The sequence below is a fragment of the Microcella sp. genome (assembly GCF_040286215.1).
Lineage (GTDB): Bacteria > Actinomycetota > Actinomycetes > Actinomycetales > Microbacteriaceae > Microcella.
In genome coordinates, this window is the sequence record NZ_JAVKCK010000013.1 from 1 (window position 1) to 222991 (window position 222991).

223 protein-coding genes and 3 tRNA genes are annotated in these 222991 nt (G+C 67.1%); 75 read left to right on the forward strand and 151 right to left on the reverse strand.

Annotated features, from left to right (window positions below):
- From RJQ01_RS06165 to RJQ01_RS06195, 7 genes are all read right to left on the reverse strand, one after another.
- Positions 1 to 922, reverse strand: a 922-nt coding sequence (locus RJQ01_RS06165; protein WP_350475857.1) for an ABC transporter substrate-binding protein, incomplete at its 3' end; no start/stop codon positions are given.
- A 3-nt stretch (positions 923 to 925) separates the two neighbouring features.
- On the reverse strand, positions 926 to 1723 hold the full coding sequence (locus RJQ01_RS06170; RefSeq protein WP_350475858.1) for an ABC transporter permease: 798 nt from the start codon (positions 1721 to 1723) through the stop codon (positions 926 to 928).
- Positions 1699 to 2268 (reverse strand): ABC transporter permease, encoded by a 570-nt coding sequence (locus tag RJQ01_RS06175; RefSeq protein ID WP_350476068.1) that lies wholly within the window; start codon positions 2266 to 2268, stop codon positions 1699 to 1701. Before RJQ01_RS06175 ends, RJQ01_RS06170 begins: the two co-directional genes overlap by 25 nt.
- A gap of 3 nt (positions 2269 to 2271) precedes the next feature.
- A complete protein-coding gene (locus tag RJQ01_RS06180) occupies positions 2272 to 2445 on the reverse strand; it encodes an ABC transporter permease family protein (RefSeq protein WP_350475859.1) in 174 nt (57 codons plus the stop codon).
- Positions 2442 to 3293: an ABC transporter ATP-binding protein gene (locus RJQ01_RS06185; RefSeq protein ID WP_350475860.1), complete on the reverse strand. Its 852-nt coding sequence runs from the start codon at positions 3291 to 3293 to the stop codon at positions 2442 to 2444. The genes RJQ01_RS06180 and RJQ01_RS06185 overlap by 4 nt, the downstream gene beginning before the upstream one ends.
- 156 nt (positions 3294 to 3449) lie before the next feature.
- On the reverse strand, positions 3450 to 3620 hold the full coding sequence (locus RJQ01_RS06190) for a hypothetical protein (protein WP_350475861.1): 171 nt from the start codon (positions 3618 to 3620) through the stop codon (positions 3450 to 3452).
- A gap of 27 nt (positions 3621 to 3647) precedes the next feature.
- Complete coding sequence (locus tag RJQ01_RS06195) at positions 3648 to 4307, reverse strand: LON peptidase substrate-binding domain-containing protein (RefSeq protein WP_350475862.1); 660 nt, start codon at positions 4305 to 4307, stop codon at positions 3648 to 3650.
- Positions 4308 to 4428: 121 nt separating this feature from the next.
- On the opposite strand from RJQ01_RS06195, the gene RJQ01_RS06200 reads away from it, so the two are divergent.
- Positions 4429 to 5247: an SDR family NAD(P)-dependent oxidoreductase gene (locus RJQ01_RS06200; protein WP_350475863.1), complete on the forward strand. Its 819-nt coding sequence runs from the start codon at positions 4429 to 4431 to the stop codon at positions 5245 to 5247.
- 34 nt (positions 5248 to 5281) lie between these two features.
- Positions 5282 to 5839: an SOUL family heme-binding protein gene (locus tag RJQ01_RS06205; RefSeq protein ID WP_350475864.1), complete on the forward strand. Its 558-nt coding sequence runs from the start codon at positions 5282 to 5284 to the stop codon at positions 5837 to 5839.
- 16 nt (positions 5840 to 5855) lie between these two features.
- Here the strand turns inward: RJQ01_RS06205 and RJQ01_RS06210 are convergent, their stop codons facing one another.
- The 3 genes from RJQ01_RS06210 to RJQ01_RS06220 form a co-directional block, all read right to left on the reverse strand.
- On the reverse strand, positions 5856 to 6968 hold the full coding sequence (locus RJQ01_RS06210) for a calcium/sodium antiporter (protein WP_350475865.1): 1113 nt from the start codon (positions 6966 to 6968) through the stop codon (positions 5856 to 5858).
- A 108-nt stretch (positions 6969 to 7076) separates the two neighbouring features.
- Positions 7077 to 7955 (reverse strand): ion channel, encoded by an 879-nt coding sequence (locus RJQ01_RS06215; protein ID WP_350475866.1) that lies wholly within the window; start codon positions 7953 to 7955, stop codon positions 7077 to 7079.
- Positions 7956 to 7991: 36 nt separating this feature from the next.
- The gene (locus RJQ01_RS06220) at positions 7992 to 8504 is read right to left on the reverse strand and encodes a MarR family winged helix-turn-helix transcriptional regulator (protein WP_350475867.1); all 513 of its coding nucleotides are present in this window, start codon (positions 8502 to 8504) and stop codon (positions 7992 to 7994) included.
- Between the two features lie 39 nt (positions 8505 to 8543).
- Here RJQ01_RS06220 and RJQ01_RS06225 point away from each other — a divergent pair, with 39 nt between their 5' ends.
- Positions 8544 to 9434: a DMT family transporter gene (locus RJQ01_RS06225; RefSeq protein ID WP_350475868.1), complete on the forward strand. Its 891-nt coding sequence runs from the start codon at positions 8544 to 8546 to the stop codon at positions 9432 to 9434.
- A 1-nt stretch (position 9435) separates the two neighbouring features.
- Here RJQ01_RS06225 and RJQ01_RS06230 read toward each other — a convergent pair whose 3' ends face one another.
- The 3 genes from RJQ01_RS06230 to RJQ01_RS06240 form a co-directional block, all read right to left on the reverse strand.
- Positions 9436 to 9921, reverse strand: coding sequence for a GNAT family N-acetyltransferase (locus tag RJQ01_RS06230; RefSeq protein ID WP_350475869.1), 486 nt, complete (start codon positions 9919 to 9921; stop codon positions 9436 to 9438).
- A gap of 73 nt (positions 9922 to 9994) precedes the next feature.
- A complete protein-coding gene (locus RJQ01_RS06235) occupies positions 9995 to 10525 on the reverse strand; it encodes a hypothetical protein (RefSeq protein ID WP_350475870.1) in 531 nt (176 codons plus the stop codon).
- Positions 10526 to 10529: 4 nt separating this feature from the next.
- The gene (locus tag RJQ01_RS06240) at positions 10530 to 11204 is read right to left on the reverse strand and encodes a DUF2461 domain-containing protein (RefSeq protein ID WP_350475871.1); all 675 of its coding nucleotides are present in this window, start codon (positions 11202 to 11204) and stop codon (positions 10530 to 10532) included.
- A 181-nt stretch (positions 11205 to 11385) separates the two neighbouring features.
- Between RJQ01_RS06240 and RJQ01_RS06245 the strand changes: the two genes are divergently transcribed.
- Both RJQ01_RS06245 and RJQ01_RS06250 read left to right on the forward strand, forming a co-directional pair.
- On the forward strand, positions 11386 to 13815 hold the full coding sequence (locus tag RJQ01_RS06245) for a GcvT family protein (protein WP_350475872.1): 2430 nt from the start codon (positions 11386 to 11388) through the stop codon (positions 13813 to 13815).
- Between the two features lie 33 nt (positions 13816 to 13848).
- Positions 13849 to 15180, forward strand: a complete 1332-nt coding sequence (locus tag RJQ01_RS06250; protein ID WP_350475873.1) for a flavin monoamine oxidase family protein — start codon at positions 13849 to 13851, stop codon at positions 15178 to 15180.
- Here the strand turns inward: RJQ01_RS06250 and RJQ01_RS06255 are convergent.
- A complete protein-coding gene (locus tag RJQ01_RS06255; protein WP_350475874.1) occupies positions 15177 to 15602 on the reverse strand; it encodes a DUF1761 domain-containing protein in 426 nt (141 codons plus the stop codon). The genes RJQ01_RS06250 and RJQ01_RS06255 overlap by 4 nt on opposite strands.
- 68 nt (positions 15603 to 15670) lie before the next feature.
- On the opposite strand from RJQ01_RS06255, the gene RJQ01_RS06260 reads away from it, so the two are divergent.
- Positions 15671 to 16249 (forward strand): 1-acyl-sn-glycerol-3-phosphate acyltransferase, encoded by a 579-nt coding sequence (locus RJQ01_RS06260; protein ID WP_350475875.1) that lies wholly within the window; start codon positions 15671 to 15673, stop codon positions 16247 to 16249.
- A 33-nt stretch (positions 16250 to 16282) separates the two neighbouring features.
- On the opposite strand, the gene RJQ01_RS06265 is transcribed toward RJQ01_RS06260, so the two are convergent.
- The 4 genes from RJQ01_RS06265 to RJQ01_RS06280 all read right to left on the reverse strand — a co-directional run bounded on the left by RJQ01_RS06265 (position 16283) and on the right by RJQ01_RS06280 (position 19613).
- Positions 16283 to 17044 (reverse strand): hypothetical protein, encoded by a 762-nt coding sequence (locus RJQ01_RS06265; protein WP_350475876.1) that lies wholly within the window; start codon positions 17042 to 17044, stop codon positions 16283 to 16285.
- 248 nt (positions 17045 to 17292) lie between these two features.
- Positions 17293 to 17664, reverse strand: a complete 372-nt coding sequence (locus RJQ01_RS06270; RefSeq protein ID WP_350475877.1) for a VOC family protein — start codon at positions 17662 to 17664, stop codon at positions 17293 to 17295.
- A 170-nt stretch (positions 17665 to 17834) separates the two neighbouring features.
- On the reverse strand, positions 17835 to 18710 hold the full coding sequence (locus tag RJQ01_RS06275) for a DJ-1/PfpI family protein (RefSeq protein ID WP_350475878.1): 876 nt from the start codon (positions 18708 to 18710) through the stop codon (positions 17835 to 17837).
- A gap of 78 nt (positions 18711 to 18788) precedes the next feature.
- Positions 18789 to 19613, reverse strand: coding sequence for an SDR family oxidoreductase (locus RJQ01_RS06280; RefSeq protein WP_350475879.1), 825 nt, complete (start codon positions 19611 to 19613; stop codon positions 18789 to 18791).
- 79 nt (positions 19614 to 19692) lie between these two features.
- On the opposite strand from RJQ01_RS06280, the gene RJQ01_RS06285 reads away from it, so the two are divergent.
- Entirely contained in the window at positions 19693 to 20271 is a 579-nt protein-coding gene (locus tag RJQ01_RS06285; RefSeq protein ID WP_350475880.1) for a TetR/AcrR family transcriptional regulator, read from the forward strand.
- A 27-nt stretch (positions 20272 to 20298) separates the two neighbouring features.
- On the opposite strand, the gene ychF is transcribed toward RJQ01_RS06285, so the two are convergent.
- Positions 20299 to 21372 carry a redox-regulated ATPase YchF gene (gene ychF / locus RJQ01_RS06290; protein WP_350475881.1) on the reverse strand — a complete coding sequence of 358 codons (1074 nt, stop codon included), beginning with the start codon at positions 21370 to 21372 and terminating at the stop codon, positions 20299 to 20301.
- Positions 21373 to 21430: 58 nt separating this feature from the next.
- Between ychF and RJQ01_RS06295 the strand changes: the two genes are divergently transcribed.
- Complete coding sequence (locus RJQ01_RS06295) at positions 21431 to 23083, forward strand: cell wall-binding repeat-containing protein (protein WP_350475882.1); 1653 nt, start codon at positions 21431 to 21433, stop codon at positions 23081 to 23083.
- A 31-nt stretch (positions 23084 to 23114) separates the two neighbouring features.
- Entirely contained in the window at positions 23115 to 24944 is a 1830-nt protein-coding gene (locus tag RJQ01_RS06300) for a gamma-glutamyltransferase family protein (RefSeq protein WP_350475883.1), read from the forward strand.
- Positions 24945 to 24947: 3 nt separating this feature from the next.
- Here RJQ01_RS06300 and RJQ01_RS06305 read toward each other — a convergent pair whose 3' ends face one another.
- The 3 genes from RJQ01_RS06305 to RJQ01_RS06315 are packed head-to-tail and all read right to left on the reverse strand — an operon-like array spanning position 24948 to position 27458.
- Positions 24948 to 25460 carry a metallophosphoesterase family protein gene (locus RJQ01_RS06305; protein WP_350475884.1) on the reverse strand — a complete coding sequence of 171 codons (513 nt, stop codon included), beginning with the start codon at positions 25458 to 25460 and terminating at the stop codon, positions 24948 to 24950.
- Positions 25457 to 26494, reverse strand: a complete 1038-nt coding sequence (locus tag RJQ01_RS06310; protein WP_350475885.1) for an LLM class flavin-dependent oxidoreductase — start codon at positions 26492 to 26494, stop codon at positions 25457 to 25459. The genes RJQ01_RS06305 and RJQ01_RS06310 overlap by 4 nt, the downstream gene beginning before the upstream one ends.
- 28 nt (positions 26495 to 26522) lie before the next feature.
- Positions 26523 to 27458 carry a DMT family transporter gene (locus RJQ01_RS06315; protein WP_350475886.1) on the reverse strand — a complete coding sequence of 312 codons (936 nt, stop codon included), beginning with the start codon at positions 27456 to 27458 and terminating at the stop codon, positions 26523 to 26525.
- Between the two features lie 67 nt (positions 27459 to 27525).
- Here RJQ01_RS06315 and RJQ01_RS06320 point away from each other — a divergent pair, with 67 nt between their 5' ends.
- Positions 27526 to 28140 carry an exonuclease domain-containing protein gene (locus tag RJQ01_RS06320; protein WP_350475887.1) on the forward strand — a complete coding sequence of 205 codons (615 nt, stop codon included), beginning with the start codon at positions 27526 to 27528 and terminating at the stop codon, positions 28138 to 28140.
- A gap of 39 nt (positions 28141 to 28179) precedes the next feature.
- Here the strand turns inward: RJQ01_RS06320 and RJQ01_RS06325 are convergent, their stop codons facing one another.
- Positions 28180 to 29682: a CoA-acylating methylmalonate-semialdehyde dehydrogenase gene (locus RJQ01_RS06325; RefSeq protein ID WP_350475888.1), complete on the reverse strand. Its 1503-nt coding sequence runs from the start codon at positions 29680 to 29682 to the stop codon at positions 28180 to 28182.
- Between the two features lie 108 nt (positions 29683 to 29790).
- Complete coding sequence (locus RJQ01_RS06330; protein WP_350475889.1) at positions 29791 to 30708, reverse strand: LysR family transcriptional regulator; 918 nt, start codon at positions 30706 to 30708, stop codon at positions 29791 to 29793.
- A gap of 75 nt (positions 30709 to 30783) precedes the next feature.
- Between RJQ01_RS06330 and RJQ01_RS06335 the strand changes: the two genes are divergently transcribed.
- The 4 genes from RJQ01_RS06335 (at position 30784) to RJQ01_RS06350 (ending at position 35094) form a co-directional block, all read left to right on the forward strand.
- A complete protein-coding gene (locus RJQ01_RS06335; RefSeq protein WP_350475890.1) occupies positions 30784 to 32043 on the forward strand; it encodes a DNA recombination protein RmuC in 1260 nt (419 codons plus the stop codon).
- An 18-nt stretch (positions 32044 to 32061) separates the two neighbouring features.
- Complete coding sequence (locus RJQ01_RS06340; RefSeq protein WP_350475891.1) at positions 32062 to 32304, forward strand: VOC family protein; 243 nt, start codon at positions 32062 to 32064, stop codon at positions 32302 to 32304.
- Between the two features lie 88 nt (positions 32305 to 32392).
- Complete coding sequence (locus RJQ01_RS06345; protein ID WP_350475892.1) at positions 32393 to 34129, forward strand: AMP-binding protein; 1737 nt, start codon at positions 32393 to 32395, stop codon at positions 34127 to 34129.
- Positions 34126 to 35094 (forward strand): bile acid:sodium symporter, encoded by a 969-nt coding sequence (locus tag RJQ01_RS06350; RefSeq protein WP_350475893.1) that lies wholly within the window; start codon positions 34126 to 34128, stop codon positions 35092 to 35094. The genes RJQ01_RS06345 and RJQ01_RS06350 overlap by 4 nt, the downstream gene beginning before the upstream one ends.
- A 137-nt stretch (positions 35095 to 35231) precedes the next feature.
- On the opposite strand, the gene glpX is transcribed toward RJQ01_RS06350, so the two are convergent.
- Positions 35232 to 36170, reverse strand: coding sequence for a class II fructose-bisphosphatase (gene glpX / locus RJQ01_RS06355; RefSeq protein ID WP_350476069.1), 939 nt, complete (start codon positions 36168 to 36170; stop codon positions 35232 to 35234).
- A 239-nt stretch (positions 36171 to 36409) separates the two neighbouring features.
- On the opposite strand from glpX, the gene fbaA reads away from it, so the two are divergent.
- Positions 36410 to 37438, forward strand: coding sequence for a class II fructose-bisphosphate aldolase (gene fbaA / locus RJQ01_RS06360; RefSeq protein ID WP_350475894.1), 1029 nt, complete (start codon positions 36410 to 36412; stop codon positions 37436 to 37438).
- Here the strand turns inward: fbaA and RJQ01_RS06365 are convergent.
- From RJQ01_RS06365 to RJQ01_RS06385, 5 genes are read right to left on the reverse strand one after another with little or no spacing between them, the layout of a single operon-like run.
- Positions 37423 to 38643, reverse strand: coding sequence for a hypothetical protein (locus RJQ01_RS06365; RefSeq protein ID WP_350475895.1), 1221 nt, complete (start codon positions 38641 to 38643; stop codon positions 37423 to 37425). The two genes, fbaA and RJQ01_RS06365, sit on opposite strands and share 16 nt — an antisense overlap.
- A complete protein-coding gene (locus RJQ01_RS06370) occupies positions 38640 to 39824 on the reverse strand; it encodes a sensor histidine kinase (protein WP_350475896.1) in 1185 nt (394 codons plus the stop codon). Before RJQ01_RS06370 ends, RJQ01_RS06365 begins: the two co-directional genes overlap by 4 nt.
- A 4-nt stretch (positions 39825 to 39828) precedes the next feature.
- Positions 39829 to 40962, reverse strand: coding sequence for a hypothetical protein (locus RJQ01_RS06375; protein ID WP_350475897.1), 1134 nt, complete (start codon positions 40960 to 40962; stop codon positions 39829 to 39831).
- Positions 40959 to 42188: a sensor histidine kinase gene (locus RJQ01_RS06380; protein WP_350475898.1), complete on the reverse strand. Its 1230-nt coding sequence runs from the start codon at positions 42186 to 42188 to the stop codon at positions 40959 to 40961. Before RJQ01_RS06380 ends, RJQ01_RS06375 begins: the two co-directional genes overlap by 4 nt.
- A gap of 12 nt (positions 42189 to 42200) precedes the next feature.
- A complete protein-coding gene (locus tag RJQ01_RS06385) occupies positions 42201 to 43268 on the reverse strand; it encodes a 4-hydroxy-3-methylbut-2-enyl diphosphate reductase (protein ID WP_502885236.1) in 1068 nt (355 codons plus the stop codon).
- Positions 43269 to 43344: 76 nt separating this feature from the next.
- Here RJQ01_RS06385 and xseA point away from each other — a divergent pair, with 76 nt between their 5' ends.
- The 5 genes from xseA (at position 43345) to RJQ01_RS06410 (ending at position 47700) form a co-directional block, all read left to right on the forward strand.
- Positions 43345 to 44655 (forward strand): exodeoxyribonuclease VII large subunit, encoded by a 1311-nt coding sequence (xseA, locus tag RJQ01_RS06390; protein WP_350475899.1) that lies wholly within the window; start codon positions 43345 to 43347, stop codon positions 44653 to 44655.
- A 1-nt stretch (position 44656) separates the two neighbouring features.
- On the forward strand, positions 44657 to 44923 hold the full coding sequence (locus tag RJQ01_RS06395; RefSeq protein ID WP_502885237.1) for an exodeoxyribonuclease VII small subunit: 267 nt from the start codon (positions 44657 to 44659) through the stop codon (positions 44921 to 44923).
- Complete coding sequence (locus RJQ01_RS06400) at positions 44920 to 45564, forward strand: DUF4245 domain-containing protein (protein WP_350475901.1); 645 nt, start codon at positions 44920 to 44922, stop codon at positions 45562 to 45564. The genes RJQ01_RS06395 and RJQ01_RS06400 overlap by 4 nt, the downstream gene beginning before the upstream one ends.
- A 35-nt stretch (positions 45565 to 45599) precedes the next feature.
- Positions 45600 to 46238, forward strand: a complete 639-nt coding sequence (locus tag RJQ01_RS06405; RefSeq protein ID WP_350475902.1) for a carbonic anhydrase — start codon at positions 45600 to 45602, stop codon at positions 46236 to 46238.
- A gap of 61 nt (positions 46239 to 46299) precedes the next feature.
- On the forward strand, positions 46300 to 47700 hold the full coding sequence (locus tag RJQ01_RS06410) for a class II fumarate hydratase (protein ID WP_350475903.1): 1401 nt from the start codon (positions 46300 to 46302) through the stop codon (positions 47698 to 47700).
- A gap of 29 nt (positions 47701 to 47729) precedes the next feature.
- On the opposite strand, the gene RJQ01_RS06415 is transcribed toward RJQ01_RS06410, so the two are convergent.
- From RJQ01_RS06415 to RJQ01_RS06425, 3 genes are read right to left on the reverse strand one after another with little or no spacing between them, the layout of a single operon-like run.
- Complete coding sequence (locus tag RJQ01_RS06415; protein ID WP_350475904.1) at positions 47730 to 48053, reverse strand: P-II family nitrogen regulator; 324 nt, start codon at positions 48051 to 48053, stop codon at positions 47730 to 47732.
- Positions 48050 to 50434, reverse strand: a complete 2385-nt coding sequence (locus tag RJQ01_RS06420; protein WP_350475905.1) for a DUF2309 domain-containing protein — start codon at positions 50432 to 50434, stop codon at positions 48050 to 48052. The genes RJQ01_RS06415 and RJQ01_RS06420 overlap by 4 nt, the downstream gene beginning before the upstream one ends.
- Positions 50431 to 51819 carry a proton-conducting transporter transmembrane domain-containing protein gene (locus tag RJQ01_RS06425; protein ID WP_350475906.1) on the reverse strand — a complete coding sequence of 463 codons (1389 nt, stop codon included), beginning with the start codon at positions 51817 to 51819 and terminating at the stop codon, positions 50431 to 50433. The genes RJQ01_RS06420 and RJQ01_RS06425 overlap by 4 nt, the downstream gene beginning before the upstream one ends.
- 106 nt (positions 51820 to 51925) lie before the next feature.
- Between RJQ01_RS06425 and RJQ01_RS06430 the strand changes: the two genes are divergently transcribed.
- The gene (locus RJQ01_RS06430) at positions 51926 to 52243 is read left to right on the forward strand and encodes a helix-turn-helix transcriptional regulator (RefSeq protein ID WP_350475907.1); all 318 of its coding nucleotides are present in this window, start codon (positions 51926 to 51928) and stop codon (positions 52241 to 52243) included.
- 44 nt (positions 52244 to 52287) lie between these two features.
- Here RJQ01_RS06430 and phoH2 read toward each other — a convergent pair whose 3' ends face one another.
- From phoH2 to RJQ01_RS06445, 3 genes are all read right to left on the reverse strand, one after another.
- Complete coding sequence (gene phoH2, locus RJQ01_RS06435; protein ID WP_350476071.1) at positions 52288 to 53580, reverse strand: RNA 5'-3' helicase PhoH2; 1293 nt, start codon at positions 53578 to 53580, stop codon at positions 52288 to 52290.
- A gap of 260 nt (positions 53581 to 53840) precedes the next feature.
- Positions 53841 to 54962 carry a PLP-dependent aminotransferase family protein gene (locus tag RJQ01_RS06440; protein WP_350475908.1) on the reverse strand — a complete coding sequence of 374 codons (1122 nt, stop codon included), beginning with the start codon at positions 54960 to 54962 and terminating at the stop codon, positions 53841 to 53843.
- Positions 54963 to 54988: 26 nt separating this feature from the next.
- Positions 54989 to 55780 carry an isoprenyl transferase gene (locus RJQ01_RS06445; RefSeq protein ID WP_350475909.1) on the reverse strand — a complete coding sequence of 264 codons (792 nt, stop codon included), beginning with the start codon at positions 55778 to 55780 and terminating at the stop codon, positions 54989 to 54991.
- Positions 55781 to 55860: 80 nt separating this feature from the next.
- On the opposite strand from RJQ01_RS06445, the gene trhA reads away from it, so the two are divergent.
- Positions 55861 to 56628, forward strand: a complete 768-nt coding sequence (gene trhA / locus RJQ01_RS06450; RefSeq protein ID WP_350475910.1) for a PAQR family membrane homeostasis protein TrhA — start codon at positions 55861 to 55863, stop codon at positions 56626 to 56628.
- Here the strand turns inward: trhA and RJQ01_RS06455 are convergent.
- Positions 56572 to 56859, reverse strand: coding sequence for a hypothetical protein (locus RJQ01_RS06455; RefSeq protein ID WP_350475911.1), 288 nt, complete (start codon positions 56857 to 56859; stop codon positions 56572 to 56574). The two genes, trhA and RJQ01_RS06455, sit on opposite strands and share 57 nt — an antisense overlap.
- 139 nt (positions 56860 to 56998) lie before the next feature.
- Between RJQ01_RS06455 and RJQ01_RS06460 the strand changes: the two genes are divergently transcribed.
- Both RJQ01_RS06460 and greA read left to right on the forward strand, forming a co-directional pair.
- Entirely contained in the window at positions 56999 to 57403 is a 405-nt protein-coding gene (locus RJQ01_RS06460) for a DUF4307 domain-containing protein (protein ID WP_350475912.1), read from the forward strand.
- A gap of 66 nt (positions 57404 to 57469) precedes the next feature.
- Positions 57470 to 57961: a transcription elongation factor GreA gene (gene greA, locus RJQ01_RS06465; RefSeq protein WP_350475913.1), complete on the forward strand. Its 492-nt coding sequence runs from the start codon at positions 57470 to 57472 to the stop codon at positions 57959 to 57961.
- 131 nt (positions 57962 to 58092) lie between these two features.
- On the opposite strand, the gene ilvA is transcribed toward greA, so the two are convergent.
- Positions 58093 to 59337, reverse strand: a complete 1245-nt coding sequence (ilvA, locus tag RJQ01_RS06470) for a threonine ammonia-lyase (RefSeq protein ID WP_350475914.1) — start codon at positions 59335 to 59337, stop codon at positions 58093 to 58095.
- On the reverse strand, positions 59334 to 60497 hold the full coding sequence (locus tag RJQ01_RS06475) for an AI-2E family transporter (protein WP_350475915.1): 1164 nt from the start codon (positions 60495 to 60497) through the stop codon (positions 59334 to 59336). Before RJQ01_RS06475 ends, ilvA begins: the two co-directional genes overlap by 4 nt.
- Before the next feature lie 72 nt (positions 60498 to 60569).
- On the opposite strand from RJQ01_RS06475, the gene RJQ01_RS06480 reads away from it, so the two are divergent.
- Positions 60570 to 61778: a winged helix-turn-helix domain-containing protein gene (locus RJQ01_RS06480; RefSeq protein ID WP_350475916.1), complete on the forward strand. Its 1209-nt coding sequence runs from the start codon at positions 60570 to 60572 to the stop codon at positions 61776 to 61778.
- A gap of 11 nt (positions 61779 to 61789) precedes the next feature.
- Here the strand turns inward: RJQ01_RS06480 and RJQ01_RS06485 are convergent, their stop codons facing one another.
- Both RJQ01_RS06485 and RJQ01_RS06490 read right to left on the reverse strand, forming a co-directional pair.
- Positions 61790 to 62665, reverse strand: coding sequence for a M48 family metalloprotease (locus tag RJQ01_RS06485; RefSeq protein WP_350475917.1), 876 nt, complete (start codon positions 62663 to 62665; stop codon positions 61790 to 61792).
- Positions 62666 to 62697: 32 nt separating this feature from the next.
- Entirely contained in the window at positions 62698 to 63264 is a 567-nt protein-coding gene (locus RJQ01_RS06490) for a LemA family protein (RefSeq protein WP_179873250.1), read from the reverse strand.
- A 173-nt stretch (positions 63265 to 63437) separates the two neighbouring features.
- On the opposite strand from RJQ01_RS06490, the gene RJQ01_RS06495 reads away from it, so the two are divergent.
- On the forward strand, positions 63438 to 65504 hold the full coding sequence (locus tag RJQ01_RS06495) for an Ig-like domain-containing protein (protein ID WP_350475918.1): 2067 nt from the start codon (positions 63438 to 63440) through the stop codon (positions 65502 to 65504).
- Between the two features lie 12 nt (positions 65505 to 65516).
- A tRNA-Leu gene (locus RJQ01_RS06500) sits at positions 65517 to 65590 on the forward strand.
- Between the two features lie 332 nt (positions 65591 to 65922).
- Here the strand turns inward: RJQ01_RS06500 and RJQ01_RS06505 are convergent.
- The 5 genes from RJQ01_RS06505 to RJQ01_RS06525 all read right to left on the reverse strand — a co-directional run bounded on the left by RJQ01_RS06505 (position 65923) and on the right by RJQ01_RS06525 (position 68914).
- Entirely contained in the window at positions 65923 to 66477 is a 555-nt protein-coding gene (locus RJQ01_RS06505; RefSeq protein ID WP_350475919.1) for a hypothetical protein, read from the reverse strand.
- Positions 66478 to 66586: 109 nt separating this feature from the next.
- Positions 66587 to 67780 (reverse strand): tyrosine-type recombinase/integrase, encoded by a 1194-nt coding sequence (locus RJQ01_RS06510; RefSeq protein ID WP_350475920.1) that lies wholly within the window; start codon positions 67778 to 67780, stop codon positions 66587 to 66589.
- Entirely contained in the window at positions 67780 to 68010 is a 231-nt protein-coding gene (locus tag RJQ01_RS06515; protein ID WP_350475921.1) for a hypothetical protein, read from the reverse strand. Before RJQ01_RS06515 ends, RJQ01_RS06510 begins: the two co-directional genes overlap by 1 nt.
- Positions 68007 to 68243: a hypothetical protein gene (locus RJQ01_RS06520; RefSeq protein WP_350475922.1), complete on the reverse strand. Its 237-nt coding sequence runs from the start codon at positions 68241 to 68243 to the stop codon at positions 68007 to 68009. Before RJQ01_RS06520 ends, RJQ01_RS06515 begins: the two co-directional genes overlap by 4 nt.
- A 14-nt stretch (positions 68244 to 68257) precedes the next feature.
- Entirely contained in the window at positions 68258 to 68914 is a 657-nt protein-coding gene (locus RJQ01_RS06525) for a recombinase family protein (RefSeq protein ID WP_350475923.1), read from the reverse strand.
- Between the two features lie 27 nt (positions 68915 to 68941).
- Here RJQ01_RS06525 and RJQ01_RS06530 point away from each other — a divergent pair, with 27 nt between their 5' ends.
- Positions 68942 to 69352, forward strand: a complete 411-nt coding sequence (locus RJQ01_RS06530; RefSeq protein WP_350475924.1) for a hypothetical protein — start codon at positions 68942 to 68944, stop codon at positions 69350 to 69352.
- Between the two features lie 7 nt (positions 69353 to 69359).
- Here the strand turns inward: RJQ01_RS06530 and RJQ01_RS06535 are convergent, their stop codons facing one another.
- From RJQ01_RS06535 to RJQ01_RS06570, 8 genes are all read right to left on the reverse strand, one after another.
- Positions 69360 to 69686: a hypothetical protein gene (locus RJQ01_RS06535; protein ID WP_350475925.1), complete on the reverse strand. Its 327-nt coding sequence runs from the start codon at positions 69684 to 69686 to the stop codon at positions 69360 to 69362.
- 214 nt (positions 69687 to 69900) lie between these two features.
- A complete protein-coding gene (locus RJQ01_RS06540) occupies positions 69901 to 70581 on the reverse strand; it encodes a hypothetical protein (protein ID WP_350475926.1) in 681 nt (226 codons plus the stop codon).
- Between the two features lie 419 nt (positions 70582 to 71000).
- Positions 71001 to 73271, reverse strand: a complete 2271-nt coding sequence (locus RJQ01_RS06545) for a phage/plasmid primase, P4 family (RefSeq protein WP_350475927.1) — start codon at positions 73269 to 73271, stop codon at positions 71001 to 71003.
- On the reverse strand, positions 73271 to 73495 hold the full coding sequence (locus RJQ01_RS06550; RefSeq protein ID WP_350475928.1) for a helix-turn-helix domain-containing protein: 225 nt from the start codon (positions 73493 to 73495) through the stop codon (positions 73271 to 73273). The genes RJQ01_RS06545 and RJQ01_RS06550 overlap by 1 nt, the downstream gene beginning before the upstream one ends.
- Positions 73496 to 73756: 261 nt before the next feature.
- The gene (locus tag RJQ01_RS06555; RefSeq protein ID WP_350475929.1) at positions 73757 to 74239 is read right to left on the reverse strand and encodes a hypothetical protein; all 483 of its coding nucleotides are present in this window, start codon (positions 74237 to 74239) and stop codon (positions 73757 to 73759) included.
- On the reverse strand, positions 74236 to 74679 hold the full coding sequence (locus RJQ01_RS06560) for a hypothetical protein (protein ID WP_350475930.1): 444 nt from the start codon (positions 74677 to 74679) through the stop codon (positions 74236 to 74238). Before RJQ01_RS06560 ends, RJQ01_RS06555 begins: the two co-directional genes overlap by 4 nt.
- A complete protein-coding gene (locus RJQ01_RS06565; protein ID WP_350475931.1) occupies positions 74676 to 74930 on the reverse strand; it encodes a hypothetical protein in 255 nt (84 codons plus the stop codon). Before RJQ01_RS06565 ends, RJQ01_RS06560 begins: the two co-directional genes overlap by 4 nt.
- A 4-nt stretch (positions 74931 to 74934) precedes the next feature.
- A complete protein-coding gene (locus tag RJQ01_RS06570; RefSeq protein WP_350475932.1) occupies positions 74935 to 75195 on the reverse strand; it encodes a ribbon-helix-helix domain-containing protein in 261 nt (86 codons plus the stop codon).
- A 142-nt stretch (positions 75196 to 75337) separates the two neighbouring features.
- Here RJQ01_RS06570 and RJQ01_RS06575 point away from each other — a divergent pair, with 142 nt between their 5' ends.
- From RJQ01_RS06575 to RJQ01_RS06585, 3 genes are all read left to right on the forward strand, one after another.
- A complete protein-coding gene (locus RJQ01_RS06575; RefSeq protein ID WP_350475933.1) occupies positions 75338 to 75505 on the forward strand; it encodes a hypothetical protein in 168 nt (55 codons plus the stop codon).
- Positions 75506 to 75515: 10 nt separating this feature from the next.
- Positions 75516 to 75917 carry a hypothetical protein gene (locus tag RJQ01_RS06580; protein ID WP_350475934.1) on the forward strand — a complete coding sequence of 134 codons (402 nt, stop codon included), beginning with the start codon at positions 75516 to 75518 and terminating at the stop codon, positions 75915 to 75917.
- Positions 75918 to 76210: 293 nt separating this feature from the next.
- Entirely contained in the window at positions 76211 to 76813 is a 603-nt protein-coding gene (locus tag RJQ01_RS06585) for a hypothetical protein (protein ID WP_350475935.1), read from the forward strand.
- On the opposite strand, the gene RJQ01_RS06590 is transcribed toward RJQ01_RS06585, so the two are convergent.
- The 10 genes from RJQ01_RS06590 to RJQ01_RS06635 form a co-directional block, all read right to left on the reverse strand.
- The gene (locus tag RJQ01_RS06590; RefSeq protein ID WP_350475936.1) at positions 76810 to 77721 is read right to left on the reverse strand and encodes a DNA-methyltransferase; all 912 of its coding nucleotides are present in this window, start codon (positions 77719 to 77721) and stop codon (positions 76810 to 76812) included. The two genes, RJQ01_RS06585 and RJQ01_RS06590, sit on opposite strands and share 4 nt — an antisense overlap.
- 551 nt (positions 77722 to 78272) lie before the next feature.
- A complete protein-coding gene (locus tag RJQ01_RS06595) occupies positions 78273 to 79592 on the reverse strand; it encodes an NAD(P)/FAD-dependent oxidoreductase (protein WP_350475937.1) in 1320 nt (439 codons plus the stop codon).
- A gap of 37 nt (positions 79593 to 79629) precedes the next feature.
- Positions 79630 to 80889: a S8 family serine peptidase gene (locus RJQ01_RS06600; RefSeq protein WP_350475938.1), complete on the reverse strand. Its 1260-nt coding sequence runs from the start codon at positions 80887 to 80889 to the stop codon at positions 79630 to 79632.
- Positions 80862 to 81380, reverse strand: a complete 519-nt coding sequence (locus RJQ01_RS06605; RefSeq protein ID WP_350475939.1) for a DUF501 domain-containing protein — start codon at positions 81378 to 81380, stop codon at positions 80862 to 80864. The genes RJQ01_RS06600 and RJQ01_RS06605 overlap by 28 nt, the downstream gene beginning before the upstream one ends.
- On the reverse strand, positions 81377 to 81877 hold the full coding sequence (locus tag RJQ01_RS06610) for an FtsB family cell division protein (RefSeq protein ID WP_350475940.1): 501 nt from the start codon (positions 81875 to 81877) through the stop codon (positions 81377 to 81379). The genes RJQ01_RS06605 and RJQ01_RS06610 overlap by 4 nt, the downstream gene beginning before the upstream one ends.
- Positions 81878 to 81885: 8 nt before the next feature.
- Complete coding sequence (gene eno / locus RJQ01_RS06615; protein ID WP_350475941.1) at positions 81886 to 83166, reverse strand: phosphopyruvate hydratase; 1281 nt, start codon at positions 83164 to 83166, stop codon at positions 81886 to 81888.
- Between the two features lie 3 nt (positions 83167 to 83169).
- Positions 83170 to 84444, reverse strand: a complete 1275-nt coding sequence (hisS, locus tag RJQ01_RS06620) for a histidine--tRNA ligase (RefSeq protein WP_350475942.1) — start codon at positions 84442 to 84444, stop codon at positions 83170 to 83172.
- A gap of 41 nt (positions 84445 to 84485) precedes the next feature.
- Positions 84486 to 85574 (reverse strand): ABC transporter permease, encoded by a 1089-nt coding sequence (locus RJQ01_RS06625; protein WP_350475943.1) that lies wholly within the window; start codon positions 85572 to 85574, stop codon positions 84486 to 84488.
- A complete protein-coding gene (locus RJQ01_RS06630; protein WP_350475944.1) occupies positions 85571 to 86527 on the reverse strand; it encodes an ABC transporter ATP-binding protein in 957 nt (318 codons plus the stop codon). The genes RJQ01_RS06625 and RJQ01_RS06630 overlap by 4 nt, the downstream gene beginning before the upstream one ends.
- Positions 86528 to 86532: 5 nt before the next feature.
- On the reverse strand, positions 86533 to 87237 hold the full coding sequence (locus tag RJQ01_RS06635; RefSeq protein WP_350475945.1) for a nucleoside triphosphate pyrophosphohydrolase: 705 nt from the start codon (positions 87235 to 87237) through the stop codon (positions 86533 to 86535).
- Positions 87238 to 87313: 76 nt separating this feature from the next.
- Between RJQ01_RS06635 and RJQ01_RS06640 the strand changes: the two genes are divergently transcribed.
- Positions 87314 to 88147 carry a CPBP family intramembrane glutamic endopeptidase gene (locus tag RJQ01_RS06640; RefSeq protein WP_350475946.1) on the forward strand — a complete coding sequence of 278 codons (834 nt, stop codon included), beginning with the start codon at positions 87314 to 87316 and terminating at the stop codon, positions 88145 to 88147.
- Between the two features lie 6 nt (positions 88148 to 88153).
- On the opposite strand, the gene mfd is transcribed toward RJQ01_RS06640, so the two are convergent.
- The 5 genes from mfd to RJQ01_RS06665 form a co-directional block, all read right to left on the reverse strand.
- Positions 88154 to 91699, reverse strand: a complete 3546-nt coding sequence (gene mfd, locus RJQ01_RS06645) for a transcription-repair coupling factor (RefSeq protein WP_350475947.1) — start codon at positions 91697 to 91699, stop codon at positions 88154 to 88156.
- A 56-nt stretch (positions 91700 to 91755) separates the two neighbouring features.
- Complete coding sequence (gene pth / locus RJQ01_RS06650; RefSeq protein ID WP_350475948.1) at positions 91756 to 92343, reverse strand: aminoacyl-tRNA hydrolase; 588 nt, start codon at positions 92341 to 92343, stop codon at positions 91756 to 91758.
- Positions 92344 to 92400: 57 nt separating this feature from the next.
- On the reverse strand, positions 92401 to 93042 hold the full coding sequence (locus tag RJQ01_RS06655; RefSeq protein ID WP_350475949.1) for a 50S ribosomal protein L25/general stress protein Ctc: 642 nt from the start codon (positions 93040 to 93042) through the stop codon (positions 92401 to 92403).
- A gap of 149 nt (positions 93043 to 93191) precedes the next feature.
- Complete coding sequence (locus RJQ01_RS06660) at positions 93192 to 93671, reverse strand: gluconokinase (protein WP_350475950.1); 480 nt, start codon at positions 93669 to 93671, stop codon at positions 93192 to 93194.
- A 23-nt stretch (positions 93672 to 93694) separates the two neighbouring features.
- Complete coding sequence (locus RJQ01_RS06665) at positions 93695 to 94018, reverse strand: putative quinol monooxygenase (protein WP_350475951.1); 324 nt, start codon at positions 94016 to 94018, stop codon at positions 93695 to 93697.
- A gap of 164 nt (positions 94019 to 94182) precedes the next feature.
- Between RJQ01_RS06665 and gnd the strand changes: the two genes are divergently transcribed.
- Positions 94183 to 95586, forward strand: coding sequence for an NADP-dependent phosphogluconate dehydrogenase (gnd, locus tag RJQ01_RS06670; RefSeq protein ID WP_350476072.1), 1404 nt, complete (start codon positions 94183 to 94185; stop codon positions 95584 to 95586).
- 8 nt (positions 95587 to 95594) lie between these two features.
- Here gnd and RJQ01_RS06675 read toward each other — a convergent pair whose 3' ends face one another.
- On the reverse strand, positions 95595 to 97529 hold the full coding sequence (locus RJQ01_RS06675; RefSeq protein WP_350475952.1) for a CoA transferase: 1935 nt from the start codon (positions 97527 to 97529) through the stop codon (positions 95595 to 95597).
- Positions 97526 to 98806 (reverse strand): APC family permease, encoded by a 1281-nt coding sequence (locus tag RJQ01_RS06680; RefSeq protein WP_350475953.1) that lies wholly within the window; start codon positions 98804 to 98806, stop codon positions 97526 to 97528. Before RJQ01_RS06680 ends, RJQ01_RS06675 begins: the two co-directional genes overlap by 4 nt.
- A 58-nt stretch (positions 98807 to 98864) precedes the next feature.
- Here RJQ01_RS06680 and RJQ01_RS06685 point away from each other — a divergent pair, with 58 nt between their 5' ends.
- Together RJQ01_RS06685 and RJQ01_RS06690 are read left to right on the forward strand one after the other, a co-directional pair.
- Complete coding sequence (locus RJQ01_RS06685; protein ID WP_350475954.1) at positions 98865 to 99242, forward strand: hypothetical protein; 378 nt, start codon at positions 98865 to 98867, stop codon at positions 99240 to 99242.
- Between the two features lie 77 nt (positions 99243 to 99319).
- Positions 99320 to 100681, forward strand: coding sequence for a transaminase (locus RJQ01_RS06690; protein WP_350475955.1), 1362 nt, complete (start codon positions 99320 to 99322; stop codon positions 100679 to 100681).
- Positions 100682 to 100790: 109 nt separating this feature from the next.
- On the opposite strand, the gene RJQ01_RS06695 is transcribed toward RJQ01_RS06690, so the two are convergent.
- The 3 genes from RJQ01_RS06695 to RJQ01_RS06705 form a co-directional block, all read right to left on the reverse strand.
- The gene (locus tag RJQ01_RS06695; RefSeq protein ID WP_350475956.1) at positions 100791 to 101768 is read right to left on the reverse strand and encodes a ribose-phosphate diphosphokinase; all 978 of its coding nucleotides are present in this window, start codon (positions 101766 to 101768) and stop codon (positions 100791 to 100793) included.
- Positions 101769 to 101816: 48 nt separating this feature from the next.
- A complete protein-coding gene (glmU, locus tag RJQ01_RS06700) occupies positions 101817 to 103265 on the reverse strand; it encodes a bifunctional UDP-N-acetylglucosamine diphosphorylase/glucosamine-1-phosphate N-acetyltransferase GlmU (protein WP_350475957.1) in 1449 nt (482 codons plus the stop codon).
- Between the two features lie 140 nt (positions 103266 to 103405).
- Positions 103406 to 103993 carry a hypothetical protein gene (locus RJQ01_RS06705; RefSeq protein WP_350475958.1) on the reverse strand — a complete coding sequence of 196 codons (588 nt, stop codon included), beginning with the start codon at positions 103991 to 103993 and terminating at the stop codon, positions 103406 to 103408.
- 985 nt (positions 103994 to 104978) lie between these two features.
- On the opposite strand from RJQ01_RS06705, the gene RJQ01_RS06710 reads away from it, so the two are divergent.
- Positions 104979 to 105410, forward strand: coding sequence for a hypothetical protein (locus RJQ01_RS06710; RefSeq protein WP_350475959.1), 432 nt, complete (start codon positions 104979 to 104981; stop codon positions 105408 to 105410).
- Positions 105403 to 106161 carry a hypothetical protein gene (locus RJQ01_RS06715; RefSeq protein WP_350475960.1) on the forward strand — a complete coding sequence of 253 codons (759 nt, stop codon included), beginning with the start codon at positions 105403 to 105405 and terminating at the stop codon, positions 106159 to 106161. The genes RJQ01_RS06710 and RJQ01_RS06715 overlap by 8 nt, the downstream gene beginning before the upstream one ends.
- 85 nt (positions 106162 to 106246) lie before the next feature.
- Here the strand turns inward: RJQ01_RS06715 and RJQ01_RS06720 are convergent.
- A tRNA-Gln gene (locus tag RJQ01_RS06720) sits at positions 106247 to 106318 on the reverse strand.
- A 93-nt stretch (positions 106319 to 106411) separates the two neighbouring features.
- Here RJQ01_RS06720 and RJQ01_RS06725 point away from each other — a divergent pair.
- On the forward strand, positions 106412 to 106915 hold the full coding sequence (locus RJQ01_RS06725; protein WP_350475961.1) for a MarR family winged helix-turn-helix transcriptional regulator: 504 nt from the start codon (positions 106412 to 106414) through the stop codon (positions 106913 to 106915).
- 7 nt (positions 106916 to 106922) lie between these two features.
- Here RJQ01_RS06725 and RJQ01_RS06730 read toward each other — a convergent pair whose 3' ends face one another.
- Complete coding sequence (locus RJQ01_RS06730; RefSeq protein WP_350475962.1) at positions 106923 to 107330, reverse strand: hypothetical protein; 408 nt, start codon at positions 107328 to 107330, stop codon at positions 106923 to 106925.
- 25 nt (positions 107331 to 107355) lie between these two features.
- Entirely contained in the window at positions 107356 to 107763 is a 408-nt protein-coding gene (locus RJQ01_RS06735) for an arsenate reductase ArsC (RefSeq protein ID WP_350475963.1), read from the reverse strand.
- A 149-nt stretch (positions 107764 to 107912) separates the two neighbouring features.
- Between RJQ01_RS06735 and RJQ01_RS06740 the strand changes: the two genes are divergently transcribed.
- Genes RJQ01_RS06740 through RJQ01_RS06750 form a run of 3 tightly spaced genes read left to right on the forward strand, consistent with a single transcriptional unit; the run spans position 107913 to position 109420 of the window.
- Positions 107913 to 108263, forward strand: coding sequence for a metalloregulator ArsR/SmtB family transcription factor (locus tag RJQ01_RS06740; protein ID WP_350475964.1), 351 nt, complete (start codon positions 107913 to 107915; stop codon positions 108261 to 108263).
- A gap of 11 nt (positions 108264 to 108274) precedes the next feature.
- On the forward strand, positions 108275 to 108979 hold the full coding sequence (locus tag RJQ01_RS06745; RefSeq protein WP_350475965.1) for an aquaporin: 705 nt from the start codon (positions 108275 to 108277) through the stop codon (positions 108977 to 108979).
- 9 nt (positions 108980 to 108988) lie between these two features.
- Positions 108989 to 109420: a hypothetical protein gene (locus RJQ01_RS06750; RefSeq protein ID WP_350475966.1), complete on the forward strand. Its 432-nt coding sequence runs from the start codon at positions 108989 to 108991 to the stop codon at positions 109418 to 109420.
- Positions 109421 to 109447: 27 nt separating this feature from the next.
- Here RJQ01_RS06750 and RJQ01_RS06755 read toward each other — a convergent pair whose 3' ends face one another.
- Both RJQ01_RS06755 and RJQ01_RS06760 read right to left on the reverse strand, forming a co-directional pair.
- Positions 109448 to 110956: a SulP family inorganic anion transporter gene (locus tag RJQ01_RS06755; protein WP_350475967.1), complete on the reverse strand. Its 1509-nt coding sequence runs from the start codon at positions 110954 to 110956 to the stop codon at positions 109448 to 109450.
- A 97-nt stretch (positions 110957 to 111053) separates the two neighbouring features.
- Positions 111054 to 112877, reverse strand: a complete 1824-nt coding sequence (locus RJQ01_RS06760) for an ABC-F family ATP-binding cassette domain-containing protein (protein WP_350475968.1) — start codon at positions 112875 to 112877, stop codon at positions 111054 to 111056.
- Between the two features lie 50 nt (positions 112878 to 112927).
- Here RJQ01_RS06760 and RJQ01_RS06765 point away from each other — a divergent pair, with 50 nt between their 5' ends.
- Positions 112928 to 113560 carry a signal peptidase II gene (locus RJQ01_RS06765; RefSeq protein WP_350475969.1) on the forward strand — a complete coding sequence of 211 codons (633 nt, stop codon included), beginning with the start codon at positions 112928 to 112930 and terminating at the stop codon, positions 113558 to 113560.
- On the opposite strand, the gene RJQ01_RS06770 is transcribed toward RJQ01_RS06765, so the two are convergent.
- The 6 genes from RJQ01_RS06770 to rsmI all read right to left on the reverse strand — a co-directional run bounded on the left by RJQ01_RS06770 (position 113490) and on the right by rsmI (position 119873).
- Complete coding sequence (locus RJQ01_RS06770; protein WP_350475970.1) at positions 113490 to 114425, reverse strand: 4-(cytidine 5'-diphospho)-2-C-methyl-D-erythritol kinase; 936 nt, start codon at positions 114423 to 114425, stop codon at positions 113490 to 113492. The two genes, RJQ01_RS06765 and RJQ01_RS06770, sit on opposite strands and share 71 nt — an antisense overlap.
- A 37-nt stretch (positions 114426 to 114462) precedes the next feature.
- Positions 114463 to 115470 carry a hypothetical protein gene (locus tag RJQ01_RS06775; protein ID WP_350475971.1) on the reverse strand — a complete coding sequence of 336 codons (1008 nt, stop codon included), beginning with the start codon at positions 115468 to 115470 and terminating at the stop codon, positions 114463 to 114465.
- The gene (rsmA, locus tag RJQ01_RS06780; RefSeq protein WP_350475972.1) at positions 115467 to 116318 is read right to left on the reverse strand and encodes a 16S rRNA (adenine(1518)-N(6)/adenine(1519)-N(6))-dimethyltransferase RsmA; all 852 of its coding nucleotides are present in this window, start codon (positions 116316 to 116318) and stop codon (positions 115467 to 115469) included. The genes RJQ01_RS06775 and rsmA overlap by 4 nt, the downstream gene beginning before the upstream one ends.
- A 24-nt stretch (positions 116319 to 116342) precedes the next feature.
- Entirely contained in the window at positions 116343 to 117353 is a 1011-nt protein-coding gene (locus RJQ01_RS06785; RefSeq protein ID WP_350475973.1) for a TatD family hydrolase, read from the reverse strand.
- Between the two features lie 40 nt (positions 117354 to 117393).
- Entirely contained in the window at positions 117394 to 118983 is a 1590-nt protein-coding gene (metG, locus tag RJQ01_RS06790) for a methionine--tRNA ligase (protein ID WP_350475974.1), read from the reverse strand.
- Between the two features lie 74 nt (positions 118984 to 119057).
- Complete coding sequence (gene rsmI / locus RJQ01_RS06795) at positions 119058 to 119873, reverse strand: 16S rRNA (cytidine(1402)-2'-O)-methyltransferase (protein WP_350475975.1); 816 nt, start codon at positions 119871 to 119873, stop codon at positions 119058 to 119060.
- 35 nt (positions 119874 to 119908) lie between these two features.
- Between rsmI and RJQ01_RS06800 the strand changes: the two genes are divergently transcribed.
- Entirely contained in the window at positions 119909 to 121498 is a 1590-nt protein-coding gene (locus tag RJQ01_RS06800; RefSeq protein WP_350475976.1) for a dolichyl-phosphate-mannose--protein mannosyltransferase, read from the forward strand.
- Here the strand turns inward: RJQ01_RS06800 and RJQ01_RS06805 are convergent.
- On the reverse strand, positions 121495 to 122736 hold the full coding sequence (locus RJQ01_RS06805) for a DUF418 domain-containing protein (RefSeq protein ID WP_350475977.1): 1242 nt from the start codon (positions 122734 to 122736) through the stop codon (positions 121495 to 121497). The genes RJQ01_RS06800 and RJQ01_RS06805 overlap by 4 nt on opposite strands.
- A gap of 156 nt (positions 122737 to 122892) precedes the next feature.
- Here RJQ01_RS06805 and RJQ01_RS06810 point away from each other — a divergent pair, with 156 nt between their 5' ends.
- From RJQ01_RS06810 to RJQ01_RS06825, 4 genes are read left to right on the forward strand one after another with little or no spacing between them, the layout of a single operon-like run.
- Complete coding sequence (locus RJQ01_RS06810; RefSeq protein ID WP_350475978.1) at positions 122893 to 124185, forward strand: O-acetylhomoserine aminocarboxypropyltransferase/cysteine synthase family protein; 1293 nt, start codon at positions 122893 to 122895, stop codon at positions 124183 to 124185.
- A gap of 2 nt (positions 124186 to 124187) precedes the next feature.
- Positions 124188 to 124808, forward strand: coding sequence for a CoA-binding protein (locus tag RJQ01_RS06815; protein ID WP_350475979.1), 621 nt, complete (start codon positions 124188 to 124190; stop codon positions 124806 to 124808).
- Between the two features lie 4 nt (positions 124809 to 124812).
- Positions 124813 to 126009: a glycoside hydrolase family 5 protein gene (locus RJQ01_RS06820; protein WP_350475980.1), complete on the forward strand. Its 1197-nt coding sequence runs from the start codon at positions 124813 to 124815 to the stop codon at positions 126007 to 126009.
- Positions 126010 to 126018: 9 nt separating this feature from the next.
- Positions 126019 to 126528: a DUF2231 domain-containing protein gene (locus RJQ01_RS06825; protein WP_350475981.1), complete on the forward strand. Its 510-nt coding sequence runs from the start codon at positions 126019 to 126021 to the stop codon at positions 126526 to 126528.
- 16 nt (positions 126529 to 126544) lie between these two features.
- On the opposite strand, the gene RJQ01_RS06830 is transcribed toward RJQ01_RS06825, so the two are convergent.
- The 6 genes from RJQ01_RS06830 to RJQ01_RS06855 all read right to left on the reverse strand — a co-directional run bounded on the left by RJQ01_RS06830 (position 126545) and on the right by RJQ01_RS06855 (position 132155).
- Positions 126545 to 126679, reverse strand: a complete 135-nt coding sequence (locus tag RJQ01_RS06830) for a hypothetical protein (protein WP_350475982.1) — start codon at positions 126677 to 126679, stop codon at positions 126545 to 126547.
- A 242-nt stretch (positions 126680 to 126921) separates the two neighbouring features.
- Positions 126922 to 127764: an aldo/keto reductase gene (locus tag RJQ01_RS06835; RefSeq protein WP_502885239.1), complete on the reverse strand. Its 843-nt coding sequence runs from the start codon at positions 127762 to 127764 to the stop codon at positions 126922 to 126924.
- Between the two features lie 34 nt (positions 127765 to 127798).
- Positions 127799 to 128929, reverse strand: a complete 1131-nt coding sequence (locus RJQ01_RS06840; protein WP_350475983.1) for a bifunctional 2-methylcitrate synthase/citrate synthase — start codon at positions 128927 to 128929, stop codon at positions 127799 to 127801.
- A gap of 45 nt (positions 128930 to 128974) precedes the next feature.
- Positions 128975 to 129871: a methylisocitrate lyase gene (prpB, locus tag RJQ01_RS06845; protein WP_350475984.1), complete on the reverse strand. Its 897-nt coding sequence runs from the start codon at positions 129869 to 129871 to the stop codon at positions 128975 to 128977.
- Positions 129871 to 131379, reverse strand: coding sequence for an MmgE/PrpD family protein (locus tag RJQ01_RS06850; protein WP_350475985.1), 1509 nt, complete (start codon positions 131377 to 131379; stop codon positions 129871 to 129873). The genes prpB and RJQ01_RS06850 overlap by 1 nt, the downstream gene beginning before the upstream one ends.
- The gene (locus RJQ01_RS06855) at positions 131376 to 132155 is read right to left on the reverse strand and encodes a GntR family transcriptional regulator (protein ID WP_350475986.1); all 780 of its coding nucleotides are present in this window, start codon (positions 132153 to 132155) and stop codon (positions 131376 to 131378) included. Before RJQ01_RS06855 ends, RJQ01_RS06850 begins: the two co-directional genes overlap by 4 nt.
- A gap of 171 nt (positions 132156 to 132326) precedes the next feature.
- On the opposite strand from RJQ01_RS06855, the gene RJQ01_RS06860 reads away from it, so the two are divergent.
- The gene (locus RJQ01_RS06860; RefSeq protein ID WP_350475987.1) at positions 132327 to 132953 is read left to right on the forward strand and encodes a class I SAM-dependent methyltransferase; all 627 of its coding nucleotides are present in this window, start codon (positions 132327 to 132329) and stop codon (positions 132951 to 132953) included.
- Here RJQ01_RS06860 and RJQ01_RS06865 read toward each other — a convergent pair.
- The 4 genes from RJQ01_RS06865 to RJQ01_RS06880 are packed head-to-tail and all read right to left on the reverse strand — an operon-like array spanning position 132944 to position 135610.
- Complete coding sequence (locus RJQ01_RS06865) at positions 132944 to 133735, reverse strand: ABC transporter permease (RefSeq protein WP_350475988.1); 792 nt, start codon at positions 133733 to 133735, stop codon at positions 132944 to 132946. The genes RJQ01_RS06860 and RJQ01_RS06865 overlap by 10 nt on opposite strands.
- The gene (locus tag RJQ01_RS06870; RefSeq protein WP_350475989.1) at positions 133732 to 134664 is read right to left on the reverse strand and encodes an ABC transporter ATP-binding protein; all 933 of its coding nucleotides are present in this window, start codon (positions 134662 to 134664) and stop codon (positions 133732 to 133734) included. The genes RJQ01_RS06865 and RJQ01_RS06870 overlap by 4 nt, the downstream gene beginning before the upstream one ends.
- Positions 134661 to 134957 (reverse strand): transcriptional regulator, encoded by a 297-nt coding sequence (locus RJQ01_RS06875; protein WP_350475990.1) that lies wholly within the window; start codon positions 134955 to 134957, stop codon positions 134661 to 134663. Before RJQ01_RS06875 ends, RJQ01_RS06870 begins: the two co-directional genes overlap by 4 nt.
- Entirely contained in the window at positions 134954 to 135610 is a 657-nt protein-coding gene (locus RJQ01_RS06880) for a hypothetical protein (protein WP_350475991.1), read from the reverse strand. The genes RJQ01_RS06875 and RJQ01_RS06880 overlap by 4 nt, the downstream gene beginning before the upstream one ends.
- 109 nt (positions 135611 to 135719) lie before the next feature.
- Between RJQ01_RS06880 and hrpA the strand changes: the two genes are divergently transcribed.
- Positions 135720 to 139661 carry an ATP-dependent RNA helicase HrpA gene (gene hrpA, locus RJQ01_RS06885; protein WP_502885240.1) on the forward strand — a complete coding sequence of 1314 codons (3942 nt, stop codon included), beginning with the start codon at positions 135720 to 135722 and terminating at the stop codon, positions 139659 to 139661.
- Between the two features lie 40 nt (positions 139662 to 139701).
- On the opposite strand, the gene RJQ01_RS06890 is transcribed toward hrpA, so the two are convergent.
- Positions 139702 to 140097, reverse strand: a complete 396-nt coding sequence (locus tag RJQ01_RS06890; RefSeq protein ID WP_350475992.1) for a VOC family protein — start codon at positions 140095 to 140097, stop codon at positions 139702 to 139704.
- Between the two features lie 142 nt (positions 140098 to 140239).
- On the opposite strand from RJQ01_RS06890, the gene RJQ01_RS06895 reads away from it, so the two are divergent.
- The gene (locus tag RJQ01_RS06895) at positions 140240 to 141067 is read left to right on the forward strand and encodes an aldose epimerase family protein (protein WP_350475993.1); all 828 of its coding nucleotides are present in this window, start codon (positions 140240 to 140242) and stop codon (positions 141065 to 141067) included.
- A 101-nt stretch (positions 141068 to 141168) separates the two neighbouring features.
- Here the strand turns inward: RJQ01_RS06895 and RJQ01_RS06900 are convergent, their stop codons facing one another.
- Positions 141169 to 142134 carry an acyl-CoA thioesterase gene (locus RJQ01_RS06900; RefSeq protein ID WP_350475994.1) on the reverse strand — a complete coding sequence of 322 codons (966 nt, stop codon included), beginning with the start codon at positions 142132 to 142134 and terminating at the stop codon, positions 141169 to 141171.
- 69 nt (positions 142135 to 142203) lie between these two features.
- Between RJQ01_RS06900 and RJQ01_RS06905 the strand changes: the two genes are divergently transcribed.
- Positions 142204 to 142965, forward strand: a complete 762-nt coding sequence (locus RJQ01_RS06905; RefSeq protein WP_350475995.1) for a maleylpyruvate isomerase N-terminal domain-containing protein — start codon at positions 142204 to 142206, stop codon at positions 142963 to 142965.
- A 19-nt stretch (positions 142966 to 142984) separates the two neighbouring features.
- On the opposite strand, the gene RJQ01_RS06910 is transcribed toward RJQ01_RS06905, so the two are convergent.
- The 9 genes from RJQ01_RS06910 to RJQ01_RS06950 form a co-directional block, all read right to left on the reverse strand.
- Complete coding sequence (locus tag RJQ01_RS06910; RefSeq protein ID WP_350475996.1) at positions 142985 to 143404, reverse strand: hypothetical protein; 420 nt, start codon at positions 143402 to 143404, stop codon at positions 142985 to 142987.
- 32 nt (positions 143405 to 143436) lie between these two features.
- Positions 143437 to 144078: a hypothetical protein gene (locus RJQ01_RS06915; protein ID WP_350475997.1), complete on the reverse strand. Its 642-nt coding sequence runs from the start codon at positions 144076 to 144078 to the stop codon at positions 143437 to 143439.
- Between the two features lie 521 nt (positions 144079 to 144599).
- Positions 144600 to 145574, reverse strand: coding sequence for a sugar kinase (locus RJQ01_RS06920; RefSeq protein WP_350475998.1), 975 nt, complete (start codon positions 145572 to 145574; stop codon positions 144600 to 144602).
- Positions 145571 to 146239, reverse strand: a complete 669-nt coding sequence (locus tag RJQ01_RS06925; protein ID WP_350475999.1) for a bifunctional 4-hydroxy-2-oxoglutarate aldolase/2-dehydro-3-deoxy-phosphogluconate aldolase — start codon at positions 146237 to 146239, stop codon at positions 145571 to 145573. The genes RJQ01_RS06920 and RJQ01_RS06925 overlap by 4 nt, the downstream gene beginning before the upstream one ends.
- Positions 146236 to 146883: an RraA family protein gene (locus RJQ01_RS06930; protein WP_350476000.1), complete on the reverse strand. Its 648-nt coding sequence runs from the start codon at positions 146881 to 146883 to the stop codon at positions 146236 to 146238. The genes RJQ01_RS06925 and RJQ01_RS06930 overlap by 4 nt, the downstream gene beginning before the upstream one ends.
- 284 nt (positions 146884 to 147167) lie before the next feature.
- Positions 147168 to 148226 carry an ABC transporter permease gene (locus tag RJQ01_RS06935; protein WP_350476001.1) on the reverse strand — a complete coding sequence of 353 codons (1059 nt, stop codon included), beginning with the start codon at positions 148224 to 148226 and terminating at the stop codon, positions 147168 to 147170.
- Entirely contained in the window at positions 148223 to 149032 is an 810-nt protein-coding gene (locus tag RJQ01_RS06940; protein WP_350476002.1) for an ATP-binding cassette domain-containing protein, read from the reverse strand. Before RJQ01_RS06940 ends, RJQ01_RS06935 begins: the two co-directional genes overlap by 4 nt.
- Positions 149033 to 149072: 40 nt before the next feature.
- Positions 149073 to 150062: a sugar ABC transporter substrate-binding protein gene (locus tag RJQ01_RS06945; RefSeq protein ID WP_350476003.1), complete on the reverse strand. Its 990-nt coding sequence runs from the start codon at positions 150060 to 150062 to the stop codon at positions 149073 to 149075.
- Positions 150063 to 150145: 83 nt separating this feature from the next.
- Positions 150146 to 150775 (reverse strand): GntR family transcriptional regulator, encoded by a 630-nt coding sequence (locus RJQ01_RS06950; protein ID WP_350476004.1) that lies wholly within the window; start codon positions 150773 to 150775, stop codon positions 150146 to 150148.
- A gap of 163 nt (positions 150776 to 150938) precedes the next feature.
- Between RJQ01_RS06950 and RJQ01_RS06955 the strand changes: the two genes are divergently transcribed.
- From RJQ01_RS06955 to RJQ01_RS06975, 5 genes are all read left to right on the forward strand, one after another.
- Positions 150939 to 151754 carry an SDR family NAD(P)-dependent oxidoreductase gene (locus RJQ01_RS06955; RefSeq protein WP_350476005.1) on the forward strand — a complete coding sequence of 272 codons (816 nt, stop codon included), beginning with the start codon at positions 150939 to 150941 and terminating at the stop codon, positions 151752 to 151754.
- Positions 151751 to 152515, forward strand: a complete 765-nt coding sequence (locus tag RJQ01_RS06960) for an SDR family NAD(P)-dependent oxidoreductase (RefSeq protein ID WP_350476006.1) — start codon at positions 151751 to 151753, stop codon at positions 152513 to 152515. Before RJQ01_RS06955 ends, RJQ01_RS06960 begins: the two co-directional genes overlap by 4 nt.
- Positions 152512 to 153714: a mandelate racemase/muconate lactonizing enzyme family protein gene (locus tag RJQ01_RS06965; RefSeq protein WP_350476007.1), complete on the forward strand. Its 1203-nt coding sequence runs from the start codon at positions 152512 to 152514 to the stop codon at positions 153712 to 153714. The genes RJQ01_RS06960 and RJQ01_RS06965 overlap by 4 nt, the downstream gene beginning before the upstream one ends.
- 2 nt (positions 153715 to 153716) lie before the next feature.
- Positions 153717 to 154613 carry an MBL fold metallo-hydrolase gene (locus RJQ01_RS06970; RefSeq protein WP_350476008.1) on the forward strand — a complete coding sequence of 299 codons (897 nt, stop codon included), beginning with the start codon at positions 153717 to 153719 and terminating at the stop codon, positions 154611 to 154613.
- 448 nt (positions 154614 to 155061) lie between these two features.
- Positions 155062 to 155400 (forward strand): transposase, encoded by a 339-nt coding sequence (locus tag RJQ01_RS06975; protein WP_350476075.1) that lies wholly within the window; start codon positions 155062 to 155064, stop codon positions 155398 to 155400.
- 16 nt (positions 155401 to 155416) lie between these two features.
- On the opposite strand, the gene RJQ01_RS06980 is transcribed toward RJQ01_RS06975, so the two are convergent.
- On the reverse strand, positions 155417 to 156199 hold the full coding sequence (locus RJQ01_RS06980; protein ID WP_350476009.1) for a class I SAM-dependent methyltransferase: 783 nt from the start codon (positions 156197 to 156199) through the stop codon (positions 155417 to 155419).
- Positions 156139 to 156780 (reverse strand): hypothetical protein, encoded by a 642-nt coding sequence (locus RJQ01_RS06985; RefSeq protein ID WP_350476010.1) that lies wholly within the window; start codon positions 156778 to 156780, stop codon positions 156139 to 156141. Before RJQ01_RS06985 ends, RJQ01_RS06980 begins: the two co-directional genes overlap by 61 nt.
- A 592-nt stretch (positions 156781 to 157372) precedes the next feature.
- Between RJQ01_RS06985 and RJQ01_RS06990 the strand changes: the two genes are divergently transcribed.
- From RJQ01_RS06990 to RJQ01_RS07000, 3 genes are read left to right on the forward strand one after another with little or no spacing between them, the layout of a single operon-like run.
- Entirely contained in the window at positions 157373 to 158485 is a 1113-nt protein-coding gene (locus RJQ01_RS06990; protein WP_350476011.1) for an ABC-three component system protein, read from the forward strand.
- Complete coding sequence (locus RJQ01_RS06995) at positions 158478 to 158957, forward strand: ABC-three component system middle component 2 (RefSeq protein ID WP_350476012.1); 480 nt, start codon at positions 158478 to 158480, stop codon at positions 158955 to 158957. Before RJQ01_RS06990 ends, RJQ01_RS06995 begins: the two co-directional genes overlap by 8 nt.
- Complete coding sequence (locus RJQ01_RS07000) at positions 158957 to 160825, forward strand: hypothetical protein (protein WP_350476013.1); 1869 nt, start codon at positions 158957 to 158959, stop codon at positions 160823 to 160825. Before RJQ01_RS06995 ends, RJQ01_RS07000 begins: the two co-directional genes overlap by 1 nt.
- 1363 nt (positions 160826 to 162188) lie before the next feature.
- On the opposite strand, the gene RJQ01_RS07005 is transcribed toward RJQ01_RS07000, so the two are convergent.
- The 8 genes from RJQ01_RS07005 to RJQ01_RS07040 form a co-directional block, all read right to left on the reverse strand.
- On the reverse strand, positions 162189 to 163088 hold the full coding sequence (locus RJQ01_RS07005) for an amidohydrolase family protein (RefSeq protein WP_350476014.1): 900 nt from the start codon (positions 163086 to 163088) through the stop codon (positions 162189 to 162191).
- Positions 163085 to 163864 carry an SDR family oxidoreductase gene (locus RJQ01_RS07010; RefSeq protein WP_350476015.1) on the reverse strand — a complete coding sequence of 260 codons (780 nt, stop codon included), beginning with the start codon at positions 163862 to 163864 and terminating at the stop codon, positions 163085 to 163087. Before RJQ01_RS07010 ends, RJQ01_RS07005 begins: the two co-directional genes overlap by 4 nt.
- Positions 163861 to 164832 (reverse strand): NAD(P)-dependent oxidoreductase, encoded by a 972-nt coding sequence (locus tag RJQ01_RS07015; protein ID WP_350476016.1) that lies wholly within the window; start codon positions 164830 to 164832, stop codon positions 163861 to 163863. The genes RJQ01_RS07010 and RJQ01_RS07015 overlap by 4 nt, the downstream gene beginning before the upstream one ends.
- Positions 164829 to 165242 carry a nuclear transport factor 2 family protein gene (locus tag RJQ01_RS07020; RefSeq protein ID WP_350476017.1) on the reverse strand — a complete coding sequence of 138 codons (414 nt, stop codon included), beginning with the start codon at positions 165240 to 165242 and terminating at the stop codon, positions 164829 to 164831. The genes RJQ01_RS07015 and RJQ01_RS07020 overlap by 4 nt, the downstream gene beginning before the upstream one ends.
- Entirely contained in the window at positions 165235 to 166224 is a 990-nt protein-coding gene (locus RJQ01_RS07025) for an ABC transporter permease (protein WP_350476018.1), read from the reverse strand. The genes RJQ01_RS07020 and RJQ01_RS07025 overlap by 8 nt, the downstream gene beginning before the upstream one ends.
- Positions 166221 to 167192, reverse strand: a complete 972-nt coding sequence (locus RJQ01_RS07030; protein ID WP_350476019.1) for an ABC transporter permease — start codon at positions 167190 to 167192, stop codon at positions 166221 to 166223. The genes RJQ01_RS07025 and RJQ01_RS07030 overlap by 4 nt, the downstream gene beginning before the upstream one ends.
- On the reverse strand, positions 167189 to 168607 hold the full coding sequence (locus RJQ01_RS07035) for a sugar ABC transporter ATP-binding protein (protein ID WP_350476020.1): 1419 nt from the start codon (positions 168605 to 168607) through the stop codon (positions 167189 to 167191). Before RJQ01_RS07035 ends, RJQ01_RS07030 begins: the two co-directional genes overlap by 4 nt.
- A gap of 142 nt (positions 168608 to 168749) precedes the next feature.
- Positions 168750 to 169778, reverse strand: a complete 1029-nt coding sequence (locus tag RJQ01_RS07040) for a substrate-binding domain-containing protein (protein WP_350476021.1) — start codon at positions 169776 to 169778, stop codon at positions 168750 to 168752.
- A 723-nt stretch (positions 169779 to 170501) separates the two neighbouring features.
- Here RJQ01_RS07040 and RJQ01_RS07045 point away from each other — a divergent pair.
- Positions 170502 to 171470 (forward strand): IS481 family transposase, encoded by a 969-nt coding sequence (locus tag RJQ01_RS07045; protein WP_350476022.1) that lies wholly within the window; start codon positions 170502 to 170504, stop codon positions 171468 to 171470.
- Positions 171471 to 171480: 10 nt separating this feature from the next.
- Here RJQ01_RS07045 and RJQ01_RS07050 read toward each other — a convergent pair whose 3' ends face one another.
- The 3 genes from RJQ01_RS07050 to RJQ01_RS07060 all read right to left on the reverse strand — a co-directional run bounded on the left by RJQ01_RS07050 (position 171481) and on the right by RJQ01_RS07060 (position 173947).
- Positions 171481 to 172269: an IclR family transcriptional regulator gene (locus RJQ01_RS07050; RefSeq protein ID WP_350476023.1), complete on the reverse strand. Its 789-nt coding sequence runs from the start codon at positions 172267 to 172269 to the stop codon at positions 171481 to 171483.
- 79 nt (positions 172270 to 172348) lie between these two features.
- Positions 172349 to 173095, reverse strand: a complete 747-nt coding sequence (locus tag RJQ01_RS07055; protein ID WP_350476024.1) for an SDR family NAD(P)-dependent oxidoreductase — start codon at positions 173093 to 173095, stop codon at positions 172349 to 172351.
- Between the two features lie 9 nt (positions 173096 to 173104).
- Positions 173105 to 173947 (reverse strand): fumarylacetoacetate hydrolase family protein, encoded by an 843-nt coding sequence (locus RJQ01_RS07060; RefSeq protein ID WP_350476025.1) that lies wholly within the window; start codon positions 173945 to 173947, stop codon positions 173105 to 173107.
- Between the two features lie 726 nt (positions 173948 to 174673).
- On the opposite strand from RJQ01_RS07060, the gene RJQ01_RS07065 reads away from it, so the two are divergent.
- A complete protein-coding gene (locus RJQ01_RS07065; protein ID WP_350476076.1) occupies positions 174674 to 175036 on the forward strand; it encodes a YciI family protein in 363 nt (120 codons plus the stop codon).
- Positions 175037 to 176302 (forward strand): RNA polymerase sigma factor, encoded by a 1266-nt coding sequence (locus RJQ01_RS07070; RefSeq protein WP_350476026.1) that lies wholly within the window; start codon positions 175037 to 175039, stop codon positions 176300 to 176302.
- A 333-nt stretch (positions 176303 to 176635) separates the two neighbouring features.
- Here the strand turns inward: RJQ01_RS07070 and RJQ01_RS07075 are convergent, their stop codons facing one another.
- The 3 genes from RJQ01_RS07075 to RJQ01_RS07085 form a co-directional block, all read right to left on the reverse strand.
- Positions 176636 to 178420 carry an amidohydrolase gene (locus RJQ01_RS07075; protein WP_350476027.1) on the reverse strand — a complete coding sequence of 595 codons (1785 nt, stop codon included), beginning with the start codon at positions 178418 to 178420 and terminating at the stop codon, positions 176636 to 176638.
- A gap of 58 nt (positions 178421 to 178478) precedes the next feature.
- Positions 178479 to 179462: a ribonucleotide-diphosphate reductase subunit beta gene (locus tag RJQ01_RS07080; protein WP_350476028.1), complete on the reverse strand. Its 984-nt coding sequence runs from the start codon at positions 179460 to 179462 to the stop codon at positions 178479 to 178481.
- Positions 179463 to 179671: 209 nt separating this feature from the next.
- Positions 179672 to 182161 carry a ribonucleoside-diphosphate reductase subunit alpha gene (locus RJQ01_RS07085; RefSeq protein ID WP_350476029.1) on the reverse strand — a complete coding sequence of 830 codons (2490 nt, stop codon included), beginning with the start codon at positions 182159 to 182161 and terminating at the stop codon, positions 179672 to 179674.
- A 310-nt stretch (positions 182162 to 182471) separates the two neighbouring features.
- On the opposite strand from RJQ01_RS07085, the gene RJQ01_RS07090 reads away from it, so the two are divergent.
- Positions 182472 to 183677 (forward strand): MFS transporter, encoded by a 1206-nt coding sequence (locus RJQ01_RS07090; protein WP_350476030.1) that lies wholly within the window; start codon positions 182472 to 182474, stop codon positions 183675 to 183677.
- On the opposite strand, the gene RJQ01_RS07095 is transcribed toward RJQ01_RS07090, so the two are convergent.
- The 3 genes from RJQ01_RS07095 to RJQ01_RS07105 form a co-directional block, all read right to left on the reverse strand.
- Entirely contained in the window at positions 183670 to 184716 is a 1047-nt protein-coding gene (locus RJQ01_RS07095; RefSeq protein ID WP_350476031.1) for an aldose 1-epimerase family protein, read from the reverse strand. The two genes, RJQ01_RS07090 and RJQ01_RS07095, sit on opposite strands and share 8 nt — an antisense overlap.
- Before the next feature lie 444 nt (positions 184717 to 185160).
- Positions 185161 to 185922 carry a cupin domain-containing protein gene (locus RJQ01_RS07100; protein WP_350476032.1) on the reverse strand — a complete coding sequence of 254 codons (762 nt, stop codon included), beginning with the start codon at positions 185920 to 185922 and terminating at the stop codon, positions 185161 to 185163.
- Between the two features lie 71 nt (positions 185923 to 185993).
- Positions 185994 to 187535 (reverse strand): family 1 glycosylhydrolase, encoded by a 1542-nt coding sequence (locus RJQ01_RS07105; protein WP_350476033.1) that lies wholly within the window; start codon positions 187533 to 187535, stop codon positions 185994 to 185996.
- Between the two features lie 297 nt (positions 187536 to 187832).
- Here RJQ01_RS07105 and RJQ01_RS07110 point away from each other — a divergent pair, with 297 nt between their 5' ends.
- The gene (locus RJQ01_RS07110) at positions 187833 to 188381 is read left to right on the forward strand and encodes a 2,4'-dihydroxyacetophenone dioxygenase family protein (protein ID WP_350476034.1); all 549 of its coding nucleotides are present in this window, start codon (positions 187833 to 187835) and stop codon (positions 188379 to 188381) included.
- 19 nt (positions 188382 to 188400) lie between these two features.
- The gene (locus RJQ01_RS07115; RefSeq protein ID WP_350476035.1) at positions 188401 to 189060 is read left to right on the forward strand and encodes an SDR family NAD(P)-dependent oxidoreductase; all 660 of its coding nucleotides are present in this window, start codon (positions 188401 to 188403) and stop codon (positions 189058 to 189060) included.
- A 267-nt stretch (positions 189061 to 189327) separates the two neighbouring features.
- On the opposite strand, the gene arfA is transcribed toward RJQ01_RS07115, so the two are convergent.
- The 6 genes from arfA to RJQ01_RS07145 form a co-directional block, all read right to left on the reverse strand.
- The gene (arfA, locus tag RJQ01_RS07120) at positions 189328 to 190845 is read right to left on the reverse strand and encodes an arabinosylfuranosidase ArfA (protein WP_350476036.1); all 1518 of its coding nucleotides are present in this window, start codon (positions 190843 to 190845) and stop codon (positions 189328 to 189330) included.
- Positions 190846 to 190926: 81 nt separating this feature from the next.
- A complete protein-coding gene (locus tag RJQ01_RS07125) occupies positions 190927 to 192477 on the reverse strand; it encodes a family 1 glycosylhydrolase (RefSeq protein ID WP_350476037.1) in 1551 nt (516 codons plus the stop codon).
- A gap of 163 nt (positions 192478 to 192640) precedes the next feature.
- Entirely contained in the window at positions 192641 to 194176 is a 1536-nt protein-coding gene (locus tag RJQ01_RS07130) for a family 1 glycosylhydrolase (protein WP_350476038.1), read from the reverse strand.
- A 65-nt stretch (positions 194177 to 194241) separates the two neighbouring features.
- Positions 194242 to 195075 carry a carbohydrate ABC transporter permease gene (locus RJQ01_RS07135; protein ID WP_350476039.1) on the reverse strand — a complete coding sequence of 278 codons (834 nt, stop codon included), beginning with the start codon at positions 195073 to 195075 and terminating at the stop codon, positions 194242 to 194244.
- On the reverse strand, positions 195072 to 196049 hold the full coding sequence (locus RJQ01_RS07140; RefSeq protein WP_350476040.1) for a carbohydrate ABC transporter permease: 978 nt from the start codon (positions 196047 to 196049) through the stop codon (positions 195072 to 195074). The genes RJQ01_RS07135 and RJQ01_RS07140 overlap by 4 nt, the downstream gene beginning before the upstream one ends.
- A gap of 142 nt (positions 196050 to 196191) precedes the next feature.
- A complete protein-coding gene (locus tag RJQ01_RS07145) occupies positions 196192 to 197514 on the reverse strand; it encodes an ABC transporter substrate-binding protein (RefSeq protein ID WP_350476041.1) in 1323 nt (440 codons plus the stop codon).
- Positions 197515 to 197868: 354 nt separating this feature from the next.
- On the opposite strand from RJQ01_RS07145, the gene RJQ01_RS07150 reads away from it, so the two are divergent.
- Positions 197869 to 198903 (forward strand): LacI family DNA-binding transcriptional regulator, encoded by a 1035-nt coding sequence (locus RJQ01_RS07150; protein ID WP_350476042.1) that lies wholly within the window; start codon positions 197869 to 197871, stop codon positions 198901 to 198903.
- A 59-nt stretch (positions 198904 to 198962) separates the two neighbouring features.
- Here the strand turns inward: RJQ01_RS07150 and RJQ01_RS07155 are convergent, their stop codons facing one another.
- The 4 genes from RJQ01_RS07155 to RJQ01_RS07170 all read right to left on the reverse strand — a co-directional run bounded on the left by RJQ01_RS07155 (position 198963) and on the right by RJQ01_RS07170 (position 203629).
- Positions 198963 to 199667, reverse strand: coding sequence for an L-ribulose-5-phosphate 4-epimerase (locus tag RJQ01_RS07155; protein ID WP_350476043.1), 705 nt, complete (start codon positions 199665 to 199667; stop codon positions 198963 to 198965).
- A gap of 79 nt (positions 199668 to 199746) precedes the next feature.
- The gene (locus RJQ01_RS07160; protein ID WP_350476044.1) at positions 199747 to 201360 is read right to left on the reverse strand and encodes a xylulokinase; all 1614 of its coding nucleotides are present in this window, start codon (positions 201358 to 201360) and stop codon (positions 199747 to 199749) included.
- Between the two features lie 158 nt (positions 201361 to 201518).
- Entirely contained in the window at positions 201519 to 202781 is a 1263-nt protein-coding gene (locus tag RJQ01_RS07165) for an FAD-binding protein (protein WP_350476045.1), read from the reverse strand.
- Between the two features lie 290 nt (positions 202782 to 203071).
- Positions 203072 to 203629, reverse strand: coding sequence for an NADPH-dependent FMN reductase (locus RJQ01_RS07170; protein ID WP_350476046.1), 558 nt, complete (start codon positions 203627 to 203629; stop codon positions 203072 to 203074).
- A 75-nt stretch (positions 203630 to 203704) separates the two neighbouring features.
- Between RJQ01_RS07170 and RJQ01_RS07175 the strand changes: the two genes are divergently transcribed.
- Positions 203705 to 204481, forward strand: coding sequence for an alpha/beta fold hydrolase (locus RJQ01_RS07175; protein WP_350476047.1), 777 nt, complete (start codon positions 203705 to 203707; stop codon positions 204479 to 204481).
- Between the two features lie 103 nt (positions 204482 to 204584).
- On the opposite strand, the gene RJQ01_RS07180 is transcribed toward RJQ01_RS07175, so the two are convergent.
- Both RJQ01_RS07180 and RJQ01_RS07185 read right to left on the reverse strand, forming a co-directional pair.
- Positions 204585 to 205571, reverse strand: coding sequence for an aldo/keto reductase (locus tag RJQ01_RS07180; RefSeq protein ID WP_350476048.1), 987 nt, complete (start codon positions 205569 to 205571; stop codon positions 204585 to 204587).
- Positions 205572 to 205606: 35 nt separating this feature from the next.
- Positions 205607 to 206413: an alpha/beta fold hydrolase gene (locus RJQ01_RS07185; RefSeq protein ID WP_350476049.1), complete on the reverse strand. Its 807-nt coding sequence runs from the start codon at positions 206411 to 206413 to the stop codon at positions 205607 to 205609.
- Positions 206414 to 206689: 276 nt separating this feature from the next.
- Between RJQ01_RS07185 and RJQ01_RS07190 the strand changes: the two genes are divergently transcribed.
- Positions 206690 to 207565, forward strand: a complete 876-nt coding sequence (locus RJQ01_RS07190; RefSeq protein ID WP_350476050.1) for a DUF4349 domain-containing protein — start codon at positions 206690 to 206692, stop codon at positions 207563 to 207565.
- 9 nt (positions 207566 to 207574) lie between these two features.
- Positions 207575 to 208009, forward strand: coding sequence for a nitroreductase family deazaflavin-dependent oxidoreductase (locus RJQ01_RS07195; RefSeq protein WP_350476051.1), 435 nt, complete (start codon positions 207575 to 207577; stop codon positions 208007 to 208009).
- A gap of 108 nt (positions 208010 to 208117) precedes the next feature.
- Here RJQ01_RS07195 and sufU read toward each other — a convergent pair whose 3' ends face one another.
- Together sufU and RJQ01_RS07205 are read right to left on the reverse strand one after the other, a co-directional pair.
- Positions 208118 to 208576: a Fe-S cluster assembly sulfur transfer protein SufU gene (gene sufU / locus RJQ01_RS07200; protein WP_350476052.1), complete on the reverse strand. Its 459-nt coding sequence runs from the start codon at positions 208574 to 208576 to the stop codon at positions 208118 to 208120.
- Positions 208573 to 209910 carry an aminotransferase class V-fold PLP-dependent enzyme gene (locus RJQ01_RS07205; RefSeq protein WP_502885241.1) on the reverse strand — a complete coding sequence of 446 codons (1338 nt, stop codon included), beginning with the start codon at positions 209908 to 209910 and terminating at the stop codon, positions 208573 to 208575. The genes sufU and RJQ01_RS07205 overlap by 4 nt, the downstream gene beginning before the upstream one ends.
- Positions 209911 to 209945: 35 nt before the next feature.
- Between RJQ01_RS07205 and RJQ01_RS07210 the strand changes: the two genes are divergently transcribed.
- Entirely contained in the window at positions 209946 to 210245 is a 300-nt protein-coding gene (locus RJQ01_RS07210) for a Dabb family protein (RefSeq protein ID WP_350476053.1), read from the forward strand.
- An 11-nt stretch (positions 210246 to 210256) separates the two neighbouring features.
- On the opposite strand, the gene RJQ01_RS07215 is transcribed toward RJQ01_RS07210, so the two are convergent.
- Both RJQ01_RS07215 and RJQ01_RS07220 read right to left on the reverse strand, forming a co-directional pair.
- Positions 210257 to 210778, reverse strand: coding sequence for a DM13 domain-containing protein (locus RJQ01_RS07215; RefSeq protein ID WP_350476054.1), 522 nt, complete (start codon positions 210776 to 210778; stop codon positions 210257 to 210259).
- 217 nt (positions 210779 to 210995) lie between these two features.
- Positions 210996 to 211184: a hypothetical protein gene (locus tag RJQ01_RS07220; protein WP_350476055.1), complete on the reverse strand. Its 189-nt coding sequence runs from the start codon at positions 211182 to 211184 to the stop codon at positions 210996 to 210998.
- Between the two features lie 109 nt (positions 211185 to 211293).
- Here RJQ01_RS07220 and RJQ01_RS07225 point away from each other — a divergent pair, with 109 nt between their 5' ends.
- Complete coding sequence (locus tag RJQ01_RS07225) at positions 211294 to 212118, forward strand: aldo/keto reductase (RefSeq protein ID WP_350476056.1); 825 nt, start codon at positions 211294 to 211296, stop codon at positions 212116 to 212118.
- 88 nt (positions 212119 to 212206) lie between these two features.
- On the opposite strand, the gene RJQ01_RS07230 is transcribed toward RJQ01_RS07225, so the two are convergent.
- The 6 genes from RJQ01_RS07230 to galU all read right to left on the reverse strand — a co-directional run bounded on the left by RJQ01_RS07230 (position 212207) and on the right by galU (position 216251).
- Positions 212207 to 212282, reverse strand: a tRNA-Ala gene (locus RJQ01_RS07230).
- A 59-nt stretch (positions 212283 to 212341) separates the two neighbouring features.
- On the reverse strand, positions 212342 to 213292 hold the full coding sequence (locus RJQ01_RS07235) for a hypothetical protein (RefSeq protein WP_350476057.1): 951 nt from the start codon (positions 213290 to 213292) through the stop codon (positions 212342 to 212344).
- Between the two features lie 70 nt (positions 213293 to 213362).
- Positions 213363 to 213761: a DUF1761 domain-containing protein gene (locus RJQ01_RS07240; protein ID WP_350476058.1), complete on the reverse strand. Its 399-nt coding sequence runs from the start codon at positions 213759 to 213761 to the stop codon at positions 213363 to 213365.
- 69 nt (positions 213762 to 213830) lie between these two features.
- Positions 213831 to 214673, reverse strand: coding sequence for a helix-turn-helix domain-containing protein (locus RJQ01_RS07245; RefSeq protein ID WP_350476059.1), 843 nt, complete (start codon positions 214671 to 214673; stop codon positions 213831 to 213833).
- Entirely contained in the window at positions 214670 to 215320 is a 651-nt protein-coding gene (locus RJQ01_RS07250) for a GNAT family N-acetyltransferase (RefSeq protein ID WP_350476060.1), read from the reverse strand. Before RJQ01_RS07250 ends, RJQ01_RS07245 begins: the two co-directional genes overlap by 4 nt.
- A 40-nt stretch (positions 215321 to 215360) precedes the next feature.
- Entirely contained in the window at positions 215361 to 216251 is an 891-nt protein-coding gene (galU, locus tag RJQ01_RS07255; RefSeq protein ID WP_350476062.1) for a UTP--glucose-1-phosphate uridylyltransferase GalU, read from the reverse strand.
- A gap of 40 nt (positions 216252 to 216291) precedes the next feature.
- Between galU and RJQ01_RS07260 the strand changes: the two genes are divergently transcribed.
- The 3 genes from RJQ01_RS07260 to mscL are packed head-to-tail and all read left to right on the forward strand — an operon-like array spanning position 216292 to position 217761.
- Positions 216292 to 216870 carry a 5-formyltetrahydrofolate cyclo-ligase gene (locus RJQ01_RS07260; protein WP_350476063.1) on the forward strand — a complete coding sequence of 193 codons (579 nt, stop codon included), beginning with the start codon at positions 216292 to 216294 and terminating at the stop codon, positions 216868 to 216870.
- 30 nt (positions 216871 to 216900) lie between these two features.
- Positions 216901 to 217290, forward strand: a complete 390-nt coding sequence (locus RJQ01_RS07265) for an FmdB family zinc ribbon protein (protein ID WP_350476064.1) — start codon at positions 216901 to 216903, stop codon at positions 217288 to 217290.
- A gap of 39 nt (positions 217291 to 217329) precedes the next feature.
- Positions 217330 to 217761 carry a large conductance mechanosensitive channel protein MscL gene (mscL, locus tag RJQ01_RS07270; RefSeq protein WP_350476065.1) on the forward strand — a complete coding sequence of 144 codons (432 nt, stop codon included), beginning with the start codon at positions 217330 to 217332 and terminating at the stop codon, positions 217759 to 217761.
- Here the strand turns inward: mscL and RJQ01_RS07275 are convergent.
- Genes RJQ01_RS07275 through RJQ01_RS07285 form a run of 3 tightly spaced genes read right to left on the reverse strand, consistent with a single transcriptional unit; the run spans position 217758 to position 222167 of the window.
- Positions 217758 to 218207, reverse strand: coding sequence for an ACT domain-containing protein (locus RJQ01_RS07275; RefSeq protein WP_350476066.1), 450 nt, complete (start codon positions 218205 to 218207; stop codon positions 217758 to 217760). The genes mscL and RJQ01_RS07275 overlap by 4 nt on opposite strands.
- Positions 218207 to 218392 (reverse strand): hypothetical protein, encoded by a 186-nt coding sequence (locus tag RJQ01_RS07280; protein ID WP_350476067.1) that lies wholly within the window; start codon positions 218390 to 218392, stop codon positions 218207 to 218209. The genes RJQ01_RS07275 and RJQ01_RS07280 overlap by 1 nt, the downstream gene beginning before the upstream one ends.
- Positions 218393 to 218420: 28 nt before the next feature.
- Positions 218421 to 222167, reverse strand: coding sequence for a DEAD/DEAH box helicase (locus RJQ01_RS07285; RefSeq protein ID WP_502885242.1), 3747 nt, complete (start codon positions 222165 to 222167; stop codon positions 218421 to 218423).
- Positions 222168 to 222253: 86 nt separating this feature from the next.
- Here RJQ01_RS07285 and RJQ01_RS07290 point away from each other — a divergent pair.
- The coding region (locus RJQ01_RS07290) for a hypothetical protein (protein WP_502885243.1) at positions 222254 to 222991 on the forward strand (738 nt) is incomplete at its 3' end.

Sequence of the window (222991 nt, forward strand, 5' to 3'; positions counted from 1 at the left end):
GGCCCTCGGCTTCGAGCCAGTCACGCGCGGCGACCGCGGCCTGCACGTTCTCGTCACCCTCGACCCGCTCGCGCAGTGCGATCAGGTCTTCCGTCGACAGCGCCGCCGAGATCTCATTCAGCACCGCAGCGAGCTCGTCGCTGTAGATGTCGGAGTTGAGCAGCGGAACAACGTTCTGAGCGGCAATGAGGTTCAGCGGGTCTTCCAGAACGACGAGGTCCTCCGCAGCGATAGCGGGGGACGTCGTATAGATGTCAGCCACCTGCACAGCGTCATCGACGAGTGCGCGCACCGTGTCAGGCCCACCGAAGTCCTCAATCGGCACGAACTCCACGTCGGTCACGCCGTAGACGGAGGCGAGGCCGGGAATGCCATAGCCAAGCTCACCGAACTGCGGGTTCGCCCCGAGCGCGAAGGGCTCGAGAGCGCTCAGGTCACCGATCTCCACGAGGCCGAACTCCTCGGCGGTCGCGCGAGTCACGACGTACGCGTCCTTGTCCTGCGCAGGCGAGGATTCGAGCACCTGGAATCCGTCGGGAACGATCTCGGCGAGCGCCGCGTCCACCTCTTCTGTCGTCCGTGCCTCGTTCTCGGTGTCGTAGAAGAACAGCAGGTTTCCGTTGTACTCGGGAATCAGGTCGATCGACCCGTCCTCGAGTGCCGGAATCGTGGCCTGGCGCGGACCGAGGTTCAATGCCGTCTCGACCTCGAACCCGGCTTCCTCGAGCGCGAGCGCGTAGATCTCGGCCAGGATCTCGCTCTCGGGGAACGCGAAGGATCCGATGGTGATGGTCTCGCCGGAGCCCTCGGCGGGTTCCGCCGGTCCGGTCGGGTCGTCGGCCGCGCACCCTGCCAGAGCGAAGAGCGCTCCGACCGCGACCGCGCTGACGGCGAATCGTGCCTTTTTCTGTGCTGTGAACATTATCTATTTCCCTTCGTCGGCAGAGGTTTCTGCCACCGCACGACGTCCGACTGACGACGTGCGGGAGTCTGGAGTGGACCGGCCACGAGCGCCGACCTTGTTGCGGGGTGCGCTCGATCCGCGCGGGCGCACCATGCGTTGGATGAGCGCGAGTATTCCGTCGACGACGAGCGCGAGGGCTGTCACCAGAAGCGCGCCACCCAAGATGCGGTCGTTGTCATTGAAGCCGATACCGCTGGAAATGATGCGGCCGATGCCGCCGAGCCCGATGTAGGAGGCGACCACGGCGGTCGCGATCACCTGCAACACGGAGGCGCGAATACCTCCGACGATGAGCGGCATAGCGAGCGGGATCTCGACCTTGGTCAGGATCTGCATCTCGCTCATGCCGCTGGCGCGCGCCGCGTCGATGGTCGCGCGATCGACGGCTTCGATGCCGGAATACGCGCCGGCGAGCGTCGAGGGTATCGCGAGAATCGTGAGCGCCGTGAAGGCGGCGGTGAAGTTGGTCACCGTGAACGAGAGGAAGTACCCGAAGAACACCGAGAGCGCCATCAAGAGACCGAGCGTGGGCATAGCCCTGGCGCCGCCCGTGAGCGAGATGACGAATTGTCGACCCCGGCCTGTGTGCCCGATGTAGAAGCCGAGCGGCAACGCGATCACCGCCGAGATGAGAACGCAGACGATGGTGTACCAGAGGTGTTCCGCGATGCGGTCACTGATGGGGAGCGGGCTCTGCGAGCCCGGGATGTAGTTGTTCGGATCGAACAGCCAGGTCAGCGCGCTGAGGAAGAACTCCATGGCGCACCTCCCCTCTCGCCCGCCGATGAGGCGATGGCCGATGATGATCGATTCTTGAGCAGAGGGCCGCGCGGGAAGGGTCGCACCTTCGCCGAGGTATTCCACGGCATGAGCACGCGACCGAGCGCGACGAGGATCGCATCGAACAGCAGGGCGATCAGGATGCTCGCGACGATGCCGATCAGGATCTCTTCCAGGTTGTTGCGCTGGCGGCCATTGAGGAACAGGTACCCCAGGTTGCGCGAGCCGATGATCGCGCCCACGGAGACCAAGGCGATCGTGCTCACCGACACGACGCGCAGACCCGCGAGCAACACCGGGCCCGCGAGGGGGAACTCGACCGTCCAGAATCTCGACCACGCCGAGTAGCCCATGGCAGTGGCGGCTTGACGCGTCGCGCTGTCGACCGAGCCCAGAGCATCCGCAGCCGATCGCACCATGACGGCGACGCCGTAGATCGTCAGGGCGACCACCACGTTCACCTCGCTCAGCACGCGCGTGCCGAGGATGTAGGGCAGGATCACGAAGAGCGGCAGCGACGGAATCGTCTAGAGCAGGCTGCCCGCGGTAAGCGTCACCGCCCGCAAGGAGGCGTTGCGGTTCGCGACCCAGCCCAGCGGAACCGCGATGACGAAGGAGAGCACGATCGGAATCACGCTCAGCCTCATGTGGCTGAGCGTGAGCTCGGCAACCAGGTCAAGATTGTCGAGAGTCCAACTCACGGCGAGTCCGCTCCAGATGAGGTCGGCGCATTCCCGAGTACGCCGGTGGGCCGCCCATCGCCGTCGACCACGAGCGTGACATCTCCGTCTCCTTGACGGTGCTGCAGGTACAGCTGCCGCTTGCCCGCGTCGGCGCCCACGAATGACGCTACGAACTCATCGGCAGGGTCCGACAGGATCTGCCCGGGTGTGCCCACCTGGGCGACGATGCCGCCCTCCTTGAGGATCACGACTTGATCGGCCAGTGTGAAGGCCTCATCAATGTCGTGGGTCACGAACACGATCGTCTTGCCGAGTTCGCGCTGCAGACGGTTGAGCTCTTGCTGCAGTTCGGCGCGCACGATCGGGTCGACCGCTCCGAACGGTTCGTCCATGAGCAAGATGTTGGGGTCGCTCGCGAGCGCTCGTGCCACCCCGACGCGCTGCTGTTGGCCACCCGACAACTGGCTGGGGTACCGATGGGCCAGGGATTCATCAAGACCGACGGTGCTGAGAAGCTCCCGAGCCGATGCTCGCGCCTGTGCCTTAGGCACGCCGTTGAGGCGGGGTACCGTCGCGATGTTGTCGATGACCGAGCGGTGGGGCAGGAGTCCGGCGGCCTGCAAGACGTAGCCGATGCTGCGTCGCAATCGCACGGGATCGACGGCGGCGATGTTGTCCCCGTCGATCAGGATGCGACCCTCGGTCGGGTCGACCATGCGATTGATCATGCGCAACAAGGTGGTCTTGCCCGAGCCGGATGATCCGACGAAGACGGTAGTCTTGTGCGAGGGGAGCGTGAGCGTGAAGTCATCGACGGCTCTCGTGCCGTCATCGAATACCTTGGACACTCCCTGAAACTCGATCATCGCTGTCGGCTCGCTTCTCGGTGTGAATGTGTCTTCGGGTAGTACCACCCAAACACGATTCGGCCCCGAGTGCCTGTGAACCACCTGAATGTGACGTGAACGACATCGGCCCGGGTGACGCGCGGTTGCGTCTCACGACGGACTCTGCGGCGTCGCTCATGACAGGTCGTCATGATGGTCGGAATCCCGATCAGAGGACCGGAAGTAGCGCACGGCCTGCCAGATGAGCACCGCCACCGTCGTGACCGCCATGAGCGCGAAGACCGGCCCCGCCCAGGCCGCGGTGGCCGCGTCGGCCGGAATCGGGAAGGCCTCCCCTGCGCTCACGACGGCACCCACGGAGCAGGCATGGGGCTACTCCCCCGTTCCCGTGCGAAAGTCGTCGGGGCTGGGGAACTCATCGTCGTCGAAGCGCAGCGTCAGCATCTCGGCGGCGCCCTCGGTTGCGTCGATGATGCCGCGCAGAAGCTCTTCGAGTGAGCCGGACCGCAACAGGCTCACCTGGTCGAGGGGACCCAGCGGCGCGATACCCGCCAGCTGCCAGGCGGCCGCTACCGGGTCGTCGTCGAGGACGATGTCTGCCGGCCACTGCTGCTCCACGAACTCACTCGCCTGGGCGATGGTGCGCCGCACAAGCTGCTCTGCCTGCCCACGCAAGGGCTCGAGGGATTCCGTCCACTCCAGCTCGGGCAGATCGCGCACCTCGGCCTGTGGGTGCGGGTCGTCGTCGAGCCACTCAACGATCTCGATGCGGCGTGAGCCCTGGGCGACCAGCCCAATGAAGCCCTCACTGGCCTCCACCTGGGTGATCTGCGCCACGGTGCCGATCGGAAAGCGCTGCTCTCCACCGCCGACCTCCGAGCCCCGTTCGATGAGCACGATGCCGAATTCCGAGGGCTCGTCACCCAGCACCTTCGACAGCATGACGATGTAGCGCTCCTCGAAGATGCGCAATGCCGTGGGCATGGACGGGAACAGCACGGAGCCGAGGGGGAACATCGGCATGATCGACATGAGATCGAGGGTGCCAGTCGTGGCTGAGCGTGACCGGGACGTTCGGCCCTGACCGTGCGTGGCGCCGCTGACTAGCCTGGGAGCGCGCGCAGGTCGCGCACCCCCTCGAGCAAGGAGCATCATGCAGATCTCTACGAAGGTCTTCGTCGTCACCGGTGGCGGCAACGGTATCGGGCGCGAGGTCGTACTCGCACTTCTCGCGAAGGGCGCGCGGGTGGCCGCGGTCGACCTCAGCGAACCGGGACTCGCGGAGACGGTCTCGCTCGCCGGTTCAGCGGGGGATGCGCTCTCGACTCACGTGGTCAACATCGCCGATCGGGATGCCGTGCTCGCGCTGCCCGCCGCGGTCATCGCCGCGCATGGCCAGGTGGACGGCCTGCTCAACATCGCCGGCATCATTCAGAAGTTCGTGAGGATCGCCGATCTGGACTTCGATCAGATCGAGCGCGTGATCGATGTCAACCTGTACGGCACCATCAACACCATCAAGGCGTTCTTGCCGGAACTCGTGCAGCGGCCCGAGGCCGCAATCCTCAACGTCTCGAGCATGGGTGCGTATGCGCCCGTTCCCGGCCAATCGCTCTACGGAGCGACGAAGGCCGCCGTGGCGCAATTGACGCGCGGCCTCCATTCGGAGCTGATGGAGACCACTGTGCAGGTGACGGGAGTGTTCCCCGGGGCGATCGGAACGAACATCGCCGAGAACTCGGGCATCATGACGGCGGCAGAGATGGCCGCCATGAGCGCCGGTGCGGGTGAGCAGCAGCGCAAGACGACGGCGCCCGCCGAGGCGGGTCGTCAGATCGTGGAGGCCGTCGACAAGGGAAGCTACGAGATCTTCATCGGGTCGGATGCTCGATTCCTGTCGCGCATGTCACGCTTGTCTCCGAAGCGGGCAGCAGCGCTCATCTACTCGCAGATGAAGGATCTGCTGTCGTAGTCGCACGGCGGCCAGCGGAACGGAGACGACGGCCATGACCGAGAAGCAACCGTATGCGGTGCGCAGCACCCACGAGGGCTTCGAGGTGCGCCTCTACCCCGCCCACGTGCTCGCTCAGATCGACGTTGTGGGAGAGCCGGGCGCGGGCGCGAGCGCTGCGTTCGGCCCACTCTTCCAGTACATCAGCGGAGCGAACGCCGCGAGCGCTCGTATCGCGATGACGGCTCCCGTTGTGCTCGAACCGCGCAGTGCGCGTAAGCAGACCGTGAGCTTCGTCATGCCTGCCACCATGACGGCAGAATCAGCTCCCGCCCCGCGCGATGCGCGGGTGCGCACGAGTGTCGTCGAGCCGCGCCTCGTCGCGGCGAGTCGCTTTCGCGGCCGAGCCTCGACCTCGACATTTCAGGAGCAGGGGCGGCGATTGCTCGACGCCGTCGACGCGGAGGGGTTCTCCGTGACGGGGGATGTGTTCTACGCGCGCTTCGATCCGCCATCGATGCCAGGCTTTCTGCGCCACAACGAGGCACTCGTCGCCCTGGCGGCCGACGATGAGGGCAACCCGAGGCGCACCGCGCCGGACGCCGCGCAGTAGTCTTCGCCACGAGCTGTCAGTCGGGCGATGAGCGCTGGGCCTGACGTCGCCCACGGTGCAGACCCACCTCGAACGCGGTCACCACGACGAGGGTCAGGGCGAGCAGCGGAAGCACGAACCAGAGCATCACGTCAGTGAACCCCTCGAGGGCGGCGTGCTGCGTCGACGCGAGGATCAGGTACGCCGTGTAGGTGATGTAGAGGGCGACGAAGAGTCCACCCTCCCAGCGCGCGATGATGAAGCCCGTGAAGGCGATGGGAAGCAACGCTACGGCCGTGGCGAGCATGAGCGGCAGGTCGAGTGCGATCGCGGCGGCCGGCACGGGGATGCCCTCGCCGAAGAGGATCGCCGGCACCCCGAGGACCATGCCGATGTTGAAGATGTTGCTTCCGACGATGTTGCCGACCGCCATGTCGCGCTCGCCTCGCCGCACCGCGATGATCGACGTCGCGAGCTCGGGCAATGAGGTGCCGATCGCCACCACCGTGAGCCCGATCACGAGGCTGCTCACACCGAGGCCCGTGGCGATGCTGACCGCGCCGTCGACCAGGAGCCGGGCTCCGAGCACGAGCACGCCGATGCCGGCACCCACCAGCACCAACGCGAGCCACAGGCGTACCGGCGGACCGTGCTCGGGAACGGGCGCCGTACCCGCGCCCTCCGCGCCCTCCCGCATTTCGCGTCGGCCGATGACGATACTGAGCACGGCGTGCAGCACGAGCCCGGCGAGAAGCAGAACGCCATCGAGCAACGAGATCGTGCCGTCGAGACTCACCACCACAAGGAGCACCGACAAGCCGACCATGACCGGGATGTCGAAGCGCACGAGCTGACGCTTGATGATGAGGGGCAGAACGAGTGCTGACAGGCCGAGCACGAGCAGGATGTTGACGATGTTGCTGCCGACGACGTTGCCGACGGCAAGCCCGGGCTCTCCCTCCAGCACCGCGCCGACGGTGACGGCGAGTTCGGGAGCCGACGTGGCGGCCGAGACCACGATGAGGCCCACGACGAGCGGTGAGATGCCGACGCGCGTGGCGATGCTGGAGGCACCGCGCACCAGGAGCTCCCCTCCCACGACGAGGAGAACGAGGCCTCCGACTACGAAGACGATGTCGAGAACCTGCATTCGTCGAGTCTACGGTTGCCACCGCCGCGCGCCGCACCCGCGTCGCGCACGACGGGGTGTCAGTGCGACGGGGGTGTCAGCGCGACCGGGTGTCAGCGCGACCGGGTGTCAGCCAGACCGGTCGCGGTGGCGGAACACGTGGTCGGCCGAGTAGCGGCCGAGGATGTCGGGAGTCGACTCATCACCCGGCAGGAAGGAGCTCCTGAGGCAGTCGGCGAGGTCGTGCAGGGCCGCGGTCAAGACCGCGCCGGCCGCCCGAACCCCCGGGTCGGCAGAGTGCGATGATGACAGGGCGAACTGCCACGCCACGTGCAGGCCTGCCGACAGCGACGCCCGCTCGTCCGCCTCGCTGAAGTAGTACGACTCGGAGGTCTGCAGGTAGTCGACTCGAACGGTGGCGACACTTGCAGCGATGGACTCCAGAATCACGGCGGTCGAGGCGTCCGATCCCGGCTGGGCGATCACGTCGCCGAAGCCGGCTTCCCGCGCTTGGGTAAGGCGCAGGGCGAGCGAGCGGCGTCGCGCCAGGGCGGCATGCATCTGCACGAACCAGGAGGCCGCCGCGGTGAGGAGAGCGAACCCCGCGAGGGCCTGGATCGGGGCGACGATGCGGATCCAGCTCGCGGTCGGCACGAGGTCGCCGAACCCCAGCGTCGTCAACGTCGTCGTCGAGAAGTAGACGGCTTCGACGAAGGGGTTGTAGCCCTGCGCATCGATGAAGTAGGCGAACCCCTCGGGGATGCTCGGCAGATACACGAGCGCCCAGCCCACGACCTGCAGACCCGACCACAGGGCGATGACAACGACCATGGATCCAGGGCCGGCGAGCACCCTGGCGCGACGCGCGCGCCGGGTCGTCGCCCACGCTGCCGCGAAGACGCCCCGCGTCAGAAACCCTCGCCCGCTCGGGTTCAGCAGCGTGTGGAAGACGTCGAGCCACCCGACCGCGATGAGGAGCAGGCCCGAGACGATGATCAGGGCGTCCATGGCTCGACAGTACTCGGGGGAGATGCCTGCCGCTGACTACCCCCCGGCCGAGACCGCCAGCCACCGCGTGAGCACGGTCTCGAGCACCTCACGGTCGTCTGCGTCGAGCAACTCGACGAGGCGGCGCTCGTTGGCCATGTGCCGATCGAAGACCTCGTCAACGAGAGCCCGGCCCGTCGGAGTGAGCGCAACCACTCGGCCTCGGCCGTCGCGCTCGCTGGGTCGGCGTGTCACGAGCCCCGCATGCTCAAGGCGATCGACGCGCTTGGTCAGCCCACCGCTGGTAATCATCGTGCTCTCGGCAAGGTCACCGGGCGTGCGCTCGAACGGTGCTCCGGCGCGCCGCAGTGTCGCGAGCACGTCGAATTCTCCCGCGGAGAGCCCGGCGTCGCGGAAGACGACCGCCAGTTCCTCTGTCAGCCAGTCGGCGAGTCGATGCAGGCGGCCGATGACCCCCTGCGGTGACACATCGACCTCCGGGCGCTCTCGCGCCCATTCCTGTTGGATGCGGGCCACATGGTCGAGGTCGTCCGAGAGTCTGCTGGCCATACGGGAATAATACCTTCCCCGGAAAGTATTGTATCTTCCATGGAAGCTATATGGAGATGGATGCTCGTGGGGGCGATCGCCCCCGTTGCGTGGGGATCGACCTACGTGGTGACGGCGCAACTGCTGCCCGCCGAGTCGCCCCTGTGGGGCTCTGTGCTGCGCGCGCTCCCCGCCGGCCTGTTGCTGCTCGCCGTGCCTGCGCGCGGCTCGAGTCGACTGCCGCACGGGGCGTGGTGGTGGCGCTCGGCGGTGCTCGGCGTGCTCAACGTCGGCGCGTTCTTCATCCTCATCTATCTCGCGGCCCAACTGCTGCCCTCGAGCCTCGCTGCCATGCTCATGTCGACCTCCCCCGCGGTCATGATGCTGCTGGCATGGCCGCTGCTGCACGAGCGCCCCCAGGTGCTCTCGCTGCTCGGCGCCGCGCTGGGCTTCACGGGCGTCGCACTCATGGTCACGACAGGCCCAGCAGTAGCGAACCCCGCAGGAATCTTGGCCTCGATGGCCGCCATGACGATGTCATCGGTAGGTTTCGTGCTCACCAAGCGCTGGGGTGCAGATGTGCCACTGCTCTCGCTCAGCGCGTGGCAACTCACGATGGGCGGCCTCGCTATCGTGCCGGCCGCGCTCGCGGTCGAGGGCCTGCCCCCCGCGCTCTCCGTCACCGAGGCGCTCGGATTCGCCTATGTGAGCCTCATCGCCACGGCCCTGGCCTACCTTGCCTGGTTCTCCGCTCTGCGTCACCTGCGCGCGGGCGCCGTGGGCCTTATCGGGCTTCTCAACCCCGTCTCCGGAGTGGCGTTGGGCGCACTCGTTGCTGGCGAGAGCTTCACGATTCCGCAGATCGTGGGTATGGCGCTCGTGCTGGCCGGAATCCTGCTGGGTCACGGCCGGCGCCGCACCGGCGACCCGGCCGCGGCACGGGTGGGCTAGTTCAGGCGCCCGGGATCGCGGGCATCGGTCGCAGCGGGAGTGTCATGACGAGGCTGTCGTACGACTTTCCGGGCCACTGAATCACCTCGCGGTCGGCGAAGCCCCAGTGCACATACATCTCGTGCAGATCAGCTGCGGGGCGCGCCGTATCGAGACCGAGGAACACCGCGCGGCGACGGACCGCCTCGTCCCGGATGGTCTCGAAGAGCGTGCGGGCGTGGCCGCCTCCTCGATGGTCGGGATGCACGGCGAGCTGGTTGAGCCACGCCGCGCGCCGCACGTTCGCCACCTCGCTGAGTTCGCGCAGAACACTGCTGGGCGGCATGCTGAGGGTCGCCATCCCGATGAGCTCGCCCTGAAGCTCGAGCACCCACGTGCTGCCCTGAAAGGACCGACGTCGGGTCGTCGCCACCGTCTGGTCAACGCCCGCGAAGTTCAGGCCACGTTCGGCGAGCTCGGCATGCGCCTGATGGATGAGGTTCGTCATGTCGACGACTTCATCCCGGTCGGCCCTGCGGAGAATTGGGTCTGTCACGGGACCCTCGGGGAGATCATTCCCCCTAGCCTACCGAGGTCGCTCCACCAGTGAGGTCGAGCCGCTCGCGCAGGTACAGCGCCAGCGGGCGCAAGGCGGTGTCCGGTGCCGAGGGGATCCAGCGCACGAGCACGCCGTCCTCGCCGAGCACGAGCGGCCCCCGTTCGTTGCGCATGGCCTGCACGTCGTCGAGCGGGAGCGGGCGAGGGTCGAGCACCACAGTCGTGCCCTCCGCAAAGCCGGCGTCAAGCGCGGTCTGCCGCAGAGCGCGGCGCTCTTGCGCAGAGGCGGCCTGATGACCGGGCAGAACCTGGCGCGTCGCGCGCACGATCGACCCGGGCTCGAATGCCCCCCCACTCGCGGTCACGAGAATCGCGCCCAGGAGGTATCCCTCACCCGTGCGTCGCATCGTCGCGCGCCGCGGAACGACGCCCCACGCGCGACGCGGCGGCACGGTCGCGGCGCACTGCTCGGGCGGAATGCCCGCGGCCGCGAGCTCAGCGGCGGCCTCGGCGAGCACGGCTCGAGCCGCGGTGAGGGCGTGCGGAGCATCCATGGAACTATCGTGCACCCGGGCCCGACCGTGGAGGGTTAACGCTGGGGCCCACGTTCTCGGCGAGCCACTCGTTCCAGATCGAGACGGTACGCCAGGCCTGACGGATGCGCTCGAGGGCGACCGGCTGCGTCAGCCACTCCTCGTCTCGCCGGTGGGTGCGCCGAATAGCGAGGTTGCGCAGGCGCAGCAGGTCGATGCGGGGATGGTCCACGCTGAAGCCGCGGGGAGCGGTCACGAGGGCGTCAGAGTCGAACACCTCGAAACCCCCCTCACCGGCCTCCTCGAGAGTCGCCTCCAGGTCGCCCGCGAGGCGATTGTCGTCGACGAGGGCGCGGAACCGTCCCAGCTGGTCGCTCGCTGGCTGGTAGTAGCCGCCCGCGATCATGACGCCCTCGCTCGAGAGTTGCAGGTAGTGGGCTGCGCCTGTCGTGCTCTGGGTGACGAAGCTCACCTGCGTCTTGTAGGGGCTCTTGTCGGCGCTGAAGCGCACATCTCGGTTCGGCCGGAAGATCTTGATCGCGCCGAACTCGGCACCCAACTCATCCACGAGAGCGGCGACCGGGCCTCGAACGTGCTCGTCGTACCGCGATTTGTGGGCGAGCCACCACTCGCGGGTGTTGTGAGCCTCCAGCTCGTCGTAGAAAGCGAACGCGTCCGAGTCGAAACCTGCGAAGGTCATGCTCGAGCGTAACCCGCGAGCCTGTGGCGCACTGGCTCGTCGCCGGTTAGCGTTCGATCACGGCGCCGCACAGCGCAGCACCCAGCGCGGCGGACCACAATGGAGTACGTCGCCCCGCCCATGACGAGGAAAGAGGTTGTGTGTGGACAGGCTCGCCGACCGAAGTCTCAGCGCCTCCCTTGTGACCGACACCTCCCACGACGGGCTACCGACGCGAGCCGGAGTCGTGATCGTCGGTGGTGGCATCGTCGGCGCGAGTATCGTGCACCACCTCGCCCAGGCTGGTGTCGAGGACATCCTTCTGCTGGAGAAGAACCAGCTCACGAGCGGCACCTCCTGGCACGCCGCCGGTCTCGTCGCGGGCGGCCGGAGCACGACCGCCATGACCCGGCTCGCGTCCTACGGCCTTGAGGTCTACCAGGGCCTTCAGGAGCTCTCGGGCGTCGACGTGTCGTTCACCGGCTGCGGCTCCCTCAGCATCGCCCGCACACCAGGGCGCGTCGACGAGTTGCTGTACGCCCGTGATGTGGCGCGGCAGAACGGGGTGGAGGCACACATCGTCGACCCCGAGGAGATCGCGCGCCTGTGGCCCCTCGCCTCGACCGCTGGCATGCTCTCGGGCCTGCACTACCCGAGGGACGGGCACGTGAATCCAGGGTACGCGGCCCTCGCGTTCGCCACGCTGGCACATCGCGGCGGGGTCGCGATTCGCGAGGGTGTCTCGGTCACGAGCATCCTGCACGAGGGAGGACGGGTGACGGGGCTGGAGACCACGCGGGGCACTGTGCACGCCGACACTGTCGTCATCGCCAGCGGGCTCTGGAGCCGCGACCTCGCCGCCACCGCGGGCGTGCACCTTCCGCTGTACGCGGCCGAGCACCTGCACGTGCGGTCGAATCCGATCGAGGGTGCCGCAGCCTCGCTTCCCGTTCTGCGTGATGTCGACAACAGCTACTACGTCCGTCACGAGTCGGGGCGCCTGCTGGTCGGGGCCTTCGAGCCGAACGGCATCCCCCGCGCTGTCTCTGAGATACCGCAGGGCGGCTTTGCCGCCTTCCCACCCGACTGGGAGCACTTCGCGGCCGTGCGCGCGACGGCCGAGCAGACGGTTCCCGCGCTCGCGGCAGCCGACTACGACCGCTTCATCAATGCGCCCGAGAGCTTCACCCCCGACACCTCGTTCCTGCTCGGCGAGACCGCGGAAGTCGAGCGGCTCTATGTCGCCGCGGGCATGAACTCGCAAGGGATCATCTACGCGCCGGGAGTCGGCCGTGCGCTCGCCTCCTGGATCGTCTCCGGCGCCCCCGACTTCGACTCGGCCTCGGTCGACGTGCGGCGCTTCTCGCCGCACCAGAGCAACCGTCGCTACCTGCACAGGCGCACCACCGAGACTCTCGGCCGGCTCTATGCGATGCACTGGCCACACCTCGAGGCGACGACCGCGCGGGGAGTGCGGCGCACTCCCCTGCATGACCGTCTCGCCGAGTTGGGCGCTCGCTTCGGTGAGGTCAACGGCGGCGAGCGCGCCACATGGTACAACGGGCCCACCGCTGCCGAAGGCTACAGCTACGGCCGCCCCGGATGGTTCGATCAGGTGGCGGCAGAGCACCGTGCTGCACGCGAAGCTGTCGCACTGTTCGATCTGAGCCCGTTCGCCAAGTTCGAGGTCGTCGGCAGCGACGCCCTCGAGCTCTGCCAGTGGATCACGACCGCCGATGTAGACGTCGCGAACGATAGCGCCGTCTACACACTCTTCCTCAACGCCCGCGGCGGCATCGAGCTCGACGGCACGGTCACCCGACTGGCGGCGGATCGCTTTCTCATCGTCACCCCGTCGGCGACGCGCCACAAGACCCTGGGTCATCTGCAGCGCGCAGCGCGCGGGCGCGCCGTCGCGGTCGTCGATCACACGGCTACCCTGGCGACAATCGGCGTCATGGGACCTCTGAGCCGCGAGCTGCTGAGCCGCGTCTCGCCCGACGACTGGTCTGACGCCGCCCAGCCGTACACGACCGGGCGTCACGTCGAAGTGGCTGATGGCTTCGCCTACAGCCTGCGGCTCAGCTTCGTCGGCGAACTCGGCTATGAGCTCTACCCGGGCGCCGACCTCGCCCTCAACGTCTTCGACGCACTCTGGGAGGCGGGCCGCGACCTCGGCGTGCGCATGGCGGGCTACCACGCCCTCGACTCCCTGCGCAGCGAGAAAGGGTACCGGCACTGGGGGCACGACATCGGCGCCGCTGATGACCCGTACTCTGCGGGGCTCGGCTTCACCGTCGCCCTCGACAAGCCCGGCGGCTTTCTCGGCCGTGACGCTGTGGCAGCTCTCGATCGCGCGGCACCGCGACACCGCACGGTGTACGTCGCGCTCGACGACCCTGAGCCCGTCTTCGTTCACGACGAGACGGTCTTCTGCGACGATGTTGCCGTCGGTCGCATGACCAGCGGCGCCTACGGCCACACTCTCGGGCGGGCAGTCGGCATCGCCGCGATCGACCCGACCGCCGACCTCGCGGGGACCTTCACGGTCGAGTGCAAGGGAGAGCGCTTCGTGGCGACGGTCTCGAGGCGGCCCTTCTACGATCCCCGCGGCGAGCGGCTGCGCGGGTAGCGATGTGACCACAGCGGTGAAGCGGAGACAGCCATGAGCACGCATGATGTGATCGTCGTCGGCGCAGGATTGGCCGGGTTGAGCGCGGCACGAGACCTCGTCGCGGCGGGGGCAGATGTGCTCGTGCTCGAGGCGCGCGCCCGCGCTGGTGGTCGGGTCGAGCAGACCAGCACGGAGGACGGTCGCGTCGTGCAACTCGGCGGCGAAGTGGTGGGGGCGTCTCACACGTCCTATCGCAGCCTCGTCGACGAGCTCGGGCTCACGCTCGGGCCGAGCTTCACCGACATTCCCGGGGAATCAACGTGGCTCCTGGCCGATGGGCGCCACCTCGGTGATGACATGCCGTGGCTGTCGTCGGCCGATCGCTCGCTGTACGACGCGATCGAGCGGCGGTTCTCGACGCTCGCCAGCAGCGTCGACCCCGATGACCCGTGGGCGCATCCCGAGGCCGTCGCTCTGGACCGCCTGACGGTGGCGGACTGGCTGCGCTCGGAAGGCGCGACGCCGCAGGTGGTGCGAGCGATGGAACTGCGCGCGATGGGCCTCGCCGATGCGTCGGTCGAGCGGCGATCGCTTCTCGCCGACCTGCGCAAGGAGGCCACGGCGGGAGCCCTCGGCTTCTACGACTACGACGCGTGGGAGAGCATGAAGGTGCTGGAGGGTTCTGCCACAGTGGCGTTGCGGATGGCCGAGGGGCTGGGGCACCGCATCCGCTATTCGAGCCCCGTCGCCTCGATCGACGTTGCATCGGGCGGCGCGGGTCAGGGTGGCGTGAAGGTCACGCTGCAGAGCGGAGAACGCTGTCGCGGCGGTGACGTCATCTGCGCGCTTCCCGCGGGGCCCCTCCGCGATCTGCGTATCTCGGGCGTCAGCGCCGAGTACCTGGCATCGGTGCAGCGGCGTGAGCATGCCCCCACCGCGAAGCTCGTCACCGTCTACGAGTCCTCATTCTGGGAGGGCAACGGTCAGAACGGCACGGGCTACTTCGAGCGCACACTTCTCGGGGGCACCTGGGTGCAGAACACCGGAATCCTGTCAGCCCTCGTGCCCGTTGATCGCCTCGGCCCGTATCGGGCGCTTCCGGCTGCCGCGCGCGAAGAGGTGTTGCTCGCCGAACTCGGCGCAGCGTATGGCCCCGAAGGCGCGAGGCCGACGTCGACCTTCGTGCGCGACTGGCACTCCGATATCTGGACCCAGGGCTACATCACCGCCTGGCGACCCGGCGAGCTCACCGCAGTGGGTCCCCTGCACGGCACACACGAACCGCCCTTGTGGGTGGTCGGTTCAGACCAGTGGGTGTGCGGCTACATGGAGGGAGCCGTGCGCACGGGTCGCGCGGCCGCCCGCGAACTCATCGCGCGCTAGCCGAAGAGGCCGATCACGAGGCCCACGAGGGTGTAGTTGAGCACATCGCTGCCGACCTCGACGATCCAGACCGTGAGGCCGTGGCCGGCGAAGAGTCGGTGGCTGAGCGAACTGGCTGCGGCGAAACCGACGCCGAGCAGCAGGCCCGTGAGCAGGCCGCCCAGCGGGCCGACGGGCCCGGTCGCGAGGCCCACGAAGTAGATGACGGATGTCACGGCGACCACCTGCACGAGAGCGCCGAGGGCGGTCAACCCGAACACGACGGCCATGTTGCCGGTGCCCGGCTGCTCATCGTTGGAGTGCCCCAGTGCGCGCCACCAGACGGGGAAGAAGGTCTTCGGCCCGAACCACAGGGCACCGCCTACAAAGGCGACAATGAACGCGACGAGGATGGCTAGCCAGTTGAGCTCGAGAAGGAACATGCGGGAACGCTACTCCTCTCGGTCCCGATCAGACACGGTCTGGGCGCGAGGCGACTTAGTGTTGACCCATGGTCGTTCGACGCCTTGTTGCTCGCGTGTTCTGGGCCTTCAGTCGGTGGCGGCTCGCGAGCGAGCCCGCGCCTGACCGTCCGACCGTCTTGGTCGGGGCGCCCCACACGTCGAACTGGGATTTCGTGTTCATGCTCGCGATCGCCTGGCGGCTCGACATGCACTTTCGATGGCTCGGCAAGAAGAGCCTGTTCCGAGGCTGGCGCGGGCCGATCATGAGGCGCCTCGGCGGCATACCGGTCGATCGGGATGCGCCAACCACGGTGGTCTCGGAAGTGCTGGACCGCATCCGGTCAGGGGATGTCTTCGGCCTCGTCGTCACCCCCGACGGCACGCGCACAGGCCACACCCACTGGAAGTCGGGCTTCTACCGCATCGCCCGGGAGGCAAACCTGCCGCTCACCCTCGGCTACGTCGACCGCACGACGATGACGACCGGGCTCGGCCCGACCATCGAGCTCACCGGGGACGTGCCGAACGACATGGACCGCGTTCGCGCCTTCTACGCCGACAAATCGGGTGCGCGGCCCGAGAATCGGGTCGAGCCGCGCCTGCGCGAAGAACTCGCTACCGACTAGCTGCGGGTGGGCTAGGCGTAGCGGCGGGGCGTGCTAGCGGATCCCTGCGATTCGTTCGAGCGCGGCTCGCACGATCACCTGCGCAGGATGAGCCAGCACGTGGTGGTTGACGTAGACGCCCTCGAGCCACGACATCACCTCAGAAGCGCTCAGCCCTACCGCGTTACAGTCGACACCGTGCTCGGCCGCCGTGCGCGGCTGGTCCGTTCGCGGATCGAGCCATGCCCGTGCAATGCGGATGCTCGGCTCGCCTCCGAGCGGATCCCACAGCAACTCGATCGGGTGGTCGTCGCCCTCGATGTGCTGGTGGTCGACGGTTCCGCTGCCGAGCCACGGCAGCAGCATCAATTCACCCTCGAGCTCGACCTCAATGATTTCGAGCGGCACCGGGCCGGTGTCGCGGGCGTAGACGGAGAGGCCCGCGGCGTACCACTCAGCGGCCTCTTCGGCATCGGCGAGAAGGTCGGGAATCACCGGTAGAGCCTGCATCGCGAAGCGGTGCGCCCAGTCCAGAAGCGTCGCCGTCGGCTCCCGCTTCCACGGGCTGCCGTTGACGTCTCTCCCCCGCGCGTCATGGAAGTGATGGTCGAACCGACCCTCGGTGACATCGGCATGAAGTTGACCGGTGTCGAAGTGAAGAAAAACCGTGAGCGTGCTCGCCTCGTCGTCGTAGTCTGCGTCGAGCTCCGGCCGCCCGAGTGAACGCGGAAGAGGGGGAAGCGTGCCCACGCCCTCGCCAAGATCCAGCACAGCGCGAAACCTCTGGCTCGGCAGCCTCAAGGTGGGGTCGGTCATGGAATCACAGTACGGCCCGCAGAGTGGACTCTGATCATGGTGAGAAAGCGGTCGCGTGCGAGCCGAGGCGCCGCGACTGCACGAGAATGTCACGACCGGGCCGTGAGCAGGACGCCACCGACGAAAAGCACAGCGATTGCGCTGAGAACCAGCGCGATATCGGTGTCACGCCCAGGGACGTTGCTGTGTGAATCGAGTGTGATCTGAGGGGCCAATCCGCGCGGTCTGCGAGTAGCCCCCGGCGCCGGTCAGGTCAGCTGGGAGATTTCGAACAAGTGGCCATCCGGGTCGCGGAAGAACGCCCGAATCTCGCCACCTCGATCGAGAGGTGCGCTCAGAAACTGGGCGCCCCGCGCTCTGAGCAGGTCGTAGGTGCCCTGACAGTCGTCGACCCGGAAGATGAGTTGTGAGCTCACGTGATCGGGATCACCCGGCGCCGCCAGTGTGACCGTCGGCTTCTCCGGGCTCGGTTCGCCGCCGGTGACGAGCAGCAGCCAGTTCCCCAGCAGATCCAGCACCACCGAGGTGCCTCCGTACTCGCCGTACACCGAGGCATCCAAGACTTGGACGTACCAGTCGCGACTGGCGGACGCATCGTCGACCACCAGCATGTGCGTCATCGCTCGCGCCTCGAACCGCTCCATTTCTGCAGACTACCCGGACTGCCCAAGTGAGGCGCGGAGCTAGACGACATTGCCGTCCTTCGCGGGCGCATCTATCGTCGCGAAACACAGGGCAACCAGCCCGTGCGGTTCGGGACCCCGCGATGAGACTCCGACTCGCCGACGACCTAGTGGTTCGCGGTCACCAGTTCGTCGAGCATCGCCATTGCGGCGAGGCGCCCCAAGTCGTCGCAGGCGCGAGGGCTGTCCCCGGAGTAGAACTTGCGGTCTACGTGGGTCTCCCCCTTCGTGCTGTTGTTGATCACGCGGATACCGTCCTTTTCGAGCTCCTCGCACTGAAACCAGGGCAGCTGGCCGGGCAGGTAGCCGAGGCTGGGCGAACGACGGTCGATGCTGTCCGGGAACGCGCAGATCTCGTAGCCGGCGTACGGGTGTGGTCCGCCCTCGATGCGGGTCGCGAGGAGCGCTGCGGGGCCGTGGCAGACGGCGATCATGTGCCGGTCGGTCTCAGCAACCCAGCGCACCAGCGTGCCCAGACTCTTGTCGTCGGGTAGGCCGACCATCGCCCCGTGTCCGCCAGGAAGGAACACCGCGACGTAGGGCGAGGTGTCCAGGCCGTCGGCGACGAGGCTCTCGAGCGAGAGAGGCGATGCGAAGCGATCGCGATGAGTTGTCATGAAGTCGACGACCGCGGTGTCGTCTACGGGGACGGACCAGTCTTCGAGGATCGCGGGCGCGCCGGTGGGGGTGGCCACGTCAAAGTCGAAACCCGCCGCGGTCAGGTGCAGAAGGGGCACGGCGGTCTCGGTGACGTTGTGCCCGGTGGAGAACAGAGCGCCGTTGGTGGTCTCCAAGTAACGCTCCTCGGTGCAGACGACGAGGACCTTGGCTGGGCCGTCATACGTTCGGTCGAAGGTGAACGGTGCGTAGTTGGTCGTCGTGTCGACGCCGAGACGAAGACCGAGGCGCGACGGGATCACGCCGGGGCCGTCCGGCTCAGGGGTGGGCGCGGTGCCGAGGATGCGACTGATCAGTGAGCTCATTGCTTCTCCAGGGTTCAGTAGTGTGCGGTCGGGCTTTCGGGAGGGTTTCGTGCGTCGAGTTTGTCGACGGTCGCAGTGTCAGAGGCCAAACTGCTGACGGGACCGTGCCAGGAAGTCCTCTTCACGGTCGGCGTCATATCGTGAAGCGAGCGTCTGTTCGGCCTGAGCCCCGGCGATGAACCGCATCCGGTCGCCGTCGTGGGTCGCCGCCTGCCAGATCACGTCGGCGCACTCCGAAGGCTGCATGCCGGCGGCCGGCGTGTCATCGTCGGACAATGCCGACGCAAGCATCGCGGTAAGCGGCAGGTACTCCTCGACGGAGTCGTCATACGACGCGACGAAGGACCGTCCGCCGAAGTCGGTGGCGACACCCCCGGGCTCCACGATGCGCACCGCGATGCCAAGGGGTCGAAGCTCATAGTGCATCGCCTCGCTGGCACCCTCCACAGCCCACTTCGACGCGTGGTAAGGAGTGCCGAGGGGAAATGCCATGCGGCCACCGATCGACGACACGTTCACGATGGTTCCGGACCGGCGTCGGCGCATCCCGGGCAGAACCGCTTGCGTCGTGGCCAGCAACCCGAGCACGTTCACATCGAGCTGACGGCGCAGGACCTCCATAGGCATGGTCTCCAGCGGTCCATACGCCCCATAGCCGGCGTTATTGACCAGGGCATCGATCGCGCCGAAGCGCTCGGTCGCGGCGGAAACGGCTGCGTCGATCGAGTCTCGGTCCAGCACGTCCAGCCGAGTGACCAGCACACTGTCCATCTTTGCCAGTTCGGCTGCGTCGGCCGGATTTCTCATCGTGGCGGCGACATTCCAGCCTTCTTCAGCGAAACGGACTGCCGCGGCGCGTCCGATGCCGGATGAGGCTCCGGTGATCAGGACGGTGGGGGTCACAAGGTCTCCATTCTGACGATCTGACGCGATTACGTCAGAACGTCAGCCTGACACCTTTCCTGTAGAGTGTCAAACCATCGTGACCACATCACCTTTGCATGCCTCGGACGACCGCGCGGCCAATATCCGCGCGGCGGCCCTCGGGGTGTTCGCCGAGCACGGCTTCCGACGCACGTCGATGGCCATGATCGCGGAGGCCGTCGGTGTGTCGCGCCCCGCGCTCTACCAGTACTACGACAACCGTGAAGATGTGTTTCGCGCGGTCATCGCCGACGCCTACAATTCGGCAGCGCACCGGGCCCTCGAGGCACTACACGAGCACGAACACCTGGCTACAGCGCTGGACGTTTTCCTCCAGCGGGCTCACGCCGACGGCTACCACGAACTGTCGATGCTGAAGCACCGCGACGAGATTCTCGAGGCTTCTGGCTCTGTCGCCTCGGGCGAAGCTGCTGCCGGGATCGCCCGCATGCACGCAGGCCTCCGGGTTCGTCTTCTCGCCACAGGCGCACCCCTCGATCTCGTAGAGAGGGCGGTCACGCTGCTCGCACTCGCGCCCGGGGGATTGAAATCAGACGAACCGGACTCCTCGACACTCCGCGAGCGGCTCCGTGACCTGGCCGAAGCAGTCGCAGCGCTCATCGATCATTCACAATAAGCGTCGCGTCTCAGGCCGACGGCCTGACTACACGTTGAAGCGGAACTCCACCACGTCGCCGTCTTGCATCACGTAGTCCTTGCCCTCGATGCGGGCCTTGCCCTTCGAACGAGCTTCGGCGACCGAACCGCACTCGACGAGGTCGTCGAAGCTGATGACCTCGGCCTTGATGAAGCCCTTCTCGAAGTCGGTGTGGATGACGCCCGCGGCCTGCGGGGCCTTCCAGCCCTTGCCGATCGTCCAGGCGCGCGACTCTTTCGGGCCAGCCGTGAGGTAGGTCTGCAGGCCGAGGGTATCGAAGCCGATGCGGGCTAGCTGGTTGAGCCCGCTCTCGGGCTGACCCGTCGAGGCCAGGAGCTCGGCGGCATCCTCGGGATCCAGGCCGATCAGTTCGCTCTCGATCTTGGCATCCAAGAAAACGGCCTTCGCGGGAGCAACAAGCGCGGCGAGCTCCGCCATGCGAGCACTGTCACCGAGCACGCCCTCGTCGACGTTGAACACATAGATGAAGGGCTTCGCACTCAGGAGGCCGAGCTCGCGGATCGGTGCGGCGTCGAAACCCGCGGAGGAGAGCGTGGTGCCGGCGGAGAGCAGCGCCTGAGCATCCTGAGCCGCTTGCAGCACTGAGGGGTCGAGCTTCTTGCCCTTGACCTCTTTCTCGTAGCGGGGAATCGCCTTCTCGAGCGTCTGCAGGTCGGCGAGCATGAGCTCGGTGTTGATCGTCTCCATGTCACTGCCCGGGTTGATGGCTCCAGCGACGTGCACGACATCCGAGTCAGTGAAGGCGCGCACGACCTGCGCGATCGCATCGGACTCGCGGATGTTCGCCAAGAACTGGTTGCCGAGGCCCTCGCCCTCGCTCGCGCCCTTGACGATACCCGCGATGTCGACGAACGACACCGTGGCGGGCAGGATGCGCTCGCTGTGGAAGATTTCGGCCAGCACGGCGAGGCGAGGGTCGGGCAGCTCGACGACGCCGACGTTCGGCTCGATCGTCGCAAACGGGTAGTTCGCCGCGAGCACGTCGTTCTCGGTGAGCGCGTTGAAGAGGGTGGACTTGCCGACGTTGGGCAGGCCGACGATGCCGATAGTGAGAGCCACGACAGGTCAGCCTACCGGCGCCCTGGAGGGACGCGATCACGGTGAGTAGCATCGACGGATGCTCGGCCACCGCCCTCGCGCCACCTCCACCCTCGCCCTGCTCGCCGGGGTGAGCATCGCGCTCGCAACTCTCGCGCCCGCGCACGCCGAGCGCGCTGCGCAGCACACTGTCGATCAGGCTGCCGCCCCCGCGGAATCGTTCGCGCCGAGCGACGCGGAGGTCGAGCGCATCAGCGGCGCCGACCGCTACGCCACCTCCGTCGCGGCGAGCCAGGCGGCCTTCCCCGGCCCCGAGACACCCGACGTCGTCTACCTCGTCGCCGGTGAGAACTTTCCCGACGCGATCGTCGCCGGGCCGGTCGCCGCCGCCGACGACGGCGGACTGCTGCTCACCGCTGCGCGCAGCCTGCCCGCCGTCGTCGCAGCCGAGCTGCGGAGGCTCGACCCTGATCGCATCGTCGTCGTCGGCGGCACGAGCGCCATCTCATCGGGCGTCGCGAGGGCGGCCAGCGACATCGCCCCCGTCGAACGCATCGGCGGCGCCGACCGCTATGCCACCGCTGAGCTGCTCGTGCGCTCCGTCTTCAGCGCGGCCAACACGGTCTTCCTCGCCACCGGTGCGAGCTTCCCCGACGCGCTGGCCGCCGGCCCCGCCGCAGGGGCCGACGGCTCGCCCGTGCTCATCGTGCGCGGCAACGGCTCCACGCTCGATCGCGCTGCGCTGACCCTTCTGCGCGACCTCGGCACGACCTCGGTCGTGCTCGTCGGGGGCACGAGCGTCGTCTCGCGTGGCATCGAATCCCAGCTGCGCACCGAACTGGGGTCGAGCCAGGTTGAGCGCGCAGCCGGAGCCGATCGCTATGCGACAGCGCGCGCGATCTCGGAGTCGGCGTTCGGCACGAGCGCACCGCGTGTGCTCGTCGCCTCCGGCACGAGCTTCGCCGACGCGCTCTCCATCTCCGTTCTCGCCGCACGCGAGAGACTGCCGCTGTACCTCTCCCTCCCCTACTGCACCCCCAGCTCGGTGCGCGGCGCTCTCAGCTCGAGCGCCATCACGACGCGCACGCTTGTCGGGGGGCCGGGCGCTCTCAGCCCCGGCGTCGAGCGGCTCGAGCGGTGCGTGAGCATCAGTTCGGCATCCTCGCTGTGGGTACTCGTGAACAAGCGCAACGGCATCTCGACCAGCTACGAACCCAGCGGCCTGCGTCGCCCCTCGATCCCCAGCACGGGCTCGTACCTGCTGCGCTCCGATGCTGCTGCGGCGCTCGAGCGCATGTACGCCGGCGTGCGGTCGGTCGGCGCCGGCAGCGTCGGGCTCACGAGCGGCTACCGTCCTGCGTCGTCCCAGGCGGCGATCTACAACAACACGGCGAGCACCCGCGGTCAGACGTACGCCGACCTGTACGTCGCGCGGCCCGGTCACAGCGAGCATCAGACCGGCCTCGCCGCCGACCTGTACCCGATCGGCGCCTCGAACTGCAGCTCGTACACGTGCCTGGGCGCCACCCCGCAGGGTCGCTGGCTGGCGGCGAACTCCTGGAAGTACGGCTACATCCTGCGCTACGAGACCGGCATGACGAGCGTCACCGGGTACGCCCATGAGTCGTGGCACTTCCGATACGTGGGCGAGACCCTCGCCGCCGACTACGCCGCGAGCGGCCGACGCTCTCTCGAGCAGTTCTACGGTCAGCCCGCCGCGCCTCGGTACTGACGGCCGGCCACCGACCGCCTAGCGTGGAATCATGACCTCGCGCCCTGGCACCCCCGCGTTCACCCCCGCGCCCGCCGAGCGCACACGACCGGAGCTTCGGGGAACCTTCGGCATGGCGGCGAGCACGCACTGGCTCGCGACGGCCACCGCGCAGTCGGTGCTCGAGCGGGGCGGCACCGCCGTGGATGCCGCCGTGGCTGCCGCCTTCGTGCTGCACGTCGTCGAGCCGCACCTCAACGGGCCGGGCGGTGATCTCACGGCGCTCGTGGCGCCCGCGGGCGAGCATCCGTTCGTCCTCGCCGGGCAGGGCGCCGCGCCCGCCCGCGCGACGATCGAGCACTACCGCTCGCTCGGGCTCGACGAGATTCCCGGCGCCGGGCCGCTGGCCGCCGCCGTACCCGGCTCGGTCGTCGCATGGCTGCACCTGCTCGCGACGCGCGGCACGTGGGAGGTGCGCGACGTGCTCGCACCGGCACTCGGCTACGCGCGCGACGGGCACCCCGTGCACGACAGCGTGGTGCGGGTGATCACTACGGTCGCCCCTCTGTTCGAGGAGCACTGGCCGACGTCTGCTGCGCAGTGGATGCCCGAGGGCGAGATTCCCGCACCCGGCGACCTCATCACCAACGAGGCATGGGCCGCCGTGCTCGCAGGCCTGCTGAGGGCGGGCGAATCGGCCGGCAGCCGTGAGTCGCGCGTGCACGCCGCGATCGACGGCTGGCACCGCGATGTCGGGGCCGCGATCGAGGAGTTCGTGCGCGAGCCCGTGCAGCACTCGCTCGGCGGCGCGCTGCCGGGCGTGATGACTGCCGCGGACCTCGCCGCGTACGCACCGGCCGAGGAGCCGCCCCTCACGCTGACTTTCCGCGGCGTCGACGTCGTCAAGGCCGGCCCGTGGAGTCAGGGGCCCGTGCTGCTGCAGGCGCTCGCGATTCTCGACGCTCGCGCCGCCCGCCACGGCGGCGCCGTGCTCGACCCGTCCACGGCGCTCGGCGTGCACACCGTCACCGAGGCGCTGAAGCTCGCGCTCGCCGATCGGGACTCCTGGTACGGCGACCCCGCCCACGTCGACGTGCCGCTCGACGATCTGCTGAGCCCCTCGTACGCCGCCGAGCGCGCTGACCTCATCAGCGACACTGCCTCTAGGAGGGTGCGGCCCGGCCGGCCCGGGGGACGCACTCCGTGGCAGCCGCCTCAGCGGCCGGCGGGTGACGCGCCTGCCGCTGCTCTGCCCGGCTCGGGTGAGCCGACGCTCGACCGCTCGGGGCGCCAGCGCGGCGACACGTGCCACCTCGACGTCGTCGATCGCCAGGGCACGATGATCTCGGCCACCCCCTCCGGCGGCTGGCTGCAGTCGTCGCCCACGATTCCCTCGCTCGGCTTCTGCCTGGGCACGCGCCTGCAGATGGCGTGGCTCGACGAGGATGCTCCGTCGCGGCTCGCGCCGGGCATCCGGCCGCGCAGCACCCTGTCGCCGACCATGCTCATGCGCGACGGGCGCGTGATCGAAGCACTGGGCACGCCCGGCGGAGACCAGCAGGACCAGTGGCAGCTGCTGTACCTGCTGCGCCGCATCGTCGGCGGCTACGAGCCGCAGCAGGCGATCGATGCGCCCATGTTCCACACCGACGCGATGGTCGCCTCGTTCGAGCCGCGCACCGTGCAGCCGGCGTCGCTCACCGTCGAATCACGGCTCGGTGAGGACGTGATCGCTGAGTTGCGAGCGCGCGGCCACGAGGTCACCATCATGGGGCAGTGGAGCCTCGGACGCCTGAGCTGCGTCGGCGTCGACCCCGAGCGCGGGTGGTTCTACGCGGCCGCGAACTCGCGCGGGGCGCAGGGGTACGCCGCCGGGCGATAGAGCTCAGCGCGGGGTGGGCACGAGCGCCACGTCGTGTAGAGCGCCGTCGGCAACGCGCGCGGTCATGACCGTGCCGACCGGCTGCCGCCGCCGGTCGGTCGGCGAGCCCGGGTTCAGGAGACGCAGACCGCCGGGCGTCGTCGAATCCCAGGGGATGTGCGAGTGGCCGAAGATGAGCACGTCGGCGGGGGCATCCACCTCGGGGCCGAACAGGGCGTCGCACCGCCGCTCACGACCCGCTGCGGCACCCGTCTCGTGGATCACGGCGATGCGCACGCCCTCGACCTCGACGCGCACGACCTCGCCGAGCCGCTCATGCAGCTCGGGCCCGTCGTTGTTGCCCGCAACGCCGACGAGCCGCGCCGCGCGCGACTCGAGCGCGTCGAGCGTCGCGACGTCGACCCAGTCGCCCGCGTGGATGACGAGGTCGGCGTCGTCGACGAGGCTCCATACCTGCGGCTGCAGCGTCGCCGCCCGCACCGGCAGGTGCGTGTCGCTCAGCAGCAGGAGCCTCACGCGAGCGAGGGCGCGACCTCGGCGTCGACGACGGGCATGATGTCACGCTGGATCGACTGCAGGATGCGCGCGTTGAACTCCGGCCCGAGCTGGTTCGGCACGGTCACGAGCAGCGTGTCGGCGGCCTGCACGGCCGCGTCCCGCGCGAGCTCGGCCGCGATCGCGTCGGGTGCGCCGATGTAGGAGCGGCCGAAGCGCGAGCGCGCGCCGTCGAGAATGCCGACCTGGTCGCGCTGCGCACCCTGCGCCTGCAGCCCGAAGTAGTACTGCGTCTCCTCATCGATGATCGGCAGGATGCTGCGGCTCACCGACACCCGCGGCGAGCGCGTGTGCCCCGCCGCACTCCAGGCATCGCGGTACTTCGCGATCTGCTCCGCCTGCAGCTCGTCGAACGGCACCCCGGTGTCCTCCGTCAGCAGCGTCGAGCTCATGAGGTTCATGCCCTGCTCGGCCGTCCACACCGCGGTGGCCCGCGTGCCGGCGCCCCACCAGATGCGGTCGCTGAGCCCGGGCGCCTGCGGCTGGATCGCCTGCAGTGCCGTCGTGCCCGTCATCTGCGGGTTGGCGGGCGCGAAGCCCTCCCCCGCGATCGCGCGGCGGAAGAGCTCGGTGTGGCGCCGCGCCATGTCGGCGTCGCTCTCGCCTTCGGCGGGTTCGAAGCCGAACGCGCGCCAGCCGTCGATGACCGTCTCGGGTGACCCCCGGCTGATGCCGAGTTGCAGTCGGCCGCCCGCGATGAGGTCGGCCTGAGCGGCGAGCTCCGCCATCGCCATCGGATTCTCGTAGCGCATGTCGATGACGCCCGTGCCGAGCTCGATGCGGCTCGTGCGCGCGCCCGCGGCGGCGAGCAACGGCCATGGGGAGGCGTGCTGGCGCGCGAAGTGGTGCACGCGGAAGTACGCGCCGTCGACGCCGACCTCCTCGGCCGCGACGGCGAGCTCGATCGCCTGCTGCAGCACCTCCGCCCCCGTGCGCGTGCGCGAACCGGGCACGTCCTGCCAGTGGCCGAAAGAGAGGAATCCGAGCGTCGTCATGCTCGAGTCAATGCGTCTGCATGCAGAACTATTCCCGGCGCGCGGGGTCGGCGGGGGCATCCGGAGCGCTGGATGCGAGGTCGGGGGCCTGCGTCGCGCCCGGCCGCGTCGTCAGGTACACGCCGCCGAGGACGATCGCGCCCCCCACGAGCTGGCCGACCGTCAGCACATCGCCGAACGCGAGCGCGATGACCGCCGTGAAGACGGGCAGCAAATTGAGGAACACACCCGTCTTGGACGCGCCGAGCGTGCCGACGGCGATGTTCCAGAAGAGGTAGGCGAGCGCCGAAGGAAACACCATGATCCACACGAGGCCCCACCATGCCGCCACGCTGGGCCCTGCGGCGATGCCGGGCGCCCCGAACACGGCGACGACGGGCACGAGCATCACGGCGCTCATCGCCGCCTGGATCGTCGTCGCGGTGATCGGCGGGGTCGTCAGGCGTCGGCTCACGATGACGTAGGCAGTCCAGACGCTGATCGCGCCGAGCATGAGCAGGTCGCCCGGCGCGAGGCTCAGGCCTGCATCGAGCCCCTGCCCCGTGAAGATGACGACGATCACGCCCGCGAACGAGACAACGATGCCGACGACCCCGAGGCGTCGGATGCGCTCGCGCAGCACGATGACCGCTGCGATCGCGATGACGGCGGGGTTGAGCGCGGTGATGACGCTCGCCGTGACCGGCGAGGTCGACTCGAGCGCCGAGTACAGGAAGAGCGTGTAGGCGACCATGCCGAGGGCAGCCTGCAGGAGGTGCAGGCGCCACTCGCGCAGCGTTTCCCGCCAGCGGGGCCTCTCGAGCCACCACGCGACCACGACGAGGATCGGCAGCGCGCCCACCCAGCGCAGCCAGGTGAGCTCGAGCGGCGAGAACTCGGCGACGACGCGGTCGGCGACGACGAAATTGCTGGCCCAGAACAGCTGTGCGAGCACGGCGGGACTGAAGCGGCGGAGGGCGTTCACCCTTCCAGGCTAGGGGTGCACGGCGCGCCCGGGGCACGCGGTCGGGGGCGCATGCGAGCATCGAGGGGTGCCGCTGAACTTCACCGCCATCGACTTCGAGACCGCCAACAACGCAGCGGCCTCAGCCTGCTCGGTGGGGATGGTGAAGGTGCGCGAGGGCCGCGTGGTCGACAAGACCGGCTGGCTCATCCGCCCCCCGCTCGGCGTCGACCACATGCTCGAGTGGAACACGCGCATTCACGGCATCACCGCCGCCGACATCGCCGATGCCCCCTTGTGGTGCGATCAGATGGATGCCCTGCTCGACTTCGTCGACGGCGACGTGCTGACCGCCCACAACGCGGGGTTCGACATGGGCGTGCTGCGCGCGGCGTGCGAGGCGAGCGCAGTGCCGGTGCCCTCTCTCAGCTACCTGTGCAGCCTCCGGGTCGCGCGCAAGACGTACCACCTCGACTCGTACCGGCTGCCCGTCGCCGCGATGGCGGCCGGCTTCGAAGACTTCCTGCACCATGACGCGCTCGCCGACGCCGAAGCGTGCGCGGCCATCGTCGTGCACGCGGCGAAACGGCACGACGTGAGCTCGATGGAGGACCTCGCGCGCATCACGGGTGGTGCGCTCGGGCTCATCGGCCCTGCGGGCGAGACCGCCGCGGCCGACCGGCGCCCCGCCGTGCTCGGCTGACGTTCGAGGCGACGTCGTCCGTCGAGCACGGCGCGCCGCTCAGTTCTGCGGGAAGCCCAGGTTGATGCCGCCGTGGCTCGGGTCGAGCCAGCGAGAGGTGATCGCCTTCTCGCGGGTGAAGAACGGGATCGCCTGCGTGCCGTATGCCTTCGCGTCACCGAAGAGCGAGTTCTTCCAGCCACCGAACGAGTAGTAGCCGACCGGCACGGGAATCGGCACGTTGATGCCGATCATGCCGACCGTCACCTCGTTCTGGAATCGACGCGCAGCGCCGCCGTCGTTGGTGAAGATCGCCGTGCCGTTGCCGTACGGCGAGCCGTTGATGAGGGCCAGGCCCTCCTCATAGGTCGTCACGCGCACCACCGAGAGAACGGGGCCGAAGATCTCGTCGGTGTAGACGCGCGAGCTCGTCGGCACTTTGTCGACGAGGGTCGGGCCGAGCCAGAACCCGTCGGCTTCCCCGTCCACCTCGATGCCGCGCCCGTCGACGACGATCTCGGCGCCATCCTCGGCCGCGACGTCGAGGTAGCTGGCAACCTTGTCGCGGTGCTCCTTCGTGATGAGCGGGCCCATGTCGCAGTTGCGGGTGCCATCACCGACCCGCAGTCCTCTCATGCGCGAGCGAATCTTCTCGATGAGCTCGTCGGCGACGGGCTCGACGGCCACGACGACCGAGACGGCCATGCAGCGCTCGCCTGCCGAGCCGAAGCCCGCGTTCACGGCCGAGTCGGCGACGAGGTCGAGGTCGGCGTCGGGCAGCACGAGCATGTGGTTCTTCGCGCCGCCGAGGGCCTGCACGCGCTTGCCGTTCTTCGATGCCGTTTCGTAGATGTAGCGGGCGATGGGCGTCGACCCGACGAAGGAGATGCTGGCGATCTCGGGATGCTCGAGCAGAGCATCCACGGCCTCCTTGTCGCCGTTCACCACGTTGAGAACGCCGTCTGGCAGACCGCACTCCTGCAGCACCTGCGCCATCCAGAGCGACGCCGACGGGTCCTTCTCGGAGGGCTTCAGCACGACCGTGTTGCCGGCCGCGATCGCGAGGGGGAAGAACCACAGCGGCACCATGGCGGGAAAGTTGAAGGGGCTGATGATTCCCACGACGCCGAGGGGCTGCTTGAGCGAGTAGACGTCGACGCCCGTGGAGACGTTCTCGCTGTACTCGCCCTTGAGCAGCTGGGGGATCGAGCAGGCGAGCTCGACGATCTCGAGCCCGCGCGCGATCTCTCCTGCGGCATCGCTCAGTACCTTGCCGTGCTCCTCGGTGAGGATGGCGGCGAGCTCATCCTTGCGGGCGTTGAGCGCCTCGCGGAAGGCGAACATGATCTGCTGGCGCTTCGCGATCGAGGTGCCCGCCCACGCGGGCTGCGCGGCAGCGGCGACCGAGACGGCGTGGTCGACGTCGGCGGTGGAGGCGAGGGCGACCTCGCGGGCGACGGCGCCGCGTGCCGGGTTGTAGACGGGTGCCGTTCGGGAGGAGGCACCGGCAAAGGCCTCACCACCGACCCAGTGCTGCACGAGCGAGTTCTGGACATCGGTCATGGGGGTTCTCCTTCGACGCGGACGATGGTGATCGACCCCAGTCTGCGCGCGTGCCGCTCTGCGATCAAGCACTGAAAGCGCACACGCTATCTGCGAAAACGCACGATGCTAGCCTCCCGGCAGCAGCTCCCCACGACGCCGAGCGACCTCGTCGCGCAGAGCCTCGCGCACGATCGCCACGGCGTCCACGGCCGGGCTGTCGGGGCGCGTCGAGAGCGTGAACGGCAGCCGGAAGTCGACCGCCTCGGGCAGCACAGGCACGAGCCCCGCCACCCCCTCGGCCATGAACGCGTGCAGCAGGCCGATTCCCGCGCCGGCACGCGCCGCCTCCAGCTGTGCGAAGACGCTCGTCGAGCCGAAGCCGAGCCGCATGTCGCCGAGGGCGACCGTCGCGAGGTCGAGCTCGTGCACGGTGAGCAGGGCATCCACGTAGAAGACGAGGTCATGGCCGGCCAGGTCGGCCAGGTCGCGGATCGGGGGCCGCGCGGCCAGGTACTCGGGCGCGGCGTAGAGACGCAGCGAGTACTCGGTGAGCAGCTCCGACTGGACGCGCGAGCCCGCCGTCGACCCGATCGACACCACGAGGTCGAATCCGGAGCCCCGCAGGGAGAGCGGCTTCGTGGAGGTCACGAGCTCGACGGCGATCCCCGGATGCTCGGTGCGCACCCGCGCGAGCGCCGCAGCCGCGAACACGGCCCCGAAACCGTCGGGCGTCGCGACGCGCACGGTACCGCGCACGACGTCGCTGCCGGACGCCGCGGCGACGACCTGCTCGACGAGCCCCTCCAGCCCGGAGGCGCGCTCCACGACGTCTCTGCCGATCGCCGTGAGCTGCCAGCCGTCGGCACCGCGGTCGAGAAGCCGCACACCGAGCGCGGCCTCGAGGCGATCGAGCCGCCGGCGCACGGTCGTGTGGTCGACACCGAGCAGCGCGGCCGCCGACACCATGCGACCCACCCGCGCGACGGCGACGAGGTAGCGCAGGTCGTCGGTGCTCACATCGAGCGAGCGCGGCGCCGGGGTCATGCCCCTCACGATACGACCAGGGCGCGCGGGGCGCGCGGGCGAGTGCTGTCGGATGCCCCTGGCACACTGACTCGCATGGACTTCCTCCTGCCCCTGTTGCTCGGCCTCCTCCTCGGCGCGGTGCTCGGCGTCATCATCGGTCTGCTGCTCGCACGTCGAGCCGGCACGGGCGCGGAGCTCGTCGAGCTGCGCGAGCAGGCCACGGTCGCAGAGGTGCGGGTGGCCCAGGCGGAAGCGCGGGCGAGCGCGCTCGACGAGCAGCTCGCCCTCGCCCGCGAGCGCGACCGCGAGCGGGAGGAGCGCGACAAGCAGGAGAGCCGAGTGCTGCAGGCGCTGGCACCCGTGCAGGAGTCGCTGCGCACGATGCAGTCGAAGGTCACCGAGCTGGAGGCGCAGCGCAGCCAGCAGCACGGCCAGCTCACGCAGCAGTTGCGCGCCGCGACAGAGTCGGAGGAGCGGTTGCGCAGCACCGCGGAGTCGCTCGCCTCAGCACTGCGATCCAACAGCGTTCGAGGAGTGTGGGGCGAGACGCAGCTGCGCAACGTCGTCGAGGCGGCCGGCCTCATCGAGCGCGTCGACTTCGACGTGCAGTCCAGCATCACCTCTGATGCCGGTGCGGGCCGTCCCGACATGGTCATTCATCTTCCCGGCGGCAAGAACATCGCGGTCGATGCCAAGGTGCCGTTCGAGGCGTACCTGCGGGCCAGTCAGATTCCCGTCACTGCGACGGGCGAGGAGGGGGCGCAGCGCGAGACGCTCATGAAGCAGCACGTGCGTCTCGTGCGGGGCCACATCGACACTCTCGCCAGTAAGGCGTACTGGGCGGGTCTGGAGGCCTCCCCCGAGCTCGTGATCGCCTTCATCCCGAGCGAATCGCTCGTCTCGTCCGCCATGGAGGCCGACCCCGGAATCATGGACTACGCCTTCAGCAAGCGCGTCGCCCTGGCCTCGCCCGTGACCCTGTGGTCGGTGCTCAAGACCGTCGCGTTCTCCTGGCAGCAGGATGTGCTCACGGCCGATGCGAAGGTGCTCTTCGACCTGAGCCGCGAGCTCTACGGGCGCCTCTCGACGATGGCCGGGCACGTCGAGAAGCTCGGTCGGTCGATCGAGAGCACCATCAAGAACTACAACGGCTTCGTCGGGTCGATGGAGCGCCAGGTCTTCCCCACGGCCCGCAAACTTCAGCGCCTCGACGAATCGACGGTGCTCGGGCCGCTCGATGCCATCGAGGAGGGGCCGCGCGAGCTCACCGCCATGGAGCTCGTGGCCGAGCTCGAGCAAGCCGGGCCCGACCGCGACGCCATCGAGGGAGACGATTCCGGCTCGCGAGGGTAGCGCGCCCGACGACGCGGTGTGACAAAGGCCGACCACGCCCCCGCCACCGACACTGTGCTGAACCTCGAGGTGGCCGACATCGACGCGGCCGTGAGCGACCTTGCCGCACGCGGTGCCGAGATGCTCCGCTATGAGCACGTCGCGCAGGACGAACGCGGCGTCGCGAGAGGTCTCGAGGCGGGTCAGGGGCCGGATATCGCATGGTTCACAGACCCGGCGGGGAACAACCTCTCGGTGTTGGAGAATCCCACAAGCAGGTAGCGATTCGGCGCCCGCGCCTGGCTAGGATGAGCCCCACACACCATCGGCGGTGAGCTACCGCCGTGGTCCCTCCGGCGAAAGATCGACGATGACCGAACGCCCCTGGCTCGCCCACTACCCGACCGAGGTCGAGCACGAGCTCGTGCCCCCGCCCTTCCGCACGCTGCCGGAGCTTCTGGCGCGCGCGTCCGAGGAGTATGCCGAGACCGTCGCCTTCACGCAGTGCATGCCCAACGGCATGAACGGCTCTCTCACCTACGCGCAGGTGGCGACCCTCTCCGACGAGTTCGCCGCCTACCTGAGGGAGGACCTCGGGCTCGCGGCCGGCGATCGCGTCGCCGTGCAGATGCCCAACTGCCTGAGCTACCCGGTGGTCGCCTTCGGGGTGCTCAAGGCGGGCTGCGTGCTCGTCAACACCAATCCGCTCTACACGGCGAGCGAGATGATCCACCAGTTCAGCGACTCCGGAGCGAAGGCTCTCGTCATCATCGACATGTTCGCCGATCGGCTGCCCTCCGTCATCCCGGCGACCGACATCGAGACGGTCGTGACCGTGCGCATCGGCGAGTTCTTCCCGCCCGTGATCGCCGGCGTCATCCGCCTCGTGCAGAAGTGGTGGAACCGCTCGCTGCCCGCCATCACGGTGGCGCACACACCGCTGCAGGCCGCGCTGGCCAGCGGCCGCCAGAAACTGGGCGCGTCCGGGAGCTACCTCGACGGTGTGGGCTCCGACACGCTCGCTGCGTTGCAGTACACGGGTGGCACCACGGGCGTCGCCAAGGGTGCGATGCTCAGCCACGGCAACCTCGTCGCCAACACGCTCCAGATGATGCAGCTACTGAGCACCCACATCCGCCCCGGCAAGGAGGTCGTTCTGACCGCCCTGCCGATGTACCACATCTTCGCCTTCACCGTGAACCTCATCGGCTTCTTCCACGAGGGTGCGCGCAACATCCTCATTCCCTCGCCGCGCCCGCCGAGCAACCTCAAGCGCGCTTTCGAGAACTACAAGATCACCTGGACAACCGGCGTCAACACCCTCTTCAACGCCCTCCTCAACGAGCGGTGGTTCACCGAGAACCCGCCGAAGCACCTCGTCGCCTCCGCTGCAGGCGGTATGGCGCTGCACGAATCGGTCTCCGAGCAGTGGCGTGCCGTCACCGGTACCCCGATCGTCGAGGGTTACGGGCTGACCGAGACATCCCCTGCGCTGACCTTCAACCCGCTCGGGGGCGTCGGCAAAGACGGCACGATCGGCATCCCCGTGCCGTCGACCGACATCCGGTGCGTCGACGACCAGGACAACGACGTGCCCGTGGGCCAGCCTGGTGAGCTGATCGCACGAGGCCCCCAGGTGACCTCCGGCTACTGGAACCGCCCGGAGGACACGGCGGCGTCGATGCTCGACGGCTGGTTCCGCACCGGTGACATTGCGCAGATGGACGCCGACGGGTACTTCACCATCGTCGACCGCAAAAAGGACATGATCCTCGTGAGCGGGTTCAACGTGTACCCGAACGAGGTCGAAGAGCGCATCGCGGCCATGCCCGGGGTTCTCGAGGTCGGCGTCATCGGGCTCCCCGACGACAAGACCGGGGAATCCGTGCGCGCGTACATCGTGGCGGCCGACAGCCCACCCACCGAGGCGGCGGTGATCGCGCACTGCCGGGAGGCCCTCGCGGCGTACAAGGTGCCGAAATCGGTGCGCTTCGTCGACGAGCTGCCCAAGAGCCCGATCGGCAAGATTCTGCGGCGCGAGCTGCGCGCCATCGGCGTCACCTCAGAGACCGCCAGTATCGAGACACAGGGAAGGGAGCTGTCATGACCGGTGCGTCGCTCATCCATCTGACCCAGACCGTCGTCAACGAACAGGATGTCGTCACCGAGTTCGAGCAGATCCTGCTCGTCGGCCTCGTCTTCGTGATCATGTTCGGCCTCGGCGCTGGCCTCACGCCGCGAGACTTCCGCTCCGCCCTGCGACGGCCGTGGGGTCTCATCATCGGCTTCATCACGCAGTTCGGCATCATGCCCCTGCTGGCCTACATTCTCGTCATCGCGGTGCTCTTCCAGCTGCCGCGCGAGTACGCAGCACCCGTCGCCCTCGGGGCCCTTCTCATGGGCTGCGTGCCTGCGGGCACGACGTCGAACATCTTCACGTACTTCTCGAAGGGCAATCTCGCGCTGAGCGTCATCATGACGACGAACTCCACGCTGTGGGCCATCCTCATGACGCCTCTCGTTCTCGCCTTCTACGGCTCGCTGGTGTTCGACGCCGACTCTGAGCTGCAGATTCCCATCCTCAACATCGTCGTGACGCTCGCGACCCTGCTCATCCCGGTCGTTGCCGGCATGATCCTGCGTCGGTACAGCGCAAACATCGGCGCCGTGATGGAGCTGCTCGGCGGCTTCTTCGGCCTGTTCTTCATCGTGTTCCTCATGGCCACGTGGGTGCCGCGCAACTGGGCGCTGCTGACGTCGACGCCCTGGCAGACGTACCTCGTCGCGATCGGGCTGGGGCTCTTTGGCATCGCGATTGCCTACGCGATCGCACGTGCGATCCGCATGCATCCGATGAACGCGCGCACGATCGGGCTGGAGACGGGCATCCAGAACGGGCCACTCGCGATCGCGATCGTGCTCCTGACCTTCGCGGGCAGCCCCGACATCGGTCTCATCCTCATCGTTCCGGCGCTTTACTCGCTCTTCATCGTGATCGTCTCAACCTTCGTGACGATCTGGTTCCGCCGAGCGAACCTTGCGGAGGAGCAGAAGATCCCCAACCTCCTCTAGCGCGCAGGTCGCGCTTCGTACTGCACTCGACGCCTCGCACTGCTTGATCAGTGCGAGGCGTCGAGTGCGTGAGTGAAGCGGATGCGTGGCTCACGCGGCGCTGCGGTCGGGTGCGCTCGGAGAAGGTCCCCCTGGCGTCAGGAGTCCAGCCACTTTGCGACGAGGTGATCGGCGCTGACGCGACGCACCGTGCCCGAGCGCGAGCGCAGCACGATCGACTCGGTCGTGATGATCTCGCCCTCCCGGCGCACACCGCGCACGAGCTCGCCGTCGGTCACCCCCGTCGCGACGAAGAACGTGTTGTCGCTGCGCACGAGCTCGTTCGCCTCGTAGACGTGGTCGAAAAGAAGGCCGGCGGCCGCGCCTTTCTCACGCTCCTCGTCGCTGCCGGGCGCGAGCCTGCCCTGAATGAAGCCGCCGAGCGCCTTGACGGCGCACGCCGTCGCGACTCCTTCGGGGCTGCCGCCGGTACCGATGCACATGTCGATGCGCGAGTCGTGGCGCGCGGCGTTAATGCCGCCGGCCACGTCGCCATCGAGGATGATGCGCGTTCCGGCTCCGGTCGCGCGGATCTCCTCGATCAGAGCAGCGTGCCGGGGGCGGTCGAGCACGGCGATGCGCATGTCGTCGACGCGCTTCTTCTTCGCCGCGGCGAGCGCTCGAATGTTCTCGGCGACCGATTGGCGGATATCGAGAACACCGATCCCTTCGTGCCCGGCCACGATCTTGTCCATGTAGAAGACGCTCGAGGCGTCAAGCATCGACCCGCGATCCGACACGGCGATCATCGAGATCGCGTGTCCTCGTCCCGCGGCGGTGAGCGAGGTGCCGTCAATCGGGTCCACGGCGATGTCGCATGCGGGCCCCTGTCCGTTGCCGACCTCCTCGCCGTTGAACAGCATGGGAGCGTTGTCCTTCTCGCCCTCCCCGATCACCACCAGGCCCGAGAAGTTGACGGTGCCGAGGAACTTGCGCATCGCGTCGACGGCGGCGCCGTCCGCGGCGAGCTTGTCGCCCTTGCCGATGAACGGTGCCGACCGGATGGCGGCGGCCTCGGTCGCGCGCACCAGCTCCATCGCGAGGTTGCGGTCCGGGTGGAGGAACAGCGTTCCGGTCTTAGTGGTCACCACGATGGCGTCCTTTCCGTGGTCGGCAATGCGTTGAGAAACGTGAGGACGCGCCGGGTGGCAGAGCAGCGCGCCACCAGCCTATCGCCGCGTACGAGCGACGTCTCGGCGACAGATCCGATGGCGACCGGGATGCCCGTCGCTAGACTCGAGGCGAACCCACACCACCCCCAGCACCGAGGAGCCTCATGCCCATCGCCACGCCGGACCAGTACGCCGAGATGCTCGACAAGGCCAAGAAGGGCGGCTTCGCCTACCCCGCGATCAACGTCTCGTCGTCGTCGACGATCAACGCCGTGCTGCAGGGCCTCAGCGACGCCGGCTCCGACGGCATCATCCAGGTCACGACAGGCGGCGCGGACTACTTCGCCGGCCAGAGCGTCAAGGCCCGCGCCTCGGGCGCCCTCGCCTTCGCCGCTTTCGCCACCGAGGTGGCGAAGAACTACCCCGTCACCATCGCCCTGCACACCGACCACTGCCCGAAGGATGCGCTGGCCGGATTCGTCATGCCGCTCGTGGAGGCGAGCGAGGCTGAGGTGAAGGCCGGGCGCAACCCGATCTTCCAGTCCCACATGTGGGACGGCTCGGCCGTGCCTCTGGCGGAGAACCTGGAGATCGCGAAGGATCTCCTCCCCCGCATGAAGGCCATCAACGCGATCCTCGAGGTCGAGATCGGAGTGGTCGGCGGAGAGGAGGACGGTGTGCAGCACGAAGGCTCCAACGACGCCCTGTACACGACGCTCGGCGACGTGACAGCCGCGGTCGAGGCGCTTGGTCTCGGCGAGCACGGCCGCTACATGGCCGCCCTCACCTTCGGCAATGTGCACGGCGTCTACAAGCCGGGCAACGTCAAGCTACGACCCGAGCTGCTCAAGGAGATTCAGGACGGGATCCAGGCGAAGTACGGCACGGATGCCCTGCCCCTCGACCTCGTCTTCCACGGTGGCTCCGGCTCGACCGACGAGGAGATCGCCACCGCGGTCGCCAACGGCGTCATCAAGATGAACATCGACACCGACACCCAGTACGCCTTCAGCCGCTCGGTCGCCGACAGCGTGCTCAAGAACTACGACGGGTTCCTCAAGGTCGACGGCGAGATGGGCAACAAGAAGGTGTACGACCCGCGCGCGTGGGGCAAGGCTGCGGAGAGCGCGATGGCTGCGCGCGTCGTCGACGCGACCCGCCAGCTGGGCTCCGCGGGTCACTCCGGCAGTTGAGCCTGGCGCTGCGCGAGCGGTGGTTTCGGCGCGCGCGGGTCCGGCGTGATCGTGAAGTCGAGCGCGATCGAGGATCCGTTGCGCCAGCGGATACCCGTGACGGTCGATTGCAGACTCACGTAGTAGGGCTCGAGGAACGTCACGCGGCGGCCTTCGGCCAGGGTCGTGAGAATACGCAGCGCGACCGCGATCGTGCCGTCGTCCGGAGACCTCAACTCGATGCGCGCAGAGACGAAACCCGACGCTGGATCGTCGAGCAGGGCATCCAGCATCGCCCGTAGAGCCGTACGTTGCGGCACCCCGAGCCGATCGGCGAGGCGGTCCGGGTCGCGCACGCTCAACGGTCTGCCGCGCGCCATGCGCGCCAGCCAACTGTCGTTCGCCGCCGCGATCAGTTCACCGCGCAGTCGGGCGGCGACGCGCGCCGCACGTTCCTGGTCGCGACCGTCGATCTCGCCACGTTCGACGACGTCAACGAGCAACTCGAGCGCATCCCCCAGTTGCGCGCTCGTCTGCTCGTCAACTTGCGCCACGAGCGCATCGGCGCTGTCGGGGTCGTCCTCCAGCACCTCGGCTGTGACGGGTGACACCTCCGACCAGGGCCGCTCCGACCACCGGGTGAGTCGCCTCGTCACCGTCACGATGAAGGCCACGGCGCCAGCAGTGCCGAACACGATCGGAGAGACGATCATGGTCGTTGCGGCCAGCGGCGGCCATGCACTGGACGTGCCGACGTCAAGCAGTGCCGCCGCGGCCAGCGCCGTCAGCAGTAGCGCGCAGCCTGCCAGCAGCACGCCCGGCAGGTCGCAGTATGGAGCCATGCTGAGCAGAAGCAGGGTGCACACCAGCGGCGCCCACCACAGTTCGAGCACCATCGCGTCGTTGCCGCGATGCGCGGCGGCGGAGACCAGCATCCCTGCACCGACGAGCGCTACGGCGACGACAGCGCGACCGCTCGACAGTGGCCCGCGCCGCGGTCGCGTTGCCACGAAGACCCACAGCAGCCCGAGAGTGGCCAGCATCACGGCGACCCCCTGCTGCAGCAGGGCTGCGCCGCTCTGGCCGCCGAGGGCGAGCGCGACCGCGCCATACGCGATCGTGACGACGATGGCGCCGAGGGGGAGGTTCGGCACGGCGAGCCAGCTCAGCGGGTCGGCAGCCCAGGGCGTGCGGTGAGACCGAGGAGCCGTCGCGCGGCCGCTCACGGGGCGACCCCCGGCCACGGTGCCGACAGCATCACCGTCGTACCGTCCTCGCCAGCCCAGATGCGCACGGAGCCGCCCACATCTTCCACGCGAGCTTTGATGGCCGTGCTCAGGCCGAGGCGATCGCCTGGGACCGCATCCGGGTCGAATCCGTGACCATCGTCGACGATGAGGAGGGAGACGACCCCTGACCGCTCGCCGACGACAAGATCCGCATGGTCGGCGCCGGAGTGTCGTGCCACGTTGTCGAGGGCGGCGCGAGCGGCGGCGAGCAGTGCATCGGCCACCCGGGGGTCCACCCCGCGCGACAGCATCTCCGCCCCGCTCACCTCCACGCGCACTCCCGTCCACTGGAAGTCGCGGGCGAGATCGAGGAGGGCCGCGCCGAACTCGGTCGATACCGGCTGGGAGGCGTTCGGGTCGCGCACGCTCGACGACCGGATGAGGTCGACGTCGGAGTCGAACCTCGCGCGAGCCCGATCACTGAGTGGCCCCGGTGAGGTGGCAATCACCGCGAGATCCGCCAGCACCGTGTCGTGAACGACCGCTGCCGAACGCAGTTCGAGGGCCCGCCGCCGCTCGGCCCGCTCGAGGGAGACGAGCGCATTCTCGAGGGCCGGTGCCGCGAGCCGGGCGCGGCGCTGGGCGAACGCGAGGATGGCGTAGGCGAGGAACGACACGATGAACAGCAGCAAGGGCCCCCAACCAGGCTGGGCATCGCCACCGCCGGAGGCGAGCCCGATGGCGAGACTGCCATAGGCGACGACGAGCCCCGCGGTGCTCCAGACCATCCCGCTCACAGCACTGCCGTGCAGGGCGCCGACGAGCACGAGCGCGGTGGCCGTGCGGTTGAGCGCGAACGGGCCAGGGTCGGCGAACTCGGGGTCCACCGTCAGACCGAGGGTGATGACGGCGACCGAGCACACCGCCCCGCCGGCGAGAAAGAGCGACGCCGTGACGAGAGTCGGTCGCCACAACAGCACGAGAGCGAGCAGCGAGACCGCCAAGACGGGAGCCACGACGAGCGTTGCGTAACCACCGTGGCCGCGTGCTACGAGCAGATCGGCGACGGTGAGAGCGCCGAACAACAGACCGATCAGCACGATCACGCGCTGAGCGGCCGCCAGTCCGTGGACGATCGCGGCAGCCGCCACCGGGCGAGGCGTCTCGAAGACAGCCATGGGGCTACCGCTGCCCAGCCGCGTCGACATCGAAGCTTACGACGAGCGACTCACCGTTGCGCCACTCGATGCGTCGGACGACGGACCTCACGCTCAGATAGTAGGGCGCCAGGACCGTGGTGCGCCTCCCCTCCGGCAGATCGAGCGAGACGGTGACGGCCACCGCCACGGCGTCATCCCCGGCAGCCGCCAGGCGCAGTCGTGCCCCGAACACCCCTGCCTCGGGGTCGGAGAACAGACCAGTGATCAGGGCAGTGATGGCGCTGCGCTGGTCCACCGTGATCGTGTCCGCCAAACGGTGCGGGTCGTCGACATGTACGGGCCACTCGGCGACGATCCCACTGAGCCACGACTCGGCATCGCGTGCGACGAGGGCGCGCCGCAACTCGTCGGCGAGCGCCGCTGCGCGGCGTCGATCGCGGTCGCTGACCTCCTCGGCCAGGGCGATGGACCGCAGGAAGGGCTGCATGCGCTGCGACCACGCGCCCGCCGTGACCCGCTCAAGCACGGCAACCACCGGCTCCTCCTGCGCGTCCGTGGCCCGTCCCCGATCGACGAGGGCGCGCCAGCGCACGACATCGGCGATCATGATGCCGGTGAGCACTGAACCACCGATCGTCGCGAACAGCACGGGAGAGGTCGCGGTGAGCGCGGCCGCCACCGGCAGTCGCACGTCCTCGCCTCCGGTCGCCCCGAGCGCCCCGACGATCGTGCAGGCGGTGAGCCCGATCATGCCGGGCAGGAAGACGCGCCCGGGCAGGAAGGGGGCCAGCGACATCGCGATGAGGGCAGCTGCGAGCGACGCCCACCACAGTTCGGGAACGACCGCCTCGCCCTGCAGTCCGGCAGCGGAGACCAGCACGCCGAGGGCGGTCAGTACGAAGACCGTGATGGAAAAGGCCGCGCCGAGGCGCCCGCGGTAGGGACGTGATCCGACGTGGGTGAGAATGCCGGCGGCAACGAACAAGAGAAGCGCGAGAATCTGAGCCGCGACGAATCGGCCGGCCTGGCCTCCTGCGGTGATCGAGACGACGCCCTGCACAGCGACGACGATCGGTACCCAGATGGTCACGAGCGACGACGTCAGCCAGCTGAGCGTGTCGACATCGATCGCCGAGGATCGCCACCACGTCGTCATGGGGCGGCCTCCTCGACCGCTGCAGAAGGAACCGAGAGCAGCACGGTCGTGCCCGTCGCACCCGACCAGACACGGGCGCTGCCGCCTACCCGCTCGACCCGGCCCACCACCGACTCCCGCAGTCCAAGGCGGTCCACCGGGACGGTCGCGGGGTCGAACCCTCGACCCCCGTCAACGACCATGACGGTGAGTTGACCCGCTGCGGAGCCCACCGTGACGTCGGCGTGGGTTGCGCCCGAGTGGGCGACGACGTTGTCGAGCGCCGCCGCGGTCGCGCCCAGGATGGCCTCGGCCGCGTCATCGCCGGGATGCGCGAGGGTGGCATCGACCCCCGCGACGTCCACGCGCATGCCCCGCCACCGCACCTCGTCGACGATGGCGAGCAGCCGCGCACCAAGACTCGTGCCGCGCGGATCAGGTGCCGGCGAGGCACCGCGCGGCGACACCGTCGCGGTTGCCACAATGCGAAGATCGCGAAGGATGCGCTGCCGCAGCCGCGCGTCGAGCGCGGGCGTACTGCGAGCCACGAGCGTGAGCGCGGCCAGCGCCGTGTCGTGCACGACGGCGGTCGCCGCGCGCTCGCGCACGCGTTGATCCTCGCCGCTGCGGGAGGACTGCGCGAGCGCGGGAAGCTCGGGCAGGCGCTCCCGTCGACGTCGCCATCCGATCGCGACCATCGCATAGGCTCCGCAGATGATGGCCGCATCGATCACGCGATCCCAGGAGAGGACATAGGTCTCGCCGACGATGGCGGCCCCCGCGGCGAGAGAGACGCTACCCGCGAGCCACGCGCCGCAGACCCAGAGAATGCCGCTCGACGCCCGCGGTCGAATCGCACCGACGAAGATCAGCGCGGTCGCGATGGCCTCGATGAGGTACGCGCTGTGCGACTCGCCGCTCGAGAGCGTGGGCATCGCGGCGGCGGCGTACGCCATGCCCGCAACGGTACCGAGGGCCAGCTGCGTCGCAGCGATCGCTGTGGAGGGACGCCATGCCAGGACGAGCGAACTCACGAGCATCAGGGCAAGAATCGCGGCGAGAGGTGCGAGGCTCGCGAGGTCACCCCGGCGTACGCCGACCTCGAGCAGAATGCCGCCTGCCAGAAGAATGCTCGCGGGGCCGATGAGTCGCTGGGCGGTGGCCAGACCCCGAACGAGGGCACTCGCCGTCACCTCGCGGGGCGGGGGCAGTGTCATCGCCGAAGCGGTCGCATCGGCGGCAGTCACGGCGCTCGCCCGTCAGGCCCGCGTGCGCCCGCCGAGCGCGCGGTCGTCGCGCTTGCCCGTCTTGTCGACCCGAAGCTCCTTCGGCAGGGAGAACAGCAGATCCTCTTCCGCCGTCGTGATCTCCTCGACGTCTTCATAGCCAGCATCGGAGAGATCGGCGAGTACCTGCTGCACGAGCACCTCCGGAACGCTCGCACCCGATGTCACGCCGACGGTGGCGACACCGTCGAGCCACTCCTGCTTCACCTCGCTTGCGTAGTCGACGCGGTATGCCGCACGCGCACCGTACTCCAGTGCGACCTCGACGAGGCGCACGCTGTTGGAGCTGTTCGCCGACCCGACCACGATCACGAGGTCGCACTCGGGAGCGATTTTCTTGATGGCGACCTGCCGGTTCTGGGTCGCATAGCAGATGTCGTCGCTCGGAGGGTCCTGGAGGTGCGGGAACCGCTCTCGGAGCCGGCGAACGGTCTCCATCGTCTCGTCGACGCTCAGGGTCGTCTGCGAGAGCCAGATGAGCTCGTCGGCGTCCGGCACCTCGACGGTGTCGGCCTCCTCGGGACTGCCGATGAGGATCGTGCGGTCAGGCGCGTGACCCATCGTGCCCTCCACCTCCTCATGGCCCGCGTGACCGATCAGAAGAATGCGATAGTCCTGCTTGGAGAAGCGCACCGCTTCGCGATGCACTTTCGTCACGAGCGGGCACGTCGCGTCGATGGCGGCGAGATCGCGGTCCGCCGCACCTTGCACGACGGCAGGGCTCACGCCGTGGGCGGAGAAGACGATGTGCGAGCCACGAGGCACCTCTTCCACCTCGTCGACGAAGATGGCACCGCTCTTCTCGAGCTCGGTGACGACGTGGATGTTGTGCACGATCTGCTTGCGTACGTACACGGGCGCGCCGTACTGCTCGATGGCCTTCTCGACCGCGATCACGGCCCGGTCGACGCCCGCGCAGTACCCGCGCGGCGCGGCGAGCAAAACCCGCTTTCGGCCCGCGACGGGTTCGTCGGTCAACCGCGCGCGTCGCTCGGGAATGACCGGGGTGCTGACGGGGGCTCCGTTGGTGATGGTGCTCACACTGCCCAGTCTAGGCGCGCGCCCCTGAAGGTGGACTCCGTGCCCGTGTGTCGGCGCGCGCGGCTACCCTGGGTGCGTGAGAGACGCCGCCGAGGCTCGCCGCCGCCCAGGAGCGGCGCCCGACCCGACGGCGAGCGCAGCCGACGCGCCGTGGCCCGTTGGTCAGCTCTCTGCGAAGCTCAAGGGGTACATCGATCGCCTCGGCACCGTCTGGGTCGAGGGTGAGATCACCCAGTGGGGCGTCTCGGGCGGGAACGTCTACGGCAAGCTGAAGGACGTCTCCGCCGAGGCGACCGTTTCCTTCACCATCTGGTCGTCCGTGCGAGCACAGCTGCCAGAGGGCCTCGGGCAGGGCGATCGCGTCGTCGCACTCGTGAAGGCGAACTGGTGGGTCAAGGGCGGCACCCTCACGATGCAGGCGTTCGAGATGCGGCGCGTGGGTTTGGGTGATCTGCTGGAGCGCCTTGAGCAGCTGAGGCGCCGGCTCGCGGCCGAAGGCCTCTTCGCGGCGGACCGCAAGAAGACGCTCCCGTTCCTGCCCCAGTGCATCGGCCTCATCACCGCGCGCGACAGCGATGCGGAGAAGGATGTCCTGCGGAACGCGCAACTGCGCTGGCCGTCGGTCTCCTTCCGCGTGCACCACGCCGCGGTGCAAGGCGATCGAGCTGTCGGCGACGTCGTTGCGGGCATCCGCGTGCTGGATGCTGATCCGCAGGTCGACGTCATCGTCATCGCGCGCGGCGGTGGCGACTTCCAGAATCTTCTCCCGTTCAGCGACGAGGCTGTGGTGCGCGCCGCCGCTGACTGCGCGACGCCGCTCGTGAGCGCCATCGGTCACGAGAACGACCGCCCCCTGCTCGACGATGTGGCCGACCTCCGGGCGTCGACGCCGACGGACGCCGCGAAGCGGGTCGTGCCGGATGTCGGGGAGCAGCTCGCGACGGTGCAGCAGGCGCGCTCGCGGCTCCTCACCCGGCTCACATCGATGCTCGCGGGCGAGATCGAGCGCGTAGCGCAGTTTCGCTCGAGGCCTGCGCTCGCGAGCGCGACCTGGATCATCGATACCCGGGCGGAAGAGCTTACGCGTCTCGTGGCGCGCGGAGTCGAGTTGACCACGCGCCGCCTCGACAGCTCTCTCGACGCGCTCGACGAGCGGCGCAGGCAGCTGCGCGCGCTGTCGCCTCAGCGCACGCTCGATCGGGGCTATGCGATCGTGCAGGACGGTGACGGGCGCGTGGTCAGCGACGCCTCCCAGGCAGCTCTCCACGACGCGCTGAGCGTAACGCTCGCCGCCGGCCGACTCACAGCGACGGTGACCGCAACCGAGCCGTCGCCGGACGATTCATCACCGCGCACTCTCACCCCGAGCGAAGGAAAACAGACCTAGCATGACTGACGTGACCGACTCTCCCGCCTCCGAGCCCGCCACTCTCGAGCGCCCCGAGGTCAGCGGACTGAGCTACGAGCAGGCTCGAGACGAACTCGTGCGCGTCGTTTCGGAGCTCGAGCAGGGAGGCGCGACGCTTGAGCAGTCGATCGCCCTGTGGGAGCGCGGTGAAGCGCTCGCGCGGAGGTGCGAGGAGTGGTTGCTCGGTGCGAAGGCTCGGCTCGATGCGGCGCGCTCAGCCGTGACCGACGACGGCAGCGCGTCGTGACGCCGCCGGCAGAGAAACGAGTCGTCGCGGAGCTCGGCCGACCGGAGACGCCGGAGGAGACGGCTGCCCGCGTCGCCGAGTCGCGCAAACGCCGCCGAGCCAACCAGTCGACGAAGAATCTCGTGCTCTCCCTGATCGCCTCTCTCGGCATCGTGCTGTTTCTCATCATCGTCGTCGTGCAGCAGAGCCCTCCTGCGCCTCCCGTCGACTACCAGGCCACCGCCGCTGAAGCGTCCGCGGCCCTCGGTGCAGACGTGCAGGCGCCCGTCGTCCCCCCGACATGGACGACGAACCGCGCTGACCTCACCGCGAACGGAGGCGTACGAGAGTGGTACGTCGGCTTCCTCACCGACACCGACGGATTCATCGCTCTCGTGCAGGGCTTCGAGACGAATCCCACCTGGCTCGACGAGCTGCTGCGCGGCCCGACGGGCGCGGAGCGCGTGGAGATCGCCGGCATCGAGTGGAGCCTCTACGATCGACGGGGGGTCGACGCCGTCGGAAACCGTCAGTACGCCCTCGTGACCGAAGCGACCGAGAGCACCATCGTGCTCTACGGCACCGCATCGGAGGACGAGTTCGCGCTCGTGGCGACCGCGATCGCCGCCGACCTTCCTGCCGAGACCGAGAACGCACCGTAGATCGCAGGATCAACCGATCAACGCGAGGTGACCGCATGACAGCAACACGCCGCACACCCGCCCAGGTCTGGCGCGAGATGGAGCGCGGCAATGCGCGCTTCATCTCTGGTGACCCGCGGCACCCGCGCCAGGACGTCGAGCGGCGCACAGAGCTTGCGAGCTCGCAAGCCCCTCACGCTGCTCTCTTCGGGTGCTCCGATTCACGGCTCGCCGCCGAGATCATCTTCGACAAGGGGTTGGGCGACCTTTTCGTCGTGCGCAACGCCGGCCAGGTCATCAGCGACAGCGTCGTCGGCTCGCTCGAGTACGCCGTCGCAGTGCTGCGCGTGCCGCTCATCCTGGTGCTCGGGCACGACGAGTGCGGCGCGGTGCGTGCCGCGATGGACTTCGCCCAGCCAGGGGCTGAACCGCTGCCCGTCCATATTCACGGCATCGTCAGCCAGATTCTTCCCGCCGTTCAGCGGGTGCGGATCAGTGCCGGCGCAAGCGCTGTCGACCAGCTCGACGCCCTCGAGGTCGGGCGTCAGCACCTGCGCGACACGGTCGGCGCACTGCTCTCGGCAAGCGAGCTCATCGGCGAGGAGGTCGCCGCCGGTACGCTGGCCATCGTCGGCGCGAACTACAAGCTGCGCGAGGGCCGCGTCGAACCTGACGTGGTCGTCGGTCAGATCTGACAGGCCGCCACGCACGCCGAGCTGACACCCCATCGCCACGCACAGAAAGACGCACACCGACGTGACCGAGACAGACGACTACCGCATCGAGCACGACACGATGGGCGAGGTGCGCGTGCCGCGCGACGCGCTGTACCGCGCCCAGACCCAGCGTGCCGTCGAGAACTTCCCGATCTCTGGCTCTGGCCTCGAATCGGGCCAGATCATCGCTCTCGCCCAGATCAAGCGCGCAGCAGCGCTCGTGAATGCCGAACTGGGCATCCTGGATGCTCCGCTCGCGCAGGCCATCGCCGCCGCCGCCGAGCAGATCATCGACGGTCAGCACCACGACCACTTTCCTGTCGACACCTATCAGACCGGCTCGGGCACGAGTTCGAACATGAACATGAACGAGGTGCTCGCGACGCTCGCCTCGCGCATTGCGGGCACGGAGGTCCACCCCAACGACCATGTGAACGCCTCGCAGTCGTCCAACGACGTCTTCCCCACGTCGGTGCACGTCGCGGTGACGAGCGCACTGCTGCACGAGCTGATCCCGGCACTGGAGCACCTCGCCGCGGCACTCGAGCAGAAGGCCGACGCGTGGTCCACCGCCGTCAAGGCGGGTCGCACCCATCTCATGGACGCCACACCCGTCACACTCGGGCAGGAATTCGCGGGCTACGCACGCCAGGTGCGCCTCGGCGTGGCGCGAGTGCGCTCCACGATCGAGCGCGTCGCAGAGGTGCCGCTCGGGGGCACGGCGACGGGTACCGGCATCAACACCCCTCTGGGGTTCTCGCAGAAGGTCATCGCCGAGCTCGCGAGCTCCACCGGGCTGCCGATCACCGAGGCTCTCGACCACTTCGAGGCTCAGGGTGCGCGAGACGGCCTCGTCGAGGCGAGCGGCGCGCTACGGGTGATCGCCGTCTCACTCACGAAGATCTGCAACGACCTGCGGTGGATGGGATCGGGCCCGAACACGGGTCTCGGAGAACTGCGCATCCCCGACCTGCAACCCGGCTCGTCCATCATGCCGGGCAAGGTCAACCCCGTCGTTCCCGAGGCCGTCCTCATGGTCTGCGCGCGGGTGATCGGCAACGACGCGACAGTCGCATGGGCGGGCGCCTCGGGCTCCTTCGAGCTCAACGTCGCAATCCCGGTGATGGGAACCTCGCTTCTCGAATCGATCCGCCTGCTTGCCAACTCGACGCGCGTTCTCGCCGACAAGACGGTGACCGGGCTCGAGGCGAACCTCGAGCGAGCGCGTGCCCTTGCCGAGAGCTCCCCCTCGATCGTCACGCCCCTGAACCGGGTGATCGGCTACGAAGCGGCCGCTACGGTTGCCAAGCACTCTGTCACGCAGGGGCTCACCATTCGCGAAGCCGTCATCGATCTCGGCTTCGTCGAGCGCGGCGAGGTCACGCTCGAGCAACTCGACAGCTCGCTCGACGTGCTGCGCATGACCGCTCCGGGGCTCTAGCACGTGAGGGGCGCTAGAGCCACGCGACCCTAGCGGAAGTAGTGCGGTCGGCTCACGAAGGTCTCGGAGACGAACATCACGCCGGCCGTCAGATCCAGGAGCGAGCGGAGTCCGTCGATGAGATCGTCAGCACGGTCGTCGGGAACGACGGTGATGATGAGGGTGAGCGCGTCGCGGTCGTTGAACAGTTGCCGACCCTCGTGAGCACCATGGTGCCCGAGGCCGGTGACGGCGGGCAGGCTCGTGTACCCGGTCGCTCCGGCCGCGACGATCTGCCGGCGCACGGCGTCGGCGTCGACCGTGCGGGCCACGATCTCGATCTTGGTCATCCTCGTCAGTGCGTCGCGGCTCATGCCGCCTCCTTTCCTCGGTTCTTGTCGGCGTCAGGCACAGACCACGACACCCATCCTGCAGCGGTGCACCGCTCCCACTGGCCCGGCTCATCGGCGGGCCGCACCAGTGTTACCCACTCGCCGTGCACGAGATCGCCCACGATGTCCGCGCGCGACACGATGCTGTCGATGCGCTCACGCGGGGCGTCGACGACCACGAGCAGTCGAACGGGCTCATGGTGGAGGCCTGCGCGAGTGCCGATCGACTGCCACGGCAGACCGAGACGCAGGTCTCCGGAAGGGCCGCTGAGTACGCCGGCGCCCGCCACGAGGTTGTGCACCGTCTTCGAGCCCGCACCGAAGACCACGGGGTCGACTGCCGAGAAGTAGTACTGCGCGTTGATCCAGTGCGCGACGACTAGAGGTGCCGTGAGGATCGTCTCGAGTGCTGTGCCGTTGAGGTCGTGCTTCGCCTCGTAGGAGTGCAGGAACACCCGGCGCTCGAGGTCCGCGGTGGCCGTCAGCGATCGAGGGCCGATGACGATGGCTGCGTTACGGGCGAGCCCCCATTCGGGATACACCTGCGCCCAGTCCCTCGAACGCCGGGCTACGGCGGTGGACGCCGATGTCGTGCGCGGGGCGCCCGGCAGCTCGAGGAGCCGCTCGGCGGCGAGATCGCGGCCCGCTGCCCGGGCGTCGCCCTCGATCTGGAGCGCGGCCGCGCGCTGCGTCGGGTCGAGGCGATGCAGGTCGGCGAGAGTGACGTCGTCGGTCGCGGTGTCATGCTCGCCGGCGAGAAAGACTGTCTGCTCGGGGATGTCGATTCCTCGCTCGCGCAACCCGACTCGTACAGCCGGGGTGTTGAGTATGGTGCCCGCGGCCCGCGCGTTGGGGGCACCGCGGTGGCCTCCGCACGCTCCGCAGTCGAGCGCGGTGCGGAAGGCGTTGTTCGTCGTGGACGTGCCGTGGCCGAGGAACACCACGTAGGGCGCGAAGGAGTCGACCATGCCCATCGTGCGCAGGATCACTTCGGCGGTCTCGAGCTGCTCGTCGGGTGTGAGAGCACTGTCCAGGTCCAGGAGGGTGTGCACACTCATCGCGGGGTCGTCCGGGCGCGCGCGACGCACGGTGCGGCCAGCGAGAAGGCTTCGCGCGACCGATCGTGGCCCCAGCAGCCACCCGGTCACCTCGGCCCATCCCAGAGGTGCGCCGGGCACGGAGTCGGGAGCCTTGGCGCTTGAGCGAAGAGCCCGCTCGAATGAGAGAGCGCGCACGAATCGAGCTGCCTCTCGCCACGCGCCCGGTGCCGGTCGCTCCGCGACGCGATACCGCGGGGTCAGAAGTACCGGGCAGGCAGCCGACGGTTGCATCGCGGCGAGCGGCTCGACGAGAGCCGCGATGCCGAAGAAACCCGCGAAACCCGACGTGTCGTACGAGCCGCGGCGCTCGAGGTGCCGTCGCAGCCCCTCCGATCGCGGATCGATGCAGAACACCAAGTGCGCGCGGGGCTCGGCGGCGGCGTGCGCCCCCGGGGTCAGCTGTTCGAGCACGCGACGGTGGGGCGCCGCCTCGAAAGACTCCTGCCAGATCAGCGTGCGACGCGACCACTCGTCGTCGTCGCCCTCACCACGCGTTGCGTGGGGGCTGGACGGTTCATCCAAAGCCCATTCGAGTGCCGCGCGTACCGCGAGCACGTCGACGATATCGACGTCGCCAGATGTCATGGCCCGCCAGTTCACGTAGGCAGCCCAGCCCGGCAGCCGGGCGAGCCCGGCCCGGAAGTACGCGAGCTCATCGTGCTCGCTCACGCCCAATCTGTCGATGATGGTGGCCAGGGCGCGGTCGGCGACATCGGGCAGCCCGGCTATCCGTCGGCGTGCTCGGCGCGGCAGCGAGGCATCGTGACGAGCGAGTGCGCGCCACGCGCCGAAGAATCCGAGCTCGGCCACGGGCACCGGCCATGCCGCGCCATCAGGGTTGAGCGCCGCGCGGCACCACCGCGCGACGAGCTCGTCCACTCGCCCGTACTCGGTCGGCGCGGCCGCGGGGGCGGGGGCAGACTGGGCGAGGAAGCTCTCGACGAGCTCGGAGTCGGTCGAGTGCGCCGCGACGGCATGCCCCCCGGATGAGCGGCGCCGAATGGCCGCGGCGAGATCGGCGGCAGCGATGCGCCCCGAGTCGAGCAGCGCGCGGTACTGCTGCTCGTCGAGCGCGCCGCGGGCACCCACGGCGGGCGCCGCGTGCGCAATGGCGTCAGAGTATCCCCGCGAGAGCGCGGGCAGGAGAGGGTTGACGGCGATGGCCGCGTCGAGCCCGTAGTAGGGGGCGATCACAGAGGCCGCGACTTCGGCCCGTGCGCGAGAACGGAGAGCCGCTCGCGCGGATGCGACGGTGTCGGTCATGAGGGTGCTCCTGTCGTGACGGGGCCGGCGAGCGGTTCCGGGGCGCCCCACGCCCGTTCAGGGGAGGCTGGTGGACGCCGCGTCGAGGCTCCGGCCTGCCCCGCGCTGAGCCCCAGTGCTTGCACGGCGAGGCCGACGCTGCTCAGCGGGAACCACCGACTCACGATCCCGAGGGAGACGACGAGGCCGGCGGTGAGCACAGCGATGATGAGCACCGCTGGCGTCGCGGCGGTGGTGGCCGCAGGGGTCAGGACGGCGGACAGCAACGACGCGGCGAGCGCGTAGGCGGCGGCGCCGGCCGCGAGAGCCGCTGTCGAGACGGCTGCGAGCGCCGTGCTCGGCGCGAGCAGCGCGGCGCGGGCGCCGGCCGCGGCGAAGGCCGATCCGATGACGATCAGGAGGAGGAGTTCGGGGACTCCACGGCCTCCCGGGTACAGGGTCAGCGCCACCGCCGCGAGAGACGCCACCGGCAATGCGGCGCCCGCTGTCGAGCGCAGAATCCTGAGACGCCGCGTGAGGGCGAGCAGCACGGGCGCACGTCGGTCGTACGCACGCCGATCGACGCCATCGCTGGAGGCGAGGAACAGCGAGCTCTTGTAGAGGCCGTGCGCGACGAGGTGCACGAGCGCGGCCGCGGCAAGCCCGAGCGCCGCGCACAGCAGCATGAAGCCCATCTGCGCGACGGTGGACATCACGAGGCGGCCCTTGATGTCGGTGCGCACGAGTGAGGCCGTGATGCCGACGAGCAGGCCGACAGCGGAGACGATCGCCAAGAGGGTCGTCGCGACCGAGCTCGCACCGATGATCGGAAGCTGCGTGATGACGAGGATGCCCCCGCCGTTCACGATGCCGCCGTGGAGCGCAGCACTGACAGGGGTCGGGGCGTAGAGGGAGCCGACGAGCCAGCTCTGTGCCGGCGGTAGCGCACAGCGCAACGTCGCGGCGATGGCGAGCAGGATGGCGACGGCGTCGGGGGATGTTCCGAGTGCCATGAGAAGCACGGCCGCCCACAGCGCTGCATCCGCCGCGAGGAGCCATACCCCTCCGGGCAGGACGGCTCGCACTCCACCACCGAGCCCGAGCGCGACCAGGGTCGCGATCGTGGAGACGCTCCACGCCAGGCCGAGCATCCACAGCGGTCCCGCGACGGCGAGCCACGCCGTCGCGGCGAGCATGGCGCCGATCGCGATCGTGACGGCGATTCCGTGGCGGTCGCCGCGCAGAGAGCGATGCGCGAAGGGGACGACCGCTGCCGCGATACCGACGACGAGGACGAGCAGCACGATCGAGATGCCGTCGAAGCGCCACAGGGGGCTGTCGAGCGTGGTCGGCGTCGCGAGCGCGCTGAGAACGCGGGGGTCGATGGGGCTATCGAGTGGGATCACAGTGCACCTCCTTGCCCGCATCACAATACACGATTTCTTTTTCGTGCATTACGTTACGCGCATTTTGATGCCGCCGGTCGTCCATTCGGGCTCGTACAGTGGTTCCGTGACCGAGTGGACGTTCCTGACGAACCACACGCACGTGCTCGTGTGCCTCTCGGAGGACCCCGATCTACGCATGCGGGACATCGCCGAGCGCGTCGGCATTACAGAGCGCGGCACGCAGCGCATCGTCGCGGAACTGGTCGATGGCGGCTATCTCGTCAAGACGCGCGACGGCCGTCGCAACCGCTACAGCGTTGTCGACGACGTGCCGCTGCGGCACCCTCTCGAGCGCACGCACACGATCGGCGAGCTCTTGCGCGCTGTCGGCGAGCACGCCGAAAGCTCAGACGCAGGAGGGTCGAGGGCGCAGCAGCGCTGAGGGGATGCCCGCCTGGGCACCCCCTCCCGGCTCAGCTCGTCAGCTCAGGCGAGCTCGTTGCCCTCCAGGAGCTCGGTGACGAGAGCCGCGATGGCACTGCGCTCGCTACGCGTGAGCGTGATGTGGCCGAAGAGCGCGTGACCCTTGAGGGTCTCGATGACGCTCGCGACCCCGTCGTGCCGGCCGACGCGCAGATTGTCGCGCTGGGCGACATCGTGCGTCAGCACGACCTTCGAGTTCTGCCCGATGCGGCTCAGTACCGTCAACAGCACGTTGCGCTCGAGTGACTGCGCCTCGTCGACGATCACGAATGCGTCGTGCAGCGACCGGCCGCGGATGTGCGTGAGGGGCAGCACTTCCAGCAGGCCGCGCTCGATGACCTCGTCGAGCACGTTCTGCGAGACGACCGAGCTGAGCGTGTCGAACGTCGCCTGCGCCCAGGGGTTCATCTTCTCGCCCGCGTCGCCGGGAAGATAGCCGAGCTCCTGCCCGCCGACCGCATAGAGCGGGCGGAACACCATGATCTTTCGCTGATGCTGGCGCTCGAGCACCGCTTCCAGCCCCGCGCACAGCGCCAGGGCCGACTTGCCGGTGCCCGCCCGCCCGCCGAGGGAGACGATGCCAATCTGGGGATCCATGAGCAGATCGATCGCGAGGCGCTGCTCGGCCGAGCGGCCATGCAGCCCGAAAATATCCCGGTCACCGCGCACGAGTCCGACGACGTCCTCCCCCACGACGCGACCGAGAGCAGAGCCGCGGTCGGAGTGGATGACGAGCGAGGTGTTCACGGGAAGCTCTCGCACCGCGGAGCTCGTGATCGTCTCCCGGTCGTAGAGGTCGGCCATCTGCTCCGCGGAGAGCGTGATGTCGGCCATGCCGGTCCATCCGCTGTCGACAGCGAGCTCTGCCCGGTACTCCTCGGCTGCGAGGCCCACCGAGGAGGCCTTCACGCGCAGAGGAAGGTCTTTCGAGACGACTGTGACCGCCAGGCCTTCCTGCGCGAGGTTCAGCGCGACGGCCAGGATGCGCGAGTCGTTGTCGCCCAGCTGCAGCCCGCTCGGCAGCACCGATTGGTTGGAGTGGTTCAGCTCGACGCGAAGAGAACCGCCCTCGTTCCCCACCGTGATGGGGAAGTCCAGGCGCTCATGCTGCACCCGCAGCTCGTCCAGATGCCGCAGCGCCTGCCGCGCGAAGTACCCGATCTCGGGGTCGTGGCGCTTCGCCTCGAGCTCCGTAATCACGACGACGGGAAGGACGACGGCGTGCTCCGCGAACCGGAACATAGCTCTCGGATCGCTAAGGAGGACGGAGGTGTCCAAGACGTAGGTGCGCTGCATCACCTCCGTCGTCGACGCCGTGCTGCGGGATGTCTGCGAGGAGGTTCTCGATGCGGCCACCAGTGCTCCAACCCCGGAAGCGCGGGCGCCCCCGGACTCATGTGACGTGTCGGCCGGGGCTCGCAAGACGAACTTCCGGCCGTCTCGACCAGGCGCTTGCCTGATGAGCGCAACGTTATGCCTCCCGCCGCGTCCGGTGCGCAGCGACACGCGCCCGTTACCCGTTGGTTGCCCCACGGGCATGCTCCCCGGGCCTCACCTCACGGCCGCGTGGCCGCCCCGAAAGTGCGCAGTGCGGTGCGCAGCAGAGCGAGCGTGTCGTCGCCCGTCGAGACGTGAGCGCTCAGACGCACACGCCCCTCACGACTGGTCGCCGAGATGCCGTGGTTGTGCAGGGCGGCCGCGAGAACACCGAACCGGTCGGCCTCCGGCTCCACAACCACGATGCCGGCCCGCTCCACGTCCTCCCGCGGGGAGACGACCGCGAGACCCGCTTCGTCGGCGAGCTCGAGGATGCGGGCGGTGCGCTCGAGCACCGCAGGCGCGATGACGTCGACACCGGCCCGCACGACGGCCTCAACGGCCGCGGCGAGTCTCGCCTGCGCACCCGGATCGGCAGAGCCCACGCGAAAGGCCCCCGCATCGTGCTGGGGAGGGAGGATCTCGTGCACAGGCTCGACCGAGCCCTGTGCGAGCCAGCCGGACCATACAGGCGTGAGACTCTCGCGCGCGCGGTCGGAGAGCACCAGGTACCCCGTTCCCGGGCCGGCACGCAACCAGGTGCGACCGCCGCCCGCGATCACATCCGCCACCTGCCAGGGTGCGTCGACCACCCCGGCGCCCTGCGTGGCGTCCACGACGAGCAGCCGCTCGCCGATGACCTGGCGAACTCCCTCCAGATCGACGACGTGACCGGTGCGGTAGTCGACGACACTGACAACGACGGCAACGGTGCTCGCCGTCAGCTGCTCCCTGACCACCCCTGGCGTGACGCGCTCGTGCAGCGGCACGAGGTCGCGCGGCACGAGAACACCGAGGGCCTCCGCAGCTCGAGCCAGGGCGTAGCCCACAGCGGGAAACTCGCCCGGCGAGGCTGCGACACCTCCCGTCAGCCCGAACATGACGTGCATGAGGGCCTGGGAGGCACTCGGCTGGAAGACAACCTGATCGGGCCGGAAGCCGAGCATGTCGCCCAGCGCGGCCCGCACCCGGGCATCCTGCTCGTCGAGAGTCGAGAGCGCACCGAACCGAGCGCGGGCGAGAAGCTCCGCGTGCGCGCGCTCCTCCGCCAGGACAGGGTCACCCACGGGCGCAAGACGAGCGAAGTCGAGGTATCCGGGGTCTTCGTGGAAATCTGCGATAAAGGCGCCGAGGGCTGTCATGAGGGTCTCCAAGGGGCGTCGGGCGACTACTGACCGAAACGTCGCTGGCGACGCGAGAAGTCACGCAGAGCACGCAGGAAGTCCACCTCGCGCAGGTCAGGCCCAAGGGCCTCCACGAAGTAGAACTCGCTGTGAGCGCTCTGCCAGAGCATGAAGTCACTCAGTCGCTGCTCGCCCGAGGTGCGGATCACGAGATCGGGGTCGGGCTGCCCCCCGGTGTAGAGGTGCTCGGCGATGTTCTCCGGCGTGAGCAGCTCTCCCAGAGCGTCAAGAGTGCCGCCCGCCGAGGCGTGGTGGTGCACGATCGACCGCACGGCGTCGGCGATCTCGCGCCTGCCGCCGTAGCCGACAGCCAGGTTGATGTGGAGACCGTCATTGCCCTGCGTGCTCGCCACAGCGGCATCCAACTCGGCCAAGAGCGGCAGCGGGAGACCCTCGCGGCTGCCCACGTGCTGAACGCGCCAGGTGCGGAACTGAGACAGCGCACTCGCGAGCTCGCCGATGATGGGGATTAGCTCGCGCAGCTCCTCCGATTCGCGCCCGGTCAGATTGTCGGTTGAGAGCAGGTAGAGCGTGACGACCCCGATGCCCGCGTCGTCGCACCACGTCAGGAACTCGCGGATCTTCTCCGCTCCCGCACGATGCCCGTGCGCGCTCGTTCCGCCGGCGCGCAGGCGCGCCCAGCGCCGATTGCCGTCCAGGATCATCGCGACATGACGAGGGTGCGTCGCATCCGACAGCTGGTGCCGCAGCCGGCGCATATAGAGCTGGTAGAGCACGCCGCGCCCGCGGAGACTTCTCCTCGATTGCACAGCCATCACGGTAGTGCACCTCGCTCCTTTTGTTGACGGCCTCCAGAAGGAAGGTGGCGCCGGGGTGGGCGGGCTACGATCGCGGCATGACGCCTGCAGCCGACGAGCCCGTGACCACCGCTGCAGATCGTGTCGATCGAGAGCCTGGTGCAGACATCCCCAACGTTCCCTTGCTCGAGGAGTCCATCGAGTACGAGCAGATCGAGCAGCGCGAGGAGAAGCCGATCTGGCGGGGCTGGATTCACGCGGGCACGTTTCCGCTGGCGATCGTCGCCGGCATCGTGCTCCTGATCGTCGCGGACGGCCTCGCCGCCAGCCTGTCGAGCGCGGTCTTCATGATCTCGTCGCTCCTGCTGTTCGGCATCTCAGCGACGTACCACCGGTTCCACTGGAGCACGCGCGCCCGAATCCTGCTCAAGCGCTTCGACCACGCCAACATCTTCCTGCTCATCGCCGGCACCTACACGCCCCTGTCGATCATGGCGCTGCCGCCCGAGAAGGGGTACGTGCTTCTCGCACTCGTCTGGGCGGGCGCTCTGGTCGGTATCGGCTTCCGCGTATTCTGGATCTCCGCTCCGCGCTGGGCGTACGTGCCGCTCTACGTGCTGCTCGGATGGGCGGCCGTGCTGTACCTCGTCGATCTCTTCGCCGCGAGCCCGGCGATGATGATTCTGGTCATCGTAGGTGGGCTCGCCTACACCGCCGGCGCGATCGTCTACGGCCTCAAGCGCCCGAACCCGGTGCCGGGCGTGTTCGGCTTCCACGAGATCTTCCACACCCTCACGGTCGTGGCCTTCCTATGCCACTGGGCGGGGGTCCTCATCATCGCCCTCGACCCGCCCTACGGCGGCTGAAGCCTGCTCCTGCTCGAGCCGCTCCCGCAGCTCACCGCGGTAGCGCACCCTGCGCACGCGTCGCGACATGTCGATGATGAGCAGGATGACCCCGATCGCGACGAGAAGAGTCACGACGAAGCCGATGACGCCGGGAGTCACGAGATTCTCGTCGACCTGGATCGGCGGGATCAGCGGATCGTCGACGGGGTTGGGCCCGATGCCGGTGAGATGGACGGTCAGCCAGTGCACGCGTGCTCCTCGTGTCGATCGACGCGGACTGCGCGCCCAGTGTGGGGGCGTCTCGCGCGCCTCTCAGCGGCGCCGACTACCCTGTGATCCAGACTAGCGAGCGCATCCGGATGCTCGCCGACCACCCGCACAGGATTCCATGACGACGACCCAGCAGCTGCTCGACGAGCGCTACGGGCGCACGGTCGGCTCAGAGCGCCGCACCCGCCGCATCCTCATCATCGGTGCGATCGCGCTTGCCGGAGTTCTGACGGCGTGGGTCGTCTGGGGCGGGCTCTCCGGCACGAGCGCGACGCTCGAGACGCGAGAGCTCGGATACGCCGACGCGACCGATATGTCGATCACCGTGCAGTGGGAGGTCTCTGCCCCGCCTGGCACTCCCGTGCAGTGCGCCCTCCAGGCGCTCAACAGCAGCTTTGGCATTGTGGGCTGGCGGATCGTCGAGATCCCGCCCTCGGAGGAACGCACGCGCGCCTTCGCGCAGACCATCCAAACCTCGGAACCGGCCGTGACGGGTTTGCCGTACCGCTGCTGGCTCCCGTAATATCCTCAGATCACTGCAGCGAGCCGACCCACCGGGTCGGCTCTGTTGCGTCAGGAGGCAGACAAAATGAGCGACACGACCGAGACGAAGTGGCTAACCCAGGAGGCGTACGACCGCCTCAACGCCGAGCTCGAGCAGCTGAGCACCGAGGGTCGGGCCGACATCGCGCGCCGAATCGAGGCTGCCCGGGACGAGGGCGACCTCAAGGAGAACGGCGGATACCACGCAGCCAAGGATGAGCAAGGGAAGATCGAGGCAAGGATCAGAACGCTCACCGGCCTGCTGAAGAACGCCACCGTCGGGGAGGCGCCGCAGTCCAACGGCATCGTGGAGCCGGGCACTGTCATCGTGGCAACGATCATGGGCGACGAGGAGAAGTTCCTTCTCGGCAGCCGCGAGATCGTCGGCGACGGCGGGGAGCTGGCGGTGTACAGCGAGCAGAGCCCGCTCGGCTCGGCGATTCTCGGCCTCAAGGTCGGCGACTCGACCAGTTACGAGGCGCCGAGCGGCGCGAAGGTTCCCGTGACGATCGTGAACGTCGAGACCTACACGCCGTAGCCCCTGCCGATCGCGCGCACGCTAGAAGTCGACACGCGGCTCATACCCCGCAACGCGCCAGCGTTGCGCGCGCACGGGAGAAGTCGACACGCGGCACATACCCCGCAACGCGCCAGCGTTGCGCGCGCACGCTAGAAGTCGACACGCGGCTCGTACCCCGCGTCACGCAGCGCTCCGAGCACCTGATCGGCATGTTCGGGGCCGCGGGTCTCGATGTGGAGTTCGAGCTCGACCTGGCTGATCTGCAACCCGGTGCCGTGGCGCGTATGCAGCACTTCGACGACGTTCGCGTTCTGCGAGGCGACGATCTCGCTGGTGCGCGCAAGTTGGCCGGGCCTGTCTGGGAGGGGGATGCGCAGCTTGAGGTAGCGCTCTCCGGCCGCGAGACCGTGGCTGATCACGCGCTCCATGATGAGCGGGTCGATGTTGCCGCCGGAGAGAATCACGACCGTCGTGCCGCCCGCCGTCACCTTGCCTTGCATGACCGCGGCCACCCCGACGGCTCCGGCCGGTTCGACGACGAGCTTGGCGCGCTCGAGCAGCACGAGCATGGCTTGAGCGATGTCGTCCTCCTCGACCGTGACGACCTCGTCGACGGCGTCGCGGATGATCGCGAAGTTGAGCGCTCCGGGCCGCGCCACCGCGATGCCGTCGGCGATGGTCGAACCGATCGTGATGTTGGTCGGCTCTCCCGCGGCGAGCGAGATGGGGTAGGCGGCGGCGTTGGCGGCCTGCACGCCGATGACGCGAATCGTGCGGCCCTCGTCGGCGGCTCGCCGCTTGAGAACTCCCGCGACACCGCTCGCCAGGCCGCCTCCCCCGATGGGGATGACAACGGTCTCGAGGTCGGGAACCTGTTCGAGCAGCTCGAGACCGAGCGTGCCCTGGCCGGCGACCACGTCGGGGTGGTCGAACGGTGGGATGTAGACGGCGCCGGTGCGCTCGGCGTACTCGGCAGCGGCCTGGAGCGGTTCTGAGACGGAGTGCCCGCGCAAGACGACCTCCGCCCCGTAGTCGCGCGTCGCCTGGAGCTTCGGCAGGGCGACGCCGATAGGCATGAAGATCGTGGCGCGGATGCCCAGCTCGCGTGCGGCGAACGCCACACCCTGCGCGTGGTTGCCGGCGCTGGCCGCGACCACTCCGCGTGCGCGCTCTTCCTCGGAGAGCCGCGCCATGCGCGTATAGGCCCCACGGATCTTGTACGAGCCGGTGCGCTGCAGGTTCTCGCACTTCAGCAGCACGGTCGCGCCGAGGATGTCGCTGAGGTAGCGCGAGGTCTCGATCGGGGTGGTCTCCGCCACGCGCTGCACGAGCAGGCGGGCAGCGTGAACCTCATCGAGGGTGGGGCCGGCCAGCGTCACGGGTGTCGTCGTCATGCTCGCCTTTCTGTTGTGGGGTGGTCGTGCTCGTGAGGCGCAATGACGTCGGCGAGGCTCGGCCGGGGGTTCGTGCGCCACTGCCCACGAGAAAGGTAGCGGACGACCACGTTGAGCACCGCGACGATGGGGACTGCGAAGAGCGTACCGGGGATGCCTGCGAGATAGCCTCCTGCGGCGACCGCGAGCACCACGGCGACGGGGTGGATCTTGACCGCCGCGCCCATGACGAGCGGCTGCAGCACGTTGCCCTCGATCTGCTGAACGAGCAGGACGATACCGAGCATGATGAGCGCGATGACGATGTCGTAGTAGACGAGGGCGACGAACACGGCGAGCCCGCCGGTCACGACCGCACCGACGATGGGCACGAACGCGCCCAGGAACACGGCCACGGCGATCGGCAGCGCGAGCGGCAGCTGCAGGATGACCGCGCCGAGCCCGATGCCCACGGCGTTGACGAAGGCCACGAAGATCTGCACCTTGGCGAAGTTGCTGAGCGTGAGCCATCCGGCGGTTGCCGCGCCCTCGACGGGGATGCGCGCCCTCCGGGGGAACAGCGTCACGACGAACAGCCAGATGCGCCGGCCGTCGATGAGCAGGAAGAGCAGAACGAACAGGGCGACCACGGCTCCGGTGAGCAACTCGGTGAGAGTGGAGCCGACGGAGAGCGCTCCCGTGACGAGCCAGTCGCCGTCGCCGTCGAACTGCGCGACGGTGTCGTCGATGAGCGCGGTGAGCTCGTCGGGTGAGAGCTCGAAGGTCACCGACACCCAGGCGAGGAAGTCGTCGTAGCGCGCGAGGGATCTTTCCTGCAGCGATGCGTAGCCTGCGCGCACTTGCGAGACGACGATCCAGACCAGTGCAGACACGACGGCGATGAGGGTGAGCATGGCGGTCGTGACGGCGAGCCAGTGCGGGAAGCGGAGTCGGCTGCCCAGCCATGACGCGTACGGCACGAGCAGAGCGGCCAGCAGCACGGCCACGAGAACGGGGATCACGAGGAGCCTGAGTTGGATCACGAGGAAGATCAGCACACCCACGGCGCCGGCGACCACCAGGAACCGCCACGACCACTCGCTCGCGATGCGCACGCCGGGCGGGATGGTCGAGCCGGAGGGCGCGTCGGAACCCGCTGCTGAGCGGCGCGCGCGGAACATTCCGCCAGTCTACGAGCCTGCTTCCGCCGTGGCCCGGCTGCTGGTGTCTGCGCGCTTCAGTAGCCTTCGCGTGTGGAACAGCTGAGCGGCGACCAGGCGCGACGGCTCGCTCTCGGGGCGGGCGGCTTCGCCCGCCCCCATCCTGACGTCGTCGGTGCACGCCAGCTGTCGGCCGCTCTCGACCGGCTGGGCGTGCTTCAACTCGATTCGGTGAGCGTGTTCGCCCGCTCGCACTACCTGCCGCTCTTCGCCCGTCTCGGCGCGTACGACACCGCGCACCTCGACCGGCTGATCTTCAGCCGTCGGGGTCGCTACACCGAGTACTGGGCGCACGAGGCGGCGATCATCCGTCGCGATGACTGGCCGCTGTGGCAGTGGAAGCGCGACGAGCTGCGCGAGACGTTCACCCGCCGTGACGTCTGGGTGCGCGAGAACACCGCGATGCTCGACTGGCTGCTCTCTGAGCTCGCGCGGAAGGGTCCGATGACCGTCAGCGACGTCGAGCACGAGGCGACGGAGCGTCGCGGCCCGTGGTGGGGCTGGAGCGACGTCAAGCTCGGCCTGGAGTACCTCTTCGCCTTCGGCGATGCGGTGAGCGCAGGGCGGCGCGGGTTCTCGCGCGTGTACGCCCTGCCCGACCAGGTGGGTCTCGGCGCGCTGCACGCGCAGCGCATCCCGCGGGAGGACGCGCAGCTCGAGCTCGTGCGCCGCAGCGTGCGGGCGCTCGGCGTGGGCACGATCGGCGACATCGCCGACTACCACCGGCTGAAGATCACTCCTACGAAGGATGCCCTGCGGGCGCTCGTCGACGCCGGCGAGGTCGAGCAGGTGGGGGTCGAAGGGTGGGCGCGCGGGGGTCGGCCGCTGCCCGCGTTCGTGATGGCCGGTGCGCGCATCCCGCGACGCATCGAGACGACCGCCCTGCTGTCGCCCTTCGACCCGGTCGTCTGGCACCGCGACCGCGCGCTGCGCCTGTTCGGCTTCCCCTACCGCATCGAGATCTATACGCCGGCCCCGAAGCGGCAGTACGGCTACTACACGCTGCCCGTGCTCGTGGATGACCGGTTGCTGGGCCGCGTCGACCTCAAGAGCGACCGGGCGGCGGGGGTGCTGCGCGTGCAGGCAGCGTGGGTCGAACCGGGAGCGTCGGCCGGAGTGCTCGCAGAGCGAGTTGGACCGTTGTTGCGGCAGGCGTCTGCCTGGCAGGGTCTGGGCGAGGTCGTCGTCTCCGATCGAGGCACGGCGGCCGCGGCCGTGCGAGGTGCACTGCGAGGCGCCTGACCTCGGGGTGCCTAGAACCGCGTCGAGTTCTCCATGAGCCGCTTCACCCGGTCGGGGATCGGCGGGTGGGTCTGGAACATGCGGTCGATGACCCCGGGCTTCATCGGGTCGCTGATCCACAGATGGGCCATGGTCGAGTTCTGCTTGCGCATCGGGCGCGCGTAGTCTCCGAGCTTCTGCAGCGCGCTCGCGAGCGCCTCCGGATCGCGCGTGGTGAGAGCACCCGTCGCGTCGGCGAGATACTCCCGTTGCCGGGAGACAGCCGCCTGGATGAGAGTCGCGACGAGCGGGGCCACGATCATGGCGACGAGCCCGAAGACCAGCACGATCGGGTTGCCGTTGTTGCGGTTGCCGCCGAAGAACGCCATGCGCACGAGGATGTCGGCGAGCAGACCGACGGCGACCACGAGCCCGAACACGATCGTGGAGACGCGGATGTCGTAGTTCTTCACGTGCCCGAGTTCGTGCGCCATGACGCCCGTCAGCTCACGGTCATCCATCAGGTCGAGCAGGCCCGTCGTTGCCGCAACGCTCGCGTGCTCGGGATCGCGCCCCGTCGCGAAAGCGTTCGGTGCGGGATCGTTGACGATGTAGACCTTCGGCATGGGGAGGCCCTCGGTGATCGCAAGGTTCTCCACGATGCGATAGAGACGCGGATTGTCCCGCTTCTCGATCTGCCGCGCACCCGCCATTGACAGGGCCTGGGAACTCGATGCGAAGTACTGGAAGAGGACGTACGCCGTCGCCCCGATCAGCGTGCCGATGAAGATGGTCATGCCGCCCCCGTAAAGGTAGTCGGCAACGAGACCGAGACCCCCGATGAGCAACACGAACACGATGATGATGAACACCGTGTTGCGCTTGTTCGCCGCTATGGCGCGATACACGTGCCGTTACTCCCTGTTCGCGATCGCGGGGCTCAGAACTGCACGCGCGGCGGCTCCGCGATGGCCGCTGCGTCCGCCACCTCGAAGAAGTCGCGCTCGGTGAAGCCCAGGCCGCGCACGAATAGCGTGTTCGGGAACTGCTTGATCTTGACGTTCAGCTCGCGCACCCCGCCGTTGTAGAACCGGCGCGAAGCCTGGATCTTGTCCTCGGTGTCGACGAGCTCGCCCTGCAGCTGCAGGAAGTTCTGGCTCGCCTGCAGCTGCGGGTACGCCTCGGCGACCGCGAAGATGCTCTTGAGCGCCTGCTGCATGTGGTTCTCGGCCGCACTCGCCTCGGCGGGGCCCTGCGCCGTCAGAGTCTCCGCGCGCGCCTTCGTGACGTTCTCGAAGACCTGCTTCTCGTGCGCCGCGTAGCCTTTCACCGCTTCGATGAGGTTCGGCAGGAGGTCCGCACGACGCTTCAGCTGCACGGTGATGTCGCTCCATGCCTCGTCGACCCGCACATTGAGGGTGACGAGAGAGTTGTAGGTCGCCCACAGATAGATGCCCGCGATGACGACGAGGAGGACGATGACGCCGACGATGACCAAGAATTCCATGAGCACAGCATAGAGTGCCTGTCCCCACCGGAACAGGCGCCAGGCTTGGGGGCTGCTGTGCAGCAGCCCAGCAGTCACCCGCGCAACACGACATGATGGTCACCAGGATGGTCCGAGGTCGGCACGCCGGCAGCATCGAGGGCCGTTGCCCTCACGAGCGGAGGGGGATGCGCATGAGCAGCTCGTCTTCCCCCGTGCGCAGAGTGCTGCGGGCCGCAGCCATCGCCACCGCAGCCATCGCGCTGACCGCCCTGCCCACTGATCCGGCGGCCGCGGCAGCCGCGTTCACAGAACCAGCGAGCGACTTCGTCGGCACCGGCCAGGTGGTGCTGCGAGGAACCAAGGACGCCGGGAGCGCTCTCGAGCTGAGCCGCGTCGGCGCCGGCGTGGTCTGCACGATCGACGCCTCCACCGCGACGACCTGGCAATGCCCGTCGATCCCGGTGCCGAACGGTGAGCAGACCTTCACCGGCGTGGAGACGCTCGCCGACGACTCCGTCGAGCCGCTCGACCCGCTCGTGCTACGCGTCCTGCGCCCGCCCACGCTCAACGGCTCGGGCGAGCAGGTCACGACGACGGGCCGGTTCACCGGTCAGGCCGAGCCTGGGGCGAGCATCCAGGTGCAGTCTGATGCCGGCGGAGCGCCGCAGCAGCATTCCTGCCCCGACGCGGTCGGAAGCGGCTTCTGGTCGTGCGTCGTCGCCCTTCCCGAAGGAGAGCACGACGTGCGTGTGCGGCAGTCGCTGCCCTCGCTCGGCCCGGAATACTCGAATTACTCTGCCTCGACGACCGCGACGATCGACCGAACGCCACCCCCCGCCCCCCTCATCACGAGCCCCCGAAACGGCGATGCGGTGCGAGGCCCCGCGGTGACCGTCAGCGGCACGGGAGAGTCAGATGCCCGGGTGCAGGTCTTCACGAACGGCGACATCGCCTGCGAGGCCGACGTCGAGCAGACCGGCGCGTGGACCTGCACCCTCGACCTCCCCGCCCCCGGCGACTGGACCCTACAGGCCCTACAGCGTGACGCCGCGGGCAACTTCAGCAGCGCGAGCCAGCGGGTCGACATCACTGCCTCAGCCCACGAGACCGACCAGGGCGGCAGCACCCCGGGAGAGCCCGCGAGTCCTCCCGGCGCCGGGCCAGGCAGCACGCCCTCACCGCAGCCAGACTCCTCACCCAGCCCAGAACCGGATTCGATACCCCGGAACCCTCTGCCGAACGCACCCCCTCCCCCAGCCGGATCCGGCGACGGTGAACCGCGCCTGACCTCGAACTGGGGCACAGCGACCGGTTTCGGAAACTCGTTGCCCTCCGCCGAGCAGATCATCGACCGCGGCGGCTGGGCGCTCGCCCCGATCGTGGCGCTCGCCTACGTGCTCCTCATCGCCCTCCCCTTGCGCGCCTACGCGACCGTCGTCGGGCCGCGCCTCGGCACATCCCCCTGGCGGCTCACCGGGCGCAATCGGCAGGACGACCACGCTGAAGACGAGCACGCCGTCGAGGACTCGGAAAGACCCCTCCTCTCGCCGCTGCTCGTGGTCGTCGCGACCTTCGCGGGCGCCGCCCTGATCGCCGCCCTCTCCGGAGGCATCGCTGCCGACGTCCGCTACCTGCGGCTCATGGCCGCCATCGGTCTCGGGCTCGTGCTGCTCAACCTTCTCGCCGTGGTCATCCCCGCCAGAATCGCCGGCCGTGCCCTGCGCACACCGGCCCGTGCGCGACTGCTGCCGGGCATCCTCATCGCCGCGCTCGTCGCGGCGCTGCTGTCGCGCTACCTCGACCTGCAGCCTCCCCTGCTGCTCGGCGTGCTCCTCGCCTGCCTCGCCGTCGAGCCCGCGCGACTGCGCGCCCGAGGAGGAGTCGCGATCGCGCAGATCGCGGGAGTCGCGACCCTCGCAGTGCTCGCGTGGGCCGTGCACACCCTCCTCATGCCGAGCGTCGGCTTCTGGGCGACCTTCACCGCGGAGACGACGGCGGCGATCGCGATGGGCGGGTTCGGGTCGCTCCTGCTGCTTCTGCTGCCCATCGGCCGGCTGCCCGGCAGGGAGCTCTACGCCATCTCGCGCGGAGGCTGGGCGGTCGTCGCGCTCACGAGCGCCTCCGTCACCGGGGCGATCGTCGCCTCCGGCGCGAGCTTCCCGCTGCTCGCGCTCGGCCTCATCGCCCTCGGAATCGCCGCGGTCGTCTCCGCGCTCGCCGTGTGGGTGCGCTGGGTAGCCCCGTCGCTCGACGGCTAGGGTGGCGGGCGGGCCCCGGTAGCCCAATTGGCAGAGGCAGGCGACTTAAAATCGCTTCAGTCTGGGTTCGAGTCCCAGCCGGGGCACGGCGAAAAGGCCCGGAATCACTGGGGTATTCAGTGACACCGGGCCTTCTCCGTGGGCCGAGCTATGCCGCAATCCCCTCCGTATCCCCTCGGGCTGGCGGGCCGACGTACAGGCGAGAGGGGCCACCCGACCTCGGGTGGCCCCTCTCGACGCTTGTCCGCGTCCCCGTCGGAACGTAGACTCTGGCAAGTTCTTCTCTCACCTTCAGGCCAGCGCAGGCCTGTACCTCCACAGAGGCTGCGACTCAATGGAACGCCAATTCCAGTTGAGCCGGTAGGCCGGGATCACCGCGTCCGGCGACTTTGGACCCCGGCCAAGCTCTACCTGGCCATCACTGCCCCTTGTTTCGGCTTGAGTCCATGTCCCGGAACGGGTTGTAGTTGATCGGGGCGAACACGTCATCGCCGTGCTTGTCGATCATTCGGCGCACGACTGCCCGTCCGAGTGCGTTGTTGAACGAGTTCCGAGGGTTCGACACCCACGACGCAGGGATGCCCTTCATCTCTTCGAACTTCGCGTAGATGGTGTCGCGGTCAGCCGGGTGCCCGATGCTCTCTACGACCTCCGCGACCCAGTCGGTTGACGGCACGCGCTTGCGCAGCGGCGGCTCGGGGTCGGTTGTGGAGGAGAAGTCCACTGTTCGAGCGGTTGCGCCCCGCGAACCTTCGTCGCTGCGAACGGGCACGCCGTCCTCCGTCAACACGGCCCGGTCTTCTTCGCTGGCAACGCCGAGGAGAGCTTCGATGTTGTCGATCGCCCCGTTCAGGTGCGAGAGGCGCTGTGAGAAGCTCTCCAGCTCGTCCCGAAGCTGAACCGCACGCCGCTCGACGTCCGCACGCTCAGTGCGCAGGGAGTCGAGGGTGGTGTAGAGCGGGTCTTTTTCCATTCTCTAATGGTTGCACACCACAGCTGAAAAATCCACTCCGTACCCGACATGTGTAACCGTGTCTTGTGTCCACCCCGATGTGTGTGTTGCTGAAGGTTTGAGGATCTGACTATCCGATTCTGCGGAGCGGGGTGACAGCGGGCACCGAGGCGGCTTCGTCCAGCTTGCTCATCGCGTCAGAGTGCGAGCGCTTGAACAGGTGCACATAGGTGCTCTGCGTGATCGACACGTTGGCGTGCCCGAGCCACACCGACACGTCGTAGATGTCGATGCCCTTGGACGCGCAGACGCTCGCGTAGAAGTGCCGCAGGTCGTGCCAACGCATGTGCGGAATGCCGAGGCGCTCCAGCGCCGGGAGGAAGTGCGTGCCGTACACGTGCCCGATGGACAACTGCCCGTCCCACACCAACGCGCCTCGGTTGTCGCCGTAGCCTCCACGTCGGCGCGCGGGCCACAGTGGCGCGCTCGGCTCGGCTCGGCGCGGGTGCGCGGCGATGTACTCCCGAAGCTCCTCCACCAGGAACCCCGGCAGGGGTACGTCGCGCACGCTGTTGGCCGACTTCGGTTGCGAGAACACCCACTGCTCGTTCTCCCGAGCCACCGTGCGTTGCACCCGAATGTGCTCGTAGCCGGGGCGCATGAGCATCACATCGCCGATGCGCAGAGCTGCCAGCTCCCCAGCCCGCAGGCCCGAGTACGCCGCCGTCTTCGCCAGCAGGCCGTAGGGCGGCACCTTGTCGAGTTCCTGCACGATCGCGGCAACCTGCTCCGGCAGGAGGAAGGCCTGCTCCTTGCGCACCAGGCGCGGCTTCTCCACTGCAACGCATGGCGAGCTCGGGATCATCCGGTGCCGCAGTGCATAGCTGAACGCCTTGTTGAGGGCGATGTAGGCCCCGCGCACCGACGACGCCGAGTACGGCTTGCCGGTGTCGGGGGAGAGCTTCGTCTGCATGTCGGCCAGCCACTTCTCAACCTCCATCGACGTGATCGAGTTGATGCGGCGGTGGCCGAAGGTCGGGTTGATGTGCAGTCGGTAGGCGACCTCGTAGTTGCCTCGGGTGCTCGGCTTCAGCCGGTGCGCGCTGGCCTCCAGGGACATGCGAGCCACCTCCTCGAACTTCTTCCCGAGCCGTGCGAGATGCGTCGTCGTGCCCACGTCGCGCTTCGTCAGCTTCAGCTCCACAACGAACTCGGCGGCACCCTGCTCGGTCGGGAAGGTGCGTTGCTTGAATGTGCCGCCCTCCCGCCAGCGCACCTCGTAGGCGATGCCCGAGGCTCGGGTGACCTCCCTGTAGTGGGCCATCAGCGCACCGCCTTCTCGACCGGCGAGCGCGGGCTGAATGTGCCGAGCTTCCAGTCCTTCTCGGCAGAGGCCTGCCAGATGTACCGGGCGTAGATCGTCACGCCTCGGTTGCTGACCACGACCCGCGTCACCTGTGCAGGGTGCTCGACGCTTTCCAGCACGACGTGGCCGGGGCGAATCGTGGCGGCTGCAACGGTCGTGGTCTTCGGGTTCAGGTCGAGCGCGCTCACTCCTCTTCCAGCCGTTCGATCTCGTGCGAGGGGTCGAACGCGCCGAAGGCCCACTGCGAGTACATGGACTTCTGCTGGTACACCGACCGCACCCAGATACGGATGCGCCCCGAGCGTGGCAGAGGTTGGAGGCGGATGATCTCGACGGGTCGCAGGTCGTGGCGCGGCGACTCGGGGAGGATGAGGCGGTCGCCGACGCTCAAAGCGCCGACGGTAGTGGTGACAGCTTGCATGGCAGTTCCTTTCGTTACGCGGCCCGCACGGTGCGGGTCGACGGCTTGGGTTGGCGCTTGGCGATACGGGCGACGGTGGAGGCGTGCCAGCGCCCGCCGTGTGCTGTCGGCACGCCCTCGGCGTTGAGTGCCTCGGCGGTGGCGACCAGAGTCAGGCCCTCGGCGCGCAACTCGTGCAGGCGCGCTTCGCTGGTGGCCGGCAGTGACCGAGGCCGACCGAGCTGCACCCCGCGCTCACGAGCTGCGGCAAGGGCTGCAACGGTGCGCTCGCTGGCGAGCTCTCGCTCGAACTGGGCGAACTGCATCATCACCCCGGCGAACATGCGCCCTGCGGCAGTCGTGGTGTCGAGGTCGAAGTCCAGCACGACCAGGCCCCACTGCTGCTTGCGCGACAGCTCGACCAGGTGCCCGAAGTCCATGACACTGCGGCTCAGGCGGTCGAGCTTCGCGACGACAATCGCCTCGGCTTCACCCGCCTTGAGCGCACCGAGGGCGCGTTGCAGTGCGGGTCGGGCGAGAGACTTGGCTGAGGCTCCCTCGTCGGACATCCACGTGACCTCCCAACCCTTGGCGAGGGCGTGGTCTTCGATGGAGCGCCGCTGGGCGGCCAGACCGAGGCCCGACCGCCCTTGCTCGTCTGTGCTGACGCGCGTGTAGCCGATGACGCGCATCAGCCAACCGCCGATACAGTGCGGTTCATGGTTACCGTCACCGCTGATGCAGCTGCAGTCATGGCGCAGATCGTCGCCGCAATCGTCTTCGTTGCGATACTCGAACTCAGGCGTGGGTATGCAGCCCAGACGTTCTGGGAGCTTCGGTTTCTCGCGGGTGCCCTCTTTGCTACGGGATTTGCGATCGCGGGCGGGATTCTGCTCGAACTAATCACCATCACGGCAAAGGGCGGCTTCACATACGAGCCCGGCCCGACCATTGAGGTGTGGATCGCGATTCGATTCCTGCTTCCGCTCCTTGTCTTCCTGGCCGCGGAATACCTTCGGAGGGCGGGCGATGAACACGCTGGCAGGGAGAAGCGGGAGTCCCCGACGATGAAGTGGGCTTGGAAGGAATTATTCGAAGCCATGAAGCGCACCCAGCGATCCCGGTCGTAGACATTCATCACGCAACCTCGACATGGCGCTGCTCGGCTATGACAACGCCCTCGGCGGTGGCGATGGTCGCTCCACGCTTGGCACGCGGCTTGGGTGCGGGCTTCTCGGCGAGCTTGCGGGGCGCGCGCTTGGGTGCGGCGCTCGCCGACTCCTTCGCCGCACGAGTCTCGGCCTGCCAGGTGCCACGGAGCGCCGAGCCGAGCTGAACACTCAGCGGGTCGACCTTGTAGCCGGTCTGCGTCGTCAGCCACTCGGCGAACGTCTGCATCGTCGGCGTGATGTCCTTCGCGGCGTGAGCGGCGAGGGGAGCGGTGTTGGTCTTCTTGGTAGCCATGTTGTGCACTTCTCTCAGTTAGTGAGTTGTTGTCAACTTGTGTTGACGAGGGGAAGTTAAACGCCTAAACGGACGTTTCGGCAAACTGCCTCTCCCGAGCCGCCAGAGGTGTGCCACGAGGATGGTTTCTCCGTGGTCGGGAACGGCCAGGTGTCCTCGGGTACTAGGCAGATGGGTATCGCCACCAGGCGGCACCGTCTTGTGTGGCGCTGGCTCATTGCCTCGGCCTGGTCGTCCGTGGGGAGAGGCCCTTGCTGGCTTTCTCGGCGGCGAATGCACGTTTGCGGTGCTCGTCGGCGCGTCGGGTCGCAGTCTCAGCACCCGACTCGGCGCTGACCCATGGCGGGGTCGGCTCGGGCACGGCGGGCAGGCGGCTGAGCTCAGCTTCGATCTCGGCCATGCGTTGCTCGCGGTGCGGGTCGGGGCGCTCGCTGTCGTGCAGGGTCAGGTTGCGCGGCTCGTCCACAACCTCGGCGTCGACCACGTTGGGATCGCGGGTCGGCATCAGCTCGGCGAATTCCGACCAGTCCACGACAGCCGCTTGCACCGAGTGCTCCCAGGTCTCGACGGTGGCCTCGATGGTGACCTGCTGCCGAGCCGAGATGCCTGCGCGGTCGAGCACAGCGAGGATTGCCTGCACCCGCACGGCATCGCTCGCCTGCTTGGACAGGGCGATCTTCACCAGCTCCCCGGCGACCGTGTCCGAGGCCATGAGGAGGCGCACCTGCGCGGCCCGCTGAACCTGCGGAGCCGAGCCGCCATGCGTGGCGCACACGTTCGAGCCTTTGATCGCCGACCGTCGGCACTGGTCACCGTTGCGCCTGTGAGCGGTGCACTGGTTCACGATAGGTCGGTCGATGGAAGGGTCTCGCCGCTTCTTCGGTTCCAGGGTCATGCGCTTGCTCCTTCGTAGATTGCAAAGTCGTTGGACCTGACCGAGCGACGAACAGCTACCAAGGAGGCCGTCGCTCGGTCAGGCGTGGAACCTCCACTGAATGCGGAAGGCACGGCATGGCAGACCGCTTGCTCGCATTCAGTGGAGGGGCTTGTGGGCACGCCGACGCTCGGCGGGCTTGGCGGGTCAATTCGTCTCCGGTTAGCCCCGGCAAATTCCTTTAGGCCTCTAGGAGCAGTTAGAGAGGTAGTTCTCTTAGAGAGGGATAGTGAGTAAATTGACCCGCCTAACCCGCCAACACAGAAGAACCCATACGAACACTGGGTAACCGTGGCGGGTCGTTTGGCGGGTCTGGCGGGGCGAACACCACAAGCGCGGGTCGCTTTCCGCCGCCGCATCTTCAGAGTGCACATACCCAGTCACCGGCCCTTCGGTCGGCGAACGGTGCGGAGTGCCTTCGGCGGCAATTGACCCGCCAGTTCTGACCCGCCGTCTTCGCCAGAGATCGGGGTGACCACAGCTCGGATTACGCCCGAGCTGCGATCGCGGAGCCGCAGGCCGACCCACACGTGCGTCTTGGCTTTGCCGACCTCGGCGTCCGAGATGTCCAGGCCCGAGCGCTCGCGGAGCTTCCGCCCGAACGAGATCTTGGTTGCGGGGCGAAGGTTGCCCGCGTGGCACCACTCCTTGTAGCAGTCGAAGAGGTCAGCCTTGCTGACGGTCGCGTCGGCGGCGATGTCGCAGTACTCGTCCAGGAACATGCCGAGCAGGTCGCTGTCGTTGCGGTAGTCGGCGGTCGCCGCGAGCACCGAGGCGGGCGGGTTGAGGCCCTGCTGGTGCCACGCCACAGCGCCCTCGACCACCCAGCGCAGAATGCCGGGAAGCTCGGCGGCACGGATGCGCGACCCGAGGGTGTCGTCGCGCTCTGAGTCGGGGATGCGTACCGGGAAGTCCACGAGGAGGAAGCGCCGCCAGATGCCCTCGTCGGTGCCGGTGACGACGGGCCGGTGGTTGCTGCTGACCCAGATTGTGCACTGCGGCCGGAAGTCGAAAAACTCGCCGCGCATGAAGCGGGCTGTCACGGTGTCGCCACCCGTGAGTTGCTTGACGAGGCGCTCGTTGATACGGGCCGAGTCGTCGAACTCGATCACCGATACGAACCGAGCGCCGTCCAGTCGGGCGATGTCGTTGGGGATGCGGTCGACGTTGCGCTGAGCGAGGGTCTCGGCGGGCAAAGTCGTGGCGTAGGGGCCGAACAAGTCGAACATCAGCTCCACCAATGTCGACTTGCCTGACTGACCCGAACTGTGGAGCAGGAGCAGCTTCTGCTCGCTCGTGGCACCAGTAGCGGAGTAGCCTGCCGCGCGCTGGATGAAGGCGCGGATGTCGGGGTCTGGCAGCACGCGTTGCACGAAGGCGTCGAACATCGGCGCTCCCGCCTCGGGGTCGAAGTCGACAGGCACCTGCCGTCGTAAGTGGTCTTCGGGGCGATGCTCCCGCAGGACGCCGGTGCGGAGGTCGAGGGTGCCGTTGCACACGTTCAGCAAGCTCGGGTCGAGGTCGAAGTCCTTCGGCAGCATCGCCACACCCGGCAACGTCTGCGCCAGCTTCAGCGCCGACTCCAGCCGCGACCGAGACTCGGAAGCCTTCGCCCACGAGAGAATCGGCGCGGCAGTCTTCGGGTCGAGCCCCTCGGCCTCGGATCGGATTGCGCGGACGGTCTCGCGCATCCACCCCATGACCACGCCGCGCTGGTCGGTAGCCCAGTGCCCGTCGAGGTAGATCAGCCATTGGGAGGTCGGGGCCAGGTGCCTCAGCTCGTGGCCGTGTCGAGCCACTAGGCGCTCGGCGTTCCCCAGCTCGGTCAGCGGGTACTCGACGTCGAGGTCGGCCACCGATGGCTCTGTGCCCGCCGACCGAGTGCCGGCCAGCTCGCGAGCTTCTTCGACAGTGAGCGCGAGGAACTGTTCCAGGCCGTGGTTGCTGATGTGGTCGGCGGCGTCCTTTCCCTCGGCGCTGTGCACGATCTCGGCATCGACCCCGACCTCGGCCAGCGACGCATGCACGGACAGCGCGTGCTTGTAGCCGGGTGCGTCGCGGTCGGCGACGATGACCACACGCGACTCGGTGCCGATGAAGAACTCTGAGTGGTCGCGCTTCCAGCCCATCCCGACGCCGCCAGCGTTACAGGTCGCGACGGCGCTTACGCCCTGCCAGAGAGCAGCAACGTCTTTCTCGCCTTCCACGATGTACACGTCGTCGCCTCGGGTGAGGGCTGGGGCGACGCGCGGCAGGTTATAGATCAGAGGAGCGAGACCGTCCCGCATGTTGTTGATCCACTTGCCGGGGCGGGCTGGGTCGGGGCGACGCTGGCGGAAGTCTTTCGGCTCGTAACGCTGCACCTGGAATCGGAGCAGGCCGTCCTCGTCCTCGTAGTCGTAGCTCTCGACCACGCGCGGCCTCGGCTCCAGGTCGGCGAAGGTCAGCGATGCCGCCGAGAGCACGTCGGCGATGTCGCACCCGGCCTGGCAGTGCAGGATGACTTTCCCCTTTTCGCCCCAGCCGATGGACAGCGAAGGCTTGTCGTCGTCGTGCGCCGAGCACCGCGCCATGAAGTTGTCAGCGCCGACCCCGCGCACATCCTCGAACCGGGACAGCACCTTGTCGAGAACTGGGGGAAGCTCGCGCACTAATCGGCCCGCCCGATGGTGCCGGAGTCGAGGTAGGCGTCGAGCCACTCCTGCGTGTAGCGCCAGAACGCGCCCACCTTGGTCGCCCGAATGAGACCGAGCTTGCGAAGCCGCGCGAGCACCTTCGGGCTGACCCCGAGGTAGGCGCAAGCGGCCTTGTTGTCGAAGTCGAGCTTCGGGCGGATGTTGTCTATGTCGAAGATCGACGGATTGTTGTTTGCCATGAGGAGACTCCTGTTGGAGCCGGGGTCTACAGACGGCAAAGGCCGAGCGACCCCGGCGATTGCCGGTTGGGTCTGCTCGGCCGAATGGAGTTCCCGGTCCGCCCGATCTACGAGAGATCTGCGTATTCCCCTGGTATCTCGTCGCCGAGATGCAGGATCCTTTACCGGTCGTTCTTCACAGGCTCACACCTGATGGTCATCCCATCCCGGGCGCACATCAGAAGCAGGTGGTTGTGTTGCGTATGCAGTTGTATCAGAGACCTAAGGTGTCGCGCCACCAGACCTGAGCGCCAACTCGGCGATTCGGACTCTGAGTGGCATCTGGCGGAAGTGCAGCGGGTAGCGCTCGCTCGGCGTCGCCGCGATGTCCACTGTGAGGTACTCGTAGAGGGCGAGCGAGGCGATTGCCTCCCAGCCCCGGCGAGCATTGCGCATGGCTACCGGGTGCATCGAGTAGGTGCCCGCCTGTAGCACTCGCGCGACGTGGTGGGCCGAGGCCCAGGGCAGCACACCCCGGTACCCGAGAAGGGCAATGCGCATCAGCCCGTCGCTAATGCGCTTGAGGCCGAGAGGCACCTCCAGCGGGTCGGTCGGGGTGATGCGGATTGTCGCTCGCTCGGTCGGCCCGAGCTGGTGCACGTAGTGAGCGAGCGGGTGCGGCCACTCGCGCTGGCTCGGGACGCTGACGTTGTCGTGGAGCCACACGTCAGGCAGGGTGCGGGCCTGTGCCTCGCCGCTGGTCACCATTGGATGCCTCGCCGAAGTGCCGGCAGGCGCTCGATGAGCCGCTCGTAGTCGTCCTCGGGGGACTCCAACCGGTCGGCCAGAAGCTCGGCGCGGGCCGCTTCCTGTCGAAGCTCGGCGACCATCTTCTGCACCCCGGTTTCGAGGCGCTGGTAGGTTGCGGCCAGCGCGGTCGGGTTGGCACCGCTCTGAAGCTGAGCGCGCACGTCGTGCAGCATTGCGGAGTTCAGCTCGTCGGCAACGCGAAGCAGGGAGCCGCCTTGCTCGATGCGCTCGGCGGCATCCGCGTTCAGCAGACCTGTGTGGCGCGCGATCACCGCGTCGGCCGCACTGTCAGCAGCGGCGATGGTGGCCCGCTCCACTTCCGAGTTGGGGTAGGTCGCCTCGCGGACGGCCTGCTTGAGTTGCCTCGGCGAGAGGGCGTTCAGATTGACGGTCATCGTGCACCGCCCGCGCTGGGCCGACCCGCGCGCCGAGCAGCAGCGGCGATGCGGTCGCGGGTGGACACCTGAGCGTCGGCGGCGCTGAAGGACTCGGCGAACTGTTCCTGGGTGCCCTGGAGGGTGGTTTCGAGCGCATCGGCCTTGGCGCGGTACGCCTCGGCTCGGCGGCGCAATGCGGCGACGCTGGCACCGCTACTGCCTCCAGAGACATGGCTGGGCGGGTAGCCCTTGGGCTTGCGTGTGGGCATCTTGCTATTCCTTCCGGTTGGACGGCACGTTGCCGAGTCGGCGGGTGCGCGTGGGGATGACGCTGGCGGCAGTGCCCTCGGGCAGGTACCCGAGCGCTTCGCCGTAGCGGGAGAGGGCATCGCGAACGAGCGTGGCCTTGCTGATGCCGGTGCTGCGTGCGATTTGGTCGAGCATGGCGCTGAGCTCGGGCGTGACGGCGACCTTGAGATCGACGAAGCCCTGCGGCTTGGGGCCGCGCTTTTGTGGTTGAGTTTCTGTCAGCATGTTTCAATTCTTCCCCGGACGGGTTGCTCGCCGCTTGAATCGCAAGCCGAAGAATCTCGGGATACGACTGCACAGCACTCTCGACAGTGGCTTGCACTCTGCTCGCCGACGCGGATGCACCACCGCGAGGGAAGCTAGAGGCATGACTCAGAACCAGCACAGCGAGTTCGGCACCGGTCGCGGTGTCGAGCGCATGCCCGACGGTGAGGCCCGACCTCTGACCGACCGGGAGCGGGCGCGCATCGAGCGCTCGGCGGCAATCCGCGACCAGTCGGTCGCCGAGGTCGAGCGCGAGGCCCGAGCGCGATAGCTTCGGTGCCATGCTCTTCGAAGATGACGTGGTTGCCGCTGTTGTGACGCATCTCCGGGCCGACGGGTGGAACATCGAGAGCACCGCACTTGCAACCCAGCATGGCGACGACATCGTGGCGACTCGTGATGGAGTGCGCTTGGTTGTGGAGGCCAAGGGCCAGGGAAGCTCGAAGAGCCACACCAGTCGCTACGGCAAGCCGTTCAACCGAGGGCAGGCATCCACGCACGTCGGCGTGGCTGTCCTTCGGTCGTTGCGAGTCGTGTCCGAGGGCACCTCGATTGCAGGCATCGCCTTGCCGTTAGATGAGTTCCACCGACGCGAGGTAGATTGCGTGTACCCCGCGCTCGCCAGGTTGGGCATCCAGGTGTTCTGGGTCAACGACGACCACGAGGTCAGCGTCCAGGAGTAGCGAGTTTGGGCAGGACTACCAGCCGCTTCGTGCCGCCTTCCGCGCGCGGCCCCGAGCGTGCTTTATCCAGCCCGCACGTGCTTCGACAGCGGTGAGACTGCCCGAGCCTTTGCGACCACAAGAGCAGCGCCAGACGATCGTGCGGTACCCGCGCTGATTCACGCCCTCGGTGTATTCGAGTTGTTCGTGGTTCATGCCCTCAATATGCAGGCGACATCCGACACCAGAACGATGACCGACGCGCCACGGCGCTTGGGGGTGCTAGCGAGAGCTGCACTCGATACAGTGCACAAGTGATCGAACGTCAAGAGGTCTACCTAGACAAGTTCAACCCTGCCCCGGCCTTGCCTTACAACCTCCGGCGGGAGGACTTCCAGCTCGCTATGCAGGACGTGTACGACTTCTTCTACGACATGAACCGAAACTTGCGGGAGAAGCACCTTCGGCGCTTCGAGGACATGTCTCGGCCAGCAGCAATCTCAGGAATGCTCTCGGACATGCTGACTGATGCGCTCGCGAAGCACTCTCGCTCGCTGGTCAACAACGGGTACCACAATGGCCACCCCGACCTCCTGGAGAACGGCAAGTACACCAACGACCGAGTCGCTTCCGGCGAGCACGGTGTGGAGGTCAAGACCACCAACAAGCGTGGTGGTGCTGTGGACACTCACGGAGCGCGGTCTCAGTGGATGTGCGTCTTCGTTTACAAGGTCGACACGACGACCGAGCCTGCGGACGACCGCGCCCCGTTGCGCTTCACCGAGGTCTATCTGGGATACGTCGAGGCCGAAGACTTCCGGCACAATGCGCGCGGCGAGCTGGGCACCCGCACCGCAACTTTGCACGCCGAGGGTATCGCCAAGCTTCGCCAGAACTGGGTCTACCTCGACCGCTAGACCTTCAGCGCCGCGAGCTTGGGAATCGCTTCGCTTGCGAGCTTGGCGTACTCGGGGTCGATCTCTACGCCGACCGCTTCGTAGCCCAGAGCGGCGGCTGCGGCGAGGGTCGAGCCTGACCCAGCGAAGGGGTCGAGTATCAGGCCTCGCTCCATCGGCAACATCGCACGGACGATCTGCCGCAGGAAGGCCTGGGGCTTCAGCGACGGGTGATTCGCGATGGCTCGCTCTTGCGGGCGCGTCGGCGCAGACCTGATCACATCTCCAAACGGCTGGTCATCGGAGATTCGGCGCAAGCCGCCTGTGCCCCACTGCCGGAGGTTCGCCGCCACCGTTGTGGTCACCGGTCGGCGGAACAACAACCACGGCTCCCACATCGATCGCGGCATCACCGACACGTCGGGGAACTCGTCGTGTGCGTTCTTCGGTCGGTCTCCGCCGCGCATTGTCGTCACTAGGCGGACAACTTCGCCTCGGCGCTCCAGGCCCGCCTTGCCGAGGCTGTACGACACGAGGTGGCTGACCAGAGGGTTCGCGGCCACGATGACATGCGCCCCTGGCACGAGCTTCGGCAGCAGCACCGTCCCGAGCTTCGTGAAGAACTTCTCGAGCTGGTCCAGCTCGGCGCTGGTGAGGGTCGTGAATCGCGGCAGTGGTGATCGCACGTTGCCGTCGAACGACGGAGGGATGCGCCAGTTTCCACCCTTGCCGGCACGAAGCTTCGCGAGCTGTGGCGGTGTGTACTCCACGAGGCCGTAAGGCGGGTCTGTAATGACCGCATGAATGCTCTTATCCGGCCGCGACCGAATCCACTCTATGGAGTCGGCGAGGTAAAGCTTCGACTTCCCGTGGGTGAAATACAGGGTCGGGTCTGCGGCGTCTTCCGGCACGAAAGCAAGGTCAGACATTCGATATGCGGTAGGTGCCGCGCCCGACTCGTGTGAACCTAGTGCCTTCATTGAGGTTCAAGTACGAACGCACGGAGGACGACGAAACCGGGTGCCCGAGCTTCTTCTCGACGGCCGCGTGGATCTCTTTGAGGTGCGCCCCGTCGACGCCCTTGCGAGTCAGAAAACTGATGATGCTGTCGCGCACCTGTCCCGGTTGCAGAGTCATACGAGCCTCCAGTTCTGACGTCTAGACGTCAGGTTAGCACCTTTCCAGAGCGAACCGGAAGGCCCGCAGAGGGCAGACGTTAGAGGCGACCTCCGACACTCAACCCCTCCGCATAACCCCTCCGAGTTTCGGCTATCCGCCGGTATCCCTCGGTGTCCCTCGGTCGCCGAGCTTCGCCCGGGATTCCGCGCCCACGAGTTCCGCGGATATCCCTCCGTGTCCCTGGCTCTCCCCAAACGCAGGCGACTTAAAATCGCTTCAGTCTGGGTTCGAACCCCAGCCGGGGTACCACGCACACGCGCACCCGCATAACCTGCGGGCGCGGGGTTCTCGAAGTGTGCGTCTAGCCCTTGGGGCGCGCGGCGAACTCTTGGAAGTACGCCGCGGGCTCCTCGCGCGCCGAGAGGCTCACGTTGTCGCGTCCGAATACGACGTTGCCGACCCAGTCTCCGACCACGCGCAGCTTGCGCTCCCACATGGGGATCGCGAGGCCGTGGTATCCGCGGTGCATGATCCATGCCGCAAAGCCCGTGATGCCGATCTTGCCCGACTGGAAGGCGCCGTAGCCAAGACCGAGACCCGCGACCGCTCCGAGATTCTTGTGCTCGTAGTCCTTCGGGTCTTCGCCGCGCAGCACCGCCACGACGTTCGCCGCCAATCGCTTGCCCTGGCGCACCGCGTGCTGCGCGTTCGGCACGCAGAACCCGCCGACACCGCCGCCCGAGAGGTCGGGCACCGCCGCGACGTCGCCCGCGGTCCAGGCGGCCTCGACGACGCCGTTGTCATCGACGACGCGAAGGTCGGCCTGCGCCCGCAGGCGACCGCGCTCGTCGACCGGGAGGTCGGTGCCGCGCAGCACGGGGTTGGCCATGACGCCGGCCGTCCAGATGATGAGATCCGACTCGAGGCTTTCACCCGTCGACAGCTCGAGATGGCCGTCGACAGCGCTCGTGAGCTGCGTCTCGAGATGCACGATCGCGGCACGCTGGGCCAAGTTCTTGAGAACCCAATGGCTCGTCTTGAGCGAGACCTCCGGCATGATGCGGCCCATCGCCTCGATGAGGTGGAAGTGCGTGTCGTCGATCGTCAGCGTGGGGTGCTCCTTGAGCAGAGCGCTCGCCAGGCTGCGCAGCTCGGCGAACGTCTCGATGCCGGCGAAGCCGCCGCCGACGACCACCACGGTGAGCAGGCGGTCGCGCTCCGGCCCGGGCGGCAGCAGGGCGGCGCGGTGGAAATTGTCGATGAGACGATCGCGCACTGCGACGGCCTCCTCGATCGACTTCATGCCGATGGCCTCATCGGCCACTCCGGGGATCGGGAACGTCCGCGACACGGAGCCCGCGGTCATGACGACATGGTCGTAGTCGAGCTCGAAGGGTTCCCCCACTTCGGGCTCGATTGTGGCCGTCTTGCTCGCGTGCTGGAGGCTCGACACCTTCGCCGTGATGACGCGCGTGCGCCTCAGGTGACGCCGGTGCGACACAACCGCGTGCCGCGGCTCGATGGAGCCCGCCGCGACCTCCGGCAGGAACGGCTGATAGGTCATGTAGGGCAGCGGGTCGACCATGACGACCTCGGCCTCACCCTTGCGCAGCCACTTCTCGAGCTTCAGAGCGGTGTAGAACCCGGCGTAGCCTCCACCGACGATGAGAATTCTGGGCACGAGAAAAACACTCCTTGTTTGGGGGAACCCGGTTAATCTACTCCGACCACTGGCGCCTGGCGAACTGCACGGCGCCTGCGGCGATCGCCCCCACGACGAGGAAGGCGAGCCCGAACAGCAGGCCCACGATCGGCAGCACGGGTGCGACGGCGGCGATCACGGGCCGGACATCCTCGAGTGAACCGCTCGCGGCTGAGCCGCGGGCGATCGGCTCGCGCGCCTCGGGCAGGTCTGCGGTTACGGCGTCCGCGTCGGCGCGGCGGTGCACCACGACCCACTCGGCGAGGCTGCCGAGCGGATTGCTCGCGACCGGCGCGATGCTCGCGCGCACCGCCGCGCCCGCGTCGATGAGACCGTATCCGTAGAGAGGATCGGGAACGGTGGGCGTCGAGGGGCGCGCGGTGCGCAGAATGCGCTCGATCACGTTCGCAGCATCGAGATCGGGATGCGCCGCGCGCACGAGCGCCGCGATGCCTGCGACGATCGGCGTCGCACCACTCGTGCCCTGCCAGAGAGCGTGCCCGCCGCCCGGAACGGCGCCCACGAGCTGCTCGCTCGGCGCCATCACGCCGATCGTGATGCCCTGCGACGAAGCGTTGTCGCTCGCCACGCCCGAGCGATCGACCCCGCCGACGGCGAGCACTCCCGGCATTGTCGCCGGCGCCCCCACCGTCTCCGTGCCGCTGCCGCGGTTTCCCGCCGCCGCAACGACGACCACGTCGTTCTCCTCCGCATAGCCGAACGCGTCGTCCCAACTCTCCGGCCACCCGAGCGTGTTCCGCGTCAAGGAGAGCGAGATGATGTCGGCGCCATTGTCGACAGCCCACCGCACCGCCTCGGCGACCTGCGCGTCAGCGCTGCGCTCCCCCGACCCGAAAGCGAGGGAGATGCTCAGCAGGGACGCCGCGGGTGCCGCGCCGATGACCCCGCTGGTGGGCCCGCTACCCCGACCTGCTGCGAGTGACGCGACCAAGGTGCCGTGCTCCGCGCCGCCGGTGCCGCTCACGGGACGCGTGCCGTCGGCCGCACCGCGCCCTGAGACGTCGGTGCCTCCGACGACCGCGCCCGCGAGATCCGGATGCGCCGCATCGACGCCCGAATCGATGACCGCGATCGTGACACCGGCGCCCCTCGTGACCTGCCACGCGTCGCGGATGCCGTACTCGTCGAGCCAGTACTGCCGATCTCTGATCGGATCGGCGCGAGCCTCCGGCGCCGGTGCGAGCGCGAGCGCGCCGGCTGCCGACAGGGCGAGCACGAGGAGGCGCGCTACGAGCCGCGCAGGTCGGGAGCGCACGCGCACACCTCGGGGGTCCAGTCGCACTCTGCGAGAGCGCGGTCACCGATCGGGTTGACGCCGGGGCCGACCGCCAGCGCATGGCCGACGAGGGCGTGCAGGCACTTGACCCGCGTCGGCATGCCTCCGGCCGAGTAATCGACAATCTCGGGCACCTCGAGCAGCTGCTCGCGATCGGTCAGGTACGCCTCGTGGGCGGACCGATACTGCGCGGCCAGCTCCGCATCGTCGGCGAGCAGCGCCGTGAGCTCGGCCATGCGGCCGTCGGCCTCGAGCCGCGAGACGGCCGCCGTCGCCGCCGGGTGGCTCAGGTAGTAGAGGGTGGGAAAGGGCGTGCCGTTCGACAAGCGAGGGCGTGTGGCGACGACCGTCGGTGCACCACAGGCGCAGCGGGCGGGAATGCCGACGACGTCGCGGGCTGGGCGGCCCAGTTGAGCGCTCACGAGCTCGACGTCGGCCTCGCTGACGGGGGCGAACGGGGGGCGGCTCACTGCGCCCCCTCGAACGCGGGCGAGACGAGCGAGTCGGCGGGGAGGTCGGTGAGGCCGGCGGTCACGAACGACGAGAGCAGCGCTCGCGTCCACTCGACGCGGGTGGTCTGAATCTCATCGCTGATCGGCTGGCCGTCGCCCGACTGCGCGGTGAGGCCGTCGTCGATCACGAGGTAGCTGATGTCGCCCGGGTACACGTACAGCAAGCGGCCACGGGCCTGCGCCTCGATGTACGCAGGGTCTTGCCACCGGTCGATCTCCGTCTCGAGCTCGTCCACAGCCGCCTGCTGCTCGGCGACGGCGCGCTCCAGCTCGGCGATCTGCTGCCGCTGCTCCACCAGGATGCGCAGCGAGGGCGCGAGGACGACCAGACCCGCGACGATGAGCAGGAAGATGGTGACGGTGAAGCCGGAGAGCTGCAGGTTGCGAAACCAGGCGCCCACCCCCGGTGCCTCCGCGGCCGGAGCCGGGGAGGCACTGCGAAGGGTGCGGGCCACGGCGCCGCCTAGCCGGTGAAGCGCGGGAAGGCGGAGCGGCCCGCGTAGACGGCGGCCTCGCCCAGCTCCTCCTCGATACGCAGCAGCTGGTTGTACTTCGCGACGCGCTCCGAGCGCGCGGGCGCTCCCGTCTTGATCTGCCCGCAGTTCGTCGCGACCGACAGGTCGGCGATCGTCGTGTCCTCCGTCTCGCCCGAGCGGTGCGACAGCACCGCCGTGTAGCCGCTGCGCTGGGCCAGAGCGACGGCGTCGAGCGTCTCGGTGAGGGTTCCGATCTGGTTGACCTTCACGAGGAGCGAGTTCGCCGTGCCGTGCGCGATGCCCTTCGCGAGACGGGTCGGGTTGGTGACGAAGAGGTCGTCGCCGACCAGCTGCACCTTCCTGCCCACGTCGGTGGTGAGCGAGGCCCAGCCCTCCCAGTCGTCCTCGTCGAGCGGATCCTCGATCGTGACGAGCGGGTAGGCATCCACGATCTCCGCATAGAACGCCGCCATCTCGGCCGCCGTGCGCGACGAGCCCTCGAAGCGGTAGGCGCCATCGCTGAAGAACTCGGTCGCCGCCACGTCGAGACCCAGCGCGATGTCCGTCCCCGGTGTGAAGCCCGCCTTCTCGATCGCGGCCAGCAGGAAGTCCAGAGCAGCCTTCGTGCCGGCGAGGTCGGGCGCGAAGCCGCCTTCGTCGCCGAGCCCGGTCGAGAAGCCGCCTGCCTTGAGCTCGCCCTTCAGTGCGTGGTACGTCTCCGCACCCCAGCGCAGCGCCTCGGTGAAGCTGTCCGCACCGACCGGCAAGATCATGAACTCCTGCACGTCGACGCCCGTGTCGGCGTGCGCGCCACCGTTGATGACGTTCATCATCGGGACCGGGAGCACGTGGGCATTGGGTCCGCCGACATAGCGGAAGAGGGGGAGATCGGCCGAGTCCGCCGCTGCCTTGGCCACGGCCAACGAGACGCCGAGAATGGCATTCGCGCCGAGCTTCGACTTATTGTCGGTGCCGTCGGCGGCCATCAGAGCAGCATCGATGAGTCGCTGGTCGCTCGCGTCGAGATCCTCCACGGCCGGACCCAGCACGTCGAGCACGGCGTCGACCGCCTGGAGAACGCCCTTGCCCAGGTATCGGCCCTTGTCGCCATCGCGCAGCTCGTACGCTTCGAAAGCGCCCGTGGACGCCCCCGAGGGCACGGCGGCGCGCGAGACCGTCCCGTCGTCCAGCAGAACCTCGACCTCGACGGTCGGGTTGCCTCGCGAGTCGAGAATTTCACGTGCTCCAACGGCCTCGATAGCTGCCACGGGTCAGTCTCCTTCGGTGGTGGTCGAATCTGCGGCTCCGAGCCTACGCCAGTCGAGGAGCGCAGGGTCGGGCTCGGCGTCGCGCGCGACGGAGGCGAATCGGCGAAAGCCGTCCGCCTCGAGCTGCTCGAGAGCGGCACGCAGATTCTTGGGGCGCTTCACGAGCCGCACACGGGTGCCCTCGGCGACGAGGGCACCCTGCAGGGCCACGATCGTCGCGGGAGAGACATCGCGGTCGTAGACGAGGGCCGCATCCTCGGCACCGCCCGTCTCGGTGAGCGCCACGAGGTCGATGAGCCTCTCGAAGCCGAGCGAGAAGCCCGTTGCGGGCACGTCGCTGCCGAGGAAGCGCCCGATCATGCCGTCGTACCGGCCCCCGCCCCCGAGCGAGTAGCCCAGCTGAGGGTGCGCCACCTCGAAGATCGGACCCGTGTAGTACCCCATGCCGCGCACCAGGAACGGGTCGAACTGCAGCGGCAACTCGGGCAAGGCCGCGCGCAGCCCGCGCAGATCATCGAGAGCGACGCTGCCGTCGAACGCGGGGCTCTGCAGCAGGCTCCACGAGTCGCCCTCGTCGGCGGCGAGCGCCTCGAACAGCTCGCGAGCGTGCCCGACGCCCAGAGCGGCGAGCTCGTCGACGACGCCGTCGAGGCCGAGCTTGTCGAGCTTGTCGATCGTGATGAGCGCCTGCGGCTGCAGAGTCGCGGGCACCCCGTGGCGCGTGAGCCACGCTGTGAGCAGGCGGCGGTCGTTGACGCGGATGCTGCAGTCGGGAATGCCCAGTGCATCGAGCACGGCCGACGTCGCCGCGATGAGCTCGACCTCCGCGATGATTCCCGGCTCACCGATGATGTCGATGTCGCACTGCACGAACTGCCGGTAGCGGCCCTTCTGCGGCCGCTCCGCCCGCCAGACCGGCGCCACCTGGATCGCCCGGAAGACCGTCGGCAACTGCCCGCGATTGCTCGCGTAGAAGCGCGCGAGCGGCACCGTCAGATCGAAGCGCAGACCCAGGTCGGCGAGGTCGAGGGGTGACTCGGCGGTGCGCAGGTCATCCTCGGTGAGACCGCGCCGCATGACCGCGAAGGCGAGCTTCTCGTTGTCGCCGCCGAGGCCGGCGTGCAGACGATCGGCGTCCTCGATCACGGGGGTCTCGATCTCATCGAAGCCGTGCGCGCGGTAGACATCGCGCACGGTCGCGAGCACGCGCTCACGCCGGGCCTTGTCGGCGGGCAGGACGTCGCGCATCCCGCGGGGAGGGGTCACCGGGCTGGCCATACGCTCGATTCTGTCACGCAGCCTGAGAGCCTCCGGCGCGCTCAGGCGATGCGGCTGCCCTTCGGCAGGCGGCCCGCGGGCGTTCGCGTGCGCGCGATGCCGCCGCCCAGGGCTAGTGCCGCCAGAAGGAGGTGCAGAAGCAGGCCGACGAACCAGCTGGGCACCGTGCGCTCGAAGATCTCCTGCGGCGTCTCGTAGTCGTAGGGGACGGCTTCACCCGCCAGTGCCGCCGCGCACTCGTCGGTGACCTGCTCGAGCTCGGGCGCGAGCTGGGCAGCACGCACGCCCGTCGAGATCGCGCCGAACAGGTCTTGCGGGTTGCCGTTGCGATCGAACGTCGTCGGTGCGGCATCAGCAAGGACGATGTACGGGTTCGCCGCGAGGATGCCCCACACGTAGTCGAAGCGCGGCACGAGGTAGTCATAGGTCTCGGGCGGCAGGCACTCCACCTGCTCGGGGTAGCCGGTGCGCGGGTCGACCTCACCGCCGACCGAGTAGTCGACCCCGATGTAGGTCGACCTCACCTCGGACTGGAAGGCCAGCCCGCCGAGCGCGAAGGCGATGAGCGTGCCGATGCTGAGCGCCGCGACGGTCAGGTAGGTCGTCACCACCGAGAACAGCGCGCGCGACATGAGCGCGGAGAGGCCGACGCCGATCGCGGCGACGACGCCGAGCTCGAGCACGAGCACGCCGAGCGAGGCCAGGAGCGTGTCGAGCCGCACACCGCCCGCCACGACCGAGAAGACGAGGAACGGCAGTGAGGCGAGCAAGAAGGTGAGCGCCACCGTCCACGCCGCCAGAAACTTGCCGAGCACAATCTGCTGCGCGCTCGCGAGCGTCACCTGCGTGGTCGCGAGCGTTCCGGCATCCCGATCGCCGTTGACCGCTCCCCCGCTGATCGCGGGCGTGACGAGAGTGCCGACGAGCAGCACGAAGAAGATGATGGTCGAGTAGACGCCCGCCGTCTCGGCGTCGGCGCCGAACGCGGAGATCGAGGCCCAGAGCAGGGCGGTGACCACGCCCACGAGCACGAACACGACGATCACCAGGACGATCCAGGCGACCGAGCGGATGCGCTGCCGCAGCTCGAGCAGAATGATGGTGCCGAGCGTGTCCACGTAGCGGGTCATCGCGCCTCCTCCGGCTTCTCGCCGCGCGCGAGATCGAGGAAGGTGTGCTCGAGATCGCCGACCGCCGGCCCGAAGGCGCTCACGGCGACACCCCCGGTGACGAGGCGCGCCAATAGGGCGGCCGCGTCGGATTCACCCGCAACGGAGACGAGAGTGCCCAGGTGGTCCTCACCGGCGCTCGCGATGCCCTCCTGCTCGAGCGCTGTGCTGAGAGCGGCCCGGTCGACGGCGCGGATGCGCCACAGGCGGGCTCCCGCACGCGACGACTCGATGCGCTCCGCACTCGCCGTGACGCCTTGGTCGAGGTAGACGGCGGAGTCGGCCATCTCGTCGAGCTCGGCCAGCACGTGGCTGGAGACGAGCACGGCGACACCGTCGGCCGCGAGCCGCCGCACGAGAACCCGCAGGTCGACGCGCGCTGCCGGGTCGAGGCCGGACGCCGGCTCGTCGAGCAGCAGCACCTCGGGACGATGCACGAGCGCGCGCGCGAGGCTCAAGCGCTGCTTCTGGCCTCGGCTGAGGACGCGTGTCGGCTGGTCGGCGAGCGCCTCGAGACCCACGAGTTCACTGAGCTCGCGCGCCCGCACGCGGGACTGCGCCGATGTCAGCTCGTACAGCCGCCCCGTCGTCTCGAGCGTCTGCCGCACGCTCAGCGTCGCCCATGACCCGAGCACGTCGGGCATCCAGCCCATGCGCTGCCGCACCGCACGCGCATCGTGCACGGGGTCCGCCCCGGCGATGCGCACTGTTCCCGCATCGGGAGCGAGCAGAGTGGCGAGCACGAGCAGCAGCGTGGTCTTGCCCGAGCCGTTGGGGCCGATGAGGGCCGTGACCGACCCGGCGTGCGCGGTGAAGCTCGCGTCGCGCACAGCGTGCACGTCGCCGAACGAGCGCGCGACTCCGTGGGCCTCGATCGCGGCGCCACGGGATGCGCGCGCAGGGGTTGCCGTCATGAGGGTCAGTCAAGCATCTCGGGCGCTGACGCCGACTCCGCCGCGCGGATGCGCGACTCGAGGTCGCGAACGGCGGACCGCAGGGCGCGCTCGGCGTCCAGACCCCGCGCGCGCCCCGTCGACACGAGGGCCAGAAGACGGCGCCCCAGCTCCGCCTCATCGTGCGGTGCAGGTTCGCTCACCTCCACCTCCGTCTCGGCGGAGACACTCTGCGCGCGCCCGAGAACCTTCTCGGCCCGCGCGAGAGCGGGCAGCCCGCTCGGCACCCCGTCGAGCACCGACGTGCGGGCGGGCTTCTGCTGGCGCTTCCACGTCTCCCAGTTCGCCGCGACGTCATCGGCGGTGTCGGCGACGACGTCGCCGAAGACGTGCGGGTGGCGGCCGACCATCTTCGCGGTCGACGCAGCAGCGACATCCTCGATCGTGAACGGATGCTCCGGGCTCGCCGCGGCGATGTCGGCGTGGAACAGCACCTGGTAGAGCACGTCGCCCAGCTCCTCGAGAAGGTCGTCGCGCGAGCCGTGCTCGATGGCCTCGATGAGCTCGTGCGACTCCTCGACGAGGTACTGCACGAGGCTCGCGTGGGTCTGCTCGGCATCCCACGCGCACCCGCCCGGTGCCCGCAGATGCTCGAGCACGGCGATGAGCTGATCCATCTGCGGGTGCAGTCGCGGGGCGGGCAACGGCGGTGTCGCATGCTCAGCGGTCATGCGCCCATCCTGCCGTGTCCCGGCCGGGGGGGCAGGCGTTCGGTGCGAACTCGGGTCTGTGCAGGAGACTGGGAGTGTGATCCCCGACGTCGACTGGCCTCTCCGACTCGCGGCTGCTCTGCTCGCGTCGGGTCTGCTCGTGCTGTTCGTCGTGCGGGCCATCCGCAAAGACCGCCGCGAGTACGCGCGCTTTCGCCGGTACCGCTCGACGGTGCGTCGCCAGGCGATGCTGCGGCGATGGCTCGTCGAATCGCTCGCCCTCTTCGGCGGCACCGCTGCGCTCGTGCTCGTGGTCGTGCAGCCGGTCGTCGCCCCGCTGCTGGCCGAGACTCAGGCGCTGCCGGCGGTGGCCTGGCTGCGGGATGCTCTCGCCGGCGGCCTCGGAGCAGGGCTGCTTCTCGGCGCCGTCGTCGGCGGCACACTGCTGACCGTCATCGGCGTGCGCAGCGCTCGTGCCGAGGGCGGGGTCATCATGGTCGGCGACATCGCCGCGCTGCTGCCCCGCAACAGGCCCGAGCTGGGCTGGGGTGCGGCGCTCTCGGTGAACGCGGGCATCGTCGAGGAGGCGCTGTTCCGCCTGGCGCTGCCCGCTCTGCTCGTGGTCGTCACCGGTGAGCCGGTCAGCGCTTTCGTGCTCGCCGCGCTCGTCTTCGGTGCGCTGCACGCCTACCAGGGGTGGCTCGGAGTCGTGGCGACGACCGTCGTCGGGCTGCTCTTCACGACCCTCTACGTGGTGAGCGGCAGCATCCTCCTGGCGATGCTCGTGCACATCGTGTTCGACCTGCGCACGCTCGTCGTCATTCCGATGGCGGTGTACCGCGTGCACACGGTGCCGGGGAGCGTGCGGTTCCCCCGACCGCTCGCCCTCGCCGCACCGGCCGCCGAGGCGCCCGAACCGTCCCGCGAGTAGCCGCGCTCAGTCGCGCGCGGCGGAGGGCGCCGGCTCAGCCGCGTAGAGGTTCTCCAGCGTACGACCCACCCACTCGATGAGGTCGTCGTCGCTCGCATCCTTCGGCAGCGGCACGGCGACCGCACGCTGCTGCGCGAGGTACTTCGCCCCCGGGTACATGCGCTGCAGGCGCAGCTGCCGCGAGTCGGGCAGGTCGAGGCCGACGATGCGCAGCATCTGACCCATGACGACGACGTCGCTCAAGCCGAGGCCCTGCGCGAGTCGCCGTAGCCTCGACACCGCGAGGAGAGCGTGCACGGGCGCGGGCGGGTCGCCGTATCGATCGGCCAGCTCCTCGAGAACCGCGCCCAGGGCATCCTCGCCGCTCGTCGGCGCCGCCGCGGTCGAGAGCTTCTGGTAGGCCTCGAGACGCAGCCGCTCGCTCTCGATGAACTCCTCGGGAATCCGCGCATCGACGGGCAGCTCGAGCCGCAGCTCCGTCTGCTCGGCGGCCGCGTCGCCTCGGAAGGTGCTCACCGCCTCCCCGATCATGCGCAGGTAGAGGTCGAAGCCGACACCCGCGATGTGCCCGGCCTGCTCGGCGCCCAGAAGGTTGCCCGCCCCGCGGATCTCGAGGTCCTTCATGGCGATCTGCATGCCCCCGCCGAGGTCGGTGTGGGCGGCGAGGGTCTGCAGGCGGTCATGCGCGGTCTCGGTGAGCGGCTTCGACTCGTCGTACAGGAAGTACGCGTAGGCGCGCTCGCGGCCACGGCCGACACGCCCCCGCAACTGGTGCAGCTGCGAGAGGCCGTACTTGTCGGCGCGGTCGATGATGAGCGTGTTGGCGTTGGCGACGTCGAGGCCCGTCTCGATGATGGTCGTCGACACGAGCACATCGAACCTGCGCTCCCAGAAGTCGACCATGACCTGCTCGAGAAGCGACTCGCTCATCTGGCCGTGGGCGACGGCGACGCGCGCATCCGGCACCAGTTCGGCGAGGTGGGAGGCGACGCGCTGAATGCTCGACACGCGGTTGTGCACGTAGAACACTTGCCCCTCGCGCAGCATCTCCCGGTGAATCGCGGCGGCGACCTGCTTGTCGCTGTAGGCCCCCACGTAGGTGAGGATCGGGTGGCGGTCCTCCGGCGGCGTGGCGAGCGTCGACATCTCGCGGATGCCCGTCACCGCCATCTCGAGCGTGCGCGGAATCGGCGTGGCCGACATGGCGAGCACGTCGACGTTGGTCTTGAGCTTCTTGAGCGCGTCCTTGTGCTCGACGCCGAATCGCTGCTCCTCGTCGATGATCACGAGACCGAGATCCTTGAACTGCACGCCCTGCGAGAGGATGCGGTGGGTGCCGATCACCACGTCGACGGTGCCCTGGGCGAGCCCCTCCAGCGTCTCCTTCGCCTCCTTGTCGGTCTGGAAGCGACTGAGCGCGCGCAGGTGGACGGGAAACCCCGCGAATCGCTCGGCGAAAGTCTCCACGTGCTGCTTCACGAGCAGGGTCGTCGGCACGATCATGGCGACCTGCTTGCCGCCCTGCACGGCCTTGAATGCGGCGCGCACCGCGACCTCGGTCTTGCCGTAGCCGACGTCGCCGGCGAGCAGGCGGTCCATGGGGATCGGCGCCTCCATGTCGCGCTTGACCTCGTCGATCGTCGTGAGCTGATCGGGAGTCTCCATGAACGGAAACGCCTCCTCGAGCTCACGCTGCCAGGGAGTATCCGGCTCGAAAGCGTGGCCCTTGCTCGACATGCGGGCGGAGTAGAGCTTGACCAGCTCGACGGCGATGTCGCGCACCGCGCGCCGCGCGCGGCCCTTCGCGGCCGCCCAGTCGCTGCCCCCCATCTTGCTGAGCGTCGGCGACTCTCCGCCGACGTAGCGGCTCAGGAGATCGAGCTGATCGGTGGGCACGTAGAGCTTGTCGCCCGGGTAGCCGCGCTTCGACGGCGCGTACTCGAGCACGAGGAACTCGCGGGTCGTCTTCACTGCGTTGCGCCCGCCCGTGGAGACCTCGCGCGTCGTGAGCTCGAGAAAGCGCCCGATGCCGTGCGTGACGTGCACGACGGGGTCACCGGGAGTGAGCTGCAACGGGTCGACCTGCGTCTTGCGGCGGCTCGCGAGCTTCTTCGGCTGTCGCGAGTCGTAGCCGGCGCTGCGGCCGTAGAACTCGGTCTCGCTCAGCAGACCGAGACGCAGCTCCGGCAGCTCGAAGCCGTGCTCGACGCTGCCCTGCACGAGGTAGACGACCCCGGCCTCGAGGGTCTCGGGCAGGTCGGCAACCTCGCGGGCAGCGACCTCCTGCTCGGCGAGCACGTCGGCGGCGCGCTCGATGAGACCATGGCCGCCGGCGACGACGACCATCGTCCAGCCCGCGCGCGCACGATCGGCGACGTGATCGACCGCCCCTGCGCTCGTGCCCGCAAAGCTGGGAGGCTCGGAGGCGTCGATGCGCACCACGTCCGCATCGTCGGCGTCGAACGCGCTTATGGTGAACCACGCGCGGTCGCCCGCCGCGAGTCGCAGGCCGCTCACCGTGAGGAAGTCGCCCGCGTCGAGATCGATCGGGGCCTCTGCCCCCGCCGTCGCGGCATGCCAGGCCGCGGTGAGGAACTCGCGGTTCGTCTCGGCGAGGCTCACGGCGCGCGTCGCCACCCGCTCGGGGCTCAGGACGGCGATCGAGGCCGCGGCGGGCAGGTAGTGCGTGAGCGGCACGAGCTCGTCGACGAGCGCGGGGGCGAGGCTCTCCATGCCCTCGACGGGGATGCCTTCGCCGATCTTCTCGAGCAGCTGCTGCAGGCTCGGGAACTCGTGCTGCATCTCACGCGCCCGTTGCCGCACAGCATCGGTGAGCAGCAGCTCACGCGTGGGCGGCAGCTCGACGCTCGCGACCTCGTCCGGCAACGAGCGCTGGTCTGCAACCGAGAACTCGCGCAGCTGCTCGACCTCGTCGCCGAAGAACTCGACGCGCACCGGGTGCTCTGCGACGGCGGGAAAGACGTCGAGGATGCCGCCGCGCACGGCGAACTCGCCGCGCCGCGTCACCATGTCGACGCGCGTGTAGGCCAAATCGACCAGTCGGCGGGTCACCTCGGAGAGTTCGTGGCCTCGGCCTCCGGCGGCGAGCAGCACCGGCTCCACGTCGGTGAGGCCCATGGCGAGGGGCTGCAGCGCGGCGCGCACAGAGGAGACGACGATGAGGTCCCCGCGCCGGGCATCCTCATCGGCGTCCCAAGCTGCGAGAGCTCGCAGCGTGCGGATGCGGCGGCCAACGGTCTCGGCGCTGGGACTCAAGCGCTCGTGCGGCAGGGTCTCCCACGCGGGCAGGTCGAGGATGCTCGCACCCGGCGCGACGCATGCGAGCGCCTGCTGCACGGCCTCTGCCTCGCGGCCCGTCGCGGCGATGACGAGCAGGCACTGAGGGCCGTCGCGGCGCTCCAGGAGGCTCGCGAGGAGCGGAACGCGCAGGCCCTCGACGACGGAGAAATCGGTGCTGCGCGCCGCGGTCTCGAGGGCCGTCTCGAGGGTGCGGGCGCGCGACAGGGCAGGGATCAACCGCTCGAGACTCACGTCGCCCGAGTCTACGCGGCCGGCCTGACCCTCGACATCGCTGCGGGATGCCCCGCTCAGGCTCGCGGAGCGTGCACGCGCTGCTGCGCCGCGAGCAGACCCTCGTCGACGATCAGCTCGACCGCGTCAGCGGCATCAGACAGCACGAACGGCAGCCGCGCGCGCTCGGTGGCCGGAAAGTCGCGCAAGACGTAATCCGCCGCCTCCTGGCGACCGGGAGGCCGCCCGACGCCGACGCGCACACGTAGGAACTCCGCCGTTCCGAGCGCCTTGATGATGTCGCGCACGCCGTTCTGGCCGCCGTGACCGCCGTCGGCCTTGAGCTTGATCGTCTCGAACGGCAGGTCGATGTCGTCGTGGATGACGATCGTGCGCTCCGGGGGGATGCCGAAATAGGCCGCGACGCTCGAGACCGGGCCGCCGGAGGTGTTCATGTAGCTCAGCGGTCGCGCGAGGATGAGCTTGGGGCCGCCGGGGCGCACGCGACCCTCGGCGAGCATCGTGGTCGTGCGGTGGCGGCTGAAGCGCACGCCCAGCCGCCCCGCGAGCTCGTCGAGCACCATCGCACCGACATTGTGTCGATTGCCGGCGTAGCCGGGCCCGGGGTTACCGAGCCCGGCCACGAGCCAGGTGCTACCGTCCACCGCACTCGCCTGCGAGCGTCGCTGCAGACCGAACATGGTGACGGGGTGCTCTGCTCGCTAGTCGTCAGACTCGGAGCCGTCGGCCTCGCTCGACTCTCCCTCGGCGGCTTCGCCCTCGTCCGTCTCGCTCTCGGCAGCCTCGTCGTCCTCGGCGACCGTTGCGCGCGGCACGGTGATGTTGACCACGAGCGCCTCGGGGTCGGTGATGAGCGTCGTGCCGGAAGGCAGCTGCACGTCGGAGGCGTGAATCTGGCTGCCCTCTTCGAGCCCCTCGATCGAGACCGTGAACGACTCGGGAATGTGGGTGGCCTCGGCCTCGACGGTGAGCGTGTTGTGATCGACCATCGCGATCGTGCCGGGAGCGGACTCGCCCTCGAGGTGCACGTAGACGTCGACGGTGACCTTCTCGCCCTTGCGCACGACGATCATGTCGATGTGCTCGATGAGCTGGCGCACCGGGTCCTTCTGCACGTCCTTGACGAGCGCGAGCAGCTTCTCGCCCTCGATGTCGAGCGTGACGATGACGTTCGACTTGCGCAGCAGGAGCGCGGTCTCGTGGCCGGGCAGCGCGATGTGGCGCGGGTCGGTGCCGTGGCCGTACACGACCGCGGGAATTTTGTGGGTGGCGCGCAGCTTGCGCGCCGCGCCCTTGCCGAAGGACGTGCGGTCCTCCGCGATGAGCTTGTTCTGGTCAGCCATGCTGATTCTCCTTGATCGGTGGGCGCGTGGCCCGGTCTGTGGTGTCGTCTCGAACGCGCGAACGCGTGAGGAAAGACCGTGAATGCCTTGCCCACCGCGTCGATCACGGAGCGTGAAGCACGCTCCCTCGCCGAAGTCCGCCCGTCAGTCTACCCGAGCCCGGGGCCCGCGAACACCGCCGCGATCTCTTCGGCGAGCGACTCGACGCTGCGCGCGGCGTCGACCTCGATGACGACCTCGTCGTCCTCCGGGTCATCGAGCGTCGCGAGCTGCGAGTCGAGCAGCCGCTCGGTCATGTAGTGGCCGCTGCGGCCCGCGAGACGCTCGGCGAGCAGCTGCCGCGATGCTCGCAGCAGCACGAACGCCGTGTGCGGAGCATCCTCTCGAAGTCGATCGCGGTAGGCGCGACGCAGAGCGCTGCAGGCCATGATGCACGGAGCGTCGTCGCGCAACGATGTCGCCACCGCGTCGAGCCACGGCGCCCGGTCGTCATCGGTGAGCGGGATGCCCGACCGCATCTTCTCGACGTTCGCCTCGCCGTGCAGGTCGTCAGCGTCGAGAAACTGCACGCCCGAACTCGCCGCGGCCGCGAGACCCACGGTGGTCTTGCCCGCGCCGGAAACACCCATGAGGACGAGCGCGATGGGGCCGCTCAGAGCGCGCCCCGCGACGGCTGACCGACGATGACGGGGGTGAGCCGGGTGACGGCGACCGGCTCGCTCAGGAGCCCCTCGAGCGCGGCGACGAGCTCGACGACGGCGTCGCTGCTGCCGTGCGCGTCGAGCTCGGCCTCAGAGCTCCACTTCTCGAGCATGACGATGCTGCCGTCCGGCGCATCGTGGATGGCGTACAACTCGCACCCGGGCTCGTCGTGCACTCGGGGAATCGCCGTGCGCAAGGCGCTCAGCACCGCATCGCGGCTCTCGGCGCGCGGGTGGAAGTAGGCGGTGACGACGACGGGGTCGGGGGAGGTCATGCGCTTCACGCTACCGGCCGAACCGCTCGAGCGGGGAGGCTCTAGGCTGGAGGACGCTGTGCGGTCGCGCCCCGCGGCCCGCGCAGACCTCAGCCGCCCCGAACCCGCAGGAGCACCTCGTGACCCAGCCCACCGCCAACATCGGAGTCGTCGGACTCGCCGTCATGGGGTCGAACCTGGCCCGCAACCTCGCCAGCCGCGAGGGCAACACGGTCGCCGTCTACAACCGGTCGTACGAGAAGACCGAGACGCTGCTGACCGAGCACCCCGAGGCCGGCTTCATCGCGACGACGGACTACGCCGAGTTCGCGGCGTCGCTGCAGACGCCGCGCACCGCGATCATCATGGTGCAGGCCGGGCGCGGCACCGACGCCGTCATCGACGCGCTCACCGAGGTGTTCGAACCGGGCGACATCATCGTCGACGGCGGCAACGCGCTCTTCACCGACACGATCCGCCGCGAGAAGACGGTGCGTGAGACGGGCATCAACTTCGTCGGCGCCGGCATTTCCGGCGGCGAAGAGGGAGCCCTGCTCGGCCCCTCGATCATGCCGGGCGGCTCCGCCGAAGCCTGGGTCACCCTCCAGCCGATCCTCGAGTCCATCGCCGCCGTCGCCGAAGGCGAGCCGTGCGTCACCCACGTCGGCACCGACGGCGCCGGTCACTTCGTCAAGATGATCCACAACGGCATCGAGTACGCCGACATGCAGCTCATCGCCGAGGGCTACGACCTCCTCCGCAGCGTCGGCGGGCTCGACCCCGCCGAGATCGCCGACATCTTCGCCGAGTGGAACACCGGCGAGCTCGAGAGCTACCTCATCGAGATCACGGCCGAAGTGCTGCGCCAGGTGGACGCCGAGACCGGCAAGCCCCTCGTCGACGTCATCCTCGATCAGGCCGGCGCCAAGGGCACCGGGGCCTGGACGGTCAAGAGCGCCCTCGACCTCGGCGTACCCGTGAGCGGCATCGCCGAGGCCGTCTTCGCGCGCTCGCTCTCTTCCAAGCCCGCGCAGCGCGCGGCCGCCTCCGACATGCCCTCGGGCGCCGAGAAGTGGCAGGTCACCGACCGCGACGCCTTCATCGAGGATGTTCGGCGCGCGCTCTTCGCGTCCAAGATCATCGCCTACAGCCAGGGGTTCGACGCGATCGTCGCCGGCGCCGAGGAGTACGGCTGGAGCATCGAGAAGGGTGACATCGCGAAGATCTGGCGAGCGGGCTGCATCATTCGCGCTCGCTTCCTCAACCGCATCACCGAGGCCTACGCCGAGCAGCCCGACCTCGTCGCGCTGGTGACCGCGCCCTACTTCTCCGACGCCGTCGCCGGCGCCCTGCCCTCCTGGCGCCGGGTCGTCGCCGGCGCCGCGCTCGCCGGCATCCCGACCCCCGCCTTCGCATCGTCCCTCTCCTACTACGACGGTCTTCGCGCCGACCGCCTGCCTGCCGCGCTCGTGCAGGGTCAGCGCGACTTCTTCGGGGCCCACACCTACAAGCGCATCGACAAAGAGGGCACGTTTCACACGCTGTGGAGCGGCGACCGCAGCGAGATCAGCGCCGTCGACGCGCACTGACGACGTTCCTACGGGTCGGTGCGGGAGTACTTCGCTCGCGCGAGGGTCTGATCGCCGCTCACGCGGCCCACAAACCAGCGGGTGAAGAGCAGCAACCCGGGCACAAGGAGCGCGACGAGAGCGGCACCCGTCGAGAGTGACACGACGAGCACCGTCGCGACAGACTCCCCCGAGATCGGCTCTCCCCCGCGCAGTGCCCCTGCGGCAGCCGTGATGAGAACGCTCGCGGCATAGGCCGCGAGCGTCGTGAGAGCGACGGCCGGCGCGACCGTCGCTCGCCGAGACGTCGCGTACCAGACACCGGCGAGGGCAGCGGCCTGAGCTGCGGCGCCCACGAGCCACTCTGGCTGCGTCCAGAAGTAGAGCTGCGGCGCACCGCCCAGCGCGAGCGAGCCGAGCAGCCCGACCGCGCCCTGCAGCCCCCACACGAGCGCTGCGCTCACGACCGCCCACGCGAGCGTGCGACCGGCGCCGAGCGCGGCGACCGCACGGCCCGAGGTGTCCGCGATCGCTCCCGTGCGTCGCGAAGGCGGCGCCTCATCGAGGTCGGACTGCCACGCCGGCTCGTCCGACCCCAGCGGGCGGGGCGCGATGAACGACTCGATGCGCACGCCCGCGACGCTCAGCGGCGGGTCGAGCACGAGGGTCTCCCCCCAGAAGGTGTCGATCGTGCGGCCCGGCAGGTCGGACGGCGCCGGCGCTGTCGCGAACGCGGATGCGGCGGCCGAGCCGGTCTGCGAGGAGAGCCTGGCGTCGCGCAGCGACTGCAGCTCGAACGCTGTGCGCGCCAGCGAGAGTCGGCTCAGCGACCCCGCACCGGTGTGACGAGCCCGTGCGACCCCGCGCAGGGCTGCCGCCGCCGCGAACCAGCCCGTGGCATGATCGAGCGCTTGCACAGGCAGGGGCACCGGTGTCTCGGCAGCAGCATGCAGCATCCCGAGATGGGCGATGCCGGAGGACATCTGTACGAGGCTGTCGAGACCGCGCCGCCCGGCCCACGGGCCCGAATAGCCGTAGGCGTCGATCTGCACCTCCACGAGCCCGGGGCGTACGCGCTGGCGCGTTGCTGTATCGAGCCCCATCGAGTCAAGGGCTCCGGGGCGATAGCCGTGGACGAGGATGTCCGCCTCCGCGAGGAGAGCCAGCAGTTCCGCACGGTCCTCCACGTCATTGGTGTCGAGGCGCGTGCACCGCTTGCCGAGCGTCATGTCGGGCGCAACGGAGGGCTCGTTCCATGTCGGCGGATCGACCCGTAGCACGTCGGCGCCGAGCAGGGCGAGCACGCGCGTCGCGACGGGACCCGCGAGCACGCGGGTCAGGTCGAGCACGCGCACACCGGCGAGGGGCCGCTCAAGCACGCCTGCGGGGAAAGGACGACCCTCCTCGTGCACGTCCACCGCGACGAGAGGCTCCGCGGCTACCGCGATGCCCTGAGGATGCCGCGCCCACTGCTCGACGGACCGCATGACCGCGGCGCATCCGCCCCCGATCACGACCTCCGTCTCGAGCACGTCGCCGCTCCACTGCTCGACCGCGGCCGCGACCGCTGCGCGATCCGCCGGCTCCTGCACCCCGAGCACGCGCAGAGCGACCTCCCGGTGGTGAGGAGCGTTCGTGTGCAGACGAATCCAGCCGTCGGCGGTGCGGTAGTCGCCCGCGACCGGATCCCACGGCGAGGCGAGCGGCTGGAGTGGGCGAACCGCGGCCGAGAACCAGGCGTCGGCGAGAGGACCGTCGACGACGACCGAACCGCTCGCACTCGCCCCCTCGCTGGCCTCACTCCCCCGCGAGACGCCATCCGCGGCGGGGCTTCCGGACTCGTCGGCCAGCGTCGCGAGTGCGAGACCGACCGCGCCCACAGCGTGCGCGGCGAACGCGCTCACCGGGTACGCGCCGCCCAGGGTAGGCTCGCCCGTCACCGCGACGGCGTGGCTCTCGGTCATGCGTCCTCCCAGGGTCGACTCGGCGGTGCGGCGCCACGGCTGACGGCGAGGAGACGCAGCAGCAGCCCCACCGCGAGGAGGGCAGCGGTTCCGAGCAGCGAGCTCCAGGGCAGGGCGGCGACCAGCAGAACGCAGCCGAGCAGCCCCACCACGGCGATGGCGCGGGGCTGCCAGCGGTGCTGCACCTCCTGCCGCAGCGCGGCGAGGTGCGCGATCGCGTAGTAGAGCAGCACCGCGGCGCTCGACGCCGCCACAAGCTGTGCCGGTTCCATCAGCAGCACGATCACGACAGCGACCGCGGCGATCACTCCCTCCGCGACGACGGGAGCGTTCGTGCGCGGCGACACCCGCGCGAGCGGTCCCGGCAGGTCGCCTGCGCGCGCCATCGCGAGCGACGTGCGGCTGAGGCCCGCGAGAATCGCCACGAGCGAGCCCAGGCAGGCGATGCCGGCGAGCGCAGCCACGAGCGGGCGCCACGACGGCGCGAGCAGGTCGGCGAGGGGCGAGGAGCTCGCGGCGAGCATCCCCGAAGCGAAGCGGTCGGTGAGGGTGAGCGCGATGACGGCATACAGGGCGAGCGTGATGGCGAGGGCCAACAGGATCGCCCGCGGCAGTGTGCGGCGCGGGTCTCGCACCTCTTCCCCCAGCGTGGCCATGCGGGCATAGCCGGCGAAGGCGAAGAAGAGCAGGGCGGCTGCCTGCAGCACGCCGTAGGGCGTTGTGGGCGTGAAGTCGAGAAAGAAGGTGCCGGAAGAAGGTTGCGCATAGGCCGCGATGAGCAGCCCAGCGAGCCCTGCGAGCACGACGGTCACGATGATCATCGATACTCGCGCCGTCGCGCGGATTCCCGTCATGTTCAGCACCGCGAGGATGGCGAGCACGCCAACGGCGAGAGGCACGCGGGCCTCGGGCCACAGGTACGCTCCCGCGATCGAGGCGATCGCCGCGGCCGAGGCCGTTTTGCCGGTCACGAAGAGCCACCCGGCGACGAATCCGGTCCACGGGCCGACCCAGCGACGTCCGAACGAGTACGTCCCGCCCGCGACCGGATGCGCCATCGCCAGTTGGGCCGACGAGAGGGCGTTGAGCGTCGCGACAACGGCGGCGATGAGCAGTGCGATGAGGAGCCCGCCCGCGCCGGCGACCGCCGACGCCGGCGCCCACACGAAGAACGCTCCAGCGCCGATCATCGAGGCGAGGCCGATGCCCGTCGCCCCGGCGACCCCGAGGCTGCGGACGAGCCCGCCGGGCGACGGCGGCGGCGCGGTCGAGCTCATGGACGCCAGACTAGCGGCGCGCACCGGGCGCTGAGCGGCCAGTGCGACACTGGAGGGGATGACCAACGACGAGAACCCCCGCGAGCTCGATGAGGAGCCTGACTACGGGGACGGATTCGACGACGAGGCGCGCACCCCGTGGGAGCGACGCCGCCGCGTCATGCGCATTGTCGCCCTTGTCACCATGGTCGCCATGGTCGTGCCCGGCGCGCTCACCTCCTGGGCGATCGCGCAATCCACGGCGGAGAGGTCGTGCCGCATCGCGGTCGACTTCTACGCCAACGAGCGCACGCCCTCCCGTGTGGCCTTCGAGCTCGGTTCGCCCGACACGCTCGGGTGGAACTGCTACGCCGTCGCCCCCACGGGCGAGGTGCGGGTTGCCCTTCTGGGACTCATCCCGGGCCCGCCGCGACTCGTGCCCACGACGCGCGTGTGACTCGCCTGACGGCTGGTGCGAGGCATCGCGCCAACGCGCACTGCACTCTCCCCGCCAGTCCGGGCCAGAATGAGCGCATGACCGTCATCGATCGCACCCGCCTCGCCGAGCTCACCGAGCGCGAGCAAGCCGCCTTCGCCGCGGCGCGACCCCGCTCGCGCGCCGCCTACGAGAGCGCTGACCATCTTTTTGGCCGCGTGCCCATGACGTGGATGAACAAGAAGTCGGGCGCCTTCCCGATCTACCTCGACCGCGCGCAGGGCAACCGCGTGTGGGATATCGACGGCCACGAGTACATCGACTTCGCCCTCGGCGACACGGGCGCGATGGCCGGGCACTCGAACCCGGCGGTGATCGAGGCGGTCACGCGCCGCATCGGCGAGCAGGGCGGCCTTGTGACGATGCTGCCGACGGAGGATGCCGAGTGGGTGGGCGCCGAGCTGTCGCGCCGGTTCCGCATGGACCGCTGGAGCTTCTCCTTGACGGCGACGGATGCGAATCGCTGGGCGATTCGACTCGTGCGCGCGATCACCGGAAAGCCGAAGATCCTCTTCCACTCGTACTGCTATCACGGATCGGTCGACGAGTCACTCATCGTCGTCGGGCCCGACGGCGAGGGCATGTCGCGCCCCGGAAACGTCGGCGCGCCCGTCGATGTGACCGAGACCTCTCGCGCTGCCGAGTACAACGACCTGCCTGGCCTCGAGCGCGCCCTCGCGCACGGCGACGTGGCCGCGGTGCTCATCGAGCCCGCGCTGACCAACATCGGCATCGTGCTTCCCGGGCCCGGCTACCTCGAGGGCGTCCGTGCGCTCACCCGCCAGTACGACGCGCTGCTCATCATCGACGAGACCCACACGTTCTCGGCCGGGCCAGGCGGCATGACGCGGGCCTACGAACTCGACCCCGACCTCGTGGTCATCGGCAAGTCGATCGGCGGGGGCATCCCGACCGGCGCTTATGGCCTGTCTGCCGAATTCGCCGAGCGTGCCCTCGCGCGCGACGACCTCGATCTCGTCGACATGGGCGGCGTCGGCGGCACCCTCGCGGGCAACCCTGTGTCCGTCGCCGCCATGCGCGCCACGCTGGAGCACGTGCTCACCGATGAGGCCTTCGCGCACATGATCGACACGGCGACGTACTTCACCGACGGCGTGAACGAGCTGTTCGATCGCTACGACCTGCCGTGGGCGATCAACCAGCTCGGGGCGCGGGCCGAGTACCGCTTCGCGCGCCCGTACCCGCGCAACGGAACGGAGGCCGCGCACGCCGCCGACGGCGAGTTGGAAGACTTCATTCACCTCTACCTGGCGAACCGGGGCATCATGCTCACGCCGTTCCACAACATGGCCCTCATGGCGCCCATGACGACGAGAGCAGACGTGGATGCTCACCACGAGGTCTTCCAGGCGTGCATCCGCGCGCTGCTCGCGCTGTAGGGCGGTCGCTGGGCGCGAGTGCGCCGCCTAGTGGCAACTGTGGGCGCTACCGACGGCGCAGTTGCCGCTCACGGGCACAGTTGTGCCCAAGCAGAGGTGCCCCGGCAGGTCAGGCGGCGCCGTCGAACATGCTGGTGACCGACCCGTCGTCGAACACCTCGTGGATCGCGCGGGCGAGGAGCGGGGCGATGGGCAGCACGGTGAGGCGGTCCCAGCGCTTGTCCTCCGGCACCGGCAGTGTGTCGGTCACGACGACCTGATCGATCGCCTCGTCCTGGAGGATCTCGAAGGCCGGGTCGCTGAAGATCGCGTGCGTCGCCGCGACGACGACGCCAGTCGCGCCCGACTTCTTGAGCGCCTCGGCCGCCTTGACGATCGTGCGGCCGGTGTCGATCATGTCGTCGACGAGCAGGCACACACGGCCCTCGACCTCGCCGACGATCTCGTGCACGGTCACCTGGTTGTGCACCATGGGGTCGCGGCGCTTGTGGATGATCGCGAGGGGCGCGCCGAGCTTCTGACTCCAGATGTCGGCGACACGCACGCGCCCCATGTCGGGCGACACGACCGTGAGCGTCGAGGGGTCGAGTTGGGCGCGGAAGTGCTCGAGCAGCACGGGCATCGCGAAGAGGTGGTCGACGGGCCCGTCGAAGAACCCCTGGATCTGTGCGGCGTGCAGGTCGACGCTCATGATGCGGTCGGCGCCGGCGGCCTTGAAGAGGTCGGCGACGAGGCGCGCGCTGATGGGTTCGCGCCCGCGCCCCTTCTTGTCCTGCCGCGAGTACGGGTAGAAGGGCGCGACGACCGTGATGCGCTTCGCCGAGGCGCGCTTGAGCGCGTCGACCATGACGAGCTGCTCCATGAGCGCCTCGTTGATGGGCTTGGCGTGCGACTGGATGACGAAGGCGTCGCAGCCGCGCACGCTCTCGTCGTACCGCGCGTAGATCTCCCCGTTGGCGAAGGTGCGCGCGTCAGTGTGCACCACATCGGTCTGCAGGTAGTCGGCGACTTGCGCGGCGAGTTCGGGGTGCGAGCGCCCCGACACGATGACGAGTCTCTTCTGGCCGGTGATCTTGATGCTGGCCACTGCTGCCCGCCTTCCGCCGCGTTGTGCGACTTGTCGTGTTCTGGTCGCCTACTCGGTCGCCGAGTCCTCATCGTGCGCGGATGCGGCCGCTGCCGCCTTCGCCGCAGCCGTCCCCGGGCGATTCGCCGCCACCCACCGTGGAACAGTGCGCTGCGGTGCGTGGTTCACCGCCAGGGCGCCAGCCGGAACATCCTTGCGAACCACCGTTCCTGCTCCCGTGTACGCTCCGTCCCCAATCCTAACGGGGGCGACGAACACGTTGTGCGAGCCGCTCCTCACGTGCGACCCGACCTCGGTGCGGTGCTTCTGCACGCCGTCGTAGTTGGCGGTGATCGTGCCGGCGCCGATGTTGGAGCCCTCCCCCACGGTCGTATCGCCGATGTAGCTCAGGTGCGGCACCTTGCTGCCGACCCCGATCACCGCGTTCTTGGTCTCGACGAAGGTGCCGATCTTGCCGTCCGTGGCGAGCTGGGTGCCGGGGCGCAGGTAGGCGAACGGTCCGACGGATGCGCCCGCCCCGATGACGGCGAGAGTGCCGTCGGTGCGGCTTACGCGTGCGCCCTGGCCCACCTCGCAGTCGGTGAGGGTCGTGTCGGGGCCGACGACGGCGCCGCGCGCGATCGCCGTTGCGCCCTTGAGCTGCGTGCCTGGCAGGATCTCGACGTCCTCCTCGAGCGTGACGGTGCGGTCGATCCACACGCTCGCGGGGTCGCTGATGGTGACGCCGGCGAGCTGCCAGCCGCGCACGATCATCTGGTTGAGGCGCAGGGCCGCGTCGGCGAGCTGCACGCGGTCGTTGACGCCGGCGACGATCCAGCTCTGGCCGGCCGGCAGGGCGGCGACGGGATGCTCGCTGCCGCGCAGCAGACCGATGACGTCGGTGAGGTACTTCTCCTGCGCCGCGTTGTCGGTCGAGACGAGGGCGAGGGTGTCGCGGAGCGGACGGCTGCTGAAGACGTAGGTGCCCGAGTTGATCTCCGTCACGGCGAGCTCGTCGTCGGAGGCGTCCTTCTGCTCGACGATGCGATCGAGCGCCCCGGCCGGGTCGCGCACGATGCGGCCGTACCCGGTCGCGTCATCGAGCACGGCGCTCAGCACGGTCGCGGCGGCCTCCGCGCCGCGGTGCCGCGCGAGCAGGGAGGCGAGAGTCTCGGCGTCGAGGAGCGGCACGTCACCCGAGACGACGAGCACGTCGCCATCGAAGTCGTCGGGCAGCGCGGCGAGACCCGCCTCGACTGCTCGGCCCGTGCCGGGAATCTCGTCCTGGTCGGCGATGATCGCGTGAGCATCCAGCTCGGTGATCGCGGCGGCGACCGCGTCGCGATCATGCCGCACCACGGCGACGACGTGCGCGGGGTCGAGGGCGCGGGCTGTCGCGAGAACGTGGCCGATGAGCGGCACGCCCGCAAGCGGGTGCAGCACCTTCGGGGTGCGCGACTTCATACGCGTGCCCTGCCCGGCGGCGAGAACGATGACGGCAAGGTGGCTGTCGGTCATGAGTCCATCATCTCGCACAGCACGACGTGTCGCGGTTTAGGCCTGTAGCTGCAACGCTCGTGGACACCCTCCACCATCGGCCTTGGGGTGGATCCAACGCCGGACGTAGTCTTCGCGGCGATTCCCAGAATGCCCGAGGCTCACAGAGTGCGCGATGCGTTGGCACGCACGCCCGGGTCCGGATCATTCTTCATGAGATCTCGTAGCTCCTGAGGTGTGCTGCTGTCCATCGACATTCGTCGGCGGTGGTCTACCCCATAGAACGCCAGATGGGTGATCGGAACGAGCTCCCCGTGCGGGCCGATCGGTGACCAATAGGGACGATGCTCGAACGGAGGTATCGACGCGGCAGTCGCATGCGCCTCATCCCACCGTCGACGCCAGTCGACGTCGACACTCCCGTAACTTGCCAGGAATCCGTCCATCGCTAAGACCCGTGCTCCGTCGGGCTCCGCACTGCCGTGTCCCTGAGAAGAGTTGGTTGTCGACGATGGCGCCCGTGGATCAACCGGCTTCCACGTTGTGACATCCCAACCCGCCGACTTCGCCCCCCGCTCGAACAGGGCGCCAAGAGCAAGTGCGGCGATCGTGGGAATCACGAGAGGGCCAACGCCTGCCCAACTCGCGCCCTCGAACATGGCCTGCCAAGCTCCGACAGCAAGACCCATCAACAGCAGTGTTCCTACGATCGTCAACATGACGGCAACGGAGCCGGCAAGCTTGCCCATCAGCTTCCCCTTTGATCGAAGACTACTGTGCCCACGCCGCAGCCAGCGCTTCAGCCTATGCGTGCTCCCGCTACGTCGCGCTCGACGCCTGGTCGGGCGTGTAGCCGCACTCGCGTAGGAGACGCTTGATGATTGCGCACAGCGCCGTGCATGGATTCGGCAGCACCCAAGCTCGAGCGCCGTCGATGGTGTGAAGCCCAGAGCGCGTCTTCGAAAACCGCCGCGACAATCTTGGTCCTCATGCGGGTCACTGGTTGCTCCCCTGTGTGTGCCGGAGCCGGTGCGGTAGGTCGTGAGGTCAGCCCGGCAGCTACGTCACAGTCGATTGTCAATCAGCATGCGGCGTCAGGGAGTCTCGGTGCGAATTCCGGCATTGTCGATATAAGTTGTAGTGGACTCAAGCGATATAAGTTATATTGATGATGACTGGACAAGCTTATGACTGTGAGGGGTAGAACCCATGGCAACGACCGCAAGCGCTGCCATCGACTTGCTCACAGCATCGGGTATCACCGTCGAGGTGAAGAGCTCCACTGACGCCGAGATCGCCGGCCGCCACGCGCGGCTGCGCACCAGACAATCACCGCCCTCTCCTTCAGACATTGCCGCCGAGCGCGAAGACCGTGTCGTGGTCTACGTCGTCCCACGTCTGACGGAGAGTCTCGCCCGCCTCGCATCAGGTGACGCCAACATCGCTGTAGTCGCAACCACAGACGGAGTCGTCTGGTGGAACCGTCAACGGTACGAACCAGAGCCACAGCACTCGGCGATCCGCGCACATCGGGGAAGGACCGCGTGGGCGCGGTTCGGCCTACTCCGAGCACTTGTCCGCAGTCGACGTCCACGTACGCAACGAGAACTCGCAGCGGAGATCGGCGTGACGCAAGCGGCGGTCTCGCAGAATCTCAGTCGTTTGCAAGGTCGCGCGAAGAAGACGTCTCAAGGATGGGTCGCGACTGATCGGCGGGAAGTTGCGGAGCTCTTCATGACCGAATACCCGGGGGCCGGAGGGATCACGCAGTACTGGTACGGACTCAACCCGATCGTTCAGCAGGCACAGCTCGCGTCGCGTCATGATGAGACCGTGCTGTGGTCGGGAGACGCCGCGGCAGACCTCATGGTTCCGTGGCGCACGCCCAGAACGGCCGTCGTCTACGCCCGAACAGGGCTCCGGCTCGCCGCGGAAGGCTTCGCAGAGTCGACGCCCGGGAAAGCGACTCTGGCCGTCACCGTGCCGGCAGACCAGACGATCTGGCCGATCGCCGCCGCTTACGCACGAAAGAAGATCAGCGAGAACGCCATTGTCGATCCCCTTCTCTGCGCGTACGACGTTCGCGAAAGCGGGGGCTCCGATGTGGATCAAGCCGTGGAGCGGCTCATTCACTACGCCACAGACGGATGGCACGACAGTGATTGAGGTCGACGCCATCACGATCTCCACGAGCACTGCCGACGACCTGGCCTACCGCGCACTGGCGGACGTATGCGACATCACGCGTCTCCACAACGTTCGCGTGGTTGGCGGCCAGATGGTCAATCTTCTCCTCACGGCGTTTCCCGCGAGGCAGGCAGTGCCCCGTCGTACCGCAGATGCCGATGCCGCGATTGACACCGAACTCGCCAGCTCCGGTGTTGCTCACCACCTGCTCATTCAGGCGGGCTACGAGGCGCAGTCCGGCAACAGTTACACCAGACAAGAGCGGCAGATCGACCTGCTCGTGCCCAGTCGCACAGGTCGATTCCAGACCGAGCAACTCGGAGGGCGCGGATTCGACGCGGCGCCGGGACTGAGCCTCGCACTTGCCAGCGAGCCGATAGTCATTCGGGCAAGTGTCGAATTACGTGACGGCGAAGTGCTGACGTTCGCCGCACGCGTGCCGACGGTCGAGATTGCCACCGTGATCAAGGCGAGTTCATTTCGGAGCCGGAGAGCCGACCGCGACCTCGTTGACCTGCACAACCTCCTATGGATCGTCGAGAATCTCGAGCCGGACTCGATCGGTGGATGGACGCTCAACAAGCCGCAGAGAGCCGCTCGGCGCGATGCGCAACGCGCCTTGACGGACATTGCGACATCACTGAGCGCTCGCTCCACACGACCGCAACTAGAAATCAACACTGAAGCGCTCGTCGCACTCATCAGGCGTCATGTTGTTGCGCGCACGTGAGAGATCGCGTCAACCATCGCGGTGTCGACGCCAACTCACGGCAGGGCTCCAGCTACTCTCACGCCGGAGCGGCGCTGTGGCGCCGCTCCGCCCCCAGGACTCGAACCTGGACCTCACAGCTCCAAAGGCTGTCGTGCTGCCATTACACCAAGGCGGATCGTGCTCCCGCGAGGAGCCGCATCCAGTCTGCCAGAGCGAGGCTCGTGCGCCCGCCGAGCGATGTGCAGGCTCGCACCTCGATAATGGGGGGATGACGCAGCCGGACGAGGTCGACCGCATCGTCGACGCGTGGCGCCGCGAGCGCCCCGACCTCGACGTCGAACCGCTGCAGGTGCTCTCACGTGTGAGCCGACTTGCGCGCCACCTGGACCGTGCACGCAAGGCCGCGTTCGCGGCCTCCGAGCTCGAGTCGTGGGAGTTCGACGTGCTCTCTGCCCTGCGCCGCGCCGGCGAACCCTACGAGTTGAGCCCCAAGGCGTTGCTGCAGCAGACGCTCGTGTCGAGCGGCACGATGACCAATCGGGTCGACCGGCTCACCGTGCGCGGGCTCGTCGAGCGTCATACCGACCCGAACGATGGGCGCAGCATCCGGGTCAGGATGTCGGCGGAGGGGCGCAGCCGCGTCGATCGCGCCATCGGCGTGCTGCTGCAGAGCGAGGCCGAGCTGCTGGAGCGCTTGCCACGCGCCGACCAGACTCAGCTCGCCGACCTTCTGCGCACGCTCGGCGCCGGCTTCGACGAGCTGCCCGCCTGAGCGACGCCTACGCGCTCGCCATGAGCGGCAGCACGAACGCGATGATCGTCGCGATGGCGCCGACCGTCGTGAGGATGCCGCCGAGAGTCAGCAGCACGCGGCCGTCATGCGCGGGGTCGTCGAGGCGGGGCGTGTCGGGCCGCGAGGGATGCACCCAGACGGTGCGGGCATCCCCGACTGCGGGGATCTGGCCCGTGAGCGGCGAGGTGCTCTCGCGCACGTCGCCCTCCGCGCCGAACCAGCGGATCTTCGCGTCGCGGTCGCGCACCGTCGCGACGACGGCCTTCGCCGTCGTGTATCGGCTCGACCAGGCCCGGCGGCCGATGCCGACCGCGAGGAGGACGATGCCGACGGGGAGCGCGAGCCACGCGAAGACCTCGGCGGCGATGGCGATGGCGTCGAGGGGCTCGGTCACCCTCACATCGTACGGCCAGTCGGGCTCAGGCGGTGGGGACGAGCTCGGCGAGAAGCGCCTGAATGCGGCCCTTGATGTCGTCGCGGATCACGCGCACCGACTCGATGCCCTGCCCGGCCGGGTCGTCGAGCTGCCAGTCCTCGTAGCGCTTGCCGGGAAAGATCGGGCACGCGTCGCCGCAGCCCATCGTGATAACGACGTCGGATGCCCGCACGGCGTCGGTCGTGAGCACCTTCGGAGCGCTGCCCGCGATGTCGATGCCCTCCTCCGCCATCGCCTCGACGGCGACCGGGTTGATCTGATCCTTCGGCTCCGAGCCGGCAGAGAGCACCTCGACCCGGTCGCCGGCGAAGTGGCGCAGATACCCCGCCGCCATCTGCGAGCGCCCCGCGTTGTGCACGCAGACGAAGAGGACGGTGGGGGTGTCAGTCACGAATGCTCCCGAAGGGTTGGGCGTGGGCGGTGTCACCTGAGCGGTCCGCCGTATTGATGAGTGTCAATGAAGAGGATACGCTCGCTCCAGCGATCGATGTCCATGACACCGAGCCCGCGTGAACGCGCGGTGAACGAGGGGATGCTCGCATGACGACCCGAGAACTGCTGCCCGTCATCGACGTCGCAGCCTGCTGCTCGCCCCTCACCCGGGAGACGATCAGCGCCGACCATGCCGACGATCTCGCCCGCTCGCTCAAGGCGCTCGCCGACCCCGCGCGGCTGCGGCTCATCTCGATCGTCGCCGCGAGCGAGGGCGCCGAAGCCTGCGTGTGCGACCTGACCGCGCCGCTCGGCCTCAGCCAGCCGACCGTCTCGCACCACCTGAAGGTACTCGTCGACGCCGGCTACCTCGAGCGCGAGAAGCGCGGCACGTGGGCGTACTTCCGCCTCGTGCCCGGCTCGCTCGACTCGGTCGCCCACCTCCTCGTGACCGTCTGAGCCGACGACGCATGACCGCTGCCCCGCTGCCCCGCCGCCTGCTCGCCGAGTACCTTGGCAGCGCACTGCTGGCGGCGATCGTCATTGGCTCGGGCATCATGGCGACGACGCTCACGCCCGACGTCGGCGTGCAGCTGCTCATCAACGCGATCGCCACGGCGTTGGGCCTCACCGTGCTCATCCTCGTGTTCGGCCCCGTCGGCGGCGCTCACCTCAACCCCGCCGTGACCCTCGCGATCGCGACCCTCGGCGGCCTGCGGTGGCGCGATGCGCCCGCGTACGTCGCCACACAGGTCGCGGGATGCGCCTCCGGCGCGGTTCTCGCCAACGCCATGTTCGCCTTGCCCGCCGTGACCATCAGCACGACCGAGCGCGCGACCGCCGCCACCCTGCTCGCCGAGGTCGTTGCCGCGGCGGGTCTCGTACTCGTCATCCTGGCGCTCGTGCGCTCGAACCGGCTCGACTGGGTGGCCGCCGCGGTCGGCGCCTACATCGGCTCGGCGTACTTCTTCACCGCGTCCACGAGCTTCGCGAACCCGGCCATCACGATCGGGCGGATGCTGTCAGACACCTTCGCGGGAATCGCCCCGGCGAGCGCCCCGGGCTTCATCGCCGCGCAGCTGTTGGGCGCCGCGATCGCCGTCGGGCTCGCTGTGCTGCTCTACCCGCGCACCGTGACGGTCGTGGCCGATTCGCAGCGCGGCAGCAGCGGCTAGCATCGGCGCATGCCCTTCTGGCGACGCTCCCCCACCGCTGACGCCCACCTGCCGAAGCATGACCGCGGCAGCGGCTCGCTCGACGACTACGACTACGACCTCGTGCCGAACAAGAAGTCGACCACGATGCGGCTCGCGGGCAGCGACGCCCACCAGGACGAGCTCGCGGCGCTCAGCGGCGAAGATCCCGAGACGCTCACCACGGCGACACCGGCCCGCTCTCTCGAGCAGGAGAAGGTGGATGCTCCGCTTGAGATCCGCGTCTTCGCCGGGCGCCGCGTGAGCGGCGTGGTCGGCACCGTTCCGCGCGGGCTCGAGGGCGTCGTCGACGAGGCGATCCGCCGGCTGGAGGGTCGCGGCGACAAGCCGCGCATCCCGATCGTGATCGCCGCCACGAAGAACGGCTACCGCGTCGACCTGCAGATGGGGCTCACCCGCTGACGATGGGTCGCGAGGCGCCCGCCTCGGTCAGTGCGCGGCGCCCAGGTGGCCGGCAAGCCGCCCGTGCAGCGCTGACGACGCATCGTTCATGTCGATGATCTCGACGGTCTTGCCGTAGCGGGCGTACTTCGTCGTGATCGCATCGAGTGCCGCCACCGTCGACGCGTCCCAGATGTGCGACCGGGAGAGGTCGATGACGATCTCGTCCGGGTCGTCCTTGTACTGGAACTGTGTCGTGAGGTCGTTGCTGGAGGCGAAGAACAGTTCCCCGTTGACGCGGTAGAGCGCGGAGAAGGTGCCGTCCCGCTCCTCGACAATGCGACGGTCGACGGTCGCGAAGTGCGCGACCCTGCGGGCGAAGAGCACCATCGCGACGATGACCCCCAACCCGACGCCGATCGCGAGGTTGTGCGTGATCACGACCGCGACGACGGTCGCCACCATGACGGTGGTCTCACTCTTGGGCATGCGCTTCAGGGTGTTCCACTGCACGCTGTGCCAGTCGAAAGTGGCGTAGGCCACCATGATCATGACGGCGACGAGAGCGGCCATCGGGATGACGGCGACGACGTCGCCGAGCAGCAGAACGAGGGCGAGGAGGAACACCCCCGCGAAGAAGGTCGACAGCCGCGTGCGGGCGCGGGATACCTTCACGTTGATCATCGTCTGGCCGATCATCGCGCACCCGCCCATGCCGCCGAACAGGCCGCTGAGCACGTTGGCGACGCCCTGCCCGTACGCCTCGCGGGTCTTGCGAGACGGGGTGTCGGTGATGTCGTCGACGAGCTTCGCCGTCAGGAGGGACTCGAGCAGGCCCACGACCGCGAGCGCGATTGCGTACGGCCCGATGATGCCGAGCGTCTCGAGGTTCAGCGGAACATCCGGCCACAGCAGCTCGGGCAGGCTCTCGGGCAATTCGCCCTGATCGCCCACGGTGGGCATGGTGATCGACATCCACACCACGAGCACCGTCACGACGACGACCGCGACGAGCGGAGCGGGCACGACGGTCGTGAGACGGGGCATCCCGATCATGATCAGCAGACCGAGGGCGACGAAGGGGTAGACCTCCCACGGCACGCCGAACAGGTACGGGAACTGCGCCGTGAAGATGAGGATCGCGAGCGAGTTGACGAAGCCCACCATCACGGAGCGCGGGATGAAGCGCATGATCTTCGCGACGCCCGCCGCCGCCATGACGACCTGGATGAGCCCGCCGAGGATGACCGTGGCGATGAAGTAGTCCGTGCCGTACTCGCGCGCGACCGGTGCGATGACGAGTGCGATCGCCCCCGTCGCCGCGGTGATCATGGCGGGGCGTCCGCCGAGGAAGGCGATCGAGACGGCCATGACGAAGGACGAGAACAGGCCGACCCGGGGGTCGACGCCCGCGATAATCGAGAACGAGATCGCCTCGGGGATGAGCGCGATCGCGACGACGAGACCCGCGAGAACCTCGCGGGTGAGGATACGCGGGCTGCGCAGAGCAGTGATCGTCTGCGACGAGCGCAGGAGGGCACGGGGAGAAGCAGCCACGAAGGCTCCCAACTGGTGGGGCCGAGGAGGCCGAGAACAAGAAGCAGGGGGCGCGGCACCGCGCTGAAGGTTTGCGCCGTGACGGCGCCGTACCAGCCTACCCGAGCAGCTCGCCGAGCTCGAGCCAGCGCGTCTCGACCGTTGCGAGTTGCGCCTCGAGCGCGCGCACCTGCTCGTGCAGGGCAGCCATCCCGGTGTAGTCGGCGGGATCGTGCTCGGCGAGCTGCACGTGTAGCGCGTCGATCTGGCCCTGCAGCTTCGCGATCTTGCGGTCGGCGGCAGCGAGCTCCTTCTCAGCGTTGCGCTTCTCGGCACCAGACAGCCGTGAGGCCGGGGCAGGGGTCGAGGATGCTCCGCCCGATTCGGTGACGGAGGCGACGGTCGCGCGCCCCGCATCCTGCGATCCCGTGGGCGCCGCGGCGGACGCCGCGATGCGCAGATACTCGTCGACGCCACCCGGCAGGTGCCGCAGCCGGCCGCCCAGGATCGCGTACTGGTTGTCGGTCACGCGCTCCAGCAGGTAGCGGTCGTGGCTCACGACGATGAGCGTGCCCGGCCACGAATCGAGCAGGTCCTCGATCGCGGCGAGCATGTCGGTGTCCATGTCGTTCGTGGGCTCGTCCATGATGAGCACGTTCGGCTCGTCGAGCAGGATGAGCAGCAGCTGAAAGCGGCGCTTCTGGCCACCGGACAGGTCTTTCACCGGAGTCGAGAGCTGTGCCGAGGTGAAACCCATGCGCTCGAGCAGCTGCCCCGGCGTGAGCTCTTTGCCGCCGGTCACATAGGTCGTGCGCTTCTCGGCGATCACGGCGCTCACGCGCTGGTGGGCGACGGCGCTCAGGTCGCCCAGCTGCTGGTCGAGCGTCGCGACGACGACGGTCTTGCCGCGCTTCACGCGGCCGGTGGTCGGCTCGAGCGAGCCGTCGATGAGCTTCAGCAGGGTCGACTTGCCGGCGCCGTTAATGCCGAGAATGCCCGTGCGCTCGCCGGGCGCAATGCGCCATTCGACGTCGTGGAGGATCTCGGTGTCGCCGAAACTCACACTCACGTCGAGCAGGTCGATGACGTCCTTGCCGAGGCGCGAAGTCGCCATCTGCGCGAGCTCCACCGTGTTGCGCAGGGGAGGCACGTCGGCGATGAGCGCGTTGGCCGCTTCGATGCGGAACTTCGGCTTGGCCGTGCGGGCAGGGGCGCCGCGTCGCAGCCAGGCGAGCTCCTTCTTCATGAGGTTCTGCCGCTTCGACTCCATGGTGGCCGCCTGGCGGTCGCGCTCCATGCGCTGCAGCACGTATGCGGCGTAGCCGCCCTCGAAGGGTTCGACGATGCGGTCGTGCACCTCCCACGTGTCCTGACTGATCTCGTCGAGGAACCACCGGTCGTGCGTCACGACGAGCAGGGCGCCCTGACCGCGCGGCCAGCGCCGCTTCAGGTGCTCGGCGAGCCAGGCGACGCCGCCGATGTCGAGGTGGTTGGTCGGCTCGTCGAGCACGACGATGTCCCACTCCCTGCTGAGGAGCGCGGCGAGCGCGACGCGGCGCCGCTGCCCGCCACTCAAGTCGTCAACCAGTGTGCTGCCGGGAATGTCGGCGATGAGCCCCGCGAGCACGTCGCGCACGTTTGCGTCGCCCGCCCACTCGTGCTCGTCGCGGCCGCCGACGACGGTGTCGATGACCGTGCGGCCCGTGCCCAGGTCATCGGTCTGGTCGAGCATCCCGAGGGTCACGCCGCGGCGGCGCGTGACGCGGCCGTCGTCGGGCTCCTGGAGGCCGGCGAGGATGCGCAACAGGGTGGACTTGCCGTCGCCGTTGCGCCCGACGACGCCGATGCGGTCGCCGTCGCCGACGCCCACCGTGACGCCCTCGAGGACGATGCGGGTGGGGTATTCGACGCGGAGCTGCTCGGCTCCCAGCAGGTGGGCCATTCGGCACAGCCTAGGTGCTGGTCCTGGGCGCGGCAGGGCAGAATAGGGGAATGCCTGCCGACGAGTCTCGCCCGACGCCCGCCGACTCCGCCCCCACTGACGAACCCCTGCCGGGGGCGAGCGCGCCCGGTGCGGTGGAGCCGGTCGAGACCCGACCGATCCGCCAGGTTCTGCCGTGGACCCTGGTGTGGGCGGCGAGCATCATCCTGTTCGATCAAGGCACCAAGTACTGGGCGGAGGCCACCCTCGAGCGCGGCGTCGGTGTGCCCGTGATCGGCGACGCGATCGAATGGCGCCTCGTCTACAACCCCGGTGCGGCGTTCGGCATCGGCGGCGACTACACGTGGATCCTGGCTATCGTCGCCGCGATCGCGGTGGTCGGCATCGCCGTCTTCGTGGCGCGCATCTCGAGCGTGCCGTGGGCCCTGGCGGGCGGAGCACTGCTGGGCGGGGCGATCAGCCACCTCGGCGATCGACTGTTCCGTGAGCCGGGTTTCGGGCGCGGTGAGATCGTCGACTTCATCGACTACTTCGGGTTCTTCGTCGGCAACGTGGCCGACATCGCGCTCGTCGGAGGAGCGATCGCGATCGTGCTGCTGAGCCTGATCGGCGTCAGCCCGAGACGACCCGTGCACCGTGCACAGGACCCGTCGCCCGCAGCACCGTCAGCCGGGACGCACTGAGCGCTACCTGCAGCTCGAGCGCGGCATCCGCATCGGCCGCCAGGAAGGCGACCGTCGGCCCCGAACCGGAGACGATGCCCGCGAGTGCTCCCTGCAGCTCGCCCTGCTCGAGGGTCTGCGCGAGCTCCGGCTGCAGGTGCAGGGCGGGCGCCTGCAGCTCGTTGTAGAGGTACTCGGCGAGCTGATGGGCGTCACCCGCGCGCAAGGCCTGCAGCACCTCGACCTCGACCGCCGGCTGCTCTGGCGCCGGAGCGATGTCGCTCGCGTGGCGCTCGCGATGCCGGTCGAGCTCGGCGTAGACCTCGGGCGTCGACAGGCCGGAGTCGGCAAGCGCCAGCACCCAGTGGAAGGTGCCCTGCGCGAGGGCGGGTGAGAGCCGGTCACCCCGACCCGTGCCGACGGCCGTGCCGCCCATGAGGGCGAAGGGAACGTCTGCGCCGAGCTCGGCGGCGAGAGTCTGCAGCTCGTCTCGGCCCAGTCGCGTGCCCCACAGGTGGTCGCACGCTACGAGCGTCGCGGCCGCGTCGGCAGAGCCGCCCCCCATGCCGCCGGCGACCGGTACGTGCTTCTCGATGTCGAGCGCGACACCGCCCCGATAGCCGGTCGTGCGGGCGAGCAGTCGGGCAGCGCGAATGGCGAGATTGCTGCCGTCGGTCGTGAGGTCGCGCGTGTCGATCGGGCCACGGAAGCGCACCGAGAAGTCGTCCGCATCACGGGCGAAGACCTCCTCGTAGAGTGAGATCGCCTGGTAGGCCGTGGCGACGTCGTGGTAGCCGTCGTCGAGGAGAGCGCCGACCTTCATGAAGACGTTGATCTTGCCCGGCGCCCTCGCGTGCACCACAGGAGGGGTCGCCGCTGCCGTCATGTCACCAGCCTATGCGAGCAGCCTGGCGCGCGTTCTCCTAGTCCTGCGCGAGCGGGCCGCGCGACTGCTGCGTGACGCTCGGCACCAGAAGGCGGTACACGAAGAGCCCCACGACCTCGATGCCGATACCGAGTACGACGACCACCGGCACGAGCTCGAAACCCGACTCGAACGCCATGGCGATCGGCAGCACGAGGAGGCCGTTGCGTGCGGCGCCGCTGAACGTCACGGCACGCACCTGCGAGAGGGTGAGGCCCGCGGCCGTGCCGACGAGGATGCCGACCGGGGTCATGAGGATGAGGTAGACGCCGAACAGGGGGGCGACGGCGACGAGCAGTTCGCTGCGCTCCGCGGCGCGCGGCAGCCACACCGCGGCGACGACGCCGGCCGCGATCGCCGTCGCCGGCACGGCGAGTGCCGCTCCCCGGCGGCTGGCGCGCTGCAGACGGGGTGCGCGAGCGGCGATCAGCTGCACGACGGTGACGACCGCCGCGGGGGTGACGATGCCGAGCAGCACCGCGAGCGGCAGGCGCGAGAGGTCGAGGCTCAGGAAGCCGTCGCCCGCCGTGAACAGCACCATGAGCGTCGGCAGGCTCACCGCCTGGATGACGAGCATGAGGGGCGCGGTCGCGAGCAGCGACTCGACCGCCCCGCCGGCTCGCCGCACGAAGATGGCGACGATGCCGACCCCGGGGGCCAGCAGCACGAGCAGCAGCCCGAGCTGCAGGTCGGGGTCGCGGAAGACCACGCGACTGAGGATGAGCGCGAGCACGGGCGACACAACGACGTTGAGCCCCACCACGGCGAGAAGGAAACGGCGATCCACGACTGCTCGGCCGAGCGAGATGAGCGGCACGGGCAGCAGCGTGATCGCGATCGCGACGGCCACGACCGCGGCGACCAGAGCATCCGGTGCCCCCGCGAGGTCGGGAACGAGCGCTCCCACGAGAAAGCCCACCCCGACTCCGCCGAGGATGACCGGCACAGGATGCTCGGCGGGCCAGCCCAGCACCGGGCCGACGCCCTCCGGCCGCGCGGCGGTCACCACGAGGGTGCCTGCGCGAGCCGGAGGAAGTCGTCGAAGCCGAGCTGCTCGCCCCGCGCCGTCGGATCGAGCCCGGCCGTCTCCACGGCGGCCGTCGCCGCGCCGGACGACCCGTAGAGCTCAGCCAGCGCCTGCCGCAGCATCTTGCGACGCTGCCCGAACGCCGCATCGACGATGTGTCCGAGCCGCACACGGTCGGCCTCCGAGCCGGGAGGCGGCGTGCGCGTCATGCCCACCAGCACGCTGTCGACGTTCGGCACTGGCCAGAACACGTGGCGGCTGATGGTGCCCTCGACGCGCCACGGCCCGTACCAGCGCGCCTTCACGCTCGGGCTGCCGTACACCTTCGATCCCGGCGGCGCGGCGATGCGGTGGCCGACCTCGGCCTGCACCATGACCAGGGTGCGCTCCAGACTCGGCACGGTGGCGAGCAGGTGCAGCAGCACCGGTACCGAAATGTTGTAGGGCAGGTTCGCGACGAGAGCCGTCGGTGGGTTCTCAGCCCCCCGCAGAGCGTCGGCATCGATGCGCAGAGCGTCAGCGGTCACGACCGTGAGCTCGGCATGCGGCTGCAGCGCCTCGACCGTGCGCGGCAGCTGGGCGGCGAGGCGCGCGTCGATCTCCACGGCGACAACCGGATGCCCGGCCTCCAGCAGCCCGAGCGTCAACGATCCGAGCCCGGGCCCCACCTCAAGCACGGTCGCGCCGGCGGGAAGCCCGGCTGCGGCGACGATGCGTCGCACCGTGTTGGCATCGTGCACGAAGTTCTGCCCGAGCCGCTTCGTCGGCTGCACGCCGAGCTGCTCGGCGAGATCGCGCACCTCTGCGGGGCCGAGAAGGGCGCTCACGGCAGGATCGTCATCGCGGAAGGGTCAGGCGCCCGCAGCGCTGGAGCCCGAGTGATCGGGCCCGTCGGTCAAGTCGGCCGGATGCCCGGGGATCTCCTCGATGCGGTCCGCCCACGGGTCGCCCGGCGAGGTGACCGGCTCGGCATCCCAGTGGCCGTAGACGAGCTCGGTGTTGGAGCTCAGCTGCGCCGCCAGCATCGAGGCGTCGGTGCCGAGATAGTCGGCGATCGCGCGCACCGTCCACGGCAGCAGGTACGGGCCGTTCGGCCGGCCGCGGTGCGGGTGCGGTGTGAGGAACGGCGCGTCGGTCTCCACGAGCAGCAGCGAACGCGGCAGCACCTCGAGCGAGTCGCGCAGATTGCGCGCATTCTTGAACGTCACCGTGCCAGCGAACGAGGCGAACCAGCCGCGCTCGGCGAGGATGCTGGCCAACTCGATGTCTCCGCTGAAGCAGTGGAAGACCACGCGATCCGGTGCGCCGACGCGCAGGAGCGTGCGCACGACGTCGTCGTGGGCGTCGCGGTCGTGAATCTGCAGCGCGAGCCCGTGCTTCTTCGCGAGCTCGATGTGCGCTTCGAAGGACCGGATCTGCGCGGCGCGTCCGCCCTCGGAGTCGGTGCGGAAGAAGTCGAGGCCCGTCTCACCGATCGCGACGACGCGAGGCTGCGCGGCCAGCTCGTCGATCTGCGCGAGAGCGGCATCCAGTTCGCCCGCCTCCACGAGCGCGGGAGCCTCATTGGGGTGCAGCGCGACCGCGGCGAGCACGCGGGGCTCGCGCGCCGCGACCGCGGCAGACCAGCGACTGGTGACGACGTCGGTGCCCACCTGCACGACCCCGCGCACGCCGACCGCGGATGCTCGATCGAGGTGCTCGCGGTAGTGCAGCGGGTTCTCGCCGTCGGCGATCTCCAGATGCGTGTGGTTGTCGTACACCGGAACGACAAGCGCCTCGGGGCTCGGCGGGTAGCTCAGATCGCGGCTGGAATCCTCCATCGCGGCGCGCGTGCGTACGTGCGGGTCGACCGGGTCACTCATGAGTCTCTCCTTCTCTCCCCTGCAGGTCATCGCGACGTCGCTAGACGGTCGCCTCCTGCTCGATGCGGGGGAACAGTCCCTCCATGGGCGACACCACCGCGCCGGCGGGCAGTTGGCCCCACTCTCCGGCGTCGGGGATGCGCTGGTCGGTGAGCGAGCCGAGCGCGCTCTCGGCGCCGAGCGCCCGCCACAGCTTCTGCGTCGCCTGCGGCGTCACGGGGCTCAGCAGCACGGCGAGCGCGCGCAGGCCCTCCGCTGCCGTGTAGAGGATCGTGTGGAGGCGCGCTGTGCGCTCCTCGTCCTTCGCGACCTTCCACGGCTCCTGCTCGGTGAGATAGCCGTTGAGCTCGTCCACGACAGTCCAGATCGCCGCGAGCGCCTCGTGGATCGCGAAGCGCTCCATCGCCGCCTCCGCCCGCGCGACGGCGCTGGCGAGCACCGCGTGAATGCGCTCCTCAGCCTCGGTCACTTCCGTCGCGGGCGGCAGGATGCCGTCGCAGTAGCGGCCGACCATCGACACGACGCGCGAGGCGAGGTTGCCGAAACCGTTCGCCAACTCGGCCTGGTAGCGGGCGCTCAAGTCTTCCCAGCTGAACGAGCCGTCCTGCCCGAAGTTGATGGCGCGCAGGAAGTAGTAGCGGAAGGCATCCGAGCCGAAGACCTCGGTGATCTGGCTGGGTGCGATGCCCGTCAGTTTCGACTTCGACATCTTCTCCCCGCCGACGAGCAGCCAGCCGTGCGCGAACACGCGGCGCGGCACCGGCAGATCGGCGGCCATGAGCATCGCCGGCCAGATCACGGAGTGGAACCGCGCGATGTCCTTGCCCACGATGTGGTTGCTCGGCCAGAAGCGCTCGAACGCGGGGGCATCCGCGGTCGGCTCCCAACCCAGAGCGGAGACGTAGTTGAGCAGGGCGTCGAACCACACGTAGACGACGTGGCTGTCATCCCACGGCACCCGCACGCCCCAGTCGAAGCTCTGCCGCGAGATCGACAGGTCGTCGAGGCCGCGGCGCACGAACGACACGATCTCGTTGCGCACGCTGTCGGGTTGCAGGAAGTCGGGCTGCGACTCGTAGAGGTCGAGCAGGCGCTGCTGGAAGTCGCTCATGCGGAAGAAGTAGTTCTTCTCCTTGAGCACCTCCACCGGGCGACCGTGGATCGGGCAGACCCACTGGCCGTCGAACTCGCCCGCGCCGTCGACGAGGTCGCCCTGCTGCTTGAACTCCTCGCAGCCGACGCAGTAGAAGCCCTCGTACTCGCCGTCGTAGATGAATCCCGTGTCATACAGCTTCTGCAGAAACGCCTGCACCACGCTCTCATGCCGCACTTCAGTCGTTCGGACAAAATCGTCGTTGGCGATGTCGATCGTCTTCAGCAGCGGCACCCAGGCTTCGTCGACGAGCTTGTCGGCCCACTCCTTCGGGGTCACACCGTTGGCGACCGCCGTGCGCAGGATCTTCTGACCGTGCTCGTCGGTGCCGGTGAGCGACCACGTGTCACGCCCGCTCTGCCGATTCCAGCGCGCGAGAACGTCGGCGGCGACCTCTGTGTAGGCGTGCCCGATGTGCGGGGCGTCGTTGACGTAGAAGATCGGCGTCGTGATGGAGAAGGTCTCAGCGGCGGCCATGATGCCCCCCATCCTACGGGCGGGCTCCTGCATGTGACGGCGCCGCTGTGCAGCGGCTGCGCGGCAGGCCGGCGTCAGGGCCGGCGAGCGGCGAGCGCCGCCTCGTACAGCTCACGCTTGCCGAGACCCGTCGCGTCGGAGACAGCCGAGGCCGCGTCCTTGAGCCGCTCCCCCGCAGCCGTGCGCGCGAGCACCTCCTCGACCGCGGTCGGCAAGTCGGCCCCGCCCGCACTGGCGCCCTCGACGACGAGCACGATCTCACCCCGGGCGCCCTCCGCGAACCGCTCGGCGAGCTCGCCCAGCGACCCGCGGGCGACCTCCTCGTAGCGCTTGGTCAGCTCGCGGCAGACGGCACCGCGGCGCTCGGCGCCGAAGGCGTCCCGAGCGTCGGCGAGCGCCGCGGCGATGCGGTGCGGCGCCTCGAAGAACACCAGGGTGCGCGGCTCCGCGGCGAGCGCGCGCAGCGCGCCGGCGCGGCCCTTGCGCGGCAGGAACCCTTCGAACGCGAACCGGTCGGTCGGCAGGCCGCTCAGCACGAGAGCCGTCAGCACCGCGCTCGGCCCCGGGAGCGCCGTGACGCGCACGTCGGCGGCGATGGCCGCCTCGACGAGGATGTATCCGGGGTCGCTGATGCCGGGCATCCCCGCGTCGGTCAGCACCAGGATGTCGCTCTCCCGCGCCCGCTCGACCAGCTGGGCCGACCGCTCACGCTCGTTGTGCTCGTGCAGGGCCTCCATACGCGGCCTGTTCTCGACGCCGAGGGCTCGCAGCAGGTGGGCGGCCGTGCGCGTGTCCTCCGCGACAACCAGCTCGGCGCGCTCGAGCGCCTCAACCAAGCGCCCGCTCGCATCACCGAGGTTGCCGATAGGCGTCGCCGCGAGCACGATCATCGGGCCATCCTCCCACCTCGCCGTAGCATGGGCGCGTGGCCACCCGAGAGCGACTTCTGAGCCTCGGGATGCCCGCCGCCGTCCTCGGCGTCGCCGCCGCCACCCGGCTCATCGCGCTCGACCAGCCGGGGGTGCTCGTCTTCGACGAGACGTACTACGTGAAGGACGCCGCGTCGCTGCTCGAGCTCGGCTACGAAGGTCGCTGGCCGGACGGCTCTGACGAGCTGTTCGCCACGGGTACACCCCCGACCGTGGGCGAGAGCGCGGCGTTCGTGGCGCATCCACCGCTCGGCAAGTGGGTCATCGCCCTCGGAATTCTCGCTCTCGGGCCTGCCGACCCCTACGGCTGGCGGCTCGGTGTCGCCGTCTCGGGTGTTCTGCTCGTCGCCGCCCTCATGGTGCTCGCCCACCTGCTGTGGCGCTCGACCACCCTCACCCCTCTCGCGGGAGGGCTGCTTGCGATCGACGGCAACGCCATCGTCATGAGCCGCGTCGCCCTGCTCGACGGGGTGCTCGCCCTGGCAGTGGTGCTGGCCGTCATCGCGGTCGTGCTCGATCGGCGGTCGTCCCGCGCGCGGCTGGATCACTGGCTGGCGACGCGGCGCGCGGCCGGCCGGCCCACCGACTGGGGGCCCGCCCTCGTGGCCCGCCCCTGGCTGCTCGCCGCCGGGGCGCTCTTCGGCCTCGCCGTGTCGGTCAAGTGGAGCGCCCTCTATCTCTTCGCCGCCTTCGCCGTGCTCACCGTCGTCGCCGATGCCCTCGACCGGCGGCGCGCGGGCGTCGCACTGTGGGCGAGCGGCACGCTGCTGCGGCAAGCCCCGCTGAGCGTGCTGGTGACGATCCCCGTGGCCGCGGCCGCGCATCTCGCCACGTGGTGGGGGTGGTTCGCGACGACCGGCGGCTACGGCCGGTCGCGCACGATCGCGGATGCCGAGCGGTGGCCGGGCATCCTGGGGGCGATGCCGGATGCCCTGCAGAACTGGTGGGCGTACCAGCAGAGCGTCTACGGCTACCACGTCGGCGAGTCGACGCCGCACCCCTACGAGGCGCCGGCGGCCGGCTGGCCGTTGCTGCTGCGCCCCACCTACATGCACTACGTCGACCGCGGCGATGGCACCGCCGAGGCGCTCACGGGCATCCCGAACCCGCTGCTGTGGTGGGGGTCGGTGGCCGCCGTGCTCGTGATTCTCGTCGGGTGCGGCATGGCGGCGTGGCGCGCGCGGAGGCGACCGGTGATCGCGACCGCCGCCGGCGCGGAGCCGCACGAGGGAGCCTCGAGCACCGGCCCGCTGCCGTTCGTGGGCTCACCGTGGGCGATTGCGGTCATCCTCACGGGCGTCGCCGCCGGCTATCTGCCCTGGATGCTCTACCCCGAGCGCACGACCTTCTTCTTCTACACGATCGTCGTCACGCCGTTCCTCGTGCTCGCGCTCGTCAGCGTGCTCGGTGCCGTGCTCGGCAGGCCCTCGGACACCGTCCAGCGCCGGCGTCTCGGCTCAGCGCTCGTGGTCGCCACCGTGTCGATGCTCGTCGTCGTGAGCGCGTTCTTCCTGCCGCTGTGGACGGGCACGCCGATACCGCTCGAGTTCCTGCGCCTGCACTACTGGCTGCCCAGCTGGATCTAGATCGGAGCAGTCGCGGGGGCAGGGAGCGCCGGGCGCCGCCGGTAGACGATGCGCCGGTACAGCCACTCGGCGGGGCCCGGCTTGTCGAGCGCGCCGAGAATCGCGGCCGCGATGAGCGTGCCGAGCCAGGTCAGCACCGCGATCTGGGTGGCTTCGGCCACGGAGACCGTGCCGCCGAGCCCGAACGTGTACGGCGCGAACAGCACGAGGAACACGACCGACTGTGCCAGGTAACCGCTGAGAGAGCGCTGCCCGAGTGCCGCGAACAGCCGCGAGATCGGGCCGCCCTTGCCAGCACCGCCGACGAGGAGGGCGATGAGAGCCACGTAGCCGGCACCGCCGATCGCTCCCGTCACCACGTGCAGCATGCCGACGAAAGGCTCCCCGAGGATGCCCGGCTCCCACACGCCCAGCAGCGCGAGACACATCGGCAGCGCACCGAGCAGCGAGACGGGCACGCCGATGCCCGCCATGAGTCCGAGAGCACGGCGGTGACGCCCCGGCTCCTCGAGCATGCGCCGCCGCGCCGCCCACATGCCCAGAATCATGGGCGCCAGTAGCCCGAACCCGCCGAACGGAATCGCGACGAGGGCGAGAGACCACTCGAGGGCGCGCTGCAGAGTGGCGAGCAGGTAGGTGTCTGCCCCGGGGGAGGTGAACAACGCGAGGCCTGCCTCGGCGCCTCCGAACTTGGTCAGCAGTCCCGTGAGACCCTCGGCGAAACCCGTGATCGCGAGCACGCCGAACGAGATCCAGCCGACGATCGCGAGAATCTTGCCCGACGCCCGGATGAGTAGCACCAGGGCCAGGCCGAGCAGGCCGTAGGCGCCGAGGATGTCGCCGAAGAACAGCAGCACCCCGTGCACCGCACCGAAAGCGATGAGCCACAGGTTGCGGCTCACCAGCAAGCGCCGCACCCCGCGCCACTGCGTACCGCGCGCGTGCTCGCGCGACAGAATCTGCGTGAGGCCGTAGCCGAAGAGCAGCGCGAAGAGCGGGTAGCTGCGGTTGTCGGCGAGCAGAGCGACCGCAGCGTTGACCCAGGGGTCGGCGGGGGCATCCGTCACCGGCTTGAACAGGAGGCCGAGCTCGCGACCCCACAGCAGGAACGGAACGTTCGCCACGGCGATGCCCAGTAGCACGAGGCCGCGGGCCACATCGGGGGCGAGGGCCCGATCGCGTCGGGAGGTCGGTCCGCTCGGCGGAGCGGGGGTCGGGGAGGCTGTCGACTCGCTCATGCCACCGACACTACGAGAGCGGCGCGGGAGCGCGCCTCCCCCGGACGGTGGATATCGCGCCCACCTACGGGTGGACGCACGCCACGCCCGAGCACCACGCTACGGAATGTGACGGCCTGCCGCGCCGCGCCCGATCCGCTCGCCTAGCCTGGAGGGATGGCCGACCGCGAATACGGATTCAAGACCAGGGCAATCCACGCGGGCAACGTGCCCGACTCGGCGACGGGTGCGCGGGCGATGCCGATCTACCAGTCGAGCGCCTTCGTGTTCGACTCGACGGAGGACGCCGCCGCGCGCTTCGCTCTGCAGAAGTACGGCAACATCTACTCGCGCCTCGCGAACCCGACCGTCGCGAGCTTCGAGGAGCGCATCGCGAGCCTCGAAGGCGGCCTCGGCGCCGTTGCAACCGCGAGCGGGCTGAGCGCGCAGTTCGTCACCTTCGCCTCCCTCGCGGGCGCGGGCGACCACATCGTGGCCTCCTCGACCCTCTACGGGGGCTCCATCACGCAGCTCGACGTCACCCTGCGCCGGTTCGGCATCGACACGACGTTCGTCGCGAGCGACGACCCGGCCGACTACGCCGCGGCGATCATCCCCGGCCGAACGAAGCTCCTCTTCGCGGAAACCGTCGCCAACCCAAGCGGCAACATCGCCGACATCGCGGGCCTCGCCGACGTCGCCCATGCCGCCGACATCCCCCTCGTGATCGACTCCACGATCGCAACCCCGTACCTGTGCCGCCCCATCGACTGGGGTGCCGACATCGTCGTGCACTCCGCCACCAAGTTCCTCGGCGGGCACGGCACGACCCTCGGCGGTGTCGTCGTCGAGTCCGGCCGCTTCGACTGGTCGAACCACACCTTCCCGCTGTTCGAGGAGACCGTGCCGCACTACGGCGGCCTCACCTGGCACGGTAACTTCGGCGAGTACGCGTTCCTCACCCGGTTGCGCGCCGAACAGTTGCGCGACATCGGCCCGGCCCTCGCGCCGCACTCGGCGTTCCTGCTCGCGCAGGGGGTGGAGACGCTGCCCTACCGCATGCAGGCGCACGTCGACAACGCCCGCGCGGTGGCCGAGTGGCTCGACGCCGATGATCGCGTCGAGGCCGTGCACTGGGCGGGCCTGCCCTCGCACCGCCACCACGACCGCGCGCAGCAGTACCTGCCGCTGGGGCCGGGTGCCGTCTTCAGCTTCGATGTCGCCGGCGGCCGCGCCGCGGGTCAGTCGGTCATCGAGAACGTTCAGTTGGCGAGCCATCTCGCCAACATCGGCGACGCGAAGACGCTCATCATCCACCCCGGCTCGACGACGCACGCGCAGCTGACCGAGCAGCAGCTGCTCGATGCGGGAATCGGACCGGGCCTCGTGCGGTTGAGTGTCGGTATCGAGGACGTCGCCGACATCATCGACGACCTCGATCAGGCGCTCGACGCGGCGAAAGGAGCATGAGGATGTCTGACACGGCTGGTGCTGACAGCTCGGCCACCGAGACGGTCACGCTCGCGAACGGGCTCACGTGCGCGATTCCCGCGAGCTCGCCGCTCGCCACGCAGCTCAGGTCTCAGCGCACCTGGGTGGGGCCCGGCGCGAAGGAGCGGCTGAGCATCCTGCGCCGCGCGCGCTCGATCGCCATCGTCGGCGCCTCGCCGAACCCCGCGCGCTCCTCGTACTTCGTCGGCACCTACCTGCAGCAGTCGAGCGACTACCGCGTGTACTTCGTCAACCCGAACGCCGATACGATCCTGGGCGAGAAAGCGTACCCCGACCTCGCCTCCCTGCCCGAGGTGCCCGACATCGTCGATGTCTTCCGCAAGGCGAGCGACATCCCCACCGTCATCGATGACGTGCTCGCCGTCGGCGCCCCCACCGTGTGGGTGCAGCTCGGCATCTGGAACGAAGAGGCCGCCGTCTACGGCGAGTCGAAGGGGCTCACCGTCGTCATGGACCGCTGCATCAAGGTCGAGCACGCACGGTTCCACGGCGGCCTGCACCTCATGGGCTTCGACACGGGCGTGATCAGCTCGCGCCGCCAGGTGCGCTGCGCATCGGGTCCACCGCGGGGCGCAGACTAGGGGTATGACCGCGCGCGCACCCCGAGCCCGACAGAGGCGCCTCCTCGCTCTCACGACGGCCGCGCTCCTCGTGCTCAGCGTCGCCGCCGTCGGCACGCTCGCACTCGCCGTGGGCTGGCCGGAGCAGCCCACGCGCCAGAGCGGGCTCGCTCTCACGAGCGCGACCGCGACAACGCCCGTCGTCGCAGTCCGCGGCGCGCAGCTGGTCGACCGCCGCACCGGCGAGAGGGTCGAGCTGCTCGGTGCGAACTGGCCGGGCTTCGAGTACGCGTGCATCCAGGGTCGCGGCCACAATGATGGCGGAGACGTCGATGCCGCCGTTGCCGCGATGACGGAGTGGGGCATGACGGCCGTGCGCGTGCCGCTCAATCAAGACTGCTGGTTCGACGAGCGGCCCGCCTCGGCCTTCGGCACGGGCGCCGAGTACCGGGCGACCCTGCGCGAGTGGGTGGCTCGCCTGACCGACGCCGGGCTCGTGGTCATCCTCGACCTGCACTGGAGCGCCCCGACGGGCGTTGCCGCCGACGGGCTGCGACCCATGCCGGACGCACGGTCGATCACGTTCTGGAGCGACGTCGCGGGAGAGTACCGCAAGCACCGCGGCGTGCTCTTCGACGTCTTCAACGAACCGCACTCGCGCGTCGACCCCGTGACGGGGGCGGCGGTCTTCGCCCTCGACTGGTCGTGCTGGGCTGAGGGCGGGTGCTCCGCCCCCGTCGAGAACGACCGCAGCGCGAGCCTGAGCGGCCAGACCTATGTGACCGTCGGCATGAACGCGCTCGTCGATGCTGTGCGCAGCGCTGGGGCAACGCAACCGATCGTGCTGGGCGGCCTCGACTATGCGAACGACCTGCGCGGCTGGGCCGCGGCGGCTCCCGACGACGACCAGCTCATCGCGGGAGTGCACCTCTACCCGTCCAAGCGGTGCGGAGACTCGGCCTGCTGGGCGCGCGAGCTCGAGCCTCTCGCCTCGGAGGTGCCCCTCCTGGTCGCCGAGTTCGGGCAGAGCGATGGAGGCGACGCCTTCGTGCGCGCCGCATGGGACTGGGCTGAGGACCACGCGGTCGGGGCGCTGGCCTGGGCGTGGTGGGACATCACGGATGACACCTCACCGGATGCCCGGTTCGCCCTTGTCGAGGGCGAGCAGTTCGCGCCTCGGGCGCCCTCCGGCACGGCGGTGCGCGAGCTGCTCGCCGACTAGTGTCGGGTCATGACGACTCCAGCGCTGGTGACCGTGTTCGACCTCGTCGGTGGCCTCCCCGTGCACCCGCTTGTCGTGCACGTGACCGTCGTCGTGCTGCCCTTGGCCGCGCTGGCCCTCCTCGTCGTCATGTCGCTGCCTCGCGCACCCCGGTGGGTGCGCTGGAGCGTGGTCGCGGCGCTCGCGGTCGGAGCGCTGTCGACCTGTGTCGCGGCCGAGTCGGGTGAAGCCCTCTCCGATCGCGTGGGCGAGGCGAGCGTGCACGAGGAGCTCGGCGAGGACCTGCCGTTGATCGCGGCGATCACACTCGCGCTCAGCGTCGTGTGGGCGGTCACAGCCGAGCTCGCGAGCCGCGCGACCGCGAATCGGGCCCCGACGCGAGCATCGCGGGCGCTGCTCTGGTGGCGCATCGCCATCTCGACTGTCGCCGGGGCTGCCGCGGTCGTCGCCATCTGGTTCACGGTGCGCGTCGGCCACTCTGGAGCCGTGGCCACCTGGCAGGAACGCGTCGGCGGCTGACACCGTAGCCTTGCCGTCAGTCGAGCGGGCCGAGCTCGTGGAGAGTGGTGACGGGCACCCGGCACCTGACAGAACGGGGGATGCCCTGCATCGGCTCGGGCGGCAGATCGGTCGCGGCGAAAAACGTGCGGCCCTGGGGCGTCGCGAACACGGTGAGCGGCCAGCCGCGCTGGTCGCTGAACGCACCGGCCGCCGCCAGGGAGGCGGCATGGAACTAGCACAGGTACGGGCTGGCTGCGTTCTCGAGTCGGCGGGCCGTGCCCGCCACCGTGCTGGTGCGGTCAGTCGGCACACGAGTCTTACGACATCGGACACCTCGCACGTGTCGGGGCGTGCGAGGTGTCCGGTTCTGTGCGACTCGTGTCGTGCGGTGGCCGTGGTGGCCCACCCGAGCTAGAAGTCGGTGGTGTCGGGGTGCGCGCCGACACGCATGTCGGTGTCGGCGGCCGCGATCGTCGCCATCTCGTCGTCGCTCAACTCGAAGTCGAACACGTCAGCGTTCTCGATCATGCGCTCGCGCTTCGACGTCTTGGGGAAGACGATGAGCCCCTCCTGCAGGTGCCAGCGAATCGCGATCTGCTGCACGCTCTTGCCGTGTGCCTCGGCGATCGCCGCGAAGCCGGGCAGCTCGGCGAGCTCGTACTTGCCCTGCCCGAGCGGGCCCCAGGACTCGGTGCGGATACCCCACCGCTCCTGATGCGCCCGCAGCGCCCTCTGCTGGAAGGCGGGGTGCACCTCGATCTGGTTGACGACGGGTGAGACGTCGGTGGCCGCCGCGATGTCGTCGAGGTGCTTCTCGAGGAAGTTCGAGACGCCGACCGAGCGGGCTTTGCCCGTCTCCCGCAGCTCCACCATCGACTGCCACGTCTCGACGTGCTTGCCGTACTTCGGGGCAGGCCAGTGGATGAGGTACAGGTCGACGTAGTCGAGCCCGAGGCGCTCGAGGCTCTTGTCGAGCGCTGCGGGAGTGGTGTCAGCGCCCTGGTCGCTGTTCCACAGCTTGGTGGTGATGAACAGCTCTTCGCGCGGGATGCCGCTCGACGCGATCGCGCGCCCCACACCCTCCTCGTTCTTGTACACCCGGGCGGTGTCGATGTGGCGGTAGCCGACTTCGAGCGCCTCGCTCACGATGCGCTCGGCCTCATCGGGCTCGACGAGGAACACTCCGAGGCCGAGCTGCGGGATCGACTTGCCGTCGGAGAGGGTCAGGTGCGGGGTGGGGATCGCGTCAGTCATCCGCTCATTCTCGCTCACCCGCATGACCGCTGGCTCAGAATGCGGGAAGGTGCCGCTCGTCGGGGCCCGTGTAGAGGCTCAGCGGGCGGATGAGCGCGTTCGCCGCGAGCTGCTCTCGCACGTGCGCCGTCCACCCGGTGACCCGCGCGGCGATGAACAGCGGGGTGAAGAGCGCCGTGTCGAAGCCCATGAGGTTGTAGGCGGGACCGGAGGGGTAGTCGAGGTTCGGCTTGATGTTCTTCGCCTCCCCCATCGCCGTCTCGAGCGCGTCGTAGAGATCGAGCACCTCCGGCCGCTCGTAGTGCTCGACGAGGGTCGCCAATGCCGCCCGCATGGTGGGTACCCGCGAGTCGCCGTTCTTGTAGACCCGGTGCCCGAAGCCCATGATCTTGCGCTTCTCGGCGAGCGCAGCATCCAGCCAGGCCTGCGCACCGTCGGCCGAGCCGATCTCCTCGAAGACGTTCTGCACCGCCTCGTTGGCTCCGCCGTGCAGCGGGCCTTTGAGCGCCCCGATCGCGCCGGTGACGGCCGAGTAGACGTCGCTGAGGGTCGAGGTGATCACGCGAGCGGTGAAGGTGGAGGCGTTGAACGAGTGCTCGGCGTAGAGGATCATCGACACGTCGAAGGCGTTCACGACGACGAGCTCGGGCACCTCGCCGAAGGTCATGTGCAGGAAGTTGGCCGAGTATCCGAGGTCGTCACGGGGCTCGACGAGCTCCTGGTCGCGCAGGCGGCGCTGGGCGTAGGCGACGATCGCGGGCAGCTGCGCCCACATCCGGATGCTGCGCTCGAGGGTGAGGTCCGTATCGATCCACGTGCTGTCGGTCGTGAGGGTCTCGTCGAGGGCTCCGAGCACGCTCACCGCCGTCCGCACGACGTCCATGGGGTGAGCGCTGAGCGGGAGGGCATCGATCGCGTCTTTGGCGGTCGGGTCGAGGTGCCGCATCGAGCGCTCGAGTGTCTCGAACTCGGCGAGCTGGCGCTCGTCGGGCAGCTCGCCGTGCCAGAGCAGGTAGGCAACTTCCTCAGCCGTGCACCGATCGGCGAGCTCCTGCACGGGGTATCCGCGGTACAGCAGAGAGTTGGTCTCGGGGTTCACCTTGGAGACAGCCGTCTCGTCGACGACGACGCCCGCCAGGCCCTTGCGAATCTCGGTCTCAGTCATGGGGTCTCCTTGAGTGCTATCGGCCGGTGTGGGGCGGGGCCGCGGTCAGCGGCCGTCGTAGGTGTAGATGCTCGCGTCGAAGGCGTTGTATGCCTCGTAGTCGAGCAGCTCGTAGAGCCTCCCCCGAGTCTGCATGCTCTCCACCTCCGCGTCGAGGGTTCCCTGGGAGAGCAGTGTGTCGAGCCCGCGTTCGATGGCGCCGAATGCGATGCGCAGGAGCGAGACGGGGTGGATGACGAGGTTGACCCCGACGTCGGCAAGCTGCTGGTGGGTGAACAGTGCGCTCTTGCCGAACTCGGTCATGTTGGCGAGCAAGGGAACGTCGACGGCGGCTCGCATGGCGGCGAACTCGTCGAGCGACGCCATCGCCTCGGGGAAGATCGCGTCGGCACCCGCGGCCTCGAGAGCTTTCGCGCGGTCGATCGCCGCGTCGAGGCCGTCCACCCCGCGAATGTCGGTACGCGCCATGATCACCAGCTCGGCGTCGCGGCGAGCGTCGACGGCGGCGCGAATGCGCTTGACGGCGGTGTCGGTGTCGACCACGGCTTTGCCGTCGAGATGCCCGCAGCGTTTCGGGTTGACCTGGTCTTCCAGGTGCAGGCCGGCGACGCCGGCATCTTCGAGCTCGTGCACGGTGCGGGCGACGTTCATGGGCTCACCGAAGCCGGTGTCGGCGTCGACGAGCGTCGGCAGGTCGCTCATGCGGCTGATCTGGTGGGCGCGGTGGGCGACCTCGCTCAGCGTTGTGAGCCCGATGTCGGGCAGGCCGAGCTCGGCGGCCATGACGGCACCGGAGATGTAGGCGCCGTCGAAGCCCTTGTCTTCGATGAGTCGGATGCTGAGCGGCGTGAAGGCACCCGGAAGCACCTGCAGGCGCCCGCTGGCGAGGCCGGTGCGAAAGGCGTGTCGACGCTGGCTCGGCGTGGTCGAGGTGGAGAGCATCAGAAGAGTCCTTTCGGGGCATCCGGCACGGGATCGATCGGCGTGACGGTGAGGTCGCCGAGCTCGGCGGCGCTCAGCTCAGGCAGCCACTGAGCGGTGTCGAGGAACCGGTCGATCTCGGCTTCGTCGAGGATGCCCTGCGCGAGCATCCGGAACTTCGCCACGTACTCGGCGCGGCCGAAGGGCCGTGCTCCCTGCGGGTGCGCGTCGGCGACGGCGATCTCATCGACGACCCGGTCGCCGTTCGTCAGCTCGATCTCGATGCGGCCGCCGAAGGCCTTCTCGTTCAGGTCGAGGGAGTGGTACCGGCGGGTCCACTCGGCGTCTTCCACGGTCGTGATCTTCTGCCAGAGCTCGACCGTGTCGGGGCGGGCTGCGCGCTCGGGGGCGTACGAGTCGATGTGGTGCCAGCCCCCGTCCTGCAGCGCGACGGCGACGATGTAGGCAATCGAGTGGTCGAGCGTCTCACGACTCGCGGTCGGGTCGTACTTCTGCGGGTCGTTGGCGCCGGAGCCGATGACGTAGTGCGTGTGGTGGCTCGTGTGCAGCACGATGCGTTCGATGTTGGCGGGGTCGCGCAGTTCGGGGCGCTCGTCGCCGAGGCGGCGTGCGAGGTCGATCCACGCCTGCGCCTGGTACTCGGCCGAGTGCTCTTTCGTGTAACTGTCGAGGATGCTCGTGAGCGGCTCGCCCTTCTCGGGCAGCGGCACCTGGTAGCGAGCATCCGGGCCGCTGAGCAGCCACGCGATGACGCCGTCTTCGCCCTCGTAGATGGGGCTCGGGCTGGTCTGGCCGCGCAGTGCTCGGTCAACGGCTTCGACGGCCATCTTGCCGGCGAAGGCGGGAGCGTGCGCCTTCCAGGTGGAGATCTCGCCCTTGCGCGACTGCCGTGTGGCGGTGGTCGTGTGGAGGGCCTGCCCGATGGCCTGGAAGATCGTCTCGGCGGGGAGGCCGAGGAGGGTGCCGATGCCCGCTGCGGCGCTCGGGCCGAGGTGGCCGACGTGGTCGATCTTGTGCTCGTGCAGGCAGATGGCGCGCGAGAGGTCGATCTGAATCTGGTACCCGGTGAGGATGCCGCGCACCAGGGCGGCGCCGTCGGCTCCCGTGTGCTGGGCGACGGCGAGGATCGGCGGGATGTTGTCGGCCGGGTGGGAGTACTCGGCGGCGAGGAAGGTGTCGTGGTAGTCGAGCTCGCGCACGGCGACGCCGTTGGCCCACGCGGCCCACTCGGGGCTCACGCGCTGGGTCTGCTTGAGGCCGAACACGGTGGCCCCGGGCGTGTACGGGTGGGCTTCTGCCTGGCCGCGCGCGCTGATGACGGGGGCGCGGCCGATGCTCGCGACGGCGACGGCGGCGTTGTCGATGACGCGGTTGATGACCATGTCGACGGCCGCCGCGTCGAGGGGTCGCGTCGTGTCGGCGGCGAGGTCGGCGAGGCGACCGGCGAGCTGCTCGTTCGGCGGCAGGTGCTCGCTGCTCTTGTGGGTGCGAATCTCGTAGGTCTTCACGGGGTCTCCTGGTGATCGGGGGAGGTGAGATGGTTCTGGATGCTCGTGAGCGCGTGGTGCAGGTGCAACCGGGTGGCGGCGACCGCGCGTTCGGCGTCTCCGTCGGCGATCGCCTCGGCGATGGCGCGGTGCTCGCCGGCGGCGGCGAGAAGGCGTTCGTCGTCGTCGCGCGCGAGGCGGCGCACGCGGGCGAGGTGCAGGCGCACGCTCGCGATCGCGGTGGCGAGGTAGGTGCTGCGGCCGAGTGCGGCGTCGATCGCGGAGTCGAAGTCGGCCACGAGGGCGTAGTAGCTGTGACGGCTGGTGTCGTCGGCCGCGAGGGTCGCGACGTCGACCGCGGCGAAACGCGCAGCGAGGTCGACGAAGTGGTCGCCCATCCGCGCCCCGTGTTCGGCGCCGCGTGCCCCGTGCTCGGGGCCGCGTGCCACGAGCGCGGTCTCTGCCGCAATCGCTCGTGCCGCCAGTCGCGCCGCCTGCTCGTCGAGTGCGCGGCGCAGGTCGAACAGCGCCGTCACGTCAGCGGGCTCGATGTGGCTGACAATCAGCGTTCGCGGACCGCGCTCGATCGCGAGTCCGGCGGCGATGAGCCGCGCGAAGGCCTCGCGCACCGGGGTTCGGCTGACGCCCAACCTCGTGGCCTGCTCGACCTCGGTGAGCGGTGCGCCAGGGGGAAGCCCGCCCTCGATGATCGCCGCACGCAGCGCATCGAAGGCGCGATCGGCGGCCGTGCGCAACGCTACGGGTAATCCCGCATGCGTCACACTCTCGATCGCCATGGTTCCAATGTATACATTATGGGGACCCCGCGCTAGATCCCACCCAATTCATGCGGCCTACGTATACATCTGCACCCAGCCTCATCGCCACCGGGGGAGGAGCCGTGTGGTCGCGCCCGCTACGGTGACGAGCAGGAACCTCGACGCACAGCACACGGGAAGGGCACTCGAATGACCTCTGCTCGAACGCAAACGTGGAGTGGCTACCGCGAGTCGATCGGTGATCGCTCGCCCCTCTTCGCAGCGATGGTGAGCGAGTGGGGCATCTCGACGGCCCTCTATCCGGGCTGCTACCTCGACCTCTCGCCCTCGACAGCGATCGACGACGTCACCTATGTCGACAACGACGCGCGAGCCGCTCGCTACTTCGCCACCGAAGGCCTCGCGGAGTCCGAGCTCGGAGCGGCGCCCGCCAGCACGGCCCGGCGCATCGCCTTCATCGCCGCCGACTACACCACGTCGCTGCCGATCGCCCAGGGCAGCGTCGATCTGATCATCTCGCTCTACGCGGGCCCCGTGTGGGACCACTGCCGGCCGTACCTCGCTCCCGGCGGGCTCCTGCTCGCCAACACGAGCCACGGCGACGCAAGCGTCGCGGCCCTCGACCCCGACCTCGAGCTCGTCGCCGCCGTTCACCACCGCGACGGTCGCTACCGGATCGAGCGGGCCGAGCTCGACGCCTATCTCCACCCGAAGAGCGCCGTGCCGGTCGACGCCGAGAGCATCCGCCGCAGCGGTCGCGGAGTCGCGTACACCAAGACGGCCTTCGCGTACGTGTTCCAGCTGCGTCAGCGGTAGCGGCGCCCCTCGTCGCGGCGGTAGAGCCACAGCACGAGGGCGGCGGCGGCGAGGGTCCACGCGAGCGCGCCCGCGAGCATCCAAAGATCGGGAGCCGTGCCGTCGACCGCACTGATGACCAGCTCGCGCGCGTGGCGCGCCGGGATGGCGCGCGAGAGCGCCTCGAGCCAGTCGGGGAAGAACTGCGGGGGGAAGAACAGCCCGCCCGCGAACGCGAAGCCGAACATGCCCACCTGGATCACCGCGATCGCCGCCTTTGACGGGAAGGCGTAGCCGATCGCCGCCCCCAGCAGCAGGAACGGGATGCTCGTCACCGCGAGCACGACGAGCCCCAGGAGCAGCCCGCTCATCGACGCCGTCGCCGCCGTGGCGAGAGCCCCCACCAGCAGCACGGGGATCATCGACGCGAAGCTCAGTGCGCTCGTCGCCGTCAGCTGAGCACTGATGCGCACCGCCGGCGGCAGCGGCAGGCTGCGCAGGTACGGGTCCCACGGCTTCTCGCGGTTCTCGGCGATCGTGAGCCCCAGGTTGAACAGCGCGCTCACCATGACCGCGAACACCGACAGCGAGATGACGGCCTGCGTCGCGAGCTCGGGGTCGTCGGCCACCGCGCGGTTCGGCACGACGAAGAACAGCAGCGACATCGCCGGGAACACCATCGAGCCGATGATCGCGATGGGCACGCGCAGCGTCTCCAGCAGGAGGGCGCGCACGTGCATGCCGTAGAGGTGCAGCATCGAGACACGGCCCGTTGTGCGGGGCTCGGATGCGACGGTGGTCATGCGGGGGTCCTCTCAGACGTTGCAGGGTCAGACAGGGTCAGGGCGAGGAAGGCCTCCTCGAGGCTCGCGCCGCGCACCGCGAGGCGCTCGAACGGCAGACCCGACCCCACCAGGGTGCGCACGAACTCGTCGGAGTCGCCGACCGTGAGGTCGAGGCGATCGACACGGCCGCCCTCGGGCCCTCCCTCTTCCAATCGCTCGGCGCGCACGACACCCGCGAGCTCGGCGATGCGCTCCGCGCTCGGCGAGCGCAGCGACACGATGGACGACTCGACCCGCGCACGCACGGCGTCGAGCGTGTCGTCAGCGAGGACGCGACCGCGGTCGATCACGACGACGCGCTCGGCGAGCGCCTCGATCTCCTCCAAGTAGTGGCTCGTCACCACGACCGTCGCGCCGTCGGCACGGTGGCGTCGGATCGCGGCCCAGAGCCCGTGGCGGGCATCCACATCGAGGCCCGTCGTCGGCTCGTCCAGGAGGACGAGGCGCGGGCGGCCCGCGAAGGCGAGCGCGACCGCGATGCGGCGCTTCTGGCCGCCCGACAGCGCACCGCACTGGCGGCGCAAGAGGTCGGCGAAGCCGAACTCCTCGGCCAGTTGCGCCGTCGGCACGCGGTCGGGGAAGTGCGCCGCCACCAGATCAATTACCTCGCTCACGCGCAAGGTGTCGGGAAGCGCCGTCTCCTGCGGAGTGCTGCCGAGCTCGGAGCGGAACCGCGCGAGGCTCGGGTCACCACCGAACAGCTCCACGGTGCCCGAGGTGGGACGGCGGCGGCCCTGCAGGAGCGTGAGCATCGTCGACTTGCCGGCGCCGTTCGGGCCGAGCAAGCCGAGGATCTCGCCGGAGCGGATCTCGAGGCTCACCGCGTCGAGCGCGGTCGTCGACCCGAACCGTCGCGTGACGGAGTCGAGGCGGGCGAGGGTGGTCATTCTTCTCCTCCCAGCACTGCGCGCAGTGCATCGGTGTAGTCCTCGAAGGCGCGACGGCCGCGCCGGGTGAGGGTGACGAACGTGACGGGCGTGCGGCCCTGGTGGCTCTTCTCGACGGCCACGTACTCAGCCTCTTCGAGCTTGCGCAGATGCGTCGACAGGTTGCCCGCGGTCATGTCGAGCAGCTCCTGCAGTCGCGGGAACGTGATGCGGTCCCCCGCCTCGAGCGAGGCGAGCGTCGCCGTGATGCGCAGCCGCGCGGCTGCGTGGATGACCGGATCGAGCTCGGTCATCGGGTAGCGCTCCTCGACGAGAGACGCATGACGACCGCGGCGACGAGGAAGGCCCCGCCGCCGAGCACCGCCATCACGAGATTGTTGGTCGGCGCACCGAAGAACGGCGCCGCCGTACCCGTGACGATAATGATGATGCCCAGGACCAGCTGATCGACTGATCGCCAGATTGCCGCACTCATGATGTACATTACGCCCGCGACCAGGGCGAAGATCGCCGGAAAGAACAGGCTCTGCAGTTCTCGGTCCATACCGTTGAGAGCGAGGGCCACGCCCATGAGGTACGCGCTGAATCCGGCGATCGGCCAGCCAATTCCGTACACAGCGCCCGAGAAGTTTGACGGGCCGCGCACACCACGGTTGAGGCGAATCGCAATCCACCCAGAAATCGCCATCGCGGCAACCAAGGCCGCAGCGAAGATGACGGCCGCGACGGCGGGCGGCAACTGGAACCACGGATTGCCGTCGTCGTAGGCCGACCACAGAGCGCCGAATCCAACCAACCACGCGACACCCCACACGCCGAGGATCCAGGGGATCCCGCCCAGCTGATCACGCTCGAGCGCGCCCTGTTGCTCGCGCAGGAGGGCGAGCGCCTCGTCCGGGCTCTGCAGCGGCTCGTCGTCGACAGGAGGAGTGGAGTTCGTCGTCATGACTACTTTGTACTGCAAACCCGTTTGCATGTCAAGGGAGCGGCACGCGGCGATGAGTGCCAGAACGGAAAGCCGAGCGAGGGGCGTGCGACCGTAGACTGAAGGGCTCATGACTGCGCCCGAGAGCGGCTCCACGCCGCGCATCCCGACCGTGCCGACCGGCACGATGCAGATCAGCTACCCTGCCGACCTGCCGGTGTCGCAGCGGCGCGACGACATCGCCGAGGCGATCCGCGAGAACCAGGTCGTCATCGTCGCGGGCGAGACCGGGTCGGGCAAGACCACTCAGCTGCCCAAGATCCTGCTCGAGATGGGCCGCGAGAAGATCGCCCACACCCAGCCGAGGCGCATCGCCGCCCGCACGGTCGCCGAGCGGATCGCCGAGGAGCTCGGCACCGAGCTCGGCGGCCTTGTCGGCTACAAGGTGCGCTTCACCGACCAGGTGGGCCGCGACACCCGCGTCACGCTCATGACCGACGGCATCCTCCTCGCGGCCCTCCGCGGCGACCGCGAGCTCACGAACTACGACGCGATCATCATCGACGAGGCGCACGAGCGCAGCCTCACGATCGACTTCCTGCTCGGCTACCTCAAGCAGCTCCTCCCCCGCCGCCCCGAGCTCAAGGTCATCATCACGAGCGCGACGATCGACCCCGAGAGCTTCGCCGCGCACTTCGCGGATGCGCAGGGCCAGCCCGCCCCGATCATCGAGGTGAGCGGCCGCACGTTCCCCGTCGAGATCCGGTACCGACCGTTGGTCCCCGACGGCGCGGACGTCGACAACCTCACCGACCCCGACGACGATGAGAGCGACGGCCCCAGCACTCCGGGTGAGGCGATCGACATGCTCGACGGTCTGATCGCCGCGGTTGACGAGCTCGGCCGCGAGGGCGACGGCGACGTGCTCTGCTTCTTCAGCGGCGAGAACGAGATCCGCGATGCGACGGATGCCCTGCGCGGGCACCTCGCGAGCGCCGGGCCGCGCGGCGCCGCCACCGAAGTGCTGCCGCTCTACGGCCGCCTGAGCGCGGCCGAGCAGCACCGGGTGTTCGAGCGGCCCGCGCCGGGCATCCGGCGCCGGATCATTCTGGCCACCAACGTCGCGGAGACGAGCCTCACCGTGCCGGGCATCCGCTACGTCGTCGACTCCGGCACGGCGCGCATCAGCCGGTACTCCGTGCGGTCCAAAGTGCAGCAGCTGCCCATCGAGCCGATCTCGCAGGCGAGCGCCAACCAGCGCTCTGGCCGCTCCGGGCGCACGAGCCCCGGCATCGCGATCCGGCTCTACTCCGAGGCAGACTACGAGCGGCGCCCCCAGTACACCGACCCCGAGATTCTGCGCACCAACCTCGCGGCCGTCATCCTGCAGATGATCTCCCTCGGCCTCGGCGACATCGCCTCCTTCCCCTTCCTGCAACCCCCAGACAAGCGCGGCATCAAGGACGGGCTCGACCTGCTGCTGGAACTGAACGCCATCACGACGCACGGCGACCAGCCGCGCGTCACGAAGGTGGGACGCCAGATCGCGCAGCTGCCGCTCGACCCGCGCTATGCGCGCATGGTCGTCGAGGCGCAGAGGCACGGGGTCGCGCGCGAGGTCATCGCGATCGTCGCGGGGCTGAGCATCCAGGACCCGCGAGAGCGGCCCGCCGAGAAGCGTGCCCAGGCCGACCAGCTGCACAGCCGGTTCCGCGACCCGACGAGCGACTTCCTCAGCCTGCTCAACCTGTGGAACCACCTCCAGAAGCGGCAACAGGAGCTCAGCGGCAACCAGTTCCGCAAGGAGGTGCGCAGCGAGTTCCTCAACTACCTGCGCATTCGCGAGTGGGCCGATGTCGAAAGGCAAGTCACCAGGCTCCTCCGCGACAATCGCGGTGGCCAGAAGCAGCATCGCCACGACGGTGACGGCGTTGATGCCGACGCCATCCACAAGGCCATCCTGAGCGGACTCCTCACCCACATCGGCCTGCGCGACGACCGCACCACCAAGTCGGGCACTGCCGCGCCAACGAAGGGCCAGCGCCCGAGCCGCGAGTACCTCGGCGCCCGCCAGCGCCGCTTCGTGCTCTTCCCCGGTTCCGGCCTCGCCAAGAAGCAGCCCGACGCCGTCATGGCCGCCGAACTCGTCGAGACGAGCCGCCTCTTCGCCCGCACGGTCGCCGCGATCGACCCGGCCTGGGCAGAGCCGATCGCGGGCGACCAGGTCAAGCGGCAGTACAGCGAGCCGCGATGGGAGAAGCGCCAGGGCGCCGCCGTCGTCGACGAGAAGGTCACGCTGTACGGCGTGCCGATCATTCCGCGCCGCCGTACGCAGCTCGCGCGCATTGACCCCGAGCAGGCTCGCGAGCTGTTCATCCGGCACGCGCTCGTCGAGGGCGACTGGGACGTGAGCGCGCACGACAAGCGCCTCACCGCCTTCCTGCGCACCAACGCCCAGGTGCGCCGCGAGCTGGAGAAGCTCGAGGAGCGCCAGCGCCGGCGCGACATTCTGCTCGACGACGAGAAGCTCGTCGACTTCTTCGAGGCGCGCATTCCGGCAGACGTCACCGACGTGCGCCGCTTCGAGCGGTGGTGGCGGGATGCCCGGCTCGAGCATCCCGACCTGCTCACGCTCAGCCGCGCCGACCTCGTCGAGGCGGAGGAGCCGCCCCCGGAGGCGGACGCCGACGCCTACCCGACCCGCCTCACGCTCGGCGACCAGACGTTGAACGTGGGCTACCGCTTCGAACCCGGCACCGCCGACGATGGCGTGACCGTCACCGTGCCGCTCGCGCTGCTGCCGCGGCTCGAGGAGGCCGGCTTCGACTGGCTCGTGCCGGGGCTGCGGCACGAGCTCGTCACCGCCCTGCTCAAGACTCTGCCGAAACCGATCCGCCGCAATGTCGTGCCCGCCGCCGACTGGGCGACGAAGCTCCTCGCCACCGTGCCGCCCGAGGCCGACCTGCGCGAGCTCTCGATCACCGAGTTCCTCGCCACCGAGATCCGACGCCAGACCTACACCCCGGTCGACCCCGCCGACTTCGACCTCGAGCGGCTGCCCACCCACCTGCGCATGGGGTACGCCGTCGTCGACGACCGCGGCAAGCGGCTCGCGCGCGGCACCGACCTGGGCGCCCTCCAGGCGAAGCTTCGTGAGCGCACGCGCACCTCCGTCGCGCGCGTCGCCACAGCGGCGGTGAAGAGCCCGATCGAACGCGGCGGGCTCACGTCGTGGACGATCGATGCCCTGCCGACCCACGTCGACGCCCGGCGCGGGGAGACGACCATTCGCGCCTACCCCGCCCTCGTCGACGAGGGCGCCTCCGTCGCAGTGCGGGTGCTCGCCACCCCTGAGGAGCAGGCTCGAGCGCACCGCGCCGGGGTGCGGCGCCTCGTGCAGCTCGGCGTGCCGTCCCCGCTGTCGTACATCCAGGAGCACCTCACGGCGCCCGAGAAGCTCAGCCTCGGTGCCTCGCCCTACCGCTCCACTGCGGCACTCATCGACGATGCGCTGCGCGCGGTCATCGACGCCGAGCTCGACGCCCTGGCCACGGTGCCGCGTGACCGGGCGGCCTTCGAGTCCCTGCGCGACCACGTCAACCAGGGCCTCCCCGACCGCCTCTTTGCGGTCGTCTCGACCGCAGCCGGCGTGCTCGCGTCCGCGCGCGACGCCGATGTGCTCATCTCGCGCAGCAGCTCCCTGCAGCTCATGGCGCCACTCGCCGACGCCCGATCGCAGCTCGACGCGCTCGTCGTCGACGGCTTCATCGGGCGCACCGGGCTCGAGCTCCTGCCTCGGCTGAGCGTGTACCTGCGGGGCATCGTGCACCGCGTCGAACGCCTCGCCGACAACCTCGGCCGGGACCGCGCGTGGATGCTCGAGCATCAGCAGGCAGTCGAGCTCTACACCGCCGCCGGAGGCACGTTGCCGCTCACCGCCGACGCAGAGCCGCGCATCCGAGACGCCCGCTGGATGCTCGAGGAGCTGCGCCTCTCCCTCTTCGCCCAACCCCTCGGCGCGCGCGGGCCCGTCTCGGTGCAGCGCATCCGGAAGGCGCTATCGGGACACTAGATGGGCGGCGCCTTGCGGTCATCGCAGGCCGCGCGCAACCTCAGCGGTGCTGATCGATCAGGATCGCGTTGCCGTCGGGATCGGTCAGCATGAGGCTTGCCGGCCCCTCGCCGCCCGGCTCGGGTTCGGCGTCGAGCTCAAGGCCCGCCTCCTTCAGGCCAGCCTGCAACACCCGCACGTCGGTGAAGGGGTCGGTGTTCTTGCCCGCCGCGTCCCAGCCGGGGTTGAACGTCAGCAGATTTCCCTCGAACATCCCCTGGAAGATGCCAAGTGTCGTCGTACCGTTGCGCAGGATGAGCCAACCCTGGTCTGCCTCACCACCGACCGCGGCGAAGCCGAGCTTCTCGTAGAACTCTCTCGAGGCGGTGAGGTCTTTCACCGCCAGGCTGACCGAAAACGCACCTAATTCCATCGCTCGCTCCTCGTTGCTCGTCATGATCGTTTCACAATGTCGACGGTACTCCCGCCGCACGCGGCAGGCCAGGGGTGAGCGACCCCGGTGATTCGCGGTGGAGCGCACGAGCACCGTTGTCACCGCCCCACCCTGAACCCGCATCCATCGTTGATTTTGGAGCCCCATGTCTAGCCTGAATGGCCAGCCCCTCACCCTCGAACACGGTCCGTACCGCGCCGAGCTCGTGACCGTTGGGGCCGCATTGCGCGCGCTCAGTCGAGACGGTGTCGAGCTCGTCGACTCTTTCGACCTTGACCAGTTGCGGCCGTTCTACCGAGGAGCGGTGATAGCCCCCTGGCCAAACAGGATTCTCGACGGCACCTATACCTTTCGCGGCGAGACCTACGAATTGCCCCTCACCGAACGGGCCCGTGGCCATGCATTGCACGGACTCGCCACCTGGCATGATTTCGCGATCGTCTCGGTGACGAGCGACCGGGCACTTCTCACGACCACCATCCCCGCGCAAGACGGTTACCCGTTCACGATCAACCTCAAGGTGAGCTTCGCGCTCAACGACGAGGGACTCACGACGACCGTCACGGCGACCAATGTCGGGGTGGGCATAGCGCCCTACGGTGTGGCCGCGCATCCGTACATCGTGTGCGGAACGCCGCGCATCGACCCGCTGACGCTCAGCATCCCCGCCGATGCGGTGCTCGAGGTGGATGCGGAGCGGCTCATGCCCCGCGAGCTCGTCGACGTCGGCGTGCACGACAGTGGAGCGCTGGACTTTCGACAGCCGCGCGTGGTCGGGCAACAGTTCATCGACCACGCCTACACGGCACTGCGCCTCGAAACGGACGGCTCCTGCGAAGTGTCCCTGACGAACACCGAGGGTGCGCAGACTTACGTGCGGTGGGATGGCGGAGTGCTGCGCTGGGTGCAGATCCACACAGCTGACCGGCCGGAGCCGCATCGCGACCGCCCGGCCTCGCCGTCGAGCCCATGACGTGCCCTCCCGACGCTTTCAACTCCGGCGTCGATCTCATCGAACTCGAGCCGGGCCAGAAGAACACCATGAGTTGGCTCATCGGCGCCCGCACCGTCTGACTAACGGCCCAGTCCTGCGTCGAGGATCTCCAGCGGGACAGGCGTGGGCTTGCGCCGCAACGCCACGAGATCGCGCGCGTGCTCATCCAGCCGTCGATCTTCATCGCTGACCAGAGACAGCGACAACACGGGCACGGCACGACCCCCTACCGAGCGGTCCACGAACACCGTCATGCACGTCGTGGCGAGCGCCAGGTCGTGCGGGTGACGCGGTGAGCCCGCACGCACGCGCACGGCGATGTGCATCGCGCGAGCTCCGGTGTGGATGAGCCGGGCATCCACCTCGACCAGATCACCAATCGCGATCGGCTGCGCGAACTGGATGCCGCCCGAATAGACGGCGACGGCGTTCTCGCTCGACCAGCCGGCCGCGCACGCGAAGGCGGCCTCGTCGACCCAGCGCATGACCGTGCCACCGTGGGCCTTGCCACCCCAGTTGGCAACCGACGGCGAGGCGAGAAAGCGGAACGTGGTGCGCGGCGCCGTGCCCGCCTCGGTGTAGGTCTGCGCGAGCATGGCCTCCCGAATCTCCCGGCGCACGAGAATGCGCTGCTCGGCACTCGCCTGCAGCACCCGGTCGTCGTCGGAGCCCGGCTGCCACGGTGCGACCGGTCGCGCAGCCCCGTCGGCGTCGACCGCCACAAAGACCAGAATGCAGTGGGTCGCGATCGAAAACTCGCGAGTTCGCGGGCTCGCCGACTCCATCACGACGAGCACCTGCATGCTCGTGCGCCCCGTGTACACGATGCGCGCGTGCGCCTGCACGAGGTCGCCCGGCGCGATCGGGCGCGTGAAGTGCACGTTGCCGACGTAGGCGGTCACGCAGTAGGAGGCGCTCCAGCCGACCGCGCACGCGTAGCCGGCCTTGTCGATCCACTCGAGCACGCTGCCCGCGGCCACGGTCGCGCCGCCGACGGCCGCATCTTTGGGTTCTGCGAAGAACTGCAACGTGATGCGATCAGCCATGGACTCCATCCCACGATTACACCACCCACCGAACCCGGCGCCCGAGCGGCAGGCGGCTAGGCTCCCCGTATGGGTGATCGTGACCGCACACTCACACAGCGGATCGAGACGCTATCGGCCGTGCTGATCGACGAGGTCAGTCGACGCCACGCCATAGAGGCTGTGCACTCGTCGGCGTGGCCGACCGTGGGCACGATCGCCGGTCACGTGGCCGCTGTCTACGGCTGGGTCACGACGATCGTGCGCACCGGCGCCCCGGCATCGCCCTCAGAGGTCGTGCTCGACGACGCCGACATGGTGACGGTGTTGGCGGATGCTCGCAGCACCCTGCTCGACGCGCTCCGCGGCGACGACCGCGAGTGTTGGATCCTCGGCGGCGGCACCGGCTCGACCGCGTTCTGGCGACGCCGCATGGTGCTGGAAACCCTCAAGCACGTGCTCGACGTGCGCACCGCGCCCGGTGAGCCCTTCGCGATCGCACCCGAACTCGACGCGGCCACAGCAGATGACGGCATCGACGAGTTCCTCGCCGTCTTCCTCGCGCGCAGCCGCCCCACCCTGGTGCCGCTCCCTGGCAGCGTGCGCCTCACGGCGACCGACCTCGAGCGCTCCTGGCTCCTCGGCACCGATTGGAGCGTCACAAGTGACGGCTCGGTGCAGTCCGACGGCGCCGATGCAGGCAGTGCCGATGCCGCCATCAAGGGTTCGGCCGCGGCGCTTCTGCTCCTGCTGTGGGAGCGCGCGAGCGCTCTCGACGAGCCCGATCGCTTCGCCGTCACAGGAGACCGTGAACTGGTGCGGGCCCTTCAGGATTCCCCCATCCATCCCTGACCACCGCACGCGCTGGCCCTCAGCCGTAGACGCGACGCCCGGCCACCCAGGTGCCAACGCAGCGCGTGGCGTGGATGCTCTCCGCGGGCCCCGCGAACGGGTCGCGGTCGGTCGCCGCGAACGACTCGGTGCGAATCTGTGCCTGCGGATACATCAACTGGCTGACGCGCGCCGTAGTCGGTTCCACCTCCACACCCACCATCTGCACGCCAGCGGGAGCGGTGCCGATGAAGTTGCCCGAGCCGCTTCCGGGCTCCAGCACTTCACCGGTGGTGAAGCCGCTCTCTGCGAGGGCTTCCCAGATGCCGTGGGCGAAGTCGCGGGAGGTGTAATGGGCGGTCAGCACGGTGCGGCGTGCTGCGGCCCACTCCACGTCGGTCCACAGTGCCTTCAACTGTGCGCGCTCGTCGGCGTAGCGGGCATCGTCCTCGTCGAACAATTCCGGGGTGGCACCCCACCCCGGCCAGCGGGCTAGAAGACGCCGCTCTTCTTCGGTCGGCGCTCGAGACTCAAGAACCAGCTGCTGGAGCACACGTCCTGCAGACACTCCCAACTGAACGCGCGCTCGTCCTCGCACAGTCGGAGCATCCGCCACAGCACGCGCAACTGCATCGGATTCATCGGCCACAGAAGCCCCTGCGCTGCCGCTACCGGCACCAACACCTTCGCCAGCGCCTGCTGAAGCTCCGGTGCTTTCCGCAACGAAGTCTCCTGCTCGGGCGACATCCAGAACAAGGCGAGCGTTCTGTACTCTCTCCAGTCGTTCAGCGCTTCCGTCTGCTCCGAGTCCTCCACGTACTCCAGAATCTCCAGAGCCAGCTGGCTCGACAGGATCGGCGCGTTCCTTGCGTGCCGGTACAGCAGCTGGAACGCCTCCAACGCGGTCGGCCTCGCGGTCAGAAAGTAGTTGCGCTCCGCTTTCGTGGTCCAGTACCCAAGTTCGGAGTATGCCTCCGTCTGCTCCGCGTACGCGATCTCGTTCGCCACCATCCGGTCGTTCGTGAACAACCCCATCCGCTTCAGATAAGGATCGTGGGCCGACACCGTTCGGCGGTTCAGGTCGATCTCCACCTGTCGCACCCGCTGTGGGTCCGGACTGAACTGATCGCTCATCGACATTCCTCTCCTCGTCGCCCGCGGACGCCAGCGTTACGTCGTCGGGTGTTGAGTCCTCGAGCCCCCACAGGTCGAAAGACAACTGCATGTCACCGACATTCGAAGCCCGCCTGCGAGCCATCAAAGCACTCCTCCACGTAGATGTGGAGGCTCGCCGCGTGCGAGCCTCCGTCTACACGGAGATGCAAGCCATGGCGCACACCGCGACATAGTCAACGCCCGGTGCGACAGCACGAACAATCGGCTGATCCGATCGAAGCGGCACCCATTGCACGCCCATGCACCGTGGCCGGGTCCGATACAGGGGTTGGTGACGCCCTGAACTGACCTGCCCCACGGATTAGATTCCAGGTCAACTTGTCACTAGTTCGTTTCTCACGCCCGGCTGTCCCGGCGAATTCACTAGTCGTGCGTTGATTTATTCGCCTCGCGATCCAGTTGGGCACCGTTTACCAGCCGATCTGAGTCTCACTTTGGCGGTAAGATAGTGAGGTTGAGTTTCATCCTCGACGTTGTTTCTAGCGTTGCACTGGATCAACGAGCGCATGGGCCCGGTCCACCTCGGCGCTTGTGGGCGCTCCTTCCCAGTCGCCCAGCGTTTCGCAAGTGAGAGATCCCGCCGTGGTCGCTACTCGTAGACGCCCTGAGAGATCCGTGCCGCGAAGTAGCTCGGCCAGGTACCCCGCCACGAACGAGTCACCGGCGCCAACCGAATCAACTACTCGCGCCGGTCGTGCAGGAGCATGTTCTTCATCGTCTCCGCTCTTTGCCCAGGCTCCGCGTTCTCCTCGCTTGACGACAGCTTCGGCCGCGCCGCAATCCATAAGCCGAGTAGCAAGCTCACCCGGTTCCATCACGTTCGGAAAAAGCAAACCTGCTTCGTCCTCGCCAGCAAAGACAACGTCGACGAGCGGGAGCATTGTGCGATAGAAATCAGCAGCCGCAAGCGGCCCCCACAGCCCGGCACGATAGTTCAAGTCGAAGGAAACGCGCACTCCGAGGCTCCGGGCCTCGCGAGCAGCAACGAGTACAGCGTTCCGGGGTTCGTTCCCGAGCGCCGCGGTGATTCCGGTCAAATGCAGCACTTCGAACTCCGAAAGCCGGTCCTGCGGAAGATCCGCCTCGGTGAGCGCGGATGCCGCGCTACCAGATCGGTAGTACATCACGCGCGTTCGTGAAGTGGATGTTCGCTCTTTCACCATGATTCCTGTCGGCCTGTTTGTGTCTGTAGTAATGAGGGTCTCGACTGCTTCGGCACGCAATTCCCGGCGGATTAGCTCACCGAAAGGGTCGTCTCCCAATCGGCTGGCCCAGGTAGCTGGTATCCCGAGTCGGCGCATGCCGATTGCAACATTGCTCTCTGCACCGCCGAAACCAATTCGAGCACGTGGAGCGTGCGCGAAGTGCCCGAAGCCCTCGCTGGAAACAAGCCCCATGGATTCGCCAAAGGTGAGCAGGCCGGCTGCCCCCTCGACCGACGCGGAGACGCTCATCGCGACGCTCGGGCGGTTGCGACGGCGATGAGCGTCTGTCGGGCGCGATCTCGTAGTTGTGACAGGTCACCCCCGTCGAGTGCGTCGCCCAGCAGGGGACCTCCGAGGCTCACCGCGATTGAACCTGACCTTACCCACTCGGCAACCGATTCGAGGGAAAGACCACCTGAGGGAACCAGTGGCAAGTCCGGGAAGGGCCCCCTTAGGTGCTCAAGGTAGGTGGCGCCCACGCTAGCGGCAGGGAACACCTTCACCGCCGAGGCACCCGATTGCCAGTTCGCAAACACTTCCGTCGGCGTCAGCGCTCCCGCAATTACTGGAAGATCCCTTGCCAACGCAGCCGCGATGACGTCAGGGGCAACAACGGGGGTTACGACGAACTTTGCTCCCGCGGAAGCCAAGTGGTCGAGGTCCCGCGCACTTGTGACCGTACCGACTCCGATTTGCGCGACGTTGCCAAACCGGCGGATAAATGCCCCGATCTCGTCAATGATTCCCGGAATGGTCATTGTCAGTTCAATGCAAACTATTCCCTGCTCGATGAGCGCTCCGACCGCAGCTTCGCAGCGTTGCAGACTGTCTGCTCGGAGTACGGCCACCACACCGGTGTCGTAGAGCGCGGCCGGAAGAAGCGCGCCACTCCGGCCGTCCACGGTGTCGGTCACAGAACGCCGAACTTTTTGTAAGCGTCAGTGGTGAGCATCCCGTCGGCGACGGATTCGAGGAACTGTCTCTCTGTGTTTCGTTTTTTGAGTGCCTCGCGGATGACATCGCGTGCCACCGCTTGAGGAACGATGACGACGCCGTCGCCATCGGCGAATACTAGGTCCCCCGGTTCGATAGGTATGCCGTCAATGACGACCGGCACTCCATGCTCGACGACTTCGTGCCGGCCCTTGCTATCAAGCGGAATCGTTCCCGCTGAGAAGACAGGGAAGCTGAGGGCACGGATCGCCGCCGTGTCGCGGATCAAGCCGTCGGTGAGGGCTCCTGCCGCCCCCCGCGCGATAGCAGCAGAGGTGAGCAATTCACCCCAAACCGCGATGTCGCGTGCACGGTGAGTTGGTGTGATGAAGACCTCGTCGAACCCAATGGCATCGAGGGCAGTCAGGAGCCCCCGGAACGGCTCGGTCGGGACCGCGTATACCCGTTCAATGCGCACAGGAAACGCCCACCCGGCCATTACGGTGCCCATGGTCAAAGCAGCCAGCCCCGTGTCCAGGCATTGCCGTGTGAAACCGAAGCCGTCAAGGGTGTCAGAAAGCAACGGAGAGGTGAGCTTCTCGCGCACTTCGCTCAGATCGATCATGGACCTGAGTGGGGTTGTGGCTGTCATATGGCGGCTCCAGAACGTCGACTGCAGATGGAATACGGGGCGGTCGCGAAGTCTCGTGACTTACTCCCGGCGCAGGCGCACTGCCTGCATGTGAGCAGTCCGACCTCAGCCACATGGGCTCGAGCTAGCCACTTCAGCCGCCGCTGTCGAAAGGCACTGCTTGGCAAAGAATGATCAAGCCTCACCGAAGACTCCCTCTTCATCGTTCTGCGATCTGCGCGCCTGGCCCAGGTCGACTTCGAAGCCAATATTGGAGCTCAACCAGTTCGGACACTGGAGGCTGCCCGTCGTGCGGAAATACGGAACATCTGTTGCCTTCGGAAAATATCGAGGCCAGCAGCAGCGACGAGAACCAGGCCGATGATGAAGTTCTGGAGGGTCGGATCGAACCGCAGGAGAACCAGACCGTTGGATAGCACACTCAGCAAGAGCGCTCCGAGCGCAGCTCCCACGACCGTTCCGATTGACCCTGAGATGCTGGTTCCACCAATAATCGCAGCCGCAATCACCTGCAACTCAAACCCCTGACCGAGCGTCGGTGAGCCCGAACCGAGTCTGGATGCGATAAGAGCCCCTGTGAACGCGGCGGAAGCCCCGCTCAAGACATATACAGAGACCGACAACTGCTTAACGGCAATCCCAGCGCTCCTGGCTGCCTCTCGGTTGCCTCCGATCGCTCGAACTGACCAGCCGTAGTTCGTTGAGTTAAGCAGAAAGTGGGCTATTCCAACCACCACGATCGCAACAATGATTGGCAGCGGTATTCCCATGAACGATGCTTGGCCGAGCACGTCGAATTCATCCGGTAGCGGGCCGATTGGGCTCGCGCCTGTGGAGGCCACGACAACTGCTCGAACCGCGAAGAGCGCCCCTAGAGTAACGATGATAGGAGGTATGAGGAATTGATTAATGAGCATGCCGTTGATAAAACCTACTGTGGCTCCAACGAGCGTGCCGGCCAGGAATGCCGTGAAGGGAGAAAATCCCGCGTCGGCGATTGCAGCCGCAGTCATCGCACCGGCAACTAGAACCGAACCCACTGACAAGTCGAGCCCACCGCTCACCAAGACAATCGTTGCGAAAGATGCTGCCATCGCAAGGAATGCGGCGTCTCGCAAGATGTTTATCCAGGTTTGTCCGTTAAGGAACATGGGTGTTTGCGTCGCGCCGAAGAGTACAAATACGACGATGACAACGCTGAGGGCAAGTGCTGGACTCAGCATCAGACGGCGGGCCCACGTTAGATCGACTTGCGCAAGCGCAACTCCGGTGGGAGCTGGTTTTTTCCTGGCGGCCGCGCTCTGATTGCTATTCACTTTTCTTTCCGCCCCATCTCTTCATCATCATCAATTGCGCCCGTGATCAAGGAAACAATTTCTTCCCTATTGGTTTCGTGTGTTGCGCGAACGCCCTGTGTTCGGCCCAACCGAAGCACGTGGATCGAGTCAGCGAAGTTAAAGACGAATTCAAGATCGTGGCACACTAGAATTACACAATTGCCCTGCATTCGAAGAGAATTGATGATTTCTCCGATCTGCGCTGTTTCGCGGACCCCAAGTGCGGCGGTGGGCTCGTCCATCAGGATGATGGGATTCTTCTCTCGCACCGCCCGCGCGATTGCCACTCCCTGTCGCTGGCCTCCTGATAGCTCCCCGACAGCAACGTGAACGCTCGGTACGCGAACGTTCAGGTTTCGAAGGCTTTCGGCGGCCTCCCGGATCATCTGGCGCCGGTTGGCCAAGACGCCCCATTTACGAATCGGTCTCCCGAGGAACATATTCGCCGCGATGTCCAACGTCTCGACCAACGCAAGGTCCTGGTAGACGGTTGAGATGCCCAAGGAGCGAGCAGCTCGAGGGTCGGCGTGATCAACGGGCTGACCGCTGACGAGGATCTCACCGGAGTCCAGGGTGTGAACGCCGGCCAACGATTTCACGAGCGTTGACTTACCGGCGCCATTGTCGCCGACCACGGCGACGACCTCCCCCTGGCGAGCACGAAGACTTACGCCCCGGAGAGCCGCGACATGTCCGAAGCTCTTGCGCCCGTCGCGGATCTCGAGCAGAGGTGGCTTCGGCATTATTTGATCATTGGTCACGTTGTTCATCTCATGGGGTTTCATGTTCAGTGTGCTCGCCAGGGTTCGGTCGGTGCAGCCTTAGTTAGTTCAACGTCGGGACGAGGTCTGCGGCGCACCCGCCGTACGGCAGGTCGCTCTTGGTGACCGCGTCGACTCCGACACCCCAGGACTGCTGAGGGTTCGGATCTCCCTCAACAACCGACCTGATGAGTTCCACCGCGAGCGGCGTCGCGTCGAACCAGCACTGGTTGAGGGTCGCGTTGATCCAGCCGTCTTCAAGCGCGGCAATCGTCGTTTCAACGGTGTCAATGCCAAGCACGTAGATGTCGCCAGGCTCTTTCCCCGCTTCTCGGAGACCGCTCTCGACGCCACCGGGGCACTGCCCTTCCACGCACCAGATGGCCGTGATGTCGGGGTTGGCAGACAACAACGCGGTGATCTTCTGCGCAGCGACAGAAGAGTCAGAATTGGAAGACTCCCATGCCGCTACGCGCACCCCGGGGAAGTTGCTCTCGATCTCGGCGTTGAAGGATTCGACCTGCTCCACCTGGTTGGGCGTGGTCTGGTCAGTGCTAATGATGGCGACAACGGCATTCTCGCCTGCCCCGTCGGCAATTGTCTGAGCTGCTGTCGCCCCGAAAGCCGAATTGTCCGTACCGATCGAATAGTCAGTCTCGTCTGACACGCAGCCGATGGTAACCATCACGATACCGGCATCTTGCGCCTTTTCGATGGTGCCCTGGTAGGCGGTGGGGTCGATGTTGCAGAAGATGATGCCGTCGGCGTCGTCGGTGATTGCCTGTTCGATGAGCGAAACCGCTCCGGGCGTGTCAATCGTCGTCGTACCAACCCCGGTCGCCTCATAACCACCGTCGGTCGCTGCTGCTTCGAATTTTGCCATGGAATCAGCCCATGCCGGGTAGGTCGTCAGTGGGTTGACATACCAAATGTTCAACTCATCAGTAGCGTCAACACTATCCGTAGCGTCGACGTTCTCCGACGACGAGCATCCGCTCACTACGCCGAGTAGTAAACTAGTCGCGACGATCATCATCATCTTCGGCTTTTTCATGGTGGCCTCCTTGCCAGTTATGGTGTGTGTTTCTTCGTGCGCAGGCGGCGATTCGCGCCCACATCCTTTTTGCGGGCCGCGCTCTATTCCAGGGCACGACCTTCGTCGGAATCTATGCGCTCCCAGACTTCGGCGGTGTGTCGCTCAAACAACTCAGCCGCCTCTGCGGCGTCGCGCTCCACGAGGGCCCTATAGAGCGGCTCGTGTGTGGCGGCGATTTCCTGCAACGAGCCGAAGAACAGTCGGTTAGAGATCAGAGTTAGACCCCTCATGCTGACCTCGACGAGTGGCCACATTCTGCCAAGCAGATCGTTCTTGGAGGCCACCCAGACGGCCCGATGAAACTCAATGTCTCGTTCAATAAACCGGCTCAGATCATCGACGTTCGCTGCGTCGACCATGTCATCAAGAATTTGGCGCAGAGTGCGGACGTCATGCTCGTCTGCATGGGAGCAGAACTCTTGCGCGGCGACCCGTTCTAGAGCCGCGCGCACCAGGTACGCCCGCCGAGCGCCCGCTTCATCGATCGTCGCAACGAAAGTCCCGCGCCGCGGCATCTTAAGTACCATGCCCGCGTGGCCGAGCTGACGAAATGCTTCCCTCACGGGCGCCAGGCTTACCCCGAACTGCGCGGCCACGTCGGGCTCAATGATCCGCTGACCTGGCGCGAGCTCACCGGAGGCTATCTGCGCGGCGATCTTCTCATAGATCACGTCCGACAAGCGTGGGTGTATTTGTTGGCCGCTTCCTGCGTCTCTTACTCTCACGAGATCCTCACCTCAATGCGCTCACTCTCACCCGACGTTCGGTACGCTAGCATGTAGATTGCGAAAATCGAAATTCGTTATCTCTAGCTATTTCGGATCGGAGTAGGAAGTGGCGCGTTCACTGACCGACAGGCAGGCAAACGAGGGCGCCCCGCTCGAGGGCTTAGTTGCGATCGTGACGGGCGGTGATGGGGGTATCGGCTCAGCCATAACCACCGCACTCCGCCTTGCAGGGGCGACGGTTCACGTGCACGGTGTCAACCCAGCCATGTTGGGACTAGTCACCGAAAGCTCGGCATGGATCGCGGATCTGAGCGATTCCACTGAGCTCGAAGCCTTTGGTGCGCAGGTCGCGGCCGAGGTCGAGCGAGTCGACATAGTAGTCAATTGCGCGGGGCTTCACCTTGGGGTTGGCATCGAAAGCGTGGAAGCGGATCTTTTCGCTCGAATGCTGTCGGTCAATCTTGTCGCGCCAGCAGTGCTTACCCGCCATCTCCTCCCGCAGCTTCGTGCTTCGTCGCGCGCTTCTGTGCTGAATATCACGTCGATTCACGACTCTGTTCCCTACGCAGAGAACAGCGCCTACGCCGCAACCAAAGCTGGACTCCGTTCGCTCACAGAAAGCCTGTCTGTCGACTTGGCTCCGGATGGGATCCGAGTCAATGCGATTGCCCCCGGCGTCATTGAGACGCCCATGAATAGGGCCGTATTGGAAGGCGTCGGTCGGCAGTACTTTGATCAGGCGATACCGCTTGGGCGAATCGGGACCCCGCTTGACGTGGGTGGGGCGGCGGTATTTCTGTCTTCGCAGGCCGCGAGCTACATCAGCGGATCCACCTTGGTCATTGACGGTGCATATTCGCGAAACCTAGTCAGGTATCGGATGCGGGATCTTGACGGACAAACTAAGGGAGATGGCAAATGACCACCGAAAGAGGACGAGCAATCGTCACGGGCGCAGCTGGCGCAATTGGCCTAGCCACGAGTCGCTTCTTGGCGGCGCAGGGTTGGCGCACAACCTTGATCGATGTCGCGTGGCCGGCACCTATTGAAGCCGCCGCCGCCGAATTGCCCGGAGCGACGATAGTCTCGGGGGACATAACGCACCAGCAAACGGTGGACGATCTGATTCAAGGCGTGCCCGACTGCACTGCCTTCGTCGGCGTGGCGGGTATCGGCCCAACCGCTTTCTTTGTGGAGCAGACCGCCGAGAGCTTCGAAGAAATCCTGCGCGTCAATTTGCTTGCCAACTTTCGTTTGTCAACGGCGTTGTCAACTTCACTCATCAGGCGAGACGTGTCCGGTTCGATAGTCTTTGTGTCGTCGTGGGTTGGTGGGCGGCCTTGGCCGAAAACCGCTGCGTACTCTGCATCCAAGGCTGCACTGGATCAACTCGCGCGTTCAGCTGCTTTGGAGTTGGCGGCCTACGGAATTCGGGTCAATACAGTATCCCCCGGTATCTTGGGTGAGGGTATGGCGGGCGACGAGGCTCTGGCCGATCCCGAATACGCCGCCCGAGCGGCGTCGGCCGTTCCTCTAGGCCGGCTACAGAGATCAGACGAGGTTGCCTCCGCAATCGGGTTTCTTCTGTCGGACGCAGCCTCATACATAACCGGCGCCACGTTGGTTGCTGATGGAGGCGCATCACTCGTATCGGGTGCTGGCGTCATGAGGAGGACGTCGTGATTGTCGTAGCAGTCGAAACACTTCGGGACCCGGTTCATAGAGAGTTCCTCTGGGTGAGGGTCGAAACCGACACGGGTGTCCAGGGCCTCGGCGAAACGATGCCAAAACCTCTGGCCGTCGAGCAGGCCGTGCATGAACGATTCGCCTCTCTCCTGCTTGGACGCGAACTCTCGCCTGAATTGTTCTGGAGCGAAGCATTTTCCTCCATCGGGTACACCGGGTACGCCGGCGCCGAGACGCGAGCGCTTTCTGCTATCGATATCGCCCTCTGGGACGCTTTGGCAAGATCCGTAGACTTACCTATTGCTACCCTTCTCGGCGGCAAGGTCCGGGATCGAGTCCGGGTCTATAACACTTGCGTGGGTTTCGGGTCCTGGCCCGATCGAGAGGGATTCCTAGAGCGACCCGCTGACCTTGCCCGGGAGTTGTCGGATGAGGGCTACAGCGCCATGAAGGTTTGGCCTTTCGATGCATATTCTGTAGGGTCTGGGGGCCATTGGATTGCCCCGCAGGATCTCGCGACGGGTGTGTCCACAGTTTCCGATATCAAGAACGTCCTAGGTGACGGAATGGACGTCGCAGTAGAAGGACACTCCGGTTGGGACCTCCCGACGTCGATAAAACTCGCCCACGCACTAGAACCGTTCAGCCCAATGTGGGTAGAAGACCTGATGCAGGCTCGCTCGCCAAACGCATGGCGCCAGCTTCGCGAAGCGACAAGTGTTCCAGTCACGGGAAGCGAGCGAGTGTTCACGCGGTTCGGTATCCACCCGTTCCTCGAAGCGGGCGCGCTTGACATTGTCAATCAGGACGTCGCCTGGACGGGAGGAATCTCCGAGATGCGGAAAGTTGCGGCTATGGCCGAGGTATTCGAGCTGCCAGTGACTCCACACAACTGCCACGGGCCGGTCGCCGCCGCCGCGTCTGTCGCGATCGGGCTTTCCGTTCCGAATGTGTCGCTTGTCGAGACTGTTCGCTCATTCGAACGGGGTATCCATCCGGATATTGCCGTTGGGGGTCATACGGTCGAGGGCGGTTTCGCAACGATGAGCGACGCCCCCGGATTGGGCGTGGAGTTGCTGCCAGGGTTCCTCGAGCGATGTATACGGCGGCGCACCGAGCTCTCACCGAGTACTACGGTTGCCGCAGGTTGGACCACCGGTGACCCGTGGGCCGGCGGAGTCGACGAAGGGATGTAAAGATGATCGAGCCGACCAAGACAGGATCGTCCCTGGTGAGCGCAATCCTCAGGTCAGTCCCGGAGGGAACAGCCGGCATATGGCCTCTCGGGCAGTCCGGCATGGTCATCCGATTCGCGAGAGCGGTTGTCGCAGTTGACCTCTACCTGTCAAACCATTGCGAGGCTATTGTTCCGAGACCTTTCGATCATCGTCGGATGACAAGGGCTCCTCTTGATCCCGCGGAGCTTGAAGCGATTGACATAGTGATTTCAACCCACGAACATCCCGACCACTTCGACGTACCGACTCTTCGGACCCTCCAGTCCGCTTCTCCACGCTCCATTCTTGTCACGCCAGCCAGCGTCACACCCCTGGCTGCTCAACTTGATTGGCCTGAGAGCCGCGTCGTTGGAACAAACGGGGACGAACGCTTCGAAATCGGAGGAGTAGAGATCGAGGCGTTCGGAGTTCCGCACGAAGAATACGAGGTCGATCCGAAACTCGGACACCGATACCAGGGGTACGCGATACGTCAAGGCGGCATCTCGGTCGCACACGTGGGTGACGCCCGCGCTGACCATGAGCTTGGAGAGCGGTTGCGACAGATTCAACCGACTGTAGTGTGCCTTCCGATAAACGGTCGCGATGCAGACCGGGCAGAGATGGGTTTTGCGGGGAACATGAATGCGGAAGAGGCAGCTGAATTGGCCCGGGACTCGGGCGCGCATCTGGTCTTCCCTATGCACGATGACATGTTTGAGCAGAACATCGATCGGGAAGCTCGTGATCGGTTCACTCGAGCCATGCAGTCCGCGACTCCCCACATCATCCGGCCACGAGTTGGTGACGGGGCCCTCGTGTCTGCGGAAGGCGAGCTTCTGTCGGACCCCAACTATCTCTATCGCAACGCGCTCTAGAGTTCCACGGCGCTTCTTCTCGGGAAGGAACGATCAGCGTCAGCAACACCTCAAGAGCGCCGAGTAGGCGCCTTGAGGTTGACATCGACCGCACGGGGACAGCGGCTCCGAACAGACGAGAAACCGCTCGAGCCTGGCATCGTTCGACGTAGCCAGAGCCGGCTTGCCAGTGGGACTCCACGAGATCGGGATTCGCAATGTCAGACGCGGTGAAGAGGAGAGTGTAGACCCCACCCCCTCCGGATATGAGCCCAACTTGGGCGGCCCTCGCCCCGCCCGTCGGCGTTCGACGCGAACCCGTCCTCGGATTCGGAATAGGAAAAGACGTTCGCGTTCCCTCAAGCGAACACCGGAAAGAAGCCGTTCTCCTCCACCGGGGTGACGACTGACCTGTCCCGGGTTCCGTGGAGTCCCAACGTCGGGCTGAGGCCCGTGGATTGGAGTCCTGATTGCGAAGAACAACGCATATCCCCGCGAGTTCAGAGAGCGCGATTTCGCGCTGTATCGCTCCGGCGGGGTGTCGATGGAGGTGCTCGCGAAGCAACTTGGTGTGTCGTCTACCGCGATCGCGAACTGGGTGCGGCAGGCCAGTGTCGACGATACAGAGCGGCCAGAGGAATCGACTGCCGATCGGAATGAGCTGACGCAGCTGCGGCGCGAGATCCGACGGCTGGAGATGGAAAACGAGATCCTAAAGCGTGCGGCATCGTATTTCGCGAAGGAGAACGTGCTCCCGGTCGTGGAACAGGAGGTGGTCGCCGAAACCGTCACCGCGCCCAGCGCCTAAAGCGACGGATCAGCCGTTACACCACTTCCGGGGACTTGACCGTGTTCTCTCCCGGCAGGTGCCGGCGGAACATCACCAGATCGGTGACCGCATCGGTGCCGGCGACGTCATCATGAGCGCCGGCAGGCAGACGCACAGCGCCGAGGAACTCACCGAGCTCCGCCATCCGCAGCCGCGCCGTGTCGTCTTTCGAGTCCAACGTGAAGCGGCTAGAGAGCACCGCGACGATGCCGCCAGGCTTGGTCATGGCCAACGACTTCACGGTGAAGTGGTTGTGCATCGACAGCTTCTCGGCGTTGTACGCCGGGTCGTAAAGGGTCGCGTTGGAGAACGGCACGTTGCCGACCACCGCGTCGAACCCGTCGCCAGTCAGTTGCGTGTCGGCGAAGGACTCGATGCGGATCTGCGCTTGCGGATACACCAGCTGGCTGATGCGGGCCGTCGTCGGGTCCACCTCCACACCCACCATCTGCACGCCAGAAGGTGCCGTACCGATGAAGTTGCCCGAGCCGCTTCCGGGCTCCAGCACCTCACCGGTGGTGAAGCCGCTCTCAGCGAGCGCTTCCCAGATGCCGTGGGCGAAGTCGCGGGAGGTGTAGTGGGAGTTCAACACCGTGCGGCGTGCTGCCGCCCACTCCCCTTCAGTCCACAGCGCCTTCAGCTGCGCGCGCTCGTCGGCGTAGCGGGCATCGTCCTCGTCGAACAGTTCCGGGGTGGCGCCCCACCCCGGCCAACGGGCTAGAAGACGCCGCTCTTCTTCGGTCGGCGCTCGAGACTCAAGAACCAGCTGCTGGAGCACACGTCCTGCAGATACTCCCAACTGAACGCGCGCTCGTCCTCGCACAGTCGGAGCATCCGCCACAACACGCGCAACTGCATCGAATTCATCGGCCAGCGAAGCCCCTGCGCTTTCGCCACCGGCACCAGTACCTTCGCCAGCGCCAGCTCCACCTCCGGCGCCTTCCGAAGCGACTGCTCCTGCTCCTTCGACATCCAGAACACGGTCAGCGACCGGTACTCGCTGGAGAATGCCAGCTCGTCCATCTGCTCCGAATCCTCCACGTACTCCAACAGCTCCAGCGCTATCGGGCTCGACAGGATCGGCGCGTTCCTTGCGTGCCGGTACAGCAGCTGGAACGCCTCCACCGCGGTTGGCCTCGCGGTCAGAAAGTAATTGCGCTCCGCTCTCGTGGTCCAATACCCAAGTTCGGAGTACTCCGCTGTCTGCTCCGCGTACGCGATCTCGTTCGCCACCATCCGGTCGTTCGTGAATAGCCCCATCCGCTTCAGATACGGGTCGTCGGCCGAGGCCGTTCGACGGTTCAGGTCGATCTCTACCTGCCGCACCCGCTGCGGGTCCGGGCTGAACTGATCGCTCATTGAGATTCCTCTCCTCATCTTCAGCAAGTGCCGGCGTTACGTCGTCGGGGACTGAGTCCTCGAGCCCCCACAGGTCGAAAGACAACTGCATGTCACCGACAATCGAACCCCGCCTGCGAGCCATCGAAGCACTCCTCCACGTAGATGTGGACGCTCACGACGCGTGAGCCTCCGTCTACACGGAGATGTCAACGCAGCGCATATCGCTAGCGACTTCATTCCACGAAGTGCGGGTAGGAAACGATTCAACTGAGCCGGGTGAATCCGCAGTCCAAACAGCACCACGCCGCAGGGCTTTCCTGAAGGGAAAGCCCTGTCAAGCACCTCGGACAGTTCGGTACGCCGATGTCCTCGAGATCGTCTATTCGCAGGAGGCTAACTGGCGATGATCCAACGCTCGCCGTTTATCCACACCGCCCGTCCCGCGCGAGCCGAGATACCGGGATCAGGCCATGGTGACGCGCCATCGTCTGACTCGGGGACCGAGCGTCGAGTCGAGTTTCGCTCGACCCGACGCTGGACGATCACAGTGCGAGGCATCGTCATCTCATAGGATTAGGCCGAGACCACACAGGGACGAGGAGGTGCCCGCATGCCCGTGGCGAACCAATCGAACGCAAGCAGCAGAGCACCCGAGCTGATCAACTTTCCTGTCCCAGTTGCTGTGGGTTCTCCAGCGCCAGCACTCCCTGGATCGCCCGTACCGCCGGCTCACCGAATCTACTTCTATTCGCCGGACGAGTGGGAAGTATTGATCACCGAGTGGGCAACCGGGGTTGCCGTTTCATATCGACAGATCAAGCAGCTTGGAGGGTCTGGAGACCGAGGAGTGGACGTCGCCGCGTTCAAGACTGACCGTGGCCTCGAAGACGCATGGGACTGCTTCCAGGCCAAGCATTACGACGGATCGCTCACTCTGTCGGACGCGTTCCCTGAAATGTTGAAGATCTTGCATGGCGTAGTGGATGCCTTCTATTGTCTTCCGGACCGATATGTGTTCGTCGCGCCGCGGGGGTGCGGTCCCTCGCTCAATCGTCTGCTGAGTCAGCCTACGGAGCTTCGAAAGAAGTTCCTCGAACTGCTCGATGCTGGAGGCGCCGCTACGCGACTGTACGACGAGCAAACGCTGCGGTCCATTCGTGATCTCGCCGAGTCGTTGGACTTCTCGATCTTCCAGTCGCTCGAATTAAACGAGATGCTTGACGTACATCGCAAAACTCCGTATCACGCCGCCAGGTTCGGAGCATCTCTACCTGCACGGCCGCCCGTTGGACAAGCGCCGGAGACCCCCTCGCCGGTCGAAGCGACTTATGTAAAGAAGCTCGTGGACGTCTACAACGAGCAGGACCCCGCATCGTGCTTCGATGCCGATTCGGTCACCACACACGCCAAGTACGGCCCGCACCTCCAAAGACAACGCGAGGCCTTTTATTCCGCCGAAGCACTCCGCCTGTACGCGAGGGACGCTGTGCCCGACGGTACATACGAGCTGCTTCAAGACGACCTTCACACCGGCGTAATCGATACGGCGGAGGCGGACCATCCCAGCGGCCTCCACCGACTCCGAGCAGTCCTGACTCAGTCGGGTCAACTCGACTTGGGTGCCCACACGCTCATCTCGATGTCGAACCTCAAGGATCGTCAAGGCATCTGCCACCAGCTTGCCAACGCCGAGAAACTGACTTGGGTGGACGCTAATGAGTAGCCCCCTAAACAGCCCTCTCGAAGTGGGCATGCGGGTTTTGATGATTCTCGTCGAAGCCTTCCCGGCGCATCTTGATATCAACCGATTGGTGCTGCTCGACCACGGACTGCTGCACAGTGCGGACCTCGACGGCCCCGAGAGCCTCCACCCGCCCATCCCGGTACGAATCGGTGAACTCGGGGTGAAGAGACAGCACATCGAAGACGGTCTCCACGTCATGATCCGGGCCGGGCTCGCCGAGATGTCGGCGGAGGACACCGGAATCGAGTTCTGGGCCAACGAAAGTTCCGAGAGCTTCTTGAAGCTGCTCGAAAGCGATTACGCCCACGCACTACACGACCGTGCGCAATGGGTCGTTCAAGAACTCGGCGCCGTTGATGATGCGCGACTGCGAGAGCGCATGAGGGAGATCTCCTCGCACTGGCCCGAGGAGTTCGAGCTCATCCAGCACGAAAGCGGGAACGATATCTGATGGGACGGCTCACGCTTTCGCACCTGACGTTCACTGGCACGAATGCTGCCCCGGCATCGGTTGACTTCAGTCCACACGTCACCGTTGTCCACGGCCCCTCGGACACGGGAAAGTCGTTCATCGTTGACGCGATCGACTTCGTCCTCGGCGCCAAGGAACTCAAAGAGATTCCGGAGCGGGAGGGCTACAGCCGTGTCCTGCTCGGCCTTGAGCTGCCCACTGGCGAACACATCACGCTTGCACGAGCAGTGGGCGGCGGTGGAATCTCCCTCTACCGAGCCGACATCCGTGTCGAGCCTTCGACTCCTCCGGACGAGACGCTCGCTGCGAAGCACAGCGCAGCAAGCACGAAGAACGTCTCCAGATTCCTCCTCGACCAAGTCGGCCTCGACGAAAAGCAGGTGAGGAAGAATGCCCGGAACGAGACCCACATGCTCAGCTTCCGCGACCTGACCCGCCTATGCCTCATCGGTGAGACTGAGATGCAGGCTGAAGAGGCCCCCGGCCTTAGCGGTAACCCGGTCAACAAGACCAAGGAGGTCTCGGTCCTCAAGCTCCTCCTTGCGGGCGAAGACGACTCCGCATTGACAGCGGTTCCGTCGGCGCAAGATCAGAAACGGCTGCGCGGTGCTCGGCAGGAAGTTGTCGAACGAATGCTCAGTCAACTTGAATCGCAGCTCCAAGACATCGCAGAGCCGACCGAGCTCGAGACGCAGCTAGGCAAGCTCAACCGCACAATTGACCAGCACAGCACGACGATTGGGAGGCTCGCAGAACAGCGAGGTCAACTTCTCCGGGAGCACAACGAGCTTCAATCGAGAGACTACGCCCAGCGATCAGAGTATTCGGATGCGGCGGCCCTCCGACAGCGCTTCACCCTCTTACAGAAGCAATATGAGAGCGACTTGGCGCGCCTTGAGATGATCGCGGAGGCCGGGAACCTACTCGGATATTTCCGAAGCGGGACCTGTGTGTTCTGTGGTGCGGAACCGGCCAACCAGCATCTCAATCGGGACTGTGAAGGAGACACGACCAGCTTTGGCGTCTCCGTAGATTCCGAGACTCGGAAAACCCAAGGCCTTCTCGATGACCTCCGCGTGACAATGGAGAGTCTGGACGCGCGGACCGAGGTCCTTCGCAAATCGATCGCGACATCCCATCAAGACGTCTCGGCGCTCCAGAAGAGCATCGAGAAGCTAGACGCGAAGATGAACCCAGAAAAGGGGAACTTCCGCGATCTTCTTGCCAAGCGCAGCGAGATCGAGAAGCACCTGGGCCTCTATGCGCAGGTCAAGACCTTCGAGGACATGATTCGCCGGATCGCCGACGAGACCGAAGCGGAAGTGGCAACAGCGGTTGCGGGGCTCAGTCTCACCGCTGTGCGAGAGTTCTCGGCCGAGATCTCTAAGCGCCTTACAGAGTGGGACTACCCGTCAGCGGAATCCGTTCGTTACGACAGAAACGAACTCGACATCATCGCTGGCGACCAGCGGCGGTCGGCGCACGGCAAGGGGGTACGTGCGGTCCTGCACGCCGCCTTTACACTCGCACTCGCCCAATATTGCTTTGACCGGGACCTGCCGCACCCCGGATTCGTCGTGCTCGACTCGCCTCTCGTTACCTACCGACCGCCGGACCAGCCCGCAGAGGCTTCCGACGAGCCGCCAGAGGGTGTTGTCCGGGCCTTCTACCGCGACATCCAGGACAACTTTGACGGTCAGGTGATCGTCATGGAGAACACCGATCCACTAGACCCCCTCGGACCCGACGCGCTCGACATCCGCTTCACGAAGCGCATCGATGTCGGACGGTACGGCTTCATGCCCGCCGTGGCTGACGACAGGCCAGCCGACACGTTGGCGTTATGAAGCTAGGCCGCATACCGTCCTACGCACTGGGCGTCTCACAAACGATGGGACTCAAGACACTCAACACCAGCCCGGCGCGAAGGGAATACAAAAGCGACTAATGTTCCAGACCTCTAGACTGGCGGCTTTGCGAACCAGCTGGTCAATGGCATCGCGTCGGAGCCCCCTTCGGCGGCCTAGTTAGAAGCGCACACCAGCTCCCGCACGAGCTCCCTGATGCGAGCAGCATCAGCCTTGCCACCCATATGGCCTTCATCACTGCACCAATGACGGCGCCGGCGGCTTGCACCTCGACGTCGCGGATCCGCACGGGCACGTCGGCTGCTGTGCGAGCGCCGCATCGACCGCAGCCATGAGGGCAACCTCGTCAGAGACGACCTCGAGGCCCAGGCCAGCAACGACCTCGGCGGGCGTGCCCTCCTATCGATAACACCCTCGAGCGCCCATCGGGCCAGTCGGTCGTTCACGGAGCCCGACTCGAAGAGAGCAACCGACTCGGCCACGTGGGCGGGGTCATGAGCAATCCCGGTTCAGTATTCCGGGACTTGGCGATAAAGGCGATCTCGCCCGCCCACCACTTGCGGGCCTGCTGCGACGCAGCGCCCGCAGCGACCGTGTTGTGGACCCCACGAGCAGGCCGCTGTTGACGACCTAGCGCAACTCCAACTCGGTGAAGCACCCCTGCCTGCGCAAGCGACGGCGGCATGCCACGGGCAGCTCGGGCAGGGCATCCCGAAGACCGGATGCGGCCACGAGATGCGGACAGCTCAGTTCGAACTGCTGCCCTGAGCGGTCGTGATCGAAAGGATCCAATCCTCAACACACCACAATGACTCGATGCGCAATGAGTAGATCTTCGCCGTCCCCCGGCGAGTGGCAGTAACTACTCCGCACTCACGCAGTATCCGCAAGTGTCGCGATGCGCTGAATCTCGTCGATTCAAGCTCTTCCGCAACTCGCGAAATCGACATTCCGACCTCACCCTCGCTCCTCGAGCGCGATAACCACTCAACGATCGAACGCCTCTCGTCACTCAAGAGCGCACGCAGAACACTACTTAGCGACTCTCCGACGTCATCCAACAAGGTGTTCGTGTCGTCGAGCCCTACGCACTCAATTTGCAGGTCCAGCTCCTTCGACATCGCAGTGAGCACTTGTCCCTTCTTGGTCTACCAGGAGCGCACAATCCGCTGAGCTTGGGAGCCCAAACCCTCGATTCCCAACGAGGTCACTTCGCGTCCCTTGAGAATCATCTGGGGGTCCTTCCCCCATGCATGAGCGCCTCGGTCATGGACAGTGGATACCCATGCCGCGGCATCTTGCTCTCGTCCGCCTCCGCACTCCACGACTCGCGGCGCTCGGCCTACAGGGTCCCTGATCGATACCACTCCGTGACGTTTTCAGCAGCAATAGCCGCTGACTCAAGGGGCGCAAGGGAACCAAGAAAACGGTTGAGTCCGTCGATGAAGACATGTGGCGAGTGCCTGGTCGACTCCACCGGGGAGTTGGTGCCGACCATAACCCGTCTCGGCCCGAACGCGTCCAGCATCTGCCACAAAGCATCCTCGACGATCGCTGATGTCAGTTCGTTGTTCATCATGGAGAAGCCGCCGGCCTTAATCGCAATGTTCTCATGCGCTCCAAGAGCAACAAGGCTAGATCGCCAAAGGGCCGACTGATCATTGTTGGCGAAGTGCGGCAAGCCGGCGTGATTGACGACAAACCTCAACGATGGAAACTGCCCTGCGAGAATCACAGCGGCTTGCACCTGGCTAGGAAGAATCTGCATGTCAAAGCTGAGGTCGAGGCGTTCCAGTACCCGAAGACCACTGCGCCAGTCTTCCCTGGAAAGCAGGTCGTCGGCCACGAACGAGTAGCGCCCGTCCAGGTCCCAAGTCACTATATCTCGCACGCCGACTACGCCGGCGTGGGCTTGATGGGCCGCCAATACATCCTCTAAGTCCCGGCGCGTCAGTCCAGCCGAGACAACCTTGCGCATGGGAGTGCCTCGATCGAGCTCGTCTGTCAAAAACTCCGTCTCAGCGACCGAGGACTCTGGCGCCGCGCCAGCCTCAACGTGCACGAACGGTTCTACGTTGAGGGGACTCCACTCCCGCTGGTAGTCCTCGAGGAGGTACTTCCTAGGCAGCTTTCGTCCTCCCAGAAACCACTGTGGTTGAGCTTGCGCAGCTTCTACCCACGGATAGGACACACGCGCCGTATCCCACACGTGGAAGTGCGCATCAAGAACAGGTACGCTCATCCTCGATCGAGCGCCAAGACGGACGGCCCCTCAGGCCCGGCCGCCAAATACCCACCATCCACGGCAAGGTCAGTGCCGGTAATGAAAGATGCACGGTCACTCAACAGGAACTCGATCGCGAAGGCGATCTCTTCAGGCTCGCCACAACGCAACAGCGGCGCATATGCCCCCCACACCTTCTCCCATTTCTCTCGGTCCCCACCCGCAGCCTCATCCAGGACCTCAGTCCAGATCCATCCGGGGCTAACAGAATTGACGCGCACCGGAGCAAGGTCAAGCGCTTGGCAACGAGTTAGCTCGTTGAGTCCGCCTTTGGCCGAGTTGTAGGTCCATCGGGAAGCCTGAGCGACGTGCGCGCTGATGCTCGAGATGTTGACGACCGCCCCTGCCGACCCAGCAGCAAGAAACGGTGCGGCGTCAGCCGTCCATTCTGCAACGCTCACGAGGTTCACCTCGAGAGTGCGCATCCATTGCGCCCGTGTCGCGTCCTTCCCAGCGAGCAGGAAAACGGCAGCGTTGTTGACCAGAAAGTCCAACTTGCCTTCTGGTGCCGCGAGCTCGATCGCCTTTCTTCGCGTGTCTGCATCGCTCACGTCGCCAGACACGGCACTGAAGAATCCGCTTCTGCAGGAATCGGATGTTCTGTCCTGATCCCCACGCGCGACTCCGACGACGTGTGCACCTAGTCGCGTGAGATGTGCCGCCGTTGCTGCACCGATTCCCGAACTTGACCCCGTAATGATCCCGCGCTTGCCAGTCCACTGCGGCTCAATCATCTCAACACGACCTCCCTAACGTGGCTTGCAGCCATAGCTGCCACAGAATTCCTTAGTTCGTGTTCTGCCTGATCAGACCAGAAAGCAATGTGCGGCGTGAACAGCACACGAGGGTGCTGTCGAAATCGGTGGTCGAGAGGGAGGGGCTCCTCGATCGACACGTCTAGAGCAGCAAACCCGATGTGACCCGAATCGATAGCGTCGAGCAGGGCTGATTCATCGATGAGGCCACCGCGCGCCGTATTGATTAGGGTCATACCCTTCTTGCAGGTCGACAGCCAATCCGCGTTCACCATCCCCTGTGTCTCGGGCGTGAGCGGTAGGTGTAGCGAAATGTAGTCAGACTCACTGAGCAATTGCAGATCCGAAACCATCTCCACGACGCCGCCGGCGGCCGACTGCGCAACATTCGGGTCCGTGGCAAGAACCTTCATCCCGAACGCAGAGGCGCGCTGCGCGAGCGCCCTGCCGATCGCACCCATGCCGAACACCCCCAGCACCCTTCCCTCTAATCCCATGGGGCGCAACTCAAGATCGGCAGGCCGCCATTCACCCCGAGAGACGCGATCAGTATTCGCCCTTAACCGGCGAGCAGTCGCCAACAGCAGCAGCAATGCATGCTCTGAGACGGAGGCGGCCGCATAGCCGGGGACGCTTTCCACCGCGACACCGGCCAAGCGCGCCGCATCGAGATCGACGTTGTCGAGGCCTGTGCCGTACCGGACGACGGCAACACAACTCTTGGCGGCTTCCAAGACCGCAGCTGTGATCGGGGCTAGTTCAACGAGCAGCACACTTGCATCTGCCAGTCCCGGCAAGTCCAGGACCTCTTGCTCGGAGACAGGATGGCGGCCGCTCTCAATCAATGCTCCTCCTGCACTCTCGATTACGGACCTCTCGAGCACGTAATCGTGGTAGCGACCATCCACCAGCAACACCTGTGAACTCAACACCTGCAGATCACTCATGACGCACGCCCAGAAAGTTGATCTCCCGAAGGTTGAGTGCGGGCCATCGGGCGGGAAAGTTGTGAAGGATCGAAGAACGCGTGCAGTGACGCGATCAACCCGTCCTCGACTCGCATGATGTTGACACCTTCGAGTTCAGATAGCTCCCCCGTGGGAGCCGTAAACAATGCGCGCCAACGAATCGCACCTTCCACTGAAGAACCGTGCCATCCGACAATCTCAACCTTCAGCCCAGGATAAGCGACACAGGAAGCTTGATAATACGTTCCAATCTCATCGTGGCCGCGGAGGAGACCCCCCGGGCCCCTCCATGTCGCTGCTTTATGGAAAAACGCTAGGATCTGGGTCGTGTCTCGGCTCTCTTCGGCTGCCCAATAGCGCCGCGCCACGTCAATAAGGCTGTCATGCATCAATCGGAATGCTCCCACTCTTTCTAGATGAATTAACTCGTGTCCGCACAATTCTGAAGATGGACTGACCCGCGATCGAACCAATTAGGAGAACGCCAATCACGACGAGCTGCAGCGGTGCCGCGATTCCCGCGAGGCTCATGCCGCGTTGCAAAGTGGCGATGAGGACCAGTGCCGAGACCGTGCCCAAAATACTGCCGCTACCACCGTAAATGGACGCGCCCCCGACCACGACAATCGTGATCGCCGTGAGTTCGTAGCCACTGGCCAAGTTGTACACGACTACACCACTCCGCGAAACAAGCAGGACTGCCGCGAGCCCGGCCATCAAGCCGGAAAGGGCGAACACCCAGTACTCCACCCGCGCGGTGTTGATTTCCGCATATCGAGCGGCTTCGGCATTCATCCCCGTGAGAACCATTTTTCGTCCAGCAACCGAACCGTGCAACAAGACCGCTGCAGCTATCGCGCACACCGCGAAGATCCATATAGGCAATGGAATGCCCACGAACAGTAGGCGGTCGACTCCCACGAAACTCTCGGGGAGTTCGCCAATCGACGAGTAGCCGACTAGCCCCTGGGCAATCCCGCCGAAGAGAGCAAAGGTACCCAAAGTAACAATTAGCGAAGTGAGTCCAGTTCGTGTTACAAGAATGGCGTTTACGAGGCCACACGATAGGCCAACAGCCAACGTGAGTAACACCGCGACCTCCACGGGCCATCCTGCCTGCAAGGACCTTCCCAGAGCGACCCCGCTGAGAGCCAGTATTGAAGCTACGGAGAGGTCAATATGGCCCGAAATGATGACAAACGTGAGGCCAAGTGCAAGAAGTCCCAGCTCCGTATATTGCACGAAGCCGTTCGCAAGATTTTCCCCGACGAAGAAGAACGGGGACATCAGAGATGCTGAGAGAAACGCAATCGGCAGGAGCACTAGGGCCCCGAATTCCGGCCGTGCCGCGAAAGACCTCAGGAATTTCACAGCGACACCATCTCTTTCTTGACACGTCCGCGCATTCCGCTGGATCGGTGCGCGATCGTAGCAGCGACCAGAATTACCAGCCCCTGAATCGCAAGCTGCCAAAGAGGGTCAATATCGCTTATTCTCAGAACGTTGAGAATCAGTGCGAGCAGCAACGCTCCGAGCGCTGTTCCAATGAAGTTTCCTTTGCCACCAGCAATGCTCGTGCCGCCAATAATTGCGGCAGCTATTGTCTGAAGCTCGAGACCGGTGGCGTCTGAAGGATTCACGTTGCCGAATATTCCTGCGAAGAGTAGTGCCGCGGCGCCGCAAAGGACCCCGCTTAGGACGAATGCGGAAACTATCACCGGCTTAGTTGCTATTCCTCTGAGACGTGCCGCAGGTTCATTGTATCCGACGGCAACGAGCGTTCTTCCGGGCACTGTGCTTCGCGAGATTATTACAAAGGCTGCGGCGATGAGTATCGCGAGGTAGAACGGTGCAGGGACAGATAGCACTTGGAGTTTTGCGAACTCTATGAGGTCAACCGGCAGATCATTTCGTGAGACTTGACTTCCATCCGCGACGAAGAAGCCGATACCTCGGAATACTCCTGCCGTCCCCAATGTGGCGATAATGGACGGCACCGCCAGATAGGCGACGATGAACCCGTTGACAGCGCCGAGCAATGCGCCCAGCAGGATAGCGAATGGCAACAGGAGCGCGATCGGAGCACCGGTTGCACCGTGAATCATCCCTGTGGACAGCGCGACCAACATGACCATCGCTCCTTGAGAAAGGTCGAGGTTCCGTGACATCAGAACGAGTGTTTGACCCGTTGCCGCAATCATCGTTATGGAACTCGCTAGAGCGAGGTTGGCTAGGTTCTGACCCGAGAAGACAGTCGGGACGAAAATCGCGATCAGAAGGATCGCGGCGACAAGGCTCGCGGTCAGAATGACGGTGATGGGCCTGATTCGGCGAATCACGATGCTCCTCCCCGCATTGCCGTGTCTAGGAGCGCAGACGCGTCGACTGGCGCAGAGAACTTCGCGACTTGTTTGCCTCTGAAAATCACTTCGACTCGGTCGCTGAGAAGCGCGAGCTCGGGAAAATCCGAGGAAATAATGACTATCGCAGCTCCGCCGCTCGCCAAGTCTCGGACGATGTCGTGAATTTCGTGCTTCTTCCGAATGTCTACACCGCGGGTGGGTTCGTCGAGTATGAGTACTCTGGGCATCGACTCAAGGCGCCTGCCAATAGCCACCTTTTGCTGATTTCCGCCGCTTAGCTCCGATGTCCTCTGGGACGGGGTACGCGCGCTGATGGACAGGAGCTGCATTCGTCTCTTCGCGATGGCGCGTTCAATTCTTCGTTGGATGAGGCCCCACCACGAGATCTTTCCCAAGACCTCGACCGTGAGATTCGTAGACACCGACGCTGCTAGGACAAGACCGTGTCTGGCCCGGTCTTCGGGTAAGTAGGAGACACCTGCACGAGCAGCTGCATTTCGTGAGCCGTTCTTGAGTTCAGTCCCGTCGCAGATCACTGCGCCGGCGTCAGCGGCTCGCCAGCCCGCAATTGTCTCGCCAATCTCTGTTCGACCCGCTCCGACCAACCCAGCCAGACCGACTATCTCGCCTTCTCGAACCTCGAATGAGATGTTCTCGTACTCTTCTTCGCGTGACAATCCCTCCACAGAAATGAGCGTTGGACCCAAGTTGCGGTCCGGAGACACACTTGTTTCCACTTCGACGCCCGCCATGAGCTCGATCAACTGAGCCTCGGAGGTGTCGGTGATTTGGCCGGTCTCGATCAACCTTCCGTCGCGCAACACGGTGTAGGTGTCAGCGTGGGACATGACTTCTTCGAAACGGTGAGTGATCATCGCTACTGCGCATCCTCGGTCGGCCATCTTGCGGGCAAGTTCGTAGAGCCGGTTTGCTTCATGCGCGCTCAATGATGCAGTCGCTTCGTCCATGATCAGGACTCTGGTGCCCCTAGCCACCGCTGCACAGATCTCGACCAGTTGGCGATCAGCCAACGAAAGAGAGCTCATGAGTTGGCTTGTCTTGAGCGCTGGAGCCAGCTCCGACAGTACTTCCCGCGCGCTTTCGTGCATTGCTCGCGCCGACAGTAGTCCTCGCTTCGTGGGCCATTTTCCAACCGAAATCTGCTCAGCCACGGTCAACCCCTCAAAGGAGGCGACCTCTTGGTAGATGGTTGAGATGCCTGCCCGGAGCGCATCACGAGGGGACGAGAACCGAACAGGTTCGGACTCCAGGTAGACACTGCCGTCGTCCGGCAACAGTGATCCAGACAGCATTTTGATAAGTGTCGACTTTCCAGCGCCATTCTCTCCAAGCGCGGCGTGGATCTCGCCCGATTTGAGCACGAGATCCACGCCACGGACTGCTCGGGTCGCGCCAAAGGACTTATGCAAGCCCCTGGCCTCAAGTACACTCAGCGGCGCAAATGATACCGAGTCAGTCATGTCATTCCGTTTCAGTTGCTGTGGAGCGCGGACCAGGCGTGCGGTGATTCGACTAGAAGTCGAACTCCGCGACGTTGGCAGCCGTGAAGCTGATCAGATCGCCCGCGATTACCGAGCCATCGTCAAGAATTACGCGGCTTCCAAACTCCCCGCAGTCGAATTCTGCTCCCGGCTCAGCGACAATAGTGCCTGAGATGATGGCGTCGCCCAGGCAAGATGCGATTCTGCCCATGTCGGCCGGGTCCCAAAGAAGGAATTCATTGACTGTTCCGTCTTCCAAGTACGGCGTCATCTGGTTCGGGAGCCCGAGCCCCGTCACGGCCACGTCACCGCTGAGGTTTGCGGTCGAAACTGCTTGAGCTGCCTGAGAAACTGCCACAGTTGTGACGCCGATGATTCCAGCAAGATCCGGGTACTTCGTGAGCAGCGCGTTTGCCTCACCAAGAGCCTGCTCCGGAACATCGTTTCCGTAGGCAATCTCCACAACTTCGATGTCTGAGAACTTCGGATCCTTGAGGTACTCCTCGATTCCGGCAATCCAGTAGGTGTGGTCAGGCGACTCCGGAGTGCCGCTGAGAATGGCAATCTGTCCCGCGAAGTTAATCTCTTCAGCCATTACATCCACGAGCGCTGGCCCAACAAGGTCGTTGTCTGTGGCTAGGATTGCGGCATCGCGAGCAGCAGCTTCGATATCTGCTCCAAGGGCCAGGATCGCTACGCCATCAGCCCTAGCTGCGGAGAGTTGTGGCGTCATGGCAGCCGGATCGTTTGCATAGATTCCGATGACGTTCACGCCTCGAGCGAGCCCGTCAGCTATGAACGGCAATTGAGCGGTTGGGCCAGCGACGGCCGGTCCGTCCGTACTGTAGGACCCTCCCAGGATTTCCGCCTCTTCCTCCATGCCGAAACCGAGGCGATCGAAATAAGGGTTCCCGGTGTTGTATGGAATGAAGAGGGCATTGATGTCCGGCGACTCAGGGGAACCCTGTTCGTCGGGCGTGTCCATTGCGTTGCTACAACCCGCGAGTAAGAGGGCCATGGCCGCGGCACTGGCGACGCTGATTTTCAGCTTCTTGCGCACTTTGTCTCCCTTGACGTGTTCAGTATGTTGAATGTGAAGTCGATATATCGACCAATTCGACATTAGCGGCACGGATGCCTCTAGTCAAGATGCACCGCCCAGCGCCCAAGTGGTCGAGCGCGGGCGCCATGACGCGTACGGGGGGCGCGCGGGTTTTCTAGGAGAATCACAGCCCGTAGCAAAGGAGCGGACAGCAATCATCCACAAGCACGACCGGCGAAGGGCGGTTGCAGCGCAGACGAAGGTGGGTTCATCCGCACGAATGCTCTCGTTCTTTCCTTCTTGCTACGCATTCGCACGGAGAGGCGACCGATTTTGACTCATGCACGACGGATACCGTTTTCTCGGCTCGAATAGGAGGCTGGCGTCGCCGAACCGTTTGACTTGTTCGGATGGCCGACCCGCTCGGTATCCCGACCTCCGAACCGCTATCGCTTAGACCTCACGGGCCGGTTTCCAGCTGCGGAGCGTGCTCGGCACTTGAAAAACAACTGCGCCGTCGGGCTGGGACTCTGCTCTCGGCGACATGTGCGAAGGTACGCCAGGCCAACTCTGCGTGAAGGCCGAGAGTCTCTCGTTCGGACAGACGACATGCAGCACGTGAGCAGTCCCCACTAGCTGTACCCGGCCATGACTTTGGTGCCGATTTCGGTCTTGTGAAACAGGAGGACCTCCGGGCTTAGTGGAGATATCTGACGTCTCTACGACCGCACGGAGGTCCTCATGTCCCACGCTAATGCGCACCTGACCGTCCACATCAGGCTGCTGATCATTCATCGCCGCCAAGCCGGCTGGGCGCAGGCCCATATCGCTGCGGCTATGGGGTGCTCTCGCAAGACTGTCCGCTATTGGTTGGCACGCTTTGCAGCCGAGGGACTGCCTGGCCTGCACGACCGCTCGACCCGGCCACTCACGTCGCCGTCGCGACTGCCGGCGGCAGCCGAATCGGTCATCGTGCAGCTGCGCACGAGTGAGCGTCTGGGGCGTGACGAGATCGCTGCTCGCACCGGCATCGCTCCCAGAACGGTCTCTCGCGTGATCAGGCGCCACGGCCTGCCACCGCTGTCAGCTCTGGACCCCATCACCGGAGAGGTGATCCGCTCCTCCAAGCAGACTTCGGTCCGCTACGAACGTGAACTGCCTGGCGAGCTGGCTCATATGGACGTGAAGAAGCTGGGCCGCATCCCCGACGGTGGTGGCTGGAAAGTTCACGGTCGAGCGATGGGCTCCACCGCTGCACGCAAACGCACCCCCATCGGCTACGACTACGTCCACTCGCTCGTGGACGACTGCACCCGCCTGGCGTATTCCGAGGTCCTGCCCGATGAGAAAGGCGCCACGTGCCAGGCGTTCCTGACCAGGGCGTTGGACTACTTCGCCGCCCACGGCATCACCCACGTTCAACGGCTGATGACCGACAACGCGTGGGCCTACCGATTCTCCCTCCGTGAGATCTGCGCCGCCCGCGGGATCCGGCAGGTGTTCATACGCCCCCACTGCCCGTGGCAGAACGGCAAGGCCGAACGCTTCAACCGCACCCTGCAAACCGAGTGGGCATACCGGCACGCCTTCACCACCAACGCCGAGCGCGCAGCGGCTCTTGACCCATGGCTAGAGCACTACAACAATCGACGACGCCACTCAGCACTCGGAGGCCAACCCCCGATCAGCCGACTGACACCAAAGTCCTGACCGGGTACAACTAGCCGCCGAGGAGGGCAGAAATGTCGCGGGCAATATTGAGGACTTCTGCGCCCATCGTCTCTAGCTGACCCGCTTCAACTGCGCCTTCGTCTGCAGCCGCGAGACTGACGGCGCCAACGGGACTTGAATCTCCAAGGGAGAATATCGGCGCCCCGACCGCAAGAACGCCGTGCACAGTCTCACTTCGGTCGATTGAGTAGCCCCGTTCGCGCGTGAGTCGAAGCTCTTCAATCAGGTCAGGAAGTGTTGACTTGCTCCTTGGCGTGCTTCGAGGTAAGTCGTCGTCCGTCGGGTACAGGGATCGAATGCGGTCGGAGTCGACATGCGCTAAGAGAGCTTTGCCTACAGATGTCGTGGACGCCGGCAATGCGCGGCCGGTTGTCGACGGCAAGCGCAACCCGTTCGCTGGTTCTCTACGCGCCAGGTATACGACATGGCTTCCGTCCAAGACCGCCAACTGCAATGTGTTCTGAAGAGGCGGACGCGAGTCAAGCATTCGGTGGAACACCTGCGCGAGGTCGAGACCCGCCAGGTGACGTCCGGCAAGCCGCACAACGCGTATTCCGATGCTGTATTCCCGCCTTGAGTCCTGGGACAAGAGCCCCTCAGCCACAAGGGTTCTGCAGATTCCCAAGGTGCTGCTCTTTGGAAGCCCTAGATCCTTGCTGAGGGAACTCAGGCGCACCGGAAGGTTCTTGGACGCCACATAGTCAAGTACTGCGACGGCCCGAACTATTGCGGGCACTGGGGCAAACCCGGCTTGGTCACCAGGATCAAGCAGCTTCATCTACGCACACCTCATCCTTAGAGCCTATTCGGTCGAAGACATTGGTCACGCGCGCGCTCCAGTCGGCGCGATCAATCGGTCACCTGGCCCGAAGACGTAGTCCATCCATCCCGCCGTCAACGGCGATGTTTGCACCGGTAGTCGAACCGCTAAACGGACTGGCTAGATACGCAACAGCCTCGGCCACCTCTTGAGGCTCGACGAGGCGCCCATGGGGCTGCCGGTTCAAGAGGGCGGCCCCGGCCGAATCGGGATCATCCGAACTCTCCAGAAGGCGCGTGACCCACGGGGTATTGACCGTCCCAGGATTGACAGAGTTCACCCGCACTCCGTCGGTCAAGTGGTCTGCAGCCATCGCCCGCGTAAGAGCTGAGACTGCACCCTTGGACGCGCTGTACAGGGCGCGGTCTTGCAGCCCGACCGAGGCCGCTATCGACGAAATATTCACCACCGCCGCGGCGTCCGAATTGCGCAAGTAGGACAAGGCCGCCCCGGTTACTCTCGCGATGCTCGTCACATTGACGCTGAAGACGCGGGCCCACTCGTGCTCGTCCAGTTCTTCGATCGATCCGACCGCCCCGATACCCGCGTTGTTGACAACGATGTCAATACCACCCATTTTGGCTGCGGCAACGTCGACGGCGGTGCAAACCGAGACGGGGTTCGACACATCAGCGACCTCGACGAAGGCTCGGCTCGGTGCCCCGTCGGGATTCAGGTCGAGAACAGTGACCACTGCACCGCCCTCAATGAACCGCTGCACTACTGACAGGCCGATGCCGGAGGCTCCTCCAGTGACGATGGCCTTTCGCCCTTCGAACTCCATTTTCTTCTCCTATGCTTGCCCAAATACCTGGCGCTGGTGCCCCAGGCCGGGAATCTCAAGATCAACTACGTCGCCAGCAACGAGGTAAGGGAAGCGTCCGGAGAGCGCTACTCCATCGGGAGTGCCAGTGAGAATCACGTCACCCGGGTCAAGCGCTGCGAATTGACTCAGATAGCACACGATGTACTCAACCGAGAAGATGAGATCGGAGGTCGAGGAAGCCTGACGAGCCTCTCCATTCACACTGCTACGAAGGTCAAGCCGAGAGGGGTCTACTTCGTCGGCCGTCACGAGCCAAGGCCCAAGCGGAGTGAATCCGGGAGACGACTTGCCCTTGCTCCACTGACCTCCCGACAATTCGAGTTGAAACTCGCGCTCTGAAATGTCATTGGCCAGCGCATAGCCGGCGATACACGCGGCGGCGTCTTCCTGAGAGTCCAGGTACAGAGCACGTGAGCCGATGACAACCGCCAGCTCCACCTCCCAGTCCGTACGGAGGCTCCTTCTTGGAATCTCTACCGAGTCGTATGCTCCAACGACCGTGTTCGGGGGCTTTAAGAACATGATCGGCTTCCGCGGAGGTTCCGCCCCTGACTCGGCGGCATGTGCCGCATAGTTCATGCCAATGCAATAAACCGCTCCAGGACGAGAGATCGGCGCGCCGACCCGCGCCCCCGCGGCACTCTTGAAGGACGGTAGGGAATTCTTCGCATCCCTAATTTCTTGCAGGCCCTCGGGCGAGAGTGCCCGCGGACCAATATCCTCAACAACACCTCGAAGATCAAGAATCGAGTCTCCATCGACGAGAACAGGGACCTCGGCTCCCACTGGGCCTAGACGCGCAAGCTTCATTTCTTCCTAAGGTCGTTTCATGCTGGGCGACGAATGTAAACATGGGCACTGCGTCGTCGCACGGATCTCGGCGGAGGGCCCGGCTTGTTCAACATATTGAACTATTGCCCACTATAGTGAACAGGTTAGTTTGGATCGCCTCACCGGTCAAACTGGACGCATCGCGACTCGGCGCTGGCCGCGCACTCTTCAGTCGCCTTTCCTCAGGTGACCGAGATAGAAACGAATGCGAAAGTTTTGTCAAAGTCGCGTCGCCGGACTTTGCGCCTCGGCCCAACACCCGGGTTGGGACGTTGCCCACCGGGTAGCCCTGACGGGTGTGAGGAAGGAATCGGTGACAACTTGACCTGCTCAAGAGTATGCGTGACTGGCAGTCTCCTGGCGCGAGTCCAGCCTTACAAGACGCCTCAAAGAAAGCACATAGTGGCCGGTGCCCGAGCGCTCCAGCGCCAACTCGCTCGCGCCTGCCGCATGAGCCTTGCCGCCCACAGACGGACGTTGGGGAAGACCTCTGAGTATGAGTAGTTCCAGGGTTTCGAGCCGACACCGAACCACTCCTGAAAGCTCCGCTTCCCGAGTGAACAACTAGGAACACAAGCCAAGGCGATGAATTGCAGGACAATCTGTGCGCACGGCTGTCGATTTTCCGGCAGGGTTGCGTCATCTAGGTAGCGGATCGCAAAGGGCGGTTTGCAACGACCAAGAAAGTTGACTCCAGTGGAATACATGATTCTGATCCATACAGACGAGAACGGCGATGGCCCTCAGCCGGGCAGCGACGAATTCAACGAGATGCTCGCGTTGTATGGGCAGTACAACCAGAAGCTGATGGACGGCGGGCATTGGATTGCCGGCGCAAGTCTGCAGCCGACAGCGACAGCGACGACCGTGCACGTGACCGCCGGGGGCGCCGCCCCCCGAATCGTGGACGGGCCTTACGCTGAAACCAAGGAGCAGCTCGGGGGCTACTACGTGATTCGGGCGGAGGACCTCGACGAGGCGTTGCAGTTGGCCGGGGAGATACCCGCTGGGGATGCCGCAATCGAGGTGCGACCTCTGTCGTTCCGGCCGGATGCGCACCTCGGATAGGTGATAGAGGACGAGCAGGGCGACGCAATCGCCGCGGCGCTCACCACGTTGGCACGGGAAGACCGTGGACGTGTTGTCGCCCTGCTCGCCCGCCGTTTCGGCGATCTAGATCTCGTTGATGACGCCGTTCAGGACGCCCTCGTCGAAGCCTTGGAGCATTGGAAACTCGGAGGCATTCCTGACAATCCGGCCGCCTGGCTACTGACAACGGCACGCAATCGCGCCATTGATCGGCTCCGCCGTAATGCCAGCGCCCACCGGCGGACCATCTCGGCCGCCCCAGAGTTGGTCGCCGAACAGGATCCGTCCGCGGATGTCGAACTGATGATCACTGATCATGGGGAAGTGGTTGACGAGCGACTGCGCCTCATTCTGTTGTGCTGCCACCCCGCCTTGGAGATCGACACGCAGGTCGCGCTGACGCTCAGGTTGGTCGGTGGATTGACGACTCACGAGATTGCGTCGGCCTTTCTGCTGCCGGAGCCAACTCTCGCGCAGAGGATCGTGCGAGGAAAGCGCAAGATCAGCAGCGCCAGAATTCCTTTGAGCATCCCTAGGAACATCGAGGACCGCATAGAAGCAGTGCTCAATGTTCTCTATCTCGTGTTCAATGAGGGATACCTCAGCCGCGGAGACAGAATAATGCCACTCCGGATCGATCTCATGGACGAGGCAATTCGGCTCACCCGAGTTGTGTCTAACCTGGCACCCAGCAATCCGGAGGTGCTCGGCCTGCTGAGCCTCGAGCTGTTCACTGCCGCGAGACAAGCGAGTCGTCTCTCTCCCGCAGGGGACCTTGTGCTGCTTGAACAGCAGGACCGCTCACTCTGGGACCGAGACATGATCCATGAGGCGAATAACTTGGTCACGCTGGCGATCTCGCACATGAAGCCAGGTCAGTTTCAGGTGCAGGCCATTATTGCGTGGCACCACGCCAACTCAGCCAGCGCCGCGGATACGCGCTGGGGTGACATTGCGAGGCTCTATGGGCACCTCCAGCACATGACGCCCTCTCCGCTGGCGACCCTGAATCAGGCCGTCGCAGTCTCGAAGATCGAGGGCGCGCAGGCTGGGCTCGATCTCGTTGACGGGATTCAGGGCCTAGAGAAGTACCACCTCTTTCACGCTACTCGCGGTGAGTTCTTGTTGCAGATTGGCGACAGGGAGGAGGCGCGTAGTGCTTTCCGTGCCGCAACTGAGCACACGCGCAGCCCGTCGGAGCTGGCACACCTTGGGCGACGCATCGCCGCTACGGAAGGAGAGTGACGAGGGCACGCCAACGCGAAACTCCAAGTCTCAATAGACGATCGTCTATTGAGACCCGTCGCGGAGCCGACGACACGCCCGGCTGTCGAGTCTCGAAAGGCTGTCTCAAGTCTTCGGTGAGTGGGAGCCGGAATCTGAGCCACGGCGATGCGCCAACTATTGCCTGCGATCAAAACACCACCACCTAGTAAACCATCGCCCCGGCGCTTATCGAGACTACGGCGAGTGCTCTCTCGCGCGACCACCTTGTGAGCCGTGAGAGCAATCCCAAGTCAACTCCCCAGTTGCGCGCCCGTTTCAGGATCATCGGCGACGAGTCGAACGATCAGGCGCTCATGAGCTCGGCGATCCACCGCTGACGCGACGCCCGGCGACCCAGGTGCCGACGCAGCGCGTGGCGTGGATGCTCTCCGCGGGCCCCGCGAACGGGTCGCGGTCGGTCGCCGCGAGGTCCGCGACAGCCCCGACCGTGATGACGCCCGTGGGTGTCGCGTCGCCCGGCCCGCGGCCGTTGATCCACGACGAGCCCGCCGTGTAGGCGTCGAGCGCCCCGGCCAGCGTCAGTGCCTCGTGGGCGAGAAGCGGTTCCGCGTCGTACGCGGGGTCGTCGGCGGGCAGACGGCGGTTCACCGCGACGTGGATCGCCTGCCACGGGTCGGGCGTCGAGACGGGCCAGTCGCTACCCGCGCACAGTAGGGGCCGAGCATCCGGCCCCGCGGCAGCGGCCGGCGTCTGCGCACCCTCCGAACCCTGCGCACCCCGCGCGCGCAGAATGCTCGCGAACGGATATTGCTGCGCACCACGCTCAGCGCCCACGACGGGCAGGGTCAGGTCGCGCACCTGGGGCTCGTTGCACGCCCACACCGCCTGCGCGTTCGCCGTCACCCCGATCTCGGCAAACCGCGCGGCGTCGTCGGGGTGCACAAACTGGAGGTGGGCAAGATGATGGCGCCGAGGGTCTACCGGGCTGCGGGCCGACCAGTCGTTGGCCGACCGGGCCGCCAGAAAGGCGTCGAGCGTCTCCCGCACGGCGCGATCGCCGATCGTGTGCACGTGCACCGACATACCCGCCGCGTCGAGGGCGATAATCGCGTCGGTGAGGCGCTTCCCTCCCACGAAGGCGAGGCCGCGCGGGTGCTCACCCGCTCCGAAGGGGCCGACGTAGGGCTCTAGCATCGAGGCCGTGCCATTCTCGACGACACCGTCGGCCATGATCTTGACGGCGGTCAGGCGAAAACGGGCGGCCGGCCCGAGGCGCGCGGCGAGGGCATCGCGCCGGGCGACGAGCTCGGGTACCTGCTCGATGCCACGGTCGCGATCCCACCACAGGGCGCCGACGACGTCGGCGGTGAGCTCGCCGCTCTCGAGCGCGCCCGCGTAGATGAGGGCCGTGTCGGAGGCGCCGAAGTAGGACCCGACGATCGCGTCCTGCCAGCCGGTCACTCCGACTGAGTGCAGGTAGCGCTGCGCCTCCAGCAGTGCAGCGCGCTCGTCCTCCGTGGTCGTCGGCGGAGTGAAGGCCGAGACGAGTCGAGTCGCCCCTTCGTGCAGCGTTCCCGTGGCTCGGCCCTCGGCATCGCGCTCGATGCGCCCGTCCGCCGGGTCGGGCGTCGACGCGTCCACTCCGGCCACGCGCAGCGCCGCCGAGTTGGCCCACGCCCCGTGGTGGTCTCGGTTGAACAGCAGCACGGGCCGGTCGGGTACCACGGCGTCGAGCGCCTCGGCGGTGGGCGTGCCCCCAGGGAATGCGCTCATGCTCCACCCGCCGCCGGTGATCCACTCGCTGCCCGCGACGTCGGCACGAGCGGGATGCTCCGCCGCATGCCGCGCGATGATCTCGAGGTACTCTCCCGCGGTCGACCCCGAGGTGAGGTCGCACCCGAGTCGTTCGAGCCCGCCCTGGATGGGGTGGATGTGCGCATCGACGAACCCGGCGTGCAGCATCCCGCCCGCGAGGTCGATGACCTCGGTCTCCGCCCCGCGCCACTCGCCCAGGTCGGTGTCGATTGCGGCGACGCGCCCGTCGACGACGGCGACCTCGAGAGCCTCGGGAACAGACCCGCGGCCCGGCCCCGCGTAGACCACTCCTCCGGTGAAGAGCAGATCTGCGTGGGGCACGGGCCGCGGTCTCGGGGGTGGGGAAAGGGCGGAGACGCCGGGGCTCAGATACTCGACCTCACGCCGAGGTCTTGGCGTTGACCTCGTACGACGTGTTCGTCGACTCGAAGAAGTTCACGAGCTGCAGGGTGTCGTTCGCGGTCGCCATCCACTTGGCCGGGTTGGTCACGTTGTACTCCGTCTCGAAGCCGAGCTCTTCAAGGCGACGGTCGGCCAGGTACTTGACGTACTGGTTGATGTAGTTGGCGTTGAGGCCCAGGATGCCGTTGGGCAGGAGGTCGTGGTTGTACTGCTCCTCCATCTCGACGGCGTCGAGGATCATCTGGCGGATCTCGTTCGCGAACTCCTCCGTCTGCAAGTCTTCGTTCTCTTCGAGCACCGTGAGAATCAGGTTGATGCCGAACTTGAGGTGCAGGCTCTCGTCGCGCACGATCCAGTCGACGAGCGAGCCGAAGTTGCGCAGCAGGTTCCGCTGGCGGAACGACAGGGCGACCATGAAGCCCGAGTAGAACCAGATGCCTTCGAGGATCACGTTGTAGGCGACGAGGTTGCGGATGAAGTCCTGCTTGCCCTCCGTCGTCGTGATGTCGAGCGTGTCTTCCGTCATGCGGCGGATGAACTTGACCTCGAACTCTTCCTTGCGCGCCATCGACGGCACGCTCACGTGCGAGTCGTAGGCGGCCGTGCGATCGATGGGGAAGGTCTCGAGCACGTACTCGAAGCTCATGCAGTGGTTCGCTTCCTCCCACATCTGCTTCGCGAGGTACAGGTGCGCCTCGGGAGCGTTGATGTAGGGGTAGACGCCGAATGCGAGAGCCTTGTTGACGAGCAGCTCGTTGGGGTTGAAGTAACTCATGAGGAACGTGATCGCGTGGCGCTCTTCATCGGTCATCTTCTTGAAGTCGGCGATGTCTTCGCCGAGCTGAACCTCGTTGGGGAACCACGTGTTGGCGACCGCCTGGTCGTACAGCTCCATCGCCCACTTGTAGGTGACGGGCTTGAGCAGCAAGCCCTCCTGGATGCCGGTGCCGAGAATGCCCATGGTCGGTGACTCGTCTTTCTTGTCGTCTGTGCACCGGTGGCCGGTGCGGGTGAATAGGGAGCAAACAGGGGTGGATGCTCGTGCCGAGCGCTGCGCCTACTGGCAGCTCTCGCAGTGCAACTCGTCCATCGGGTCGATCGGCACGAGGTAGTCCACCTCGCCCGTCGTCCCTCCGGAAGCCTGGGGGCCGCGCAGCCTTCGGATGGGCATCAGGACTCCGCCGACTTTCCCGCGCCGCCGAAGCCGAAGCCGCGCTTCGGCGCGGAGGCGCCGACGGTCTCGGTCTCGGTGCTCGCCGGTGCGGCCGAGCCGCCGGACGCCGCACCGAATCCCTTGCGCCTCGTGCTCGAGCCGTCACCGCCGACGGTCTCCGACTTGTTGACCTTGACGGTCGACTGCTCGGCAGTGTGACGGGGCTTCATGTGCAGGTAGTACGTCGTCTTGACGCCCTTCTTCCACGCGGCCGAGTAGATGTTGACCATCTCGTCGACGTCGCGCGTCTCGAGGTACATGTTGCGGCTGATGGCCTGGTCGATCCACTTCTGCGCCCGAGCGGCGACTTCGAGGAAGGCGTACGGCGAGAGCTGGAAGCTCGTCTTGTAGGTGGCCTTCACGTCGTCGGGTATCGCGCTGATGCCCTGGATGTCGCCCTGGCTGCGCAGGATCGACTCCCGCACCGACTCCCACAGTCCGCGCTCGCGCAATGTCTCGACGAGGTTCCTATTGACCTCGAGGAACTTGCCCGAGCTCGTGGAGCGGCTGAAGATCTGCGAGAACTGCGGGTCGAGGCCGGGGGTCGTGCCAGCGACGAGGCCGATGGATGCCGTCGGCGCGATGGCCATAAGGGTCGCGTTGCGCATGCCGCCCTTGACCTTCGCGCGCAGGGCGTCCCAGTCGAGGCGCGTCGTGCGGTTGACCTGCACCTCGACGCCGCGGTCGGCCTCGGTGAGGTCGATCGTGTCGAGCGGCACGAGGCCCTGCGACCAGCGAGACCCGGCGAAGTTGTCGTACGAGCCGCGCTCCTTCGCGAGCTCGGCCGACTCGTCGATCGCCGCGTAGGAGACGTGCTCCATGATCTCGTCGATGAGGTCGAAAGCCTCCTCCGAGTCGTACGAGTAGCCGAGCTTCTCGACGACGTCGGTGAAGCCCATCACGCCGAGGCCGATCGCGCGGTTGGTGGTGTTGGCGTGGTCGGCCTCGTCGACGCTCGACACCGTGATGTCAATGAGGTTGTCGAGCTGCCGCACGGCGAGCCGGGCGCTCTCGGCGATCTTCGCGTAGTCGAGCCGGCCATCCACGATGTGACGGCTGAGGTTGATGGAGGCGAGGTTGCAGACCGAGATGTTGTCGCGGTCCTGCGGCAGGCAGATCTCAGTGCACAGGTTCGAGAGGTGGATCGTGCCCGTGTTGTTGTTGATCGCGCGGTTGTTGATCGTGTCCTTCCACGTAAGCCACGGGTGGCTCGAGGACTGCAGCGAGATGAGGATCTGCTTGAACTGCTCGCGCGCTCCGATCTTCTTGAACATGTGCAGCTCGCCGCGCTCGGCCATCGCGATGTATTCGGCGTAGCGCGCCGAGAACTCCTTGCCGTACAGCTCGTTGAGGTCGCTCACCTCGAGCGGGTCGAAGAGGTACCACTCCTCATCGTTCTGCACGCGCTTCATGAACTCGTCGCTGATCCACACGGCCGTGTTGGCAGTGCGCGTACGGCGGTAGGGGTCACCGGAGTTCTGGCGCAGGTCGAGGAACTCCGGGAAGTCCATGTGCCAGTTCTCCATGTAGAAGCACAGGGCGCCGAACTTCTTGCCGCCGCGACTGACGGCGCGCAATACCGAGTCGATCGTGTGCATGAAGGGGATCGGCCCGGTGGAGGTCGTGTTGTTGGAGCGGATGGGCGAGCCCTGCGCGCGAAGCTTGGTCACCGAGAGACCGATGCCGCCGGTGCCCTTCGTGAGCCACATGACGTCGCGCACGCTCTTGGCGATGTGCTCGATGTCGTCCTGCATCTCCATCACGAAGCAGTTGGAGAGCTGGGGGTAGCTCGTGCCCGCATTGACGAGCGTCGACCCCGCGGCGAGGTACTCGAGCGCCGACATCTTCCGGTAGAACGCGATCGCGTGGCTCGTGGGGTCGGCCTCGTTGAGCGAGAGGCCCATGGCCACGCGCATCCAGAAGTACTGCGGAGTCTCGAGGGGCTGGCCGTTGCGCGCCTTGATGCCGTAGCGGTTGTTGAGCGTCACGACACCGATGTACTTGAGCAGGTCGTCGTGCGAGGGGTCGAGGGCTTCCGCGAGGGTCTCGAGGTCGAAAGCATCAGGGAACCGCGAGTCGAGCAGGTTCTCGCTCACGCCCCGCTGGATGTAGGCGGCGAAGTGCGTGCGGTGGAGTTCACGCAGCTCGTCAGCGTTGTCGTAGTCGCCGAGCACGCGCTTGTAGATCGTCTTGAGAAGGAGGCGCGCGGCGACGGTGTCGAAGGCCGGGTCGTCCTTGACGTTCTGCAGGGCCACCTGGATGACGGCCTCGTCGAGCTGCTGAGTCGTGATGCCGTCGAACAGAGTGAGCTCGAGCTCGCTCGCGATCTGCGTCACCCACGTGATGTTGTCGTCGAGGCCCTGCGCGGCATGCTCGATGGCGAGGTTGATCTTGTTGGCGTCGTACGCCTCCCGCGCTCCATCGCGCTTGACAACGGTGATGCTCACGTGTGCTCCCTCAGTGTTTCGCAAGTGCCTGCCGCGTCGCTCTCGTGCAACACAGCCTCCACGGTCGGAAAAAGCCCGGAATTCCGGGCTCTGCACGCCTTCCCCCGGCGCACGGTGTGATCACTATATATCGGGTGCCACGCCGGATCGGCACCCAACATCTTGTGGGCGTGTCGTCCACACCTGTGCATAAGTTCGCCTGGTTATGCACATGCTTCCACCGACCTCCGACACTGCACCGATGGCCCCGGGGCGCCCGGAATTCCGGGAATGTGTCCACCTGGCCAACAGGCTCTAGGCTGGTGCCCTTGTGAGTGGATACAGCGACCTGTTGAGAACTCCCGGCGTGGCGCGGATCATCTCTGCGCAGCTCACCGCCCGGTTGCCCTCGGGCATGCTCTCGCTCGCGTTCCTCATCCACATCGAGGGCATCTTCGACTCGTACGCCGCCGCGGGCCTCGTGCTCGCGGCGACGAGCGTCGGCCAGGCGGTCGCGGGCCCGCTCACGAGCAGGTGGATGGGAGCCCTCGGAATGCGCCCCGTGCTCGTCGTCACGCTGCTGGTGTGCGCCACGGGCATCCTGCTCATCGCGTTCGCCCCGATGCCGGTGTGGATGTACATGATCGTCGGTCTGGTGACGGGGCTCTCGACCCCGCCGATCCAGCCAGCCGTGCGCACCATCTACCCCAAGATGGTGACCTCGCGCCAACTGACGCCGCTGTTCGCGCTCGATGCCTCAGCGCAGGAGATCATCTGGATCATGGGGCCGGTCATGACGGTCTTTCTCGCGACGCAGGTCTCGAGCGTCGTCGCCATCGCGGTCGCCGCGGCGTTCCTCGTCGGAGGGGGCATCTGGTTCATCGCGTGCCCCGAGGTCGGCAAGGTGCGCATTCCGCGCAGCCGGCGTCGCATGGGCGTCGTGCTGCGCAACCGCGCCGTTCTCCTATCGACCATCACCGGTTTCCTGCTCATCGGCTCGGCCGCGTCGATCGAGGTCGGTGTTGTCGCGGTGTTCGGAGACGAGGGCGCCGAGGCGGGCATCCTCTTCGGTATCTGGGCGATCGCCTCGCTGATCGGCGGCCTGTCGATGGGCCATCTGCCGATCGGCCCGTGGGCTCTCGCGCGCCGCATGGGCATCCTCTTCATCGGGATGGCGGCCGCGCCGTTCGCCCTCGAGTTCTGGTGGCTGGCCATCGCGCTCATCATCGCCGGCATCGGCATCGCGCCCGCCCTCGCCGTCATGTTCGCGATCGTCTCCGCGAGCGTCAAGTTCAGCGAGACCGCGGAAGCCTACGGGTGGCTCGGTACCGGCCAGCTCATTGGCGCCGCCTTCGGCTCAGCGGTGGCGGGCTTCCTCATCGACGAGATCGGGCCGCTTGGCGGCTTCTACACCGCGGTCGGGTTCGCGCTCGTGGGTGTCGTCGTCGCGAGCGTGTTCCACGGTTGGCACCCCGACCTGCGGGGGCGCGACGCGAGCCCGCTGGCCGACACGGAGCCCGTGCAGCAGATCACTTGAGCCGCAACGCTCCCGATTCTCGGCTCGACGACGGTCCGAGCGCGAATTCCAAGCGGTAGGAGACCTGTTCTCCCGGTTCGAGCTGCGGAGTCATGCGAAGCCTGTCGGCCGACGGCCGCCCTCCAAAGGTGTTGACGTTGACGGGTTCGAGCCCCAAGACGTAGTGCCCCTCTCCGCTCATCTTCCACTGGTGCAACGCAGGGAGTGTCGAAGAATCGAAGCTGAGATCGAACCGCATGTCGAGAACGGGATTGTCGAGAGAGACGGTGACGATGCCGCCGCCGTCAAACTCGTGCCCGAATACTTTCTCGCGGTAGCCGGCTTGGGGAGGCTCGATCGTCGACCACGCATCGTGACCCGCACGCGAGGCTTCATCGCGAGCAGACACCGTGGACGAGTCGAGGGTGAGCGTTGACGACTCGTCCAGCAATGGCCATCCGATGTTGACGTGGTACATGATCATGTGACCGACAGGCTCGCGACCCTCGTTGCGTACGGTGTCCTGCAGTCGAAGTGTGGAGCCCCCGATCGTCGCGGACCATCTCCGGGACAAGAGGATGTTCTCACCGAGAACGGCTGCCTGTCGCACGCTTCCCTCCAGCACCACCTCACCCTCCTGCACCCCAGAGCAATGGATCGTGCCGGGAATGAGCCCGACGCGACCGTGAAGGGGGTACTCCACGCCATTCGCTGTCCCAGGAGCGCCGAAGGTATCGAGTCCACAGGTGGCCAGAAGCCCGCCCCCGAAGGTCCGGAGCCAGTGTGATCCGCGGGGGTCGCCCAACCCGGGGGCCGTTACCCCTGTGGGCGACATCCAGGCAACCGGCGCTCCACGATAAGTGACGTTGCCGAGATCGAGTGCCCTGTCGGGGTGAATCTCCACTTCGAGACCGCCACCCGTGATCATGCGAAACCGACGACTCCCCCGCCCCGCCCCATCATCGTCGACCAGCCGATCTATTCGCGCCGCCTGATGCAGACCACCCATTCTTCGGAGTGCTTCGTGAAGCGGCACCCCGAAGAGCTCGATGCGGTTCATGCGATTGCCTCGTGCTGTCGTTCCCGGGCTCCTCCTGCGAGGATCACGGCAGCGGGATCCACAAGCGGGAGACCCGCTCCCGTTACCTCGACGATCCTGGGGAGCTCCCCGTGCACTGCCCAGGCAGTCGCCACCCCACAATCAGCAGCTGAAGCAGAATCGCCACGAGTCCAGGCTGCTGGCCCCACGCGAGGAGCGGCAGGGGTGGCAGGTTTGCTCCTGCCACGACGACGCTCACGACCGAGGTCGCCCCGAAGACGACAACCAGCGCAGGCAGCGCGCAGTCGCGAGCACTCACATTCGCCGCTCCGGGCTCCGGTGCTGACTCCCGTCGAATCGACGTCGCTGCTTGCACTCTCCATCAGGTAGATCGTTCGAAGACAGCCCCCGCCGGATGGCGTGCAGACTTCTCGGAAAAGGCTGTCGATCTTCCGAGTACCGCTGCTAGTCCAAGAATCGCGTGGCAAGTCGGCCATCGTCTGCTGCGGGATGGACGAAGGCGTTGTCGTTGATGCCAGACCAGTGGGCGAGAGGCCTATGGATGTCACTCTGGGCTTCAGTGGGTTCGTGGCTGTACGTCGAGATTTCCCGAACCACCAGCGGAACCGAGGAGTCCGGCGGGCAGCGGAAGGCATGCAGGTGCCGCCGATGCATGACGAACTTCGGGTCGCCCTTCTTGAGCCGAACGTAGCTGGTCAGCTTCTCGTAGGACTCCTCCCTTCCAGCCGGCACTTCGAGGCCAGCTGGCCACGCAGTGCCCGCCGGCACGTGGCCCGCCGCAAGGCGTTGGCTTCCGTCGTCGACAGGCTGGGGACCGTAGATCACATCCATCTCTCCCAATACCACTTCGTAGCTCTCTGTCTTGCGCGGATGGTAGTGCGGCGGGCACCACTTGCCTGGATGGAGGATCATGAGCTTGTCGCACAATCCGCCGTACTCAGCGAAGGATTCGGCACCGCTGGGCAATCCGGACACTGCGCCCTCATTGAGCGACTCCAGAATGATCATGACCTCGAACGGGTCGCCCGACCACAACCCCGCCTCGAACGCCGCGTACTGATCCTCTCCGAAGACGATCCCTGTTCCTTCGTTGATCATCTCGGCCTGAACCGGATAGCCCAACGCCGTCGCCAGCGCCGACGCGTCGCGCACCCACGACCAATACTCCTTGCGAGTGACCCCTCGCTGTTGGGTGACTGAAGTCATGTCTTTCTCTTTCTTGAACGGGAATCATGCCAAACGGGGCGAGCGCGATGCTCCGGTCGAGAGCTGGTCGATCAGACGCGACCGGTTCGTTGGGCGTAGGCGTAGCTGTTCACGAACGCCTCACGAACGCGTGCCTTGTCGCCGCTCCGCAACGCGTCGATCAGCCAGGCGTAGATGTCGCCCGCAGGTTCGCCCAGTCCATCCGTTGAGCCGATGGCGTGCGTCTCATAGTCGTAGTTGTAGAGGCCGAGCCGAGGCGGAAAGCCTGCGTTCCACTCGAAGTCGTCCACGAGCGACCAGTAGAGGTATCCCTTGATCGGCACGCCCTCGGCGATGCAGCGGATCATCTCCATGAAATAGGTCTTGAGGTACCGCTCGCGGCTCCACCCGTCTGGACGAGGTTCCGCTGCCTCACCGGGAACTTGCTTGTAGGCGATGCTGTTCTCGCCCATGAAGATCGGCAGGTCGGTGTTTCCATCGTTGTATGCGTGAATCATCGTTCGGTAGATGTCTCCGTCGACGGCGAACTCCCACCACTTCGGCGAGCGATCACTGTCACCACGGCTGCGTTCCACCCCAAAGGGCTCGTAGACGTTCGCTGAGATGTAGTCGATCTTCTCGGCCCGTGAAGATCCGTAGATGGCGTCCAGTGTCTTAGTGAATGCCATGGGCTGAACGCTCGCCGACGCCCACGACAGGAACCCTTCCCGATAATCGAGTTGCTCGTCGGTGAGCTGACGCCGGGCCAGCCCTCCAAGCTGTGTGTCCCAGTCACGCTTCTTCTGCGCCAAGAACGACTCTGCGTCCTCGCGCTTGACGGACCACGAGCGCAGCCGAGCGATGTCCAACATGAGGCGGTCGAACTCGTAGGGGCTCTGGGTCGCCGTACCGAAGCCGACGAGCGGATTCGCCCAGCCTCGATCCTCGTACAGGTCCTTGATGCCGTCATAGACACGCATGTGGGCGGACAAGATGTTGTCGTACACGATCGGGTAGTTCTTGAACGATTCCTCGCGATCCTTCACGGGCACATGCGCACCGAAGTACAGCAAGGGAATCAAGTTCAGCTCGTTGAAAGTGATCATGTGACCGATGGGTTCGCCGCCGAGCGCGACAAGTCTGCTCGACAGCTTCTCAACGACGGACACCTCATACTCGACCATCGGATCAGGTGCGTTCTCGTCGGTCCAGAAAATCGGGCCGAGCCAGGCCGGATGGGTGAAGTGATGCAGGGTAATGATGGGCTCCATGCCTGCCCGCTGCACCTGGAGAATGATGTCGGCGTATCGGTCGAGCGCGTCCTCGTCCCACGCTGGGGCAGGACCAGCAGCCAAGTCGCGGGTCGGTTGGACACGAGCCCACTCGATACCCGTGCGAAACGCCGTCAGACCAAGGCTCTGCGCCAAGTCGATGTGAGCTTGGTAGTCGGTCCAATAGCGCGTGCCTTCCCCCGAGACCGGGAAATCTCCGCTCTGTTCCAAGAATCCGTATGAATTCTTCGGCCCGTCCGGAGTGTTCAATCCCCCCTCTGCCAAGTAGGGGGCATTGGCAACGCCAAAAAAGAAACGGTCACGACCGAAGTGCGAGAAGTCGAGATCAAGGAAGAGCTTCATTGCTTGGACCTTTCAGGGCATCCCGGTACAGACGAGGGCCTCGTCGCTAGTTGATTCTGTCGACGGCATGAAACGAGGATCTCGGGCGCAGTCGCGCTAATCTTGAACCGGTTCATGTCTGGTGCTACTATTGCGCAATTCGCGATGCGCGTCAAGCAATCGCACGTGGTAACCCGAGGACGAATCTGACGCGAACGCCACTCAGGCAATGAGCACAACGTGAGTTCACGGCAACGAAGACACGCGACGCGATCGGCGAGTACGCGATGGAAGCCCGTGTCACTAGAAGAGGAGTCGATGATCGTGAGCTCCAACCCCTCAGAGGTAGGCAAGGATGAGGCATCGATTCCTTACCGCGGGCCGGCGCTCTTCGGAGTACCGGAGGACCTTGTGGTCGCGAATGCGCTCAGCCTGGACGACGATGATCGGCTGTGGGTACCTCAGTCCAAAGACGTCAGCTTCAAGCCGTTGGCACTCTCGGTAAGTCAGGGTTACTTCGTCAACGTGTTGAGAGTCCGTCGAAGCGGAATTCTTTCTCGTCACCGCCACACAGGTCCCGTGCACGCCACGGTGATCAAGGGACGCTGGCATTATCTTGAACACGACTGGTGGGCCGACGAGGGAAGCTACGCCTATGAACCCCCCGGCGACATTCACACCCTGGAAATTCCTGATGACGTCGATGAGATGGCCACCCTTTTTCACGTAACCGGCGCCTACGTCTACGTTGACGCGGACGGCACCCCAACCGGCGTGGAAGACGTCTTCTCCAAGATCGCCAAAGCTCGAGCGCACTATGACCGCGTCGGCTTGGGAAGCAGCTTCGTCGAACAGTTCATCAGGTGAGCCGATGAGACGAGCGATCGTGACGGGCGGCGCAAGCGGTCTCGGCGCGGCCTGTGCGAGTCGGTTGCGGGCCGACGGCGTCGATGTCATCACGTTCGACCTTGCTGCGACCGCCGACCTTCGCGTAGATGTGACGGACGTTGCCGCTGTCGAACAAGCTGTCGCCGGCGTTGGCCCGGTCGACATCTTGATCAACAGTGCGGGGGTAGTAGGGCCGAATCTTCCGCTCTGGGAAGGATCCCTCGACGAATGGAAGCGCACATTCGACGTCAACGTCTTCGGGCTCGTCGCGGTGACGCGCGCGGTCGTTCCCGGGATGATCAAACTTGGCTGGGGACGCATCGTGAATATCGCCTCCGTCGCTGGGAAGGAAGGCAACCCTAGTCTGTCCTCCTATTCAGCTTCCAAAGCCGCGGTCATCGGCCTCACCAAATCGCTCGGCAAGGAACTCGTCGCCACCGGCGTCATCGTGAACGCCGTCGCACCAGCGATTATCGAGACGCCATTCAACGCCACCACCGCGCCCGCGGTACTCGAGCACATGACCTCGCTCGTGCCCATGAAGCGTCTCGGACAACCGGCAGAAGTCGCAGCCCTTGTCAGCTGGCTATCGTCCGGGGAAGTCAGCTTCTCCACTGGAGCGGTCTACGACATCAGCGGTGGACGCGCCACCTATTGAGTGGGGGAAACCCGCGTCAGTGCCCACGCGACTGTCGTGTGCGGCGATGCTTCTTGCGCACCACCGCGAGTTCTCGGGAAAGGGGCAGGCGGATGGGACTCTCCCCTGAGTCCTCGACGAAGAGGTGCCAAGCCATATGGAGATTGAGCCCGGACGTTAAGCCATAACGCTCCGGAGCCACAATAACCTCAGGATTCGCAAGGCAGCGTGAGAATCAGAATCCAGGCGTGCGCAAAACCGGCGAAAGCAGTGTGGAGTCTGAGACGATCAGCGAACGAGGTGAGAGGTTTCCCGAGGCAGGAACGTCAGGACATTCCACGTGCCGGCGACGAGTATCGGTGATTCGCTCGACGTCACTCCAAGGTCTTTCGTCGTGGGCGTGACGCTCATCGGGGCTTCTTGGCTGTTGGTGGTGCTCCAGGCGGCAACGCCCCCGAATTCGATGTGTTCTGCCAGGGTGAAGCCGCCACCCGAAATGTTGACGGCAAGAACGACGTCGTCCGTTGCTGACCGGTTCACCGCGAGGACGACGATGGAGCCGTCCTCTTCGAGGGAGGCCAGCGTATCCACCAGCGCGACGTCTCCATGCCGGCGGGTCTCGTAGACAGGAGACGTCAGAGCGCAGCGCAGGACGGTCCCTCGCACCTTCTGAGACATCAGGGAGAAAGGGTAGAAGATCGTTTGGCGCCATGCCTCGCCGCGAGGCTCAGCTCTGATGGCGCCGATGACATTCACCAATTGGGCGAGGCACGCGACCGTGACGCGATCTGCATGACGAAGAATGCTCATTAATAGGCTTCCGACAACCACGCCTTCCAGCCCTGAATACTCGTCTTCGATCAGTCTCGGGCCGACTGCCCAATCGCGGCTGGCATGCGCGTTGGATCTGGACTGGTTCCAGACATTCCACTCGTCGAAAGAAAGCTGAAGCTTCCGTGTTCTCTTGAGTTTCGCCGCGACGTGATCCGCTGACGCAATGACGCCTTCGATGAACTTGTCCATGGTGACAGAGGACGCCAGGAATTCTTCAGGGGAGTCGGTTCCCTGCTCGAAGTATGCATGCAAGGAAATGAAGTCGACATCATCGTACGTGTGGGTAAGTACCTCTGCCTCCCAGGCGCCAAAGGTCGCCATTCGCTCGTTGGAGCTTCCGCACGCAACCAGTTGCAAGTCTGGCTGCAGCCGGCGCATCGCCTTTGCGGTTTGGGAGGCCAAGACTCCGTACTCTTGCGCGGATTTGAGGCCGACTTGCCATGGGCCATCGAGTTCATTGCCCAAGCACCATAGTCTGACGCCAAAGGGCTCTGCTGAGCCGTTCGTCTTTCTGAGATCACTCAGAGAGGTTCCGGCTTCGTGGTTCGTGTACTCGAGTAGGTCGCAGGCTTCCTGGAGCCCACGGGTTCCCAGATTCACCGCCATCATCGGCTCGACCGCCGCGAGTCTCGCCCAGGTCATGAACTCGTGTAGCCCGAAACTGTTCGGCTCGACGCTCCGCCAGGCGAGATCCAGCCGAGTGGGACGCTCGTCAACAGGCCCGACCCCATCCTCCCAGCGGTATCCGGAGACGAAATTGCCTCCCGGGTAGCGCACGACCGTGACCCCCAACTCTCGCGTGAGTGCCAAGACGTCAGTGCGAAATCCGTGTGTGTCCGCAAGGTCGTGATCTGGCTCGTAGATGCCTCCGTATACACACCGGCCCATGTGCTCGACGAATGATCCGTACAGCCGCGGGTCGACGGTTCCGACGACGAAGTCTCGGTGGAGACTGAGGGCAGCGTTCTTCACCTGGCTTCCTCGTCTCTCCTGGCGCGAGAATCGCGCCAGGGCTGGCGAACGGACCGTGGGAATCGCCTCGTCGTGCGTCCCTCAGTGTGCATGGCTCTCTCCACTCCAGACGGCCAACGACCGAACGAAGACGTCTTGGATCGTCTGGCTATCGCCCGACCGAAGTGCCGCGACCAACTGCCGATATGTGTCGCCTGCGTCTTCTCCCAGTCCGTCCGTGGGCATGATCGTGTGCGTCCGGTAGTCATAGTTGTAGAGACCGAGCCTCGGGGTGAAACCCGCGTGCCACTCGAAGTCATCGACCAGTGACCAGTAGAGGTAGCCCCTAATGGGAACCCCCTGCGCCATGCACTTGATCATCTCCATGAGATACGTCTTGAGGTAACGTTCGCGCGTCCACCCATCAGGACGAGGCACCGCAGGCTCGTTTGGCGCCTGTTCGTAAGCGATGCTGTTCTCGCCCATGTACATGGGAAGCCCGTCATTTCCATCGTTGTAAGCGTGGATCATCGTGGAATAGATGTCTCCGTCGACCGTCAATTCCCACCATGGCACTCCTAGAGAAACGTCACCGTAGAGCCTCGCGATTTCGAACGGCTCATAGATGTTGGCTGAAATAAAGTCGATCTTCGAGTCGCGCGAAGACGCGTAGATCGAGTCCAGCGTGCGAGTCAAGTCGGAGACCTCAATGGATAGTGCAGCGTCATTCGCCAGAGCGAAGTACGAGTCTGATTGCGCGTCGTCGAGATGGCGCCGCGCGAGACTGTCTAGTCGTCTGCGCCATTGCTCCTTGCGGACCTTGAGGAAGTCTGAAGCGGCCTGGCGTTCAACGCCTTCCGTCCGTAACCGGACGATGTCGAGCATCATCTTGTCGTGCTCGTAAGAGCTTTGGCTGGCAGTGCCGAATCCGATTCGAGGCTCTACCCAGCCTTCGACCTCATACAGCGCCTTGATCGCGTCATAGCAGAGCACATGGGCGGTCAGAATGTTGTCAGCGGCGAGAGCAAACAAGTTCTTTGCGATCGCACCGGCCTTTTCATTGATCCTGTCTTCGCGGTAGTAGCGAAGCGAGATGAGATTGAGTTCGTTGACGGTGACGAAGTGACCGATCGGAGCGTGTCCAGTTGAGGCAAGACGGCGTCCGAGTTGACCGGCTACCTCCGCCTGGTACCCAGACAGTGCGCTCGAGGATTCTTCACGAGTCCACAGTGTATCGCCAAGCCAAGCCGGGTTCGCAAAGTGGTGGAGGGTAACGATGGGTTCCATTCCGTGATCGATCACGCAACGAAGAATGTCGGCATAGTGATCCAGGGCGCTCTCATCCCACGCTGGGGCTTCACCAGGAGCGAGCACCAAGGTTGGCTGTACTCGAGCCCAGTCGACTCCGGTTCGAAAAGCGGTCATTCCGATGTTGGCGGCGAGTTCGATGTGCTCGCGATAGTTCTCCCAAAAGCGAGTTGTCTCACCGGAGACTGGCACTCGTCCGTCGGCTTCACGGTATCCGTAGTTGTTCTTGGGGCCGTGCTCGGTGTTGTACCCGCCTTCGCAGAGATACGGCGCATTGGCGACCCCGAAGAAGAACTCTTCAGGAGCGAATCGACGCCCGAAGTCCAGGTCTAGGAACAAGTTCATGGCGGTGTACTTTCTCCGTAGGTCAGCCTTGACGCTTGCTGCGGTAGAACAGGGATGGGATTCCCGCAGTCGATTGAACTGGTTCTTGCGGCGGCCTGAGGGGATCGGTGTGAGAGGCGGAGGAGGCGATTCGTGTGCGAACCCGAGGTCGCCTCTAGGTACCTCACATCGGAGGTGTCGGAACGGTATTGACAAAGGCCTCGCGAATACGCTGCTTGTCTCCCGACCGGAGCGCCGCGATCAGGTACTGATATATGTATCCAGAGTTTTCTCCCAGGCCGTCGGTTTCGCGGATCTTCTTCGACGGATAGTCGTAGTTGTGGAGACCCAGTCGGGGTGTGAACCCCGCGTCCCATTCGAAGTCGTCGACCAGCGACCAGTACAAGTACCCCTTGATGGGGACTCCCTCGGCAATGCAACGAACCATCTCCATGAAGTACGTCTTGAAATAGCGCTCGCGCGTCCAGCCATCCGGTCTCGAAACAGCCTCCCCGTCGAACGGTTGCTCATAGGCGAGACTGTTCTCCCCCATGTACATCGGCAACGTTGTGTTTCCGTGGTTGTAGGCGTGAATCATCGAGTAATAGATGTCACCGTCGGCGGCGAACTCCCACCACCGTGGCGATTGGCTCGCGACGCCGGCGGCCCTACCATTGCGAAACGGCTCGTAGATGTTTGCCGAGATGAAGTCGAGTTTTTCCGCTGTCTTGGACTGGTACAGCGCTTCTAGTGTTCGTTCAAAGCGAGAGCCATCGATGTGCTCTTGCGCCGACCGTACGTCGGCCAACCAGAATTCCATCTGACTGTCGGTCAGCTGCCGACGCGCCAGGGCGGTGAGGGCGTCTAGCCAAGCCTGGCGTTGCTCAGCGAGGTGCGCGGCCACATCTGCCCGTGCCACCCCCGCCGACCGCAACCGAACTACGTCGAGCATTAGCTTGTCGAACTCGTAGGGGCTCTGGGTCGCGGTGCCGAACCCGATCTGCGGTCGTTGCCATCCGCGAGACTCGTACAGGGCGAGAATCGCGTCGTACACCTGCACATGGGCGCACAGCACGTTGTCGAACACCGCAGGAAACTTGTGTATGGGGGTGTTGGCGGTCGAGTCGATACGCAGCGACCCAACGATGACCTTCCAGGGCAAGAGATTCAACTCGTTGAACGTGATGAGGTTGGAGAGCGGCGTGCCGCCCTTCTCAACGATCTTCGTGTTGAGCTCTTCGACGATCCGAAGCTCGAACGCCAGTGCTCGCTCGGGGCTATCGTCCTGGTCCCAAAACACGGGCCCCAACCACGCCGGGTGCGTGAAGTGGTGGAGAGTCACGATCGGCACCATGCCGGCTTCTTGGACTCGGTGCAACATTGCGGCGTAGGTCTCTACCGCCTCCGGGTCCCACGATGGCTCTGGTCCTTCACGGAGTTCGGTGGTGGGTTGAATCCGAGCCCACTCCACGCCCGTTCGGAAGGCGGTCAATCCATGCGACCTCGCGAGGTCGATGTGCTCCTGGTACGTCGTCCAGTAGGACGTCGTCTCCCCCGAGGGAGGAACCAACCCCGACTCTTCGAAGTACCCCATGCTGTTCTGAGGTCCTCCAGGGGTATTGAAGCCCCCTTCACACAAGTAGGGCGCATTGGCGACGCCAAAGAAGAATTCCGACTCAGCGAAAGCCTTGCGAAAGTCGAGATCAAGGTAGAGATTCACATTAGCTCCGTTGAGTTCAAGATTCTGGGTTCACTGTTCGCCAGGCGCGTTGGCCAGCGCCCTTGCTACTTGATCGCGCCCGCGGTGAGTCCGCGCACGAACTTGTCCTGGAAGAACATGTAGATCACCAAGGGCACAGCGAGCGCCATGGTGAGAGCTGCCGTCTGAGTACCCCAATCAACCCGGTATCTCCCCTGGAATTGTTGCAATCCCAACGGGATCGTGGAGAGCGAGGGATCCTGCAGAAGAATCAACGGATAGATGAAGTCGTTCCAGATCCATACGAAGTAGAAGATCGCGACGGTAGCGAGAGCAGGGCGAGCGAGCGGAAGCGCGACCAGCCAAAAGGTGCGCCAGATACCCGCACCGTCGATTTCGGCGGCCTCGAGAATCTCGCGCGGTATCCCGCGGAAGAAGGTCGTGAGGATGAAGATCGCCACGGGCGCCCAACTCAGATAGACAAGAATCAGCCCGACGAAGTTGTTGATGAGCCCCAACCTCAGCACCACTTGGAAGACAGTGATCAGAATCGCCTGAGGAGGCACCATGACGCCGATGAGGAGGAGATAGAACAGCACCCGATTTCCGCGGAACCTGAGACGCGCGAACGCGTATCCCGCGGTAGCGGAGAAGAGAACGATGAGGGACACCGCGGGAATAGTCACCACTGCGCTGTTGAACAGGTTCAAGGCGAAGTTGCCGGTGATCAGCGCCCGAGCGTAGTTATCCAGAGAAGGCGCGGTCGGCAGCCCGAGGGGATCGCTGAAGATCTCCGCGGTCGGCCTCAGGGACGACGAGATCATCCACACCACCGGATACGCCACGGCAACCAGGGCGACCGCAAAGACCAGGTAGATCAAGACGTTGGTGAGAACGCGGCCCACGCGATAGCCGATCATCGGGCGACCTTCTTCTTCTGGGGCTTGGCCTCGTCGGGGAGCAGTCTGAATCGTACGATCGTCAAGATGAAGGTGATGATGAGGAGGACCAGCGCGATAGACGAACCGAAGCCAACAGCGTTGAACTGGAAGCCCTGTGAGTAGGAGTACGTCGCGAGTACCTCGCTGGCGTTCTGGGGGCCGCCGAGAGTCATGATGAAGACGACGTCGAAGAGCTTGAGCCCGTCAATGCCGACCAGAGTTGCCACCAGCAGAGTCACCGGACGCAACTGGGGAAACGTAATGTTCCAAAAGATCTGCCACCCGTTTGCCCCGTCTATCTTGGCCGCTTCGTCCAGCGTCTCGTCGAGTGCCTTGAGGCCGGCGACGAACAGAAACATGGCAAAGCCGAAGGTTCGCCAGACCTGGATCCCGATAATCGTGTAGAGAACGGTCGAGGGATCACCCAAGAGTGCGGTTTCGAAGTCGATTCCAAACAGGGCGAAGAAAGGTGGGAGGACTCCGAACACGGGGCTCAGCAGGAAGGTGAACACGATCGCGATGACGACGCCGGAGATGACGGTCGGCATGAAGAACAGGCCCCGGAAGAAGTTGGATCCGGGCAGAGCGCGCTCAAGGAGCACTGCGAGGAACAGCCCCAGACCTACGCTCAGCACCGTCCCCAACACGATCACTACCAGGTTGTTCCCCAGCGCGGTGTAGAAGACGGGATCTTGGAAGAGACGCTCATAGTTGTCGAGTCCCACGAAGGTAAGCGTCTCCAGCGAGATGCCGGTCCACTCGTACAAGCTGAGGATCGCCGTCAGAACCATGGGCAACGCCATGAACAGCACAAAGGCCAGGAGCGTCGGCAAGATGAAGAGATACGCGGTCATCGACTCGCGCAGTCGCGCGCGCTGCTGGCCGGTCTTGCGAGCCGTTCCATCGTGGGACGAATCGATGGCGTTTTCCTGGCTGGCGATAGATGACGTCACGGTGTGCCGACCTTCATGTCAGATTCGACGAGGAGTCGAACGGTGATGGCTGTTGTCGAGCCGACCCCCGCTCCGTTCCATCAGGAACGGAGCGGGGATCGAGACCGCTATGACCCTAGACAGTCACGCGATACGGGAACTCCTAGCCGCAGCTCTCGACGAGCGCCAGGGTCGGCGTCGTCGCGTCCGCTGCTGCCTGAACCGACTCCATCCACGACTGAGCGGTTGCTTGGCCGGTCAGCACGGCGACGGAGCCGTTCCAGATGGCGTCTTCACCGACTTCCTTGGGAAGGACGTGCTCCAGGAACGGGATCGACCCGGTGCTCGTGTCGAGCGACTGGCTGACGACCTGTGCCATCAACGGAAGGACGCCGTCGTTCGCGCCGAGCACTGTGCTCACGCTGCCGATGCCGACGTTGCGTTCCTGCTGCGGTACGTCGTACAGCCAGCTGATGAAGGTCAGTGCTGCTGCCTCTTTCTCCGGCGTGTCGGCGCTCTTGGAGATTGCGTGTCCACCCACGGAAATCAGCAGATCGTTCGGGTTTTCACTTCCCGCCGTTCCCGGGAAGCGAGCGACCCCGAAGTCGTCCGCGTTCGGAAGCTCGGTCAGCTGGGGGATCAACCATGAGCCCGTCGCGAAGAAGGGCGCGATTCCCGCCGAGAATGCCGCCTGAGCGGTGTTCCAGTCGTCGCTTGCCTCGCCGGCGGTGAAGTAGCCAGCTTCGCTCAAGTCGACGTACAGCTGGGCGGCAGCGACGACCTCGGGGTCGGTCCACTGGTAGCCGCAGTTGCCAGCGACAAGCTGGAGGGCCTGCTCCGCGCCGACTTCCTTCGCAAGGAACTGGTAGAACCATTGTGAGCCGGGCCATCCTTCGCTGTTGCCATACGCGATGGGGTCGATCCCGTCCGCTTCCAAGACCGCGAAAGCGTCCAGGTACTCCTGCCACGTCGTGAACGTTGAGGGGTCGATACCGTACGGCTCAAGAATCGCCTTGTTGTAGAAGATCGTGTCTGTCGTGACCAGGCCTCCGGGCACGCCGTACACGCGGCCGTCATACGTGACGTTGCCGGCTGTGCCTTCGACAAAGCGATCGCCGTTGCCCGGCTGCTCGAACCAGTCGGTGATGTCGAGAACACCATCTCCGTTGGTGACGAACTGGAAGAGGTTGTTGTTGCCCTCGTGAACGAAGATCTCTGGCGGGTCACCGGCCGTGAACGCGTTGCGCATCACGGTGAAGAAGGACGCATTCGAGATGCTCCTGAGGTTGACCTGAATGTCGGGGTGCTCGGCATTGAAGTCGGCGACCAGAGCCTGATCGAGTTCGAGAGGCGGGCCCGAGTCGTTCTGGGTCCAGTAGTCGAGTTCGACTACGCCCCCAGCCGCCTCTTCTCCGGTAGCGCAAGCGCCCAATGCGGCGACAAGCCCCAGTGATAGTGCAAGTGCTGTGACGCGACGACGGTGCATGTGTGACTCCAAACCTCGTTGTCATGGAACCTGAACCGGTTCATTCCCCGGTGAAACTCACGGTAGCTTAAGTCCCGGACGAGTGCAATGGTCATCAGCGCATCTCTGAACTGACACTTGAGAAGCGCGCCCGACGCGCCGCTTCGTCCCCTACGACCATCCGTCCTCCAGTGGGACACGCCATGCCCGAAGAGAAGGGAAACCGCCGTAGCGAGCCAGAGACCCGAGCCGGACAATATGCTGACGTCGGAGCACGCGGCGTTCGGTCGCTCATCACCGGCGAGACTAGGCGGACACCGTGCAACCGGAATCCCCACGGGCATCCCGCGAAAGGCGAAGCGCACGATGACGAGAGTGTCGAATCCATCGTCGGTCACACCTGCCCCGGGCTTGCGCGATGTTGCAGCTCTGGCCGGCGTATCGATGGGAACAGTGTCGAATGTTCTCAATCGTCCCGAGCGAGTTCGGCCGGAGAACAGACGTCGCGTCGAGGAGGCGATTCGAGAGCTCAACTTTGTGGGGTCCAAGACTGCGATCCAGTTTCGCAGCGGCAAGAGTGACCTGGTCGGCGTCGTCGTCCCCGATGTCGGGAACCCCTTCTGGGGCGACGTCCTGAGGGGCATTGAGAGCGTGACCGATGAGAAGTCACCCGAGCATTCGCTCCTCGTGGTGTCTTCCCGTCAGGACAGCTACCGCGAGAAGCGTGCTATCACCTCGTTGCTGGAGCGGGGGGTCGACGGACTCATTCTCGCGCCCGTGGGAAACGACTACACAGACTTGGACAACTTCACTGCTCGCGGCAAACGTATCGTGACGATCGATCGGCAGCTGGACGCTCACTCGATCGCGTCCGTCGTCGGTAACGACGTGCTAGGCGGTTCCATAGCGGCAACCCACTTGATGGACCGCGGCCACCGACGGATCGTATTCGTGAACGGCCCGCAGACGGTCGCCTGGAGTAGAGATCGATGGGACGGGGCAGTCGCCGCCGTCGAGAAGGCCGGTCGTGGACATCAGACCGAACTCACCTCGATTGAAGTGCCCGATCTGACGGCAGTCAACGGTGAAGCAGCAGTTCCGGAGGTCCTGAAGCGCCTGCCTCGCGGGGGCGCCGTCTTGTGCGCGAATGACCTGGTGGCCCTGGGCGTCTTGAACGGTCTTCTCAGCGCAGGATTCGACGTACCTCATGACTTCTCAGTGGTCGGTTACGACGACGTCGAGTTCGCCTCCCGCCTCTCCCCATCGCTCACCACCATCAAGCAATCCCCTTTCGACATGGGGGTCGTCGCAGCCCAGCTGTTGCTCGAGGATGCGGATGGTAAGCCTCGGAACGTGGTGTTCGAGCCCAGTCTTGTGGTGCGTGGGTCGAGTGCGCCTCCCTCCGGGTAGCGCGACGACAGACTGAGCCGTGCATCTGTCTCACGCCCTACCGACCAGGGAACCCGAGCTCACGACTGGGTCGGGCCGGCCTGACCGTAGACGTTCTGGTAGCGCGTGAACAAGGCGTCGATCGCCACCGGTTCGATCGGCGTCGGCGCACCAAGCTGCCGTGAAATGTGCACGGTACGGGCGACATCCTCCAACATCACGGCCGCCTTCACCGCATCTCGCGCGTCTCGACCGATCGTGAACGGACCATGATTGCGCATCAGCACGGCGCGCGATCGGTGGCCGGTAAGGGTACCCACGATGCCGCGTCCGATGGAATCGTCGCCGATGATCGCGAATGGTCCAACGGGAATCGCCCCGCCGAACTCGTCCGCCATGGCAGTCACCACGCAGGGGATCGGTTCGCCCCGAGCGGCCCACGCTGTCGCGTATGTCGAATGCGTGTGAACGACGCCGCCGACCTCAGGCATGTTGCGGTAAACGTAGGCGTGGGCGGCAGTGTCGCTGGACGGGCGACGCTCGCTGCCCGGGGTGCCTGGCACGACCTCACCGTCCAATGTACACACGATCATGGCTGATGAATCGAGCTCGTCATACGCAACTCCGCTCGGCTTGATCACGAATAGGTCAGCGCCCGGAACGCGCTCCGAGACATTGCCTGCGGTCCAGACAACGAGCCCGTAGCGCTCCAGTTCGGAGTGCAATGCAGCGACCTGGTCGCGCACGCGCGCGATCGCTACTTGTACTTGAGGGCTATAGCTCATGACGCCTCCACGCTCTTACGGACACGACCCAAGAAAGAGGACCTCCCGGAGGAAGAGCCGGGGGTGACGAGCGCCCCGGTCATGACCCCTCGCTGTGCGGTAGGGCGTCGATGGCTCGACGCTGAATCTCGAGACCGCTCTCGTATCGCGGGAGATACGAAGCGAAGCCCGCCGCGTCAACCGGGTCGGGCGCGACAACGTGGCTCTCGACGCGCGCGAAGACAGTCCTCTCGAGGTAGTCCGCCAAGTCGCAACCACCCGCAAGTGCGAACGACGCAAGAACAGCGATCCCCCACGCTCCTCCTTCTGAAGCGCTGTCCACCACGCCGACAGGTGCGCCCAACGCGGCGGCGAGCAGGGCCTGCGCCACTCCGGCTGTGCGGAAGAGACCTCCATGTGCCTGCATGCGGTCCACCGCCACGCCCTCGTCACGCAGAACGCGCATGCCCAGAGAGAGCACAGCGAAGACGCCATAGAGATGAGCCCGCATGACATTCGCGAGGGTGAGGTTGCTGTCGGGCATCCTGACGATCAATGGTCGACCCTCGGAGAGGCCAGCGATAGGCTCCCCTGCGACCTGATTGTAGGCAAGCAGGCCACCTGCGTCTGCGGCACCCTCGAGTGCCTCGATGAGGAGCAATCGGTAGGCATCGTCGGAACCGATCGGCGAGCCCGTCAGTTCTGCCCATCGGCGCAGCACGCTGACCCACTCCGCGAGTTCACTCGTGCCATTGTTGCAATGCACCATAGCCACCGGGTGCCCGCCGGGCGTAGCCACGATATCGAGCTCAGGGTGCGCGCGCTGCAGTGGCCGCTCCAGAACGACCATCGCGAAGATGCTGGTTCCTGCGCTCACGTTCCCTGAGCGCGGCGCCACGGCGTTCGTTGCCACCATTCCCGTACCCGCGTCGCCCTCGGGTGGACAGCACACCGCACCCGCACAGAGGACACCGGTGGTGTCGAGGAGCCGAGCTCCTTCGGCAGTCAGATGCCCCGCCTGCTGCCCGGCAGCAAGGATCGCTGGGAGCAAATCGCGCAGCGGGCGATCCAATTCTGAGTCGGCCGCGACAGCGTCGTAGCGCGCGAGAAGGTCGGCGTCGTAGTCCGTTCCCGCGCTGTTCATCGGAAACATGCCTGACGCGTCGCCGACACCGAGCACCTTCTCCCCGGTGAGCCGCCAGTGCACGTACCCGGCAAGAGTAGTCAGGTATCGAACCTGTGGCACATGGCTCTCGCGGTTCAGCACGGCCTGATGAAGGTGGGCAATTGACCACCGCAAGGGGATGCCCACCCCGAAGAGCTCGGTGAGCGCGGCCGAGGCTGGCGCTGTCGTGGTGTTGCGCCAGGTTCGGAAGGGCACCAGCAGCTCGCCGTTGTCGTCGAAGGGGAGGTAGCCGTGCATCATCGCTGATACGCCTATCGCGGCAATGCGGGTCGGCGTCACGCCGTACTGCTCACGCGAATCGTCGACAAGTGCTGAGTACGCCGACTGCACGCCGGCCCAGACCTCGTCGAGAGGGTAGGTCCACACACCATCAACGAGGTGGTTCTGCCACTCGTGAGATCCCGTTGCGAGCACGTCACTCGGGTTCTCGCCGACGAGGCATGCCTTGATTCGCGTGGAGCCAAACTCGATGCCGAGAACCGAACGACCCTCGGTGATGAGGGTGCGCGCGCCGTCGCGGGTGGTCATCGGCCCGTGCCGGTCTTCTGGGTGGAGGCGAGTGCGAAGTGGCTCGCTCGTGGGCCGGAGTTCGTGTCTGCTCTGTCAACCTGCAGCGGGGTACAACAGCAGCGTCTTCTCATGGCCGATGCCTTTCTATGGACTGGTGGTGCCGGGCGTATCGCTGATCAGCGTTCAGGCGGAGAGCGAAGACCGAGGTCGACGAGTGCAGAGCTGGCGAAGGCCCCTCGAGGGTCGAGCTCGTCGAAGACCGAACGCGCCTCCGCGGCGCGTGGGAAAGACGCGAGTACCTGTTCGCGCGAGAAGGCGTGAAGCTTTCCCCAGTGCGGGCGAGGCGCGAAGGGCCGCAGGATGTTCTCCACAGCATCGACCGCTCGCGCCACCCGTGCCACGTCGTTCACCCACGTGAAGTGGATCGCCAGGCTATCCCGCATCTGTGCCGGGCTGAGCAAGGCGTCGTCCGCAGCCACAGTCCTGAGCTCACTGAGCAACAGGCACGAGAGAAAGTCTGCGCGACGAGCACGCAGCGCCAAGAGAGCCTCGAGCCCTAGGGGTCGTGGCACGAGGTACTCGCTCTGCAATTCTGAGCCGAAGCTGGGACGTGCACCGATCGTAAAGTGAGGCAGGCGAGTGAACCATGGTCCCGACGTGCCGTCCTGCGGCGTGAGGTTGTCGAGGACGATGCCACCTAGGTGGAAGCGGTCTGGGCCCGCCTCAGTAGCCGTCAGTCCACTCCACGGCGCCTGATCCACGTCGTCGCGTCGCTTAACGAGCGCGTCACCGATCAGCGGATCCTCCCATCGCGTGAAGATGCTCACGCTGTATCCAGAGTCGAAGAGGTGATCCACCTCGCCTGCCGTGGCGTTCCACGAGGGAGCGCTCTCGTGTCGCTGAGTCACGCGGTAGGTCGGTTCGGTTCGAATGGTGACCGAGAGGATGATTCCGAAAGCGCCCGCACCTACCGCCAGAGCAGCGAATTCGGGGTCCGAAGCGCGAACGGTGCGCAGGTCGCCAACGCCGTCGACGAAATCGATCTCCACCACGGAGTCGGCCAAGACAGGATTTCTGCTTCCCGATCCGTGGGTGCCGGTGCTGTAGGCGCCCACGACGGAGATCCCCGGCAGAGAGCCCAGGTTCTGAAGCGCCAGGCCCCGCCGCTCCAGCCACACAGCAAGCTCCCCGAAGGTGACACCAGCCGCGACGCGCACCAGGGTGCTCCCGACGAGCTCGATCTTCTTCGGCATGTCGCGAAAATCTATCAACGCGCCTGAACGATTAGCGATGGAGGAGAACGAGTGACGGGACCCAACCGCTCCAATATCGTCATGGCGTCTCACCGCACGCATCACGTCGTCGACGGTGCGCGGTCTCAGGACTGAGCAGGTGAAGGTGACGTTGCCCGCCCAGTTCGTCTCTACCGAGGAACGCACGATTCAGTCTCTCTCTCCATCCCGGCGACATCGAATGACCACCGCGACATCGCGCCGCGTTCCGAGCCTATCGTGAACCGGTTCACATTTCAGTACTCAGCAGTGCCGCAAGGGAGCGGCGCACCCCGCTCCAACCCGACGAGGGCACCGCCCACCCGTGGCGCAGAACCCCGAGAGGGAGGGATCCCTTGAGCGTGTGCACATGTCGCCGGGTGACCATCTGTTCGCCCTAAGGCAACGCCAGCTCGGCCGCGTCGACGAGTTCACCCTCGATGCGCGACGATCTCGGCTTAGCCGCGCAACGCGGCGAGCGGGCCGGCGAGCGCCGCTAGCTCGTCGATGAGCGCCTGCATGGCCCGCTCGCGCGACTCGTCGTGCACGAGAGCACCGTCCTCGATCTGGCGGCTCGCTCCGGGGATGATGACGTCGGCCGTCGACCGCACCATGCCGAGCGAGAGCAGTACGGGCTCCAGTGCCGTAACGCCGCGGAGACCGCCAGAGATGCCTCCGTAGCTCACGAAGGCGACGGGCTTGCGGCTCCACTCCCGGAAGAGGAAGTCGAGGGCGTTCTTGAGTGCCGGACTGTAGCTGTGGTTGTACTCGGGCGTCACGAGCACGACGGCGTCGGCGGCGTCGACGCGCTCGCTCCACGCGATCGTGTGCGGCTGCGTGTACTGCTTCTTCGAGGGATGCGCGGTCTCATCGAGGAACGGCAGCCCGATCTCGGCGAGGTCGGCGAAGTCGACCTCGTGCCCGGCGGCCTCGACGCGCTCGCGCGCCCACTGGGCGATCGGGAGGCCGATACGGCCGGGGCGAACACTGCCGACGATGATCATGATTCGAGTCATGTCGCCTGAAACCGCCTGCTCGGCGCAAAGATTCCGACTCCCAGGAGATTCCCGAGCGGCCTACCATGTATGACCATGACGACCGTCTCCCTCCCGCGACTCCACTGGGGCGAGCCGAGCGCCCCCCGGCGTGCTCTACTCGTCCACGGTCTCGGCTCGTCGGCGGCGACGATGTGGTTCCTCGCCGAGGGGCTCGCGGCCGCAGGCTGGTCGGCGACGGCCGTCGATCTTCGTGGCCACGAAAACGCGCCCCGAGCATCCCGCTACCGCATCGAGGACTTCGCGGCCGACGTGCGCGCCACACGGGCCGACCACGGAAACGCCTGGGATCTCGTACTCGGCCACTCGATCGGAGCCGCCGCGGCGACGCAGGCGGCGGGCACGGTCGATGATTCGACCCGCGGGGCCTGGACTCGCCGACTCGTGCTGCTCGACCCCGCGCTCGCTCTCGACACTGCGGCGCGACAAGCGATTCTCGAGGCCCAGCTGGCGAACTTCGACGGGGCGACGGTCGAGGGAATCGCCGCGCAGTTTCCCCACTGGCACCCGCTCGATGTCGAGTTCCGCGTCCGCGCCGTCACGTCCGCTTCGCGCTTTGCCCTCGAACGCGCCGTTCTCGACAACGAGGACTGGGATGTGACTGCGTCTGTTCCCCACGTCAGCGCGCCCACCCTCATCATCGCTGCCGACCCCGAGCATGGGTCACTGTTCGCCGGAGACCACGCGGCCGCCGTGCTCGCGGCCAATCCGCTCTTCGAGCAGGTGGTTCTGCCCGGCGCAGGTCACAGCGTGCACCGCGATCAACCGGCGGAGACCCTGCAGCGCATCCTCGCCTGGCTGAACGCCCCGTGAGCGCCGTCCACTCCGACGTTGTGGACGGCGCGCGCGAGTCATCGCTTCCGGTAGCCCGTCAGGACGGCGCGCTCGACTGTGCAGGGCATCGGTCGCCGGCCTGCTACCAGCGCTCGTGGATGGCGGCGCGGAAGTACCGGTCGTACAGCTCGACGACGCGCTCGTGGAAGGCGGGCGGCAGGTTCGCGACCTCGCCCGCGGCGGCGTTCGCGCGCGCCTGCTCGGGCGAGCGAGCGCCCGGGATCACGGTGCTCACCCCCGGCAGCTGGGCGAGCCATGCGAGCGCGGCTGTGGACGGGGCGAGACCGTGCTGCTCGGCGAGCGCCGAGAACTCGCCTGCCGCCGCGACACCCGCCTCGTAGTCGACGCCCGAGAAGGTCTCCCCCACGTCGAAGGCCGCGCCGTCGCGGTTGTAGTGGCGGTGGTCGTTCTCGGCGAACGTCGTCTCACGCGTGTACCTGCCGCTCAGCAGGCCCGAGGCGAGTGGCACGCGCGCGATGATGCCGATGCCGCGATCGGCGGCGACGGGCACGACGGTCTCGAGCGGCTTGAGGCGGAATGCGTTGATGATGATCTGCACGGTCGCGAGATTCGGGCGCTCCATGGCGGCGAGCGCCTCATCGACGCGCTCCACGCTCACGCCGTAGTGACGCATGCGGCCCTCCTCGACCATCCGGTCGAGGTCGTCGAACACGCGATCGATGGAGTACACGCTCGAGGGCGGGCAGTGCAGCTGCACGAGGTCGAGGGTGTCCACGCCGAGGTTCGCACGGCTGCGGTCGTTCCAGGCGAGGAAGTTCTCGGTCGAGTAGTTCTCCGGCTCCTGCGGGACGCGTCGACCCATCTTGGTGGCGACGAACACGGTCGCATCAGGGCGATCGGCGAGGTAGCGACCGATGAGCTGCTCGCTGCGGCCATCTCCGTACACGTCAGCGGTATCGAAGAGGGTGACGCCCGACTCGACAGCCGCGTCGAGAACGGCGCGGGCATCCGACTCGGAGACCTCGCCCCAGTCCGCTCCGAGCTGCCAGGTGCCAAGACCGAGGGGGGAGACTGCCGCACCCGTGCGGCCGAGAGTGGAGGTTCGCATGCCACCAGCGTAGGCGCGCCGCGGCAGGGTTGCGCTCAGCCGTGCTCGCGAATCACCCGCTCCACTTCGCGCGCGAGCTTCGGACGGATCAGATGGTCCATGCCGCTCACGCGCGTCATCGTCACCTTGCGCAACTGGGACACGATCTTGAGCCCGCCAGGCGCGATGAACGGGTCCAGAGTGCCGTGCACGATGTCGACCGGAGCAGTGACGTCAGCGAGATCGGCGAGAGAGGTCTGCGACTCGATCGCGTTCTCGAGAGACAGCACGAACGGGGTCCAGTTGCGCTCCGAGACCTCCAGAACATCCTCGATGGGCGCGATCGACGCGAGCACGTCGGCCGCGCGCGTGGTGAACTCTCGATTGGAGCGCAGGAACTGGTACGCGGCGAAGTACAGGCCCATGCTCGCGCGATCGGCGGGGTCGCCCATCGCGGCGGGCGGCAGGTAGACGGGCGGACCCACCATCACGAGATGGCTGACCTCGTCGCGGCGACGTGCCGCGTACCGCGCCGAGATGAGGCTGCCCAGCGAATGCCCGACGAGCGTAAACGGCCGGCGCAAGCGTCGCGACGAGATCGTGCGGCGTAGCGCCGCCGTGTGCTCGTCGAGCGTGTACCGCGCGTGCTCGGGAATCGGTGATTGCCCGAAGCCGAGCAGATCGATCGCGATGCACCGGTAGTCGGGCTCGAGAAGCGGCACGAGATTGTCGAAGGTCACGGAGGACGAGGCGAGTCCGTGCACGAGCACGACGACGGGGCGGTCGTCCCCGGCGCCCGTTCCCGAGTCGTGGGCGACGTGCAGCCGGGGCGGTCGACGCAGCAGCCTGTCGAAGAAGCCCATGCCCCGAGTCTCTCGCATTCCGCCGCGAGAACGCCTCGCCGAGACCGTCAGGCCTGACGGGTGTGAGGGGGCCGACGATCGCCGACCCCCTCTCCTTCGCGTCCACCCCTAGTCGCGCAGGTCCATACGAGAGACACGGTATCCACCGGTGGCCCGCCGCGAGCCGGTTGTCGGGAGTCCCTCAGGATGCTCAGGGCCGGAGGTCAGGTCACGGTTGCGTTACTGCGCAAAACGTTGGGTGGTGGCACGCCGCGAGGCAGGTCTAGCGTGAGCGCCATGACTCGACGACTGCGCCTCACGACCGCCGCCTCGCTCACGCTGCTCGCCGCTCTGGCGCTCGGCGGATGCTCCGCGGGAGCCTTCGATTCGGCGACCGACTCGGGCGGCCCCGCCGTCGGCGGCGACTCCGGCGGCGAGTTCGCTGGCGAGTTCGGTGACGCGCCCGCGCCCGAGGAGGCGGTGCAGGATGGCGAGAGCTCCGACGGGCGCTCGGTCATCACGACCGGGTACCTCTACCTCACCGTCGACGCGCCCCTCGAGGCCGCTGAGGAGGCGGCGCGCATCACCGAGCGCGCAGGCGGTCGCGTGGACGGTCGCACCGAGTACTCGCCGGACCAGGTCGGCGACGCGAGCGCCGAGCTGCTGCTGCGCATCCCCTCCGCGACGCTCACCGCCACGCTCGAGCAGCTGCGGGCGCTCGGCGAGGTCGAGGAGCTGACGCTGCAGACCGACGACGTGACCCGCGAGGTGCAGGATCTCGACGCGCGTATCACCGCGCTGCGCTCATCGGTCGAGCGCCTCCTCGCCCTCCAGGACGATGCTGCGACAGTGGAGGACCTCATCGACCTCGAGACCGCGATCAGCGACCGGCAGGGGCAGCTGGAGAGCCTCGAGGCTCAGCAGCGCTATCTCTCCGACCAGGTCGACCTGTCGACACTGCGTCTGACGCTCGGGTCGGACGCGACCGCGCCCGTCGACGAGCCCGACACCTTCCTCACCGGGCTCATCGCCGGCTGGGAGTCTGTGGTCGCCGTCGGTTCGAGCCTGCTCGTCATCGCGGGCGTGCTGCTGCCGTGGCTCGCCGTGCTCGGAATCCTCACCCTTGTGGTGCTGCTCGTCGTGCGTTCGGCGATGCGCCGCAGAGCCCGCTAGCCTCGTGGCATGCCGCTGACCGGAGAGTACGCACCGAGCACGTCCGAGTGGGCCCGCGATCACGCGGAGCTCTACGAGCGCACCAACGGCCAGGAGGGCAATGACCACCTGGGTCGTCGCATCATCGTGCTCACGACCCTGGGGGCGAAGACGGGCATGCTGCGCAAGACTGCGCTCATCCGGGTCGAGCACGAGGGCGCGTACGCGGTCGTCGCGTCGAAGGGCGGCGCGCCGCAGCATCCCGTGTGGCACCACAACCTGGCCGCGCACCCGCTGTGCGAGCTGCAGGACATGGCCGAGAAGCACGATTATCGGGCTCGACTCGTCGAGGGCGAGGAGCGCGCCTCGTGGTGGGAGCGCTCCTGCGCGGCGTGGCCCGACTACGCCGTCTACCAGACGAGGACCGACCGGCTGATTCCCGTCTGGGTGCTCGAGCGCGTCTAGCGCCCGGGCGCGGCGCCGCGCGCGACGGGGCCCAAATCTGCCGCAAAGGGGCGGTATGCGCACACCGCAGCGCCCTTTCGCGTCAGATCTGACTCGACGCGGGGCGTGCTACGCGCGACGGGTGAGGAGGTCTTCCGCGGCGACCCACGCGAGCATCGCGCACTTCACGCGCGCGACGTAGCGAGAGACTCCGCTCAGTGCGGCAGCGTCGCCGAAGCGCTCCTCGTCGAGCGTGATCGCGCCGCGCGAGCGCAGCGCCTCGCGAAACTCCTCGATGAGGGCGGCGAGCTCGTCGGGCGTCCACGGCGCACCCTCGTCGGCTGACTCTTCGGCGAGGGTCGCGAGCAGGGACGCGCTCGACTGCGAGATCGAGCATCCGGCCCCCTCCCACGCAACCGCCTCGACGCGGTCGCCAGCCGTGTTCCAGCGCAGGGCGAGCGTGATCTCGTCCCCGCACACGGGGTTGCGCTGGTGGCTCGTCTCCTCCCCCACCTCGAGGCCGACGCCGTGCGGGTGCTTCGAGTGGTCGAGGATGATCTGCTGGTAGAGCTGCTCGAGCGCGCTCACGCGCTGCTCCCTTCCGCATCGTCTCCGTCAACACCGAAGAATCGACGGATGCCCGCCACGGCCTCGAGCGCCAGCTCGACCTCCTCGGGCGTCGTGTGCACACCGGCGCTCAGCCGCAGGCTCGCGGTCGCGCCAAGGCGGCGGTGCAGGGGTTGAGCGCAGTGGTGGCCGACCCGCGCGGCGATGCCGCGGTCGTCGAGGAACTGCCCGGCGTCGTGCGCGTGCACGCCATCGACGACGACGCTCGCGAGCGCGACCGTCGGCGCCGCGGGGTCGGTGCCGAGCAGCCGCACGCCGGGGATGTCGGCGAGCCCGTCGCGCAGGCGCTGCGCGACGACGTGCTCACTCGCGGCGATGCGATCGAGCCCGAGCTCGTCGACGAAACGCACGGCCTCGGCGAGCCCGATGGCCTGCGCGATGCGCGGCGTGCCCGGTTCGAAGCGCTGCGGGCTCGGCAGGTACTCGGCCTTCTCGAGCGTCACGGTCGTGATCATCGAGCCGCCGTAGAGGAACGGCGGCAGTGCATCGAGCACCTCGGCGCGCCCGTAGAGTACGCCGATGCCGGTCGGGCCGTAGAGCTTGTGCCCGCTGAAGACGGCGAGGTCGACGTCGAGCTCGCGAGGGTGGAGGGGCACGTGCGGCGCGGCCTGACAGGAGTCGAGTACGACGAGTGCGCCGACCGCGCGGGCGAGCGGCACGAGCTGGGCGAGCGGGCTCACCTGTCCGGTGACGTTGGAGACGTGGCTGAGGGCGAGCACGCGCGTGCGCTCGCCGAAGACGCTGCGGGCGACCTCGACGTCGAGTGCACCGTCATCCCGCACGGGGATGTGACGCAGGGTCGCGCCGGTGCGGGCCGCGAGCTCCTGCCAGGGGATGAGGTTCGCGTGATGCTCGAGCTCGGTCGTGACGATTTCGTCGCCGGGCTTCAGGGCGTACGGCGCGGCGGCCTCCCCGCCGATGCCGAGGCTGGCGTTGCCAAGCGCATACGCGACGAGATTGAGTGCCTCGGTGGCGTGGCTCGTGAACACCACCTCGTTCTCGTCGACGTGGAGGAAGCGGGCGATGGTGAGACGGGCATCCTCGTACAGCTCGGTGGCCTCGCCCGCGAGGGTGTGCGCGCCGCGGTGCACCGCCGCGTTGGCGGCCTCGTAGAAGGCGCTCTCCGCATCGATGACGCGTCGCGGCTTCTGCGCAGTCGCGGCCGAGTCGAGGTACACGAGCGGGTTGCCCTGCACCTCGCGCTGGAGGATGGGGAACTGCGCGCGGATGACCTCGAGCTCGCTGGCCGTGAACGGCTCGGCGGTCGGGGTGATCGTGGGCGTCGCAACAGTCACGCCTCCAGGGTAGAGCGTGGCCGTAGGCTGAGCGCATGATCCGACACATCGTGCTGTTCCGCCTCGCCGCCGAGGACGACACCCAGCGCCGCGAGGATGCGGCCGAGATCGCGAGCCGTCTCGAAGCCCTGCACACGCAGATTCCGGGCATTGAGAGCATCCGCGTCGACCGCGACCTCGGGCTCGTCGACGGCCACTGGGACCTCGCGCTCGTCTCCGAGCACGAAGACAACGCGGCGCTCGAGGCCTACCAAGTGCATCCCGCCCACACAGAGGTCTTCGGGTTCATCTCGTCGGTGATCCGCGATCGCGCGGTCGTCGACTACGCGCTGTAGGGCACGGTCGATCAGCCGACCGTGCCGAGGTCGGCCGTGGCGAACGTGATGGAGAACGCTCGGCACCAGATGACCACGGTACGGAAATCGTCGCTGTTCTCCGGCAGCAGATACGTTTGCTCTCCCTCCGTCGCCACGAGGCGCCCGAGCGAGGCGAACTCGCCTAGGTCTTCTCCGGGGGCGTTCGGGGAGAGATAGACCAGCAGGTCGGGCCCAGGCGTGATCGCCACATCGTCGCCGAATACCAGAAGCCGCTCGCCGTCGCGCTCGACCACTGACACGGTTCCCGAGCCGCGGTGCACGGCGTCGCCATCGACGAAGCTGCCTGACCGCAGTACGGACGACTCGCTCGATCCGCTGTCTGCGTCGTCGTCTACCGCACCGGCCGAGAGGTCTGATTGGGGCGGCTGGGCCACCTCAATGGGCGCCGGCTCGGAGATGTTCGCCAGCGCGAACACGGTGATGCCGACGGCGGCCGCCACTCCGATGATGGCCGCCGAGATGCCGATCGTCACGCGCTGTGCACGGGTCATGGTGGGCTCCTTCAGTCCGTTGCTGGCCCCGCGCCGTGCGCGAGGCGTCTTGACCGGTGCAAGCAGCCGTGCTGTCGCGGCATTCCCGGGGTAATGGTTTCGTAAGAACCCGCCAGCGGCGGGGATGCACCACGAGCGGCCGCGCTCCGGTGGGGTGAAGGCGCTCGCTCCGGACGCAGTGTGAACCGGATCGAGCGAGCGCGAGAACGCTGCGCTCTCAGGCGCCGAGCGCCGCGAGCCCGTGGAAGACCGCGAAGACGGGCCACACGATCGCCTGCAGCAGCCCGAGGATGACACCCCAGAAGCTGCCGTCGCTCTGGTCGATGAAGTAGATCGCCGCACCGATGTACGCCATGAGCCCGAGCAGGCCCAAGGGTGCCGCGTTCGTCGCCGAGTTTTTGGCCATGCCGGTCTCCCCACTGTGTCGTGACGCCCACGGTAGGGGCTGGCGGCCCCCGTGTCGAGGTTCGGCCTCGCTGTGCGCTCGAGCACGCGCATGCCGTACCGTGCCGTGCATGCCTGCACTCTCCGACGGAACAGTTCTGCCCGACATCGGCTTCGGCACCTACCCGCTGCGCGGCGACGAGGCCACCCGCGCGGTGCTCAGCGCCCTCGACACCGGCTACCGGCTCATCGACTCTGCCGTCAACTACCGCAACGAGGATGCCGTCGGGCGCGCAATCGCGCGCTCCGACGTGCCCCGCGACGAGATCATCGTCGCGACGAAGATCCCCGGGCGGGACCACGGCTTCGACAGCGCGCTCGCCTCCTTCGACCGGTCGGCCGCGGCCCTCGGGCTGGAGACGATCGACCTGTACCTGATCCATTGGCCGAACCCGAGCGTCGACAAGTACGTCGACACGTGGCGAGCGATGGTGCGGCTGCAGGAGGAGGGGCGCGTGCGCTCGATCGGGGTCTCGAACTTCACGGCCGAGTACCTCATACGGGTCGCCGACGCCTCCGGGGTGATGCCCGCGCTCAACCAGGTCGAGCTGCACCCTTTCTTTCCCCAGGAGAAGCTGCGCGCCTTCCACGCCGAGCACGGCATCGTGACGGAGGCGTGGAGTCCGCTCGGCAAAGCCGCGCCGGTTAAGGAGTCGAAGCCCGTGACCTCGGCGGCCGAGGCGCACGCCGTGACCGCGGCGCAGGTCGTCCTCCGCTGGCACCAGCAGATCAGCTCCCTGCCGATCCCGAAGTCGGGCGACCCGGGTCGTCAGCGCGAGAATTTCCAGGTGAGCGGGTTCACCCTCACCGACGACGAGGTCGCCGCGATCACCGCACTCGGTCGCCCCGACGGTCGGCTGTTCGGCGGCGACCCGGAGACGCACGAGGAGATGTAGGACAGCGGTGGGATGGTGGACCTGAGGGGCGTGACCGCAGGTTATGCGGTCACGCGTCGAGCACGAGCCGTGCGACAGAGCGGTGCGGTGGTGGACCTGAGGGGAATCGAACCCCTGACCTCTTCATTGCGAACGAAGCGCGCTACCAACTGCGCCACAGGCCCGTGAATCGTCGACAACACTACCACCGGCCCACGGGCCCCCCGAATCAGCGGTGGCAGGCTCAGCCGGCGGCACGGCGCCGCTGCAGCACCTCGTCGAGGTCGGGCGCCCGGGTCGGCAGCCCGTCGACGATGCCCATGCGCGCGAACCGCGAATCGCCGAGGTCGGCATCCGCCAGCGCGGCACCCGCGGAGGGCTCTTCGCGCACGGTCGGGCCCGGCACCTCGGCCGGCGCGGCGGGAGGCTGAGCGAGGCGCTGAGCCTGCTCGGCCTGGGCCGCGGCGGCCGCGAGGACTGCCGCGTGATCGGTCGCGGGCCGAGCATCCCGCATCGCGGCGGGTGCTGCAGGCAAGTCGAGGTAGGTGGGTCGCGGCAGCGGTACGGGCGTCCACGCGCGCTCGCGCCCAGCCTGGCGCGCGTCGATCGGCGCGGCGGGCGCGTAGTCGACGAAACGAGGGGCGGCGGGGGCGATCGACGCGAAACGGCGCCGGCTCGCGCGGGCGAGTCCGCGCAGCAGCAGCAAGCCGCTCAGGGCGACAAAACCCGCGAGCCCTGTCCACGCCCAGGCGCCGACGGCGAGGGACACGCCGACGCCGACGAGCGCGGCGAGCGTGAGCAGGCTCGTGACGGCGCGCGAGCGGCGCAGGCGGCGCTGCCCGAGGCGCGAGGCATCCACTTCGGCGACGAGGCCGGGAGCGGTCTGCGCGAGCTGCACTCGCAGGGCGCGCTGCCGGGCGGCCTCACGGGCCCGCTCGATCGCGAGCTGCTCCCGCTGGCGGGCGGCGAGCGAACGCTCCTGCGCGGCAATCTCTCGCGCGGTCATCTCGGCGCGCACGGCCTCCGGCAACTCCGTCGTCTGCGCCATGATGCGCAGCGTCTGCTGCAGGCGCACGGCGTTGCGCTCGGTCGCCAAGTACTCGCTTCGACGGCGCCACAGGGGCACGAGGTACAGCAGCCACAGCCCGGCCGCGGCGACGATGAGAATCGCTGTGCCGCTCGCCGAGTTCTCCACGACGCAACGGTACGACTGCCGCGCGCCTCCGGGCGGGATGCTCGGCGCGTGTCTGCCGGACGAGTCCCAGCTACCCGGCCTGCAGCGCCCCCACGATCGCGCCCATCGCGGTGAACGCGACGATCGCGTAGCCCGCGTTGATGGCGAAGTGCCGCACAGGGCGACGCTCGAAGAGGTACACGATGCCGAGCAATGCCGAGACGAGAGTCGCGCCCGTCACGAGACCGGCGATCGTGCCGAAGAGCGGGCCTGCGGCCCCGACGAGGAACGCGAGGCTCGTCGCCGCGACGAGCGACAGCACGAGCGACCCACCGAAGACGAGCGGTGCGCCACGCCCGAGTTGCTCGTCGCTCACGCCCGCAGCGCGCTGCCAGGGCCGGGCGAACAGAAGCCCGTACCAGAGCCCGCCGATGACGAACATCGAGATCGCGGCGAGCAGGACTCCCCACACGTTGACCATTGCGTCCATGGCTCCTCTTCCAGTTCGGTTGCCACCGGCGAATCTAGCCACCGCGCTGCGCACGCGTCTTGTACGGAATTACGCGTGCGCCGGATGGTCGAGCGGGACGAAGGTCGCGTACTCGAGACCGAACTCGCCGAGGTCGTGCAGGAATCGGGCCGGTGGTGAGCCCGCGAACCGCGTGAAGGCCCGCGTGATGTGCGGCTGGTCGTAGTAGCCGTACTCCTCCACGAGCTCGCCCCAGGTGGGGAGCGTGTCGCGGGCGGCGAGCGACGTGAGCAGGGCGTCGAAGCGGGCAACGTCGGCGAAGCGCTTCGGCGTCACCCCGCACGCCGTCGCAAAGCGCGCGCTCAGAGCGCGCGCGCTCATCTCCTCCGACAGCGCCAAGCGGGTGATCGACGCCGGCCGGTCGCTTTCGAGAGCGATCCGCGCGCGCGCGACGGCCGCGTCCGGGACGGGGCGGTGTCGGGCGGCGCGCAGGACGTCGACGAGGTCGTCGAGCATTGCCTCCGGTTCGCCGGCCCGCCGTGCCCTCGCGGCGAGCGCATTCACACCCGGCACGACGCTTTCGGCAGGCAGCACGGCGTCGACGAGCTCCACGGGCTTCGCGCGGGCGTAGAGACCGATGCCGTCTGCCGTGAACTGTGCCACGAGCATCCTCAACTCGGCTGGGTTCTCGTTGACCAGGTACTGCGTCTGCACACCGGCGAGAAACGGACCCTCGAGCTCGACGCCCGTCGCCGTCGCCCCGCGCGCCAGCTGCCGGTACGGCGCCGCCAGGTTCACGATGAGGTGCGCCCGGGGGCTGGGCAGGATCTTCTCGAAGCGGCGCTGCGGGGCGGTGCGGAGGTACCACAGCGCCTGCACGAAATGGCGGAGGTCATCAGGCACCTCGCGGGGGACGAACAGCGGCTCGCTCACGGCAGCGGGAGCCCCCGGCGCGCCGCGATGATGTCGACCTCCGGCACGGCGGCCGCATCAGGAGGAACCCGGCCCGCGCGCCAGCGCTGCAGCACCCCCGTGGGCACCTCCTCCACCGTCAGGGCGAAGCAGAAGTGGTCGCGCCAGTCGTTGTTGATGTGGATGTAGCGCCGACGCAGACCCTCGTAGCGGAACCCGAGCTTCTCCACCACGCGCAGGCTCGCCGCGTTCTCCGGTCGAATGCAGATCTCCATGCGGTGCAGGCCCACCGTGAAGAACACGTGGTCGGTCGCGAGCGCGACGGCGGTCGGTGTGAGACCGCGACCGGCGAACCGCTCGCCCACCCAGTAGCCGATCGTCGCCGACGCGAGAGAGCCGTACGTCATGCCCGACACGTTGAGCTGGCCCGCCAGCCGGCCCTCCGTCTCGATCACGAAGGGCAGTCCCTGGCCGGACCGTGCCGCCGCCAGCAGGCCTCGGATGCTTCCCTTCGTATCCCACGACAGCGGCGCGACCGGGCTCGTCGCCTCCCACTGGCGCAGCCACGAGCGGCTCTCGATGAGCTCGCGCTCGAGCGCGCGAGCGTCGCGCACCCGGATTGGGCGCAGCACGGTGGCCCCGTCGCGGAGGGTGGGGATCGCGTTCACGTCGTCTCGAGATCGATCGGGCAGAACCGGCTGGATGCGGTCAGCGCAGAGTCTCGGCAAAGTCGACGAGCCACGGCCGAAGATCCGGGCCCAGGTCGTCGCGGTCGGCGGCGAGCTGCACGATCGCCTTGATGTAGTCGAGCCTGTCACCCGTGTCGTAGCGGCGGCCCCGGAACACGACGCCGTACACGCCGCCGTGCTCGACGTCGCCGGCGAGCTCGAGCAGGGCATCCGTCAATTGGATCTCGTCGCCCTTGCCAGGCGGAGTGTTCTCGAGAATGTCGAAGATCTCGGGGCGCAGCACGTAGCGGCCGATGATCGCCAGGTTGGACGGAGCCGTGCCGGGGGCAGGCTTCTCGACGAGGCCCGTGATGCGCACCACGTCGTCGGTGTCGGTCGGCTCGACCGTCGCCACACCGTACAGATGCGCCTGGTCGGGCTCGACTTCCAGCAGCGCCACCACCGTCGCGTTGCGCTCCTCGTGCACCTCGATCATGCGGGTCAGCAGCGTATCGCGCTCGTCGATGAGGTCGTCACCGAGCAGAACCGCGAACGGCTCCCGGCCCACATGCATCTTCGCCCGCAGCACCGCGTGGCCGAGCCCCTTCGGATCGCCCTGGCGCACGTAGTGCATGTCGGCCAGATTCGTCGAATGCATGACTTTTGCGAGCCGCTCGCTGTCGCCCTTGCGCTGCAGCGTGTTCTCGAGCTCGGTCACGCGGTCGAAGTGGTTCTCGAGCGCGTTCTTGTTGCGCCCCGTGATCATGAGCACATCGGTGAGTCCCGCGTGCACAGCCTCCTCCACGACGTACTGGATGGCGGGCTTGTCGACGACCGGCATCATCTCCTTCGGCATCGCCTTCGTCGCGGGCAGGAAGCGCGTGCCCAGTCCTGCAGCGGGAATGACAGCTTTCGTGAGGGAGGACGACATGCAGTCAGCGTATCGGGGGGCGGCACCTAGCATGGTGAGCATGATCAGCGAACCCGCAGGCGCCAAGCGTGCCCTGCGCGCCGAGCTGCGCGAGCGCCGACGCATTCGCCCGTCGACAGAGCGCGACGCGGCCTCCGCAGCGCTGACCCGTCAGCTGATCGCCCTCACCTCCGCCATCGGCCCGCGATCGCTCGCCTGCTACCTCTCCACCCCGGATGAGCCCGAGACCCGGCCCTTTTTGGCGTGGACGGCGCAGCAGGGTCTTGACGTACTGCTGCCCATCTCCCGTGACGACGGACTGCTCGACTGGGCTCCCTACGACGCGAGCGAGGAAGGCAGTGATGTGGTCGGGATGCCCGTGCCGACGAGCGAGATCGTCGCACCCATCGCGATCAACGACGTCGGGCTGATCCTCGTGCCGGCCGCGGCCGTCGACCGCACGGGCATGCGCATGGGCTGGGGGCGCGGGTACTTCGACAAGACTCTCGGGTCGATGGACAGGCGCCCGCCCGTCTTCGCTGTGCTGTTCGACGATGAGCTCGTGGAGGAACTGCCGCGCGAGAAGCACGATCAGCCCGTCGACGGCGTCGTGACCCCGGGCGGCATCCGGCGCTTCTGAGCCGACGTATCCTTGTCGGCGGAGGTTCACATGCCCACCTATTCCTACCGTTGCACGGAGTGCTCGACGGCGTTCGACATTCAGCAGGCGTTCACCGACGACTCCCTCACCGAGTGCCCCACCTGCCAGGGTCGGTTGCGCAAGGTGTTCTCGTCAATCGGTGTGACCTTCAACGGCTCCGGCTTCTACCGCAATGACAGCCGCGCGGGCGAGCGCACCAGCGGCTCGGGGTCGAAGGACTCGGGCTCGAAGGACTCGGGATCGACGGACTCCGGGTCGAAGGACTCCGGGTCGAAGGACTCGGGCACGGGTGGCTCCGGTTCCGGGAGCACGGGTTCGGGGACGAGTGGCTCGACCCCCGCGAAGAAGGAGACGTCGAGCGCAGGGGCGGGCTCCTCGACCGCGGCGGCTGCCAGCTAATTTCGAAGGCGATCCGCACGACCAGCTGAGGAGGCACCCATGCTCAAGGGCTTCAAGGAATTCATCCTGCGCGGCAATGTGATCGAGCTCGCCGTCGCCGTGGTCATCGGCGCCGCGTTTACCGCGGTGGTGCAGGCCGTCGTCGGCTCGGTTATCAACCCCGCGATCGGCGCGCTCTTCTCCGCCGAGTCCCTCGCCACCGCGTTGCCGGTCGCGCTGCCCACCGTCTCGGGGGGCGAGGCTGTTCTGTACTTCGGTGCCGTGATCGGCGCGCTCATCAACTTCCTCGTCGTCGCGCTCGTCGTCTACTTCGCCCTCGTGCTGCCGATCAACACGCTCAAGAAGCGCGCAGAGGAGCGTCGCAAGGCGGGCGAGCCGCCCGTGTCGGCCGACGCGCCGCCGACCGAGCTCGACGTGCTCACCGAGATCCGCGACCTGCTCGCGAAGCGCGAGAGCGCGCGGGAGGGTTAGCGCGCGGCGTCGTCCCGGGCGCGCGAGCTCAGCGTCTCCAGCGCCGTGATCGCCTCGTCACCGTGGCGTGCGGGCACCAGAAGGTGGTCGTGGAAAGCACCGGCGACCACGTTGCAGCTGATGCCGCGCTCCGTGAGCGCGCCGGCAACCGCGGCGGTGAGCCCGACCGCCTCGAGGGACGAATGCACGCGCAGGGTGATCCATCGGTAGGGGTGCGCGGTACTCAGGCCGAGCCGCGCGGCCTCGCGTCGATCGACCACGATGGAGAGCCCCTCCGACTCGTGCACGGTGGCCTCCGCCGCGACCGAGGTGCCGAACGGCACCGTGCCGAAGAACCAGTCCCCTGGCCTCGCCTGAGGGCTCATCGCCGCGAGCAGCGCACCAAGGTCGGTCTCGCCGGTCGGCGTCGCCCGCGCCGGGCCCCGGGCATCCTCATCGCGCCGCATCAGTAGTGCGGCGGCTTGTCGGCGGCGAGCCGCTCGTCGTTCTCGGTGCCCCGGCTGCGAGCGGGCTCGGCACCGCGCGGGTCGGAGCTTGGAGCAGGATCGGACCCAGGCGGCGCAGCGGTGGTGATCCGTCGCCCCGCGTTCCGCGGCGCGCGCACCGGGCGCCGCGCATCCTCATCGCTCATGCGCCCAGGCTACCCACCCGGTCTCGACTCAGGTGACCGCGGGGCGCGGGCGCGGCGCGGGCGGGGCGAGAGCCGTGCCCGCCATCGCGACGATCCGGTCGGCGACGCCGTCCGGATCGCTGAACAGCTCAAAGACGTGCACGCGCGCGTAGTGCCAGCCGAGACGCCGCAGCAGGTCGGGGCGCAGGCGCAGCGACTCGCGCAGGCTGGTGCCCGCGAGCGAGGCATCCGTCTCGATCGCGATGCAGTAGCCGCCACGGCTCGCGACGAGGCTCAGCTTGCCGCGGTGCCCGAGAGCCGTCTTCAGCCCGCGCGCGTCCAGCCGCCGCGCGAGGTCGATGAGCATCGGGTCGCTGTCGTCCTGCAACTCGACGGCGCTTCGGCGCGCCTCGATGTCGGCGAGAAGATCGCCGAGGGCGCGAGCGCCGTGGGAGAGCCGATCGTCATCGAGGTCGGCCGCACGCAGGCAGCTCACAATGCGCACGAACCGCCGCGCGCGCGTCATCGCCACGGCGAGAAGCCGATCGCCGCCCGGTCGGCCGAGCGCGCCGATCTCGCTCAGCACGCGGCCGTGCGGGGTACGGCCGTAGCCGATCGAGAAGATCACCCGATCACGCGACTGCGCCACTGCCTGCTCGATCGTGAGCACGCTGAACGGCTCAGCCCGGTCGCCGAGCACGAACTCCTGCAGGTCGGGCCGCGTGCCGATGGTCTCCAGCACGGCATCCTGCACGCGTGCGGCGTGACGGTGGCTGGCGGTGATGACCATGAGCGACTCGGCCGGGCGCGCGGTGGCGTGCTCGAGCACGAGCGAGACGACGCGGCGCACCTCTGCATCGACGCTCTCGATCGCCCCCGTCTCGTCGTCGGGCATGCCGTGGCCCTCGTCCAGGTAGTCGACGGCGATCGACGGATGCCCGAGGAACGAGCCCGCCCACGGCAGCGAGTCGATGCGGCCGGCGTAGAAGCGGCGGTTGACCAGTTCCGCGAGATCCTCACCCCCCGCGCGGTACGAGCGCGTGAGCGACTGCACCGGCAGGAGGTCGGCGAGCTGGAAGAGAGCAGAGGACGCGTGGCGGGCATCCTCGTCCGCGCTCGACGGCCCGGCGGCGGGGGCGTCGGTCGGCGCGGCGGCCGGGGTCACCGCCACGGTGAACGGCGCGGGGGTCTGCGTGACCGGGTCGCCCACGGCGACCACCTGACGGCCGCGGCGCACCGCCCCGGCGACCTCCGGCACCGTCACCGCGCCGGCGTCGAGCACGATGACCGTGTCGAAAGGAATCTCGTCGCTGATCTCGTGCACGTCGTACGGCGAGGCGAGCCAGACGGGCGCGATCGGGCGCGACAAGTGAGGAGCCTCGCGCTGCAGCTGATGCGGCGTGATCGAACCGCTCTTGAGCCTCGACCGAAGAGCATCGGCCTCCTCCGGCCAGTCGGTGATGCCGATCGACCAGTTCTCGGCGAGCTGCCAGCCGAGCAACGAGGCGCTGCCCGCCGCATGCGCTTCGTCGACGAGGCGGAAGTCGGCCTCCAACCGGTCGAGCACCGCGGTGTCGGCGCCGAGCAGAGCGCGATCCTGCTGCAGGAGGCTGTCGAGCGCTGAACGCCACCAGGCGAGCTCCAGCTCGGCGGCGACCTGCGCGTGCGGCACGTGGCGCTCCGCGAGATCGGCGAGGAGCGGCTGAACCTCCCAGCCCTCCAACTGGCGCAGAAGCTCTGTGCGCTCCTGAAGATTGGCGAGCACGTCGCTCTCCGCGGCGAGACCCTCGAGTAGCGCGTGCAGCTCGGCCAGCGGCCGGTGCAGGAGCGACCGGTCACGGCTGTCGTGCCCGAGCGGAGCATCCAGCTCCTCGAGATCCTGCTCCACCTGCTGGTACGCGTGGTGCACGTCGGCGATGCCGACCGGCACGGCAGGGGTGAGACCGGTGGGGACGAAACGCTGCCAGAGCACCCGCTGCTGCTGGATGCGCGTGAGCGACCCGTGCAGGTCGGCCACGTGCACGCCGGGGCGCAGGTACTCCTTGGCGAGGCCCTTCAGGCGGCGTCGCGTCGCCGCGGGCATCGTCGACCCCTCTCGTCGCGGGGCGGTCGCCGCGATGAGTTCACTCAGCGAGCGGTCGAACACGGCGGGCTGGAAGCGGTCGAGCGTGTCGCGGATGTCGGTGAGCAGCCGCAGGTACACGCCCAGCTCGGCGAGCGTCTCGAACGGCCGCAGCGGCGTCGAGGCGATGAGGGCGTGCCCGCGATCGACCAGGCGGGGCAGCAGGTCGGTGTGCAGGCGGCGGGCGCGGTCCTGCGCACGAGCGGCGTCCTCCGCGCGCGAGAACCGCGCGCCATACCACGGCGAGTCGCCGGGGCCGTAGCTGAACTGCCCCAGCTCGGCGGCCTGCACCATCGCTTCGGCCGCCGGTCGGCGGTCGGCGGCGAGCAGTTCGACGGCCCGACGGCTCAGGCGCGCCCTGGTGGAAGGCGGCGACGGCAGGAGGGCGAGCCGACTGAGCTCGGTCACGCAATCGAGCACGCTGATGCCGAGCACAGCGTCCGGCCGCGCGAGAGCCTCGCGGTAGTCGAGCAGCACGCCTCGCAGACGCACGAGCGCCTCGTCGACCTCGACGACGCGGGGTCGCTGCGCTTTCTCGTTGCGCCCGATCGCGCGGATCAGGTCGCGGCGCAGCGTCGGCGCGGTGGCCGTGAGGCCGGGCAGACCGACATCGGCGAACCGCTGAGAGATGCTGCGCAACGTTGCACGGCGCGGGCTGACGACGAGCACGCGCTTGTTCTGCGCGACGAGAGCGCCGAGCGCGTTGACGACGGTCTGCGTGCTGCCCGTGCCAGGCAGGGTCTTGACCACGAGCGATGCCCCGGAGGCGATCGTCGCGATGACCTGCTCCTGCTCGGCGTCCGCGTCGAGGAGCAGCAGATCGGTTTCCGGCGGGCGCTCGTCGGCGGGCACCGGCACGACAGGGTCGCCGCCCTCCTGCACCGCCCAGCGCGCGCTCGTGTTGCCGGCGACCGCGTCGAGGACGGGGTGGGCGAGCTCGTGCGCATCCGCCGCCATCGGCGCACCCACCTCCGCGAAGGTGGAGACGACGAGGCGCGGAGAGATCATGAAGCCGTCGAGGTGCGCGGTGAGGCCGCGCAGGCGGTCGAGCGGCGGATTCGGCTTGAAGGCGTCGCCGTCGTGGGCTAGAGCGACGAAAGCGGCCTCGTCGAGGTGCAGCGTGAACTGCTCGGCGAGCGTGCGCACCAGCGCAGGGTTGAGACGAACACGCCCGCGCAGCGTGAGCTCGACATCCCGCCCCCGGCGGCGCAGGGCAAGGGGGCGCAGCAGCAGCGGCGCGCGATGATCGACGCCGTCGTGACTCCAGGAGACCAAGCCGATGCCGAGGGCGACCGCGTCGATGCCGCGCACGCTCGAGAGCTCGAGCCCCTTGTCGACGATGCGCTCAGCAGCGACGCGTGCCGAGCGCAGGGCTACATCGTCGCGCACAAGATTGCTCAGCAGGGTGGGGCTGCCCGCGATGAACCGCGCCAGGCCGCCCGGGTGGCTCGTGCCGAGCTCGATGCGGCCGCGGGGGTCGTCGTCGAAGTGCAGCAGTGTGCTGCGCCCCCCGAGCGCCGCGAGGTCGCCCCGCCAGCGCTCCCAGGTCGGTGCCGCCACGTTCATGGGCAGCACTCGGGGGTCGCCGACGCTGATCGACGACGGCTGAGGACCGCCGTTCACGGTCGCGGGCTCGTCGATCTCATGATCGTCGAAACTGTCGGCACGCCACACGCCGTCACCTTATGGCCGCGGCCGCCAAATACCGGGGATTCGGGCCGGTCTGCCGCCGAATAGGTCACGACCGTAGACTCGCGACCGTGGAGCTCTTCGACGGCCTTGTGTCGATCATCGTCACCGGCGTCGGCACCGTACTCGTAGTGGTCGCCGCGGTGCTCGTCGGCGGCATCATCGTCGTCGCGAGGCGGCGAGCGCGCCCGCAGCAGGCGATCGACGCCGTGCGCCGTCGCGCGGGGTCGGCGCTCGTGCGCGCCGACGACCGCGTGGATTCAGCCGCCACCGACCTCGACTTCGCGCTCGCCCAGTTCGGGGAACGCGAGACGGCCGACTACCGCGCCGCGCTGGTGCGGGCACGCGAGGATCGCGCCGAACTGTTCCGCCTGCACCGCATGCTCGAGGATGAGCCGGGGGCGAACCTGCGCCATCGGGAGCGCGCTGACCGCATCGTCATGCTTGCCGACCGCATCCAGCGCACCCTCGACGACGAGGCCGCGCGATTCCGCGACCGCCGCACCGTCGAGAGCGGCGCTGCGGCCCGAGCGCGCGGGCTGGCCGAGCGGGTCGCGACCCTGCGCGATGCGGCCCGCGAGCGCGCCCTTGAGCGGGATGCCCTGCGCGAGCGGTTCGCCGCCGGAGCGCTCGGCGCGGCCGCGACGGCACCCGAGCGGGCCGCCGCACTTCTCGACCGCGCCGACGCGCTCGCCGCGGAGGCGGGAGCTGATCTCGCGGTGGCCGCGGCCAGCGACGTCGGCCCGCTGCTCGCCGACGCCGAGCGGCTCGCGCACGTGGCCGACGAGGTGCTCGCCCGGGGGCCGTCG

Coding starts and splice junctions, on each gene's coding strand:
- RJQ01_RS06810 (WP_350475978.1), top strand. CDS start 122,893: ATGGCCGACCGCGAATACGGATTCAAGACCAGGGCAATCCACGCGGGC.
- RJQ01_RS06745 (WP_350475965.1), top strand. CDS start 108,275: ATGACCGCTGCCCCGCTGCCCCGCCGCCTGCTCGCCGAGTACCTTGGC.
- rsmI (WP_350475975.1), bottom strand. CDS start 119,873: ATGATCGTGCTCGCGGCGACGCCTATCGGCAACCTCGGTGATGCGAGC.
- RJQ01_RS06940 (WP_350476002.1), bottom strand. CDS start 149,032: ATGAAACCCCATGAGATGAACAACGTGACCAATGATCAAATAATGCCG.
- RJQ01_RS06870 (WP_350475989.1), bottom strand. CDS start 134,664: ATGACCACCCTCGCCCGCCTCGACTCCGTCACGCGACGGTTCGGGTCG.
- RJQ01_RS07005 (WP_350476014.1), bottom strand. CDS start 163,088: ATGAGCGTACCTGTTCTTGATGCGCACTTCCACGTGTGGGATACGGCG.
- RJQ01_RS06770 (WP_350475970.1), bottom strand. CDS start 114,425: ATGACGGCAGCGGCGACCCCTCCTGTGGTGCACGCGAGGGCGCCGGGC.
- RJQ01_RS06675 (WP_350475952.1), bottom strand. CDS start 97,529: ATGACCGAGAGCCACGCCGTCGCGGTGACGGGCGAGCCTACCCTGGGC.
- RJQ01_RS07155 (WP_350476043.1), bottom strand. CDS start 199,667: ATGAGCTATAGCCCTCAAGTACAAGTAGCGATCGCGCGCGTGCGCGAC.
- RJQ01_RS06630 (WP_350475944.1), bottom strand. CDS start 86,527: ATGACGGCAACCCCTGCGCGCGCATCCCGTGGCGCCGCGATCGAGGCC.
- RJQ01_RS06325 (WP_350475888.1), bottom strand. CDS start 29,682: ATGACCGATGTCCAGAACTCGCTCGTGCAGCACTGGGTCGGTGGTGAG.
- RJQ01_RS07175 (WP_350476047.1), top strand. CDS start 203,705: ATGACGACCGTCTCCCTCCCGCGACTCCACTGGGGCGAGCCGAGCGCC.
- RJQ01_RS06765 (WP_350475969.1), top strand. CDS start 112,928: ATGCCTGCCGACGAGTCTCGCCCGACGCCCGCCGACTCCGCCCCCACT.
- RJQ01_RS06295 (WP_350475882.1), top strand. CDS start 21,431: ATGCTCGGCCACCGCCCTCGCGCCACCTCCACCCTCGCCCTGCTCGCC.
- RJQ01_RS06495 (WP_350475918.1), top strand. CDS start 63,438: ATGAGCAGCTCGTCTTCCCCCGTGCGCAGAGTGCTGCGGGCCGCAGCC.
- RJQ01_RS06335 (WP_350475890.1), top strand. CDS start 30,784: ATGGACTTCCTCCTGCCCCTGTTGCTCGGCCTCCTCCTCGGCGCGGTG.
- RJQ01_RS06625 (WP_350475943.1), bottom strand. CDS start 85,574: ATGACCCGCTACGTGGACACGCTCGGCACCATCATTCTGCTCGAGCTG.
- RJQ01_RS07080 (WP_350476028.1), bottom strand. CDS start 179,462: ATGGGCATTCTCGGCACCGGCATCCAGGAGGGCTTGCTGCTCAAGCCC.
- RJQ01_RS06995 (WP_350476012.1), top strand. CDS start 158,478: ATGAGTAGCCCCCTAAACAGCCCTCTCGAAGTGGGCATGCGGGTTTTG.
- RJQ01_RS06905 (WP_350475995.1), top strand. CDS start 142,204: ATGGGTGATCGTGACCGCACACTCACACAGCGGATCGAGACGCTATCG.
- RJQ01_RS06240 (WP_350475871.1), bottom strand. CDS start 11,204: ATGACCTTCGCAGGTTTCGACTCGGACGCGTTCGCTTTCTACGACGAG.
- RJQ01_RS06235 (WP_350475870.1), bottom strand. CDS start 10,525: ATGGATGCTCCGCACGCCCTCACCGCGGCTCGAGCCGTGCTCGCCGAG.
- RJQ01_RS07275 (WP_350476066.1), bottom strand. CDS start 218,207: ATGCGGCGCGATGAGGATGCCCGGGGCCCGGCGCGGGCGACGCCGACC.
- RJQ01_RS06270 (WP_350475877.1), bottom strand. CDS start 17,664: ATGACGCACATGCTGGTGGTCGACGATGCGTCCGCCAGTCGCGACTGG.
- RJQ01_RS06970 (WP_350476008.1), top strand. CDS start 153,717: ATGATCGAGCCGACCAAGACAGGATCGTCCCTGGTGAGCGCAATCCTC.
- RJQ01_RS06570 (WP_350475932.1), bottom strand. CDS start 75,195: ATGCTGACAGAAACTCAACCACAAAAGCGCGGCCCCAAGCCGCAGGGC.
- RJQ01_RS06725 (WP_350475961.1), top strand. CDS start 106,412: ATGACGCAGCCGGACGAGGTCGACCGCATCGTCGACGCGTGGCGCCGC.
- RJQ01_RS06445 (WP_350475909.1), bottom strand. CDS start 55,780: ATGGCTGTGCAATCGAGGAGAAGTCTCCGCGGGCGCGGCGTGCTCTAC.
- RJQ01_RS07190 (WP_350476050.1), top strand. CDS start 206,690: ATGACTCGACGACTGCGCCTCACGACCGCCGCCTCGCTCACGCTGCTC.
- RJQ01_RS06990 (WP_350476011.1), top strand. CDS start 157,373: ATGCCCGTGGCGAACCAATCGAACGCAAGCAGCAGAGCACCCGAGCTG.
- RJQ01_RS07135 (WP_350476039.1), bottom strand. CDS start 195,075: ATGATCGGCTATCGCGTGGGCCGCGTTCTCACCAACGTCTTGATCTAC.
- RJQ01_RS06740 (WP_350475964.1), top strand. CDS start 107,913: ATGACGACCCGAGAACTGCTGCCCGTCATCGACGTCGCAGCCTGCTGC.
- RJQ01_RS07000 (WP_350476013.1), top strand. CDS start 158,957: ATGGGACGGCTCACGCTTTCGCACCTGACGTTCACTGGCACGAATGCT.
- RJQ01_RS07215 (WP_350476054.1), bottom strand. CDS start 210,778: ATGACCCGTGCACAGCGCGTGACGATCGGCATCTCGGCGGCCATCATC.
- RJQ01_RS06705 (WP_350475958.1), bottom strand. CDS start 103,993: ATGGGCAAGCTTGCCGGCTCCGTTGCCGTCATGTTGACGATCGTAGGA.
- RJQ01_RS06415 (WP_350475904.1), bottom strand. CDS start 48,053: ATGAGCCGCGACGCACTGACGAGGATGACCAAGATCGAGATCGTGGCC.
- RJQ01_RS06760 (WP_350475968.1), bottom strand. CDS start 112,877: ATGGCCCACCTGCTGGGAGCCGAGCAGCTCCGCGTCGAATACCCCACC.
- RJQ01_RS06635 (WP_350475945.1), bottom strand. CDS start 87,237: ATGACCGCTGAGCATGCGACACCGCCGTTGCCCGCCCCGCGACTGCAC.
- RJQ01_RS06855 (WP_350475986.1), bottom strand. CDS start 132,155: ATGGCGATCGAGAGTGTGACGCATGCGGGATTACCCGTAGCGTTGCGC.
- RJQ01_RS06310 (WP_350475885.1), bottom strand. CDS start 26,494: ATGACGACGCTCGGATTCCTCTCTTTCGGCCACTGGCAGGACGTGCCC.
- RJQ01_RS06510 (WP_350475920.1), bottom strand. CDS start 67,780: ATGGCCCACTACAGGGAGGTCACCCGAGCCTCGGGCATCGCCTACGAG.
- RJQ01_RS06185 (WP_350475860.1), bottom strand. CDS start 3,293: ATGATCGAGTTTCAGGGAGTGTCCAAGGTATTCGATGACGGCACGAGA.
- RJQ01_RS06985 (WP_350476010.1), bottom strand. CDS start 156,780: ATGAGCGATCAGTTCAGCCCGGACCCGCAGCGGGTGCGGCAGGTAGAG.
- RJQ01_RS06460 (WP_350475912.1), top strand. CDS start 56,999: ATGACGACGACCCAGCAGCTGCTCGACGAGCGCTACGGGCGCACGGTC.
- RJQ01_RS06930 (WP_350476000.1), bottom strand. CDS start 146,883: ATGATCGATCTGAGCGAAGTGCGCGAGAAGCTCACCTCTCCGTTGCTT.
- RJQ01_RS07240 (WP_350476058.1), bottom strand. CDS start 213,761: ATGGACGCAATGGTCAACGTGTGGGGAGTCCTGCTCGCCGCGATCTCG.
- RJQ01_RS06575 (WP_350475933.1), top strand. CDS start 75,338: ATGACTCAGAACCAGCACAGCGAGTTCGGCACCGGTCGCGGTGTCGAG.
- RJQ01_RS07010 (WP_350476015.1), bottom strand. CDS start 163,864: ATGATTGAGCCGCAGTGGACTGGCAAGCGCGGGATCATTACGGGGTCA.
- RJQ01_RS06530 (WP_350475924.1), top strand. CDS start 68,942: ATGGTTACCGTCACCGCTGATGCAGCTGCAGTCATGGCGCAGATCGTC.
- RJQ01_RS06330 (WP_350475889.1), bottom strand. CDS start 30,708: ATGACCCCGGCGCCGCGCTCGCTCGATGTGAGCACCGACGACCTGCGC.
- RJQ01_RS06250 (WP_350475873.1), top strand. CDS start 13,849: ATGAGCACGCATGATGTGATCGTCGTCGGCGCAGGATTGGCCGGGTTG.
- RJQ01_RS06225 (WP_350475868.1), top strand. CDS start 8,544: ATGGAAGCTATATGGAGATGGATGCTCGTGGGGGCGATCGCCCCCGTT.
- RJQ01_RS06655 (WP_350475949.1), bottom strand. CDS start 93,042: ATGGCTGACCAGAACAAGCTCATCGCGGAGGACCGCACGTCCTTCGGC.
- RJQ01_RS06565 (WP_350475931.1), bottom strand. CDS start 74,930: ATGCCCACACGCAAGCCCAAGGGCTACCCGCCCAGCCATGTCTCTGGA.
- RJQ01_RS06840 (WP_350475983.1), bottom strand. CDS start 128,929: ATGACTGAGACCGAGATTCGCAAGGGCCTGGCGGGCGTCGTCGTCGAC.
- hrpA (WP_502885240.1), top strand. CDS start 135,720: ATGACTGCGCCCGAGAGCGGCTCCACGCCGCGCATCCCGACCGTGCCG.
- RJQ01_RS06960 (WP_350476006.1), top strand. CDS start 151,751: ATGACCACCGAAAGAGGACGAGCAATCGTCACGGGCGCAGCTGGCGCA.
- metG (WP_350475974.1), bottom strand. CDS start 118,983: ATGGCCGCCGCTGAGACCTTCTCCATCACGACGCCGATCTTCTACGTC.
- RJQ01_RS07050 (WP_350476023.1), bottom strand. CDS start 172,269: ATGAAGCTGCTTGATCCTGGTGACCAAGCCGGGTTTGCCCCAGTGCCC.
- RJQ01_RS07220 (WP_350476055.1), bottom strand. CDS start 211,184: ATGGCCAAAAACTCGGCGACGAACGCGGCACCCTTGGGCCTGCTCGGG.
- RJQ01_RS06205 (WP_350475864.1), top strand. CDS start 5,282: ATGACCGAGAAGCAACCGTATGCGGTGCGCAGCACCCACGAGGGCTTC.
- RJQ01_RS06865 (WP_350475988.1), bottom strand. CDS start 133,735: ATGACCACCGTCGCATCCGAGCCCCGCACAACGGGCCGTGTCTCGATG.
- RJQ01_RS07225 (WP_350476056.1), top strand. CDS start 211,294: ATGCCTGCACTCTCCGACGGAACAGTTCTGCCCGACATCGGCTTCGGC.
- RJQ01_RS07125 (WP_350476037.1), bottom strand. CDS start 192,477: ATGAACTTGTTCCTAGACCTGGACTTCGGGCGTCGATTCGCTCCTGAA.
- RJQ01_RS07060 (WP_350476025.1), bottom strand. CDS start 173,947: ATGAAGCTTGCGCGTCTAGGCCCAGTGGGAGCCGAGGTCCCTGTTCTC.
- RJQ01_RS07195 (WP_350476051.1), top strand. CDS start 207,575: ATGCCGCTGACCGGAGAGTACGCACCGAGCACGTCCGAGTGGGCCCGC.
- RJQ01_RS07015 (WP_350476016.1), bottom strand. CDS start 164,832: ATGAGTGATCTGCAGGTGTTGAGTTCACAGGTGTTGCTGGTGGATGGT.
- RJQ01_RS07160 (WP_350476044.1), bottom strand. CDS start 201,360: ATGACCACCCGCGACGGCGCGCGCACCCTCATCACCGAGGGTCGTTCG.
- RJQ01_RS06265 (WP_350475876.1), bottom strand. CDS start 17,044: ATGACCGACCCCACCTTGAGGCTGCCGAGCCAGAGGTTTCGCGCTGTG.
- glmU (WP_350475957.1), bottom strand. CDS start 103,265: ATGACCGACAGCCACCTTGCCGTCATCGTTCTCGCCGCCGGGCAGGGC.
- RJQ01_RS06535 (WP_350475925.1), bottom strand. CDS start 69,686: ATGGCTACCAAGAAGACCAACACCGCTCCCCTCGCCGCTCACGCCGCG.
- RJQ01_RS06540 (WP_350475926.1), bottom strand. CDS start 70,581: ATGACCCTGGAACCGAAGAAGCGGCGAGACCCTTCCATCGACCGACCT.
- RJQ01_RS07045 (WP_350476022.1), top strand. CDS start 170,502: ATGTCCCACGCTAATGCGCACCTGACCGTCCACATCAGGCTGCTGATC.
- RJQ01_RS06550 (WP_350475928.1), bottom strand. CDS start 73,495: ATGGCAAACAACAATCCGTCGATCTTCGACATAGACAACATCCGCCCG.
- RJQ01_RS06690 (WP_350475955.1), top strand. CDS start 99,320: ATGACCGTCATCGATCGCACCCGCCTCGCCGAGCTCACCGAGCGCGAG.
- trhA (WP_350475910.1), top strand. CDS start 55,861: ATGACGCCTGCAGCCGACGAGCCCGTGACCACCGCTGCAGATCGTGTC.
- RJQ01_RS06395 (WP_502885237.1), top strand. CDS start 44,657: ATGACTGACGTGACCGACTCTCCCGCCTCCGAGCCCGCCACTCTCGAG.
- RJQ01_RS07020 (WP_350476017.1), bottom strand. CDS start 165,242: ATGCATGACAGCCTTATTGACGTGGCGCGGCGCTATTGGGCAGCCGAA.
- RJQ01_RS07280 (WP_350476067.1), bottom strand. CDS start 218,392: ATGAGCGATGAGGATGCGCGGCGCCCGGTGCGCGCGCCGCGGAACGCG.
- RJQ01_RS06215 (WP_350475866.1), bottom strand. CDS start 7,955: ATGGACGCCCTGATCATCGTCTCGGGCCTGCTCCTCATCGCGGTCGGG.
- RJQ01_RS06200 (WP_350475863.1), top strand. CDS start 4,429: ATGCAGATCTCTACGAAGGTCTTCGTCGTCACCGGTGGCGGCAACGGT.
- RJQ01_RS06255 (WP_350475874.1), bottom strand. CDS start 15,602: ATGTTCCTTCTCGAGCTCAACTGGCTAGCCATCCTCGTCGCGTTCATT.
- RJQ01_RS06440 (WP_350475908.1), bottom strand. CDS start 54,962: ATGACAGCCCTCGGCGCCTTTATCGCAGATTTCCACGAAGACCCCGGA.
- RJQ01_RS06525 (WP_350475923.1), bottom strand. CDS start 68,914: ATGCGCGTCATCGGCTACACGCGCGTCAGCACAGACGAGCAAGGGCGG.
- RJQ01_RS06260 (WP_350475875.1), top strand. CDS start 15,671: ATGGTCGTTCGACGCCTTGTTGCTCGCGTGTTCTGGGCCTTCAGTCGG.
- RJQ01_RS06590 (WP_350475936.1), bottom strand. CDS start 77,721: ATGTCTGACCTTGCTTTCGTGCCGGAAGACGCCGCAGACCCGACCCTG.
- RJQ01_RS06475 (WP_350475915.1), bottom strand. CDS start 60,497: ATGTTCCGCGCGCGCCGCTCAGCAGCGGGTTCCGACGCGCCCTCCGGC.
- RJQ01_RS06505 (WP_350475919.1), bottom strand. CDS start 66,477: ATGGAAAAAGACCCGCTCTACACCACCCTCGACTCCCTGCGCACTGAG.
- RJQ01_RS07265 (WP_350476064.1), top strand. CDS start 216,901: ATGCCCACCTATTCCTACCGTTGCACGGAGTGCTCGACGGCGTTCGAC.
- RJQ01_RS06420 (WP_350475905.1), bottom strand. CDS start 50,434: ATGACCGACACCGTCGCATCCGCGCGAGCGGCTCTCCGTTCTCGCGCA.
- RJQ01_RS06230 (WP_350475869.1), bottom strand. CDS start 9,921: ATGACGAACCTCATCCATCAGGCGCATGCCGAGCTCGCCGAACGTGGC.
- RJQ01_RS06890 (WP_350475992.1), bottom strand. CDS start 140,097: ATGACGAGCAACGAGGAGCGAGCGATGGAATTAGGTGCGTTTTCGGTC.
- RJQ01_RS06880 (WP_350475991.1), bottom strand. CDS start 135,610: ATGACGACGAACTCCACTCCTCCTGTCGACGACGAGCCGCTGCAGAGC.
- RJQ01_RS07105 (WP_350476033.1), bottom strand. CDS start 187,535: ATGAAGCTCTTCCTTGATCTCGACTTCTCGCACTTCGGTCGTGACCGT.
- RJQ01_RS07100 (WP_350476032.1), bottom strand. CDS start 185,922: ATGACTTCAGTCACCCAACAGCGAGGGGTCACTCGCAAGGAGTATTGG.
- RJQ01_RS06875 (WP_350475990.1), bottom strand. CDS start 134,957: ATGACCGAGCTCGATCCGGTCATCCACGCAGCCGCGCGGCTGCGCATC.
- RJQ01_RS06345 (WP_350475892.1), top strand. CDS start 32,393: ATGACCGAACGCCCCTGGCTCGCCCACTACCCGACCGAGGTCGAGCAC.
- RJQ01_RS07185 (WP_350476049.1), bottom strand. CDS start 206,413: ATGGGCTTCTTCGACAGGCTGCTGCGTCGACCGCCCCGGCTGCACGTC.
- RJQ01_RS07210 (WP_350476053.1), top strand. CDS start 209,946: ATGATCCGACACATCGTGCTGTTCCGCCTCGCCGCCGAGGACGACACC.
- RJQ01_RS06750 (WP_350475966.1), top strand. CDS start 108,989: ATGCCCTTCTGGCGACGCTCCCCCACCGCTGACGCCCACCTGCCGAAG.
- ilvA (WP_350475914.1), bottom strand. CDS start 59,337: ATGACGACGACACCCGTGACGCTGGCCGGCCCCACCCTCGATGAGGTT.
- RJQ01_RS06835 (WP_502885239.1), bottom strand. CDS start 127,764: ATGACTGACGCGATCCCCACCCCGCACCTGACCCTCTCCGACGGCAAG.
- RJQ01_RS06210 (WP_350475865.1), bottom strand. CDS start 6,968: ATGCAGGTTCTCGACATCGTCTTCGTAGTCGGAGGCCTCGTTCTCCTC.
- RJQ01_RS07055 (WP_350476024.1), bottom strand. CDS start 173,095: ATGGAGTTCGAAGGGCGAAAGGCCATCGTCACTGGAGGAGCCTCCGGC.
- RJQ01_RS06350 (WP_350475893.1), top strand. CDS start 34,126: ATGACCGGTGCGTCGCTCATCCATCTGACCCAGACCGTCGTCAACGAA.
- RJQ01_RS06490 (WP_179873250.1), bottom strand. CDS start 63,264: ATGGAATTCTTGGTCATCGTCGGCGTCATCGTCCTCCTCGTCGTCATC.
- RJQ01_RS06685 (WP_350475954.1), top strand. CDS start 98,865: ATGACCAACGACGAGAACCCCCGCGAGCTCGATGAGGAGCCTGACTAC.
- RJQ01_RS06805 (WP_350475977.1), bottom strand. CDS start 122,736: ATGAGCGAGTCGACAGCCTCCCCGACCCCCGCTCCGCCGAGCGGACCG.
- RJQ01_RS07110 (WP_350476034.1), top strand. CDS start 187,833: ATGATCGTGAGCTCCAACCCCTCAGAGGTAGGCAAGGATGAGGCATCG.
- RJQ01_RS06375 (WP_350475897.1), bottom strand. CDS start 40,962: ATGACGACGTGGTGGCGATCCTCGGCGATCGATGTCGACACGCTCAGC.
- glpX (WP_350476069.1), bottom strand. CDS start 36,170: ATGGAGCTGGTGCGCGCGACCGAGGCCGCCGCCATCCGGTCGGCACCG.
- greA (WP_350475913.1), top strand. CDS start 57,470: ATGAGCGACACGACCGAGACGAAGTGGCTAACCCAGGAGGCGTACGAC.
- RJQ01_RS06900 (WP_350475994.1), bottom strand. CDS start 142,134: ATGGCTGATCGCATCACGTTGCAGTTCTTCGCAGAACCCAAAGATGCG.
- RJQ01_RS06945 (WP_350476003.1), bottom strand. CDS start 150,062: ATGAAAAAGCCGAAGATGATGATGATCGTCGCGACTAGTTTACTACTC.
- RJQ01_RS06660 (WP_350475950.1), bottom strand. CDS start 93,671: ATGGGTGTTTCCGGCGCGGGCAAGACCACCGTGGGTCTCGCGGCCGCG.
- prpB (WP_350475984.1), bottom strand. CDS start 129,871: ATGCTCTCCACCTCGACCACGCCGAGCCAGCGTCGACACGCCTTTCGC.
- RJQ01_RS07180 (WP_350476048.1), bottom strand. CDS start 205,571: ATGCGAACCTCCACTCTCGGCCGCACGGGTGCGGCAGTCTCCCCCCTC.
- RJQ01_RS06895 (WP_350475993.1), top strand. CDS start 140,240: ATGTCTAGCCTGAATGGCCAGCCCCTCACCCTCGAACACGGTCCGTAC.
- RJQ01_RS06860 (WP_350475987.1), top strand. CDS start 132,327: ATGACCTCTGCTCGAACGCAAACGTGGAGTGGCTACCGCGAGTCGATC.
- RJQ01_RS06170 (WP_350475858.1), bottom strand. CDS start 1,723: ATGGAGTTCTTCCTCAGCGCGCTGACCTGGCTGTTCGATCCGAACAAC.
- RJQ01_RS06405 (WP_350475902.1), top strand. CDS start 45,600: ATGACAGCAACACGCCGCACACCCGCCCAGGTCTGGCGCGAGATGGAG.
- hisS (WP_350475942.1), bottom strand. CDS start 84,444: ATGGCCAGCCCGGTGACCCCTCCCCGCGGGATGCGCGACGTCCTGCCC.
- RJQ01_RS07065 (WP_350476076.1), top strand. CDS start 174,674: ATGATTCTGATCCATACAGACGAGAACGGCGATGGCCCTCAGCCGGGC.
- RJQ01_RS06275 (WP_350475878.1), bottom strand. CDS start 18,710: ATGAGCTCACTGATCAGTCGCATCCTCGGCACCGCGCCCACCCCTGAG.
- mscL (WP_350476065.1), top strand. CDS start 217,330: ATGCTCAAGGGCTTCAAGGAATTCATCCTGCGCGGCAATGTGATCGAG.
- fbaA (WP_350475894.1), top strand. CDS start 36,410: ATGCCCATCGCCACGCCGGACCAGTACGCCGAGATGCTCGACAAGGCC.
- RJQ01_RS06665 (WP_350475951.1), bottom strand. CDS start 94,018: ATGACCTCCCCCGACCCCGTCGTCGTCACCGCCTACTTCCACCCGCGC.
- RJQ01_RS06820 (WP_350475980.1), top strand. CDS start 124,813: ATGACCGCGCGCGCACCCCGAGCCCGACAGAGGCGCCTCCTCGCTCTC.
- RJQ01_RS06920 (WP_350475998.1), bottom strand. CDS start 145,574: ATGAGCGTCTCCGCGTCGGTCGAGGGGGCAGCCGGCCTGCTCACCTTT.
- RJQ01_RS06370 (WP_350475896.1), bottom strand. CDS start 39,824: ATGGCTGTCTTCGAGACGCCTCGCCCGGTGGCGGCTGCCGCGATCGTC.
- RJQ01_RS06680 (WP_350475953.1), bottom strand. CDS start 98,806: ATGAGCTCGACCGCGCCGCCGCCGTCGCCCGGCGGGCTCGTCCGCAGC.
- phoH2 (WP_350476071.1), bottom strand. CDS start 53,580: ATGCAGCGCACCTACGTCTTGGACACCTCCGTCCTCCTTAGCGATCCG.
- RJQ01_RS06815 (WP_350475979.1), top strand. CDS start 124,188: ATGTCTGACACGGCTGGTGCTGACAGCTCGGCCACCGAGACGGTCACG.
- RJQ01_RS06520 (WP_350475922.1), bottom strand. CDS start 68,243: ATGCAAGCTGTCACCACTACCGTCGGCGCTTTGAGCGTCGGCGACCGC.
- gnd (WP_350476072.1), top strand. CDS start 94,183: ATGGGGTCGAACCTGGCCCGCAACCTCGCCAGCCGCGAGGGCAACACG.
- RJQ01_RS06710 (WP_350475959.1), top strand. CDS start 104,979: ATGACCGAATACCCGGGGGCCGGAGGGATCACGCAGTACTGGTACGGA.
- RJQ01_RS07170 (WP_350476046.1), bottom strand. CDS start 203,629: ATGACTCGAATCATGATCATCGTCGGCAGTGTTCGCCCCGGCCGTATC.
- RJQ01_RS06785 (WP_350475973.1), bottom strand. CDS start 117,353: ATGAGTGACCCGGTCGACCCGCACGTACGCACGCGCGCCGCGATGGAG.
- RJQ01_RS06580 (WP_350475934.1), top strand. CDS start 75,516: ATGCTCTTCGAAGATGACGTGGTTGCCGCTGTTGTGACGCATCTCCGG.
- galU (WP_350476062.1), bottom strand. CDS start 216,251: ATGTCGTCCTCCCTCACGAAAGCTGTCATTCCCGCTGCAGGACTGGGC.
- RJQ01_RS06195 (WP_350475862.1), bottom strand. CDS start 4,307: ATGTCGATCATGCCGATGTTCCCCCTCGGCTCCGTGCTGTTCCCGTCC.
- RJQ01_RS06220 (WP_350475867.1), bottom strand. CDS start 8,504: ATGGCCAGCAGACTCTCGGACGACCTCGACCATGTGGCCCGCATCCAA.
- RJQ01_RS07260 (WP_350476063.1), top strand. CDS start 216,292: ATGATCAGCGAACCCGCAGGCGCCAAGCGTGCCCTGCGCGCCGAGCTG.
- RJQ01_RS06560 (WP_350475930.1), bottom strand. CDS start 74,679: ATGACCGTCAATCTGAACGCCCTCTCGCCGAGGCAACTCAAGCAGGCC.
- RJQ01_RS06825 (WP_350475981.1), top strand. CDS start 126,019: ATGACGACTCCAGCGCTGGTGACCGTGTTCGACCTCGTCGGTGGCCTC.
- RJQ01_RS06300 (WP_350475883.1), top strand. CDS start 23,115: ATGACCTCGCGCCCTGGCACCCCCGCGTTCACCCCCGCGCCCGCCGAG.
- RJQ01_RS06915 (WP_350475997.1), bottom strand. CDS start 144,078: ATGAGCGATCAGTTCAGTCCGGACCCACAGCGGGTGCGACAGGTGGAG.
- RJQ01_RS07095 (WP_350476031.1), bottom strand. CDS start 184,716: ATGAACCGCATCGAGCTCTTCGGGGTGCCGCTTCACGAAGCACTCCGA.
- RJQ01_RS07145 (WP_350476041.1), bottom strand. CDS start 197,514: ATGCACCGTCGTCGCGTCACAGCACTTGCACTATCACTGGGGCTTGTC.